The organism is Hydrogenivirga caldilitoris (assembly GCF_003664005.1).
GTDB classification, from domain to species: domain Bacteria; phylum Aquificota; class Aquificia; order Aquificales; family Aquificaceae; genus Hydrogenivirga; species Hydrogenivirga caldilitoris.
Genome location: NZ_RCCJ01000001.1, coordinates 52,151 through 273,611 on the forward strand (window position 1 = coordinate 52,151; position 221,461 = coordinate 273,611).

Annotated in this window: 242 protein-coding genes, 3 tRNA genes, 2 other RNA genes and 1 pseudogene (2 of these 248 cut by a window edge); 152 read left to right on the forward strand and 96 right to left on the reverse strand. The window is 46.7% G+C overall.

The genetic code is table 11. From position 1 onward, the window contains the following. The 21 genes from rplR to BCF55_RS00435 form a co-directional block, all read left to right on the forward strand. On the forward strand, positions 1 to 25 hold the end of the coding sequence (rplR, locus tag BCF55_RS00335) for a 50S ribosomal protein L18 (protein WP_121008673.1). Its footprint begins 347 nt before the window's first position; only the last 25 of its 372 coding nucleotides appear in the window; the start codon falls outside the window, past its left edge; the stop codon is at positions 23 to 25. A gap of 11 nt (positions 26 to 36) precedes the next feature. After that, positions 37 to 657, forward strand: a complete 621-nt coding sequence (gene rpsE / locus BCF55_RS00340) for a 30S ribosomal protein S5 (protein ID WP_121008675.1) — start codon at positions 37 to 39, stop codon at positions 655 to 657. Beyond that, positions 650 to 865, forward strand: a complete 216-nt coding sequence (rpmD, locus tag BCF55_RS00345; protein ID WP_121008677.1) for a 50S ribosomal protein L30 — start codon at positions 650 to 652, stop codon at positions 863 to 865. Before rpsE ends, rpmD begins: the two co-directional genes overlap by 8 nt. Next, positions 852 to 1,301, forward strand: a complete 450-nt coding sequence (rplO, locus tag BCF55_RS00350; protein ID WP_121008679.1) for a 50S ribosomal protein L15 — start codon at positions 852 to 854, stop codon at positions 1,299 to 1,301. Before rpmD ends, rplO begins: the two co-directional genes overlap by 14 nt. Further along, on the forward strand, positions 1,298 to 2,593 hold the full coding sequence (secY, locus tag BCF55_RS00355) for a preprotein translocase subunit SecY (protein ID WP_121008681.1): 1,296 nt from the start codon (positions 1,298 to 1,300) through the stop codon (positions 2,591 to 2,593). The genes rplO and secY overlap by 4 nt, the downstream gene beginning before the upstream one ends. A 2-nt stretch (positions 2,594 to 2,595) precedes the next feature. Further along, positions 2,596 to 3,231: an adenylate kinase gene (locus BCF55_RS00360; protein ID WP_121008683.1), complete on the forward strand. Its 636-nt coding sequence runs from the start codon at positions 2,596 to 2,598 to the stop codon at positions 3,229 to 3,231. Beyond that, positions 3,228 to 4,010, forward strand: a complete 783-nt coding sequence (map, locus tag BCF55_RS00365) for a type I methionyl aminopeptidase (protein ID WP_121008685.1) — start codon at positions 3,228 to 3,230, stop codon at positions 4,008 to 4,010. Before BCF55_RS00360 ends, map begins: the two co-directional genes overlap by 4 nt. Before the next feature lies 1 nt (position 4,011). Beyond that, the gene (gene infA / locus BCF55_RS00370; protein ID WP_121008687.1) at positions 4,012 to 4,251 is read left to right on the forward strand and encodes a translation initiation factor IF-1; all 240 of its coding nucleotides are present in this window, start codon (positions 4,012 to 4,014) and stop codon (positions 4,249 to 4,251) included. Between the two features lie 10 nt (positions 4,252 to 4,261). Next, positions 4,262 to 4,375 (forward strand): 50S ribosomal protein L36, encoded by a 114-nt coding sequence (rpmJ, locus tag BCF55_RS00375; protein ID WP_008287620.1) that lies wholly within the window; start codon positions 4,262 to 4,264, stop codon positions 4,373 to 4,375. Positions 4,376 to 4,387: 12 nt separating this feature from the next. After that, positions 4,388 to 4,762 carry a 30S ribosomal protein S13 gene (gene rpsM / locus BCF55_RS00380; protein ID WP_121008689.1) on the forward strand — a complete coding sequence of 125 codons (375 nt, stop codon included), beginning with the start codon at positions 4,388 to 4,390 and terminating at the stop codon, positions 4,760 to 4,762. Positions 4,763 to 4,773: 11 nt separating this feature from the next. Then, positions 4,774 to 5,148 (forward strand): 30S ribosomal protein S11, encoded by a 375-nt coding sequence (gene rpsK, locus BCF55_RS00385; RefSeq protein ID WP_121008691.1) that lies wholly within the window; start codon positions 4,774 to 4,776, stop codon positions 5,146 to 5,148. Beyond that, positions 5,148 to 5,783, forward strand: a complete 636-nt coding sequence (gene rpsD / locus BCF55_RS00390; RefSeq protein WP_121008693.1) for a 30S ribosomal protein S4 — start codon at positions 5,148 to 5,150, stop codon at positions 5,781 to 5,783. The genes rpsK and rpsD overlap by 1 nt, the downstream gene beginning before the upstream one ends. A 14-nt stretch (positions 5,784 to 5,797) precedes the next feature. Then, positions 5,798 to 6,748, forward strand: coding sequence for a DNA-directed RNA polymerase subunit alpha (locus tag BCF55_RS00395; RefSeq protein ID WP_121008695.1), 951 nt, complete (start codon positions 5,798 to 5,800; stop codon positions 6,746 to 6,748). 6 nt (positions 6,749 to 6,754) lie between these two features. Then, on the forward strand, positions 6,755 to 7,111 hold the full coding sequence (rplQ, locus tag BCF55_RS00400; RefSeq protein WP_121008697.1) for a 50S ribosomal protein L17: 357 nt from the start codon (positions 6,755 to 6,757) through the stop codon (positions 7,109 to 7,111). Continuing rightward, the gene (locus tag BCF55_RS00405) at positions 7,111 to 7,350 is read left to right on the forward strand and encodes a YggT family protein (protein WP_121008699.1); all 240 of its coding nucleotides are present in this window, start codon (positions 7,111 to 7,113) and stop codon (positions 7,348 to 7,350) included. Before rplQ ends, BCF55_RS00405 begins: the two co-directional genes overlap by 1 nt. Then, entirely contained in the window at positions 7,347 to 7,883 is a 537-nt protein-coding gene (locus tag BCF55_RS00410) for a 4Fe-4S dicluster domain-containing protein (RefSeq protein ID WP_121008701.1), read from the forward strand. The genes BCF55_RS00405 and BCF55_RS00410 overlap by 4 nt, the downstream gene beginning before the upstream one ends. Before the next feature lie 37 nt (positions 7,884 to 7,920). Further along, a tRNA-Ile gene (locus BCF55_RS00415) sits at positions 7,921 to 7,993 on the forward strand. Positions 7,994 to 8,024: 31 nt separating this feature from the next. After that, positions 8,025 to 8,594: a hypothetical protein gene (locus BCF55_RS00420; protein WP_147424991.1), complete on the forward strand. Its 570-nt coding sequence runs from the start codon at positions 8,025 to 8,027 to the stop codon at positions 8,592 to 8,594. 5 nt (positions 8,595 to 8,599) lie between these two features. Continuing rightward, on the forward strand, positions 8,600 to 9,307 hold the full coding sequence (locus tag BCF55_RS00425) for a zinc ribbon domain-containing protein (RefSeq protein ID WP_121008705.1): 708 nt from the start codon (positions 8,600 to 8,602) through the stop codon (positions 9,305 to 9,307). A 7-nt stretch (positions 9,308 to 9,314) separates the two neighbouring features. Beyond that, the gene (gene gyrB, locus BCF55_RS00430; protein ID WP_121008707.1) at positions 9,315 to 11,711 is read left to right on the forward strand and encodes a DNA topoisomerase (ATP-hydrolyzing) subunit B; all 2,397 of its coding nucleotides are present in this window, start codon (positions 9,315 to 9,317) and stop codon (positions 11,709 to 11,711) included. Beyond that, positions 11,704 to 12,540 (forward strand): universal stress protein, encoded by an 837-nt coding sequence (locus tag BCF55_RS00435; RefSeq protein ID WP_121008708.1) that lies wholly within the window; start codon positions 11,704 to 11,706, stop codon positions 12,538 to 12,540. The genes gyrB and BCF55_RS00435 overlap by 8 nt, the downstream gene beginning before the upstream one ends. Here the strand turns inward: BCF55_RS00435 and BCF55_RS00440 are convergent. Beyond that, positions 12,530 to 14,713 carry a penicillin-binding protein 1A gene (locus tag BCF55_RS00440; protein ID WP_121008710.1) on the reverse strand — a complete coding sequence of 728 codons (2,184 nt, stop codon included), beginning with the start codon at positions 14,711 to 14,713 and terminating at the stop codon, positions 12,530 to 12,532. The genes BCF55_RS00435 and BCF55_RS00440 overlap by 11 nt on opposite strands. A 60-nt stretch (positions 14,714 to 14,773) precedes the next feature. On the opposite strand from BCF55_RS00440, the gene BCF55_RS00445 reads away from it, so the two are divergent. From BCF55_RS00445 to BCF55_RS00485, 9 genes are read left to right on the forward strand one after another with little or no spacing between them, the layout of a single operon-like run. Next, positions 14,774 to 15,211 (forward strand): TraR/DksA family transcriptional regulator, encoded by a 438-nt coding sequence (locus tag BCF55_RS00445; protein ID WP_121008712.1) that lies wholly within the window; start codon positions 14,774 to 14,776, stop codon positions 15,209 to 15,211. Between the two features lie 39 nt (positions 15,212 to 15,250). Continuing rightward, the gene (locus BCF55_RS00450; protein WP_121008714.1) at positions 15,251 to 15,457 is read left to right on the forward strand and encodes a heavy-metal-associated domain-containing protein; all 207 of its coding nucleotides are present in this window, start codon (positions 15,251 to 15,253) and stop codon (positions 15,455 to 15,457) included. Between the two features lie 44 nt (positions 15,458 to 15,501). Continuing rightward, positions 15,502 to 16,605: a peptide chain release factor 2 gene (prfB, locus tag BCF55_RS00455; RefSeq protein WP_121008715.1), complete on the forward strand. Its 1,104-nt coding sequence runs from the start codon at positions 15,502 to 15,504 to the stop codon at positions 16,603 to 16,605. Between the two features lie 27 nt (positions 16,606 to 16,632). Beyond that, positions 16,633 to 17,661: a type I glyceraldehyde-3-phosphate dehydrogenase gene (gene gap, locus BCF55_RS00460; protein WP_121008717.1), complete on the forward strand. Its 1,029-nt coding sequence runs from the start codon at positions 16,633 to 16,635 to the stop codon at positions 17,659 to 17,661. Between the two features lie 6 nt (positions 17,662 to 17,667). Next, a complete protein-coding gene (hisS, locus tag BCF55_RS00465) occupies positions 17,668 to 18,885 on the forward strand; it encodes a histidine--tRNA ligase (RefSeq protein ID WP_121008719.1) in 1,218 nt (405 codons plus the stop codon). Positions 18,886 to 18,893: 8 nt separating this feature from the next. Then, positions 18,894 to 19,157 (forward strand): hypothetical protein, encoded by a 264-nt coding sequence (locus BCF55_RS00470; protein ID WP_121008721.1) that lies wholly within the window; start codon positions 18,894 to 18,896, stop codon positions 19,155 to 19,157. A gap of 41 nt (positions 19,158 to 19,198) precedes the next feature. Next, a complete protein-coding gene (locus tag BCF55_RS00475; protein WP_121008723.1) occupies positions 19,199 to 20,443 on the forward strand; it encodes a hypothetical protein in 1,245 nt (414 codons plus the stop codon). Positions 20,444 to 20,456: 13 nt separating this feature from the next. Then, positions 20,457 to 21,332 (forward strand): metal ABC transporter solute-binding protein, Zn/Mn family, encoded by an 876-nt coding sequence (locus BCF55_RS00480; protein WP_121008725.1) that lies wholly within the window; start codon positions 20,457 to 20,459, stop codon positions 21,330 to 21,332. Beyond that, on the forward strand, positions 21,325 to 22,071 hold the full coding sequence (locus BCF55_RS00485) for a metal ABC transporter permease (protein ID WP_121008727.1): 747 nt from the start codon (positions 21,325 to 21,327) through the stop codon (positions 22,069 to 22,071). The genes BCF55_RS00480 and BCF55_RS00485 overlap by 8 nt, the downstream gene beginning before the upstream one ends. On the opposite strand, the gene BCF55_RS00490 is transcribed toward BCF55_RS00485, so the two are convergent. Together BCF55_RS00490 and BCF55_RS00495 are read right to left on the reverse strand one after the other, a co-directional pair. After that, positions 22,068 to 22,667: a sulfurtransferase TusA family protein gene (locus tag BCF55_RS00490; protein WP_121008729.1), complete on the reverse strand. Its 600-nt coding sequence runs from the start codon at positions 22,665 to 22,667 to the stop codon at positions 22,068 to 22,070. The two genes, BCF55_RS00485 and BCF55_RS00490, sit on opposite strands and share 4 nt — an antisense overlap. Before the next feature lie 4 nt (positions 22,668 to 22,671). Next, positions 22,672 to 23,538, reverse strand: coding sequence for a hypothetical protein (locus tag BCF55_RS00495; protein ID WP_147424992.1), 867 nt, complete (start codon positions 23,536 to 23,538; stop codon positions 22,672 to 22,674). A gap of 26 nt (positions 23,539 to 23,564) precedes the next feature. Here BCF55_RS00495 and cysS point away from each other — a divergent pair, with 26 nt between their 5' ends. Continuing rightward, on the forward strand, positions 23,565 to 25,040 hold the full coding sequence (gene cysS / locus BCF55_RS00500; protein ID WP_121008733.1) for a cysteine--tRNA ligase: 1,476 nt from the start codon (positions 23,565 to 23,567) through the stop codon (positions 25,038 to 25,040). Then, positions 25,037 to 25,921, forward strand: coding sequence for a bifunctional methylenetetrahydrofolate dehydrogenase/methenyltetrahydrofolate cyclohydrolase FolD (gene folD / locus BCF55_RS00505; protein WP_121008735.1), 885 nt, complete (start codon positions 25,037 to 25,039; stop codon positions 25,919 to 25,921). The genes cysS and folD overlap by 4 nt, the downstream gene beginning before the upstream one ends. On the opposite strand, the gene BCF55_RS00510 is transcribed toward folD, so the two are convergent. The 6 genes from BCF55_RS00510 to BCF55_RS00535 are packed head-to-tail and all read right to left on the reverse strand — an operon-like array spanning position 25,894 to position 31,222. Further along, on the reverse strand, positions 25,894 to 26,919 hold the full coding sequence (locus BCF55_RS00510) for an SPOR domain-containing protein (RefSeq protein ID WP_121008737.1): 1,026 nt from the start codon (positions 26,917 to 26,919) through the stop codon (positions 25,894 to 25,896). The genes folD and BCF55_RS00510 overlap by 28 nt on opposite strands. Next, positions 26,916 to 27,578: an SPOR domain-containing protein gene (locus BCF55_RS00515; RefSeq protein WP_121008739.1), complete on the reverse strand. Its 663-nt coding sequence runs from the start codon at positions 27,576 to 27,578 to the stop codon at positions 26,916 to 26,918. Before BCF55_RS00515 ends, BCF55_RS00510 begins: the two co-directional genes overlap by 4 nt. Positions 27,579 to 27,589: 11 nt before the next feature. Continuing rightward, positions 27,590 to 29,335 (reverse strand): arginine--tRNA ligase, encoded by a 1,746-nt coding sequence (argS, locus tag BCF55_RS00520; protein ID WP_121008741.1) that lies wholly within the window; start codon positions 29,333 to 29,335, stop codon positions 27,590 to 27,592. An 18-nt stretch (positions 29,336 to 29,353) separates the two neighbouring features. Then, positions 29,354 to 29,821 carry a flagellar motor switch protein FliN gene (fliN, locus tag BCF55_RS00525; protein WP_121008743.1) on the reverse strand — a complete coding sequence of 156 codons (468 nt, stop codon included), beginning with the start codon at positions 29,819 to 29,821 and terminating at the stop codon, positions 29,354 to 29,356. A 20-nt stretch (positions 29,822 to 29,841) separates the two neighbouring features. Beyond that, positions 29,842 to 30,897 carry a flavodoxin-dependent (E)-4-hydroxy-3-methylbut-2-enyl-diphosphate synthase gene (ispG, locus tag BCF55_RS00530; protein ID WP_121008745.1) on the reverse strand — a complete coding sequence of 352 codons (1,056 nt, stop codon included), beginning with the start codon at positions 30,895 to 30,897 and terminating at the stop codon, positions 29,842 to 29,844. Positions 30,898 to 30,922: 25 nt separating this feature from the next. Continuing rightward, positions 30,923 to 31,222, reverse strand: a complete 300-nt coding sequence (locus tag BCF55_RS00535; RefSeq protein WP_121008747.1) for a GYD domain-containing protein — start codon at positions 31,220 to 31,222, stop codon at positions 30,923 to 30,925. A 95-nt stretch (positions 31,223 to 31,317) separates the two neighbouring features. Here BCF55_RS00535 and BCF55_RS00540 point away from each other — a divergent pair, with 95 nt between their 5' ends. From BCF55_RS00540 to BCF55_RS00585, 10 genes are read left to right on the forward strand one after another with little or no spacing between them, the layout of a single operon-like run. Continuing rightward, complete coding sequence (locus BCF55_RS00540) at positions 31,318 to 31,617, forward strand: hypothetical protein (RefSeq protein ID WP_121008749.1); 300 nt, start codon at positions 31,318 to 31,320, stop codon at positions 31,615 to 31,617. Further along, complete coding sequence (locus tag BCF55_RS00545) at positions 31,618 to 32,268, forward strand: response regulator transcription factor (RefSeq protein ID WP_121008751.1); 651 nt, start codon at positions 31,618 to 31,620, stop codon at positions 32,266 to 32,268. Further along, positions 32,265 to 33,449, forward strand: a complete 1,185-nt coding sequence (locus tag BCF55_RS00550; protein WP_121008753.1) for a sensor histidine kinase — start codon at positions 32,265 to 32,267, stop codon at positions 33,447 to 33,449. The genes BCF55_RS00545 and BCF55_RS00550 overlap by 4 nt, the downstream gene beginning before the upstream one ends. A 47-nt stretch (positions 33,450 to 33,496) precedes the next feature. Further along, positions 33,497 to 33,919, forward strand: coding sequence for a DUF2231 domain-containing protein (locus BCF55_RS00555; protein WP_121008755.1), 423 nt, complete (start codon positions 33,497 to 33,499; stop codon positions 33,917 to 33,919). A gap of 40 nt (positions 33,920 to 33,959) precedes the next feature. After that, on the forward strand, positions 33,960 to 34,460 hold the full coding sequence (locus tag BCF55_RS00560) for an N-acetyltransferase (RefSeq protein ID WP_121013107.1): 501 nt from the start codon (positions 33,960 to 33,962) through the stop codon (positions 34,458 to 34,460). After that, entirely contained in the window at positions 34,408 to 35,070 is a 663-nt protein-coding gene (locus BCF55_RS00565) for an ABC transporter ATP-binding protein (RefSeq protein ID WP_121008757.1), read from the forward strand. Before BCF55_RS00560 ends, BCF55_RS00565 begins: the two co-directional genes overlap by 53 nt. Beyond that, positions 35,067 to 36,026, forward strand: a complete 960-nt coding sequence (locus BCF55_RS00570; RefSeq protein WP_121008759.1) for an SAM-dependent methyltransferase — start codon at positions 35,067 to 35,069, stop codon at positions 36,024 to 36,026. The genes BCF55_RS00565 and BCF55_RS00570 overlap by 4 nt, the downstream gene beginning before the upstream one ends. Positions 36,027 to 36,050: 24 nt before the next feature. Further along, positions 36,051 to 36,566 (forward strand): glycine cleavage system protein GcvH, encoded by a 516-nt coding sequence (gene gcvH, locus BCF55_RS00575; protein WP_121008761.1) that lies wholly within the window; start codon positions 36,051 to 36,053, stop codon positions 36,564 to 36,566. Further along, positions 36,566 to 37,897, forward strand: coding sequence for an aminomethyl-transferring glycine dehydrogenase subunit GcvPA (gene gcvPA, locus BCF55_RS00580; RefSeq protein WP_121008763.1), 1,332 nt, complete (start codon positions 36,566 to 36,568; stop codon positions 37,895 to 37,897). The genes gcvH and gcvPA overlap by 1 nt, the downstream gene beginning before the upstream one ends. Beyond that, positions 37,894 to 38,769, forward strand: a complete 876-nt coding sequence (locus BCF55_RS00585; RefSeq protein ID WP_121008765.1) for a GGDEF domain-containing protein — start codon at positions 37,894 to 37,896, stop codon at positions 38,767 to 38,769. Before gcvPA ends, BCF55_RS00585 begins: the two co-directional genes overlap by 4 nt. On the opposite strand, the gene BCF55_RS00590 is transcribed toward BCF55_RS00585, so the two are convergent. Together BCF55_RS00590 and BCF55_RS00595 are read right to left on the reverse strand one after the other, a co-directional pair. Beyond that, positions 38,753 to 39,880 carry an aspartate aminotransferase family protein gene (locus BCF55_RS00590; protein ID WP_121008767.1) on the reverse strand — a complete coding sequence of 376 codons (1,128 nt, stop codon included), beginning with the start codon at positions 39,878 to 39,880 and terminating at the stop codon, positions 38,753 to 38,755. The genes BCF55_RS00585 and BCF55_RS00590 overlap by 17 nt on opposite strands. Before the next feature lie 10 nt (positions 39,881 to 39,890). Next, a complete protein-coding gene (locus BCF55_RS00595) occupies positions 39,891 to 40,637 on the reverse strand; it encodes a carbon-nitrogen hydrolase family protein (RefSeq protein ID WP_121008769.1) in 747 nt (248 codons plus the stop codon). A 39-nt stretch (positions 40,638 to 40,676) separates the two neighbouring features. Between BCF55_RS00595 and arsB the strand changes: the two genes are divergently transcribed. Then, on the forward strand, positions 40,677 to 41,996 hold the full coding sequence (gene arsB, locus BCF55_RS00600) for an arsenical efflux pump membrane protein ArsB (protein WP_121008771.1): 1,320 nt from the start codon (positions 40,677 to 40,679) through the stop codon (positions 41,994 to 41,996). Here arsB and BCF55_RS00605 read toward each other — a convergent pair. Further along, positions 41,966 to 42,754: a pirin family protein gene (locus BCF55_RS00605; RefSeq protein ID WP_211322876.1), complete on the reverse strand. Its 789-nt coding sequence runs from the start codon at positions 42,752 to 42,754 to the stop codon at positions 41,966 to 41,968. The two genes, arsB and BCF55_RS00605, sit on opposite strands and share 31 nt — an antisense overlap. Before the next feature lie 114 nt (positions 42,755 to 42,868). Here BCF55_RS00605 and BCF55_RS00610 point away from each other — a divergent pair, with 114 nt between their 5' ends. From BCF55_RS00610 to BCF55_RS00625, 4 genes are read left to right on the forward strand one after another with little or no spacing between them, the layout of a single operon-like run. Further along, positions 42,869 to 43,906, forward strand: coding sequence for a hydrogenase small subunit (locus BCF55_RS00610; protein ID WP_121008775.1), 1,038 nt, complete (start codon positions 42,869 to 42,871; stop codon positions 43,904 to 43,906). Further along, the gene (locus BCF55_RS00615; RefSeq protein ID WP_121008777.1) at positions 43,903 to 44,577 is read left to right on the forward strand and encodes a hypothetical protein; all 675 of its coding nucleotides are present in this window, start codon (positions 43,903 to 43,905) and stop codon (positions 44,575 to 44,577) included. The genes BCF55_RS00610 and BCF55_RS00615 overlap by 4 nt, the downstream gene beginning before the upstream one ends. 12 nt (positions 44,578 to 44,589) lie before the next feature. Then, positions 44,590 to 45,900 carry a (Fe-S)-binding protein gene (locus BCF55_RS00620; RefSeq protein ID WP_121008779.1) on the forward strand — a complete coding sequence of 437 codons (1,311 nt, stop codon included), beginning with the start codon at positions 44,590 to 44,592 and terminating at the stop codon, positions 45,898 to 45,900. Continuing rightward, positions 45,897 to 47,591: a nickel-dependent hydrogenase large subunit gene (locus BCF55_RS00625; protein WP_121008781.1), complete on the forward strand. Its 1,695-nt coding sequence runs from the start codon at positions 45,897 to 45,899 to the stop codon at positions 47,589 to 47,591. The genes BCF55_RS00620 and BCF55_RS00625 overlap by 4 nt, the downstream gene beginning before the upstream one ends. Here BCF55_RS00625 and BCF55_RS00630 read toward each other — a convergent pair. Next, positions 47,578 to 49,272 carry a hydrogenase maturation protein gene (locus BCF55_RS00630; protein ID WP_121008783.1) on the reverse strand — a complete coding sequence of 565 codons (1,695 nt, stop codon included), beginning with the start codon at positions 49,270 to 49,272 and terminating at the stop codon, positions 47,578 to 47,580. The two genes, BCF55_RS00625 and BCF55_RS00630, sit on opposite strands and share 14 nt — an antisense overlap. A 32-nt stretch (positions 49,273 to 49,304) precedes the next feature. Here BCF55_RS00630 and BCF55_RS00635 point away from each other — a divergent pair, with 32 nt between their 5' ends. Both BCF55_RS00635 and BCF55_RS00640 read left to right on the forward strand, forming a co-directional pair. Continuing rightward, the gene (locus BCF55_RS00635; protein ID WP_121008785.1) at positions 49,305 to 50,234 is read left to right on the forward strand and encodes an isoaspartyl peptidase/L-asparaginase family protein; all 930 of its coding nucleotides are present in this window, start codon (positions 49,305 to 49,307) and stop codon (positions 50,232 to 50,234) included. Beyond that, the gene (locus tag BCF55_RS00640; RefSeq protein ID WP_121008787.1) at positions 50,216 to 51,574 is read left to right on the forward strand and encodes an MATE family efflux transporter; all 1,359 of its coding nucleotides are present in this window, start codon (positions 50,216 to 50,218) and stop codon (positions 51,572 to 51,574) included. Before BCF55_RS00635 ends, BCF55_RS00640 begins: the two co-directional genes overlap by 19 nt. Here BCF55_RS00640 and BCF55_RS00645 read toward each other — a convergent pair. Beyond that, on the reverse strand, positions 51,534 to 53,186 hold the full coding sequence (locus BCF55_RS00645; RefSeq protein ID WP_121008789.1) for a methyl-accepting chemotaxis protein: 1,653 nt from the start codon (positions 53,184 to 53,186) through the stop codon (positions 51,534 to 51,536). The two genes, BCF55_RS00640 and BCF55_RS00645, sit on opposite strands and share 41 nt — an antisense overlap. Positions 53,187 to 53,252: 66 nt before the next feature. On the opposite strand from BCF55_RS00645, the gene BCF55_RS00650 reads away from it, so the two are divergent. The 3 genes from BCF55_RS00650 to flgL are packed head-to-tail and all read left to right on the forward strand — an operon-like array spanning position 53,253 to position 56,547. Continuing rightward, positions 53,253 to 53,507, forward strand: a complete 255-nt coding sequence (locus tag BCF55_RS00650; protein WP_121008791.1) for a hypothetical protein — start codon at positions 53,253 to 53,255, stop codon at positions 53,505 to 53,507. Next, positions 53,507 to 55,093, forward strand: a complete 1,587-nt coding sequence (flgK, locus tag BCF55_RS00655) for a flagellar hook-associated protein FlgK (RefSeq protein ID WP_121008793.1) — start codon at positions 53,507 to 53,509, stop codon at positions 55,091 to 55,093. Before BCF55_RS00650 ends, flgK begins: the two co-directional genes overlap by 1 nt. Positions 55,094 to 55,101: 8 nt before the next feature. Next, on the forward strand, positions 55,102 to 56,547 hold the full coding sequence (gene flgL / locus BCF55_RS00660; protein WP_121008795.1) for a flagellar hook-associated protein FlgL: 1,446 nt from the start codon (positions 55,102 to 55,104) through the stop codon (positions 56,545 to 56,547). A 1-nt stretch (position 56,548) separates the two neighbouring features. Here flgL and BCF55_RS00665 read toward each other — a convergent pair whose 3' ends face one another. Beyond that, entirely contained in the window at positions 56,549 to 56,890 is a 342-nt protein-coding gene (locus BCF55_RS00665) for a DUF6394 family protein (RefSeq protein ID WP_121008797.1), read from the reverse strand. After that, a complete protein-coding gene (locus tag BCF55_RS00670) occupies positions 56,887 to 58,026 on the reverse strand; it encodes a potassium channel family protein (protein WP_121008799.1) in 1,140 nt (379 codons plus the stop codon). Before BCF55_RS00670 ends, BCF55_RS00665 begins: the two co-directional genes overlap by 4 nt. 31 nt (positions 58,027 to 58,057) lie before the next feature. Here BCF55_RS00670 and BCF55_RS00675 point away from each other — a divergent pair, with 31 nt between their 5' ends. Both BCF55_RS00675 and BCF55_RS00680 read left to right on the forward strand, forming a co-directional pair. Beyond that, the gene (locus BCF55_RS00675; protein WP_121008801.1) at positions 58,058 to 58,264 is read left to right on the forward strand and encodes a hypothetical protein; all 207 of its coding nucleotides are present in this window, start codon (positions 58,058 to 58,060) and stop codon (positions 58,262 to 58,264) included. Further along, positions 58,261 to 58,482, forward strand: a complete 222-nt coding sequence (locus BCF55_RS00680; RefSeq protein WP_121008803.1) for a DUF167 domain-containing protein — start codon at positions 58,261 to 58,263, stop codon at positions 58,480 to 58,482. The genes BCF55_RS00675 and BCF55_RS00680 overlap by 4 nt, the downstream gene beginning before the upstream one ends. On the opposite strand, the gene BCF55_RS00685 is transcribed toward BCF55_RS00680, so the two are convergent. Beyond that, a complete protein-coding gene (locus BCF55_RS00685) occupies positions 58,463 to 59,563 on the reverse strand; it encodes a metallophosphoesterase (RefSeq protein ID WP_170144711.1) in 1,101 nt (366 codons plus the stop codon). The genes BCF55_RS00680 and BCF55_RS00685 overlap by 20 nt on opposite strands. Further along, the gene (ilvD, locus tag BCF55_RS00690; RefSeq protein ID WP_121008805.1) at positions 59,563 to 61,233 is read right to left on the reverse strand and encodes a dihydroxy-acid dehydratase; all 1,671 of its coding nucleotides are present in this window, start codon (positions 61,231 to 61,233) and stop codon (positions 59,563 to 59,565) included. The genes BCF55_RS00685 and ilvD overlap by 1 nt, the downstream gene beginning before the upstream one ends. Positions 61,234 to 61,293: 60 nt before the next feature. On the opposite strand from ilvD, the gene BCF55_RS00695 reads away from it, so the two are divergent. Further along, a complete protein-coding gene (locus BCF55_RS00695; RefSeq protein WP_121008807.1) occupies positions 61,294 to 62,274 on the forward strand; it encodes a GGDEF domain-containing protein in 981 nt (326 codons plus the stop codon). A gap of 4 nt (positions 62,275 to 62,278) precedes the next feature. On the opposite strand, the gene ssrA is transcribed toward BCF55_RS00695, so the two are convergent. Together ssrA and bioF are read right to left on the reverse strand one after the other, a co-directional pair. After that, positions 62,279 to 62,625: a transfer-messenger RNA gene (gene ssrA, locus BCF55_RS00700) on the reverse strand. 32 nt (positions 62,626 to 62,657) lie between these two features. After that, positions 62,658 to 63,779: an 8-amino-7-oxononanoate synthase gene (bioF, locus tag BCF55_RS00705; RefSeq protein ID WP_121008809.1), complete on the reverse strand. Its 1,122-nt coding sequence runs from the start codon at positions 63,777 to 63,779 to the stop codon at positions 62,658 to 62,660. A gap of 69 nt (positions 63,780 to 63,848) precedes the next feature. Here bioF and BCF55_RS00710 point away from each other — a divergent pair, with 69 nt between their 5' ends. Genes BCF55_RS00710 through dut form a run of 4 tightly spaced genes read left to right on the forward strand, consistent with a single transcriptional unit; the run spans position 63,849 to position 67,151 of the window. Next, entirely contained in the window at positions 63,849 to 64,055 is a 207-nt protein-coding gene (locus tag BCF55_RS00710) for a tetratricopeptide repeat protein (protein WP_245960365.1), read from the forward strand. Between the two features lie 51 nt (positions 64,056 to 64,106). Continuing rightward, positions 64,107 to 64,379 (forward strand): 30S ribosomal protein S15, encoded by a 273-nt coding sequence (gene rpsO / locus BCF55_RS00715; RefSeq protein ID WP_121008813.1) that lies wholly within the window; start codon positions 64,107 to 64,109, stop codon positions 64,377 to 64,379. 1 nt (position 64,380) lies between these two features. Further along, positions 64,381 to 66,702: a polyribonucleotide nucleotidyltransferase gene (locus BCF55_RS00720; RefSeq protein WP_121008815.1), complete on the forward strand. Its 2,322-nt coding sequence runs from the start codon at positions 64,381 to 64,383 to the stop codon at positions 66,700 to 66,702. Between the two features lie 2 nt (positions 66,703 to 66,704). After that, the gene (dut, locus tag BCF55_RS00725; RefSeq protein ID WP_170144712.1) at positions 66,705 to 67,151 is read left to right on the forward strand and encodes a dUTP diphosphatase; all 447 of its coding nucleotides are present in this window, start codon (positions 66,705 to 66,707) and stop codon (positions 67,149 to 67,151) included. 1 nt (position 67,152) lies between these two features. Here the strand turns inward: dut and BCF55_RS00730 are convergent, their stop codons facing one another. Next, complete coding sequence (locus tag BCF55_RS00730) at positions 67,153 to 67,668, reverse strand: cytochrome P460 family protein (protein ID WP_121008819.1); 516 nt, start codon at positions 67,666 to 67,668, stop codon at positions 67,153 to 67,155. A gap of 93 nt (positions 67,669 to 67,761) precedes the next feature. Here BCF55_RS00730 and BCF55_RS00735 point away from each other — a divergent pair, with 93 nt between their 5' ends. The 4 genes from BCF55_RS00735 to BCF55_RS00750 are packed head-to-tail and all read left to right on the forward strand — an operon-like array spanning position 67,762 to position 71,169. Further along, positions 67,762 to 68,439 (forward strand): response regulator transcription factor, encoded by a 678-nt coding sequence (locus BCF55_RS00735; RefSeq protein WP_121008821.1) that lies wholly within the window; start codon positions 67,762 to 67,764, stop codon positions 68,437 to 68,439. After that, positions 68,420 to 69,391 carry a sensor histidine kinase gene (locus BCF55_RS00740; protein ID WP_147424993.1) on the forward strand — a complete coding sequence of 324 codons (972 nt, stop codon included), beginning with the start codon at positions 68,420 to 68,422 and terminating at the stop codon, positions 69,389 to 69,391. The genes BCF55_RS00735 and BCF55_RS00740 overlap by 20 nt, the downstream gene beginning before the upstream one ends. A gap of 39 nt (positions 69,392 to 69,430) precedes the next feature. Then, positions 69,431 to 70,261, forward strand: coding sequence for a hypothetical protein (locus BCF55_RS00745; protein ID WP_121008824.1), 831 nt, complete (start codon positions 69,431 to 69,433; stop codon positions 70,259 to 70,261). Next, entirely contained in the window at positions 70,258 to 71,169 is a 912-nt protein-coding gene (locus tag BCF55_RS00750) for a multiheme c-type cytochrome (protein ID WP_121008826.1), read from the forward strand. The genes BCF55_RS00745 and BCF55_RS00750 overlap by 4 nt, the downstream gene beginning before the upstream one ends. Here BCF55_RS00750 and BCF55_RS00755 read toward each other — a convergent pair. Beyond that, positions 71,144 to 72,118 (reverse strand): ABC transporter permease, encoded by a 975-nt coding sequence (locus BCF55_RS00755; protein WP_121008828.1) that lies wholly within the window; start codon positions 72,116 to 72,118, stop codon positions 71,144 to 71,146. The two genes, BCF55_RS00750 and BCF55_RS00755, sit on opposite strands and share 26 nt — an antisense overlap. Further along, complete coding sequence (locus BCF55_RS00760) at positions 72,118 to 72,495, reverse strand: DUF1232 domain-containing protein (RefSeq protein ID WP_121008830.1); 378 nt, start codon at positions 72,493 to 72,495, stop codon at positions 72,118 to 72,120. The genes BCF55_RS00755 and BCF55_RS00760 overlap by 1 nt, the downstream gene beginning before the upstream one ends. A gap of 75 nt (positions 72,496 to 72,570) precedes the next feature. Between BCF55_RS00760 and BCF55_RS00765 the strand changes: the two genes are divergently transcribed. From BCF55_RS00765 to BCF55_RS00795, 7 genes are all read left to right on the forward strand, one after another. Then, on the forward strand, positions 72,571 to 73,062 hold the full coding sequence (locus BCF55_RS00765) for a hypothetical protein (RefSeq protein WP_121008832.1): 492 nt from the start codon (positions 72,571 to 72,573) through the stop codon (positions 73,060 to 73,062). 70 nt (positions 73,063 to 73,132) lie between these two features. Continuing rightward, positions 73,133 to 74,290 carry an ADP-forming succinate--CoA ligase subunit beta gene (sucC, locus tag BCF55_RS00770; RefSeq protein WP_121008834.1) on the forward strand — a complete coding sequence of 386 codons (1,158 nt, stop codon included), beginning with the start codon at positions 73,133 to 73,135 and terminating at the stop codon, positions 74,288 to 74,290. A gap of 12 nt (positions 74,291 to 74,302) precedes the next feature. Continuing rightward, a complete protein-coding gene (gene sucD / locus BCF55_RS00775; protein ID WP_121008836.1) occupies positions 74,303 to 75,220 on the forward strand; it encodes a succinate--CoA ligase subunit alpha in 918 nt (305 codons plus the stop codon). A 67-nt stretch (positions 75,221 to 75,287) separates the two neighbouring features. Then, on the forward strand, positions 75,288 to 75,518 hold the full coding sequence (locus BCF55_RS00780; protein ID WP_121008838.1) for a ferredoxin: 231 nt from the start codon (positions 75,288 to 75,290) through the stop codon (positions 75,516 to 75,518). Between the two features lies 1 nt (position 75,519). Then, positions 75,520 to 75,756: a ferredoxin gene (locus BCF55_RS00785; RefSeq protein WP_121008840.1), complete on the forward strand. Its 237-nt coding sequence runs from the start codon at positions 75,520 to 75,522 to the stop codon at positions 75,754 to 75,756. Then, positions 75,743 to 76,504, forward strand: coding sequence for an MBL fold metallo-hydrolase (locus BCF55_RS00790; RefSeq protein WP_121008842.1), 762 nt, complete (start codon positions 75,743 to 75,745; stop codon positions 76,502 to 76,504). Before BCF55_RS00785 ends, BCF55_RS00790 begins: the two co-directional genes overlap by 14 nt. Before the next feature lie 11 nt (positions 76,505 to 76,515). Beyond that, a complete protein-coding gene (locus tag BCF55_RS00795) occupies positions 76,516 to 77,694 on the forward strand; it encodes a type III PLP-dependent enzyme (protein WP_245960366.1) in 1,179 nt (392 codons plus the stop codon). Here the strand turns inward: BCF55_RS00795 and BCF55_RS00800 are convergent. After that, entirely contained in the window at positions 77,681 to 78,529 is an 849-nt protein-coding gene (locus BCF55_RS00800; protein WP_121008844.1) for a hypothetical protein, read from the reverse strand. The two genes, BCF55_RS00795 and BCF55_RS00800, sit on opposite strands and share 14 nt — an antisense overlap. A 112-nt stretch (positions 78,530 to 78,641) precedes the next feature. After that, positions 78,642 to 79,073, reverse strand: a complete 432-nt coding sequence (locus BCF55_RS00805) for a DUF3417 domain-containing protein (RefSeq protein ID WP_121008846.1) — start codon at positions 79,071 to 79,073, stop codon at positions 78,642 to 78,644. Positions 79,074 to 79,167: 94 nt separating this feature from the next. Between BCF55_RS00805 and BCF55_RS00810 the strand changes: the two genes are divergently transcribed. After that, on the forward strand, positions 79,168 to 80,226 hold the full coding sequence (locus tag BCF55_RS00810) for an Mrp/NBP35 family ATP-binding protein (protein ID WP_121008848.1): 1,059 nt from the start codon (positions 79,168 to 79,170) through the stop codon (positions 80,224 to 80,226). A gap of 12 nt (positions 80,227 to 80,238) precedes the next feature. Further along, positions 80,239 to 81,468, forward strand: coding sequence for a cysteine desulfurase family protein (locus BCF55_RS00815; protein ID WP_121008850.1), 1,230 nt, complete (start codon positions 80,239 to 80,241; stop codon positions 81,466 to 81,468). A 9-nt stretch (positions 81,469 to 81,477) separates the two neighbouring features. Here the strand turns inward: BCF55_RS00815 and folK are convergent, their stop codons facing one another. Beyond that, entirely contained in the window at positions 81,478 to 81,972 is a 495-nt protein-coding gene (folK, locus tag BCF55_RS00820) for a 2-amino-4-hydroxy-6-hydroxymethyldihydropteridine diphosphokinase (RefSeq protein WP_121008852.1), read from the reverse strand. Between the two features lie 48 nt (positions 81,973 to 82,020). Here folK and BCF55_RS00825 point away from each other — a divergent pair, with 48 nt between their 5' ends. Further along, complete coding sequence (locus tag BCF55_RS00825; protein ID WP_121008854.1) at positions 82,021 to 83,160, forward strand: NAD(P)H-dependent flavin oxidoreductase; 1,140 nt, start codon at positions 82,021 to 82,023, stop codon at positions 83,158 to 83,160. Here BCF55_RS00825 and pgeF read toward each other — a convergent pair. Genes pgeF through BCF55_RS00840 form a run of 3 tightly spaced genes read right to left on the reverse strand, consistent with a single transcriptional unit; the run spans position 83,138 to position 84,791 of the window. Continuing rightward, entirely contained in the window at positions 83,138 to 83,767 is a 630-nt protein-coding gene (gene pgeF, locus BCF55_RS00830) for a peptidoglycan editing factor PgeF (RefSeq protein ID WP_121008856.1), read from the reverse strand. The genes BCF55_RS00825 and pgeF overlap by 23 nt on opposite strands. Continuing rightward, positions 83,722 to 84,510 (reverse strand): pyrroline-5-carboxylate reductase, encoded by a 789-nt coding sequence (proC, locus tag BCF55_RS00835; protein WP_121008858.1) that lies wholly within the window; start codon positions 84,508 to 84,510, stop codon positions 83,722 to 83,724. The genes pgeF and proC overlap by 46 nt, the downstream gene beginning before the upstream one ends. Further along, entirely contained in the window at positions 84,507 to 84,791 is a 285-nt protein-coding gene (locus BCF55_RS00840) for a DUF2103 domain-containing protein (RefSeq protein ID WP_121008860.1), read from the reverse strand. Before BCF55_RS00840 ends, proC begins: the two co-directional genes overlap by 4 nt. Before the next feature lie 93 nt (positions 84,792 to 84,884). Here BCF55_RS00840 and rpsB point away from each other — a divergent pair, with 93 nt between their 5' ends. The 9 genes from rpsB to BCF55_RS00885 are packed head-to-tail and all read left to right on the forward strand — an operon-like array spanning position 84,885 to position 91,667. Then, positions 84,885 to 85,709, forward strand: coding sequence for a 30S ribosomal protein S2 (gene rpsB, locus BCF55_RS00845; RefSeq protein WP_121008863.1), 825 nt, complete (start codon positions 84,885 to 84,887; stop codon positions 85,707 to 85,709). Between the two features lie 39 nt (positions 85,710 to 85,748). Next, positions 85,749 to 86,615, forward strand: a complete 867-nt coding sequence (gene tsf / locus BCF55_RS00850) for a translation elongation factor Ts (protein WP_121008864.1) — start codon at positions 85,749 to 85,751, stop codon at positions 86,613 to 86,615. Further along, complete coding sequence (gene pyrH, locus BCF55_RS00855) at positions 86,615 to 87,337, forward strand: UMP kinase (protein ID WP_121008866.1); 723 nt, start codon at positions 86,615 to 86,617, stop codon at positions 87,335 to 87,337. Before tsf ends, pyrH begins: the two co-directional genes overlap by 1 nt. Before the next feature lie 5 nt (positions 87,338 to 87,342). After that, positions 87,343 to 87,897: a ribosome recycling factor gene (gene frr, locus BCF55_RS00860; RefSeq protein ID WP_121008868.1), complete on the forward strand. Its 555-nt coding sequence runs from the start codon at positions 87,343 to 87,345 to the stop codon at positions 87,895 to 87,897. Continuing rightward, positions 87,894 to 88,415 (forward strand): tetratricopeptide repeat protein, encoded by a 522-nt coding sequence (locus BCF55_RS00865; RefSeq protein WP_121008870.1) that lies wholly within the window; start codon positions 87,894 to 87,896, stop codon positions 88,413 to 88,415. Before frr ends, BCF55_RS00865 begins: the two co-directional genes overlap by 4 nt. 15 nt (positions 88,416 to 88,430) lie before the next feature. Then, entirely contained in the window at positions 88,431 to 89,186 is a 756-nt protein-coding gene (surE, locus tag BCF55_RS00870; protein WP_121008872.1) for a 5'/3'-nucleotidase SurE, read from the forward strand. Next, a complete protein-coding gene (locus BCF55_RS00875; RefSeq protein WP_121008874.1) occupies positions 89,176 to 90,513 on the forward strand; it encodes a UDP-N-acetylmuramoyl-tripeptide--D-alanyl-D-alanine ligase in 1,338 nt (445 codons plus the stop codon). Before surE ends, BCF55_RS00875 begins: the two co-directional genes overlap by 11 nt. After that, positions 90,503 to 91,111 carry a DUF8089 domain-containing protein gene (locus tag BCF55_RS00880; RefSeq protein ID WP_121008876.1) on the forward strand — a complete coding sequence of 203 codons (609 nt, stop codon included), beginning with the start codon at positions 90,503 to 90,505 and terminating at the stop codon, positions 91,109 to 91,111. Before BCF55_RS00875 ends, BCF55_RS00880 begins: the two co-directional genes overlap by 11 nt. Next, the gene (locus tag BCF55_RS00885; protein ID WP_121008879.1) at positions 91,071 to 91,667 is read left to right on the forward strand and encodes a diacylglycerol/polyprenol kinase family protein; all 597 of its coding nucleotides are present in this window, start codon (positions 91,071 to 91,073) and stop codon (positions 91,665 to 91,667) included. Before BCF55_RS00880 ends, BCF55_RS00885 begins: the two co-directional genes overlap by 41 nt. On the opposite strand, the gene recO is transcribed toward BCF55_RS00885, so the two are convergent. After that, positions 91,655 to 92,290, reverse strand: a complete 636-nt coding sequence (gene recO, locus BCF55_RS00890; protein WP_121008881.1) for a DNA repair protein RecO — start codon at positions 92,288 to 92,290, stop codon at positions 91,655 to 91,657. The two genes, BCF55_RS00885 and recO, sit on opposite strands and share 13 nt — an antisense overlap. A 45-nt stretch (positions 92,291 to 92,335) precedes the next feature. Between recO and panC the strand changes: the two genes are divergently transcribed. The 3 genes from panC to BCF55_RS00905 are packed head-to-tail and all read left to right on the forward strand — an operon-like array spanning position 92,336 to position 94,975. Beyond that, a complete protein-coding gene (panC, locus tag BCF55_RS00895) occupies positions 92,336 to 93,184 on the forward strand; it encodes a pantoate--beta-alanine ligase (RefSeq protein ID WP_121008883.1) in 849 nt (282 codons plus the stop codon). Beyond that, the gene (gene fmt / locus BCF55_RS00900; protein WP_170144713.1) at positions 93,184 to 94,086 is read left to right on the forward strand and encodes a methionyl-tRNA formyltransferase; all 903 of its coding nucleotides are present in this window, start codon (positions 93,184 to 93,186) and stop codon (positions 94,084 to 94,086) included. The genes panC and fmt overlap by 1 nt, the downstream gene beginning before the upstream one ends. Positions 94,087 to 94,090: 4 nt before the next feature. After that, complete coding sequence (locus BCF55_RS00905; RefSeq protein ID WP_121008887.1) at positions 94,091 to 94,975, forward strand: hypothetical protein; 885 nt, start codon at positions 94,091 to 94,093, stop codon at positions 94,973 to 94,975. Here the strand turns inward: BCF55_RS00905 and BCF55_RS00910 are convergent. Further along, entirely contained in the window at positions 94,970 to 95,821 is an 852-nt protein-coding gene (locus BCF55_RS00910) for a UbiA-like polyprenyltransferase (RefSeq protein ID WP_121008889.1), read from the reverse strand. The genes BCF55_RS00905 and BCF55_RS00910 overlap by 6 nt on opposite strands. Before the next feature lie 46 nt (positions 95,822 to 95,867). Between BCF55_RS00910 and BCF55_RS00915 the strand changes: the two genes are divergently transcribed. Next, positions 95,868 to 96,425 (forward strand): Fe-S-containing hydro-lyase, encoded by a 558-nt coding sequence (locus tag BCF55_RS00915; RefSeq protein WP_121008891.1) that lies wholly within the window; start codon positions 95,868 to 95,870, stop codon positions 96,423 to 96,425. 28 nt (positions 96,426 to 96,453) lie between these two features. Here BCF55_RS00915 and BCF55_RS00920 read toward each other — a convergent pair whose 3' ends face one another. Together BCF55_RS00920 and BCF55_RS00925 are read right to left on the reverse strand one after the other, a co-directional pair. After that, on the reverse strand, positions 96,454 to 97,647 hold the full coding sequence (locus BCF55_RS00920; protein ID WP_121008893.1) for a (Fe-S)-binding protein: 1,194 nt from the start codon (positions 97,645 to 97,647) through the stop codon (positions 96,454 to 96,456). A 57-nt stretch (positions 97,648 to 97,704) separates the two neighbouring features. Further along, entirely contained in the window at positions 97,705 to 98,637 is a 933-nt protein-coding gene (locus BCF55_RS00925) for a histone deacetylase family protein (RefSeq protein ID WP_121008895.1), read from the reverse strand. Positions 98,638 to 98,654: 17 nt separating this feature from the next. On the opposite strand from BCF55_RS00925, the gene BCF55_RS00930 reads away from it, so the two are divergent. From BCF55_RS00930 to yajC, 7 genes are read left to right on the forward strand one after another with little or no spacing between them, the layout of a single operon-like run. After that, entirely contained in the window at positions 98,655 to 99,068 is a 414-nt protein-coding gene (locus tag BCF55_RS00930; RefSeq protein ID WP_121008897.1) for a thioredoxin family protein, read from the forward strand. A 1-nt stretch (position 99,069) separates the two neighbouring features. Further along, a complete protein-coding gene (locus BCF55_RS00935; protein ID WP_121008899.1) occupies positions 99,070 to 99,588 on the forward strand; it encodes a KdsC family phosphatase in 519 nt (172 codons plus the stop codon). Continuing rightward, the gene (locus BCF55_RS00940; RefSeq protein ID WP_121008902.1) at positions 99,588 to 100,085 is read left to right on the forward strand and encodes an LptA/OstA family protein; all 498 of its coding nucleotides are present in this window, start codon (positions 99,588 to 99,590) and stop codon (positions 100,083 to 100,085) included. Before BCF55_RS00935 ends, BCF55_RS00940 begins: the two co-directional genes overlap by 1 nt. Continuing rightward, on the forward strand, positions 100,075 to 100,518 hold the full coding sequence (gene lptA / locus BCF55_RS00945) for a lipopolysaccharide transport periplasmic protein LptA (RefSeq protein WP_121008904.1): 444 nt from the start codon (positions 100,075 to 100,077) through the stop codon (positions 100,516 to 100,518). Before BCF55_RS00940 ends, lptA begins: the two co-directional genes overlap by 11 nt. Continuing rightward, entirely contained in the window at positions 100,515 to 100,799 is a 285-nt protein-coding gene (locus BCF55_RS00950) for an HU family DNA-binding protein (protein WP_121008906.1), read from the forward strand. Before lptA ends, BCF55_RS00950 begins: the two co-directional genes overlap by 4 nt. Beyond that, positions 100,796 to 101,833 (forward strand): geranylgeranyl reductase family protein, encoded by a 1,038-nt coding sequence (locus tag BCF55_RS00955; protein ID WP_121008908.1) that lies wholly within the window; start codon positions 100,796 to 100,798, stop codon positions 101,831 to 101,833. The genes BCF55_RS00950 and BCF55_RS00955 overlap by 4 nt, the downstream gene beginning before the upstream one ends. A gap of 2 nt (positions 101,834 to 101,835) precedes the next feature. Beyond that, the gene (gene yajC, locus BCF55_RS00960; RefSeq protein WP_121008910.1) at positions 101,836 to 102,174 is read left to right on the forward strand and encodes a preprotein translocase subunit YajC; all 339 of its coding nucleotides are present in this window, start codon (positions 101,836 to 101,838) and stop codon (positions 102,172 to 102,174) included. Here yajC and BCF55_RS00965 read toward each other — a convergent pair. Continuing rightward, positions 102,169 to 103,134: an ATP-dependent 6-phosphofructokinase gene (locus tag BCF55_RS00965; protein ID WP_121008912.1), complete on the reverse strand. Its 966-nt coding sequence runs from the start codon at positions 103,132 to 103,134 to the stop codon at positions 102,169 to 102,171. The two genes, yajC and BCF55_RS00965, sit on opposite strands and share 6 nt — an antisense overlap. A gap of 19 nt (positions 103,135 to 103,153) precedes the next feature. Between BCF55_RS00965 and BCF55_RS00970 the strand changes: the two genes are divergently transcribed. Next, positions 103,154 to 103,873 (forward strand): tRNA pseudouridine synthase A, encoded by a 720-nt coding sequence (locus tag BCF55_RS00970; protein ID WP_121008914.1) that lies wholly within the window; start codon positions 103,154 to 103,156, stop codon positions 103,871 to 103,873. On the opposite strand, the gene BCF55_RS09645 is transcribed toward BCF55_RS00970, so the two are convergent. Beyond that, complete coding sequence (locus BCF55_RS09645) at positions 103,870 to 104,019, reverse strand: hypothetical protein (protein ID WP_170144714.1); 150 nt, start codon at positions 104,017 to 104,019, stop codon at positions 103,870 to 103,872. The genes BCF55_RS00970 and BCF55_RS09645 overlap by 4 nt on opposite strands. Before the next feature lie 130 nt (positions 104,020 to 104,149). Here BCF55_RS09645 and leuB point away from each other — a divergent pair, with 130 nt between their 5' ends. Both leuB and BCF55_RS00980 read left to right on the forward strand, forming a co-directional pair. After that, entirely contained in the window at positions 104,150 to 105,235 is a 1,086-nt protein-coding gene (leuB, locus tag BCF55_RS00975; protein ID WP_121008916.1) for a 3-isopropylmalate dehydrogenase, read from the forward strand. Then, positions 105,232 to 106,728 carry a hypothetical protein gene (locus BCF55_RS00980; protein ID WP_121008918.1) on the forward strand — a complete coding sequence of 499 codons (1,497 nt, stop codon included), beginning with the start codon at positions 105,232 to 105,234 and terminating at the stop codon, positions 106,726 to 106,728. Before leuB ends, BCF55_RS00980 begins: the two co-directional genes overlap by 4 nt. A 5-nt stretch (positions 106,729 to 106,733) precedes the next feature. Here the strand turns inward: BCF55_RS00980 and lon are convergent, their stop codons facing one another. Next, complete coding sequence (gene lon, locus BCF55_RS00985) at positions 106,734 to 109,097, reverse strand: endopeptidase La (protein WP_121008920.1); 2,364 nt, start codon at positions 109,095 to 109,097, stop codon at positions 106,734 to 106,736. Positions 109,098 to 109,150: 53 nt separating this feature from the next. On the opposite strand from lon, the gene thiS reads away from it, so the two are divergent. The 6 genes from thiS to argB all read left to right on the forward strand — a co-directional run bounded on the left by thiS (position 109,151) and on the right by argB (position 114,472). Beyond that, complete coding sequence (gene thiS, locus BCF55_RS00990) at positions 109,151 to 109,360, forward strand: sulfur carrier protein ThiS (protein WP_121008922.1); 210 nt, start codon at positions 109,151 to 109,153, stop codon at positions 109,358 to 109,360. A 6-nt stretch (positions 109,361 to 109,366) separates the two neighbouring features. After that, on the forward strand, positions 109,367 to 110,101 hold the full coding sequence (locus BCF55_RS00995; RefSeq protein WP_121008924.1) for a sulfite exporter TauE/SafE family protein: 735 nt from the start codon (positions 109,367 to 109,369) through the stop codon (positions 110,099 to 110,101). Positions 110,102 to 110,206: 105 nt separating this feature from the next. Beyond that, entirely contained in the window at positions 110,207 to 111,010 is an 804-nt protein-coding gene (locus BCF55_RS01000; protein WP_121008926.1) for a thiazole synthase, read from the forward strand. Between the two features lie 10 nt (positions 111,011 to 111,020). Next, positions 111,021 to 112,325, forward strand: a complete 1,305-nt coding sequence (gene hemG / locus BCF55_RS01005) for a protoporphyrinogen oxidase (protein WP_121008928.1) — start codon at positions 111,021 to 111,023, stop codon at positions 112,323 to 112,325. Then, positions 112,322 to 113,311 carry a VIT1/CCC1 transporter family protein gene (locus BCF55_RS01010; protein ID WP_121008930.1) on the forward strand — a complete coding sequence of 330 codons (990 nt, stop codon included), beginning with the start codon at positions 112,322 to 112,324 and terminating at the stop codon, positions 113,309 to 113,311. The genes hemG and BCF55_RS01010 overlap by 4 nt, the downstream gene beginning before the upstream one ends. A 258-nt stretch (positions 113,312 to 113,569) precedes the next feature. Beyond that, positions 113,570 to 114,472, forward strand: coding sequence for an acetylglutamate kinase (gene argB / locus BCF55_RS01015; RefSeq protein ID WP_121008932.1), 903 nt, complete (start codon positions 113,570 to 113,572; stop codon positions 114,470 to 114,472). Here the strand turns inward: argB and BCF55_RS01020 are convergent. The 5 genes from BCF55_RS01020 to BCF55_RS01040 all read right to left on the reverse strand — a co-directional run bounded on the left by BCF55_RS01020 (position 114,457) and on the right by BCF55_RS01040 (position 117,841). Beyond that, complete coding sequence (locus BCF55_RS01020; RefSeq protein WP_170144715.1) at positions 114,457 to 115,860, reverse strand: TldD/PmbA family protein; 1,404 nt, start codon at positions 115,858 to 115,860, stop codon at positions 114,457 to 114,459. The genes argB and BCF55_RS01020 overlap by 16 nt on opposite strands. Positions 115,861 to 115,871: 11 nt before the next feature. Continuing rightward, positions 115,872 to 116,135: a DUF4911 domain-containing protein gene (locus BCF55_RS01025; RefSeq protein WP_121008934.1), complete on the reverse strand. Its 264-nt coding sequence runs from the start codon at positions 116,133 to 116,135 to the stop codon at positions 115,872 to 115,874. A 36-nt stretch (positions 116,136 to 116,171) separates the two neighbouring features. After that, complete coding sequence (dnaX, locus tag BCF55_RS01030; RefSeq protein WP_121008936.1) at positions 116,172 to 117,536, reverse strand: DNA polymerase III subunit gamma/tau; 1,365 nt, start codon at positions 117,534 to 117,536, stop codon at positions 116,172 to 116,174. Next, positions 117,535 to 117,632: signal recognition particle sRNA small type (gene ffs, locus BCF55_RS01035), an RNA gene on the reverse strand. Before ffs ends, dnaX begins: the two co-directional genes overlap by 2 nt. 8 nt (positions 117,633 to 117,640) lie before the next feature. Continuing rightward, complete coding sequence (locus BCF55_RS01040) at positions 117,641 to 117,841, reverse strand: YgaP family membrane protein (protein ID WP_245960367.1); 201 nt, start codon at positions 117,839 to 117,841, stop codon at positions 117,641 to 117,643. 119 nt (positions 117,842 to 117,960) lie between these two features. Between BCF55_RS01040 and BCF55_RS01045 the strand changes: the two genes are divergently transcribed. The 4 genes from BCF55_RS01045 to BCF55_RS01060 are packed head-to-tail and all read left to right on the forward strand — an operon-like array spanning position 117,961 to position 120,617. Next, on the forward strand, positions 117,961 to 118,467 hold the full coding sequence (locus BCF55_RS01045; RefSeq protein ID WP_121008940.1) for a YceD family protein: 507 nt from the start codon (positions 117,961 to 117,963) through the stop codon (positions 118,465 to 118,467). A 10-nt stretch (positions 118,468 to 118,477) separates the two neighbouring features. Next, a complete protein-coding gene (rpmF, locus tag BCF55_RS01050; RefSeq protein WP_121008942.1) occupies positions 118,478 to 118,669 on the forward strand; it encodes a 50S ribosomal protein L32 in 192 nt (63 codons plus the stop codon). Further along, the gene (gene plsX / locus BCF55_RS01055; protein WP_121008944.1) at positions 118,669 to 119,688 is read left to right on the forward strand and encodes a phosphate acyltransferase PlsX; all 1,020 of its coding nucleotides are present in this window, start codon (positions 118,669 to 118,671) and stop codon (positions 119,686 to 119,688) included. The genes rpmF and plsX overlap by 1 nt, the downstream gene beginning before the upstream one ends. Further along, the gene (locus BCF55_RS01060; RefSeq protein WP_121008946.1) at positions 119,688 to 120,617 is read left to right on the forward strand and encodes a beta-ketoacyl-ACP synthase III; all 930 of its coding nucleotides are present in this window, start codon (positions 119,688 to 119,690) and stop codon (positions 120,615 to 120,617) included. Before plsX ends, BCF55_RS01060 begins: the two co-directional genes overlap by 1 nt. On the opposite strand, the gene BCF55_RS01065 is transcribed toward BCF55_RS01060, so the two are convergent. Continuing rightward, positions 120,585 to 122,672, reverse strand: a complete 2,088-nt coding sequence (locus tag BCF55_RS01065) for a thioredoxin domain-containing protein (RefSeq protein ID WP_121008948.1) — start codon at positions 122,670 to 122,672, stop codon at positions 120,585 to 120,587. The genes BCF55_RS01060 and BCF55_RS01065 overlap by 33 nt on opposite strands. Before the next feature lie 218 nt (positions 122,673 to 122,890). Here BCF55_RS01065 and BCF55_RS09870 point away from each other — a divergent pair. Continuing rightward, positions 122,891 to 123,085, forward strand: a pseudogene (locus BCF55_RS09870) (methyltransferase family protein); the annotation flags it as partial. Between the two features lie 40 nt (positions 123,086 to 123,125). Here the strand turns inward: BCF55_RS09870 and BCF55_RS01075 are convergent. Beyond that, positions 123,126 to 124,265 carry a mechanosensitive ion channel family protein gene (locus BCF55_RS01075; RefSeq protein ID WP_121008952.1) on the reverse strand — a complete coding sequence of 380 codons (1,140 nt, stop codon included), beginning with the start codon at positions 124,263 to 124,265 and terminating at the stop codon, positions 123,126 to 123,128. Positions 124,266 to 124,296: 31 nt separating this feature from the next. Between BCF55_RS01075 and cutA the strand changes: the two genes are divergently transcribed. The 3 genes from cutA (at position 124,297) to BCF55_RS01090 (ending at position 127,827) form a co-directional block, all read left to right on the forward strand. Further along, positions 124,297 to 124,611, forward strand: coding sequence for a divalent-cation tolerance protein CutA (gene cutA, locus BCF55_RS01080; protein ID WP_121008954.1), 315 nt, complete (start codon positions 124,297 to 124,299; stop codon positions 124,609 to 124,611). After that, positions 124,608 to 127,535, forward strand: coding sequence for an AAA family ATPase (locus BCF55_RS01085; protein WP_121008956.1), 2,928 nt, complete (start codon positions 124,608 to 124,610; stop codon positions 127,533 to 127,535). Before cutA ends, BCF55_RS01085 begins: the two co-directional genes overlap by 4 nt. A gap of 100 nt (positions 127,536 to 127,635) precedes the next feature. Next, positions 127,636 to 127,827, forward strand: a complete 192-nt coding sequence (locus tag BCF55_RS01090) for a hypothetical protein (RefSeq protein WP_121008958.1) — start codon at positions 127,636 to 127,638, stop codon at positions 127,825 to 127,827. On the opposite strand, the gene hisC is transcribed toward BCF55_RS01090, so the two are convergent. The 5 genes from hisC to trpB are packed head-to-tail and all read right to left on the reverse strand — an operon-like array spanning position 127,828 to position 131,182. Then, positions 127,828 to 128,883, reverse strand: coding sequence for a histidinol-phosphate transaminase (hisC, locus tag BCF55_RS01095; protein WP_121008960.1), 1,056 nt, complete (start codon positions 128,881 to 128,883; stop codon positions 127,828 to 127,830). A gap of 4 nt (positions 128,884 to 128,887) precedes the next feature. Continuing rightward, a complete protein-coding gene (locus BCF55_RS01100; RefSeq protein ID WP_121008962.1) occupies positions 128,888 to 129,130 on the reverse strand; it encodes a hypothetical protein in 243 nt (80 codons plus the stop codon). Positions 129,131 to 129,176: 46 nt separating this feature from the next. Beyond that, positions 129,177 to 129,662, reverse strand: coding sequence for a hypothetical protein (locus BCF55_RS01105; protein ID WP_121008964.1), 486 nt, complete (start codon positions 129,660 to 129,662; stop codon positions 129,177 to 129,179). Beyond that, entirely contained in the window at positions 129,640 to 130,005 is a 366-nt protein-coding gene (locus BCF55_RS01110) for a toprim domain-containing protein (RefSeq protein ID WP_121008966.1), read from the reverse strand. Before BCF55_RS01110 ends, BCF55_RS01105 begins: the two co-directional genes overlap by 23 nt. Then, positions 129,995 to 131,182, reverse strand: a complete 1,188-nt coding sequence (gene trpB, locus BCF55_RS01115) for a tryptophan synthase subunit beta (RefSeq protein WP_121008968.1) — start codon at positions 131,180 to 131,182, stop codon at positions 129,995 to 129,997. The genes BCF55_RS01110 and trpB overlap by 11 nt, the downstream gene beginning before the upstream one ends. A 62-nt stretch (positions 131,183 to 131,244) precedes the next feature. On the opposite strand from trpB, the gene BCF55_RS01120 reads away from it, so the two are divergent. The 5 genes from BCF55_RS01120 to BCF55_RS01140 are packed head-to-tail and all read left to right on the forward strand — an operon-like array spanning position 131,245 to position 138,160. Continuing rightward, positions 131,245 to 134,274: an EAL domain-containing protein gene (locus tag BCF55_RS01120; protein ID WP_121008970.1), complete on the forward strand. Its 3,030-nt coding sequence runs from the start codon at positions 131,245 to 131,247 to the stop codon at positions 134,272 to 134,274. An 8-nt stretch (positions 134,275 to 134,282) separates the two neighbouring features. Continuing rightward, a complete protein-coding gene (gene leuS / locus BCF55_RS01125) occupies positions 134,283 to 136,100 on the forward strand; it encodes a leucine--tRNA ligase (RefSeq protein ID WP_121013111.1) in 1,818 nt (605 codons plus the stop codon). A gap of 1 nt (position 136,101) precedes the next feature. Further along, entirely contained in the window at positions 136,102 to 136,425 is a 324-nt protein-coding gene (locus tag BCF55_RS01130; RefSeq protein WP_121008972.1) for a hypothetical protein, read from the forward strand. After that, complete coding sequence (locus BCF55_RS01135; protein ID WP_121008974.1) at positions 136,422 to 137,690, forward strand: dihydroorotase; 1,269 nt, start codon at positions 136,422 to 136,424, stop codon at positions 137,688 to 137,690. Before BCF55_RS01130 ends, BCF55_RS01135 begins: the two co-directional genes overlap by 4 nt. Before the next feature lie 5 nt (positions 137,691 to 137,695). Then, entirely contained in the window at positions 137,696 to 138,160 is a 465-nt protein-coding gene (locus tag BCF55_RS01140; RefSeq protein ID WP_121008976.1) for a hypothetical protein, read from the forward strand. A 2-nt stretch (positions 138,161 to 138,162) separates the two neighbouring features. On the opposite strand, the gene purU is transcribed toward BCF55_RS01140, so the two are convergent. Continuing rightward, positions 138,163 to 139,014, reverse strand: a complete 852-nt coding sequence (purU, locus tag BCF55_RS01145; RefSeq protein WP_121008978.1) for a formyltetrahydrofolate deformylase — start codon at positions 139,012 to 139,014, stop codon at positions 138,163 to 138,165. Next, the gene (gene secA, locus BCF55_RS01150; RefSeq protein ID WP_121008980.1) at positions 139,014 to 141,971 is read right to left on the reverse strand and encodes a preprotein translocase subunit SecA; all 2,958 of its coding nucleotides are present in this window, start codon (positions 141,969 to 141,971) and stop codon (positions 139,014 to 139,016) included. The genes purU and secA overlap by 1 nt, the downstream gene beginning before the upstream one ends. An 85-nt stretch (positions 141,972 to 142,056) precedes the next feature. Here secA and BCF55_RS01155 point away from each other — a divergent pair, with 85 nt between their 5' ends. Both BCF55_RS01155 and BCF55_RS01160 read left to right on the forward strand, forming a co-directional pair. Further along, a complete protein-coding gene (locus tag BCF55_RS01155; RefSeq protein ID WP_147424994.1) occupies positions 142,057 to 142,854 on the forward strand; it encodes a CheR family methyltransferase in 798 nt (265 codons plus the stop codon). Beyond that, a complete protein-coding gene (locus tag BCF55_RS01160) occupies positions 142,832 to 143,866 on the forward strand; it encodes a protein-glutamate methylesterase/protein-glutamine glutaminase (RefSeq protein WP_121008983.1) in 1,035 nt (344 codons plus the stop codon). The genes BCF55_RS01155 and BCF55_RS01160 overlap by 23 nt, the downstream gene beginning before the upstream one ends. On the opposite strand, the gene BCF55_RS01165 is transcribed toward BCF55_RS01160, so the two are convergent. The 9 genes from BCF55_RS01165 to BCF55_RS01205 form a co-directional block, all read right to left on the reverse strand. Continuing rightward, complete coding sequence (locus BCF55_RS01165; RefSeq protein WP_121008985.1) at positions 143,857 to 144,270, reverse strand: CoA-binding protein; 414 nt, start codon at positions 144,268 to 144,270, stop codon at positions 143,857 to 143,859. The two genes, BCF55_RS01160 and BCF55_RS01165, sit on opposite strands and share 10 nt — an antisense overlap. Positions 144,271 to 144,292: 22 nt before the next feature. Continuing rightward, positions 144,293 to 144,368: transfer RNA gene (locus tag BCF55_RS01170), tRNA-Val, on the reverse strand. A gap of 3 nt (positions 144,369 to 144,371) precedes the next feature. After that, entirely contained in the window at positions 144,372 to 145,163 is a 792-nt protein-coding gene (trpA, locus tag BCF55_RS01175) for a tryptophan synthase subunit alpha (RefSeq protein ID WP_121008987.1), read from the reverse strand. Further along, the gene (locus BCF55_RS01180) at positions 145,151 to 145,546 is read right to left on the reverse strand and encodes an OsmC family protein (RefSeq protein ID WP_121008989.1); all 396 of its coding nucleotides are present in this window, start codon (positions 145,544 to 145,546) and stop codon (positions 145,151 to 145,153) included. Before BCF55_RS01180 ends, trpA begins: the two co-directional genes overlap by 13 nt. Before the next feature lie 95 nt (positions 145,547 to 145,641). Beyond that, positions 145,642 to 147,201 carry a porin gene (locus tag BCF55_RS01185; protein WP_121008991.1) on the reverse strand — a complete coding sequence of 520 codons (1,560 nt, stop codon included), beginning with the start codon at positions 147,199 to 147,201 and terminating at the stop codon, positions 145,642 to 145,644. Between the two features lie 21 nt (positions 147,202 to 147,222). Next, entirely contained in the window at positions 147,223 to 147,726 is a 504-nt protein-coding gene (locus BCF55_RS01190; protein ID WP_121008993.1) for a DsrE family protein, read from the reverse strand. 152 nt (positions 147,727 to 147,878) lie between these two features. Further along, positions 147,879 to 149,204, reverse strand: a complete 1,326-nt coding sequence (locus BCF55_RS01195; protein ID WP_121008995.1) for a sigma-54-dependent transcriptional regulator — start codon at positions 149,202 to 149,204, stop codon at positions 147,879 to 147,881. Continuing rightward, the gene (locus BCF55_RS01200; protein WP_121008997.1) at positions 149,185 to 151,155 is read right to left on the reverse strand and encodes a PAS domain-containing sensor histidine kinase; all 1,971 of its coding nucleotides are present in this window, start codon (positions 151,153 to 151,155) and stop codon (positions 149,185 to 149,187) included. Before BCF55_RS01200 ends, BCF55_RS01195 begins: the two co-directional genes overlap by 20 nt. After that, positions 151,152 to 152,117 carry an ABC transporter substrate binding protein gene (locus BCF55_RS01205; protein WP_121008999.1) on the reverse strand — a complete coding sequence of 322 codons (966 nt, stop codon included), beginning with the start codon at positions 152,115 to 152,117 and terminating at the stop codon, positions 151,152 to 151,154. Before BCF55_RS01205 ends, BCF55_RS01200 begins: the two co-directional genes overlap by 4 nt. Positions 152,118 to 152,188: 71 nt before the next feature. On the opposite strand from BCF55_RS01205, the gene BCF55_RS01210 reads away from it, so the two are divergent. Further along, positions 152,189 to 152,581, forward strand: coding sequence for a hypothetical protein (locus BCF55_RS01210; RefSeq protein WP_121009001.1), 393 nt, complete (start codon positions 152,189 to 152,191; stop codon positions 152,579 to 152,581). Between the two features lie 29 nt (positions 152,582 to 152,610). Here the strand turns inward: BCF55_RS01210 and BCF55_RS01215 are convergent, their stop codons facing one another. The 5 genes from BCF55_RS01215 to flgG form a co-directional block, all read right to left on the reverse strand. Then, a complete protein-coding gene (locus tag BCF55_RS01215) occupies positions 152,611 to 153,312 on the reverse strand; it encodes a cytochrome c1 (protein ID WP_121009003.1) in 702 nt (233 codons plus the stop codon). After that, positions 153,309 to 154,532: a cytochrome b gene (locus BCF55_RS01220; protein ID WP_170144717.1), complete on the reverse strand. Its 1,224-nt coding sequence runs from the start codon at positions 154,530 to 154,532 to the stop codon at positions 153,309 to 153,311. The genes BCF55_RS01215 and BCF55_RS01220 overlap by 4 nt, the downstream gene beginning before the upstream one ends. Before the next feature lie 12 nt (positions 154,533 to 154,544). Continuing rightward, positions 154,545 to 155,087: a ubiquinol-cytochrome c reductase iron-sulfur subunit gene (gene petA / locus BCF55_RS01225; protein WP_121009005.1), complete on the reverse strand. Its 543-nt coding sequence runs from the start codon at positions 155,085 to 155,087 to the stop codon at positions 154,545 to 154,547. A 106-nt stretch (positions 155,088 to 155,193) separates the two neighbouring features. Continuing rightward, positions 155,194 to 155,880 carry a flagellar basal body P-ring formation chaperone FlgA gene (gene flgA, locus BCF55_RS01230; RefSeq protein WP_121009007.1) on the reverse strand — a complete coding sequence of 229 codons (687 nt, stop codon included), beginning with the start codon at positions 155,878 to 155,880 and terminating at the stop codon, positions 155,194 to 155,196. Further along, on the reverse strand, positions 155,843 to 156,631 hold the full coding sequence (gene flgG / locus BCF55_RS01235) for a flagellar basal-body rod protein FlgG (RefSeq protein ID WP_121009009.1): 789 nt from the start codon (positions 156,629 to 156,631) through the stop codon (positions 155,843 to 155,845). The genes flgA and flgG overlap by 38 nt, the downstream gene beginning before the upstream one ends. Before the next feature lie 68 nt (positions 156,632 to 156,699). Between flgG and BCF55_RS01240 the strand changes: the two genes are divergently transcribed. Genes BCF55_RS01240 through lepB form a run of 5 tightly spaced genes read left to right on the forward strand, consistent with a single transcriptional unit; the run spans position 156,700 to position 161,079 of the window. After that, entirely contained in the window at positions 156,700 to 158,403 is a 1,704-nt protein-coding gene (locus BCF55_RS01240; protein WP_121009011.1) for an ABC transporter ATP-binding protein, read from the forward strand. 14 nt (positions 158,404 to 158,417) lie between these two features. Next, entirely contained in the window at positions 158,418 to 159,065 is a 648-nt protein-coding gene (gmk, locus tag BCF55_RS01245; RefSeq protein WP_121009013.1) for a guanylate kinase, read from the forward strand. After that, positions 159,049 to 159,255: a DNA-directed RNA polymerase subunit omega gene (gene rpoZ, locus BCF55_RS01250; RefSeq protein WP_121009015.1), complete on the forward strand. Its 207-nt coding sequence runs from the start codon at positions 159,049 to 159,051 to the stop codon at positions 159,253 to 159,255. The genes gmk and rpoZ overlap by 17 nt, the downstream gene beginning before the upstream one ends. Positions 159,256 to 159,265: 10 nt before the next feature. Next, positions 159,266 to 160,315, forward strand: a complete 1,050-nt coding sequence (gene rlmN / locus BCF55_RS01255) for a dual-specificity RNA methyltransferase RlmN (RefSeq protein WP_121009017.1) — start codon at positions 159,266 to 159,268, stop codon at positions 160,313 to 160,315. Next, entirely contained in the window at positions 160,312 to 161,079 is a 768-nt protein-coding gene (gene lepB / locus BCF55_RS01260; RefSeq protein WP_121009019.1) for a signal peptidase I, read from the forward strand. The genes rlmN and lepB overlap by 4 nt, the downstream gene beginning before the upstream one ends. Here lepB and BCF55_RS01265 read toward each other — a convergent pair. From BCF55_RS01265 to BCF55_RS01275, 3 genes are read right to left on the reverse strand one after another with little or no spacing between them, the layout of a single operon-like run. Next, positions 161,076 to 162,737, reverse strand: coding sequence for an oxygen-binding di-iron domain-containing protein (locus tag BCF55_RS01265; protein WP_121009021.1), 1,662 nt, complete (start codon positions 162,735 to 162,737; stop codon positions 161,076 to 161,078). The two genes, lepB and BCF55_RS01265, sit on opposite strands and share 4 nt — an antisense overlap. Further along, entirely contained in the window at positions 162,737 to 162,985 is a 249-nt protein-coding gene (locus tag BCF55_RS01270) for a hypothetical protein (RefSeq protein ID WP_121009023.1), read from the reverse strand. Before BCF55_RS01270 ends, BCF55_RS01265 begins: the two co-directional genes overlap by 1 nt. A 36-nt stretch (positions 162,986 to 163,021) precedes the next feature. Further along, the gene (locus BCF55_RS01275) at positions 163,022 to 163,825 is read right to left on the reverse strand and encodes a TlyA family RNA methyltransferase (protein ID WP_170144718.1); all 804 of its coding nucleotides are present in this window, start codon (positions 163,823 to 163,825) and stop codon (positions 163,022 to 163,024) included. Positions 163,826 to 163,871: 46 nt separating this feature from the next. Between BCF55_RS01275 and BCF55_RS01280 the strand changes: the two genes are divergently transcribed. Together BCF55_RS01280 and BCF55_RS01285 are read left to right on the forward strand one after the other, a co-directional pair. After that, positions 163,872 to 164,939 (forward strand): bis-aminopropyl spermidine synthase family protein, encoded by a 1,068-nt coding sequence (locus BCF55_RS01280; RefSeq protein WP_121009025.1) that lies wholly within the window; start codon positions 163,872 to 163,874, stop codon positions 164,937 to 164,939. Then, positions 164,917 to 165,447 carry a M23 family metallopeptidase gene (locus BCF55_RS01285; RefSeq protein WP_245960368.1) on the forward strand — a complete coding sequence of 177 codons (531 nt, stop codon included), beginning with the start codon at positions 164,917 to 164,919 and terminating at the stop codon, positions 165,445 to 165,447. Before BCF55_RS01280 ends, BCF55_RS01285 begins: the two co-directional genes overlap by 23 nt. Here BCF55_RS01285 and BCF55_RS01290 read toward each other — a convergent pair. From BCF55_RS01290 to atpC, 3 genes are read right to left on the reverse strand one after another with little or no spacing between them, the layout of a single operon-like run. Next, positions 165,444 to 165,992, reverse strand: coding sequence for a DUF507 family protein (locus BCF55_RS01290; protein ID WP_121009029.1), 549 nt, complete (start codon positions 165,990 to 165,992; stop codon positions 165,444 to 165,446). The genes BCF55_RS01285 and BCF55_RS01290 overlap by 4 nt on opposite strands. A gap of 18 nt (positions 165,993 to 166,010) precedes the next feature. Further along, a complete protein-coding gene (locus BCF55_RS01295; RefSeq protein WP_170144719.1) occupies positions 166,011 to 166,733 on the reverse strand; it encodes a tRNA1(Val) (adenine(37)-N6)-methyltransferase in 723 nt (240 codons plus the stop codon). Further along, on the reverse strand, positions 166,708 to 167,103 hold the full coding sequence (gene atpC, locus BCF55_RS01300) for an ATP synthase F1 subunit epsilon (protein ID WP_121009033.1): 396 nt from the start codon (positions 167,101 to 167,103) through the stop codon (positions 166,708 to 166,710). Before atpC ends, BCF55_RS01295 begins: the two co-directional genes overlap by 26 nt. A gap of 28 nt (positions 167,104 to 167,131) precedes the next feature. Between atpC and BCF55_RS01305 the strand changes: the two genes are divergently transcribed. After that, positions 167,132 to 168,865 (forward strand): ABC transporter substrate-binding protein, encoded by a 1,734-nt coding sequence (locus BCF55_RS01305; RefSeq protein WP_121009035.1) that lies wholly within the window; start codon positions 167,132 to 167,134, stop codon positions 168,863 to 168,865. On the opposite strand, the gene BCF55_RS01310 is transcribed toward BCF55_RS01305, so the two are convergent. Beyond that, a complete protein-coding gene (locus BCF55_RS01310) occupies positions 168,862 to 169,290 on the reverse strand; it encodes a hypothetical protein (RefSeq protein WP_147424995.1) in 429 nt (142 codons plus the stop codon). The genes BCF55_RS01305 and BCF55_RS01310 overlap by 4 nt on opposite strands. Further along, the gene (gene fabD / locus BCF55_RS01315) at positions 169,265 to 170,203 is read right to left on the reverse strand and encodes an ACP S-malonyltransferase (protein WP_121009039.1); all 939 of its coding nucleotides are present in this window, start codon (positions 170,201 to 170,203) and stop codon (positions 169,265 to 169,267) included. Before fabD ends, BCF55_RS01310 begins: the two co-directional genes overlap by 26 nt. A 203-nt stretch (positions 170,204 to 170,406) precedes the next feature. Between fabD and BCF55_RS01320 the strand changes: the two genes are divergently transcribed. The 5 genes from BCF55_RS01320 (at position 170,407) to infC (ending at position 175,256) form a co-directional block, all read left to right on the forward strand. Continuing rightward, entirely contained in the window at positions 170,407 to 172,386 is a 1,980-nt protein-coding gene (locus BCF55_RS01320) for an aconitate hydratase (RefSeq protein ID WP_121009041.1), read from the forward strand. A 13-nt stretch (positions 172,387 to 172,399) separates the two neighbouring features. Continuing rightward, positions 172,400 to 173,407, forward strand: a complete 1,008-nt coding sequence (gene mdh, locus BCF55_RS01325) for a malate dehydrogenase (protein ID WP_121009043.1) — start codon at positions 172,400 to 172,402, stop codon at positions 173,405 to 173,407. Continuing rightward, positions 173,385 to 174,230: a fumarate hydratase gene (locus BCF55_RS01330; protein WP_121009045.1), complete on the forward strand. Its 846-nt coding sequence runs from the start codon at positions 173,385 to 173,387 to the stop codon at positions 174,228 to 174,230. The genes mdh and BCF55_RS01330 overlap by 23 nt, the downstream gene beginning before the upstream one ends. Positions 174,231 to 174,333: 103 nt before the next feature. Beyond that, positions 174,334 to 174,732: a hypothetical protein gene (locus tag BCF55_RS01335; RefSeq protein ID WP_121009047.1), complete on the forward strand. Its 399-nt coding sequence runs from the start codon at positions 174,334 to 174,336 to the stop codon at positions 174,730 to 174,732. Next, on the forward strand, positions 174,729 to 175,256 hold the full coding sequence (gene infC, locus BCF55_RS01340) for a translation initiation factor IF-3 (protein ID WP_121009049.1): 528 nt from the start codon (positions 174,729 to 174,731) through the stop codon (positions 175,254 to 175,256). Before BCF55_RS01335 ends, infC begins: the two co-directional genes overlap by 4 nt. Here the strand turns inward: infC and BCF55_RS01345 are convergent, their stop codons facing one another. Beyond that, on the reverse strand, positions 175,257 to 175,571 hold the full coding sequence (locus BCF55_RS01345; RefSeq protein WP_121009051.1) for a GYD domain-containing protein: 315 nt from the start codon (positions 175,569 to 175,571) through the stop codon (positions 175,257 to 175,259). A 45-nt stretch (positions 175,572 to 175,616) separates the two neighbouring features. Here BCF55_RS01345 and rpmI point away from each other — a divergent pair, with 45 nt between their 5' ends. Further along, the gene (gene rpmI / locus BCF55_RS01350) at positions 175,617 to 175,817 is read left to right on the forward strand and encodes a 50S ribosomal protein L35 (RefSeq protein ID WP_121009053.1); all 201 of its coding nucleotides are present in this window, start codon (positions 175,617 to 175,619) and stop codon (positions 175,815 to 175,817) included. Here the strand turns inward: rpmI and BCF55_RS01355 are convergent. The 3 genes from BCF55_RS01355 to BCF55_RS01365 are packed head-to-tail and all read right to left on the reverse strand — an operon-like array spanning position 175,814 to position 179,781. After that, positions 175,814 to 177,796, reverse strand: a complete 1,983-nt coding sequence (locus BCF55_RS01355) for an ATP-dependent helicase (RefSeq protein WP_121009055.1) — start codon at positions 177,794 to 177,796, stop codon at positions 175,814 to 175,816. The genes rpmI and BCF55_RS01355 overlap by 4 nt on opposite strands. A 3-nt stretch (positions 177,797 to 177,799) precedes the next feature. Further along, the gene (locus BCF55_RS01360) at positions 177,800 to 178,066 is read right to left on the reverse strand and encodes a hypothetical protein (RefSeq protein WP_121009057.1); all 267 of its coding nucleotides are present in this window, start codon (positions 178,064 to 178,066) and stop codon (positions 177,800 to 177,802) included. Positions 178,067 to 178,077: 11 nt separating this feature from the next. Next, positions 178,078 to 179,781: an NAD+ synthase gene (locus BCF55_RS01365; RefSeq protein ID WP_121009059.1), complete on the reverse strand. Its 1,704-nt coding sequence runs from the start codon at positions 179,779 to 179,781 to the stop codon at positions 178,078 to 178,080. Between the two features lie 52 nt (positions 179,782 to 179,833). Here BCF55_RS01365 and BCF55_RS01370 point away from each other — a divergent pair. Both BCF55_RS01370 and hisB read left to right on the forward strand, forming a co-directional pair. Beyond that, positions 179,834 to 179,909: transfer RNA gene (locus BCF55_RS01370), tRNA-Val, on the forward strand. Positions 179,910 to 179,916: 7 nt separating this feature from the next. Continuing rightward, positions 179,917 to 180,495: an imidazoleglycerol-phosphate dehydratase HisB gene (gene hisB / locus BCF55_RS01375; RefSeq protein ID WP_121009061.1), complete on the forward strand. Its 579-nt coding sequence runs from the start codon at positions 179,917 to 179,919 to the stop codon at positions 180,493 to 180,495. Here hisB and BCF55_RS01380 read toward each other — a convergent pair. Next, the gene (locus tag BCF55_RS01380) at positions 180,475 to 181,443 is read right to left on the reverse strand and encodes an RluA family pseudouridine synthase (RefSeq protein WP_121009063.1); all 969 of its coding nucleotides are present in this window, start codon (positions 181,441 to 181,443) and stop codon (positions 180,475 to 180,477) included. The two genes, hisB and BCF55_RS01380, sit on opposite strands and share 21 nt — an antisense overlap. Further along, positions 181,418 to 181,594, reverse strand: coding sequence for a hypothetical protein (locus BCF55_RS09650; RefSeq protein WP_170144720.1), 177 nt, complete (start codon positions 181,592 to 181,594; stop codon positions 181,418 to 181,420). The genes BCF55_RS01380 and BCF55_RS09650 overlap by 26 nt, the downstream gene beginning before the upstream one ends. Positions 181,595 to 181,618: 24 nt before the next feature. On the opposite strand from BCF55_RS09650, the gene BCF55_RS01385 reads away from it, so the two are divergent. The 4 genes from BCF55_RS01385 to BCF55_RS09655 are packed head-to-tail and all read left to right on the forward strand — an operon-like array spanning position 181,619 to position 182,769. Continuing rightward, positions 181,619 to 181,924 (forward strand): DUF190 domain-containing protein, encoded by a 306-nt coding sequence (locus tag BCF55_RS01385; RefSeq protein ID WP_121009065.1) that lies wholly within the window; start codon positions 181,619 to 181,621, stop codon positions 181,922 to 181,924. Continuing rightward, entirely contained in the window at positions 181,915 to 182,289 is a 375-nt protein-coding gene (crcB, locus tag BCF55_RS01390; RefSeq protein ID WP_121009067.1) for a fluoride efflux transporter CrcB, read from the forward strand. Before BCF55_RS01385 ends, crcB begins: the two co-directional genes overlap by 10 nt. After that, positions 182,286 to 182,609, forward strand: coding sequence for a DUF190 domain-containing protein (locus tag BCF55_RS01395; RefSeq protein ID WP_121009069.1), 324 nt, complete (start codon positions 182,286 to 182,288; stop codon positions 182,607 to 182,609). The genes crcB and BCF55_RS01395 overlap by 4 nt, the downstream gene beginning before the upstream one ends. A gap of 4 nt (positions 182,610 to 182,613) precedes the next feature. Next, the gene (locus BCF55_RS09655) at positions 182,614 to 182,769 is read left to right on the forward strand and encodes a hypothetical protein (protein ID WP_170144721.1); all 156 of its coding nucleotides are present in this window, start codon (positions 182,614 to 182,616) and stop codon (positions 182,767 to 182,769) included. On the opposite strand, the gene BCF55_RS01400 is transcribed toward BCF55_RS09655, so the two are convergent. Both BCF55_RS01400 and gatA read right to left on the reverse strand, forming a co-directional pair. Further along, positions 182,766 to 183,356 (reverse strand): tRNA threonylcarbamoyladenosine biosynthesis protein TsaB, encoded by a 591-nt coding sequence (locus tag BCF55_RS01400; protein ID WP_121009071.1) that lies wholly within the window; start codon positions 183,354 to 183,356, stop codon positions 182,766 to 182,768. The genes BCF55_RS09655 and BCF55_RS01400 overlap by 4 nt on opposite strands. Further along, positions 183,353 to 184,795, reverse strand: coding sequence for an Asp-tRNA(Asn)/Glu-tRNA(Gln) amidotransferase subunit GatA (gene gatA / locus BCF55_RS01405; protein WP_121009073.1), 1,443 nt, complete (start codon positions 184,793 to 184,795; stop codon positions 183,353 to 183,355). Before gatA ends, BCF55_RS01400 begins: the two co-directional genes overlap by 4 nt. A 34-nt stretch (positions 184,796 to 184,829) precedes the next feature. Here gatA and BCF55_RS01410 point away from each other — a divergent pair, with 34 nt between their 5' ends. Both BCF55_RS01410 and glmS read left to right on the forward strand, forming a co-directional pair. Next, positions 184,830 to 185,426: a SagB/ThcOx family dehydrogenase gene (locus BCF55_RS01410; RefSeq protein WP_211322877.1), complete on the forward strand. Its 597-nt coding sequence runs from the start codon at positions 184,830 to 184,832 to the stop codon at positions 185,424 to 185,426. A gap of 4 nt (positions 185,427 to 185,430) precedes the next feature. Next, positions 185,431 to 187,209: a glutamine--fructose-6-phosphate transaminase (isomerizing) gene (gene glmS, locus BCF55_RS01415; protein WP_121009077.1), complete on the forward strand. Its 1,779-nt coding sequence runs from the start codon at positions 185,431 to 185,433 to the stop codon at positions 187,207 to 187,209. 1 nt (position 187,210) lies between these two features. Here glmS and argF read toward each other — a convergent pair whose 3' ends face one another. From argF to BCF55_RS01440, 5 genes are read right to left on the reverse strand one after another with little or no spacing between them, the layout of a single operon-like run. Then, positions 187,211 to 188,131, reverse strand: a complete 921-nt coding sequence (gene argF / locus BCF55_RS01420) for an ornithine carbamoyltransferase (protein ID WP_121009079.1) — start codon at positions 188,129 to 188,131, stop codon at positions 187,211 to 187,213. A gap of 26 nt (positions 188,132 to 188,157) precedes the next feature. Beyond that, positions 188,158 to 189,810, reverse strand: a complete 1,653-nt coding sequence (locus tag BCF55_RS01425; protein ID WP_121009081.1) for a tetratricopeptide repeat protein — start codon at positions 189,808 to 189,810, stop codon at positions 188,158 to 188,160. After that, positions 189,807 to 190,694 (reverse strand): universal stress protein, encoded by an 888-nt coding sequence (locus tag BCF55_RS01430; protein ID WP_121009083.1) that lies wholly within the window; start codon positions 190,692 to 190,694, stop codon positions 189,807 to 189,809. Before BCF55_RS01430 ends, BCF55_RS01425 begins: the two co-directional genes overlap by 4 nt. A 1-nt stretch (position 190,695) precedes the next feature. Further along, positions 190,696 to 191,481: an inositol monophosphatase family protein gene (locus BCF55_RS01435; protein ID WP_121009085.1), complete on the reverse strand. Its 786-nt coding sequence runs from the start codon at positions 191,479 to 191,481 to the stop codon at positions 190,696 to 190,698. Beyond that, positions 191,478 to 192,677, reverse strand: coding sequence for a phosphoglycerate kinase (locus tag BCF55_RS01440; protein WP_121009087.1), 1,200 nt, complete (start codon positions 192,675 to 192,677; stop codon positions 191,478 to 191,480). The genes BCF55_RS01435 and BCF55_RS01440 overlap by 4 nt, the downstream gene beginning before the upstream one ends. Positions 192,678 to 192,724: 47 nt before the next feature. On the opposite strand from BCF55_RS01440, the gene yaaA reads away from it, so the two are divergent. From yaaA to rpe, 5 genes are read left to right on the forward strand one after another with little or no spacing between them, the layout of a single operon-like run. Beyond that, positions 192,725 to 193,408 carry a peroxide stress protein YaaA gene (gene yaaA, locus BCF55_RS01445; RefSeq protein ID WP_121009089.1) on the forward strand — a complete coding sequence of 228 codons (684 nt, stop codon included), beginning with the start codon at positions 192,725 to 192,727 and terminating at the stop codon, positions 193,406 to 193,408. Next, entirely contained in the window at positions 193,405 to 194,352 is a 948-nt protein-coding gene (locus BCF55_RS01450; RefSeq protein ID WP_121009091.1) for a glycosyltransferase family 2 protein, read from the forward strand. The genes yaaA and BCF55_RS01450 overlap by 4 nt, the downstream gene beginning before the upstream one ends. Positions 194,353 to 194,361: 9 nt before the next feature. Then, complete coding sequence (locus BCF55_RS01455; protein WP_121009093.1) at positions 194,362 to 196,293, forward strand: helicase HerA domain-containing protein; 1,932 nt, start codon at positions 194,362 to 194,364, stop codon at positions 196,291 to 196,293. Between the two features lie 47 nt (positions 196,294 to 196,340). Further along, complete coding sequence (locus tag BCF55_RS01460; RefSeq protein WP_121013113.1) at positions 196,341 to 197,648, forward strand: homoserine dehydrogenase; 1,308 nt, start codon at positions 196,341 to 196,343, stop codon at positions 197,646 to 197,648. Positions 197,649 to 197,667: 19 nt separating this feature from the next. After that, positions 197,668 to 198,339, forward strand: coding sequence for a ribulose-phosphate 3-epimerase (gene rpe / locus BCF55_RS01465; protein WP_121009095.1), 672 nt, complete (start codon positions 197,668 to 197,670; stop codon positions 198,337 to 198,339). Here the strand turns inward: rpe and BCF55_RS01470 are convergent. From BCF55_RS01470 to BCF55_RS01480, 3 genes are read right to left on the reverse strand one after another with little or no spacing between them, the layout of a single operon-like run. Next, positions 198,314 to 200,311: an LPS-assembly protein LptD gene (locus BCF55_RS01470; protein WP_121009097.1), complete on the reverse strand. Its 1,998-nt coding sequence runs from the start codon at positions 200,309 to 200,311 to the stop codon at positions 198,314 to 198,316. The genes rpe and BCF55_RS01470 overlap by 26 nt on opposite strands. Further along, entirely contained in the window at positions 200,308 to 201,087 is a 780-nt protein-coding gene (locus tag BCF55_RS01475; protein WP_121009099.1) for an HAD-IIA family hydrolase, read from the reverse strand. The genes BCF55_RS01470 and BCF55_RS01475 overlap by 4 nt, the downstream gene beginning before the upstream one ends. 6 nt (positions 201,088 to 201,093) lie before the next feature. Next, positions 201,094 to 201,999 (reverse strand): AAA family ATPase, encoded by a 906-nt coding sequence (locus BCF55_RS01480; RefSeq protein ID WP_121009101.1) that lies wholly within the window; start codon positions 201,997 to 201,999, stop codon positions 201,094 to 201,096. Between the two features lie 28 nt (positions 202,000 to 202,027). Here BCF55_RS01480 and BCF55_RS01485 point away from each other — a divergent pair, with 28 nt between their 5' ends. After that, complete coding sequence (locus BCF55_RS01485; protein WP_121009103.1) at positions 202,028 to 202,900, forward strand: AEC family transporter; 873 nt, start codon at positions 202,028 to 202,030, stop codon at positions 202,898 to 202,900. On the opposite strand, the gene BCF55_RS01490 is transcribed toward BCF55_RS01485, so the two are convergent. The 3 genes from BCF55_RS01490 to BCF55_RS01500 all read right to left on the reverse strand — a co-directional run bounded on the left by BCF55_RS01490 (position 202,897) and on the right by BCF55_RS01500 (position 207,702). Then, complete coding sequence (locus BCF55_RS01490) at positions 202,897 to 204,612, reverse strand: ATP-dependent DNA ligase (RefSeq protein ID WP_274542111.1); 1,716 nt, start codon at positions 204,610 to 204,612, stop codon at positions 202,897 to 202,899. The genes BCF55_RS01485 and BCF55_RS01490 overlap by 4 nt on opposite strands. Before the next feature lie 47 nt (positions 204,613 to 204,659). Then, a complete protein-coding gene (locus BCF55_RS01495) occupies positions 204,660 to 205,712 on the reverse strand; it encodes a transglutaminase-like domain-containing protein (protein WP_121009105.1) in 1,053 nt (350 codons plus the stop codon). A gap of 97 nt (positions 205,713 to 205,809) precedes the next feature. Next, positions 205,810 to 207,702: a 2Fe-2S iron-sulfur cluster-binding protein gene (locus tag BCF55_RS01500; protein WP_121009107.1), complete on the reverse strand. Its 1,893-nt coding sequence runs from the start codon at positions 207,700 to 207,702 to the stop codon at positions 205,810 to 205,812. Between the two features lie 84 nt (positions 207,703 to 207,786). Between BCF55_RS01500 and amrB the strand changes: the two genes are divergently transcribed. Next, positions 207,787 to 208,587, forward strand: coding sequence for an AmmeMemoRadiSam system protein B (gene amrB / locus BCF55_RS01505; protein WP_121009109.1), 801 nt, complete (start codon positions 207,787 to 207,789; stop codon positions 208,585 to 208,587). 23 nt (positions 208,588 to 208,610) lie between these two features. Next, complete coding sequence (locus BCF55_RS01510) at positions 208,611 to 209,975, forward strand: YchF/TatD family DNA exonuclease (RefSeq protein WP_121013114.1); 1,365 nt, start codon at positions 208,611 to 208,613, stop codon at positions 209,973 to 209,975. On the opposite strand, the gene BCF55_RS01515 is transcribed toward BCF55_RS01510, so the two are convergent. The 4 genes from BCF55_RS01515 to BCF55_RS01530 are packed head-to-tail and all read right to left on the reverse strand — an operon-like array spanning position 209,938 to position 215,411. Continuing rightward, positions 209,938 to 211,149, reverse strand: coding sequence for an acyl-CoA dehydratase activase-related protein (locus BCF55_RS01515; RefSeq protein ID WP_121009111.1), 1,212 nt, complete (start codon positions 211,147 to 211,149; stop codon positions 209,938 to 209,940). The genes BCF55_RS01510 and BCF55_RS01515 overlap by 38 nt on opposite strands. 3 nt (positions 211,150 to 211,152) lie before the next feature. Next, positions 211,153 to 213,321 (reverse strand): BadF/BadG/BcrA/BcrD ATPase family protein, encoded by a 2,169-nt coding sequence (locus BCF55_RS01520; protein ID WP_121009113.1) that lies wholly within the window; start codon positions 213,319 to 213,321, stop codon positions 211,153 to 211,155. Positions 213,322 to 213,331: 10 nt separating this feature from the next. Continuing rightward, positions 213,332 to 214,834 carry a hypothetical protein gene (locus BCF55_RS01525; RefSeq protein WP_121009115.1) on the reverse strand — a complete coding sequence of 501 codons (1,503 nt, stop codon included), beginning with the start codon at positions 214,832 to 214,834 and terminating at the stop codon, positions 213,332 to 213,334. Beyond that, positions 214,812 to 215,411: a TetR/AcrR family transcriptional regulator gene (locus BCF55_RS01530; protein ID WP_121009117.1), complete on the reverse strand. Its 600-nt coding sequence runs from the start codon at positions 215,409 to 215,411 to the stop codon at positions 214,812 to 214,814. Before BCF55_RS01530 ends, BCF55_RS01525 begins: the two co-directional genes overlap by 23 nt. A 106-nt stretch (positions 215,412 to 215,517) precedes the next feature. Here BCF55_RS01530 and BCF55_RS01535 point away from each other — a divergent pair, with 106 nt between their 5' ends. The 3 genes from BCF55_RS01535 (at position 215,518) to BCF55_RS01545 (ending at position 219,755) form a co-directional block, all read left to right on the forward strand. Then, on the forward strand, positions 215,518 to 218,331 hold the full coding sequence (locus BCF55_RS01535; RefSeq protein WP_121009118.1) for an AAA family ATPase: 2,814 nt from the start codon (positions 215,518 to 215,520) through the stop codon (positions 218,329 to 218,331). A 104-nt stretch (positions 218,332 to 218,435) separates the two neighbouring features. Next, positions 218,436 to 219,155, forward strand: coding sequence for a 23S rRNA (guanosine(2251)-2'-O)-methyltransferase RlmB (gene rlmB, locus BCF55_RS01540; RefSeq protein ID WP_121009120.1), 720 nt, complete (start codon positions 218,436 to 218,438; stop codon positions 219,153 to 219,155). A 30-nt stretch (positions 219,156 to 219,185) separates the two neighbouring features. Next, complete coding sequence (locus tag BCF55_RS01545; protein WP_245960370.1) at positions 219,186 to 219,755, forward strand: 3'-5' exonuclease; 570 nt, start codon at positions 219,186 to 219,188, stop codon at positions 219,753 to 219,755. Here BCF55_RS01545 and BCF55_RS01550 read toward each other — a convergent pair. Further along, positions 219,752 to 220,897: a PilZ domain-containing protein gene (locus BCF55_RS01550; protein ID WP_121009124.1), complete on the reverse strand. Its 1,146-nt coding sequence runs from the start codon at positions 220,895 to 220,897 to the stop codon at positions 219,752 to 219,754. The genes BCF55_RS01545 and BCF55_RS01550 overlap by 4 nt on opposite strands. 12 nt (positions 220,898 to 220,909) lie before the next feature. Between BCF55_RS01550 and BCF55_RS01555 the strand changes: the two genes are divergently transcribed. Next, on the forward strand, positions 220,910 to 221,461 hold the 5' portion of the coding sequence (locus BCF55_RS01555) for a Dph6-related ATP pyrophosphatase (protein ID WP_170144722.1). 93 nt of this gene lie beyond the right edge of the window; the window shows 552 of its 645 coding nt (coding positions 1–552); its start codon is at positions 220,910 to 220,912; its stop codon lies beyond the right edge, outside the window.

The window sequence follows — 221,461 nt, forward strand, 5'->3', positions numbered from 1 at the left end:
TAGAGAATTAGGTCTTGACTTTTAAGGAGGATTTTCATGGGTGGTAAAGACATTGACGCTATGATTGATGAAAGAAGGAAGAGATACGGCGTTGCCGACATGATAGAGGAGCTTCAGCTGGAGGAGAGGCTCCTGTATGCCAATAGGACGGCAAGGGTTACAAAGGGTGGCAGGAGGTTTTCCTTCAGCACCTTGGTTATAGTGGGTGACAAGAGGGGCTTTGTGGGTTTTGGTCACGGTAAAGCAAAGGAGGTCCCCCTTGCTATCGCAAAGGCTATAGAGCAGGCAAAGAAGAAGATAATAAGGGTACCTATAATTGAGGGAACGGTCCCCCACGATGTGGTAGGCCACTTTGGACCCACAAAGATAATTGTCATGCCTGCAAGGAGAGGAACGGGTGTTGTTGCAGGTGGTGCTGCTAAGCCTATATTTGAGCTTGCTGGTTACACGGACGTTCTCACCAAGATAATAGGGAGTACGACCCCTGACAACGTTGTGAGGGCTGTCTTTGATGCTCTGCTTCAATTAAAGACCCCAGAACAGGTGGCTGAGGAGAGGGGCTTACCCTTGGAGGAAGTTCAGAAAAGATTCAACGTCTACACAAACCCCAAGCTCAGGGTAAAGCTCTACTATCCCTGGAGGGGCGTCCATGGCTAAGAAGAAGTCTGGTAAAAAGCTTTTAAAGGTAACCCTTGTGAGAGGTCTTGCTGGAAAACCTGAATCTCATGTTCAGGCTGTCAGAAGCCTCGGTCTTAGGAAACCCGGACAGTCCAGGCTACTTGAGGATAACCCTATGGTAAGGGGTAATATCAGAAAAGCCCATTACCTGATACAAGTGGAGGAAGCAAGCGATGAAACTGCATGAGTTACAGCCACATCCAGGAGCTACGAAGGAGAAGAAAAGGGTTGGTAGGGGTATAGCCGCTGGACAAGGCAAAACAGCAGGAAAGGGTCATAAAGGACAGAAGACCCGTTCGGGAGATAGGACTGTACCTGCCTATTTTGAGGGTGGACAGACACCACTACATCAGAGGATACCCAAGAGAGGCTTTACAAGCCCTAACAGAAAGGAGTACATACCTGTAAACGTAGGCACCCTTGAGAAGCTTTTTGAAGATGGAGCTGAAATTACACCTGAGGCTTTGTCTCAAAGGGGTATCTGCTCTAAAGGTGACCTCGTAAAGGTTCTCGGCGACGGAGAGCTCAAGAAGAAGTTCACCGTTAAAGCGCACGCCTTCTCCAAGAGTGCAAAGGAAAAGATAGAGAAGGCAGGAGGAACCTGCGAGGTAATTGGGAAGTGATAGATTACCTCAAGAATATATTCGCTTTTGAGGACCTGAGGAGAAGGTTCCTTTACACCCTCTTGATGTTTGCCATATATAGGCTGGGGAGTCATATTCCCATACCTGGCGTAGATGTTCTCGCCCTTGAGGATTTCTTTAAGTCACTCCAAGGGACTCTCTTCAGCCTATACGATATATTCTCGGGGGGAAACCTCAGCAGGATGACTGTCTTTGCCCTCGGGGTTATGCCTTACATATCTGCCTCAATAATGATGCAGCTTTTAACTGTTGCCATACCAGAACTTCAGAGGCTTGCAAAGGAGGAGGGAGATTACGGGAGATACAAGATAAACGAGTACACAAAGTATCTGACATTGTTTGTTGCCTTTATACAGTCAATAGGTGTGGCTTTCTGGCTTCAAAATCAGACCTCCCCACGAGGCTTTCCCGTTGTCCCTGATGCAGGCTTTCTCTTTATATTCGTTGCTGTTCTGACTTTGGTTGCGGGCACTATGTTCCTTGTATGGATGGGTGAGAGGATAACCGAGAAGGGAATTGGTAACGGTATGTCTCTACTTATATTTGCAGGTATCGTTGCGAGTTTCCCAAATGCGGTTATCGGTCTCATAGACAGGTTAAAAAGCGGAGACTTAACACCCTTCACCGTTGCGGGTGCCATTGTAATGGTGCTCCTCGTAATCATAGGTATAGTGTACATACAGGAGGCTGAGAGAAGGATACCCGTTCAATATCCGAGGAGGGTCGTGGGAAGGCAGGAGTACAGAGGAGGTTCAACCTATCTGCCTATAAAGATAAACCCCGCCGGGGTTATACCTATAATATTTGCCCAATCTCTATTGATAATACCTTCAAGCGTTCTTACCTTTATACAACATCCAATAGCTCAAGCCATATACGATGCCTTCAATCCCACAGCGATTTTCTATAACTTCCTCTACGTAATGCTTATAGTCTTCTTCACTTACTTCTACACCGCTGTGATGATAAACCCTGTTGAGGTAGCTGACAACCTGAGGAAGGGAGGAGCATTCGTGCCCGGAGTCAGACCGGGACTTGAAACTCAGAAGTTCCTTGAAACTGTGATAAACAGGCTTGTGTTCGTAGGTGCCCTCTTTCTATCTGTAGTTGCCATAATCCCGCTTTTCATAAGCCTTCAACTTAACGTGCCCTTTTACTTCGGCGGAACCACAGCTCTCATAGTCGTCGGAGTTGCCCTTGACACCCTGAAGCAGGTTGAAGCCAACCTGATAACCAAAAAGTATAAGGGTTACGTAAGGAAGAGGAGGTAGCCATGAATCTTGTCTTTCTGGGTCCCCCCGGTGCAGGAAAAGGAACTCAAGCAAAGAGGCTCGCCCAGGAGCTTGGACTTAAACACATATCAACGGGGGATATCCTCAGAGAAGCTGTAAAGAATGAAACCCCCTTGGGCAAGAAAGCAAAGGAGTACATGGATAGGGGGGAGCTTGTTCCTGATGAGTTGATAATAGCGTTAATAGAGGAGGTTATGCCTCCGGGAGGAGGCGTCATATTTGATGGGTTTCCGAGAACCATAGCCCAAGCCGAAGCTCTTGACAACATGCTTAAGAGAAAGGGATTGAATCTTGACAAGGTCATACTGTTTGATGTGGATGACGAAGTTGTGGTTGACAGACTCTCAGGAAGAAGGGTGTGTCCAAGCTGCGGTGCAGTGTATCACTTAAAGTTCAATCCTCCGAAAAACGATGAGGTGTGTGACAGGTGCTCGGTTAAGCTTATCCAAAGAGAAGATGACAGGGAAGAGGTTGTTAGAAACCGCCTGGAGGTTTACCGGAAGCAGACCGCACCCCTCATTGAATATTACGAGCGCAAGGGTATATTAATAAGACTGGACGCTTCCAAGGAAATTGAGGAGGTCTATCAAGAACTTAAGAAGGTGGTGGCTACATGAAAAGAGGTATAGAGCTTTACTCCGATAAGGAGATAGAAAAGATTGAAAAGGCTTGTAAGGTTGTTGCCGAGGTTCTGCATGCAGTTGCTGAGAACGTAAAGCCAGGTATAACAGCCTGGGATATAGAGATGATAGCCAGAGAAGAAGCCAAAAAGAGAGGAGCGAAGCCAGCATTTTTAAACTACAAGCCGCCCTTTAGCAATGTAAGTTATCCGGCAGCGACCTGTGTCTCCATAAACGAGGAAGTTGTACACGGTCTTCCCAAGAAGGAGAGGGTAATTGAAGAAGGTGATTTGGTAAGTGTTGATTTTGGTGCTATAATAGATGGTTACGCTGGTGATTCCGCTATTACCGTGGCTGTCGGTAACGTGGACGCCGATAAGAAGAGGCTTATGGAAGCGACAAAGCTTGCTTTGGAGAGGGCTGTGCAGAAGGCAGCTCCTGGGAATTGGCTTAGTGATATTGTTGAGGCTGTTCATTCTACCGCTGAGGAGTATGGGGTTTACCCTGTCCTCAGATACGGGGGGCACGGTATAGGTAAGAAGGTTCATGAGGAACCTTTTATACCCAACAACAGAAAAGACCTCGGCAAGAAGAATGTGAAACTGAGACGTGGAATGGTTATAGCTATAGAACCTATGTTTGCCCTTGGAACGGAGGAGACGGTCCACGATGGAGATGGATGGACGGTTAAGACCAAGGACGGAAGCCCTTCGGCTCACTTTGAGCATACCGTTGCTATAACAAAAGAAGGTCCTAAGGTTCTTACGGAGATTTGATATGGGGAAGAAAAGGAAGCAGGAGCACGAGAAGGAGAAAGGAATAGTTATGGAAGGAGAGGTTGTTGAAGCACTTCCCAACGGTATGTTTAGAGTTCAGCTAGAAAGTGGGCACGAGGTTCTTGCCCATATATCTGGGAAGATGAGGATCAACTTTATCAGAATACTTCCTGGAGATAAGGTTAGGGTAGAGCTTTCTCCCTATGACCTGACAAGGGGAAGAATCGTTTATAGACTTTGAGGAGGTTGGTATGAGAGTGAGAGCGTCTGTAAAGAAGAGATGCGCAAAGTGCAAGATAATCCGCAGGAAAGGTAAAGTTTACGTTATATGTGAAAACCCGAAACACAAACAAAAGCAAGGATGATGGAGGTTTAAAATGGCAAGGATAGCAGGTGTAGACCTACCTGACAGCAAGAGACTTGAGATAGCCCTTACTTACATCTACGGAATAGGTAAAACCAGGGTAAGGGAGATCTGCCAGTCCACTGGGATAGATTGTAGAAAGAGAGTCGGAGAGTTAACGCCCGAGGAGCTTAACGTCCTGAGGAAGTTTATTGATGAGAACTATAAAGTTGAAGGAGACCTCAGAAGAGAAGTCCAGTTGAACGTTAAGAGGCTAATGGACATGGGTTGCTATAGAGGTCAGAGACATGCAAGAGGTCTTCCTGTTAGAGGACAGCAAACCAGAACTAACGCCAAGACCAGGAAGGGTAGAAGAAGGTCTGGCGGCGGTGTAAGGAGAGGCAAGTAAGGAGGTAGCCCATGGCTAAGAAGAAACAGAAAAGAACCGTTACTAAGGGTATAGTGCATATCCACACCACTTTTAACAACACGATAATCAATGTTACAGACCCACAGGGCAACACCATAGCTTGGGAGAGTGGTGGTACGGTGGGCTTTAAAGGTACAAGGAAGAGTACTCCTTACGCAGCCCAGCTTGCAGCCCAGAAAGCTATGAGGAAGGCTGTTAACGAGTTTGGGCTTCAGGAAGCTGAAGTATGGGTTAAAGGACCCGGTGCTGGTAGGGAGTCAGCTATAAGAGCTGTTTTCGCCTCCGGTATAAAAGTTACAGCTGTAAGGGACGTTACACCTGTTCCTCACAACGGATGCAGGCCACCTTCAAGGAGGAGAGTCTGATGGGAAGGTATATAGGACCTTGGGTAAAACTTGACAGAAAGTTTGGAGTGGTGGTTTCTGGAAAGAAATCTGCCCCCAGGATACTTCAGAGGAGGAACTTTCCCCCAGGACAGCACGGAAGAATAAAGGGTAGAAGGAGAAAGCTCAGTGAGTACGGGTTACGTCTTATGGAGAAGCAGAAGCTAAAGTATCTGTATGGTGGACTGAGGGAGAAGCAGTTTAAGAGGTACTTTGACCTCGCCGCAAAATCAAAGGAGAACACGGGAGAAGTCCTTCTCCAGCTTCTTGAGAGGAGGTTGGACAACGTAGTGTACAGGCTTGGGTTTGCTACTACAAGGAGGCAGGCACGTCAGTTGGTAGCCCACGGGCATATCACGGTGAACGGCAGAAAAGTTGACATCCCCCATTACGAGGTAGAGCCCGGAGACATAATAGAGGTAAAACCCTCTTCCAGAGACATACCTTTCTTGAAAGAAAATCTTGAAAATATAGACCCCAGGAGTGTTCCTGAATGGCTTGAGCTTGATAAGGATAACTTTAGAGGGAAGGTGCTTAAGCTACCAGAGAACGTGAGCGAGTACTTGGAGACACCTATAAATGTCCAGTACATAATTGAGTTTTATTCAAGGGTATAAATGGAGGTTGTTGGATGCTGAACGAATTTGTTTTTCCCAATAAGGTTTACTGGGAGCAGAAGGAGAAGAGCAGAGGTATATTTGTGGTGGAACCTCTTGAGAGGGGTTTTGGGACGACCCTAGGGAACGCACTCAGGAGAGTTCTTCTGTCCTCCATATCAGGAACAGCCGTTACCGCTGTGAAGATATACGGTGTATATCATGAGTTCTCTTCCCTTGAGGGTGTAGCTGAAGATGTTGTTGAGATAATAGCGAATATAAAGGGTGTGAGGTTCAATCTGAAGGATTCTGATGTTGAAATCTTATACCTGAAGAAGAAAGGGGAAGGTGAGATTAAGGCTGCGGACATAACCTTACCCCCAAACGTTGAGGTGGCTAACCCCGATAAGGTTATAGCCACTATCACAAATCCAGACGTGGAATTTAACGCCGAGATAAGGATAGAGAAAGGAAAAGGCTACGTGCTTGCCGAGGAGATGGAAACCATAGGAGAGACAGGATGGATACTCCTGGACGCTGATTTTTCACCTGTTAAACTTGTAAGCTACAGGATAGAACAGACCAGGGTAGGAGAGAAAACAGATTATGAAAGGCTTACCGTTGAGGTTATCACTGACGGTACAAAATCTCCCGATGAGGTTGTGAAAGAGTCTGTTAATATACTCCAGAAGCACTTCTCTCTCCTTGAACATATATCCTACGAAGTTCCCACCCTTGAAGAACCCATACCTGTTGACGAGCTCTCGGAGAAGCTCACCCTATCTATAGAGGAGTTAGATATATCTCAGAGGGCTCTCAACTCTCTGAAGAGGATGGGTATAGCCACGATAGGTGACCTCGTCCAGATGACAGAAGAGGAGCTAAAGAGCACTAAGAATATAGGAAGGAAAGCCCTCGCTGAAATAAAAGAGGCTTTAAAACAGATAGGTTTACAGCTCGGTATAAACATTGAGAGCAAGAGGTGAGAAGAGATGAGGCACAAGGTAAAGAAGAAGAAGTTTGATAGAACCAAAGAGCAGAGAATAGCTTTATACAGAAGCCTTGCAAGGGCTCTTATCCTGGACGAGAGCATAGAAACCCCTCTTGAAAGGGCAAAGGCTGTGAGGAGCTTTGTTGAGAAGTTGGTCACCCTTGGAAAGAAAGGTGACCTCGCTTCCAGGAGGAGGGCTTTGGAACTCCTTCCAGACAGGGAAGCGGTAAAGAAGCTCTTTGAAGATATAGCGCCAAGGTTTGAAGGAAGAAACGGAGGATATACCAGGATTATCAAGTTGGCTGAAAGGAGAGTAGGAGACGGAGCTGAGCTTGCCATACTTGAATGGGTTGAGTGATGCTCTTTAAGCTCCTCCATCTGCTGATACAGCTCCTCATAATTCTTGTTTTTATACATGCTTTAGGTTCTTGGTTCCCTCAGATTAGGGAGAGCAGGTTTTATGCTCTTCTTGACAGGCTTATAGAGCCTATGCTAAGACCCATAAGACAGGTTCTCCCTTACATGGGAGGGATAGATATATCACCTATGATTCTTATATTCATACTTATAGTTATTGATAGGTTGATAGGAAGATGAAGAGACCCTTAATGCTTATAGACCTTGACAGGTGTATTGGTTGTCTATCCTGCGAGGTTGCGTGTGTCCAGGAGAAGAGCCTTGAAAAGATTGGTATAAGACCAATGAAAGTCTTTCGTATAGAAGGCTTATCCGATAAGCCCGATGGTTTCTTTCTGCCTATGAACTGCTTTCACTGCGACCCTGCCCCCTGTGTTATGGCGTGTCCAACCTCAGCGATGAGGAAGAGGGAAAAGGACGGGATAGTTTACGTGGAGGAACTGCTCTGTATAGGGTGTAAAGCCTGCATAATAGCTTGTCCTTACGGGGCTATAACCTTCAACCCTGCAACCATGAAGGTAGAGAAGTGCGACTACTGCTACAATAGGGTTGATAAGGGTCTCCTTCCTTCATGCGTTTCCAAGTGCGTTACTAACTGCCTTTACTTCGTTGAGATTGAGGATATTCCTAAGGAGAGACACAGAGTAAAACGTATAGATTCAGAACTGTACAGGGAAATCTTTGGAGTTTCCTCATACCATTCCTGTGCTTGACCCATACTATGTAAGGAACTATAATAATAGACTTGCAGGGCGCGTAGCTCAATTGGCAGAGCGGGCGGCTCATAACCGCCCGGTTGGGGGTTCGAGTCCTCCCGCGCCCATAATATGAAAGTTTTAATAGCTCTCCAGCTTATGGTCTTTGTTTTAATATCATTCTCGGAAAAGAATGGGTTAAATCCATACAGGTTTAAGCATTATGAGAGATATATGTACGACTACAAAGAAACCTTTAGGGGAGAGAAGGCTACCGGGCGTTACGAGATAGTCATAAGCATTTCGGGAGAAGAGTACGAAGTGAGTATAAGCGGTAAATACAGGGAGTGGGAAGGCGTAATATCTAACAGGTTCAAAAATGCCGAAGAACTTGCGGGCTTTGTTCTCATGAAAAGTTATTTTGACCACTACTGGCTTATACCTTTAACAAGAACTCTGTTCTCAAAAACTCTCGTCAAGGTCTTGGGTTCAAGAGAGGTTGAGCTTTCTCCAGGTGTAAAAGAAATAGACAAAGATACCTTTAGAGTTGTAAAAGAATGTAAGTTTGGCGGACTTGAAGGGGTTATGATGGAGGTTTGGCATAAAAAGGAAGTTGTGTTTAAGCTATGCCTTACACCTTATACTTCCCTTCCAACCTATGTCTATAAGAAAACCGATGAAGGCAATGTTTATGAAATTGAGCTCCTTGAGTACTCAGACTTAAAATAAAGACCATGCGGAAAGAAGATATAAAGCCGATAATAGTCCTCCAAGAGATAGACCAGGAAATATCCAGGATTAATAGAAGGCTTGGAATTCTGGCAAAAGAAAGGGAAGAGCTTGAGAGAAAGCTGGAATCCCTTGAGAAAGAACTCCAGACACTTTTGAAGGAAAAGGAAGAGTTGGAGGGAAAAGAAAGAGTTTTAAAGGAGAGGATAGAGGAGGAGGAGGAACTTCTCAACCGAGTGGAGGAGAAGATGTACATGGTTAGAAAGGACATTGAGTACAAAACCCTTTTGAAGGAGAAATCAAAACATGAGGATAACGTACTAAAACTATCCTATGAACTTGACGAAATCAGGGAAAAGATTGAAAGATTGAAAGAAGAAATAAAAGATAGAGTGCCCAAGATTGAGAAAGATATGAAAGAAACTAAAGAGGAGCTTGAAGATTTAATAGAGGAAGAAAAAATCGCAAAAAATAAACTTCAGGAGCTGCTTAAAGAGAGAAAACTGAGGGAACAAGAGGTAGATATAAGCCTTCTAAAGTTTTATGAGGAAGCAAGACAACGCTTTGGGGAAAATGTAATTGTTTCTATAGAGGGTGGAGTGTGTAGCGGATGCGGTATGAAAATACCAGATGTGCTCTTTGCAAAAATATTAAAGGAAGATTCAATAGAAAGATGTCCCAACTGTGGCAGATATATATACTACAGGTTATAATATAAATATGACAAATCCAGAAGAAATTAAGAACCATAGGGAAGTTCAGGACACCGATTACGGTGCCCAGGATATAAAAGCGGTCACAGGGCTTGAGCACGTCCGTCTTAGGCCTGCCATGTACATAGGAGACATAGGGGAGAGAGGATTACACCATCTGATATGGGAGATACTGGACAACTCCGTTGATGAGGCTATGGCAGGCTATGCGAAGAACATCTCCGTGATAATACACGATGATGGCTCTGTTACCGTTGAGGACGATGGTAGAGGTATACCTGTGGACATACACCCTGATACTGGTAGACCTGCGGTTGAGATGGTCTTTACCATGCTTGGAGCCGGAGGTAAGTTTGAGAAGAAAGCTTACGCTTACTCTGGTGGACTTCACGGTGTGGGCGCTTCGGTTGTCAACGCACTTTCTGAGTGGCTTGTTGTTGAGGTTTACAGGGATGGAAAGATATACAGACAGGAGTATAGGAGAGGAGAGCCCGTCTACGACCTGAAGGTGGTTGGAACAACCACCAAAAGGGGCACCCGTGTAACCTTTAAACCTGACCCTGATATATTTGAAACTACACGTATAAAGTACGACATCGTTGAAAAGAGGGTGAGGGAGCTTGCGTACCTAAACCCTGAAGTAAGGTTCTACTTGAAGGATGAACGGAGCGATAAAGAGGTTACCTACAAGTTTGATAGGGGTATAGAGGAACTCGTTGAATACCTTTCTCAGGCTAAAGAACCCCTGTTTAAGGACATAGTTAGGATACAAGGTGAGAGGGAAGGGGTCATAATTGACATAGCCTTCCGTTATGTAAAGGACTACAAAGAGCTCATAGACAGTTTCGTGAACAACGTTAAAACCATTGAGGGGGGCACTCACGTAACAGGTTTCAGAAGTGGACTTACCAAGGCTGTCGTTAGACTCGCTGAAGGACTTAAGCTTTCTAAAGAGCTGAAGACTATGTTTACCGGTGATGATATAAGAGAGGGGCTTGTTGCGGTTATATCCTGTAAAGTTCCGGAGCCTCAGTTTGAGGGACAGACTAAGACAAAGCTCGGCAATCAGAACGTGAAGAATATAGTGGATTCAATAGTATATGAATATCTAACCGATTACTTTGATAAGAACAAAGAAGTCCTGAAACTCATAGTTGAGAAGGCTATTGAAGCTGCCCTTGCAAGGGAAGCTGCCAAAAAGGCAAAGGAACTTGTAAGGAGGAAATCGCCCCTGGAGGAGGGAATACTTCCGGGGAAACTTGCTGATTGCTCAGAAAGAGAGCCAGATAAATGTGAGATATTCATAGTTGAGGGAGACTCTGCAGGGGGTTCGGCCAAGCAGGCAAGGGATAGAAGGTTTCAAGCGATACTTCCTTTGAGAGGAAAGATAATTAACGTTGAGAAGGCTCGTATAGATAAGGTTCTTGCCAATGAGGAGGTAAAAGCGATAGTTAGTGCCCTCGGTTGTGGTATAGGCGAGGATATAGACTTGACCAAGCTGAGATACCATAAGATAATACTCATGACCGATGCAGACATAGACGGCTCCCATATAAGAACCCTGCTGTTGACTTTCCTTTACAGGTTTATGCCGGAACTTATAGAGAAGGGGTACGTGTATATAGCACTCCCGCCGCTGTACAAGGTTAAAGTTGGCAGGAAGGAGACATACGTTAAGGACGATAAGGAGCTGGAGCGCTTCTTGCAGGAGCTGATAAGGGAGCATGCCTACATGCGAGACTCAATTGGTAGAGAATTTAAGGGGGAAGAACTCATAAAGGTTTTGAAGTCCTTTAAAGAGTATGAGGAAAGCTACAAAGCCCTCATAAAGAGCAAGGGTGAAGATGTGGTAGGCTTCTTACTAACCCACAGAATTGCTGAGGAGGATTTGAGGAGCGCCAATAGGGTTAAAGAGATAGTTCAAATTATGTCTCAGGAGCTTAATAATTACCGGATTGATACAAGGTATGATGACTTTGAAGGAGCTTACGACTTAATACTCTATGACGACAGACTTGGAACGAAGGTAATAATAGATGCCGATTTCCTATCCTCCCTGTCCTACAAACAGGTTTTGGAGGGAATTCATATCCACCTGCCTGTGATTGTCGGTTACAGTTCAAAGCACCAGAAGGTGGAAAACTTAAAGGATATATACAACACTCTAATGGAGCTGGTAAAGAGCGGTATTGAAATCCAAAGGTACAAAGGTTTAGGGGAGATGAACCCAGAGCAACTCTGGGAGACAACCATGAACCCTAAAACCCGTAGACTCGTAAGAGTCACCATTGAAGATGCGGTTGAAGCGGACAGGATATTCACAATTCTAATGGGAGAGCAGGTTGAACCGAGGAGAGAATTCATAGAAACCTATGCAAAAGAGGTGAAGAACCTAGATGTTTAAAAGGATTGTTGTCGGGGTTGATGGTTCTCCAGCGTCAATAACCGCCTCTAAATATGCCTTTAAGATGGGAAACTTCTATGATGTTCCTGTTGTGGGTATATACGTTATAGATGTCAGGCTCTTAGAGGAGAGCTTCCTCGCAGACCTTGCTGGAGTTCTGGGTTTCACTTACTATGAAGGTATCTCTGGGAAGATAAAGGATTTCCTTGAGAAACAAGGTGATACTATACTGACCGAATTCTCATCCCTTGGTAGGGAGTATGGGGCGAAGGTTTCTGTTGTCCAGACTTCTGGAGTTCCATACAGAGAGATCGCCTCTCAGGCTGACCCTGAAGACCTGATAGTACTTGGCAGGGTTGGTAGGAAACCTATAAGCGGAATACTTATAGGTTCTAACTCAGAGAAGGTTGCCCGTCATGCCAAGTGCCCTGTTTTCCTGGTGCCTGAGGAGGAGAGAGAACTCAAAAGGGCTCTTGTCGCTTACGATGGAAGTGAAAATGCGAAGCTATCTCTGCGCATCTGCCGCTCTCTTAGGAGCCTGTATAACTATGAAATAAACGTTCTGTCTGTTCAGGAAGAAGAGGAAGAGGTAAAAAGGATTGAGGAGGAGGTCAGGGAACTTCTCCCTGAAGAACATAAATTCTTCTATGTGTCCGGTTTACCGGAGGAGCGTATAGTTAGCTTTGCGAAGGACGAGGGAATAGATGTACTCTTCTTGGGAGCTTACGGCAAAGGCAGGTTTAAGGAGCTTTTTCTTGGGAGCGTAACCTCCTTTGTCATACATCATCTTGATATACCTATGTTTCTCGCGAAGGTTCCTATGGACTGATTATGTTCCTTAAGTCTGAACAGGTGAGCTTTGGTTGAGTTCCCTCTACGAAGACCATGTTTACCCCAGGGCAAGTTTCATCTGCTATAACGTAGTCCTTCGGGTTTATAGGGACAACCACAGTACCTTCGGGTAATGGAAAATCATCGTTGGGATACTTGGAAGCTGCCACTGCCATAAAGTTCTTCCATATAGGTAACGCTACCCTTGCTCCGGACATCTTCTCTCCAAGAGATACCTTTATGTCATAACCTACCCAGACGCCTGTAACTATGTAAGGAGAAAAACCTATAAACCAGGCATCCATGTATTCGTCAGTTGTTCCGGTTTTACCTGCTACCACCCTTGGTAAGTCTCTTGCAGCTCTTCCAGTCCCTTCAAGTATTACAGCCCTGAGCATGTCAACCAAAACCCTCGTTTCCTGAGGGGGTAGAACCTCTTCACATTTATGGGTATTTTCCTCAAGGACGTTTCCATTCTCATCTACAATTCTCCTTATAAAAAAGGGTTCGCACTTCTTTCCAAGATTTGCAAAGACTTGGTAAGCTGACGTCAGCTGAAGAGGCGTCACTTCAAAGGTTCCAAGGGCTAAAGAGTAGTAAGGTTTCAGGTTGGATAAGCCTACCTTGTCTCCAACACTGAGAACTATTTCAAAACCGAGCTTATCCAGAAGGTTCACTGTTGCTGTGTTTATACTTTTTGCAAGAGCCTCTCTTAGGGTAACAACTGTGTATTCACTGTCCTCATAGTTTTTGGGAGTCCATTCCTTTCCCGTTGCCGGGTCGTAAAAGGTTCTCGCTCTGGCGTCTATAGATGATATCTGAGTCTCTCCCTTGAGAAGGGCTGATAGGTATATAACTGGTTTTATGGCGGAACCCGGTTGCCTTTTCGCCTTTATAGCTCTATTGAAAGGACTGTAAGCGTAAGAATATCCACCTACTATAGCCCTTATGGCTCCCGTGTGAACGTCCATACTTATCAGGGCACCTTGAAGGTCAGGTACTACCTCCGCCTGCCAGCCCTCATCATATTTAAACAACCTTACGAGCAGGTACTCTCTCCCTTCAAGGTTTAGACCTTTTAAGCTCACCTTGAACCTGTTCTTTCCAAGTTCAACCTCGGCCGAATCGTTCTTTATATCAATTATTTTTGCCACGTAAACCTTACCGTTGACAAGGGTTTTCTTTTCAGCTTTATAAAACTCCTCCATATCCTCTTCTGTTTCCGGCATAATGGGTAACCCGTTTATATTTGCGGTGTTCTTCAAACCCTGCTTTAAAGAGCGAATGGCAAGAGCTTGTAAGTCCCTATCTATGGTTGTGTATATCTTGAGTCCACCCTGCAGGGCTATATCTCCGTATTTATCCGTAAGATACTCTTTCACCATATCAAGCACATAGTCTGAAAGCCTATATTTATCGTCTTTTCTGACAACTATGGGCTTGTTTACCGCTGTCTCGTACTCTTCCTGGGTTATATAGCCGTCCTCTAACATCCTCTTTAGAACATAGTTTCTTCTTGTCTTGGCTGTATCAGGGTTCACAAAAGGGTTGAACCTTGAGGGGGCTTTCGGGAGTCCTCCCAACAGAGCTGCCTCTTCAAGGGTGAGGTCCTTGACACTCTTACCAAAGTAAACACGTGCTGCCGCTTCAACTCCATAAGCACCGTTTCCGAGGTATATCTGGTTCAGATAAAGTTCAAGGATCTTTCGTTTATCAAAGGTTCTCTCAATCTTTATGGCTAACAAAGCTTCTTTCAATTTTCTTTTTAAAGTTCTCTCCCTCGTCAGAAATAGATTTTTTGCAAGCTGCTGGGTTATTGTGCTTCCTCCCTGAACTACCCTGCCAGCTTTTAGATTTGCTATCATGGCTCGGAACACAGCTCCGAAATCTATTCCAGAATGACTGAAGAAGTTTCTATCCTCCGCTGCTACAAATGCATATATGACCCTGTCAGGTATCTCATCAATCTTCACATAGTATCTTTTCTGGACACCTATATCTCCATAAGGTCTATCTCTGTAGTCATAAACTATGGAAGATTGGGGAGGTGTCCAGCCTTCAAGTAGTTTTACGTCAGGCAGTGTCATATATAAGCTGAACAGGAGAAGGAATAAAACTCCAAAAACGCCACCTAAAGAGATTAAGAGGTATATTAATATCTTTTTATGCATGACAAAACTTAACAGTTCACTATAATATTATACTTTCAAGCTTTAGACAAGGAGGAGGTTATGACCAAGAAACAACTTGAGGAATGCAGAAACAGGCTCTTGGAGGAAAAGGCGAAGATTTTAGAAAGGTATCTGGCGAAAGAGGAAACCCAGCAACGCCTTGAGGAGGAATCAAAGGAGCCTAGGGACTGGGAGGACATAGGACAGATGACCTATACGGAGGAGCTTCTTGATAACCTGTCCCAGATAGAGATCACTAACCTAAAGGAGATAGATTATGCCCTAAAGAAGATAGAAAGTGGCTCTTACGGCGTATGTGAGAGCTGCGGTGTTGAGATAGCCTTTGAAAGGCTTTGCGCTATACCCTGGACAAGGTACTGCGCCCAGTGTGCGGAGGAGATTGAGAGGGAGTCGGGAACCTTTATGCCCTCTTACGGTTTTGAGCCTATGCTCACAGAGGATATAGAGATAGAAAGGGAGGATATAGGGGAAGCATAACTGATTCAGTTTACCCCTTCCGGTGATAAAATAATTTTCATGAAAGAGTTGGAGCTCAAAGTTCAGGGTATGACCTGTGAACACTGTGTAAGGACCGTTCAGAGGGCTATATCTTCCCTGGAAGGTGTGTCAAAGGTTGAGGTTTTTCTGGACAGTGGAAGGGTTAACGTTTATATGGAAAAGGAAGTACCTTTGGAGGATATAAAGAAATCCATAGAAGAGTGGGGTTACAGAGTCGTGGATTGAGTCATAACACACTGAACCCACCAAGCCTAAATTAATATACGGTCATGTTAGAGTTAAAGGGAAAGATAGAAGAGCTTAAGGAAAGGTTTGAAGATGTAAGAAAGGTCATTGAGCCTGATAAGCTCAGGGATGAACTGAAAAAGATAGATGAGACTATGTCTTCTCAAGGGTTCTGGGAAGACCAGGAGAACGCCAAGAAAATCATACAGAGGAGGAAGTGGCTTGAAGAGACCATAAATTCTCTTGAAGACCTTGAAAATGCCCTTAAAGATGTTGAGGAGCTTGCCCAGAGCACACCAGAAGAGGACACTGAGACATGGGCGATGCTGGAAGAGGAGATGGAAACTCTTGAAAAAAGATTGAACGAGCTTGAGCTAAAAACCTATCTATCTGGGGATATGGACTCTAAGAACGCCTACCTTACAATACAGGCTGGAGCTGGTGGGACGGAAGCCTGCGACTGGGCTGATATGCTCTTCAGGATGTACAGGAGGTGGGCTGAAAGGAACGGATATGAGGTTGAGGTGGTGGACATAACCCCTGATGATGTAGCCGGTATAAAAAGTGTGACGATGCTTATAAAGGGACCCTACGCCTACGGTTATCTCAAGGGAGAACAGGGAGTTCACAGGCTCGTTAGGATATCCCCTTTTGACTCCAATGCGAGGAGGCATACATCCTTTGCTGCTGTATCAGTTATGCCCCAAATAGACGAAGATATAAATATTGAGATAAAGGACGAAGACTTAAAAATAGAGACTTTCAGAGCTTCAGGGGCAGGTGGACAGTACGTAAATAAAACCGACACCGCGGTGAGGATAACCCACGTGCCAACAGGGATTGTTGTCTCCTGCCAACAGGAGAGATCCCAGTTCCAGAACAGGAGGAAAGCCATTGAGCTTCTCAAGGCAAAGCTCTATCAGTTAGAGCAACAAAAGCTCCTTGAGAAGAAAAAGCAATATGAGGGAGAGAAAACCGACATAGGCTGGGGACACCAGATAAGGTCTTACGTATTTCACCCCTACAGACTGATAAAAGACCTCAGAACGGGCTATGAAACAGGGAATGTGGAAGCGGTTATGGATGGAGATATAGACCAGTTCCTGGAGAGCTTCCTCAAATGGCAAGCTGAGAATAGAACCAATTAATTCCCGTTGAATTATAATTAAATAGCTATGGCTATAAGGGTAGGTATAAACGGATTTGGGAGAATTGGAAGGAGCTTCTTCAGAGCCTGCAGAGGATACAAAGATATAGAGATAGTAGCCATAAATGACCTGACCGATAGCTCTCACCTGGCTCACCTCCTAAAATACGACTCCGTTCACGGTGTATACCCTGGAGAAGTTAGGGCGAAGGACGATACCCTTTACGTTGATGGAAAGGAGATAAGGGTCTTCGCCCAAAAAGACCCTGCTCAGATACCCTGGGGTGAGCTTGGGGTAGATGTGGTCATTGAGTCTACAGGTGTGTTCAGAGAAAGAGACAAGGCTGCCCTGCACCTGAAGGGTGGAGCCAGAAAGGTTATAATCTCGGCACCTGCCAAAAATCCTGATATAACAGTAGTTCTTGGGGTGAACGAGGAGAGTTATAACCCTTCAGAACATTCAATAATATCAAACGCCTCCTGTACGACCAACTGCCTTGCTCCGGTAGCTAAAGTCTTGAACGAGGTTTTCGGCGTTCAAAGGGGATACATGGTCACGGTTCATGCTTACACTAACGACCAGAGACTCTTAGACCTACCCCACAAGGATTTCAGAAGGGCAAGGGCTGCCGCTGTAAATATAATTCCGACCACAACCGGAGCCGCCAAGGCGATAGGAGAGGTTATACCTGAGCTGAAAGGTAAGCTGGACGGGACTGCCAGAAGGGTTCCGGTTCCCGATGGTTCTCTGATAGACTTGACCGTTGTGGTTGATAAGACCCCTTCCTCCGTTGAGGAGGTTAATGAGAGGTTTAAGGAGGCAGCCCAGAAGTATGAAACTTCCGGCAAAACCTACCTGAAAGAGATACTTCAGTATTGTGAAGACCCTATAGTGTCTTCCGATATAGTGGGAAACCCTTACTCTTCTATATTTGATGCACCTCTAAGCCAGGTTATAGACAACCTTGTTCACGTTGTCGCCTGGTATGACAATGAGTGGGGTTACTCCTGCAGGCTTAGAGACCTGGTTCTCTACCTTGGAGAGAAAGGGTTTTAGGGGTTCATGGCTGAAGAGTATAAAGCTCCCAGAGGGTTTCATGATATACTCGGTTCTGATCTTAGGAAGTTCAGAAGGATAACCTCTCTTGTTAGAACTCTGTTAAAGAGATATAACTATGAGGAGATAATAGTACCCATCGTAGAGTTTGCAAAAGTTTTTGAGAGGAGTATAGGAGAAGCTACGGACATAGTTCAAAAGGAGATGTTCGTATTCCCTGACAGGAAGGGGAGGGTTTTAGCCCTGAGACCTGAAGGGACGGCTGGGGTGGTAAGAGCTTATATAGAGAACAAGCTCTACGCTCTAAGACCCTATCACAAGTTCTTTTATGAAGGTCCCATGTTCAGATACGAAAGACCTCAGGCGGGAAGGTACAGACAGTTCCATCAAATAGGTGCTGAGGTCTTTGGTGTTGCAGAACCCCACGCCGATGCGGAGCTTTTAAAGTTGGTTCAGGATATACTTGATGGTCTTAGCATAGATGCAGTTATAGAGATAAACTCCCTCGGATGTAAGCTCTGCAGACCTACCTACAGAGAGGCTCTTACCCGGTACCTACATGACGTCTCCGGACATCTGTGCGATGTTTGTATTGACAGGAAGGACAGGAACCCCCTTAGAGTCCTAGACTGCAAGGTGGAGACCTGCAGGGAGGCTGTAAAGGAAGCTCCTAAGATGGTTGATTTCCTTTGTGAGGAATGTAGGGAACACTATACGAAACTCAAACTCTACCTTGATAAGCTCGGTGTAAAGTACAAGGAGAATTACAACCTCGTGAGGGGTCTTGATTATTACACGAGAACGGTCTTTGAAGCCGTATCGGAGAAGCTTGGGGTGGCTGTGGTGGCTGGGGGAAGGTACGACTACCTCGTAGAGGAGTTTGGAGGTCCACCAACGCCGGCACTCGGTTTTGCCGCTGGTATTGAAAGGCTTATGCTCTTGGTGGATGAACCGGAAAAGGACTACGAGCTTTACTTCGTTATTCCCTTTGGGGATGTTTACTCTTACGCTATCAATGTTGCAGACATGCTTCGGAGAAAGGGAAAGGTGGTTGAACTTTCTTACAGAGGTGGAGGACTGAAAAAACAGCTGGAGCTTGCCAATAAGATGGATGCAGACTACGCCGTCATAATTGGTGAAGATGAGATGAGGGAGGGAGTTGTCTCCATAAAGGATATGAAAACTGGAGAGCAGAAGAAGTTGAAGGTTGGAGAACTGATGTAGGTTCAGGGATGAAAGGACTTGCTGTTCTTATAGCCCTTCTTCTGAGCCTTGAGGGTTTTCTGTTCATAAAGCACGAACATAGAGATGGAAAGAAGCATCCCGAGTGTGCAATATGTATCTTTAAGAGCCAGAAACAGGTAGAAAGTAAAGTAGAGATAAAACCCAAGGGCGTGGTCCTGGGAGCTTTTTATATAGGACCACCAGAACTTTCTTCCTTATATTACAAGCAAACCTCCTCCTATACTTCAATTAGAGGACCTCCTACCCTGTGAAGTCTCTCTGCTAACTACTAAAACCCGGAGGAGGTAAGTACATGAAAAGGTTTTTCATTCTTCTCTGTCTCTTTAGCCTTTCCTTTTCTGAGGAAGGTTTAAAGGCTTATCAGGTATATCCCTTTAAGCAGACCCCTTTTATACCGAATATATCCTTCCTCTTAGACACATCCTTGGTCTTAAGGAACGAAAACAACCTGGATACCCTTGAAGTCCCCGGATTCCTACACGGACACGGTGAAGAGCATGCCCACGGAGAGTTCAATAGAGAGAAAGGCTTCAATCTCAATTATGGAGAGCTGTTCTTAAACGCTCCCGTTGACCCTTACTTTGAGCTCTACGTTACGATCCCCTTCTCCGAAGAGGGTGTTCAGCTTGAGGAGGCTTATGCAGTGACACGGGGACTGCCCCATGGTTTCCAGGTAAAAGCTGGTAAGTTCAGGAGCTCCTTCGGAAGACTCAACTCCCAGCATCCCCATCTCTGGGATTTTGCTCAGCAACCCCTCATTTACAGGGTGTTCTTCGGTGAGGGACTGGTTGAGAAGGGCGTTCAGATAAACTGGCTTGCTCCCTTGCCCCTTTACCTGCTGTTCGGTCTTGAGGTTCTGCAGGGTGAAAACGAGAGGAGCTTCGGTGTTAAAGGTTTTACCCTCAATACGAAGAGGGACGGTAGCGGGTCAGAGGTGAGGATTGGAGATGCCTTCAGACCTGGTCTTTTCGTGGGCTTTTTGAAGACCTCCTTTGACCTTGGAAGCCTCTCTTTACTAACAGGGCTTTCCTACGCTCTAGGAAATGTGAGGAGTATTGAAGAGGAAGAGGCTTTTAAGGGAAAGGTAGGAATCTATGGGGTTGACCTCACAGCAAAGTACTTCGTTGATTCATACACATACATTGCTCTTCAGAGTGAGTACATACACAGGAATACGGAGGGAACCCTTTACCGCTATGACGAATTTGGAGACCTTACAGCACTTTACGCTGAGAAGAGACAGGGAGGCTTTTACGTCCAGGCGGTGTGGCAGTTTTCAAGGAGATGGAGGGCAGGCTTTCAGTACAACCTTATAACGAGAAATGAGGTAAGGGAGGCTGACCAGAGGGAGGATTTGCCCGATAATCTACCCGCTTACTACGGCGTTCTTGAGTTTAGACCAACCGAATTTTCAAGGGTCAGGTTTCAGTTAGGTCAAAATAGGGCTCTTTACGAAGAGGGAGAGAGGAAAACGATAAATGAGCTGATTCTTCAGCTGACCTTTGCCATTGGTGCCCATGGTGCCCATCCCTTTTGAAGGAGGTTTAACCATGGAAAGGCTTATCTTCCTTTTTCTATCTTTGGTTTCCTTCTCCTTTGCCGAGCTTAGGGTGGTTGTAACCTACCCTTGGATAGGGGAGCTGGTAAGGGAGGTGGGTGCAGACAGGGTAGAGCTTTACGTTATCGCAAAAGGAACTGAAGACCCACACTTTGTGATACCAAAGCCCTCCCATATAGCTAAGTTAAGGAGTGCAGACCTTCTCGTGATTCAGGGTGCCCAGTTGGAAGCTGGTTTTCTTCCCCCATTGCTTTTGCAATCAAACAATCCGAAAATCCAGCCCGGAAGTGAGGGCTTTTTAGATCTTTCATCCTTCGTCAGGCTTATAGAAAAACCAGAGGTGATCTCCAGAGCTATGGGAGACGTTCATCCTGAGGGAAACCCCCATTATAATCTTGACCCCCATAACATGCCTGTCCTCGCGAGGGCTGTGAAAGAGAGGCTCTGCCAGCTTGATGGTGAAGGGTGCACCCTTTATGAGGGAAGGCTTAAGGATTTCCTGGGAAGATGGGAAGAAAGGCTCAAGAGCTGGGACAAGGGGTTTTCAGCTCTAAAGGGTGTAAAGGTTGTAGCCTATCATAGCCTATTCAACTATCTGCTCAAGCGTTATGGAATTGTTCTTTTAGAAACTCTGGAACCCCTGCCAGGTATACCACCTACAAGGGACCATATCCAGAGGCTTATCAACTTAAAGGGGGTAAGAAGTATCCTTTTAGGTGTTTATAACGAAGAGAGAACAGCTCGTTTTGTGGCAGGCAGAATAGGGGCAAGGGTTGTAGTCCTTCCTCACGATGTTGGCTCCATACCGGAGGTTAAGGACCTTTTCTCTCTTTATGATGAACTCCTTAGGAGGTTAAAGGGTGACTGACCTTGTTATCCAGACGATTCTTCTTTCCTTCATACTTCTTGGGATACATTCCTACTTTGGGCTTGAGATAGTCAGAAGGGGTATAGTTTTTGCCGATATAGCGGTAGCTCAGTTTTCCGCTGCCGGTTTGGCTCTGTCGCTTCTCCTTTCAGGTGAGCCTTCGTACCTCATTTCCGTTGTCTTCGCTCTCCTTGCCGGCTTTCTGGTCGCCCTGTCCAAGAGGGTAGGGGAATACTCAGAGGCTTTCATCGGTCTTCTTTACGCCTTTGGGTTTTCAGCCATTGTGCTTCTCCTTTCCCGATCTCCCCATGGCATGGAAGATTATTTGCGTCTCACGGCTTCGGACATACTCTTCGTCTCCCGGAGGGAGATAGTTGAAACCGGCATTCTGTATGCATCCCTGGGCTTTCTTCTCTACCTGAGGAGGCATATCAAAGGGGATTTTTTCAGAGAGCTGCTATTCTTTACACTCTTTGCGCTTACGGTGGCGAGCTCAGTAAAGCTTGTAGGTGTTCTCGTTGTTTTCTCCATACTTGTAGCTCCCGCCCTTGTTTCAGTTATGCTTGGTAAGGGTCTTATATTCGCTTGGGTTTACGGGGCTGCCGTGAATACGGCAGGTATCCTCTTGTCCTTCAGGCTTGACCTCCCCACAGGCTTCAGCCTCGTGTTCTTCCACGCGCTTTTAGGTGTCGCCCTGACTGTTTATGTAGCAACTTTCAGGAGGCGAAAAGGTTATTAAGGGTAAGTTCTTTCATACTCGCCGTTTTTCTTCCTGTATATAGCTTCTACCCCAAAGCCCTCTTTCCTAAGAAGCTCGTAGAGTTCTTTGGCTTTCTCCTCTCCGCTCACTGCTAAGACTACGCCGCACCTTGGGTCTATCTCGTCAGGAACCGGGATAAGCACGGAGCCGTATTTACCCTTTAAAAACTTTTCAGCCCTCGTTCCCTCAGAGATTGCAACGAAGGTTATAAAGTGGTCAGGCTTTTTAACAAAGGGATTTAACTTAAGGAGCCAGAGTCTAAGATGAAGTTTTACACCGAGCGCATGGAACCTTATCCAGTAACCAAGAGAAGGTTCTTTCCCCTCTGAGGTTTTTCTAACATAGGCTACAGTCTTGCCGTTTTCTTTTACAACTTTTATCAGTTCGTTTTTGGTTTGCTTGCTCCAATTCCATATATCTCGTTCAAACCCAGGGTCAGTAGCTATAACCTTTAAGATTTCTCCCTCTTTGAGTTTTTTCACTGTCTCCGAGGTCATAACTATGGGGACAGGACAGGATAAACCCTCAAGGTTCAACTCTCTATCGTACCTTTCCTTTTCTTTAACCGTAGCCATCCTCTTAACTAATGTTTATAGCTCTTCCAAAGGAAGAGTTATCTTCAAACCCGGCTATGTACAAGCTAACCATCCTGCCTGCTCTCTCCAGTAAGCTTACAACCGTGTCATCGTTCAACTGGAATGGGCTTTCCATTTCAAATATAACAACCGCATTTCCTTCTTCAAGCTTGACGGGAACAGATAGTAAACCCTTCTCCCTGTCCATGAGTGGGGTGTAACTTTCAACTTCCTTTTTTGGTATCAGATGTATCTGTTTTACCTTAAACTTCTCCTTAACACTCCTCAAGAAGTCTTCAACGCTCTTGCTTTTTGTTGAGTACTCTATAAGAAACTTGAGGGCTTCCAGCTCTTTCTTATCCTTTTCCCATCTGGCAAACTCTTGGAGCAGTTTCCTGTAGGAGCTGCGGAGGTTTTTTACGGAGTCGCGCTCCTTCTTTATTACGTTTAGAAAGTCAGGTATAAGGGCTGAAACCACTGAAGAAATAAGAAGTATAAGGCTTGAAAAGAGCCAAAGTGGTTCTTTGGGGAGCATGTAGGCTGTTAAGACCACACCTGAGAAGAAGAGCAGCGAAGTGGCTAAAAGACTTCTGTTAGTGTGAAGGACTATAAGGGGTAGGAGGGAATATATAGCTTTGGGCTCTCCCGTTAAAAACACCATCGGTGGGATAAAAATCACATCAACTAACTTATTAATAAACCTGGTTTTTTCGTACTTTATGTAGGAAAGTAGGCTAAAGGAGAAGTAAAGGGCGGTTAATACAACCAAAGTACTCTTTTGGGGGGTGTCCATGGATAGGGATATAAGCACAAAGTAAAGGGAGACAAGGAATCTGACCCCCAGGAAGACCTCCTTCACCATTCTTCTCATCTGCTAAATTATCATATAATAAATCCATGAGTTTGAAGATACACAATACACTCACCGGTAAGATAGAGGAACTGGTCCCCATAAATCCGCCTAAGGTTCTTATATACACCTGTGGTGTCACGGTTTACGACGATTCCCATGTTGGTCATGGAAGGAGTCTTGTGGTCTTTGACACCTTCAGGAGGTTCCTTGAACATCTGGGTTACAACGTTTACTTTGTTAGAAACTTTACAGACGTGGATGACAAAATAATAAACAGAGCCAAAGAAGAATGTACCGATTTTATGACGATAGCCAACAGATACATAGCCAGTTATTACAGAGATATGGAAGCTATAAGGGTTAAGCCCGCTGACGTTGAACCAAGGGTAACGGAGCATATGAAGGAGATAATTGAAGTTATTCAAAAGCTCATAGATAGAGGCTTCGCCTATGAATCTGGCGGTGACGTTTATTTTTCGGTCAGATCCTTTAAGAACTATGGAAAACTCTCAAAGAGGAGTCCGGAGGAGATGGAGGCGGGAGCGAGGGTGGAACCTTCCGAGAAGAAGAGAGACCCTCTGGACTTTGCCCTCTGGAAGGCTGCAAAGGCTGGAGAGCCAGCTTGGGATTCGCCCTGGGGAAAGGGTAGGCCAGGCTGGCATACAGAGTGTGTTGCAATGGTCTTTAAGCATCTGGGGGAAACCATAGATATACACGGTGGTGGATTAGACCTAGTATTCCCGCACCATGAGAACGAGATGGCTCAAGCCGAGGCAATTACAGGAAAACCCTTTGCAAGATACTGGATGCACAACGGACTCGTAACGGTAGGTGGTCAGAAGATGTCCAAGTCTCTCGGGAACTATGTCACACTACGGGAGATATACAGAAGGTATCACCCCGATATACTCAGACTGCTTGTGCTGTTTACCCACTATAGGAGCCCCCTTGACTTTTCCTGGGAGAAGATGGAAGAGACCCAGAGAGCCTATGAGAGACTGAAGGGAGCTATAGAAGACTATGAGGTACTCAGTAAACTCAATGTTGTCCCTGGTGAGGGAGGTACTCATCCCCTTTACGATAAGGTTAAAGAAGTTGAAGAAGCCTTCTTTAGCTCGTTGAGTGATGACTTTAACACCCCAGAAGCTATCTCTCACATGTTTGCCCTGGTGAATGAGCTGGGTAAAGTTAAGAACAGAGCTTACTCGGAAGGGAAAATTAGTGAAGGGGAGCTTGGCGCATACGAATACGCCTCCAAGTTTCTGCTGAACACCATGAAGAAGATATTCGGTCTCCTTGAAGACCTGTATCCAGAGTGTGAGGTTAAGAGGGTGGTTGAACGAGAGCTTGAAGCCGGTGAGGTCCTTGACCAGAAACTCGTTGAACTCCTCATAGAGGTTAGAACCCTGGCAAGACAGGAGAGGCAGTTTAAAATTGCAGACTTTGTTAGGGATAAACTCAAAGAGCTTGGAATAGAGCTTGAAGATACACCTGCCGGTACGAAGTGGAAGAGGAGATGAGTGAGCCGATCATCCTTGATGGAAAAGCTTTGTCCCAGAAGCTTAGGGAAGAGCTCAGGAAAGAGGTTGAATCCTACGTATCCGCTGGCTACAGGAAGCCTGGGTTGGCTGTTGTTCTTGTCGGCGACGACCCTGCAAGTCAGGTTTACGTTAAGAACAAAATAAACGCCTGTGAAAAGGTTGGCATAGAATCCTTCTTTTATAAACTTGATAAGAGCATCCTTACTGAAGAGCTCCTTGACGTGATAGCCGAGTTGAACTCAAGAGACGAGATTGATGGCATATTGATTCAGCTACCTTTGCCCTCTCAGATAGATCAGGGGGAGGTTATACTTGCGATACATCCTGATAAAGATGTTGATGGTTTTCATCCGGAAAACATGGGTAAACTCGTTGCCCGTATGGAGGATGGGTTTATCCCCTGTACCCCTTTGGGTATAGACCTACTCCTCAAGCATTACGATATTGAGTTAAAGGGAAAGGATGTAGTTATAGTTGGTGCAGGCTTCATAGTTGGAAGACCTTTAAGCCTGTTGATGCTCTGGAGAGATGCAACAGTCACCGTCTGTCACATACATACGCGAGACCTGAAGAAACATACTTTGGGGGCGGATATCCTGGTCTCGGCAACCGGTGTCCCTGGACTTATAAAAGAGGATATGGTCAGGGATGGAGCCATCGTTATTGACGTGGGGATATCAAAGGTTGACGGGAAGATAGTTGGAGACGTTGATTTTAATAAAGTTAAGGGAAAGGTCAGTGCAATAACTCCTGTTCCGGGCGGTGTTGGACCCATGACAGTTACGGGACTTCTTATGAACACGGTAAAGTCTTACAGGAAGAGGATAAGGACTCACTCAACTTCAACTATGAAACCGTAAATCTGGTGTTTCCTTAACCTCTCAAGCTCCTTCTGCGCAGTTTCCCTGTCAGGAAATCTCCCGTATATTACCTTATATATTCCAGAGGACTCCAATATCTCCAGCTCTTTCAGCCCTTTAGCTTTCAGCTCTTCCACCAGAGTTTCTGCCCGCTGGTGGGTGGAAAAGGCTGCTATCTGTATTCCAAACTTCCCCTCATGTTTTCTCTTTATGCGTACAAAATTCCTTCTAAGGCTCTTTCTTTGCTCCTCTACCAGAATCCTGCTCAGGAGTTCATAGGCTTGGGTTCTTTGAAGATTGCTTGCCTGTTTATCTTCTAACACAAGCTTTACAGATTCCTTAGCCTTTTCATAGTCTCCAGTCTCGTAATAGACCCTGGCCAGGTTCAGGTATATCTCTGAGGTTTTGAAATTATTTGAAATCAACGTCTTAAAGAGCCGCTCTGCCTCTTCGTATCTTTTGTCGTCAAGGTAGGCACTTCCAAGCTCAAGTTGGGCTTCAATGAATAGCGGGTTATAAGCTGTAGCCTTCTTAAGGTACTCAATATACTTCTCTCTATCCCCAGTTTCTTTATAAACCTTTGCCATGTAATAAAAAGCTATGTGCTTTTTATCAAAGGTTTCATCAGACAGGGCTTCCTGAAGAAAGTTTACCGCCCTTTGATGGTCACCCATTTTGAGGTAAAGAATTCCAAGATTCATCTTCGCTTCCGAATTGTTGGGGTTTGATTCAAGTGCCTTCTTGAAGGCTTCCTCAGCCTTGCTGTACTCTTCAACCTCCATATAGGTAATGCCTAAAGCGTTCCATATGGTTGGCTCTTGCGGGGCTAACTTTGCAGCTTTGTAAAGGCGGGCTATGGCTTCTGAGTAGTTCTTAGCGTAGTATGCTGACATGCCAAGGTCGTACAGGTATCTCCACTCTTCCTGTTTAGATTGTTCCTGCTTGGCGGAGCAGGATATGAGAAGCCCCGCCAATAGAAGGGAAAGGAGTTTCCTCATCTCTGAACAACAAAGGCATTCTTAAAGGACGTTCTCACCTTTCTAAGAGCGGATATGGGGTTTTCCGCCTTAACCCTTATCCTCACTTTGTAGAGACCATCCTCCTCTATTATGAAGGCTTCAAGCCCTTTCTCTTTCGCCAGGTTTAAGCTCTTGTCTGCGTTCTCCTTTATCTTGAAAGCTCCGATCTGGACAACATAATCTCTCAGCTGAGCGGGTGCTTTCTTCTCTTTTTCGGGTGCAGCCTTCGCTACTTTCTGTTCAACCTTTTTCTCCTCTGTTTTGGGCTGTTCTTTTACTACCTTCTTAGGCTCAGGTTTCTGTTGAGGGGGCTTTGTTTCCTCTTTGGGCTTTTGAGCTACAGCTTGAGGAGGTGGTGTTTGCGGTTGTGGTTTGGGTTGTGGAGGTTTGACCTCAGGGATAGGCTTGGCCACTTTCTCAATAGGTTTTTCAATGGGTTTCGGTTCTACAGGTTTTATAGGTTTAGATTCAGGTTTTATCTCAACAGGGGGTTTTGACCTGACAACCGGTGGGGGTGCTACCCTCTTTTCTTGGGATTCCATCCAGGTGTTCACACCAAAGTAGAAGAACACCAGCGCTACCAATATCCCCAGTAACAGGACGAGCCTGTGTTTTTGAAGACCTTTCAACTTTTCCATCTTACTCCCCCTTACATTTTTTCAGGAGCTCCAACACCTATCAATTTTAAACCAATTCTAAGGGTGCTTCTTATACCTTTTAACAGGGCTATGCGTCCGAGCATGGTTTCTCGGTCACTTCCTATTATCCTGTGGTGGTTGTAGTAATTATGAAACGTTCCTGCAAGGTCTATGAGTGCGTACGTTATAAGGTGAGGGTCTCTTTTTTGTGCTACGTCTATCAGTTCGTCCTTCATCATAAGAGCCTTCTTCATAAGTTTTATTTCGGCATCTTCCTTTAATTCTTTTACGTACTCAGATAAGTTTTCCACGTCCGGGTCTTTACCGAACCTCTCTCTGAACTCTCTGAATACACCGGAGATTCTGGCGTGAGCGTATTGAACGTAAAAAACGGGATTGTCAGAGCTCTTCTCTTTTACCCTGTCAACGTCAAAGTCCAGCGGGGTATCGCTCCTCTTGGTTAGGAAAACGAATCTCACAGCATCTGAGCCAACGTCGTTTATTAGCTCCCTCAGAGTAACAAACTCTCCAGACCTTTTTGACATCCTCACTTCTCTGCCGCTTTTGAAGAGCTTGACCATCTGTATTAGGTAAACCTCAAGCCAATCCTCTGGCACATCCAGCATCTTCAGGGAAGCCTTTACCCTCGGTATGTAACCATGATGGTCCGAACCCCATAGGTCTATAACTTTGTCAAACCCCCTCTTGAACTTTATCCAGTGATAGGCTATATCTGAAGCAAAGTAGGTGTAGGAACCGTCCGACTTCCTTAAGACCCTGTCCTTGTCGTCTCCAAACTCAGAGGTCTTCAGCCACAGAGCGCCTTCGCTCTCGTAAACGAACCCCCTCCTGGAAAGCTCTTCTATCAGTTTTTCAACGAGTCCCTCCTCGTACAGGCTTCTCTCGCTGAACCAAACGTCAAACCCAATCCCCATATCTGATAGGTCTCTCCTTATCTCGTCTATCATAGCGTCTAGACCAAATAGGGAGCAGAGTTCTACCTCAGACCCCTTTTCAGGGTTAAACCTCCTCGTATAGGAGAGCTCAAATCCATAACCGTAAGAGAGGATGCTTTCCTTTGCCTTTTCTAAGTTGCCTTCCAATATGCTGTCTCCCACCGATTCTTTGAGCAATTTCGCGAGCTCTATAACGTACTCTCCTTTGTAGCCTTCCTCTTCAAAGAGCTTTTCTATCTCCGGTCTTTCTTTCTCTTTTCCAAACAGCTGAAGATATCTAAATAGGACGGATACACCGAGCATGTATACCTGTCTTCCTGCATCATTTATGTAGTACTCACGGGTTATCTCATAACCGAAGAATTCAAATATTCTTGCGAGTGTATCTCCAACCACAGCACCTCTGCCATGCCCAAGATGAAGGGGTCCCGTAGGGTTTGCACTCACAAACTCAATCTGAACTTTGAGCCCGTTGCCTATGTTTTCCCTGTAATACTCTTCTCCTAACTCCAGCAACCTTGTGAATTCTTGTACAAGGAGTTCCTTTGAGAGTTTTATATTGACAAAACCCCTAACGGCTTCAACCTTTTCAAAGTCTGAATCCTTTGAGAGTTCCTCGGCAAGTAGGGAGGCAACCTCATTGGGGCTCCTTTTCAGCTCCCTTGATAGCAGGAACGCTACGTTCGTAGCAAGGTCTCCATGTTCTTCTTCCCTGGGCTTCTCGGTCTTAAAATCTGGAGGGTCTATAGAAAAGAGTTTCTTTACAGCAGCGAGTATCTTTTTTTCTACCCTTTCTTTCATCGGAGGTATGTATTATAACTACTTTCTAAGGCTTTCCTGCAATGTGTCTCTGAATACGCTCTTCCTTTCCTCGCTATATATCTCTGTTATCCTTACACCGAACCTTTCTCCAACAACGACGAGCTCACCTTTGGCTATGAGCTTCCCGTTCACTTTTATATCCACGGGTTCCGTAGTTTCTCTGTCCAGCTCAAGGACTGAACCGGGTCCAAGGTTTATGAGTTCTCTTATCTGAATGACCGTACTTCCAACTACCACCTCAACGTTGAGAGGTATGTCCATGAGTCTATCAAGGAGCTTTGTTATGTCCTTTTCTGTTACCTTTTTGCCGGCTTCAGGTTCAGTGTAGGCTTCTTTTTCCTCTTCTGAAGCGGGTGCCTCTTCCTTGGCTTCAGGACTTTCCTCCTGTTTTGCGAGGGCTTCCTCCCACTGTTTTGCCAGCTCTTCCTGAGAAAGCTCCTCTTCCTTCTTCTCCTCGTCTGCCATATTTAACTCCCCTTCTTAATTTAACCCAACCTCTCTATCTCACGTAGTAGTTCTTCGGCCATCTCTTCCTCGCTTACCTTCTTCACGGGTTTTCCGTTTTTAAAAAGCCACGCAAACCCCCTTCCGCATGCCAGACCTATGTCCGCTTCCCTCGCCTCACCTATGGCATTAACTACGCATCCCATTATCGCGACCTTGAGAGGTTTGTTTACCGAGCTTAGCTTCTCCTCAACTTCTTTAACAACCTTGGGCAAGTCAACCTCAATACGACCACAGGTGGGACAGGCTACTATATCTACACCCTTCTTTCTAAGCCCCAGGGACTTAAGTATCTCGTAGGCGGTTTCTACCTCAATTACCGGATCATCTGTCAGAGACACCCTAACCGTATCTCCTATCCCCATATGCAGAAGTATCCCTATACCTACCGAGGATTTTATGATGCCCTTCTTACCCATACCCGCTTCTGTTATACCTATGTGAAGGGGTACGTCCGTACGCTCAGCAAACAGCATGTTAGCCTTTACGTTTTCAAGAACGTCAGACCCTTTAATGGATACCTTGTAGTTTGTAAATCCCCATTTCTCAAACTTGTCAGACCATCTGAGGGCACTCTCCGCAAGAGCCTCAGCACACGGATAACCGTACTTTTCCAGCAAGTCCTTCTCTAGAGAGCCTGAGTTTACACCTATCCTTACGGCTATACCTTTTGTTTTAGCCTCTTCAACTATCTCCTTTACTATCCCTTCCTTGCCTATGTTACCCGGGTTTATCCGTATTCCATGCACACCCTTTTCCATAGAGAGGAAAGCGTACGAAGGTGCAAAGTGGATGTCCGCTATTATGGGAACGGGGCTGTTTTTTACTATATCCTCAAGAGCTTCAACGTCTTCCTGATGAGGAACGGCAACCCTGACTATCTCACAACCCGCATTATGAAGCCTATCTATCTGTTCAAGGGTCTTTTCAACCTCATGGGTTTTTGTGGAAGTCATAGACTGAACAACGATAGGTGCATCTCCACCTATTCTGACTCCGCCCACATTAATCTGGCGGGTTTTTCTCCTCTCAACCATAAGGGATAAGATAATACTTGGGCTCTTATTTGGAAAGCTCTTCCAGGTCCTTTATAAGCCTGTCAATCTCTATTGCGGGCATTGTAAGGGTTCTTATCGTTCCTCTTGAATTCAACTCTATTGCCATCTTGACTATGGTATCGTTATCGGGGGCTTCAAGTATGTTTACAAAGTCGTACGGACCCATAACCGCATACTGGGCAATTATCTTAACTCCGAACTTATCCATAACCTCCTTATCAACCTCTTTGATCCTTGCAGGTTTGTTCTTTAACGTCTTTGCTCCTTCGTCCGTTAGGGTTGTCAACATTACAAATGTAGCCATGACCTCCACCTCCTTTGTTTAATATTCTAACAGAAATTAATCTTCCGTTAATTTCCCGGAGCTAAATTATCACAAAACCCATAGGAGGTGCTGTTATGAAGGGACTTCTGCTTTTGGCAGGGTTGGCTCTTGTAGGCTTATCTTACGCGGATATGAGGGAGCACTACGGTAAGAGGCATGAGCATCAGCGGTGGTGTGAGCAGAACTGGGCTCAGTGTAAAGAGTTTAAGCTTCAGAAGATAACCATAAAGGAGAGATACCTTGCCGGTAAGAGGGACTGTCTGCAGAAAGCCCAGGACTACTGGTCCTATAAGGAGTGCGTTGCACCCCTCAAGGTTAAGATGAAGAGGGAGCTTTCGGAACTCCGTCGTAAAATGGGGGAGAGTGCCAAGTGAATGAGGATACTTCTTGTAGAAGATGACAGGGAGCTCGCAGGCTCCCTGAAGAGCCTCTTGGAAGAGGAAGGTTTCAGGGTGAGGCTTGCCCTTGACGGAAAGAGGGGGCTTGACCTCGCCCTCACCGAGGACATTGACCTTATACTTTTGGACTACCTTCTTCCCAGCATGAGCGGTGAAGAGTTCTTGAAGAAGCTCAGGGAGGAGGGTTCAAAGACGCCCGTTCTCGTGGTTACGGTTATGTCGGATGTGAGGGATAAGGTAAAACTTCTGTCTCTCGGAGCGGACGATTACATAACGAAGCCCTTTAACTTTCAAGAGCTCTTAGCAAGGATAAGAGCCGTCCTCAGGAGATACAGGGGTCTTGAGAGCTCTATGGTAGAGATTGAAGGGGTCGTCGTAAACCTTTCAAGCAGAGAAGTTTTCGTGGAGGGGAAGGAGGTCAAGCTGACAGCGGGGGAGTACGCCCTCCTTGAGTATCTATTTATGAACAGAGGCAGGTTTGTGAGCAGGGAGGAGCTTCTTGAAAGGGCACTCCACAGCTACGATTCCCTCGGTAATACGGTTGAGGTTCTGGTTCACAGGTTAAGAAAGAAACTGGGAAGGGACATAATAAAGAGCAGGAGAGGCTTCGGCTACAGAGTGGGATGATATCTCTTAAGAAGCGCATACTTCTGTTCCTGTCGGGGCTATCCCTTATATCGGCTTTCTTCTTCCTCGGAGTTTACCTGAGCCTTGACAGGCTCCTCTTTATCTCCATTGACAAACACCTTACGGAAGAGGCTGCGGAGTTTGACAGGTTTTACTTCGGAGGGGGGTCCGAAGACTACTTTAATCAGAAAACCTTTTGTATAAGGAACCCCGAAGGTCTTATACTTGAGTGTGGAAACCTCGGCGAGCATCTCCCCTTCCGTCCCGACGGTACAAACCGAATAGATAGTGTTGAAATAGAGGGGAAGGTGTACAGGGTTGCGACTGTAAAGAGCGATAGGGGTCTTTACATACAGTATGCCCTTGATATAAGTCAGGAGGTAAGTGCCCTTAAACTTCTCAGACTGTCCCTCGTCCTAGGCTGGTTCTCCTTTTCCCTCACCTCTCTTCTGGTCTCCTGGCTCTTTTACAGGAGTACGATAAGGTCCTTTGAAAGGGGTGTTGAGAGCGCCCTCAGGGGCGACACTTCCGGGGAAGTTTACGAAGAGATAAAGCCTCTGGCTATTAAGCTAAAGGAGAGTGTAGATCGTTACAAGGACATGCTTATGGCTCTCAGCCACTCCCTCAAGACTCCAATAGCGGACTTGCTGCTGAAGGTGGAGATACTGTCCAGAAGGAGAAGGGAACCCCTGCTTGAGGATATTAGAGAGAGACTTGAGGAACTCAGCAGGAAGATAACTACCTTTCTGAGGCTTTCAAAGGTAGAGACCTTATCTTACAGTGTCAACTTACGCAGGTGCAATCTAAAGGAGCTGCTTGACAACGTTCTACTCGCACGAAAGGACCGGAACCTGAAAGTTGAGAGCCGGGAGGTTTTTGTCAGGTGTGACCCGGACCTCCTCATGGAGGTCTTTGACATACTTGTTGACAACGCGTTGAAACACGGTCTTGAAAATAAAGAAGTTCTTGTGGTTCTCGGAGAATGCTTTTTTGTAGTTGAAAACCTATCAGAGAAACCTGTTGACCCGGAGGTGCTCAAAGAACCCCTTAAAAGAGGGGCGGGGGGTGTTGGACTTTACATAGCCAAGAGGCTGTGTGAGCTTATGGGGTTAAGTCTTTCCCTTAAGCAGAGCAGAGAGGGAGACTATTACAGGGTAAGAGCTGAGTTGCATTTCTGTTAATGGTCTGTTAAGGTAGGCACGTAAGAATATATATGAGGAGGTGAGGAATGGAACTTATAAAGATTCATCCGCCTGCGGTTCACTTCGCCATAGTCCTGCCTGTTGCCCTTCTTATCCTTGACCTATACTACAGGTTCTCCGGAAAGAAACCCGATAAACTCCATCTTATATTTACACTGCTTGCGAGCCTCTCCGTCGTAGTGGGAGCCGTGAGCGGGGTTTTAGCCCACGAGCCTATAGAGGAGAAGCTTGAAACGATAGAAGTCTTTGAAACCCACGAGGTACTCGGTATCTTCCTGGCTCTTTACTTTGTTTCCCTGACGGGACTTCGCCTGTTCCTCCACAGAATTCCGCCGGTGGTGTTCACCCTCCTGACCCTGCTGGGGGTTTTAATGCTGTTTTTACAGGGAAACCTGGGCGGTTCAATAGTTTACGACCATATGATAGTTCCCTGGCTGAGGTCTCATTAGCCTCTTGCTAAGACTCTGGAAAGCCCTATATTTAACCGCCATGGTCAGGAAGGCGAGACTCTCGGACGCACAGGCTATACATTCTCTGGTGAACGAATATGCTTTACAAGGTGTCCTCCTTCCTAGGAGTTTGAGCTCCATATACGAGCACATAAGAGACTTCTGGGTTTATGAGGAGGGTGGAGAAGTTCTTGGATGCTGTGCTCTCCAGATAGTCTGGGCAGACCTCGCTGAGATAAGGAGCTTCGCTGTCAGAAAAGACAGAAAAGGTTTAGGGATAGGGAAGGCTCTGATATCCTCCTGCATAGAGGAAGCTAAAAGCTTAGGTATAAAAAAGGTTTTCTCTCTGACTTACGCTAAAGATTACTTTGAAAGGTTCGGTTTCAGGGTTGTTGATAAGAGCACGCTCCCCCATAAGGTGTGGGGTGATTGTATCAACTGTGTTAAGTTCCCGAACTGCGATGAGATAGCTGTTATACTTGAATTAGATGGAAACGCCGCTGGTGTCCTTGAAGGGAGTTTACAAATCCATAGATGGTGAGGAGATCCTCAAAGATATATCCCTTGACGTATTTAAAGGCGAGTTCTTGAGTGTTATGGGAGCATCCGGTTCTGGGAAGAGCTCCCTTCTGTACATACTGGGTCTTATAGACAAACCTACAAAGGGAGAGGTTATGTTTGAAGGTAAAAGGATAGATTTCTCCGACGATAAAAAGCTCTCCGCCTTAAGAAACAGGAAGCTCGGCTTTGTGTTCCAGTTTCACTACCTTCTTCCCGAGTTTACCGCTCTTGAGAACATAATGGTTCCCATGCTGAAAGCAGGTGTAGGGAAGAGTGAAGCCAAGGAGAGGGCTTACAGACTTCTTGAAGTGGTGGGACTTTCTGGAAAGGAGGAAAGAAAGCCCTACCAGCTCTCAGGCGGAGAACAGCAGAGGGTCGCCATAGGTAGAGCCCTCGCTAACGAGCCTACCCTCATACTTGCCGACGAGCCAACGGGAAACCTTGACTCTAAAAATACCGAGGCGGTTATGGACATATTCCTTGAACTCAACAGAGACGGGAAGACCATAGTTATGGTTACCCATGAGGAGTACCTTGCAAAGAGGGCTCAGAGAGGACTTATCATGAAGGATGGAAGTATAGTGGTATGAGGAGCTTTAGAGATTTTATGGAAGAAAAGGTAAGGGAGTATTACAGCTCGCCCAGGGAGAAGTTTTCCTCCTTCGGTGACTTCTTTACAGCTCCAGAACTTGACAGAGCCTTTGGAGAGGCGATAGCAGACTTCCTCTATTACAGGCTAAAGGATTTTGATACTCCTGTTATCCTTGAGCTTGGTGCTGGGCGTGGCTTGATGGCAAGGGATATCCTTAACTACTACAGAGAAAAGGATGCTGAGCTCTTTAGCCAGATTACATACCTGATATACGAACTAAGCCCTTATTTAAGAGAGAAGCAGAGGCTTCTTCTGTCAGAATTTAAGAACGTAGGCTGGGTTGAAGAGTTCCCGGAGATGGAGGGTGTTATCCTATCCAACGAATTTTTTGATACTCTTCCGGTGCACGTGGTTAAGGAGGACAAGGAGCTTTACTTGAGTGAAGGGGGAGAAGAGGTGTGGCTTAGTCTTGACGATGAGAGGGTAAGGGGCTTTATAAGGAAGATGGGTTATGAAGGTCTCAAGCAAAGGGTTGAAGTTTGCCTGGACTGTATAGAAATCCTCAGGAGGATAGCCCACTCTCTGGTGCGGGGTTATCATCTCGTCATAGATTATGGCTATACCTCTGAAGAGCTCTCTAAGTTTCCAGAGGGAACCGTTGTCGGTTATAAAAAACACAGACTCAGGGACGATATATACGCACAGGACATGGATATAAGTGCACAGGTAAACTTTTCCGCGTTGATGGAGTATGGTAAGGACTTTGGACTTAAAACGGTACTTTACGATACCCAAAGAAACTTCCTTGCAAGCATACCCCATTTCCTGACTCAGCTTGAGACACTCAGTTACGAGGAGAGCCCGGAATCTATTGAGAGGCTATCAAGACTCAAGACAATGCTCATAAGTATGGGCGACAGGTTTAAAGTTCTATTTCAAAGCAAAGGGCTGTAAAATAAGTACTTTGGAGGAGAAGAGATGGAAGACATAGTGGTAGGTGGTTACCTTGTTAAAGGGGACAGGTACTACACGAAGGACCATGAGTGGGCGTTGATAAAAAATGGAAAAGCCCAGATAGGTATTACCGACTATGCCCAGAAGATGTTGGGTGACATAGTTTACGTTGACCTGCCTGAGAGGGAACAGGAGGTTGATGCGGGTGAGACTGTAGCCAACATAGAATCTGTGAAGAACGTTGCACCCGTTTACAGCCCGGTAACAGGAAGTGTAATAGAGGTGAACGAGGACCTGGCTGATGAGCCGACCCTTATAAACGAAGACCCTTACGATGCCGGCTGGATAGCTGTACTTGAGATGAAAGACCCTACAGAAGTGGAAGACCTGATGCCTGCTGAAGATTACGCTGAGCTCCTCAGAGAGATAATAAAGGAGGAGCAGGGTGAAGAGGCTACCGAGGAGATACCTGTTGAGGGTCTTGAAGAATCCCTTGAGAGCCTTCCTGAAGAGGAACTTGGATATGAAGAGGAAAGATAATGTACATACCCCATTCGGATAAGGAAACCAAGGAGATACTGAGCCAACTTGGTCTGGGGAGTCTTGAAGAGCTATTCTCGCACATAGACCCGCTTCTCCTTAACCCACCCTGTAACCTCCCTGAGCCCAGGTCCGAGGAAGACCTGAGAGATTTTTTTCTGGAGCTGGGTGAAAGGAATAGGCTGCCTGTCTACTTTGCAGGAGCTGGCAGTTATGACAGGATAGTTCCCTCTGCTTTAAAGCATCTTATCCAGAGGGGTGAGTTTCTTACAGCCTACACGCCTTATCAAGCTGAAGCTTCTCAGGGAACCCTTCAAGCGATATTTGAGTATCAAACCGTTATAGCTGAACTTACGGGTATGGATGTAGCCAACGCTTCTATGTATGATGGTGCTTCGGCTTTAGCCGAGGCTGTTCTTATGGCAAGGGCTGTAAAGGGTAGGGGGAGCAGGATTGTTCTCTCTTCAGCCGTAAATCCTATGTACAGAAAAGTCGTGAAGACCTATCTCCAGGGCTACGAAGATGAGATACTTGAGGTAGGTTTCACCGATGAGGGTACGACTGACCTGAATGCTCTGGAAGACGCTTTGAGGGACGGTTCGGCTCACGCCGTTGCTATCCAGTATCCCAACTTCTTCGGCTTTATAGAACCCTTAGAAGACATAGGCAATCTCGTCAAAGGATACGATGTGCCCTTCATAGTTATTGCAGACCCGGTAGCCCTTTCAATCCTTCGTCCTCCGGGGGACTTTGGTGCAGATATAGTTGTAGGTGAAGGACAGCAGCTTGGGATTCCAATGAACTTTGGGGGACCCTACGTAGGTTTCTTTGCAACCAAGGAAGCTTACATCAGGAAGATGCCTGGACGCCTCGTAGGTCTCGCTGAGGATACGGAGGGCAGAAGAGCCTTCACCCTTGTTCTCCAAACCCGCGAGCAACATATAAGGAGAGAAAGGGCAACCTCAAACATCTGCACGAACCAGAATCTTATGGCTTTAGCCAATCTCATGTACGCTGCCCTCCTTGGTAGGGAAGGACTTAAAGAGGTGGCGCTCCAGAGCCTGTCAAAAGCCTTTTATCTTAAGGGTAAACTCTTAGACCTTGGCTTTGAGGAGGTTTTTAAGGGAAAACACCTGTGGGAGTTTCCCTTAAGGGTTGGGAATGCGGATAGACTTTGGAGAGAGCTTCTCAATAAAGGGTATATGTTTGGAGTTCCAGTTTACACCTTTTATCCTAACATTAAAGATGTGCTCCTCATAGCTGTGACCGAAAAGAGAAAGCGTGAGGAGATAGATGGGCTTTGTGAAGCCCTGAGAGGGCTTATCCAGTGAACGGCTTACCTCTTGTTAAGGACCTCATGGTGAGGAATCCGATAGTTTGCCACCCGGAGACTAGCGTGAGGGACGCTGTTTCTCTTATGGAAAATCATGATGTTGGGAGCGTGATAGTTGTTGATAAGTACACAAGGAGACCTGTGAATATTATCACCCACCGAGATGTGATATCCGCCGTTTACCACGGAAAGTTTGATGCTACAGTAGGGGAGCTTATAGAGCTGCTTGAAAAGAAAGAGCTTTACACCATAGGGGAGGAGGCGACGGTAATAGAGGCTATGAGGATGTTTGAAGAGTACAGGATAAAACATCTGCCGGTAGTGGATAATGAGGGTTTTCTCGTTGGTATAATAACGGGGAGTGATATCCTTAAAGGGCTCCCGAGGTTTGCTTTCATAGACCCCTTAACAGGCCTTGAGAATAGAAGGTTCTTAGATTATCTGGATTCAAAACTATCAAGGCAGCAGGTAAAGGATATCTACGTTATGGTTATAGATGTAGACAATTTTAAGGAGATTAATGATAGGTTCGGTCATCTTTTTGGGGACAGGGTATTAAGGGAAATAGCCCAGGTCATAGCTAGCTCGGTGAGAACAAACGATAACCTCATAAGATACGGTGGGGAGGAGTTCCTAGCTGTTTTGTACAGAGTTGGGGAAGAAGGCGCCTTAGCCATAGCTGAGAGGATAAGAAGGAACGTTGAGAACCTGAAGATTGAAGGGCACCCGGAGATTAAACTCACTGTGAGTGTGGGTGTGGCTCCCTATAAAGTTTCTCTGACTGACACAATAGAACGTGCCGACAGGGCTATGTATTCGGCGAAGAGGAAAGGAAAGAACAGGGTTGAGCTTTTCAAAGAACCTCTCTGAGCGATGTTATAGCCTCGTCCACATGCTCCTTCTCAAGTATGAGTGGAGGCAGTAACCTTATAACGCTCCCCGCCGTGCAGTTTATGACAAGCCCTCTCTCCAGAGCCTTCATGACTACCTCTCTGCAGTCCTTCCCGTAATCTATCCCGAGTATGAGACCCTTTCCCTTCACCTTTCCGACTCCGAGCCCTTCTAACCTCTTCCTCAAGTACTCTCCCACCTCTCTGGCATGGGGCAGGAGCTTTTTTACCTCCTCAACAACCACACTCGCAGCCCTGCACGCCAAGGCGTTACCTCCGAAGGTGGAGCCATGGGACCCCGGAGTGAAGGCTCCTGCCACCTCTTCCCTTGCAATGAGAGCCCCTACGGGAACTCCACCGCCGAGACCCTTCGCCAGAGTTATCACGTCCGGTTCTATCCCATAGAGCTGGTATCCGTAGAACTCCCCAGTCCTTCCTATACCCGTCTGAACCTCGTCAACTACAAGGAGAATCCCCTCCTCCCTGCAGAGCTTCTGAAGTTCTTTGAGAAACTCAGGTTCACACTCGTTCACACCGCCCTCTCCCTGAATCACCTCAAGCATGACCGCCGCCGTATCCTTTCTTAGGAGTTTTTTAACCGAGTCTATGTCGTTGAGCTCAGCGTAATCAAAACCCTCAAGTACAGGCTCAAAACCTTTATGGAACTTCTCCTGTGCCGTTGCAGAGAGGCTCCCGTAGGTTCTCCCGTGAAAGCCGTTCCTGAAGGTTATTATCCTGTACCTCTCTTCTCCTTTGTCTCTGAAGAACTTCCTCACGAGCTTTATGGCAGCCTCGTTAGCCTCCGTCCCCGAGTTGCAGAAGAATACTCTGGCATCTGTCCAGAACTCCTTGACGAGTTTTTCGGCAAGCTCCTCCTGCCATGGATTTTCAAAGAGGTTGGAGACGTGGATAAGCTCCTTAGCCTGAGAGCATATCGCTTCGGTCAATTTGGGATGGGAATGTCCGAGGGAACAGACCGCTATACCGGCAACGAGGTCTAAGTATCTCTTGCCCTTGTCATCGTACAGGTAGACTCCCTCTCCCCTGACGAACCTGACGGGTAACCTTGAGTAGTTCTGTATGAGATACATCGGGAAAATTTTACTCCATGCTTACCGGCAGGACCTCCCTTACCCTGTGAACCTCCGCGAGGTCCGCTTCTACCCTGAGCAGCACGTCACCCTTCTCTGAATAGACGAGCACCTCACCCCAAGGGGAGTATATACCGCTCTGTCCTGCGTACCTGGTTCCCGCATGCTCTCCCCATGTGTCGGAGACAACCACGTAGCTCTGAAGTTCTACAGCCCTCGCCTGAGAGAGAATCCTTAAGTGCTCTCTCCTCGCATACCCCCACTGGGCAGGGACCAGAAGTATTTCAACACCCTTCTTTCTCAGTTCCAGAACCATATCGGTAAACCTGAGCTCAAAGCATATGAGTATCCCTATCCTTCCCGCTCTGGTTTCAAAAACGGGGTTTTCTTCTCCGGGTATGAAGTATCTGTGCTCATCAAATATAGGGAAGAGCTTCATTTTACTCCTCTTCCCTATAACCTTACCGCCGTCTATCAGAAAGGCTGTGTTCCTTATTCCTTCCCCGGTTCTTTCCGGAAGGGTTCCGCACAGCATAAAACCCTTTTCCTCCGAAAGTCTCTGGAGCAACTTAAGAACTTCAGGAGTCATGGAGGCAAAATCCTCAAGCCTTTCGTAATCAAAACCACAGAAGAACATCTCCGGAAGTAGGAGGAGGGTGTTCTCCGGAAGATTTTCTGCGTAGGATATGACCCTCTGAAGGTTCTTCTCCGGGTCTGGTGTGAGGGACAGCTGAAGTGTTGCTAAGTTCAGGAGCATACCTTAATTCTAAGCTAAAATATATCTAAACAACAGAACATGGAAGGATTCTTATCCCTTCTGGTTTTTACCCTCACCCTGTTCCTCGTTATAGTCCGTCCCTTCGGTCTCGGTATAGGGTGGTCCGCATGGCTCGGCGCTATCCTGTGCCTCCTCCTCGGTCTTATATCCGTCGGGGACGTGCTTTATATAGCGGGTATAGTCTGGGATGCCACGCTTGCCTTCGTTCTCCTTATATTCATATCCATAATCCTTGATAAGGCGGGGTTCTTTGAGTGGTTTGCCCTCAAGGCTATAGGGTTGTCCGGAGGTAACGGACTCCTCCTCTTCCTGTACCTGATGCTTCTGGGAGCCTTCATCTCCGCCCTGTTTGCCAACGACGGCGCTGCCCTCATGCTCACACCGATAATCTACTCAAAGGTACGCTACCTGAACCTCCCCGACAGATACATCCTCCCCTACATAATGGGGGCGGGTTTTATATCGGATACCGCAAGCCTCCCGCTGGTTATCTCAAACCTGACCAACATAATAACCGCCCAGTTCTTCGGCATAGACTTCTGGGAGTATGCAGCCCTCATGCTTATCCCGAACGTTGTGTCCGTTCTCCTGAGCCTTTCTGTCCTCTTCCTCTTCTACAGAAGAGACCTTATAAAGAGGTACGAACCGGATATCCTTAAGGACAAACCTTCCCATCTCGCCATAAGAGACCCCATAGTTTTTAAGGTGGGCTGGTTAACCATAATTGTGTTAGCTCTTATCTTTCTCTTCCTTGAACTTCTTGAGATTAAGCTTCCCGTCTCCGTTGTCTTAGGCTTCGCTTCTCTGCTCTTAGCTCTCTCAACGCTGCCTTTAAGGGTTGTAAACCTGAGGGAGGTATTCCTGTTTACCCCGTGGAAGATAGTCTTCTTCTCCGTGGGTATGTATGCTGTGGTTTACAGCTTTAAGAAGGTGGGCTTCACGGAGGAGCTAAGCGCTTTAATCAGGAGCCTATCTCATATGGGAGAGCTTCAGGCTATACTCGGAACGGGTGTGCTCTCAGCCTTCCTCTCGGCGGTGATGAACAACCTGCCTACGGTGATGACCATGAACATAGCTGTAAAGGATGCCGGTCTTTCGGAGGAGCTAACGAAATTTCTTGCGCTCGCTAACCTCGTAGGGACGAATATAGGACCCAAGCTCACACCTATAGGCTCCCTTGCAACCCTTCTCTGGCTTCACGTTCTTGAGTACAAGGGGATAAAGATAGGCTGGGGATACTACATGAAGGTAGGCTTTGCCCTTACGCTGCCGGTCCTCCTCGGTGTTCTCGTGAGCCTGTGGCTCGTTTACCTACTGCTGAACAGTCCCTCCCTGTAATCCCTTATCGCCTCTTCTATCTCCTCTGGTGTGTTCATCACAAAAGGTCCGTATCTGGCTATGGGTTCTCCCAGAGGTTTGGCACTTCCAAGTAAGAAGACCGATTTTTCCAGAGCTATTACCTCAACACCTCCCTTGAAGACGGCTACGCTCTCCGGTTTAACTTCCGTTCCCTTCAGGTAAAGCCTCCCCTCCGAAAGGGCTATGAAGGTGTTGTTCTCAGGGGGGAGTTCTATCGCGTACTCTTTCCCTTCCTCCAGCTCAACGTGGAGGTAGGTAAGGGGATAAAAACCCCTCTCCCTGTAAGGCTCTCCAACGAGGTCAAGAACCCTGATGCCTTCAGCTCTGACAATCTCTCTCGCTCTGAAGTTAAAGTAAAAGGGTTCGGAGAGCTTCTTCTCTTTTGGGTTGTTAAGCCAGAGCTGGAATCCCCACAGGAGACCCTCCTTCATAAGGGGCATCTCCGAGTGTATAACTCCCCTGCCTGCGTTCATCCACTGGAGCCACCCGTCCTCAAGGACACCCTCAGCTCCCGTGCTGTCTCTGTGTTTGAACCTTCCCCTTATCATGTAGGTGAGCGTCTGGAAGCCCCTGTGGGGGTGTTCCGGAAATCCCGCGGTGTAATCCTCAGGGTCGGAGCTCTTGAACTCGTCAAGAAGGAGGAAGGGATCCAGCTCCCTCAGATAGCTTGTTCCTATGTATCTCCTGAGTTTAACCCCCGCACCGTCGGTTACCTTTATCGCTGGATAAATTCGCACAGTGGTATTAATTTAAGTCCAAGGGAGGCAAGGGGTGAAGCATAAGAAAATAAGGATATTTGAAAACTTGAATATTATGACAAAAGTCATATATTTGATAGTAGGAGGAGTTGAATGAATACTCTTTCAGAAATCTTTAGAAAGAGAGGGTACTCCCGGAGGGATTTCTTAAAGTTCGCAAGCCTCACCACGGCTCTGCTTGGACTTCCTCCCTCCATGTTTCCCGAGATAGTCCACGCCCTTGAGACAAAGCCCAAGCCCGTGGTTATATGGCTTGAGTTTCAGGACTGCGCCGGTTGTTCCGAATCCTTCATCCGCTCTACCACCATAATGCCTACTGAAGTTCTCCTTGACTTCATATCCCTTGAGTATCACGAAACGCTCATGGCTCCCGCGGGCGAGTATGCGGAGGAGTCCAAGAAGGAGGCTATGGAGAGGTATAAGGGGAAATACATCCTCGTAGTTGAGGGCTCAGTCACACCCAACGGGGTTTACTGCACCGTTGGAGGGAAGTCCAACTACGAGCTTCTCAAGGAGGCTGCCGAGAACACCGCTGCCGTTGTATCTGTCGGTAGCTGTGCAAGCTGGGGAGGTATCCCAAAGGCGGAGCCGAACCCCACGGGTGCCGTCCCGGTCTACGAAGCTCTCAAGGGAAAACAGGTGGTCAACATTCCCGGTTGTCCTCCCATAGGGGACGTTATGGTGGCAACGATAGTGCACTTCTTAGCTCTCGGGAAGCTCCCTCCCTTAGACAACCTCGGAAGACCTAAGACCTTCTACGGTCAGACCATACATGACAGATGCTACAGGAGAGCCTTCTACAACGCCGGGAAGTTTGCAGAGAGCTTTGACGACGAGAAGGCGAGGAATGGATACTGCCTCTACAAAGTCGGCTGTAAGGGACCCATAACGAGGAATGCCTGTCCGACTATAAGGTGGAACGGAGGTCTCAGCTTCCCCATTCAGTCGGGACATCCCTGTTTCGGTTGCTCCGAGCCGGACTTCTGGGACAGGGGCTTCATATACAGACCCCTCTCCGTTGTTGAGACGGGCTTCGGAGTTGAGAAGATAGCCGCAGGTGTGGCAGTCGGAGCCGCCGCCGGAGCCGGGATAGCCTGGATAAACAAGAAGCTGAGAGGTGGGAAGAAATGATAGACGTTGAATTCTACGACTTCGTCAGGGGACCGCTTTTGGAGTTTGCCCTCTACTTCTTCTTTGCTGGGATAGCTTACCGCTTCCTTAGAGTTCTTCTCCTTGGACTCCCCAAGGACTACGCAAAGCCGAAGGGAAATCCTCTCGCAAAGGCTATTGAAAAGATTGCTCTAAAACCTACACAGGGCTGGAGGTTCTTCATGGAAGTCTTCGCCCACAGGGGGATTCAGTACATAGGAGGCTTTCTTTTCCACGTCGGTTTTTTAGGTTTGACCTTCTTCGTTCCCCAGCACGCCTTCCTGTGGAAGGAGATAATAGGCTTTGAGCCTCCCTACATGCCCCAGCTCGTCGCCGACATACTCGCCTACTCCGCACTCTTCTCTCTCTTCGCCCTTACCGTCCACAGGGTATTCAACCCCGTTCTAAAGCTCCTAACGGGAAAGGACGAATACTTTGCCAACATCCTAATAGGCATAGTCATCTTCACAGGTCTCTTCGCCACCCGGTGGTCGGGAGGAGGACTTTACGTCTGGATGCTGAACCTTCACATGCTCTCGGCGGTTATCCTGATAATCTACATACCCTTCAGCAGACTATCCCACTTCGTTTACTACTTCCTATCGGTCTTCTTCTACGGCTGGAACGTTGGAAAGAGGGGGGTTAGTTTTTAAGGAGGTGTTTAAATGACGCTTCGCGTGGAACATAAAGAGCAGATAGGAGAGAGGGAGATAGAGACCTTCTACGAGGTCTGCAAGGGTGCTATCAATGCGGAGGTAGCCTCCTACCTTGAAGCCTGCGTGAGGTGCGGTCTTTGTGCGGAGGCGTGCCTCTTCTACATGGGGGAGAACATCTCCGGGAAGATAGACCCGACCCTCACCCCAGCCTACAAGGCTGACCTTCTTAGGGAGATATACAAGGAGAACTACACCATACTCGGAAGAATCAAGAAAGCTCTCGGTCTCGGAGTGAGGATAACACCCGAGGAGCTGAAAGACCAGGTCAGGCTCGCCTTCTACACCTGCACGATGTGTGACAGGTGCACCAAGGTCTGCCCCATGGGGATAGACACTCCGAGGCTTGTGGCGATAGTCAGGAGCGCCCTTACCGCTGCCGGTCTAACTCCTGAAGACTTGGCTGAAGCTACCAACACTGCCATAGAGAAGGGAAGCCCCCTCGGGGTTGATGTCCCTACCTTCCTCAGCAGGATAGATTTTATATCCGACGAGTGGGAGGTTGAGATTCCCGTTGACCAGAAGGCGGACTACCTCTACATACCCTCCTCCATAGAGCTGATGAAGTATCCCTCATCCGTCGCTTCAACCGCTAAGGTCCTGAACCACCTTGGTGTCAGCTGGACCGTTTCCACCAAAGCCCACGAAGCCACCAACTTCGGACTCTTTACCCAGAGCAAGGAGGTAACGAGGGAACTTCTCAGGAGGATTCTGGAGGGAGCTAAGGAGCTGGGCATAAAGACCATAATCGCCCCCGAGTGCGGACACGCCTACCAGTCCATGAGGTTTGTGGCTCCCAACGTCTTCCCGAAAGAGTGGAACTTTGAAGTTCTGAACGTCGTTGAGTTCTTGGACAGAATGGTTAAGGAAGGAAAGCTAAAGCTCAGTAAGAAGGTCATTGACCAGATAACCCTCCACGACTCCTGTCAGATAGGAAGAAGGGGAGGAGTTCTTAGGGAGCCGAGGAACATACTCAGGCTGATAGCTCAGGAGTTCAAGGACTCTGTTGAGTTTCCTGAGAAGAACATCTGCTGCGGAGGCGGTGGGGGTGTTGTGGTTGAGCACGAGGCGGACTACCACAGGCAGAAGGCTTTCCTCGCCAAGGCAGAGCTCTTTGACAAGGTGGGGGTAAAGAACGTTGCCTGCTACTGCGCCAACTGTATGCTCGCCCTGAACAAAAGCTCTCAGGAGCTGAACAGGGATTACAGGTTTCTGAGCCTCGTTGACCTCGTAGCTGAGGCGTTAGAGGAGGAAGAGGAATGAAGAGAGTTGTCGTTGACCCCGTAACGAGGATTGAGGGACATCTGAGGATAGAGGCTGAGGTCAAAGACGGAGTGATTCAGAAGGCTTACAGCTCAGGAACTATGGTCAGGGGGATAGAGATAATCCTGAGGGGCAGAGACCCCAGGGAAGCTTGGGCTTTCGCGCAGAGAATATGCGGTGTCTGCACAACAGTTCACGCCTTCGCCTCCATAAGGGCTGTTGAGGACGCCCTTGATATAGAAGTTCCAGAGAACGCCTCCCTCATAAGGAAGCTGATGATAGGGACCCTCTTCGTTCACGACCACGTTGTCCACTTCTACCATCTCCACGCCTTGGACTGGGTGAACCCTGTGCTGGCTCTCAAGGCAGACCCTGAAAAGACCTCCGAGCTTGCGAGGAAATATTCGGACTACGAGAAGTCCACCCCCGGATACTTCAGGGACGTCCAGAAGAAGGTCTTAGAGCAGGTGGAGAGGAAGCAGCTCGGGATATTCAGTAAAGGTTACTGGAACCATCCAGAGTACAAGCTTCCTCCTGAGCTGAACCTCATGCTCCTCGCCCACTACCTTGACGCCCTCAACTGGCAGACGAGGGTAATTCAGGTTCACACCATTTTTGGAGGCAAGAACCCCCACCCCAACTTCGCCGTGGGAGGTATGCCCTCCCCCATAAACCCTGCAAGCGATACGGCTATAAACATGGACAGACTTGGTAGGGTAAGGACACTCATAGAGGAGATGAACCACTTTGTGGAGAAAGTCTATCTACCCGACCTGATAGCCCTCGGGCAGTTCTACAGGGACTGGTTCTTCAAGGGTGAAGGTCTCGGAAACTTCCTCGTTTTGGGAGAGCCTGAGAGAGACTCCCACAGGAAAGGTAAGTGGTTCATACCGCCGACATTTATAAAGGGCAGGAACCTTAAAGAGGTTGAGGATGTTGACTATCAAGAGGTGAAGGAGTATGTAACCCACAGCTGGTATAGATACTCCGTTGGAGACGACAAGCCCCTGCACCCCTTTGAAGGGGAGACGGAGCTCAATTACACAGGACCCCAGCCTCCCTATGAGTATTTGAACGTTGATGAGAAATACTCATGGCTGAAGGCTCCGAGGTATAAGGACCTTCCCGCAGAGGTGGGACCCCTTGCGAGGGTTCTTACGATGTATGCGAGAGACCTCCACGGTGTTAGAGATGAGGTAAACGCTGTGCTAAAAGGTCTTGACCTGCCCCAGAAAGCTCTCTTCTCAACTCTTGGGAGGACATTGGCGAGGGGTATAGAAACCAAGGTCTACGCGAACGCCATGAGAGGCTGGTTTGGAAAGCTCCTGGAGAATGTGAAGAACGGAAATTACGACGTTTTCAACGGTGAGAAGTGGGAACCTTCCACGTGGAAGAAAGATACTAAGGGGTTCGGACTCATGGAGGCTCCGAGGGGTTCCCTATCCCACTGGGTTCATATCAAAGATGGAAAGATAACCAACTATCAGGCTGTGGTGCCCACCACCTGGAACGCCTCTCCGAGGGACGCTAAGGGTCAGCCCTCTGCCTACGAAGCATCCCTCGTAGGACATAAACTTCACAACCCCAAAGAACCTTTGGAGATTTTAAGAACGATTCACTCCTTTGACCCCTGTCTCGCCTGTGCCGTCCATCTCTACGGGGAGGAGGAGCTGGAAATCAGGGTGGTGTGAAGCCAAGCCTCCTGTGAATGGCGAGGTAGGGTGGTGTTCTGAAGTGGGGTAGCCTGTAAACGAAGTAGTAACGGGCTATGTGGTAGCTCGTATCAAATCCGTAGAAGTTCAGCTTCATCCTCTCAAGCTCTTCTTCCCTGCACCTCTTTATAAGCTCTTCCCACTCAGGACTCGTCCTCTCCTTTACCTTTTCCCTTATGAAACTATCAAACTCAGGTGAGTCTACAAACTCCTCAACCCTTCTCTTCAGCTCTCTCCTGAACTCCGAAGGAGTCCTCCCGAAGACCTTATCTATCAGACCCATCTCCTGAGCCTGCTCGGAGCTTACGGGCATCCTCCTCTCCATGACCTCCCTTCCCTTCTCCCAGCCTACCCTCTTGGGCAGTGTATAGGTCCAGAACTCTGAGCCGTAGAGGTTCCCGATGTTCTTGTAGTGGGGGTTGAGAACTACCCCTTTCCTTGCGAAGACGAGGTCGCATGTTAGGGCTAAGAAGACACCTCCGGCTCCTGCGTTCCCCTGCATACCTGCAACGGTGAGCCTATCAGGAGTTTTGAGTATCTCCTCGCACAGGTCGTCCATGGCGTTTATGTTCCTCCAGGACTCGTCGGGCGGACTCTCGGCGTTCTCTATGGTGTTCAGGTTCATACCGTTGGAGAAGAAGTCCTCCTGACCGAGAAGGACTATAGCCTTGACGGGTCTTCTCTTCGCATACCTCACGACGTCTCTGAGTTTCTCGCACTGCTCGGTAGACATAGCCCCGTTGTAAAAGTTGAAGTATATGTATGCGATGTCCTTCTCTTCCTCGTAGAGGATTTCCCTGTATGTTCTAACCTCAACCTTCTCCCAGGGCTTTATGGGAACTTCCGGGACTCTTTCGGCTATCCCAGGGAAAACCCTCAGAACCGGCAGTTTTATGGAGTTCTTTCCCCTTCTCCTCACGTGGGTTATCCACACCGCTCCGTCAGTCGTTCCGATGCATACAGCCTCGTCCCTGTGAGCTATGACCTCACCCGGTCTTCCCCTAAGCTCCTCCTCCGGGAAGGCGTTGTAAAGTAAGACTTCTTCACCGAATACCTTTTCGTCTAAGACTCCCGGCTGGCTGTCTGAAGCGTAAACCTTTCTGAGGACATCCTCCGTCGTGTCCCTCTCCCAGTCTATCCTCCTTACACTCTGCTCCATCTTGGGGTTCCACTTGCCTTCCCTCTGGGGCTCTGGCTTGAAGCCTCCCCTCTCAAACTTATCTATAGCCTCCAAAACGCACTCAACGGCAGATTCCGTTACCTCGTTCCTGTAGAGGCTTGACTTCCTCGCAAACCTCATGGGGAACTCCCTCCAAGCCCAGACATCCCCCGCATCGTACTCCTCGGTAGCCTCAATCAGGGTAACTCCCCACCTCCTTTCGTTCTTAAGAATTGCCCAGTCAAGGGCTGAGGGACCCCTGTCTCCGGGAGGACCGGGGTGAATTACCAAAGTTTTATATTTACTCCACACCTCGGCAGGTATCTTCCTCCTCAGGAAAGGGGCTATTATGAGGTCTGGTCTGTAAAGCTCTGCAGCCTCTATCATTAGCTCAGGATGGACGTCCAGCTCAACGGAAACCTCATGCCCCCTCTCGGTCAGCTCACAGTAGAGCCTCTGGGAAAGGGAGTTGAAGCGGTAGCAGTAGAAAAGTACCCTCATGGTGAATACCTGTTCATTATTATAATAGCTCCATGAAGGCTATTGTCATCCACGGCGGTGCGGGGAGGTGGGAGGATAAGGACCTTAAAGAAGCCCTTGAGGTTATGGAGGAATCCCTTAAAAGAGGAATGGAAGTCCTGAAGGGAGGAAGGAGTTCTCTGGACGCTGTTGAGACAGCGATAAAGGTTATGGAGGACAGTCCATTATTCAACGCCGGGCTCGGTAGTGCCCTTACCTTGGATGGAAAGATTGAGATGGACGCCTGTGTGGTCGTGGATGAGCCGAGGACGATAGGGGCGGTTATAGGTGTTGACGGTGTTAAGAACCCTATATCCCTTGCAAGGCTCATAGCCGAGAGGACGGACCACTGCATAATGCACGGGGAGGGCGCAAAGAGACTTGCCGAAGTTTTCGGCTTAGAGTTCTCTTTCCTTATTACCGAAAGGGCGAAGGAGAGACTTGAGAAGATAAAGAGAAAGCTCCTTGAAGGGGAGCTTGAAGAAAAAGAGTTCTTTAGAAGGACAGCTGAACTGATGAGAAGGTACCCGGAGCTCTTTACGGGGACTGTCGGGGCTGTAGCTACCGACGGTAAAAGTGTCTGTGCCGGGACGTCCACAGGAGGTTCTCACATAAAGCTCTACGGAAGGGTTGGGGACACACCCATACCCGGAGCCGGAACGTGGGCTGAAAGGGGTGTGGGGGCTTCGGCAACGGGGATAGGGGAGGGAATAATAAAGGTTCTGCTTACCAAAACCCTTGTGGATTACGTTCTCAGAGATGGTGTTTCTATAAACGAAGCCTGTAAATTAGCCGTTCAGAGGACCGAGTATCCAGCGGGAGCTATAGCTCTGGACATAAGAGGAGTTCATGGCTGTTATCACAACACGGATAAAATGCCTTACGGCTACGCCAACGAAAGGGGTGAGTTTATACTAAGATACTCATGCAAAGAGTCCTCATAAACCCCGAAGCTCCCAAGTCGGAGAACGCAAAGAAGATAATTAAGTTAGCCTTCCCAATAATCGTCGTGAACCTCCTCTACACGGTAGAGAGCATGTTCTCCTTAGTCCTCGTCTCGGGTATATCTGCCTCGGCGGTGGCTGCCGTAGGCTTCAGCCTATCACTCCTGTGGTTCATCTACTCTCTGATGGCTCTCTCCTACACCGGAACGAGCGTCCTTGTGGCTCAAAAGGTGGGTGCTGGTGAAGACCCCTCTCCCGTCCTCTCTTCGGGACTGCTCATCTCCTTCCTGATAGCCCTTCCTTTAACCTTTTTCGGTAAGGACCTTGTCCTTTACCTTATGTCCCTTCTCGGGGCTTCCGACAGGGTGGTGTCCCTCTCCTCCGAATATCTGACACCCATCTTCTGGTTCATAACAGTGGGTTTCATGACCAACACCTTCTACGGAGCCTTCAACGGGGCAGGGGATACGAGAACACCCATGAAGGTGGCGGTGCTGATGAACGTAGTGAATATATCCACCGCCTATTGCCTTATATACGGAAAGTTTGGACTCCCGAAGCTCGGTGTCCAGGGTGCGGGATGGGGAATAGTCTTCTCGGAGCTCTTAGCCTTCCTGATATACCTCTACCTCACAAGGGTTCTGAAGAAACCTTTTCCTCTCCTTTTCAGCGTGGACAAAGAAACCCTTCTTAAGATGGTGAGGATAGGCACCCCGACAGCTGTTGAAAGAGCGGTTACGAGCCTCTCCTTTAATGTCTTCGTTGGTTTCATCGCCCATTTTGGAGACAAGGTTTTAGCAGCTCACCAGGTAGGTCTCAGGATTGAAGGTATATCCTTCATGGTAGGCTTTGGCTTTATGGTAGCGAGTACCGTTATAGCTGGGCAGAACTACGGAGCTAAGAACTTACCTGGTCTTATTTACGGTGTCAGATTTACAGCCAATTTAACGGCTGCACTGATGGGAATTCTTGGTCTAGTGCTTATACTCTTTCCCAAATACCTCTCCCTTCCCTTCAGCAGAGACCCTGAGGTTATAAGATGGGCTGTTTACTACCTGATAATAGTCGGTATATCTCAGGTCCCTATGGCTTATGCCGTGATATTCTCAGGAGCTTTAAAGGGGATGGGAAGAACCACTATACCCATGGTGGTAAACATAGCCTCCTTCTGGCTCTTCAGGATAATACCCTCCTACTTGTTCTTGAAGTTTATCCACTCCCCCCTCGTTCCCTGGACCTTCATGACCGTTGAGATGTTCCTGAGGGCTCTCCTCTTCTACTTGGCTTTTAAAAGGGAGCTCAGACGTCAAAGCCCTTCATTTTCTCCTCAACCTGATTAGACACCTTACCTATCTTCCTTATCTCACCAACAATTTCCTTCACGCTGGCGGTATTCTTCTCAGATACGTTTGTAATCTCGGTCATGTTGTCCCTTATTATGTCTATGGCTCTGCTCTGTTCCTCCATCGCTGTGGCTATAGTATCTATTATGTTGGCTATCTCCTTGGTAACCTCTTCAATCTTCTTATAACTCTCAACGACATCCTCTGAGGCTGTCCTACCCTCTTCCACGGTGTTCATAGCCTTCTCAACGAGAGCTGCTATATCCTTTGCAGCGTTTCCTGATATCTCTGCCAGCCTTCTTACCTCATCGGCAACCACCGCAAAGCCTCTTCCCATTTCCCCTGCTCTCGCCGCTTCTATCGCTGCGTTCAGGGCTAAGAGGTTCGTCTGCTCCGCTATGTTTATTATCGTCTCCGTTATGGAACTTATCTCCTGACTTACCTTTACAATGTTCCCTATAGCAGAGTGCATCACATCCACCTTATCTTTTCCAGTCTTTATGCTCTCCTCCATATCCGTGGATATATTTCTTGCCCTTAAAGTCTCTTCTGATATTTGTCTCAGCGCTTCTGAGGTTTCATCAACGGAGGTCATTATGCTCGCTATACTGCTGTTGAGGTTGTCGTTCTCCCTCTCTATTCTGTCAGCGTTCTTTTCCAGGACCTTTATACTACCCGCTATTGTTTCAAGACCGCTTTTGGCTTCCCTGAGAGCGTTCTGTAGGTCGGATAGGGAGCTGTTTATATAACCTTTTAACTCCTCAATGTCACCTTTGTACTCACCCTGTACTCTCACCTTCAGGTTTCCTTTTGAGACCTTCATCATCACGTCTCTTATTGACACTATTGCACTCCCTATGTCCCTCACCATCTGCTCTAAAGAGCTTACAAGTCTGTCCAGTTCGTTCTTAAACTTGCTGAACTGCACGTTTTTAAACTGCATCTGCTTTGCAAGCTCTTCAACGGTTGAGGACAGGGTGTTTATGTAACCTATTATTCCCTTTGATACGAGCAGAAGGACAGCAGATACTATTAGTACGGAAGGTATGGTGATACCTATAACCAGAACGCTGGCAAGGAATACACTTCTTTCAAGCTCCTTCTGCTCAGCACTTATATGCTTTAGCCTTAGCTTTATGAGGGTGTCAAGGGTATCTATCGTATCCTTAAAGCCCTTCTTTTCCGCTTCAATCAAAGCGGTCTTTGCCTCGTCGTAAGCTTCCAACTCCAGAAGTTGTATGACGTTCTCAAGGTCCCCTTGATAGGTAAAGAAGGCGAGGTTCCTTGTCAGTTCCGCCTCTTCTTTGCTGAGCTCCTTCTCCCTTTTCTTCAGGATTGCAAGCTTTTCCAGATAACTCTTCACATTTTCCTTTATGTTTTTCCTCGCCTCCTGATCCTGGGGGTTGAATATAAGGTTCCTTATCGCTATGGCTGCGAACAGCATGTTTAGCTTCATATCCTTGTATATGTCAAGCTCTTCAACTGAGCTCTGCACATCCCTGATGGACTTTACAACCCTTTGCTCTGTAACGTACAGGACTGCAGCTACAGCTACTCCAACCACCACAAGGAGAGCATTTACCGTCAGCAGCTTACCCTTTATGGTCATATCCTAACCTCCTTACCTCAAAAATAATCGGAAGTAAACGATGGATATTTTATAGGAGGTTCAGACTTGGAAGGGATTGAAGAAAAGCTCAGCCGTATAAAGGAGAGGCTGCTTGACCCTTTCAACGTGGAGAACCTTGAAAAGGACTTTGAAGAGCTCCTTGGTCTCATGAAGAAGGCAGCGCCAGAAGAACTGGAAAAGGCGAGAGGGGAGTTTGAGGAAGTCAAGAAACTCCTCTCCAGGAATCTGTCCATAATATCAGGGAGTTTGAAACCTATCCTTGAGAGGGGACAGGGTGGACTCTTCTCACGGAGGGTGTGATGTTTGGAGCTTCCTTCGGTATAATCTCCCAGGCTCTTGAGATATACAGAAAATCCCTTGATATACATAACAGGAACGTTATTAACGCCAACAACCCGGACTATGTTCAGGAAGACCCTGTTGTGGAGAGCTTTGCCCCTGTAGGCATAAACTTTCAGGACGTGAGGAGGGACCAGAACATATACTACGTTAACCTCAGAAATGCGAAACTGTCCCTTGTTAGATACCTTGAGGAGAGGAGCGGGGTTCTTGAAAACGTTGAAGGTATATTTCAGGAGCTTTTTGAGGGGACAGGGATAAGCGACTACACAAACAGATTTTACAGTGCCTACCTTGACCTTATGAAAGACCCTACCAACGAGGGGGCAAAGAACGAACTTTACAATGCGGCAAAGAGCCTATCAGACTTTTTAAGGGATAAATCAAGGGATATAGACGCTCTAAGCAACAGCATAGACTACAGCCTCAGGGACGTGGTCTCCAAAATAAACGAGCTGAACAGGAAACTCTTCAATATAAACAAAGAGATAACGGTAATGTATGCCCAGAACTATGCCAGGGGCAAGGACTATAAGAACCTGTTGGATACTAGGGATAAATACCTCAGGGAGCTCTCTGAACTCATAAACATAAACGTTCAGCAGGATGAGCTCGGAAGGGTGAAGGTAACTACCTCCAAGGGGTTTGCCCTCGTTGATTTTCAGGATAATTACTGGCAGTTAGAGTTCACGGGAGGAAGACTTTACTGGAAGTCTAAGGACGGAAACGATGTGGATATAACGGACGTTCTGGAATCAGGAAAGGTTAAAGCCCTCCTTGACGCAAAGGCAGACCTGGGAAGATTCAAGAGTGAGTTGGATAGTATAGCTGCCCAGCTGATATCCGAGGTGAAACTACCCAGAGAGAACAGCGGGACTTGGTACCTCCTGACAAACTTAAGTGACCCAACCCAGCCTCTTTCTACTTACGGTCTTGACGGAGACCTACAGTTCTATGATGCCTCTACAGACCCACCTACACTCCTTGCAACTATAAGTAATTACGGAACTTTGTCCTTGAACGACCTGGCAAATGCTATAAATGCCAATGCAACCCTGACATCAGCGGGCTTCTCTGCAACTGTAGTAACTAACCCAGACGGGACCTACACTCTAAGGATAGACAACGCGGGTTCAAATTATTCTGTTGTGGATACAGGAAACAATATATATGAAAGTTCTCCCGTGTTTACCGGAACCGATTCCTCCGACATAGCTCCTGTAAGCACCCTGCGCTCAGATATTGACGATATAGACTTCTCCCTTACAGACACCTTCAGCGATTATGCAAACACGTGGTGGGATAATTCAAAAAGGAGGGTCAGTGATTTCATCAGTGATATATCCACAACCCAGGCTGACCTTAAGGACAAGCTCAGGATAGAATCCGCTCTGCTGGAATCCCTTGACAGGAAGTTGAAAGAAATGCAGGGAGTTTCAATTGATAGGGAGTTCATGGAGATAATGAAGGTTCAGAGGACTTACGAGGCTGTTGCGAAGATAGTTACCACTATAGACGAGCTCCTTCAGACAACTTTGAACATGTGAGGTGAGATATGAAAGTACCTGACAGCTTGCTGTATACGATTTTTCAACAGCAGGACGAAAAATTAAGGGAGAGCATAGCCAGAAAGACGATGGAGATATCTACCGGTAAGAGGGTTCATAACCTTTCCGATGACCCGGTTGCAACCTTTAACATACTGAGCCTCAGGAAAGATATCTCCCAGCTCTCCCAGTTCTCTAAGAACAGACTCTTTTCTGACGTTAACCTCTCTTACATTGACTTTACCCTTAACAAGGTTTCAGACAAGATAAAAGCTCTCTATACTAAGGCTGTTCAGGCAAAGAATGAGCTCCATACTAAGGACGCCCTTATCGCCATGAGTGCAGAGTTTGATGAAGCCCTTGGTTTCCTCCTTGACAGGGCTAATGAAAAGGTTGGAGAGAACTATATATTTTCAGGTTCTGCTCTCACAACAAGACCCTTTTCTGCAAATTTCACATATCAAGGTTCCCAGGAACCCTTTAACGTTCAAATAGACGAGAGCAATTTTACCGAAGTCTTCTCCCCCGGTAGCAGGGTATTCTCTACAAACGTGTATCAGCTTGACGCCTTCTTTACAACTCCCACGACCCCCTTTGGTGTATCGGGAACCCTAAACGTGAACTACAACAGCACTACCGTTAGCCTTGATTACGGGAGAGGAGTGTGGTACCTTGCCGGGAAGGTATCAGACCCGAATGAGCCTCTCACTAACTATGGTTTTGATGGAGACCTGATACTCTATGATAGCGGTATGAACGAGCTTGCTCGTATATCCAACTATGGGCAGTATTCTCTAAACGACCTTATAACCCAGATAAACACAAGCTTTGGTAGTGAGAATATCAGTGCGTCTCTGGTTACCAACCCGGACGGAACTTATACGCTCCGTATCGCTGACGGAGATTCACCTGCGGATAATTTCATAGCCGACACTTCCGGCAACGTTCTTGAGAGTAACAACCTGGAGAATTTTGTAAGCATATTCAACGGTATATCTCCGGGAGATGTGAATGCCTTTGTTCACCAGGCTCCCTCTGGTATGTACACCCTTAGGCTTGCCCCTGAAGATGTATCAACTACACTGAACCTGAGCTTCACGGGTTCCGGCTTGGGAAGTTTCTTCGCACCCAATATTTTCCAGCTGATAAACGAAGTAAAGGAGAAGCTTGCCAACGGGTTGAACCCGGACGACTCAGACCTTATGGCTGTTCAGCGGTCTTACGATAAGGTTGTCTCTGAGAGGAGCAGGTTCGGGAGTATACTTTCCCAGGTTAAAGACCAACAACCCGTTCAGGAGAACAGGATGGATGTCCTCAAAAAGCAGAAATCTGATAACGAGGAGGTTGAGCTTTCTGAAAGCATAATGGAGTACACCCGTTACAGAACAGCTTACGAAGCCCTCATGAGGATAGTTGCCGATACCAAGGATATGACCATACTCAGGTATATCTGACCTATTCTTCCTCTGTAAAAGCTCCGAGAACCGTCTCTATTATTGAGATTATCACCGATATTACGTTGGCAGCCAGCGCACCCTGGACGAGACCGATAGCTTCAACCTGGTCTCCGAGGAAGAACATAAAAAGAGCTGGAATCAGGTGAAGGTCTGCTACCAGGCTTGAAGCGAGCATCTCCGTGGATAAGACTCTGCCCTCACCTATCTTGAGTATTGTGGCGGCTAAATTGGCAGCTACCGTTATTACAAGCTCGTAAGGATTCGGGCTAACTATAAAGCTTATGTTGGTTGTCAGAGCCATAAGTATGAAGAAGTCTGTGATTATCTTCTTGTACCTCATCTCTCTCCCTCCAGGACTCTGTAAGCTTCCTCAAGCAGTATCTTCTGAGCTTTCTTAAGGTTCTTCGGTTGTCCAAAGATTATCAAGGTGTCTCCTTCCTCAACCACGGTTTCCCCTGTTACGGTAACGTCCAGGTATCCGTTGGATTTCCTTATCGCTATTACGGTAACCTTGAGAGCCCTCCTGAGGTCTATCTCCTTTAACCTCTTCCCGATAAGGGGGGAGCCGGGTTCAACTTTAAGCTCAAGGATATCTATGTCCGTCTCCTCTCCGAAGGCTATCCTGTCAAAGAGGTCTGATATAAAGGCTGAGCCTGTATGGAATATGTAAGAGGCGAGTCGGGTAGCGAGGAGCTTGTTGGGTATCAGTGCTCTGTTTGCTCCAAGCTCTTCAAGCTTTTTGGCTGCACCGTCTGTAGGGGCGAAAGAGTATATGTAAAAGTCCGACTTGGAAGGTCTTATAAGTCTGGCGGTCACTATAACCGCTATGTTATGGGCGTCATCTCCGAGGTTAACTATCATACCCTTGGCTTTCTTTATCCCCGCGGATTGGAGCACAGACTTCTTGTGAGGTTCTTCTATGATGAAGTACTTTATGTTATGTTCCTGAAGGTATTTGAGAGCGGACTCGTTGCTTTCAATAACTACAAACTCAATCTTCCTCTTTTTTAGAAACTGGGCTAACCAGGCTGAAGTCTTATCGTATCCGCATATTATGTAATGACCCTCAAGCTCTTCAATTTCCCTAAGCATCTTTATTACCCTGTAGAGCTTAATTATATCTTCCTTAAAGAACACCCTTACTATCACTGTTACCGAGCTTGTAAATACCCCTATACCCATGAGAGCTAAGAAGGAGGTGAACACTCTACCGTAAGGGGTATCACTCCCAGGTGCTATCTCTCCAAAGCCTATGGTGCCAATAGTTATTATGGTCATATAAAAAGAGTTTATGAAGTCACCTCCCGAGAGGACCATGTAGCCGAGGGTTCCTACTGTAAGGGTTGTATGAAGCATAAGTAGGGGTACTCGGAACTCCTTCAAAACCTCTATGAGCTTTCTTTGATAAAGCTCTATAAGCTTGGGTTCTTCCTTTCTTAACCTGATTCTCTTTCTTCTCCTTTTTACGCTTGCCATACTCTATAGGGATTATAATAGTTCCTGCACTATGAAGATAAATGCCATAGTCATTGATATTGAGGGAACCACATCCGAGATAACGGAAAAGCTCAATGAGGTTATTGATGCCGTGTATGAAGAGGGAGGAGAAGTGTTAGACGTTAAGGTAACCCATGCGAGAGAACATGGGATTGACGGCTTTATCGTTGTATATACGATAATTTACAGAAGTGAAAGGGAAATCCCTGAAGAGTGATAATAACGGTTAAGGTAAAACCTGGAGCCAGAAGGGAAGAGGTAAAGGAAATATCCAGAGACTATCTTGAGGTGCGTGTGAACGCTCCACCTGAGAAAGGAAAGGCGAACGAGCGGGTTTTAGAGCTTATAGCCAGGCACTATGGGGTGCGAAAGAGCTCTGTGAGGATACTAAAGGGAGAAAGGGCAAGGGAGAAACTCATTGAGATAGACCTCTGAGGGTGACAATAACTACGTCTGGAGGCGAAAGGAGCCGCATTGGAGGTCCCCCCGTGCCCACACCTTTACTTACGACTATAAACTTACCCGGTGCGAGTTCCTTTATACCCCTGTCTGTCTCATAGATAAGTCTCAGAACGGTATAACCTACAAAGAATAGAACCCCTCCGTGGGTGTGTCCTGCAATAACAAGGTCAAGGTGGGGAATAGCCTCCCTTTTAACCTCTGGTCTGTGTTTTAAGAGTATTGTGTATCTTGAGGTGTCCGCACCTTTAAGGACTTCAACCTCATCTGTGAAAACCCTGTACCCCAACTTTTCTCCATCCGGGTCATCAACTCCAGCTAAATTCAAAAGCCCTTTGACCTCAATAATTTCCCCTCGGAGGACTTTGAACCCAGCTCTCTCAAGGAAACTTAAGGATTGCTCAAGTCCTGCGTAGTATTCGTGATTTCCTACAACGGCGAACTTACCGAGAGGAGGGTTTATGCTGGAAAGCATCTCTGCGAGCTCTTCAGAGTCTCTCATGTTCCCGTCCACCGTGTCCCCGGTTGCGACGAGTATATCGGGTCTCTCCCTCTCGTAAACCTTCCTAACCATTTCTATCTTGTCCTCCCTCATAACGGGTCCAAGATGAAGATCGGATGCGTTCATGATTTTTATCTCCACCCCTTTCGGTAGCTTTGGAGTTTCTATCACGTACCTCTCCACCTGGAGGAAGTAGGTTTCTGCATGACTGTAGGCGCTTACAAGCAAGGTCAGGAAGAGGGTTAGAAAAAAGGCTTCCCTAGGACCTGGTGAGTGGAACTTCCTGTAGAGGTCTATAAGGATACCTATAAGAAAGAAGTAGATGATGAAGCCCATCCAGAATAGACTGAAGAAGGCAAGCGGTCTTGATAGCTCGGTTTCTCCGTTCCTATCAAGGAATCTCCATATAGCAGGAGACAGGGTTGTCAGTGCAAACAGGGTAAGGACGAAGAGCCTCTGCACCCTCACTGGTTCAAAAGCTTGACAGAGTTTCCTGTAGGCATAGTAATGGACAAGGGAATAAATAATAAAGAATACGGGTATAAACAGACGCATCAGGCTTGGAGGATAGCTCCTTTAGAAGCGTTGGTAACGAGTTTTGCGTACCTCCTCAGCCAAGAGCTGGGAATCTCCTTCTGTTTAGGTTTAAAGTTCTCAAGCCTCTTCTTTAGTTCCTCTTCGGATATGAGGAGCTCAAGCCTTCTATTGGGAATATCTAAGAGTATCTCGTCACCATCCTGGACTATACCTATGGGTCCCCCTTCGGCTGCTTCTGGGGAAACGTGTCCTATGCAAGCTCCCCTCGTTCCTCCGGAGAACCTCCCGTCCGTTATAAGAGCCACCTTGTCGCCGAGACCCATACCCACTATCGCCGAGGTGGGTGATAGCATCTCCCTCATGCCGGGTCCGCCTTTGGGTCCCTCGTACCTTATAACCACAACGTGTCCGGGCTTCACCTTCCCTCCCAATATTCCTTCTATAGCCTCCTCTTCCGAGTCAAAGCATATAGCTTTTCCTTTGAACCTCAGCATGCTCTCCACAACCCCTGCCGTCTTCACCACCGAGCCTTCGGGAGCGAGGTTGCCGAAGAGTATGGCTATACCTCCGTCCTCGGAGTACGGGTTGTCTATGGGTCTTACCACCTCTCCGTCCGCGTCCTTTGCCTCCTCTGCTATCTCCCTCAAGGTCTTTCCGCTCACCGTGAGCCTGTCAAGGTGCAGGAGTCCTTCCCTCTTGGAGAGTTCCCTTATTATGGTCGGTATTCCGCCAACCCTGTCTAAGTCCTCAATGTGATAATGGGAGGCGGGAGCTATCTTACATACAGTTGGAGTTCTCTTGGATATCTCGTTTATCTTGGCAAGGTCGTACTCTATCCCCGCTTCCCTCGCTATGGCAAGAAGGTGAAGTATGGTGTTGGAAGAGCCACCCATCGCGATATCAACGGTAAAGGCATCGTCTATAGCCTCCTCGGTGAGTATATCCCTCGCCTTTATGTCTTTCTCCAAGAGTTCCATTATCTTCCTCGCAGCTTCCCTCGCGAGGAGTTCCCTTCTGGGGTCTATCGCCAGTATGGTTCCATTTCCCGGCAGGGCTAAGCCTAAGACCTCCGTTAAACAGTTCATGGAGTTCGCCGTGAACATCCCCGCACAGCTCCCGCAGGTGGGACAGGCGTTCTGCTCTATAACCTTAAGTTCCTTTTCGGTTATCTGACCGCTCTTGAGCTGCCCTATCCCCTCAAAAACCGAGATAAGGTCTATCTTCTTACCCTCATGCTCTCCGGCTAACATAGGTCCCCCACTTATGAAGATGGTAGGAACGTTCACCCTCATGGCTCCCATAAGCATTCCTGGGACTATCTTGTCGCAGTTGGGTATGCATATAAGAGCATCCAGCTGGTGGGCGTTTACCACCGTCTCTATGGAGTCGGCTATCAGCTCACGGGAAGGGAGGGAGTAGTGCATCCCGTAGTGTCCCATGGCTATGCCGTCGTCCACCCCTATCACGTTGAACTCTATGGGGACACCTCCAGCTTTCCTTACCTCCTCCTTTATGGGTTCTACGAACTCCCTCAGATGGACATGCCCTGGGATTATGTCTATGTAAGAGTTTGCTATACCTATTAGAGGTTTGTCAAAGTCCTCCTCCGAGAGACCGCAGGCTCTCAGAAGCGCCCTGTGGGGTGCTCTCTCTGTTCCCTTCTTTATAACATCGCTCCTGTATCCCATATCTTACCTCCGAGTTTTAAATATATAAAATTAAAGGGTAAAGGGTGCGGAGGAAACTTTATGTTACCAGACATACTTCTCAGACATAGGGAGAGGTTTGTATACATATACACAATAACGGGGGTAGTTGCACTTATCCTTTTCGGAGTTCTTCCCCATACCTTTGCAGGTCATACCGCCTACGCTCTCTTTGAAGGTACTGTCGCCCTTCTCCTCGCTCTGAACGTTGTAGCCTACAGGTGGCACAGGAACTACCTGATTCTTTCCAACTTCGCCCACTTTCTCATAATGCTGACCTTTGTTTTCCTGATAGTTACAGGAGGTTATAGGGGAACGGGTATATACTGGTGTTACGCCTATCCGCTCTTATCCTTCTTCCTTACCTCCAAGAGGGAAATCATTTTCTGGAATGTTGCCTTTTTGCTTTCCTGCCTGGGTTTGTACCTGCTCAAACCCGATATGTTCTACTATGACTTTATCACCCTCAGACAGGCTTTAGGTGCTTACGTTGCGGTCTTTATATTAGCTTTCGCTTACAATACCGTTATCTCTGACCTAATCGGTGTTCTGAGTGAGAGAGCTTCTGTGGACGCTCTCACAGGACTTTACAGCAGATACTTCTTTCTGGAGAGTTTATCAAAGGCTATATCCCAGCTGGAGAGAGGAAAGGATGTTAGGCATACCATTGTGTACCTTGACCTTGACAATTTTAAGAGGGTAAACGACACCCACGGACACCATGTTGGAGATGAGGTTCTAAGACACATAGCCGACCTGCTAAGGAACTACTTCAGGAGGGCAGATATAGTGGCACGCTTTGGAGGGGATGAGTTCATGATATTAGCCCACAACGGGGCAAGGGAGGGTATAGAAGAGAGGTTGAAGGCTTTGAGAAAGGAAATAGAGAACAGGTTCAAAGATTACGGACTATCCCTGAGCTACGGGATAGTCCAGATACCCGAAGACGGAACAGATGCAGACCGGCTCATAAGGGAAGCGGATAAACGTATGTATGAGATGAAGGTAAAGAACAAGCGTTAGTTTTTGGTGGAGGCGGCGGGAATCGAACCCGCGTCCGAGGACGATGACCCGGTCCGGGGCTCTACAGGCTTAGCCCGTGTTTGGTTCTGCCCTCAGGTTGCCCACGGGCAGGCTTCCCGAGGGGAGCACGGGTACTTTCTCGGAAGCTCCTCACCGTGCATTGGAGCTTCCCAGCCTCTGTTCTCTGACGCCTTCAGGTCAGCCAGAGGCGAACCTCCCTGAGGCGCGCTGCCTTTTTAATTAGGCAGCGAGAGCGACTTCAGCTTCGGGAAGTGTTGTGAATGGCTGTTAAGGTTGCCAACCTGCCTGCTCCCCGGGGACCATCAGACCCCGTCGAAACCTGTCGCCCCCTTAGCTGAGCCAATATTTCAATTTAAACTTTTTTAATAGCAGGTCAAGGACTTAAGAGTGTTCACAAGCTCTGCTATGTCTTCTTCCTTGTATCTAAGGCTTACCGTTAGCCTCAGCCTTGCTTTACCCTTTGGAACTGTAGGATACCTTATCGCCTGTAAAAATATCCCCCTCTTTCTCAACTCTGAAGACATCTCCAGGGCTTTCGCCTCGCTCCCAACTATTATAGGGATTATGGGCGTGTTATGGAATTTAACCTCAACGGGAAGCTCCTTAAGCCTATCGTAGATACCTTTGGAAAGTATCCTCAAGTTTGAAACGATTTCTGGGTTCTTCTCAATCAGTTCAACGCTCTTTATCGCTCCTGCGCATAGAGAAGGTGGCAACGATGTGGTAAATATGAGACTCCTCGCTCTATTCAGGATAAGCTCTATGAGAGCCTTACTACCACATACGAAAGCCCCGTAACTTCCTAAAGCCTTTGATAGTGTTCCCATAACAACTACGTTCTCTCTCCACTCAAGTCCAAACTCCTTTAAACTTCCCCTTCCATCTCCTATAGTCCCTGTGGCGTGAGCATCGTCTATGTATAGCATGCAGTCGTACCTGTAAGAGAGTTCATACAGGGTTTTCAGATCTGCTACGTCCCCGTCCATGCTGAATACGCTGTCCGTGACTATGAGAGCTTTTCTGTACCTTTTCCTTTCTGCTTTTAGTATCTCCCCTAGGTGTTCATAATCCCTGTGTCTGAAGATTCTCTTCTCAGCCTTGGAGAACCTGCACCCGTCTATGAGTGATGCATGGTTTAACTCATCACTCAGTATTAAGTCCCCCTCCTCTGCCAGAACCGGTATAGTTCCAACGTTTGCGAGATATCCAGAGCCGAAGAGTACACAGGCAGGAGTTCCTTTGAACCTTGCCAGTTTGTCCTCTAAGGTCTTATGGTATGTGGTATATCCCGATACAAGCTGTGAAGCACCAGAGCCAAGCCCGTACTCTTTTAAAGCTTTTTCAGAAGCTCTTATCACCTCTGGGTGATCCCTAAGAGCAAGGTAATCGTTTGAGCAAAAATCTTTTAACCCCTCTCTTAGAACCCTTTCCCTGTAAAGGCTTCTTTCCCTTATCTTCTCCAACTCAAATTTTACCCACTCCATCACAACCTGAATTTAGGGATAAATTATTAAACTATGCTCGGAAAGAACTATAGGGGTGTTTTTAGTAAAATGGGTGAAGGATTGCTGGAGAGGTACATAGAAGACTTGAAAAAGGAGCTTGAATCAAAGCCTGAAGACCCTGAACTGCTCTTTAAGTTAGGTGTAGCCTACGTTAGAATTGGAAAAACCGACAGTGCAAGAGAGGTTTACAAGAAGCTGAAGGGTATAGACAAGAGTAAGGCTAAGGAACTCCTTGACACGATCTACGAAGTATGAAATTGATGCTATAATAAAAAATTGCACATTTTGATAAAGGAGGTCTGCATAATGCCCCTTTCCAAGGAGAAGAAGCAGGAGCTGATAAAGGGATATCAGAGGCATGAAGGAGACACAGGTTCTCCCGAGGTTCAGATAGCTATACTTACCGAGAGGATAAACAAGTTAACCGAGCATATGAAGAAACATAAGAAGGACGTTCACTCAAGGAGAGGACTTATAGCGATGGTTAATAAGAGAAGGAAGCTCCTTGAGTATCTTAGGGATACAGATTACCAGAGATACCTTGATATATCCAAGAAACTTGGACTTCAGGTAAAGTGAGATGGAGGAATCAGCGAGAGTAGGGAACAGTAAAGAGCCGATAGTAATAGAAGTAGGCAAGTATGCAAAGCAGGCAGATGGAGCGGTAGTAGTAAAGCAAGGCGGAACGGCAGTACTTGTTACTGCCGTCATGGCCGACGAGCCGAATAAAGACATAGATTTTACCCCTTTGACGGTTGATTACAGGGAGAGACCTTCCGCTTACGGAAAGATACCCGGAGGATTCGTCAAAAGGGAAGGCAAGCCCAGCGATAGAGAGATACTCGCTTCCAGAGTTATAGACAGACCTCTCAGACCTCTCTTTCCCGAGGGTTTTTTCCATGATGTGGTTGTTACAGCTCTCACTCTTTCGGCGGATGACAACTATGACCCCGATGTACTTGCTATAACAGGTGCTTCGGCTGCCCTTCATATATCCAGGATACCCTTTGAGGGACCTATAGCAGGTGTTAGGGTTTGCAGGGTCAACGGAGAGTTTATAGCTAACCCCACCTATGAGGAGAGGAAGGAAGCAGACTTGGAGATAGTTATGGCTGGTACTAAAGATGCCATAGTCATGGTTGAAGGGGGAGCAAAGGAGGTCCCTGAGGAAATCGTAACGGAGGCTTTATTCTTTGGACACCAGGCGATACAGGAATCTTTAGAGGCTCAAGAGAGGCTCCGTAGTGCGGTAGGTGTTCCAAAGGTTGGGTTTGAAGGGGTGAAACTTGATGAGTCCCTCTTGAAGTTTCTTGAGGTAGAGTGTTCCGAGAGGATAATCTCAGCCTTTGGTATACAGGACAAGAGTGAGAGAAACAAGACCCTCGCAGGCATACTTCAGGAGTTTATAGATAGGCACGAGATCCCTGAGGAACTTCACTTCAATGTGAAATACTTCTTCAAGAAGCTTGAAAGTAAGCTCATGAGGGAGAAGATCCTAAGGGAGGGTGTAAGGATAGATGGAAGGGGTCCAAAGGAGATAAGACCTATAACCATAGAAATTCACCCCTTTGATAGACCTCACGGCTGTGCGGTTTTCACAAGGGGACAAACCCAAGCCTACGTTACAGTTACCCTGGGTGCTCCCGATGAGGCTCAACTTATTGAAACCATAGCTGAAGGCGGTGTTTTTAAAAGGTTCATGCTGCACTATAACTTTCCTCCCTTTTCAAGCGGTGAAGCTCGCTCGTGGGGTCCTCCCAGACGGAGAGAGATAGGGCACGGAGCTCTCGCTGAGAGGGCTCTTGAACCCGTGATTCCGGAGGAGGAGCAGTTCCCTTACATAATCAGGGTAGTCTCGGACATACTTGAGTCAAACGGTTCAACTTCCATGGCAACGGTCTGCGGAGGTTCACTCGCTCTGTTTGATGCGGGTGTCCCGGTCAAGGGTGGCAAGCATGTCTCCGGTATAGCCATGGGTCTAATAAAGGAGGGAGACAGTTACGTGATACTCTCCGATATACTTGGCGATGAGGACCACCTCGGGGATATGGACTTCAAAGTCGCCGGAACTAAGGACGGGGTTACGTCAATTCAAATGGATATAAAGATAAAAGGTATAACTAAGGAGATAATGACCGAAGCCCTCCAACAGGCTAAGGAGGGAAGGTTATACATCCTTGAGAAGATGTACGAGGCGATACCCGAACCCAGAAAAGAGCTATCTCCTTACGCTCCCAGAATAGTCATACACAAGGTTCCCGAGGAGAAGGTTGCCCTTGTCATAGGACCCGGAGGTTCAAACGTTAAGAAGATATACGAAGAAACTGAAGTAAAGATATGGGTTGGAGATGAGGGGAAAGTATACCTGACAGGATTTTCCGATGAGGCTATCCAGAAAGCGATAAGTATGATAGACAGCCTCGTTAAGGACCTTGAGGTTGGCAAGGTATACGAGGGTAAAGTGACCAGGGTGGAGCCTTACGGCGTTTTTATTGAGGTTCTACCTGGAAAAGTCGGGCTACTCCACGTATCCAAGATGGCGCAGCCGGTGAAACACGCTGGGGATAAATACAGCGTTGGTGATGTCGTTAAGATTAAGGTCCTTGAGATAGACGAAATGGGAAGACCGAAGTTCACTACGATTGGACTTGACGGTGAGAGTGCACCTCCCGTTGAAGAGATTGAGGTTGGCAAGGTGTACGAGGGTAAAGTGACCAGGGTGGAGCCTTACGGCGTTTTTATTGAGGTGCTACCTGGAAAGGTCGGACTACTCCACGTGGACAATATGAAGGAGAGGGTGAGGGATGCCAGGGAACTCTTCGCAGTTGGTCAGAGAGTTAAGGTGAAGGTTTTTGAGCTTGACGAAAGAGGAAGACCCAAGCTAACCGATAAGATAGACTGAAAATGGTAAGGATAAAGGTAAAAAGACTTCCCCATGCCGAAGGTATAGAGCTTCCCTCTTACGCTACCCAGCACTCTGCCGGGCTTGACCTTAGGGCTGCCCTTGAAGAGCCGGTGACCCTGAAACCTATGGAAAGGGCTCTTATACCCACGGGGTTCATCTTTGAGATTCCTGAGGGTTATGAGGGGCAGGTCAGACCGAGGAGTGGGCTAGCAGTGAAAAAGGGAATAACGGTTTTAAACTCACCAGGGACTATAGATTCGGACTACAGAGGGGAGGTTAAGGTGATACTGATAAATTTAGGTCAGGAGGATGTTGTTATAGGAAGGGGAGAAAGGATAGCTCAGCTTGTTATAGCCCCCGTAAGCAGGGTGGAGCTTGTGGAGGTGGAAGAATTGAGCGCCACCGCGAGGGGAGACGGTGGCTTCGGCAGTACGGGGGTTGAGTGATCTACTTTCTGTTTACGTAATCTGTAAAGACAAAGTCCTTCTTTTCTACGAGCTTGTGGCAGGTGAAGCACTGCACGTAATCCTCGGCACTCTTTCCGAAAACCTTATACTTTCCATCTTTGGCATCATAAACGAATCTTGCAAAACCCCACCCACCGGAATCCTTGAACCTCTTTGAATCCTTTATCATGTACTCAACCCTCTGTATCACGTCAGGCTCAAGGGAAGCTTCAAAGGCTGGATTCTTCTTGAGGCTGTATCCTATCTTCACCAAGATGGCTCCTTCCGGAAACTCCTTACCGTTGAGAGGTACACCGCTCCTGTAAGCTTTCACTGCCACATCGTTCCCGATTATGTACCTGAGCTCGTTTTTATCAGTTCTGAAGTGGGTAGCCACAACATGCCAGTTTTCGTAACCCTTTATAAGACCAAATTTAAGTCCGGTAGGGGCTTCTAAATCCCAGTCATTTGCGAAAGCAGCAGCCCCTATGCTGATGGTTACCATAAGCTTTCTCATAGAGCAACCTCCCTTTTGAATTTGTGAAGAATCTACAACTGAAATTTGAACTTTTCTTGAACTTTCTTTGAAAAGAACTCAAAATTTCTTCTGATGAGAGGGAAGATATTGTTAGTGGAGGATGACCCACTTATAGCGGATATGTTGAAGAGATACCTTGAAAGAGAGGGTTTCACGGTCTTCTGGGATTCTGATGGGATGGAAGCGTTAAAGAGCTTTGAACTTTTGAAACCAGACCTGGTAATACTTGACCTCATGCTCCCCGATATGGACGGCTTTGAACTCTGCAAGAGTTTTTCCCAGACGGAAGCCATGGTACTCATCCTGACCGCGAAAGATACAGACGAGGATAAGATAGTGGGACTTGAGCTTGGTGCTGACGACTACGTAACAAAACCTTTCAACATGAGGGAGTTGATAGCCCGTGTAAAAGCACTGCTCAGAAGGAGGGGGAAAGCTCTCTCTTCCGGGGATAGGTTATCTGTGGGAGGCTTTGAAGTTCGTCCTGAGGAGATGAGGATACTTTTTAGGGGCAAACTTATTGAGCTTACCCCGAAGGAGTTCCTTATCCTGAAAAGACTCATTTCAAAAAGAGGAAAGGTCATTTCCAGAAGGGAGATAATGTCCGAGATATACGATGAGGAAGTTCCCGATTATGAAAGGATAGTTGATACCTACATATACAGGATAAGAACAAAGCTTATGGAGATAGACCGTCAGGCTGCGGAAAGGATTAAAACTGTTAGGGGGTTTGGCTATAAGTTTGAGTAAGCTCTCCTTCTTCACGGTTCTGTTCTCTCTCCTTTTCTTAACGTACTTGGTTGTAGCTGGATTGATCGCCTTCTTTACTGTCAAGATAGTAGGCATACCTATCGGGAAGAAGATGTTCACCAAGATAGTCCTCTCAATACTTGCCTTTATTCCGCTGTACATTCTCATAGCTTACCTACTATCAAAATTTGTAAGTAGAGACCTCTTAAAGCTTGAGGAAGGGGTCAGAAAACTCCCCTTCAGTGGGGAGATACCAAGGAGCTGGATAAAGGAAATAGACAGGTTAGGGGAGGTCATAAGCACCCAATCGGAGAGGATAGCCGGAATGATAGAGGCACAGAGGTTTATGTTATACCGCATAACCCATGACCTGAAGACGCCCCTTACCAACCTGAGGAATGTGCTTCTCGCCCTGAAGGAGGGAGTCATAAAGCCCGAGGAAGAGAGCTTCTATATTGAAAAGCTCCTTAAAGAGACCTACAAGATGGAATCGCTCCTTGATGAAGCTCTCTCCAGTATAAAGAAGGTAAGCAAGAATACAGAAAAGAGGGAAGTTAACCTGTGCACTTTCCTTGAGGAGTTTGGCTCACTTTGGAAGCCGCGGTTAAGTAAGCATGGGATTAAGTTTCTTGTCAGCTGCCCTTCAGATAAGGGTATAAAGGCATCCCCTGCAGACCTTGAGGAGATATTTAATAACCTTATAGATAACATTCTCAAGCACACGGATTCAAAGCTTATTGAGATAAAGGTGCAGGAGGATAAGGGCTGGATTGAGATTGCGGTTCGGGATGAGGGGAAGGGGCTTAACCCGGCAGTTCTGAGAGAGGCTTACAGAAAGGGCAGCCTGGGTCTTTACATAGTAAAGGAGCTAACATGGCGAAACTCTGGTGAGTTCAAGGTCAGGTCTTCGGAAGGTGGGACTGAGGTTGTTCTGCGTTTCCCTATGGCTTAAATTTTATGTAGCCTTTAAAAGTTTACGGGAGGGTAAGATATGAAACTCAAGAGACTTTTCTTGGTGTGCCTTATATCCGGAGGAGTAGCCCTTTCCGCGGATAAGATAACTCTAAAGAAACCACCTGCATCTTTGCAAAAGTATTACCCACCGACCTCAAAGAAGTTTGAGTTCCTCTCCAACATGCACTCAATGAGTATGGCTTTTGCCGGTGTAAGGTTGAACGTTAACGAGGGTAATTGGGATAAAGCGAAGGATTGGGCTGTGAAGTTGAAAGATACTTATCTGAATACCTCAAAGATGGTACCTGAGTGGAAGGAGTACTTCAAGCCCGAACTTGCAGATGCCCTTGTGAAGGCTGTGGAGTCTAAAAACGTTGATAAGTTTATAGAAGCTTCAAGGAACTTTGGACAGACTTGTGCAAAATGCCACAGGGACAACGAGATAGCGGTCAAGCTTGTGTACCACTTTCCTAGCTTTGACACTGTGAAGATAGAGGACCCCGTAGAATTCATGGAACTTGAAACCCACAAGTATATGGAAAAGCTTGCCAACTCTATGAAGGCTTTAAAGGTTTACCTTATGCAGGGAGATACTGATAAGGCAAGAGAGGCAGGAAGCAACTTTGTTGAAAGGGCGCGTCAGCTCAGGAGCATGTGCTCCAAATGCCATACTAACAAGCTCTCCGAGGAGGTGATGCTCGGCAAGGAGTATGAGGGTGCCCTTTCCAGGCTTGAGAACCTCCTGTCCTCGGAAAAGACTAACAGTGAAGAAGTGTTTAAAGCTCTGGGACCCATAGGAGCTACCTGTACGAAGTGTCATAACGTTCACCTGATACCTGCCCTTGTGCAGGAGGCTTTTGAAAAGTGATACCCCTCTTGCTCCTCAGCCTGATACTGCTTGGGTGTGAAAGGCTGGAGACCGTGTTCGTTGAGGAGGACCTCCTTGAGAGACCCCAGGCTAAGAGATGTTCTGACTGCCACGTTCAGATATATAAGGAATGGAAGAACAGCAGGCATTTCCATGCTTGGACGAGCGAGCCCTTTAGGGTAGACTCGGAGAATTATACGAAGACCAAATGCCTATCCTGTCACGCACCCCATCAGGTTGACCCCGACAGGAAACCTACCTTGAGAGCAGAGTTTAAAGAGGACGGTGTGAGTTGCGTAGCATGTCACTTTAAAGAGGAGACAAGAGCCATGCACGGACCCCTCAAGGTGTGGTCTCCCCCTCACCCCTCCAAACAGGATATGAACTATACCAAATCTAACTTCTGTGCCGGTTGCCATCAGGAAACCTATAAAGAGTGGAAACTGACAGGGACAAGTAAGAGCTGCCAGAGCTGTCATATGCCCTCCCTTGGTAAAAGGGACCTTATACAGAAGTTCCCCTTTGACCTCTTTCATCTCGCAAAGCCAAGAACTTCCCATGAGTTTCCTTCCTTGAAGGCTAAGTCTGATGATATAAGGGTTCAGTTAGAGGGTAACGAGCTGGTGCTTACAAATACCGGTGTCCCCCACAATCTTCCCACAGCTGACCAGGGGGACTCAAGGCTATATCTGATAGCAAAGGTTGTGTACAGAGACGGTAAGGAAAGAACTGTCAGGAAGCTCCTGTCAGCTCAATCAAAGACAGCCCTGAGATATGAGGTTCCTTATGTACTTAACCTTCCAAAGGGGGACGTCCAGAAGGTTGAATTGAAAATCCTCAGAAAACTCGCTTGGTCAAAGGATAGAGAAACTTTGCTTGAGCTTACTTTGCAAACTCCCTCTCCCTGACCCTTGGGTCTATCCATGCGAGCATCAGGTCTGCGAAGAGGTTGCCTACTATAAGCATAATCGTCCCTATATAGAGACCGCCCATAACCAGGAAGAGGTCTTGGGATAAAACCGCATCCAGCATAAGCATGCCCATACCGGGCCAGCCTGTTATTATCTCAATAAGGGCAGCTCCTGATATAAGGCTTGCTACCTCGTAGCCCAGTAATGTAGTAAATGGGTTCATAGCGTTCTTGAAGACGTGTTTCACAACGGTAGCTCTTGAGGCTCCCTTGGCTTTAAGCATTGTTATGAAGGGGCTCTTTAAAACTTCTATAACGGAGCTCCTTACAAGTCTTGTCAAACCCGCCAAGGAAACGAGGGCAAGGGTCATAGCTGGTATGAATAGGTGATGCAGGATATCAAGCACCTTTCCCATTAAGGACAACTCCTCAAAGTTGGGGCTTTGCACCCCACCTATGGGAAACCAGCCAGTCCTACTCGCTACCAGAAGAAAAAGGAAAGCCAAGAAGAAGCTTGGCACGGACATGAAGGAGTATGCGTAAGCTTGGATTAATTTGTCCAATTTTGTACCCTCTTTAAAGGCTGCAAGCATACCCAAGGGTATCGCTAACGTCCAGGACAGTAATGCGGAGCTAACAGAGAGCAACAGAGTGTTAGGTATCCTCTCTGCTATAAGCTGGGTCACAGGAGCGTGATACTGAAAAGAGTAACCCAAGTCAAAGAGGAGTGCAGACTTTAGCCATTTTATGTACTGAATCAGGGCAGGCTGGTCAAGCCCATAAATTTTCTTGAGCCTTTCTATAGTCTCCGGCGAAATCTGTGGGTTGAGTTTGAGCTGGTCTAAGAAGTCTCCCGGAGCGAGCTTTATTATCAGAAAGGATATGAAAGTTACGCCCAGTATGGTAGGTATGGCTTGAAGTATACGTAAAAGAATAAACTTAAACATCAGAAATAGTTTGCTATGAAATACTTTGTTTCTTCAAAGTATCTCTCTATCTCCTTTCTGTGCTTTTCCTTTATGTATCTTATTAGCCTGTAGTCATCCCAGTAGCCTACCATCGGTATCCAGTCGGGAATCCCATCCCTGTTGTCAATGAAATACCAAAGAGCCGCTATAAAGTCCTCCTTTGCCTCCCTTTTTAGTTTGAACTCTGGGTCTGTTAGAATCCTGAAAATAAGCTTCACATCAAGTATCAGGTTCCTTAGGTATTCCATCGTTGGCGGTACCTTCTCCAGCTTCTTCTTAAACTCCTCTTTCAATCTATCTAAGTTATTGATATTTTCGTAAGTTTTATACTTCAAGAGCTTTTCCTCAAAACTCATGGCAGTATTATATCATGTCCCCTTTTACAATAAACGCTTATAATTAAAGTGAGAGAAGAAAAGGAGGGTCTTGAAATGAGAAAAGCTTATATCTTTATGGTATTCCTGGGGATGTTGTTTCTTCTTCTGGGTGTAAAGGAAACAAGAGCTGCAGAAGATGGTGGTGTTGTGGTACCCACCCCTCTTACAAAAAACCTCGGTGATTACTATGTGAGTATAGGTGTGTTTTCCATAGCTCAGCTGGAGAAGAACTTTCCAAGAGCTTACAACCTTCTCGTCAAACATCATGGGAAACCTACACCTAATCAGACCCACCATCTCGCCGTTAGTCTCTGGAAAGAAGAGAATGGGAAGATAACCTACCTGTCAAATTATGAGGTTGAAGCTGAGGTACGTTCTCCTATCTTCAGAGCAACAAGGGAAAAGCTCTCCAAGTACCCACACCAGTATGGAGACAACTACGGTGGCTGGTTTGATATGTCTGACAAAGGTCTGTACCACATAGCTATCATAATCCACGAGAATGGGAAGACAAGGAAGGTTACCTTTGATTATCTGATGCAGTGAGACCTCAGGAAGACCCCGTTTTCCTGTAAAATTTTAATGTTCAAACGTCGTTTTATTCGGAGGTAGTCTTATGAAACTACATGAACACCAGGCAAAGGAGATTTTCTCCCGATACGGTTTGCCGGTCCCGGAAGGGAAGGTAGCCTTTACACTGAAAGAGGCAAAACAGGTAGCTGAGGAACTTGGAGCTTTTCCCCTTGTGGTAAAAGCTCAGGTTCACTGTGGTGGTAGAGGAAAAGCCGGTGGCGTAAAGATAGTCAAGACCATTGATGAACTCCAGCAGGCTGTTGAAGGTATGCTTGGAAAGGTTCTGAAGACCTTTCAGTGTCCTGACGGAAAGCCTGTAAACAGGGTATGGATAGAGAAAGCTACTGCGATAGATAAGGAGTACTATCTCTCCATAACCCTTGACAGGGCGCGTTCTAAACCTGTAGTTATGGCTTCAGCCGCCGGTGGTATGGAGATAGAGGAGATAGCAAAGGAGCATCCGGAGGCGATACTGATAGAGGAGGTTGACCCTGAGCTTGGACTTATGCCCTATCAAGCTCGTAAACTTGCCTTTAAACTTGGACTTCCGGTCAAAGATTTCTCCAATGTGCTGCTCACCCTCTACAAGATATACATAGAGCTTGATGCTTCCCTTGTGGAGATAAACCCCCTGGTTATTGATAAGGATGGGAAGCTTATAGCCCTTGATGCTAAGCTGGAGATAGACGAAAACGCCCTCTTCAGACATAAAGACATAGAGGAGATGGAGGACGAGACTCAGATATCTCCCCTTGAGGTGGAAGCCCATAAGTACGGACTTAATTACATAAAACTCTCTGGGAGCATAGGCTGTATGGTTAACGGTGCAGGACTTGCGATGGCGACGATGGACATAATAAAGCTTGCCGGAGGTGAACCTGCCAACTTCCTTGATGTAGGTGGTGGTGCAAACGTTGAGCAGATAGCCAACGCCTTCAGGATACTTATGGCTGATGAGGATGTAAAGGCAGTGTTCGTCAACATATTCGGGGGAATTCTTAGATGTGACAGGCTCGCCCAGGGTCTCGTTGAGGCTGGAAAGCTCGTTGAGCTTAACGTCCCCATAGTGGTAAGGATGGAGGGAACCAACGTGGAAGAGGGCAAGAGAATACTCGCCGAGTCAGGTATGAATTTCATAAATGCCAAGGATATGTGGGATGGAGCCAGGAAGGCAGTTGAGCTGGCTCAAAAAGCAAGCTGAGGAGGTCTGAATATGGCGATACTTGTGAACAAGGACACCAAGGTTGTAGTTCAAGGGATAACTGGAAAGGAAGGCTCTTTTCATGCCACCCAGTGTAAAGCCTACGGAACGCAGGTTGTTGCAGGTGTAACCCCCGGAAAGGCAGGACAGGAAGTTGAAGGCATACCCGTGTTCAACACGGTTGAGGACGCTGTTAAGGAGACTGGAGCAAACTGCTCCCTTATATTTGTGCCAGCACCCTTTGCAGCTGATGCGATAGTGGAAGCTCTTGATAGCGGTATAGAGCTTGTTGTGTGTATAACAGAAGGGGTCCCCGTAAGGGATATGATGCATGTAAAGGACTACATGAAGAAAGCTTACCCAAACGCCAAGCTTATAGGTCCTAACTGTCCAGGTTTAATCACGCCTGGAGAGGCTAAGGTGGGTATAATGCCAGGACACATATTCAAGAGGGGGAGGATAGGAATAGTTTCCAGGAGCGGAACCCTTACCTATGAAGCAGCTTACCAGCTTACGAGACTGGGATTGGGACAGACTACGGCGGTTGGTATAGGAGGAGACCCAGTTCATGGGTTGTCTCATAAAGATGTAGTCAAGCTCTTTAATGAGGACCCTGAGACAGAAGCCATACTTATGATAGGTGAGATAGGGGGAACATCAGAGGAAGAGGCGGCCGAATTTATAGAGGCAAACGTGGACAAGCCAGTATTTGCCTACATAGCAGGTATAACCGCACCCCCAGGAAAAAGAATGGGACATGCCGGTGCGATAATAATGGGTGGAAAGGGAACTGCAAGGGCAAAGATGGAAGCTCTTGAGAAGGCTGGGGCATACGTTATAGACAACCCTGCAAAGATAGGAGAGACTGTAGCAAGGATACTCGGAGTCCTTGAGGTTGCGGAAGAGGAGAAAACGTGCGATACTGATTAAGATTATCTTGATATACTGATTTTCTTTTATATTTTTATATTTCCAAGAAAACTGAGGAGGTACGCAGATGGGACTCAAGGTTAGAGTTGACCAGGATACCTGTACGGCGTGTGAGCTCTGCTACGACAGGATACCAGAGGTCTTTAAGGATATAGGAGATGGCATAGCGGATGTGGTTAAGGTTGATATAGATGATGGAGACGAAAGGTGGATGAACGTTCCCGGGGATTTGGCGGACGATGTCCAGGAGGTCGCTGACGAGTGTCCGAGTGGCTCCATAATAGTTGAGGAGGCTTGATATGGCTAATAAGAAGGTTCGCATAGATTACGACACCTGTACGGCGTGTGAGCTCTGCTATGACAGGATACCAGAGGTCTTCAAGGATAGAGGAGATGGCATAGCGGACGTGGTAAAGTACGATATAGAGGAGAGTGAAGAGGAAAGGTGGATGTACGTTCCCGAAGACCTTGAAGGGGAAGTGGAAGAAGTTGCGGACGAGTGTCCGAGTGGCTCCATAATAGTTGAAGACGTCTAAAATTATCTTCCTGGGAACCGCTGGAGGAAGGGTAACAACCTTCCGTTTGGTCAGAAGGTCTGGCGGTTTCCTTATAGACTTTTCTGGCACAAAAGTTCATGTTGATCCTGGACCTGGAGCTTTTGTTTACCTTAAGGAGCATGGTATAGATTACCGCGATATAGACCTGATAGTTTTATCCCATATACACCTGGATCACACGGCTGACGTGAATACCCTCCTGGAAGCCTGTACAGATGGGGGGAAGCATAGGAACGTTGCCCTCTTCGCTCCCAAGTCTGCTGTTGAGGGGAAAGATAGGGTAGTTCTTCCTTACCTCCTTAAGAGGGTGACCAAACTGGCTTTCATAAAGGAGGGGGTTGAACTAACCTACAGGGATGTAACACTCAGAGCTGTCATGAGGCACTCCCATCACGGTGTGGAAACTTATGGACTGTCTTTTAATGGAGATAAGGTGGTTTACCTATCCTGTGCTAAGTACACCGAGGATATGCTTGAAGTCTATCCAAGAAAACCCAAGGTGTTCATAATCAACACGACCTTTTACAGGAAGAGAGGAGACATTGAGCACCTTTCTGTGGAAGAGGTGAAAGATTTGATATCTGTGTGTGAGGCTGAAACAACTATCCTTACCCACTTCAGCATGGAGATGCATGAGAGGGGACCTGACATAGTGGCTCAGGAATTATCCCAAGAGCTCGGTCTCAGGGTGGTGGCTGCTCAAGACGGAATGGTAATACCCTTCTGAAGGTATAAAATATGCCTATGAAAGAGATATCTATCAATGTTGGTGAGATACAGTTCGGTTATGCAAAACGTTACTTTGAGGAGTTTATAGATGCCAGACCTAAGTTTTATGAACTTATAGACAAGGTTCAAACACCAACACTTCTCATAGACCTTGATGGGGTTAAGGCAAAGTATATCCAAGCGAGGTACCATATGCCTGATGTCAATATATTCTATGCGGTAAAGGCTAACGACCATATAGATATCCTCCGAGCTCTCTCTGACTTGGGTGCGGGTTTTGAGGTGGCGTCCTCTGAGGAACTCCAAAAGGTCATGTCTCTGAATGTCCGGCCAGAGAAGGTTATATCAAGCAACCCCGTCAAACCTCTGGATTTTATAGATTACGCTTATAGCGTTGGTGTAAAAAGGTTCGCCGTTGACAGCTTTTCAGAGGTGGATAAGATAGCGAGGGTAGCCCCCCGTGCCAGGGTCTATGTAAGGATAACTGTTCCCAACGAGGGAAGCGAGTGGCCTCTGTCTAAGAAGTTCGGTGTGGATGTGGATACAGCCCTTGACATCCTGGAGTATGCAAAGGACAGGGGACTCATACCCATAGGCTTGACCTTTCATGTGGGTTCTCAGTGTAACAACCTCAGGAACTGGTTTATAGCCATAAAGCGCTCTGCCCAACTCTGGGAGAATGCTAAGAGGAAGGGTATAAAGCTGCTTGTCCTCAATATGGGTGGTGGAATACCTGTCAGGTATATGCAGGAGTCACTTAGGATAGAGGATGTAGCCTATTATGTAAAAGGACTTTTGAGAAAGTACTTTCCTACGCCACCCTACGAGCTTCAGATGGAGCCGGGAAGAGGTATAGTGGGGGATCAGGGGCTAATGGTCGTGAGCGTACTTGGTAAGGCGAAGAGAGATGATGAGAATTGGCTTTACATAGACACGGGGGTGTTCAACGGACTTGCAGAAGCCTTAGGGGGGATAAGATACCCTACTTACCTGAAGAAGGAGGGAGAACTCAAAGAATGGGTTATCGGTGGTGTTTCCTGTGACAGCATGGACGTTATCGCGAAGAACGTATTCCTGCCGGAACCCGAAGTTGGAGACCGTCTCTTTCTTTTATCCACAGGGGCATACACTACCGTTTACGGTGCGAACTTTAACGGGTTTCCCCCTCCAAGGGTTATATGTCTATAATCCTGAAGTCTATTTTTTCATCCTCGTTCAGTTTGAGTTCTATCACCTTTGATATGAGGCGAAGGACTTCTCCCGAATCCTCTCTTAAGAACACATCAAAGCTCCTCTTGAAGGCTTCTACACTTGAAGCTGTTGTACTGAGGACTGTTAGTACCGGTATATCAAATAGCTTTTTAACAGACCTGAGGGCATCCTTTATGGTTATGTCGCTTATGTAAATTATTTCCGGGTGCATAAAGAGGGCTTCCTCTATTCCTTCATCAAAGCTGTCCACGTCAACACCCACTTCCCTTTGGATTACTATTGAATTGCTGTGCTTAATGAGGTAGGTTATGGGTCTCTCAAGCACATATATCAGTCCTGATTCCCTTGCACAGAGCTCCTTCAGGAGTGCGTAGGAGAACAGGTTATGAACCACAAAGGACTTTCCTATTATGGCAAGTATCCCGTTGTAGTTGTAAAGGGTTGAGAACAACTCTTCAAGCTTTTCGTGAGATGGAATTATATCTCTTAGGTCGGGTATATCGTAGGGCACTTTTACTATACTTACCACGTAGCTCCCTCTCTGGGTTAGATACGTGACCCTAATCCTCCCCACATCCGGCATGCCGAAGGAGAAGAACCCTTCCTTGCCCAGAGGTCCGAGTGAGGTGGGAGTATGGGACCTCAAAGATACCAAGGTATCCCTTATGTCATCAGGTGAAAGTATGACGTCTATTATCTTTTCAACCCCCCTTTCCCTCCTTTCAACGGGAGAAGCCTTCGGTGCCAGTATAACTTCCGTAAATTCCCTCCTCTCCGAAAGATAGTTAAGTATCTCAGGTGCTATGTTCATATTTAATGTCTATTTTAATATGTACAGGGAGGTGAGAGATGATAAAGAAAACCATGAAAGGTAAAAGGTGCTACGTAACCTTTGAGCTTGAGCGAGAAGGAGTAAGGAAAGCTTACCTGGTGGGAGATTGGAACAACTGGAAGCCGGAGCCTATGAGGTTCAAGGCAAGGTCAGAACTCTCCTTCAGAATGTCCCCTGCGAGAAATCCGAGTCCCCCGGCGTATATAAGGAGTGTGTGATGTAGTCCGTACTCTGGTGAGAGAAAGATTATGGGCTTTTCAAACCGTTTTGATAGTTCGGAGCATCTCTTCATGTAAAACTTGAAGTAAGAGTAAACGTAGTTGTAGTGTTTTAAAAAGTCTTCGCTCTTTAATCTTTCACCAAGCAGATTTGTCCTTTGCAATAACTCTATAGGGTTCTGATTTGTATCCTTCCATAAGATAGGGTCAATACTCCTAAAAAGTTCTCTAGCCGGTGGGTTCCATGTCCACCAGAGGTTGTAAGCGAGTTCCCACAAACCTTTCTTTACTTCTTCCGGGTTCATACACTCACCATTTTAATACCGATGATAGCAGTCATACTAAAGAGTTTAATTTACTATATCCTTTACATAAAGGCGAATAAAAGGAGGAAGACATATGGCGGTTAAGGACATAATGGACGCACTTCGTGGAGAAACCTTAGAAGATATCGGTCTGAAAGAGAACCTGGCACAGCTGGTGAAAGATATAAAGCTAATAGGCAGCGAGCTGGATGTCCTCCTGTACACACCTAAGAAAGGTCTTGAAGATATACTTAGGGCTAAGGTTCAGAATGCCCTGTCTGATGTGCCTGATGTGAAGAAGGTAAACGTTAAGTTCACAGAAACACCTCCCCAGCAGGCTCAGCAGGGTGCTCAGATACCCACCGGGCAACCGGCCTTTACAAAGAGAAAGGTTCCCGGTGTCAAGCATCTTATAGCTGTGGGTAGTGGTAAGGGTGGTGTCGGTAAATCAACTGTTGCCGCCAACTTAGCTCTTGCCCTAGCTAAACTCGGCTATAGAGTGGGGCTGTTGGACGCAGACATATACGGACCAAGCGTTCCAACTCTTTTAGGTTTGAAAGGTACAAGAGCTACTGTAAATGAAAGGAACAGGATAGTTCCTGCGGAAAAATTCGGGATAAAGGTACTCTCCATAGGTTTCATGCTCCCTTCAGAGGACACACCTGTTATATGGAGAGGACCTATGCTTATGAAGGCGCTGACCCAGTTCCTCTTTGATGTTGACTGGGGAGAGCTTGATTACCTTATCCTTGACCTTCCGCCCGGCACTGGGGACGTTCAGCTTACCCTTGCCCAGAACGTAGACATATCAGGTGCAGTTGTCGTTACCACACCCCAGGACGTAGCCCTCGCGGATGTGAAGAAAGCCACATCCATGTTTAAGGAGGTTCAGATTCCTGTCCTAGGTGTTATAGAGAACATGGCTTACTTTATCTGCCCCAGTGACAGTCAGAAGTACTACATATTCGGTAAGGGCAAAACCGCAGAGTTCGCTTCCGCTTACGGGCTTAAAATACTTGGCTCTATCCCCATAGACCCGGAGGTTTCGGAGCGCTCTGATAAAGGTGAGCCGATAGTCGTGGAAAACCCTGAGTCTGAAGTGGCTAAGGCTTTTTATGGTATAGCAAGGATAGTAACCCAAGAATTAAGTTAAGGAGGTAGGAGTATGTTTGTAAAGAAAGCAGGGCAAAGAGTCGTTTATTTAGACCATATCGCTACCACGCCTGTTGCTGAGGAAGTGCTGCAGGCTATGCTCCCTTACTTCAGGGAGAAGTTTGGAAATCCAACTTCCCTTCACAGCTTTGGTCAGGAGGCAAAGAAGGCTATAAACGAAGCCAGAGAGAAGATAGCAACCCTTATAAACGCCAACACCCCGGAAGAGATAGTCTTTACCTCAGGAGGTATAGAGGCGAACAACCTCGCTATAAAGGGTATAGCGAGCGCTTACAAGAAGCGCGGTAATCACATAGTTACCACAGAGATAGAGCATCATTCAATTCTTCATCCCTGTAAGAGCCTTGAGAGGGAAGGCTGGGAAGTGACCTACCTTAAACCGGACAGGTACGGTCTTCTGCATCCAGACCAGGTAAGAGAAGCTGTTAGGGAAGACACGGTTCTTGTCTCTATAGGACACTCCAACAGGGAGATAGGTACCATTCAGAACATAAAGGAGCTCGTTCAGGCTGCCAAGGAGAAAAATCCAAAGGTTATCTTCCATACGGATGCTGCCCCAACCCTTGGACACTACCCCGTTGACCTGAAAGATTGGGGCGTAGACGCAGCCTCCTTCACAGCTCACCTCATGTACGGACCGAAGGGTGTGGGTGCATTGTGGACGAGGAAGGGTGTTAAGGTAAGACCCCTTCTGGAGGGTGGCACTCAGGAAAGAGGTGTAAGGGCTGGAACTGAGAATGTCCCTGGTATAGTTGGTTTTGGTGCCGCAGCAGAGCTTACCATGAAAGAGCTTGAAGACAGGATGACCAGGCTTGCCAATTACAGGGATAGGTTTAGAAAGGCTATTGAAGAGAAGCTGGAGTACATTGAGTTCACTGGACATCCGACCCAGAGGCTTCCCCATCACATATCCCTTATAGTTCATTTCGTGGAAGGAGAGGCTATGCTTCTCAGGTGTGATCTCATGGGTATAGAGACCGCTTCAGGTTCAGCCTGTGTCTCTTTAGCTCTCAAGCAGTCCCATGTTCTCTTCGCTATAGGGGTCCCCAAGGAGGTTTCTAACGGCTCAGTTGTCTTCAGTTTCGGAAGGGAAAACACGGAAGAGGATGTGGAATACGCCTCTGAGGAATTTCCAAAGATAGTCAATTGGCTCAGGAGTCTCTCACCCTTCAATCCGGAAAACTGGGAGAAGTATGTGAAATCTAAGGAAGGAGCCCATTAAGAGTACTCCTTAAACCCTTATGCAGCAGAAGGGTTTAAGCCTGTTTTCTATTTTTGGCAGGGAGTCTTTATAGGCTTTGCCGCTCTTTGGGTTTATTAAATTTGTGTCCAGCTCAAGGAGAGGTATAAGCACGAAATCCCTGTATTCAATAAGGGGGTGAGGAAGTTTTAGCTCCTCGCTTTCATAAACCAGGTTGTCCTGCAGGAGTATGTCTATGTCTATCTCCCTTGGACCCCAACGGGTACGTTCAATCCTGCCGAGTTTTTTCTCTATACTCTTTACCTCAGCCAAAAGTTTTTTAGGCGGTAGCGGGCTTTTTAGCTCAACCACACAGTTCAGGAAAGGTGGTTGGTCTTCAACTCCCCAGGGTTCACTCTCGTACACCGTAGATACTTTAATCAGCTTTCCGAGCCTGGAGAGCTCTTCAAGGGCAGAAAGTATGTTTTTTACTCTGTCTCCTACGTTTGAGCCCAGACCTAAGAAGACCCTTTCCCTTGACTTCATTACCCAGAAGTCTAAAATTAATACAACTCAAAGTCAAAGGAGTCAGATATGAATTTACCAAAGTTAAAGATAAGACACATAGAGACGGATATACCTATAATCCAGGGAGGAATGGGAGTTGGCATATCCTGGGAGAACCTCGCCGGCTCGGTTGCGGCCTGTGGTGCTATAGGGGTCGTTTCTGCGGTGGGTACAGGTTACAGGCATCCGGACCTTGTCAAGAGGGATAAGTATGGAAGACCCATCGGCACCGTAAACGCCCACAGTGCAGAAGCTCTAAAGAGAATAATACAGGATGCCAAGGAGATCGCAGGGGGAAAAGGTGCAATAGGAGTTAATATACTCTCCGCCATTACAGACTATGGTCGTGTTGCGAGAGATGCGGCTGAAGCAGGAGCTGACCTTATAATCTCAGGTGCGGGTTTACCCCTTTCCCTGCCTCAGTATGTTGAAGGTTACGATGTTGCCCTCGTTCCCATAGTTTCATCAGCCCGTGCTCTTAACCTTATATGTAAGACCTGGAAAAGGAGATACGATAGACTACCTGACGCTGTTGTCCTTGAAGGACCCAAATCTGGAGGCCACCAAGGCTTCAAGTACGAGGATTGCTTCAAACCGGAGTATCAGCTTGAGAACCTGCTCCCCAGCGTCCTTGAGGAGGCAAAGAGGTGGGGAGATATACCCGTGATAGTCGCAGGCGGTGTCTGGAGCTATAAGGATATAGTCTGGTACATTGAGCGTGGAGCCGCTGGTGTTCAGATGGCTACTCGTTTTGTGGCTACCCACGAATGCGATGCACCCTTGATTTACAAGGAGGTTGTCCTTAATTCCGAAGAAGAGGATATAGTTCTCCTCAAATCTCCAGTTGGCTATCCACTCAGGGTTATAAAGACACCTTTTATAGAGAGACTCCTCGCTGGTGTAAACGGTTGGAACGGATGTGTTTCAAATTGTGTTACCCCCTGCAACAGGGGAGAGGAAGCAAAGAAGGTGGGTTTCTGTATAGCCGATAGGCTTGGTGCTGCATGGCTGGGGAATTACGAGGAAGGTATATTCATAATAGGGGCGAACGGACATCTCCTGAAGAAGCAGGGAATAATCTCCGTAAAGGAGCTCCTTGACATACTTACAGGTAAGAAGCCTGACCCTACCCTTGAAGAAGACCCTATAGTATTAACACAGAAGTGAGCAACCTCTCTTTGGTTTTATCCCTCCTGTAAGAGGGTAGCTCTTCGGAACATACGGTGCACTTTTCAATCAGACCAAAGTTTTTAACCCCCAGATTTTTGAGCTCCTCAATTACAGCTTTTTGCATATCCATGAAGAGTCTGCCCTCTCTTACTGTGAGGAGGTTCGGAAACAAGTTTTTAAACTCTTCACCTACTTCGTAACAGCAGGACTTGGCTGCTGGACCTATGAAAGCAAAGAGCTTTTCTGTGTTCTCGTATAGATTGAGCCTTTTAAGCACATGTTCTATTATTCCAGATGCTAAACCCCTCCACCCTATATGTGCTATTCCCACCCAATCTTCACCTACAAGTACGAGAGGCACGCAATCTGCGGTTCTGACACCTACCTCAACCCCTCTCAAATTTGTCACAACGGCATCGCCTATAATGGGTGGGTAGGGAAAGCTCGTTAAGGTGATCACCCTGTTGGTATGTTTCTGAATGGGTAGATAAAGCTTAGGGTGCTCCTCCCATTGGGTTTTTACCTCAATGAGTTTTCCCTTTACCTTTGAGCTGTATCTCAACCCTTGAGCTTCCTTGCTTTCTCTGTAGTTTTCTCTACGCATCTCATCACCGTTCCCTTAAAACCTTTTCTCTCTAAGTATGCAAGACCTTCTATGGTGGTACCTCCAGGCGAAGATACCCTTACGCTCCACTCGTTTGGATTTCCTCCCATCACCCTTATGAGCTCTGCGCTTCCCGTTATGGTATCAAGAACTATACTCAGGGCTTCCTCATAGCTGAACCCTTCTCTCACACCGGCTAGAGCCAGAGCATCTATAAAAGAGAATACAAAGGCTGGAGAACTTCCGGCGAGTGCCGTAAAGCTATCAAAGAGGCTTTCAGAAAGCTGATAAATGCTACCGCAGGTTGAAAATACCCTCACAAGGTTCTCAACCTCTTCCTCTAAGAGGTTACCGTTGTGGGTAAAAGCTATAGTTCCCCTTCTGACAAGCACGTTTATATTGGGCATCAATCTCACGAGTTTCGCCTTCTTCCCGAGGATGTCTTCGTAAAAACTCAACTCAAGACCGGCAGCTACACTAACGACGATCTTATCTTTTAGCTCACTCTTTATCTCCTGAAGAACACCCTTCACGTCCTTGGGTTTTACCGCTATAAGGAGTATCTCGCTGTTCTTCGCTAGGAAGTACAGGTTTTGAGCGGTTGCAAAGCCGTCCTCCACGGCCTCTTTACTTTTCACTTCATTTACTTCATATATAAGTATATTTTCCCGACCAACCGAGCTGGACAACCCGAGGGCGAAAGCCCTCCCCATGTTCCCGTACCCGACTATGCCGACCTTCATCCAAACCTCTCCTTGAAGAGTTTTTCAAAACCCTTATAATCGTTACAAACCACAAACACCTCCTGTACGGAGGTTCCATTTTTGTACAGAAGCTTATAGCCACTGACAGTTTTGTACTTCAAGAATATGCCCTTTGAACCCCTTCCTCTATTCTGCCTCTTTATCCTACCCGGTATTATGCTATCCACAACATCCCATCTCTGGAGTTCTCCCAGTACGTTTTCCAGCCCTTCAAGTAAATGGTGCTCAACCTTTAGCTTTCCACTCCTGTGCTTTCCCATGATATAATAGGATAGCTTACAACGCACCTTTCCCGCTTGGGTTGCCCTTATGGGTTCTTCGGGAAAGGGAGGCGAAACCCAAGGAGGTGTAATATGGCAGTCATTTCCATGAAGGAGCTTTTAGAGGCTGGAGTTCATTTTGGGCACTCCAAATCCCGCTGGAATCCAAAGATGGCGCCTTATCTTTACGGTGCCAAGAATGGCATTCACATAGTTGACCTGAACAGGACTCTCGTTCTTCTTGAAGAGGCTTACAACTTTGTCTCCGATAGCGTTGCCCAGGGGGCAGAGGTTATATTCGTCGGAACAAAGAGACAGGCAAAGGAGATAATCAAGGAAGAAGCTGAGAGGTGTGGAGCTTACTATGTGAATGAGAGGTGGGTAGGCGGTCTGCTAACCAACTTTCAGACTGTTAGGAGAAGCATACAGAAGCTAAACAAGCTGGAGAGGATGGAGGCGGAAGGTATATTTGAAGTCCTACCCAAGGCTGAGGTAAGAAGGTTAAGGAGGCAGATGGAGAGACTCAGGAAGCTTTACGGCGGTATAAGGGAGATGACAAAACTTCCGGACCTGATGTGGGTTGTGGATACGGTCAGAGAGTCAATAGCCGTTCAGGAGGCGAGGAAGCTCGGAATACCTGTTGTTGCTATAGCAGACTCCAACTGTGATCCGGACGTCATAGACTACATAATCCCTGGAAACGACGATGCTATAAAGTCAATAAAACTCCTGACTTCAAAGATAGCAGACGCTGTGATTGAAGGCAGAACAAGGAAGGAGAGTGCTGAAGAAGCTCTTCCGAAAAGGGAGAGAAAGGTTGTTACCGTTGAGGAGCATGAAAAGGAACTCTTTGAAAAGGCGATGGCTATGTCCGAGAAGTACGAAGACATAGACAAGGACATAGTTGACTACGAGTGATGTTTGAGTTTTTCGTAAGGAATATCTGGAGGTTTTAGGATGGCAGTAAGTATGAATGATGTTAAGAAGCTCAGAGAGATGACAGGTGCCGGTATGCTTGACTGTAAGAAAGCCCTTGAGGAGGCTCAGGGAGACATTGAAAAGGCAAAGGAGATACTGAGGGTAAAGGGTTTAGCGAAAGCCGAGAAGAAGGCTTCAAGAGAGACAAAGGAAGGGCTCATAGTGGTAAAGGTCACTGAGGATAGGAAGAAGGGGGCGATGATAGAGCTCAACTGTGAAACGGACTTCGTGGCTAGGAATGAAGAGTTCCAAGCTCTGGCAGAAGCTATATTGGAACACGTCCTTACCGTGGATGAAAATGCCGATAAACAAGGTGATGGTTCAGAGATACTCGCTCAGAAGTTTTTTAAGGATGAAAGCAAGACGATTGAAGAGCTTATAAAGGAAGCCATTGCCAAGATAGGTGAGAACATCAGACTTTCAAGGTACTGCAGGTATGATACCCAGGATTATCTCCACTCCTACGTTCACGGAGGAGGCAGGATAGGAGTTCTTCTTGACTTTAAAGCTCCTGAAGTAAATGAGCAGGTTCTGAGGCTGGTTCAGGATATAGCTATGCAGATAGCAGCCATGAGACCGGAATTCGTAAGTATAGACACTATACCTGCCGAAGCGCTTGAAAGGGAAAAGAGGATACTCATGGAGCAAGCTAGACAGGAAGGAAAACCCGAAAACATACTGGAGAAGATAGTCCAGGGAAAGCTCAAGAAGTTTTATCAGGAAAAGGTACTCCTTGAGCAGGCTTTTATCAAGGACGACAAGAAAACGGTAGGACAGGTCATAAGAGAATCAGGTCTCGGTGTTGATATAAAGAGGTTCTGCAGGTTTGAACTCGGTGGACTCTGATGGAGGAGAAGCCAAGGTACAGGAGGATACTCCTAAAGCTTTCTGGGGAGGCTTTCGCAGGGGAGCAGGGCTACGGCATAGACCCTAACTTTTTAGAGTATATATCCCATGAGGTAAAGAACGTTCACGAGCTTGGGGTTGAAGTTGCGATAGTGATCGGTGGAGGTAACATATTCAGAGGATTCCAGGGTAAGGGGATAGGTATAGACAGAGCCACAGCGGATTATATGGGGATGCTGGCAACGGTTATCAACGCCCTTGCCCTTCAGTCCGCCCTTGAGAGGCACGTTAACATCCCAACAAGGGTACTATCAGCCATAGAAATGCGTCAGGTTTCTGAGCCTTACATAAGGAGGAGGGCTGTAAGACACCTTGAAAAGGGAAGGGTGGTCATATTTGCGGGTGGAACCGGAAACCCTTTTTTCTCAACGGATACTGCTGCAGCCCTCAGGGCTGCCGAGATTGATGCGGAGGTTCTTCTGAAAGCAACCAAAGTGGGCGGTATATACGATAAGGACCCAGAAAAGTTCCCCGACGCTATGTTTATAAGAGAAATAACCTATCTGGAGGTTATAAACAGGGGAATAAGAGTAATGGACCATACGGCACTCACCATGTGTAGAGAGAACGATATCCCTATAATAGTTTTTAATATCAGAGAGAAGGGAAATCTCAGAGCTGTGGTGCTTGGAGAGGAAATAGGTTCTGTTGTAAGGGGGTAGGCGTTATGATACAGGAGATAGAAGGCATACTCAAAGAGACCGAGAAGGACATGAAAAAGAGTGTTGAGCACTTCAGGGGAGAGGTTGCAGGTATAAGGACCGGGAGAGCTTCAACAGCCCTTGTTGAAGAGTTGAAGGTTGATTATTACGGTTCTAAGGTACCCCTTAAACAGCTTGGTACTATATCCATACCTGAGCACAACCAGATACTTATCCAGGTGTGGGATGCTAACGCCATACCGTCCGTAGAAAAGGCTATAAGGGAGGAGCTGAATCTGAACCCCAACACCCAGGGTAACACGATAAGGATAAACCTCCCTCCCCTGACTGAGGAGAGAAGGAAAGAGCTTGCAAAGATGCTCCATAAGCTTGCAGAAGAGGCAAGGGTTGCGGTAAGAAACATAAGGAGAGACGCCAAGGAGCTTATAGAGGAGCTTGAAGGTATATCTGAAGACGACAAAAAGAGAGCCCTTGAAAGGCTTCAAAAATTAACGGACTTCCACATAGAGGAGATTAACCGAATCCTTGAGGCAAAAGAAAAGGAGATAATGACGGTATGATTCTTAACCGCGACCTCCTTATAGGGATACTCTTGGCGTTGCTGGTAGCGGGTGCAGTAGGGGGATTTAATTACTGGAAGAAGTATGAGGAGAAGAGGTTAGACAGGTTAGCCGAAATGGTTTATCTTTACGAGAAGGGGGAGCTAAAGAGGGAAGAGGTTGAACAGAAGGTAAAGGGTACACCCTATTATCCTTACTTCCTTGCAATTACTTCCGGTGAAACCTCTCAGATGTTAGATAGCGTTGAGGACCCGGATGTGAAAAAACTCTTTATAGAGAAGGCATCTTTTCTGCTCTACTCCAAAAAGAAGTACGAGGAAGCCCTAGGAAAACTGTCTCATATAGGGAAAGAGGACTTCAATTACCCATCGGCGACGCTCCTGAGAGCCTTTATATATGAGGCGAAGGGGGATAAGGAAGGGGCACTCAAACTTTATAAAGAGCTGATAAAGGATTATCCTGATACCTACTTTGCCCGTATATCCCGTGCTCAACTCTACAGTCTTGAGGGTAACTGATTTTAAAATACTCCTATGCCTTTAATTCTTATAACTAACGATGATGGGTATTTTTCAGAGGGAATAAGAGCTTTGAGAGATACCCTTAAGCCTCTGGGCAGGGTGGTTGTCGTTGCACCTGACAGAAACTTGAGCGGGGTTGGGCACTCTCTGACCTTTACTATGCCTTTAAGGCTCAGGAAAGTGGAGGAAGACTTTTATGCCGTTATAGGAGGTACACCTGCGGACTGCATACACCTTGGTTACCATGTGATACTTGAGGGTGAAAAACCAGACTTGGTGTGTGCCGGTATAAACGAAGGTCCGAACCTCGGTGAGGATATAACCTATTCTGGCACTGTGTCGGGTGCCATGGAAGGCAGGATATTAGGTATACCCTCTATAGCCTTTTCCGCCTTTGGCAGAGAGGAGATTATGTTCTCTGAAATTGCCAAGTCCTGCAGGAAGGTCGTAGAAAGGGTTCTTGATGTTGGCATACCTGAGGATACATATCTGAATGTAAACGTTCCAAACCTAAGTTGCGATGAGGTCAGGGGTATAAAGCTGACCAGACAGGGTAAGAGGGACTATAAGGAAAAGGTCTTCAGATACAGAGCTCCTTATGGAGAAACTCTTTACTGGATAGCCGCGGAAGAGTTTGGCTGGTGTCCCGATGAGGGGACGGACTACTGGGCGGTTTTGAACGGTTACATATCGGTTACGCCTCTACAACTTGATCTTACCAACTATGGAGCCATGAAAGAGATTAAATTCATAGAGGATGAGGGCTGAAGAACTTGCAAAAGTCTTAAAGGGAGAGCTCAGGGGCGACCCTAACCGTACGGTTAGAGGCTTCTCTATAGATAGCAGACAGGTTAATCCTGGGGATGCCTTTTTTGCTCTTAGGGGGGAAAACAACGATGGACACCACTTCGTTGAAGATGCTATCAGAAGGGGTGCGGTGGGCTCAATCGTTGAAAAAGATTTAAGGGTGGGACCGGGATTCTCCATTAGGGTTGATTCAACAGCTGATGCCCTGAGAAGGCTTGCCCTCTACAAGAGAGCCCTTTACAAGGGCGAGGTCATAGGGGTTGCCGGTTCTGTCGGTAAAACCACTACAAAGGAGCTTATATATCACCTTCTGTCCCACGTCGCACCCGCTTACAGAAGCAAAGGCAACCTGAACTCCCAGCTTGGTCTTCCTCTCGTTCTCTCCAATATGCCACTTGAAGCCAGATTTTCGGTGCTTGAGCTTGGAGCAAGTGCCGTGGGAGATGTGAGGAGGCTTGTGGAGATAGCACAACCACGCATCAGGGTTATAACGGCTTTAGGGGAGGAGCATCTTGAAAGTTTTGGCACAATCCTTGACGTTATCAGAGGTAACGGTGAGATATTCATGAACTTTTCCGAAGAGAGTCGCGCGGTTATTCCCCATTATGCGCTGAAGTATTACCCCCTCCCAAAGGACAAGGTTATAACCTTTGGTACTGGAGGAGACGTAAACTCTGAAGGAATCCATTTGAGTCTTAAGGGCACCGAGTTTAAGTGTATGGGTGTTGTCTTTACAATACCCGTTCTTAGCTCCGGTGTGGTTGATAACGCTCTTGCCAGCTTCGGTGTCCTTTTAGCGTTAGGCTACGACCCACGTGACTTCAAGGAAGCCCTGCAAACCTTTAGGGCACCGTCAGGCAGGATGAACTTACTTGACTATGAAAGGTTTATTGTGATTGATGATACCTACAATGCCAATCCACCTTCTGTGAGGAACGCTCTGATTACTCTGGCTTCTCTAAGAACCAAATCAAAGAAGGTGGTTGTTCTTGGAGACATGCTTGAACTTGGTAAGGAAAGCAAAAAACTTCACGCTGAAGTTGGTAAACTTGTGGTGGAGCTGGGTATTGATTTAGCCCTATTTTATGGAAATAACATGGAGGAAGCTTACCGAGAATGTATAAAACACGGCGGAAACGCTCTATTTTTTGGTAAAAAGGAGGATATAATGGACGAAGTATTGAAATACATGAAGGATAAAAATATAATTCTCGTGAAAGGTTCACGAGGGATGAAGATGGAGGATATCGTAGAAAAGATGGGGGAGCTGGCGAGATATGAGTATTGAAAAAGCTGTAGAGATTTTTATCTTTGAAGATTCTTTCTTCTTCACCACCAAGGTAAGCTTGAAGAGGGTTGAAGGGGACAGGCTTGTCTTGAGCACAACTGACCTCCTGAAGAAGTTCGCTGTCCTTGGGAAGAAGGCACATCTCAAGTACTCTACCTTTGCCTTACCTGTGAAGATCGTTGGCAAGAGTGATACGGAGCTTATAGTTACTATTCCTTCTCTGAATCCTGAGAAACCCGTTGGTGATAGGAGAAGCGCCAGGGTGCCTCCATCTCACGTCCATCCGGTCAAGCTTTTTATATCCGTAGACGGAGAAGAGAAAGAGTACGAGGTTGACGATATATCGGAGGGAGGCTTTTCGGTTGTCGTGAGTGACCCTTATGAGGTGGATAAGTTCCTAAACAAGGATGTTAAGGTTCATATAGATTTTCCTGTTGAGGTTGAAGAGGTTAAAGGAAGTGCGAGACTGGTTAACGTTTTGGAGACAGAGGACGGCAAGATAAAGCTCGGTTTTGAGCTATTCATAGACGACGCAGATATGGTTAAGGTAAGGTTTTATGTTTACTCAAGAATCAGAGAGATACTCAGACAGAGATGAGCTTTCCCTGGAGATAAAGAGGCAGGTTTTTCACCTTTTCCTTATCCTCCTGTGGTGTGTGCCCATAAACCACTTCCCATACCAATTAACCCTGTTGATATTTTCTACTGTGATAGCTGTAAATCTTCTTGTCGTTTACAGGTATGAGCCTTTAATCGGTCTATTTCATAGATTTATCGTTGAACTTGAGAGGGAAAAGAACCTATCCCGTCCAGGCATACAGGCTTTGTATGCAAACCTCGGCATTTTTCTGTCTTACATTCTTTTCGGGAAGCTTTCCCTTCTTGGTGTTGTAATTTTGGCTGTTGGGGACAGTTTTTCTACCCTTATTGGCAAGGTTTTCGGTAGGCATGAGCTCTTCTTTAACCCTGAAAAGACTTGGGAGGGGACTCTATCCTTCTTCCTGTCCGTTTATATAGTCCTCCTGCTGTGGGTAGGTTTTGAGAAAGCTCTGTTACTCTCGTGTATAGCTTCAATTGTTGAGGCAATGAGGCTAAAGGTTGATGATAACTTCCTTGTGCCTGTTATTGTAACCTCTCTCGCCTACCTGATGTGATGCTCAATGAACAGATCCAACAGGGTCTCTAAATCCTGGAGCGCGCCCGCTCCTATCTTTATCCTTTGGGGTTTTTCTGCCCTATACACCTTCTTAATTAAGTTAAGGGATTCAGCGGACACCTCAACATCACCCTTGTCCGAAGTGGACCCATCTGAGAGTTTTAACATCCTCCTGTGTTTTTCCTCTTCAAGGAACTTGGGCTTCAAGCCTGATAGCTCTAAGTAGTCTAATCTGAACTTTATCCTCAGCGTATTTTGTGTACTTTTGCTCAGCATATAACTGATAAACAGATTGAAAAGCTTTTCGTCATAGTATTTCACAAACTTCAGGATGAATCCTGATATCCACGAAAACCACAGGAACCTTTCAAAGTCCCTGCAGAGGTAGGAGAGGAACTTTACGTCACCGATATCGTTAGGTATCGCAATGCCGCCCCTTTGAGAGAGGTCAACCTCCAGAAGATTGAAGGGTTCAAACAGTCCAAAAAACCTGTGGTTGTTTAGGAACCCGTCCCTGACGAGGAGGTCAATTACCCCCCCTTTTCCGTAAACCTTTGCCAGCAAATCCTGGTCTCCAGCTCGTATTCTCTTTAGAACCAAGACCTTGGTTTTTAAACCCATCAATCCTTTATAATACTTTTCTCTCGCAATCAAGGAGGTGCTTACGTGCCACTTCTTTTCAAAAAGGTAAAGGAACTGAGGAATCACCTTCAAACCTTGAAGTGTGAGAAGAGCATAAATATCGGCTTTGTGCCTACAATGGGATACCTACATGAAGGCCACAAGGCTCTTATGAAGAGGTCAAAGCTTCAGAACGATGTTACCGTTGTTAGCGTGTACGTCAACCCAACCCAGTTCGGACCCGATGAGGACTATGAAAGGTATCCCAGAAATCTTGACCATGACATGTCTGTGTGTGATGAGATGGGTGTTGATATAGTTTTTGCCCCCAGCGATGAAGAGATGTATCCTGCTGGGTCAAAGACCGAGGTATACGTGCGGGATATGAGTGAGATACTTGAAGGGAAGTTTAGACCGGGGCATTTTAAGGGTGTGGCTACCGTGGTGGTAAAGCTTCTAAATGCAGTCCAACCCCACAGGGTCTACTTCGGCGAAAAGGACTACCAGCAGCTCAAGGTCATACAGAGACTGGTTAGAGACCTGCTGATACCGGTTGAGATAGTCCCGGTAGAAACTGTGAGGGAACCTGATGGGCTGGCTTACAGCTCAAGGAACGTTTATCTGAACCCGGAGGAGCGGGAGTCTGCCCTCTCTATATACAGAGCCTTCATCTTAGCTCAGGAGCTTATAAATCAGGGAGAGAGAAATGCCCAAGCTTTAAAAGAAGAGATCAGGAAGTTCATTCTATCTCACCCCCATGTAAAGAAGATAGACTACGTTGAGATTACAGACCCGGATTTAAACCCTAAGGATATTGTGGAAAGCGGAGACAGAATATTAGTTGCCCTTTGGGTTGGTAACACAAGGCTGATAGATAACTGGAAGGTTGAATGATGAGAGTTCTCTTCATGGGAACCCCTCAATTTGCGGTTCCCAGTCTTGAGCTTATCCACAAGAACTTTAACGTTGTTGGGGTTGTTACCCAGCCGGACAAACCCGCCGGAAGGGGGAAAAGGTTAACCCCACCCCCGGTTAAGGAGCTTGCTTACAGACTGAACCTTAACGTTTATCAACCTGAGAAAGCAGGTGAGCTCTTTGATATACTCAAGGGGCTTGAACTGGACTGTATAGTTGTGGTTGCCTACGGTAAGATCCTTCCTAAGAGCATACTTGACCTGCCTCCGTACGGGGTTATAAATCTTCATGCTTCCTTATTGCCCAGGTACAGAGGTGCCGCTCCTATACAGCGAGCCCTCATGGCAGGGGAGAAAGTTACGGGAAACACGGTTATGCTTGTAAACGAAAGGATGGATGCCGGGGATATACTTTCTCAGGAAGAGGTAATTATAGGAGAGGAGGATAACTTCTATACACTCTCAGAGAGGTTGTCCAGACAGGGGGCAGATCTCTTAGTTCGGACTCTCAATCTCTGGTTCAGGGGGAGTTTAAAACCTGTCCCTCAGAAGGAAGAAGAGGCAACCTACGCACCTCCCGTTCAGAGGGAGGAGTATAAACTCTGCTGGAAGGCTGAGGCTGAGAGTGTTAGAGATAGGGTAAGGGGCTTGTACCCTAACGTTTACACCTATTTCAGAGGGGAAAGGCTCAAGCTCCTCAAAGTCAGTGTGGTTGAAGGTCATGGTGAGCCAGGGGAGATAATAGACGATGGAGACTTCATTGTTGCCTGCGGTTACGGAGCAGTTCAGATTCTGGAGCTTATCTCCCCAAAAGGTAAAAGAATGAAGGGTGAGGACTTTATGCGAGGTTACTCTCCCAGAAAGGGTGAGCTGTTAAAATAAAGCCATGGATGACAGACTGGAGCGAGTTGTACTTCTTATAGAGCATTACCTGGAACAGATCTTCGGCTCTATCAGGGTGTATAGGGAGGACAGGGAGTTTTTGATACCCTGGGGTTCAACGGTTATAAATGCTGAAGTTCTTTTAGAGGGTGAGGAGACCATAGTACACATATATTCTCCGGTAGCCCTAAGAGTAAAACCTGACAAAGACCTGATGAAATTTCTCCTTATGGAAAATGGTTCTCTGAACATGTGCTCCTTTTCTATAGAGCTGGAAAAGGGATTTGTGGACATAATTCTGGGAGTGCGATTGAAGTTTGACTTCCTTAACAAGGACCTCCTTGCCTACCTGACTATAAGCGTGGGAAACCTGGCAAACGAGTACTGTAAGGAGATAATAGCTGTGTTTGGAGGTATATCCTTCAAGGAATATGTTGAGAGAGAAAAGCTTGAAAAGAAACCTTTCGGAGAGGAAAAGGTATTACATGACATATTTGAAATGAACGGACTCAAGCTTAGCCTTGAACTCTTCAGGGGACCGGAAGAGGATACTTATATAATTGTTGGGAGGATACTGGATACGGGTCAGGTTTTCCTGAGGGCTGAGAGGAAGAGGGATATACAGGAGGTCTTTGAATTCCTTGAAAAACTTAAGGGCTACCTGTTGAAGAAGGATATAACCTCCCTTAAAAAGAGTTTAAGGCATTATGAGGTTGAAGAGCATTACCTTTACAGTATACTTGCAGGAAAAGAGAAGGACAGAATTAAAAGGTTAAAGGAGATAGAGAAGGAGATACAGTTGCTGACAGGCATGCTAATGAAGGGGGAGATATCCCAAGAGGAGTACAGAAAGCGTATCTCAGATATAGAGCGTAGAATGGGTCTATGAAATGTAGTCAAGAAGTACAACTATAAAAAAAACCACGCTTACGTATCCGTTTACGGTGAAAAAAGCCTTGTTGACCTTTGATAGGTCGTTGGGTTTTATCAGAGAATGCTCGTATAAGAGGAAGCCAGCCAGAAGCAAAAGCCCACCCATGTATATTACGCCGAGCCTGTTATCATAGAAACCGAGCGATAGAAGGGATAGAAAGGTAATAAGGTGAAAGGTCCTTGCGAGCTTGAGGGCACCTTCTATACCAAACCGAACAGGAACAGATTTGAGACCATGCTCTTTGTCAAATTCATAGTCCTGCAGAGAGTAGAGTATATCAAATCCAGAAACCCAGAAAGCCATCGCTACACCCAGGATAAAAGCCTTGATAGATACTGATGCGTTGAGAGCAACGTCCACGGCGACAGGTATGAGGAAGTAAACTAAACCAAGTACCAAATGGGGGAAGTAGGTAAACCTCTTGGAGTAAGGGTAAAGCCAGAGAAGGAAAATCACCACTGGAGACAGCAGGAAGGCTAAGAAGTTTATAAAGACCGTACTGAGAACAAACACTCCTGCTGAAAAAGCTATGAGTCCTTTCACCTCTCCCCTTGATAAAACTCCAGATACGAGAGGCCAGCTCTGAGAGCGCGGGTTAAGGCGGTCGTAAGGTTCATCTACAAGTCTGTTGAAGGCCATGCCTAAAGTTCTGGCGCTTATTAGGGCTACCAGTATCCAGAAGAGTTTTCCCATAGTAGGAGCCTCTTTTGCAAGTAACAGGACGCTAGCAAGAGCGAAAGGTAAAGCGAACACGGTATGTTCAAATTTGACGAGTTCTGCATAGTGTTTAAGCTTTTCCATAGGACAAGGTATATTTTATCAACATAGCTCCTGTTATACTATTTGCATGGAGAAGAGGATTAAAACACCCCTTACTGACGATGTTATAGAACAGCTCAGGGTGGGAGATAAGGTTCTCATTACCGGCTACATATATACCGCAAGAGATGCAGCCCATAAGAGGATGGTTGAGGCTATAGAGAGGGGAGAAAAGCCACCCATAGACCTGAATGGTCAGGTTATCTATTACGTTGGACCTACACCCCCAAAACCGGGACAGGTTATAGGTTCGGCAGGTCCAACCACAGCTATAAGGATGGACAGGTACGTTGAACCCCTTCTCAAGCTTGGACTTAAAGGAATGATAGGAAAAGGCTACCGTTCTCCTCAGGTTAAGGAGCTACTCAAAAAGTACAAGGCTGTCTATTTTGCCGCTGTGGGGGGTGTTGCTACGCTCCTCCAGAAACACATAAAATCCTCTGAGCTGATAGCCTATGAGGACTTAGGTACGGAAGCTATAAGGAGATTGTACGTTGAAGACTTTCCGGTGATAGTTGCCAACGATATATATGGTGGAGACCTCTTTGAAGAGGGAAGGAAGAAGTACGCAAAGATAGAGCTTTGATGCTTTGTATATCGCCAAAGAATTGGAGTTAGTCTATCCTTTCCACAAGGTAATCAGCGAGATGCTTTATCTCCTGCCTGTTACCAAACTTCCTAACTCCATCCCTGAGTTGTAAAACACATCCTGGACAGGTTGTAAGCACGTAGTCCGCTTCAGTTGACTTGAAGTCTTCCATCTTCTCTCTTTGTACCTTCTCAGAAAGTTTAGGGTTCTTTATACTCCATAGACCGGCGAAACCACAACAGGACTGGGCTTTTTCAGCCTTCACCACCTCTGCGCCTTCAACCCTTTCCATTACTCCATAGAAAACCTGCGGATCTACCTTCATAGCTGTGTAAGAGTGGCAGGGAACATGGAAGGTAAGTTTCTCATTCGCTGTCTTGAACCTTTGGTTTTCACCCTCTTTAAATAGTAGCTCCGCAAAATCATAAACCTTCCAGTCCTTCCCGTAATCCTCTATAAGTGCTCCTCCGCAGGTAGGGCACGCAACCACTATGGCGTCAAAATCATACTTCTCCATCTCTCTCAGGTTATGCTCCTTTAACCTCTCAAAGGCTGAGGTGTTTCCGTGGTAAAGGTGGGGTGCACCACAGCACTTTATATCCTCCGGAACAACAACGGTGTAGCCCAGTCTGTTCATCAACTTTATAACGCTCTCTCCAGTTTTTCCATAAAAGACGTCTATCATGCAGCCGGTGAAGAAGAGAAGCCTTCCCTTTTCTTCTTGAGCTTTGAACGTCTTCCCCCTTATACCGAAAGGCTTACCGTAAGGTTTTGGCATAAACTTAACAGCACCTGTTGGTAGGGGGGTTTTTATCTCAGAGGGTAGGAAGGAGCTCAGTTTTCCTGCCGCTTTTATTACTTTTCTGCCCAAGTCCGATTGCATGAACTCAAGGCTCTTCAACCCTGCTTTAGATATTATGTCCCTGCCAAGCTCTTTTTCCTGAAGCTCTTTAGCCTGGACGAGTATCTCCTTATACTGGACATCGTTGGGACACACCCACTCACACCTTCTGCACATTGCACACTCATTCCATTGCTTGGCGATCTCCTCATTCAGAGGGACTTCTCCCTTAGCAACCATCTCCGCTAAAGCAAGCCTCCCTCTTGCGTAACTTCCTTCTTCACCATAGTAGGAAGGACACACTGACTTACACAGACCACATTTTACGCACTTTAAAACCAGGTCCTCCGGTATGATAAGCTTACGTTCCGTCTTCATAGGGCTAATAATCTAAGCATATGTAAACTTTTGTAGGTGATTAAGTTCACAATAACACTAAGCTGAAAGCATCTCCTCTATAGTAGCCACAACGCTTTCTCCCAGCGCCTTTAGGTTGTAACCTCCCTCAAGGGCAAACAGCGTGGGGGCTTTCAGTTCCTTTGCTGTCTTCAGTATGTTTCTAACTATGCTCCTAATACCTTTTGTGGAGACGTTCAAATAGGTCAACGGGTCGTCTGAGTGTAGGTCGTAGCCTGCAGAAACTAAGATGAAATCGGGAGAGAATTCTCCCATTACCTTGGGAAGAAGGTTTGAATAAACGGGCTCATAGTCAGAATCCCCAGCCCCTGCCGGCATGGGAACGTTCAAAGTGTAGCCTTCTCCTTTACCTGCACCCTTCTCCTTTGGGCTTCCTGTTCCGGGATAGAAGGGATACTCGTGGGTTGAGAAGTAAAAAACTGTATCATCCTCGTAAAAACTCCTCTGGGTTCCATTCCCGTGGTGGGCGTCAAAGTCAATTATAAAAACCTTTCCGACCTTTTTAATCTTTCTCAAATAGTGAGCTCCAATTGCTATGTTGTTAAAGATACAAAAACCCATCGCCTTCGCATACTCAGCGTGGTGGCCAGGTGGTCTTACAGCACAGAACACTGTTTCCACGTCCCCCTTAAGTATCCTGTCTATCCCCTCAAGGACCCCTCCAACGGCTGTCAGGGAAACATCGTAACTTTCCTCAATGGCGTAGGTGTCAGGGTCTAAAAAACCCCCACCGGATTTGCAAAAATCATGAATTTCTTGGATGTAATTGGGGTCGTGGTTCAGTGCCACCTCCTCCACCGTAGCTCTTCTGGGTTTTATATCAATTACCTCTTTCAAGAGTTGGACCTTCTCAAGGTGATTCATTATAGATATCAGCCTTTCCTTTCTTTCCGGGTGGTCAGGGTAGTCGTGGTTCAGGTAAATATCGTCATATACAAAACCCGTCTTCATAGGCTATATTTTAGTCTATGAAAGCTTTAAGCGTAGCACTCCTGTTTTTGTTGGTGGGTTTCCTCTGGGCGTCCCGCTGGTATCCGGACTTTAGAGAGGGTGTAAGCGTGGCAAAGGAGGAAGGGAAACTTGTTCTCGTTTATTTTTATGAGAACGGGTGCAGTTACTGCAAGTATATGGAGGAGGTTGTATTTATTGACCCAAAGGTAAGCTCTTTGATGGACAGGGCTTTTGTGGTTGTTCCTATAAATGTAGAGGATATACCTAGCTATCTTGATAGACGTTTCAGAGTTATAGGCACCCCAACCTTCTTCATATACGACCCTTATAAGGACGAGATAGTAATGCAGGTACTTGGACTTCAAGAGACAGAACAATTCCTTGGACTTCTTGACCGTGCCTGCACAAAGTTTGGCTCAAAGAGGTGTTGATTTGAGTCTTAGGCAGAAGGTTAGAAAGCTCAAGCTCTTACTCATGGATGTAGACGGGGTTCTAACTGATGGAAGGCTCTTCTACACCGAGGGGGGAGAGAGGATAAAAGTTTTTAACGTTCACGACGGGCTCGGGATAAAACTTCTCCAAAGAGCGGGGATAATGACAGGTGTTATATCCGGAAGGGAGTCAGAAGCTCTAAGGAACAGGCTATCAGAGCTTGGTATAGAGGAAGTCTTTATGGGAAGGACTGAAAAGGACAGGGTTCTAAACTACATAATGGAAAAACACGGACTCTCCACCGAAGAGGTAGGCTTCGTGGGTGATGACCTTGTAGACATACCTGTTATGAGAAGGGTGGTGTTTCCTGTGGCAGTTAAGAACGCTCCCCCTGTGGTTAAGGAAAACGCTGTTTACGTGACAAATGCAGAGGGCGGCAAGGGAGCTGTGAGAGAGGTATGTGACCTGATACTCAAGCTCACTGGTAAGGATAGGGCACTTATGAAAAAATATACCTGATGAAGTTCTTGCTTCTCCACGGTCTTTTTCTTGTATTTTCTTTTGGAGCCGTAGCTTACGTTTCCTTTCTTGAAGGTACTTCTAAAGTACAAACTCAAGAGAAGAGCCTTGCCCGTGATGTAAGCATAAGGGTCTTCGGAGAAGACGGTGAAGAGTGGAGGGTACAGGGTAGAGAGCTTGTTTCCTTTGGTCCTGAGCTATCCCTTTTAGACGTGCTCCTTAAATCCAAAGGCGGATATGAGGTGAAAGCAAACACGATAACCTTTCAGAGGGATAAGAATCTTGGGGTTTTGAAGGGTAACGTTGAGATAAGAGGAGAAGCCCTTTTCGTGAAAACGGAGAACGCTATTATAGATTTCAGTAAGAACCTACTCTATGGTGAGGGGGAGGTTCTTGTATGGAAAGAAAGCAACTTTATAGAAGGCAAAGGGTTTAAGGCTTATCTCAAGCCCTTGAAGGTTATAATAAGCGATGTGAGGACGAAGCATGAGATTTAACCTATTCTGCCTCCTCCTTCTTCTTATCTCTTTTCTTACCGTTTGGGCGCAACCCATAACCGGTGAGGCTAAGAATCTGGAATTCAAAAAGGACAGCATAGTATACAGGGGCAATGTGAAACTCACGAGAGGGGAGTCCGTGTTGCGGGCTGATGAAGTTGTTATATTTCTGGACGAGAAGGGAAAACCGGTAAAGATAACAGCTACCGGCAACGTAAGGTATTACGAACCTAAAAGGAGAGCCTTCTCTGAGTATGCAGAGTACGACCTGCGTAGCGATGTGATAATTCTGAGAGGTAAGGCAAGGGTTGAGGAAGATAAAAACATACTTGAGGCGGATGAGATAGTATATGATAGGAAAAAGGAAACCCTTCAGGCGAAAGGGGATAATAGCAGAGTAAGGACCATATACATTGAGGAGGAAAAGAAATGAAAAAATCAGACATAACCAGGGAGATAGCTGCAAAAAGGGGTATGTCTCAGAGGAAGGCACGTCTCATAGTGGATCAGGTGTTTCAGGTTATGGCTGAGGCTCTTGTTCGTGGTGAGAAGGTGGAGATAAGGGGGCTCGGTACCTTTAAGATAAAGAAGAAACCTTCCAGGTTCGTAAAGGACCCCAGAACTGGGGTTGAGATATTTGTTAAGGAGAAGTTTGTTCCTACCTTTAAGATGGGCAAACTCATCAAGAACCACCTAAATTCTGAAGATAAATGAGGTATGACGTCCTTGTAGTCGGTTGTGGACCGGGAGGAGCAACTGCCGCTTACACCCTTTCCCGTGAGGGTGCAAAGGTTTTAATTGTTGATATAAAGAGAGCTCCAGGTGTTCCAGTCCAATGTGCAGAGTTCGTACCGATTCAGCTCAGGCACAGGTTCCCTGAATTTTTCCCAGATGAAGTTGTCTCTCAGGCTGTTAAAGATATGGTTCACTTTACCCCATGGGGGGAACTGGTAAGGATGGGCTCGGAGGGATACGTCCTTTACAGGGACAGGTTTGACAGAAACATAGTGGAGCTTGCCTTGCAACATGGAGCTGAGCTCAGGCTAAGAACACAGTTCCTGGGTTTTGAAGATGGAAATGTTTGGCTTGAGCATATAGATGGTAGGGAAAGATACTCAGTTAAGGCTGACATAATTATAGGTGCCGATGGACCTCATTCAAAGACAGCTAAGTTGACTGGGGAACATACGCGCATGTTCCTGACCACAGCCCAGTTTACTCTTCCTTTGAAGCATAAGCTTCACGACCTGCTTATATACTTTCGCGAATACATACCCGGTGGTTACGGCTGGGTTTTTCCAAAAGGAGAACTGGCAAATGTCGGAGTGGGGATTGACCCAGATTATCCGATAAATGTGATGGAGAGTTTGAAGAGGTTTGTTGACGAACTGCTTTCGGAAGGTCTTGTAGAATATAGGATTCTGGGAAGGACGGGAGGCTGGATACCGGCTGAAGGAGTGAAAAAACCCATACGTGGTAAGGTTTTGTTGGTCGGAGACGCAGGTGGTTTCTGTCATCCAATCACTGGAGGGGGAATAGCCAACGCAGTTTACACTGGAGCTATGGCTGGAGAGGCAGTGCTTGAGGGAAGTATAGAGGACTATGAAGAGGAGGCTCTTGAAGTTTTTGGAAGTTCCCTTAATAGGGCAGCAGGAAAAAGGATAAAATATATGAAGTCCTGGGATAATCTCAGGTTTATAATCCCAAAGACATGGATAGCTTTTGAGGAGTATTGGAAGGAGGATTAGGAATGATAGACATAGCCTTTGCCCAGGGACAGGGACAGCCAAACCCAACCGGAGCCATACTCTTTCAGGTTCTTTTTCTCGTGGGGATATTCGCCATCTTTTACTTCCTTATAATAAGACCCCAGAAGAAGGAAAGAGAAAGGCACAGAAAATTTATAGAGAGCCTTAAGAAGGGGGATAAGGTTGTAACCTCAGCAGGTATATGGGGAACGGTAGCTGAGATAGGAGATAGAACGGTCACCCTGAAAGTAGACGCGAACACAAAGCTAACCTTTTCTAAGGAGGCTGTTATAGGCTACCAACCTGAGTACGAGAAGAAAAAGGAGGAGAAGGAATCATAAGTTCAACCTTCTGCTGAGCCTCAGGGCTTCCCAGTCTATTTCCTTGGGTTCGCCAGCCCTCTGGAAGTCCTCTATGTAGAACTTTCCCCTTTTGTAAGCTACAAAACCTTTTCTTTCCCCGGAAAGAAGTGCCTCAACGGCTACCTCTCCAAACTTCATGCCCATTATCCTGTCGGTGTGGGTAGGGCTTCCTCCTCTCTGTAAATGTCCGAGAACGGTGGCTCTTATTTCCCCATACCTGTTACCCACACTCTCAAATAAGAACTGTTTAAGCTCCTCCGCCTTTCCGTATCCCTCCGCCATCACTATTATGAAGTGGAGCTTGCCCATTTCCTTTGCCTTGATGATCTCTTCGGGAATTCTCTCCTTCGGAAATTTTTCTTCTGGAACTAGTATCAGCTCAGCACCTGTAGCCAGCCCAGCTTCAACCGCTATGAATCCCCTGTTTCTCCCCATCACTTCAACAACAAATATCCTTTCGTGGGAGCTTGCTGTATCCCTTATCTTGTCTATAGCATCAACGGCGTTCCTTAACGCTGTATCGTAGCCTATGCAGTACTCGGTACAACCTATGTCGTTGTCTATAGTGCAGGGTACACCTATAACAGGCAGTCCGCTCTCTTCAGCTATAATCTGCGCTCCTTTGAAAGTCCCCTCTCCTCCCAGGACTATCATGGCTTCTATCCCTGCTCGTTCTATATTCCTGTAAGCCGTCTCCCTGAATTCCAGGCTCTTGAACCTCTCTTCTCTACTGCTAAGAATAATAGTCCCACCCCTGTCAAGTATGCCTCCAACGTCCCTGCTGCTGAGATTCATAAAGTCACCCGCGATGAGTCCCCTGAATCCTCTTCTTATTCCTACAACTTCATGACCCAGGGAGCTTGCACTCCTGACCACAGACCTTATAACAGGGTTCATTCCAGGGGCGTCCCCGCCAGAGCAAAGTATACCGATTCTCATTATCTTAGAATTTTAAACCATGCCCAATTATATGCTCAGGCTTGCCTTTGTCGGAACGAATTACTCAGGTTGGCAGATACAGCCTTATGTCCCTACCGTCCAGGGGGTTTTGAAGGATAGCATAGAACGTATCATAAGGGAAGAGGTCAAACTTGTGGGGTGTTGCAGAACAGATGCCGGTGTTCACGCAGAGGACTATGTGGCAAACTTCAGGAGCAGTAAGGGAGTTGAATGTTTAAATGTACTTAGAGGTTTGAACTCTTTACTTCCCAAGGATATAGGTGTGTATGAGGTGAAGATCGTACCCGATGAGTTCAACGCAAGGTATTCGGTAAAGAGGAAGGTATACCTTTACAGAGTCTGGAATTCGGAGGTTAGAAATCCTTTCCTTTACCCTTTCTCCTGGCAGATACCCCGCAGACTTGATATTGACGCTCTTTATGAGGGTGTGCGGCTGATATCAGGACTGAAAGATTTCTCTGGATTTGCAAAGCTTGAAGGGGAAAAGAACACCCTTATACACCTTACCTCCGAGGTTGAGGTGAGAGGGGACCTTATACAGATCAGGTTCACCGCAAGCCACTTCTTACGCTATATGGTAAGGAGGCTCGTAGGTGCTCTGGTAAGGAGAGCGGAAGGGAAGCTCAGCAGTGGAGACCTAAAAAACTTTTTAGAGGGAAAGCATTGCCCTTATACCGCTCCTGCAAAGGGTCTTACCCTTGAGAGGGTGTATCTCTAATCCCTTTTTACCTCAGCTGGCTCCTTTTCCTCAACTTCCTTCTCTTCAAAGTCAGAGGGCTTTATGTCCTTAAGCTCCTCCTTTATTCTCTTACGCTCCTTGATTATAGCTTTGAGTTGTTCGTACTCCTCCATTGAGAAACACATATCACTCACCTCCTGCTTATTAAGTTCTTTCCTCTCTCAGGATTTCAAGGGCATTCCAATTATGGAACTTTTGCATTAAAGGCATTAAATTTAAAGCTTAAGCTTGCCGTATCCCGTATAATACTCTTTCATGCAGAGCTTCAGAATAGCAGTCCTCAAGGGAGATGGTATTGGACCTGAGATAGTTGATGCAACCCTAAGGGTGCTTGGCAAGGTTGAGGAGCTGTTCAACGTTAAGTTTGAATATAAAGAGGGGCTCATAGGTGGCATAGCCATTGATGAAACAGGAACACCGCTTCCAGACGAAACCCTGGAGCTGTGCAGGGACTCTGATGCAGTTCTCCTTGGTGCGGTTGGAGGACCAAAGTGGGACAACCTTCCCACTGACAAGAGACCTGAGAGAGGACTATTGAAGATAAGAAAGGAGCTTGACCTTTACGCTAACCTCAGACCTGCAAAGGTATGGGAGCCATTGATAGATGCTTCACCCCTAAAGCCGGAGGTGGTGAGAGGAACGGATATGCTCGTGGTAAGGGAACTTACCGGGGACGTTTACTACGGTGAACCGAGAGGAATATTTGAGGAAGGTGGGAAGAGAGTTGGTGTAAATACGATGAGGTATACAGAGGATGAGATAAGAAGGGTTGTAATAAAATCCTTTGAAATAGCGAGGAAGAGAAGGAAAAAGCTTACGAGTGTTGATAAGTCTAACGTCCTTGAGGTAAGTGGTCTTTGGAAGCAAGTGGTTGAAGAGGTTTCAAAGGATTATCCTGACGTTGAACTTGAACACCTGTATGTTGATAACTGTGCAATGCAGCTGGTAAGGAGACCAAGCTCTTTTGATGTAATTGTCACAGGGAATATCTTTGGGGACATTCTTTCTGATGAGGCTGGTGTTGTAGTGGGAAGTCTTGGGATGTTACCCTCTGCCAGTGTGGGGGATAAACACGCCCTCTATGAGCCTGTTCACGGCTCCGCTCCTGACATAGCTGGAAAGGGAGTAGCCAACCCGATAGCCACGATCCTCTCTGCCGCTATGATGCTCAAGTATTCCTTCGGAATGGATAAAGCTTCGGATTTGGTTGAGAAAGCGGTGGAGGAGACCCTTAATCAGGGTTACAGAACACCGGATATATACTCTCAGGGATACAATAGGGTAGGAACCCAGGAGATAACGGATAAAATAATTGAGAACATGGAGAGATATAAGACATGAAAAAGCTACTGTTTTTCGCACTTATCCTGGTCTCCCTAACTGTCTCAAAAGAGCTGGATGCTATAAAGGATTTCTTCAATAGGAAGGGATACGTGGTTGAAAAGCTTGGGAATAAAGTTATCCTTGACCTTGGAAAAGGTAAAGTTAATGTTGGTGAGGTCTTCACTGTCTTAAAAGAGGGAAGGGAGCTCGTACACCCCGTTACCGGAGAGGTTTTGGGAAAGGTAGAGGAAGAGGTGGGTAAGGTTAAGGTCAGTAGGGTAGAGGAGAAGTTCTCTGAGGCTGATATTCTGGAAGACAAAGGGATTGAAAAGGGTGACCCTGTGAAGCTCTATTATCAGAGCATATGCTACTTGGGGAGTGAAGAAGGCTTCTTTAAGGTGAGTTCTCTGGTTGGGAACCTCCAGAAGGGTGAAGCCTGCGATTACCTTGTAAGGGAGTTTGAGGAGGGCTACGGTATTGAGTATAAGGGCTTAGCTGTGGACTTTTACGAGAAGCCCAAGCCTAAAGTTATAGTTCAGCAAACCGAGAGAGTTCCAGAGGAGTTTAAGCTGCAGGCAAAGTTTTTGATAGCTTTACCGAGCCTTCCCCTCTCAGCGGATGCTTGCAGTTTCTTCGGAAGAGATTACGCTGCAGTTCTATTTGAGAACAGGTTGGTTATATATGAGCTCCTTGAAAAGGAGTTTGCCGAATACGCAAGTATGAACCTGCCCTCCGGTTATCCTGTATCCCTCCAGTGTATACCTACTTCCGAAGGGGATGACCTGATAGTCGTAAATCAGGTTGTCGGTTCCTCTGTTAACTCTTTCCTAGTGAGGATGGTAGGCGGAAGTCCTGTGATAGTTGCCAGGGACATACCTTTCTTCGTTTCGGTGCTTGACAAGGAGAGACCTAAGGATACCCTTGTAGGTCAAAAGTTTGATGGAAGAAATTTCTGGGGGGAGGTAAAAAGGCTTGAGATTTCAGGAAACGAGCTGATAGAGAAGGAAGCGTTCAAGGTTCCCTCTGGCTTCAGAATAGATTCTGCGGTTATGCTGGGTGACCTTCTTGTTTTCACCGATAGAGATGGGTACCTTAGGGTTTACAAAGGCGATGAACTCTTGCTCTCTGAGGAAAACTTCTCCGGCTCTTACACCGTTGCAAGTATGCCGGACGTTTACCAAGGGGAGAACAAGTACACCTTCAATACAAGGCACTTCATAACAGAGATAGCGGGAAAGAGGTACGTGGGAGTGGTTAAAAACGTGAGAAGCCCAATATACAAGTTCCTTGATGTAACCAAGTTTACCGAAGGGGAGCTTTTCCTTGTTCTTATTGATAAACGGGGTATAGCTAAGTTAAAACAGGTAACTGGGAAGAAGTTTGAGGAGGCTATTCAATCCGTTTTCAGGGCAAAAGGAGGAAGAACCTTCGTTATCACGGGCAGGACAGGAACCCTACCCGTCCAGAACAGGGGAGACGTATTTGAGATTGAGATAGAGAGTCTCCAATAAAGAACTCAAGAGCTGGAAACCTTACTTTCCACTAGGGCAAGCTTAAAGACTTCGTCCAGATGATTCACGAAGTGGAGCTCCATCTTCTCTCTCACGTATTCAGGGAGGTCTTCAATGACCTCATCCCTGTTTTTCTCAGGCAGTATAACTTCGTATATGCCAGCCCTCTTTGCAGCGAGTATCTTCTCCTTCAACCCGCCAACCGGCAGTACCCTTCCCCTCAAAGTAATCTCACCGGTCATGGCTATATCCATCCTCACTGGGGTGTTGGTAATGAGAGATATGAGTGCGGTTGCTATAGCGACCCCTGCGGAAGGTCCGTCCTTTGGAACAGCTCCTTCTGGGACGTGTATATGAATGTCTATGTTGGGGAATATGTCCGGGTCTATCCCGTAAGCCTCCGCGTTTGATTTTATATAAGATAGAGCCGCTTGAGCTGATTCCTTCATTATATCTCCAAGGGAGCCTGTCAGTAGTAGTCCTCCCTTACCCTTCATCTTGGTGGCTTCTATATACATAATCTCACCGCCGACCTCCGTCCATGCTAAACCGGTTGCTATACCCACAAGAGGCTCTCTCTCCCTTTCTGGCTTATACCTCGGAACACCGAGGAGTTTCCTTATGTCCTCCTTGGTAATCCTGAAGGGTCCAGACTCCCCTTTCAGTTTCTTAACGGCGATCTTTCTAAGTACGGAGGAAATCTGTCTCTGGAGGTTTCTTACACCAGCCTCACGGGTGTATCCCCTTATAATCTCAAGTATAGCCTCATCCTCAAAGTTTACCTCGCCCTCCTTTATGCCGTGCAAGGGTATAAGCTTTGGAAGAAGGTGTTTTTGAGCTATGAAGAGCTTTTCCTCTTCAGAGTACCCTGAGAGTTGTAGGAGCTCCATCCTGTCCAGCAGCGGTGTAGGAATTGTGTCCATCCTGTTTCCGGTGCATATGAATATCACTTCCGAAAGGTCAAAGGGAAGTCCTATATAAAGGTCGGTGAAGTTTTTGTTCTGTTCTGGGTCAAGAACCTCAAGGAGTGCCGCCGCAGGGTCTCCTTGGAAGGAGATGGCGAGCTTGTCTATTTCGTCAAGCATTATCAGGGGATTCTTCGTACCTGCTTGCTTTATAGCCTGGATTATTCTGCCCGGCATAGCACCCACGTAAGTTCTTCTGTGTCCCCTTATCTCAGCCTCATCCCTTATACCACCCAAGGCTATTCTCACGAACTTCCTGCCCAGAGCCTCCGCTATAGACCTTCCCAGGGAAGTTTTCCCAACTCCAGGAGGACCCACAAAGGCGAGTATCTGAGCGGAGGATTCCCCTCCTTCCGTCAGCTTCCTAACTGCAAGGTACTCTATTATTCTGTCCTTCACCTTTTCCAAGTTGTAATGGTCTCTATCAAGGATTTCCCTCGCTCTCTCAAGGTCGTAATTGTCTTCGGTCCTCTTGTTCCAAGGGAGCTCTATAACCCAATCAAGCCATGTTCTTATCACTCCCGCCTCTGCTGAGTCTGGGTGAAGCCGTTCAAGTCTCTTTATCTGCTTTTCAACCTCTTTCTTTATGGACTCCTCAAGCTGAAGCTCCCCAAGTTTTTTCCTGTATTCCTCTATCTCTGCTCTTCTCTCATCAGCCTCTCCAAGCTCTTCCTGTATAGCCCTTAACTGCTGTCTTAAGAAATACTCCCTCTGCTCCTTTTCTATCTGTTCCCTCGCCTGGGTGCTGATCTGCTGTTTTACCTCTAAGAGTCCAACCTCGTTGAGCAAGAATTGATGCACCTTCCTGAGTCTTTCTCTGGGGTCAAGGGTTTCAAGCACCTCCTGTGCTTCCCTTGATTTCATTTCAAGGATTGAAGCCATGAGGTCTGCAAGTCTGCCAGGTTCTTCAATTTCCCTTATTATCATTACCACGTCGGGGATCACCTGCTTTCCAAGGGATATCGCCTTGTCCAGGAGCTCTTTCACGGACTTCATCAAGGCTTTGTCTTCTATGGTTAGGTCCTTCTCTTCTATCTCCCTTTCCTCAACGGGTTCCACGAGGGCTACGTAGTGGTCATCTCTTAATTCAAGGCTTTTTAATATTCCCCTTTTTATCCCCTGAACCAGGACCTTTATCCTGTTCTCTTCAATTGGGACTACTCTTATTATGTGAGCTATCACGCCAACCTTGTGTATGTCCTCCTCTTTAGGTTCATCTATCTCTTTTTCCTTCTGTAAAGTGAGGAATATAAGTCTGTCTCTCTTGGAAGCTTCCTCTATAGCTTTTATGGAGAAGTTTCTGCCCACAAAGAGGGGAAGTACCATAGTTGGAAATATGACTATATCCCTCAAAGGCATTAAGGGATACTCCCTTGGTGTTTCTGGCACTTCGGGAACTTGCATTATATCGGGCGTCACTGGTATCCTCCTTTGGTTTAAGTATATTATATTTTCCTATGCCAAGGATCACCGTCAACGGCGAAGAGAAAGAAATAGAAAGGGAGCTAACGGTTATGGAACTCCTTCAGCTCATGGATGTAAAGTTTCGTGAAATCGGTCTTGCGGTGGCTATAAACGATGAGGTTGTCCCTAAGTCAGAGTACAGAAGCAGGAGGGTTAAGGAGGGAGACAGAATAGAAATAGTTCAGTTGGTCGGCGGAGGCTGATATTCTTTGGAAGATAGCCTGCTTATACTCCTGGCGTCTTTTCTAGCTGGGAGTATCAACGCTGTGGCTGGCGGTGGGACGCTTATAACCTTTCCTACTCTTGTGTTCTTGGGTTTTGACCCTGTATCCTCCAACATGACGAATACGGTAGCCCTCTGGGCTGGCTCTCTGACCGGGGCATACGGATTCAGACATAGGTTGAGGGAGCTCGGCAGTCTGGTCCTGCCTTTTTTCGTAGTTTCTACATTGGGAGCTATAGTTGGTGCTGTTTTACTCATAAAAACACCTTCAGAGACCTTTAAGGAGCTTGTTCCCTTTCTTATACTTTTTGCAGTTCTTTTGTTGTATCTCAATGAGTTTACAGGTAAAACCTTCAAAGGTATCGCTGTCTCATCAAGGTTTGCCCTCTTTCTTCAGTTCATCACCGGTATATACGGAAGTTACTTTGGTGCTGGCATAGGCATAATGATGCTTGCAAGTCTTGCCCTATCTGGGATTAACCATATACATACTGCCAACGCTCTGAAAAATCTTTTGGGGTTTAACATAAACCTCATAGGTTCTCTGTTTTTCGCCTTCAGCGGTAAAGTTGTTTGGTCTATCGTCCCAGTTATGGTGTTGGGTTTCGGTCTTGGAGGTTACTTTGGGGCGTACATTTCCCAGAGGGTGAAAGCTTCTCTGGTAAGAGCCTTTATCCTGCTGTGGGGTTTATCGGTGGGCTTGTTCCTGTTGTTGCGTTAAAATTCTTTAAAATGGGGTTCAGAGTAAGACCACTGGTGATAGCTACCTTTGACCTCGCAAGGTATGAGCCTAAATTAAATCTCTCAATAATCCGGAGGTGAAAAGATGACTGATTACGAAAGGCTTTTGCAGGACGACCATTTTGAAATAGCAGGAAGACGTTTTAAATCAAGGCTTATAATTGGGTCCGGTAAGTTCAAGAGTTTCCAGCAAAACAGGGAAGTCCTTGAAGCTTCGGGAGCAGAGATAATAACGGTCGCCGTCAGGAGGGTAAATATAACAGACCCAACAAAGGAGAACCTCCTTGATTACATAGACCCGAAGAAGTATCTGATACTGCCCAATACGGCAGGATGTTACACGGCTGAAGAGGCTATAAAGACAGCGATGTTAGCGAGGGAGGCTACGGGGATAAACTGGATAAAGCTGGAAGTCATCGGGGACCAGAAGACGTTGCTCCCGGATATGGAACAGACCTATGAAGCAGCGAAGGTGCTTGTTAAGGAAGGTTTCGTTGTCCTCCCTTACATCTTTGATGACCCTGTTTTTGCAAAGAAGTTTGAGGACGTAGGGTGTGCTGCTGTTATGCCCCTTGCAGCTCCGATAGGTTCAGGGCTTGGTCTTCAAAACCCTTACAATATAATGTTCATAAAGGAAGCTGTTTCCGTACCGGTTATAGTTGATGCTGGTATAGGCAGCGCCGCCGATATTCCACCTGTGATGGAGCTTGGGGTTGACGGGATACTAACCAACACCGCTCTCGCGGAAGCAAAGGACCCCATAAAGATGGCCGTGGCTATGAAGTACGCTACCATAGCCGGAAGGTTATCTTACCTTGCTGGGAGAATGCCCAAGAGGACTTACGCTGTTCCTTCTTCACCTACTAAAGGAGTTCCCTTCAAAGGGTAAAGAGGCTTCCATGAGAGACATTGTCATAATCGGTTCGGGTATATCTGGTCTTTCAACTGCCTTCAGACTGAGAAAGCTCGGTTACGATGTGGTTGTTTATGAAAAGGACGAGGACATTGGTGGTAACATAAAGACTGCCACCCAGGAAGGCTACACCTTTGAGCTTGGACCTCAGACTGTCCTCGCCGACGAAGAGGTGATGGCTTTCTTCAAAGAAGCCGGTTTGGAGCCTCTGGTTGCCTCCCCCTCTTCCAAAAACAGGTATATATACAAGGGAGGTAAACTTGTACCCCTCCCTATGAGTCCCCTGTTATTCCTCTTTTCTCCTCTCCTATCCCTGACCGCAAAACTGAGAGTTTTAAAGGAACCCTGGGCTTCTGGACCCGTTAAGAACGAAGAAAGTATCGCTGACTTCGTGCGCAGAAGGTTGGGTCAGGAATTTCTTGATTACATAGTTGCCCCTTTTGTATCTGGAGTTTACGCAGGAGACCCTGAAAGGCTATCCGTAAAGTACGCCACAAGGAGGGTTTACGCCCTTGAGCAGGAGTTTGGCTCCCTGATTAGAGGTGCTCTGAAGAAAAAGGCTCTGGGTCCTAAAGGTGTGCTCGTATCCTTTGAAGGTGGACTTTACACCTTAATAAGAGAGCTGGCTAGAGGTGTTGAGGTAAAGAGGGAGAATGTGGTTTTGAAAATCAGGAAGAAGGAGGACCGGTTTATCCTTGATACGAGAGAGGGAAAGGTGGAAACCAAAGCCCTTGTGGTTTCATCACCTGCCTATACAGCTTCTTATCTCCTGAAAGACCTTTCTTGGAGTGCCTCTCTGGAATTTGACAGGATAGATTACGTACCGGTGGTAGTTGTTAACGTGGGAGTGAAATCTGGCAACGTGCCGGAAGGATTCGGAGTGTTGATACCGAGAAGGGAGGGGAAGAGAATCTTAGGAGCTGTTTTCTCTTCAAAACTGTTTCCAGGAAGGGCTCCGGCTGGAAAAGACCTTTTGACGGTTTACTTGGGAGGGGCAACCGATAGGGAGATAATTGAACTCTCTAATGAGGCTATAACCGAAATTGTGCAGAAGGAGCTCAGAGAGGTGTTAGGTATAAACTCCATAGACTTTATCCATGTTAGGAAGTGGAAGAGAGCCATACCCCAATATACACTCGGTTATGGTAAGTACCTGAACCTTGCGAAGGAAATGGAAGAGATACACAGAGGCTTGTTTCTAACAGGTAATTATCTCAGCGGTGTATCTGTATCGGATTGCATAAGGTTTTCTGAGGTCACAGCTAAAAAGGTGAGCGAATTCCTACAATGAGAAAGCTCACTGAACTTGCCAAGGAGTTTTACTTAAACGAGCTTAACGATTACAGGCTCTATACTGAACTGTCCAGGAGAATAGAAGATGACCAACTTAGAACCTCCCTTGAACGCATAGCCAATATGGAGAAAGGGCATGCCCGTTTCTGGAAAGAGTTTTTAAAGGTAAGGGGAGAGGACCCCCCCTCTGAAAGGCGGGTACTCTTTCAGAGCCTTGTACTGTTCCTAGGCAGATTTGTGAATCCTCTCCTGCTGGTTTCTCTGCTTGAGCTGGGAGAAACTACCGCTTACACCCAGTATTACACCTTCCTGAAAGAAAAAGGTGGAGAGCTATCCAGTGAAGAGGTGGAGAGATTAAAGGGCATAATACTTGACGAGCTCTCCCACGAAAGTATATTCCGGGAAAAACTTGTAGAGCTTGGCTTATCAAGTGTAAGGGACATGGTTCTTGGAATGAACGATGGACTCGTGGAACTTCTTGGTGTGGTGGCAGGGCTATCTGCAGTTTACAGGCACGAGCCCACCGTGGTTGGTGCAAGTGCTGTTGTAGTAGGAGTTGCAGGGGCTCTATCCATGGGTATAGGAGCTTTTATATCTGTCCGTTCCCAGAGACAGGTAAACGAAGCGCTAAGGGAAAGGGAGATGATTGTGTCGGAGGTTTCCGGTAAAAGCTTATCCCAACAGACTGTAAATGATGAAAATGAACTCAAGTCTGCTCTGTTCACGGGAATCTCTTATATGTTGGGGGTAGTGTTCCCCGTGAGCCCTTACTTCTTCATGGGGGATTCTATAAAGGCTCTTGCCCTCGCTCTACTTCTGGCACTTATCATACTATCTGTGGTTGCTTCCTTTATAGCTGTGGTCTCCGGGATTTCCCTAAAGAGAAAAATACTTGAAATGGTTCTGTCAGCGGGTTTTGCTGCTGGGGCAAGCTTCACCATAGGCAGCCTTGTTAAGATGCTGTTTAACTTAGAAGTTCCATAGAAAAAGGAGAGGAGGCACGGCAGAACCTCCCCTCATAAATGGGCTGTACCCTCTTATAAATAATTTCCCTCTCCCGGAGCCACTGTGTTATAAAGAATTCTTAACCCCTAAAAATCTTTAAAAATTTTCCTATATTCTTAATCCGTTATACCCTTTAAGTCACAACGACTCTTATTGGAAGAGGCTATTTTAGGGAGTAAAGTTAAAAGTTATTTATGGACACGAAAAGGGCATTAATGTGCCTTACAATTTTTCTATATGGAAAAGTTAATAGAAAAGGCAAAAATACTTCAGGAAGCTCTCCCTTATATAAGGGAGTTTCACTCAAAGGTTTTTGTTGTGAAGTACGGCGGCTCTGCAATGATCCGGGAGGACCTCAGGGAATCCTTTGCAAAGGATGTTGTCCTGTTGAAGTATGTGGGTATAAACGTGGTCATAGTCCATGGGGGGGGACCCCAGATAAGCGTAACCCTTGAGAGGCTTGGAATAAAACCGAAATTTATCGGTGGTATGAGACAGACTGATGAGGAGACGATGCATGTTGTTGAGATGGTTCTCTCTGGAGACATCAATAAGGACATAGTTGCCTTAATAAACAGGCACAGTGGAAAGAGAATATACGCTGTTGGTTTATCGGGAAGGGACGGCAGACTCCTCAAGGCGATAAAGTTGAATAAAGAGGTGTATTTCAAGGAGCTCGGGCTTCCGGTTCCGGAGGAAGACATAGGTTTCGTAGGTGAAGTAGTGGAGGTAAACGGTGAACTGATAAACTCTCTAATAGAGAAGAATTTCATACCTGTGATCGCTCCCGTTGGTGTAGGGGATGAGGGAGAAGCTTATAACATAAATGCTGACGTTGCAGCTTCAGAGATAGCAAGACAGCTCAGAGCTGAGAAGCTTATCTTTCTCACCGATACGGAAGGTGTTAAGGACGAAAAAGGGGAGTTGATATCCTCCTTGACAAAGGACAAAGCTCAAGAGCTTATAGAAAGGGGTGTTATAAGAGAAGGCATGATACCAAAGGTTAAGTCCGCCCTACGTGCTATGGAGGCTGGAGTAAATAAGGTTCACATAATAGACGGAAGAGTACAGCATTCAATACTTCTTGAGGTTTTCACCGAGAAGGGTATAGGAACAGAGATAGTTCACTCACAAACCTGACAACCCCCAAGAGTTAGCTTCCTTATCCTGACGGTTGGCTGGGCATCTGTAACCGGTACGCCTTGTCCATCTTTTCCGCATGTACCTATCGCCCATCCCAGGTCTCTTCCCACAGCATCTATATCCTGGAGGGCTTTCGGTCCGTTACCTATAAGGGTTGCACCCCTTATCGGGTAGGTTATCTCACCGTTCTCTATCATGTAACCTTCCATTACCTCAAAGACAAAATCTCCGGTGACGGTGTTTACCTCTCCGCCGCCCATCTTTACAACGTAAACCCCTTTCTTTGTGTCCCTTACTATATCCTCAGGGTCATCCTTCCCTTTGTCTATATATGTGTTTGTCATTCTGACTATGGGGATGTGAGCGTAGCTCTGTCTTCTTCCGTTCCCCGTTGACTCCCTACCCTCCTTCATAGCCCTGAGCCTGTCGTACATGTAGCCGACCAGATAACCTTCCTTTATGAGAACCTTTCTCTGAGCTGGGACCCCCTCATCATCTACAGTAAAAGAGCCGTTATGATTGGGCAGGGTGGCATCGTCTATGACTGTTACCAATTCACTTGCGACCTTCTCACCCAGCTTACCGGCGTAGACGGATAAACCCTTTTGTACCAGATCAGCTTCAAGCCCATGCCCAACAGCCTCGTGTATCATAGTACCCCCAGCTTGGGAGGATAGAACCACAGTAAACTGTCCTGCGGGTGCGGGTTTTGCAGTTAACATGAGGAGTGCTCTTTCTGCAGCCCTTGATGCTACAGCTTCTGGAGGAGTTTCCTCAAATATCTCAAAACCCTTTCTTCCTCCGAGGGACTCGTAACCTCTCTGAAGCACCTCCCCATCGCTTGCCACAACCTCTACGAAGAAAACAACCCTCTTCTGGACATCTTCGGTGGTTTCACCTAAGGAGTTAACTATCAGAACTTCCCTGGTTTTATCCATGAGAACGGACAAAACCTGTTTTATCCTGTCGCCGTAACTTCTTGCTTTCTCCTCAGCGCGTCTGAGTATATCGGCTCTGAAGTTTATGTCCTCAGAGTCAGGGTCTATTATCACAGGAGTCCAACCTTCCAGATACCTGAGCCCAACAGCTACAGGTCCGTATCCTTCACCCCGTGCAAGGGTTTTAGCTAATTCAAGTAGGTTTTCGTAGGTTGGTTCTGTAGTGTATCCGTAAAAGGTTCTTCCATTCTTTATGAGTCTTATTCCCACACCCTCATCATACCCGTGGGACACCCTTCCCAGTTTCCTATCCTCAAGTTCAAGACGGGTAGTCCTTGATTTCTCGTAAAATATCTCTCCGTATTCTCCTCCTTGAGAAAGGAGGTTTGAGAGTATGAAGCCCGCTTTATCTTTGATAAGTTCTTTTACCTCTTCCATCTTGACCATATCTGTCCTCCTTAAAAATCAAGTTCATCAAAATTTGCTTCTCCAATAACTTCAAGCCCTCTTATATGCCTCTTGAAGCCTTCTACGATGTCCTTTAACTCCTCAAATCTGTCCGGAGAAGCTATTATATCCACTATACCCTCTCCCTTCTTGCGTGTTCTTGTCAGGGCAACTCTGTCAAGCCCGTCCACAAGGGAGTTCAGGAAACCTACCTCATTTATGGGAACTCTGACGGTCAGTATGCGTGCTTTAACTTCCTTTTTCCTTCCGCTCATACTTCACAACCTTAGCGTTGAATAGCTCCATGACTTTCAGAACAGACTCGTCGTATTCCTTGTCTCCTCTTTTTTTTTCAGTATATCAAACTCAATCTCAGGGACGTTCTTCCTGAGGTTGTCAAATTCTGTCCTGAAGGCTTTGTAAGTTTCCTCATCAATCTGGAAAACCTCTTTACCGTTAATCCGAGACCTCTTGGAACCCTTCAAGGCTTTAAAAGCAACAGGGGAAAGGAGCTTTCTGATCCTATCTTCAAGGCTTTCCTCTTTTGGCTCTGGGGACTGTTCAGGCACAACCCTACCTGTGGACAATGCCTCCGATATAGGAACTATATCCTTTATGAGAGAGCTCTTTATCACTGCAAGTTCATAAGCTTTTATTGCAGGTCTGCTCCTTGCCTCAAACTTTCCCCTATTTACTATGTTTTCAAGGTATAGGAGACTCTCAAGGGGGAATTCCTTGAACTCTTCATAGCTTTCAGGGTTTTCCACCAGACCTGAGGGGTCTTCAAGGCTTTTGATTAGCAGGGCTTTTCTAATTTCTTCCTCAAGGTTGTCCCAGAACTTGGAGAGGTTGTACCCTCTTGTGTAAAGTTCGTTCAACTCTCTTATCGCCTGCTGAACTTCTGAATTTAGTAAAAGCTTCATAAAGCTCTTGACCTTGTCGCCGCTCAGAATACCTAGGAAATCTTCAATGACCTCCTGGGTTACGTTGCCTTCCCCGAAAACACTCGCCTGGTCAAGCAAAGATGCAGCATCTCTCATACAACCCTCAGAGGCTTGGGCTATTGACCTGAGAGCCTCCTCCGTATATTTCAGGTTCTCCTGCTCACATATATTCTTCAAGTACTCAACCACTTTTTCTTCACTTACCCTCCCGAAGATTATCCTCTGGCATCGGGAAAGTATCGTCGGTATTATCTTCTCATACTCGGTCGTACAGAGGATAAAGACAGTCCTCGGAGGTGGTTCTTCCAAAGTCTTCAGGAGTGCATTAAAGGCTTCTTTTGTAAGCATATGAGCTTCATCAATTATGTAAACCTTGAACTTCCCCTTTATGGGTGTGTAGGATACAGCCTCCCTTATCGCTCTTATGTCATCTATACCTCGGTTAGAGGCAGCGTCCATCTCTATCAGGTCTGGAAAGTTACCCCTGTCTATTTCAATACAGTTTTCACAGGTGCCACAGGGTTCTCCATCCTGAGGATTGATACAGTTGAGAGATTTTGCCAGTATCCTTGCTATTGTGGTCTTACCCACCCCCCTTGGACCGGCAAACAGATATGCGTGAGATATCCTTTTGCTCCTGACCGCATTCTTCAGGACTTTTACCGGAACTTCCTGACCTATTACCTCTCTAAAAAACTTTGGTCTGTATTTCCTAGCAAAGGGAACGTACATAGCAATATTTTACCCCGCACCCGGGACGGCAGGCTTACCCTTGCTCCCTTTCGGGCCTGGGGGAGTTCACCCTGTCCCGTTGCGGGGCTGTTTATAAATATAGGTCAGCAGGGACATTCTTTCACGCCGAACTTCCTGTAAAGGGAAACTACTGGGCACCAGTTAGTAAAGGCTGACTGTATCTGGTTTAGAGCCATAAACAGGACAAAAACCTTCCAGAAAAGATTAACGTTACTGCCTGCAAGTCCGAAGAAAAAGACAATCAAAAGCATAACCCCTGAGGTGAGTCTAAGCATCCTGTCCATACTCATCTCTTTACCTCCTGTTTAATATTATTAGAATATTCTAATATTCTTATCAATCTTTGCAAGCTCTCCCTATGGGGCTATATTAAATAGGAATCCGGTACCTAAGGAAGTGAGCCATGATTACTCTTGACTTAAAGGAAATCTTTGAGAGATATGAGGTTTTTGAAGGTAGTTATTTAATAACCCCAGAGTCTCTATCTTTGCCGGCTGACGTGGGGGAGATAAGATCACCTCTCAGGGTATCTGTAAGGATTGAGAGGGATAAGAAAGGATACAACGTTGAGCTTAATATAGTGGGTGGTGTTGAACTTGAATGTAGTAGATGCTTGGCTCTCTTTGAGAAAGACCTTTCTCAAACAACTACAAAGCATATAGAAGCCTATCCTAAGGAAGAGCATCTCTCCCTCTTACCTGAAGACCTTGACGTTTCCTTTATGGAAGAGCCTGACATAATAGTGCTTGAGGACTTGGTAAGAGAGGAAATTCTCTTAAATATACCTATGAAGCCCCTGTGCAGACCCGACTGTCCTGGAGTTCACCACCCTACGGTTATATTTGAGGATGAGAAGACGACCCATAAAGACCCCAGATTTGCTATACTAAAAAACCTGCTTACCGAATAGGAGGTTCACTATGGCTGTCCCAAAGGCGAAAACGTCAAAGTGGAGAAGGAACCAGAGAAGGGCTCAAAACTTCTTTAACAAGTTTAGAAGGAGTATACCTTCCCTGAGTGAGTGCCCTAACTGTGGCGAGAAGATACTTCCCCACAGGGTGTGTCCATACTGCGGACACTACAAAGGCAGGGAAGTTATCAGCGTTGACTGATGGAACACTACAGTTTTGCCCTTGACTGTAACGGAGGAGACTACGCTCCCTTAGAGATAGTCAGGGGTGGAATACTGGCTTCTAAAGAGTTCGGGTACAAGCTTTTCCTGGTCGGTGATGGGAAAAAGATAGAAGCTATTCTGAGAAAGTCCGGTGAGCTTGGTAACCCGCTCCTTGAAGTTGTTGATGCTCCCGAGAACGTCGGTTTTCAAGAGTCCCCATCAAGTGTTTTAAAAAAGAAAAATTCCTCCCTGTACGTCGGTGCTAAGCTGGTCAGGGAAGGCAAAGCCCAGGGACTTATATCCGCCGGAAATACGGGAGCTGTCCTTGCGGTGGGCAAATTTATAGTGGGAGCTGAGGAGGAGGTAGAGAGACCGGCTATAGCTGTAGCCTTACCAAACCCCAAGGGAAAAACCGTTCTTATAGATGTTGGTGCAAACGTTGATTCTAAACCAAGACATTTGGTCCAGTTTGCCGTCATAGGACACACCTATGCCCAGGAGATACTGGGTATAAAAAACCCCCGTGTTGGATTGTTGAGTATAGGTGAGGAAGAAGGAAAGGGGAACGAACTTGTAAAGGAGACCTACCCCCTTCTTAAACAGACAGGGTTGAACTTCCTTGGAAACGCAGAAGGGAGGGACATATACGCTGGTACTTTTGACGTCATAGTGTGCGATGGTTTCGTTGGAAATATAATTCTAAAAGCCAGTGAGAGCTTGGGATTAGCCGTGGTCCAGATGATAAAAGAGGAGATAAAGAAAAGCCTACTGGCTAAGTTTGGAGCCTTCTTGCTCCTTCCTGCTTTGAACAGTTTCAGGAAGAAGGCTGATTTTACCGAGTACGGTGGCATACCTCTCCTTGGTGCTAAGAAACCGGTGATAATCACCCACGGAAAGGCGAATGCTAAGGCTATTAAGAATGCGATAAAGGTTGCGGGTGAGTTCCTATCCCACGACTTTAATGTTAAGCTTGTTGAAAACATAAGGGAACTTATTCCTGAAGAAGTGAGGGTCTGATGGGAACGAAGATAGTCGGTACAGGGATATCTCTTCCAGAGAACGTACTTACGAACTTTGACTTGGAGAAGCTCGTAGATACGTCTGATGAGTGGATAACTACCAGGACGGGTATAAAGGAGCGCAGGATCGCAAAGGAGGAAAGCGTCGTTGAAATGGCAAAGGAAGCCTCCTTGCAGGCTCTTAAGAGGGCGAACCTACAACCAGAGGATATAGATGTGGTTGTGGTTGCCACGTTGACTCCAGAAAAGAAATTCCCTTCAACGGGCTGTTTGCTACAGGCTGAACTGGGCATAACCTCCGGCTACGCCTTTGACTTATCTGCAGCCTGCAGCGGCTTTTTGTACTCTCTTGAGGTTGCTGATGGGTTGCTTAAATCTGGTAAAGCTCGTAGGGTTCTCGTTGTGGGGGTTGAGAAACTGTCTGAGATAGTGGACTGGACAGATAGGAGTACCTGCGTTCTCTTTGGGGACGGAGCAGGAGCGGTAATCCTTGAAAACTCTGATGACGGAAGTGAACTGTTGGCTTCCAAGATGTACTCGGAAGGGAACTTATGGGACATACTTTACGCAGATAAGTGCGGCTATATAAAGATGAAGGGAAGGGAGCTCTTCAAGGTGGCGGTTAGAAACATGGAAGAGGCGTGCAGAGAGGTCTTAGAAACCTCTGGAGTTCCCCCCGAAGATATATCCCTGATAATTCCTCACCAGGCTAACGTCAGGATAATAAACGCTCTTGCAGAGAAGCTCGGGATACCCATGGAAAGGGTTTATATAAACATAGACAGGTACGGCAACACCTCAGCAGCCTCCATACCCATAGCTCTACATGAAGCAATTGAGGAAGGAAGGCTTAAAAGGGGAGACCTCGTCCTGATGACAGCTATGGGAGGCGGCTTAACCTGGGGTGCCGCTCTCCTGAGGTATTAACTTCCCCCTGACCTCATTTATATCCGTCGTTGGAGCTTCGCACTGGAAGTTTCTACACAGGTAGTAGGTCGTCTTTCCTTCTATTTCTTTCAGGGACCTTAAAAACTCACTTATTCTTTCAAGGCTCTCGTCTTTTATACCAAAGATGCCCTCGGGAAGGAATTCCCTCTCAAGTTCAAGGAGGTTAAACTTGGCTTCATCTCCAACACCGATCAATTCAAAGCTACCGTTCACAAGGATATCCGCGGCGAGCAGTGAGAAGGTGTGTGCTCCAGGGAAGGAAGATATAACCTGTGAAAAAGCCCTCAAGGTTTGCTCCCCTTTCTTCTCATACTCCTGAATTCCGAGCAATCTTCCGAGCCTGACCAGGTTATAGGCAAGAACTGAGTTTCCAGAAGGTGTAGCCCCGTCGTATATTTCCTTCTTCCTCACAAGGACTTTCTCTCCAAAGTCAGGTGTCTGAAAGAAGCCGAGGTTTTCCTCATCCCAGAAGTGTTTAAGGACAAACTCTGAGAGTTCTATGGCTTTCTCAAGATACTTACTTATAAAGCTCGCCTCGTAAAGCTCAATCAAACCCCATATCATGTAGGCATAGTCCTCCAAGAAGGCGTCTATACCAGCTTCACCGTCCTTGAATCTGTGCAGGAGTTTACCCTCTTCGGAAAGCATTCTCTCAAGGATGAAATCTGCAGCCCTCTGGGCGGTATCAATCAAATCCTTTCTTCCCAAAGCTATCCCAGCCTTGGAGAAGGCTGCTACGGCAAGCCCGTTCCAGTCTGTGAGAATCTTTTCATCTCTTAGGGGTCTGACTCTCTCCTCTCTCCTTTTAAAAAGCTTGTTCCTTATCTCCTCCAGCTTCTGCTTCAGCACGTCCTCTTCGTACCCAAGTTCATTGGCGTATTCTGCAAGCTCCTTTTTCATATGGAGGATGTTTTTACCTACCTTCTTCCTGGTCGCTTCCTCCAGGAAGTTACCTTCCTCTTCTACTCCGAAGACCTTCTTCACCAAGTCCAGTTCCTCTTCAGTCAGGACCTCTCTGAGCTCGGAAACCTTCCAGGTGTAAAACTTGCCCTCTTCACCCTCGCTGTCCGCATCCTCCGCTGAGTAGAAAACTCCTTCGGGGGACAGCATATCTCTACGTAGGTATTCGGCTATCTCCTCAACAACCTGGGCGAAGAACTCATCTTTTGTAGCCTGATAAGCTTCCGAGTATGTAAACATTAAAAGGGCGTTATCGTAGAGCATCTTTTCAAAGTGAGGGAGTAACCATTCCTTGTCGGTTGAGTACCTGTGAAAGCCGAAACCAACGTGGTCCCATATACCTCCAAGCCTCATCCTCTTCAAGGTATGCTTAACCATAGATAGAGCCCTATCGTTACCAGTCCTCCTGTAGTATCTGAGCAGAAAGATTAGGTTGTGGGGTATCGGAAACTTAGGAGCACTCCCAAACCCCCCGTAGGTTTCATCATAGGTGTGATAGAGCTCGGAGAACCCCTTGTGGAGCACGGATTCGTCAAGCCTATCGCCTATGTAACTTCCCTCTTCACTGCTGGATAAGGCTTCAACCACCTGATTGGCAGCAGTCAGAACCTTTTGCCTGTCCGCTTTCCAGAGCTCGGCTATCTTGAGGAGGATGTCCTTTAAACCCGGCCTTCCGTATATACTTTCCTTTGGGAAGTATGTTCCGGCAAAGAAGGGTTTCTTATCGGGAGTCATTATTACGGTTAAGGGCCACCCTCCTGAACCCGTCATCATGTGGCAAACGCTCATATAAACGCCGTCTATGTCGGGTCTCTCTTCCCTGTCCACTTTTATAGGGACATAGTTTTCATTAAGAATGCTTGCCACTTCTTCATCTTCAAAGCTTTCCCTCTCCATTACGTGGCACCAGTGGCAGGTTGAGTATCCTATGGATAAAAAGATGGGCTTATCTTCACGTTGTGCCTTCTCAAAGGCTTCTTCACCCCAGGGATACCAATCCACGGGGTTGTAGGCGTGCTGTTGTAGATATGGGCTTTTTTCCTTGATTAACCTGTTAGGCTTTCTCTTTTCCATTTAGAAGAATTTGGTGCGCTCTTATCCTGGCGTGATGAGTTTTATCAGGGTTTAATTATTGGGTGGGCTCCCTTATACTTTCTTTGGTTCATAGCCTTCTTTGGTCTCTGCTTTTCCTGGTTCTTATCCCATTTACTCTAATTAAGCCCAGCCTCTCTGAAAGGGTACTCTGTATCCTCACTGGTATCCTTCTCATATTCCTGGGTCTTATCCTTTTCCTGCTTTCTGTATGGGAGCTATCCAGGGCTGGAGGGACAACAACCGTTCTCAAAAGAGCGAAAAGGCTTGTTAAGGGAGGAGTTTACAGCTGCAGTAGGAACCCTATTTACGTTGCTGTAATTCTTATCTCCTTGGGAGAGTCCCTTACCTTTTGCTCTTCAGCTTTCTTGGGATACACCTTTCTTCTTACACTTGGGTTGCATCTCTGGGTTATCCTGTTTGAGGAACCTATGCTCAGGAGGATTTACGGCGACGAGTTTGAGGATTATTCAAAGGAAGTACCTCGCTGGGTAGCTTTTCCAGATATAGTGACCTGCTTGGGAAGGCGAAGGAGGAACCGTTCCTCTCAACTATCTCCATTATCTTGAGGTTTATATCTTCCACTATCTTGAGGTACTCGGCGTAGTCGGCTGTGTCGGTATAGTATTGTAAAAGTATGTTCAGAGAGCTGTCACCGAAAACCTCAAAATGGACGTAGAAGTTTTCCTCCTTAGATACCCTGGGATGGTTGGCTAACATATCCCTTATGTCCCTGAGTATATTTTCCATCTGCTCCCTGGTGGTGGAGTAAACCAGACCTATGTAAGTTCTCACCCTTCTTTTGTCCCTTCTTGACCAGTTGTCTATATTCTGGTTCACTACCTCCTTATTGGGGATAGATACGAGGGTTTTGTCAAAGGTTCTTATCTTGGTTGACCTAAGTCCTATCTCTTCTACCGTTCCCTGAACACCGGCTATCTGACCGGACTCTCCGCTCAGTATGGGTTTATCAAGGAGTATGACAAAGCCGCTTATTATATTTTCCAGTGTATCCTTTGCTGCCAGGGACACTGCCAAGCCTAGGAGACCGACCGAAGCTAAAAGGGCGCTTACGTTTATGCCCCACTCCTGAAGTATGGCAACACCTATAACGAGGATGATAAAAGCTTTTGTAAGCTTTACCAGGAAACCTCCTATCTCTCTGGAAAGTTCCCTTCCGAATCTCTGGGCAAACTCATAAAACTTGTCTTCAAAGGCTGTTACGAGGTTAAAGGACATCCACCCTAAGGTGAAGACTGCCAACGTTTTTATGACCTTTAGCGTTATTTTGCTCTCTATACCGATTATGGCAAGGGACAACCCAATACCTGCGATAACCACCAGGAAACTTATAGGTCTTGTCCAGGCTCTCAGTATTATGTCATCTATCTCCGTAGGGGTCCTCCTCACAAGCTTTCTCAGGGAAGTTATCGCCACAAGGGTGAAGAGTTTTCTGAAAAAGAAGAACAGGAATAGTACAAGCAGGGCGAGTATAAATCTGTAAAGGGGTGTTCCGAGTATAACGAAGTTCAGGTATTCCTGAAGATTTCTGACTGTTTCCACAAGACTTTCCATTACAACCTGAGATTATATAATATCAAGAGTGATGGAAGGATACCTGGTGGTTCTGATAACTACACCCACGGAAAAGGGAGAGGAGCTGGCAAACTTCATCGTTCAAAACAAGCTCGGAGCCTGCGTTAACGTAATCCCTGAAGTAAAGTCTACATACTGGTGGAAAGGGAACATAGAGAGGGATAGGGAGTCACTTCTGGTTGTGAAAACGAGTTCAAGGAAGTTCAACGAGCTGGTGGATAGGGTGAAGGAAGCCCATCCCTATACCGTTCCTGAGATAGTAGCTCTGCCTATATTTGCGGGAAATCCTGACTATCTGAACTGGATTGGGGAAAGCCTTGAATGAGACCCCTTAAACTTGAGCTTGAAGGTTTCACGGTTTATAAAAAGTCTCAGGTAATTGACTTTGAAAAATTAAACTTCTTCATAATCCAGGGCAAAACGGGTGCGGGTAAGACCAGCATAGTTGACGCTATAACTTTCGCCCTTTACGGGAAGGTTCCAAGGTACGGGAAGTCTCGTTCTGCAACCACTATGGTCATGTCCAAAGGAAGCAAGAAGTTAAAGGTCTCCCTTGAGTTCTCTGTGGGGGGAAAACGCTACAGAATAGAGCGCTTTTACAGGGAGAAGCCTAAGGAAGACGTGGTTCGTGTTGAGGAGGAGGGGCGCCGCCTTGACCTGAAGAAGACAGATATAGAAGGCTGGGTTGAGAAGGTTACAGGACTTGATTACAACACCTTTACAAAGGTGATTCTCCTTCCACAGGGAGAGTTTGATAAATTCCTTAAGCCTTCTTCTCCAAAGGAAAGGAGAGACATACTTATAGGACTCCTGAACCTTGAGGTTTTTGATAGGGTTAGGGAGCTTGCCGCAGAGACCTACCGCTCTCTGGAGGGACAGCTCAATGCTATAAAGGCTGAGCTTGAGAGTTTGAGTGAGCTTACCGAATCGGACATTGAAGAGCTTGAGCGCAGGAGACAAAAGCTGGAGAGGGAGGTTGAGGGTTTGAGGAGTGTCCTCTCCGAGCTGGAGGAACGCCTTAGACGTGCAAGGGAACGGGAAGAAACCGAGATAGAGCTCGTTAGGGCAAAGGAGAACCTTGAGGGGCTCCTGTCTAAAAGTCAAGAGTTTGAAACGTTGAAAAGGAGGGTGGAACTGGCGAGGAGGCTCCTTCCCTATCTTCCCTACATAGAAGGGCTTGAAAGGATAGCTAAAGAGCTTAGGGACTTGAGACTGGAAAGGGAGAAGGTTTTAAAAAAGAAGATAGAGGTTGAAGAGGAGCTTAAAAACGTAAAGCTTGAAAGGGAAGAAGTTGAAAGAGAGTATTCTAAGCTACCCAAACTTAGGGAGGAACTCCATCTACTGGTTAGTGAGAGGGAGAGGCTCTCCCTTGCAAAGGAGGAACTTTCTTCCATTGAGCAGAACCTCAAGGCTGTGGAAGAAAAGGAAAAGGTTTTAAGACAGAAGGAGGAGGTTCTCAAAGACAGGGAGGAGAAGCTCCAGGTTGGCGAAGAGTACATCAGGAGAACAGAGGAGGAGATTAACTCCCTTGGGTACGATGAAGAGGAGTATGAAAGGCTCTTAAAGGAGGTTGAAAAAAAACAGACTCTCCTGGAGCAGCAGAGGAGGCTTGAGGAGATAGAAAGGGAACTTAAGGAGCTTGAGAGTTTACGGGATGTAAAGGTAAGGGAGCTTAAGAGCCTCAGAGAAAGTCTTGAGGAAGCGGAGAGAGAGCTACAGGAGAGTAGCATAAAGGTCTATGTTCAGCATATAAGGGCTCATTTGAAGGAGGGAGATCAGTGTCCTGTATGTGGCGGGGAGTTTAAGGGAACACCGGAAGGACAGGAGAGTGCGGATACCGAAGGTCTGAGGTTAAAGGTTAAGGAATTGCAAAACAGGCTTCTTTCCGAAGAGAAGGAGCTCTCATCTCTGGAAGCTAAGGTAGAGTCCCTGACTAAGGAGAGGGAGAGCCTTTCTTCAAAACTAAGAGGTTGGGAGAACATACTGAAGATAGACATAGAAAGCAGGCTGAAGACCTTAGAGGAAAAGAAGAAAAAGAAGAAAGAGCTTGAGGAGAAACTCAAGAAGTTTACTGAGAGATATAATCAACGCTTAAGGGAGAGGGAAGAAGCCCTGAGGGAAGTTGAACGTCTGAAGAGCGAGCTGTCCTCTTTGAAAAGCTCCATTGACGAGAAGAGAAAGAGGCTGAGTGGACTTCTCAAGGGGGAAACCACCCCTGAGGCTGTGGATGAAAGACTTTCAGAGTTAGCGTTTAAGGAGAAAGATATAAAGAGTAAGATTGAAGAGGTTGAAAGGAAGAGAGAAGAGATAGGTAAGTACATAGAAGAGCTTAACAAGAGTTTGATATTCCTTGATACAAAGCTCAGTGAGATAGAAAGCTCCATAGAGGGTAAGGAGAAGGAAAAGAAGGAGAACAGTAGAAAGCTGGCACCTCTCTTTGAGGAGCTGGGAGACCTTGATAAGGTAAAGGAACTCTCTATGACACAGGAAGAACTTTCTGCCCTTGAGAGGGAACTTGAGACTTACAACAGGGAGGTAGCGGGGCTTGAGGATAGGATAAAGGAGCTTGAGAGGAAGCTTTCCCAGATTCAAGAGACTGAAAAACCTGAAAACATAGAGATGCTACTTGCCAGTAAGAGGGAGGAGCTTGAACAGCTCTTGAAGACGGTAGGAGAACTTAAGATAACAGCCCAGCAAAAAAGGGAGTTGTTGGAGAAGAAAGAGAGTCTTGGAAAGAGAGCCTCTGAGATAGAGCGAGAGATTCTCATATACTCCCAGATAAGTGAAGACCTTAAGAGTAATAAACTTCAGGACTTTGCTGCAAGCCTTATGCTTAATAGGATAGTGGAAAGGGCAAGTGAATACCTCTACAACTTCACAAACACTTATGAGTTTGGACTTGATGACAAGGGGGAGCTGGTTGTCATAGACAGGGCTCAAGGTACAGAGAGGGACGTCAAAAGCCTTAGCGGAGGGGAAACCTTTCTGGCGAGTCTGTCCCTTGCGCTGGGTGTAAGCGACATCCTATCTGCGGACGCCCATTTGGAGAGTCTTTTTATAGATGAAGGTTTCGGCTCCCTTGATGAGGAGACCAGAGAAAGGGTCAGTGACATACTTGAGGTTATAAAACAGAGGATAAACAGGATGGTTGGGATTATATCTCATATTCCTGACCTGGCGGAGCGGTTCCACCAGAGGGTTGTTGTAAAGAAGCATGGGGACTTTTCAACGGTGGAAGTTTTCTATTAAATTTTCCAAATAATGTTTTAAAAAAATTCAAACAACATTTCAACGTGACAAAATAAGTTATTGATATATCTTTAAAAATAGAACACAGGAGGTGAAATCAATGGACAGGAAAAGGAGTGTATTTAAAGCTGCCGAGTATGTCAAAATACTGAAGAAGTTCCAGCCCTCCTGTTGGGAAGAGGCTGATTACGCTCAGGAGTGTATACCTTCAAACTTTAAGAACCTTAACGGTACCAGCGGTCGTAGGGAGGATTACTACGTAGATTTCTCGGATATAGTTGCGGTAAGGTAATCAGTTCAGAGAGACGAGTACCTTTTCCAGAGCTTCCAGGAAGATATCGTTCTCTTCGGGCTTACCTATGCTCACCCTAAGGCATCTATCAAGGCCCGGAAGATAGGACATGTCCCTTATGAGTACATCCCTTTCAACGAGACCCTTGTGAACAGCTTTTGCGTTGAAGGGTGTTCTGAAGAGAATGAAGTTGGCTCTGCTGGGAAATACCTCAACCCCTTTAATCCCCTTTAACTCTTTTAATACTCTCTCACGCTCGCTTGTTACCTTTTTAACGCTCTCTTCTATGAAATCTCTACCACTGCTCAAGACAACCTTAGCTATTATCTGAGATGGAGACGTTACGTTGAAAGGCAGTCTTAACTTATTTAACTCCGACACTACAGATTCTTTTCCAATGAGAATACCAACCCTCAGACCTGCAAGCCCTATCTTTGATAGGGTCCTTAGAACAACCGTATCCTCTCTCTTAAGAGCCTCATCCTTAAAACTCTCCCCCGAATAGCTGTAGTAGGCTTCATCAACAACTGTGAAGACACCTTCTTCTCTTATCCTGTGTATCTTCTCCTTGGAGAAGAGGTTTCCTGTTGGGTTGTTTGGGTAAGAGTAGTAGGCAAGAACCACGCTTTTGTTAGCTATCAGCTCAAGGCTCTTCTCAAGGTTTATGTCAAAGTTTTCATCAAGCTGGACGCATACCTTGGGTCTTCCCAGCATGTCCGCTGAGATTTCGTACATGGGAAAGGTAGGAACGGGTACGTATACCCCCTGGCTAAAATCTCCGACAGCTATTGAGAGGTAGTATATGAGCTCGTCCGAGCCGTTCCCCAGGAGGATATTTTCGGAAGAGACACCAAAGAAGTCTCCTATAACTTCCCTGAGCTCCTCCGAATTGGGGTCAGGATACCTGTTCAGTTGAGTTTCCTTTAACTCATTTAGTATAAGAGTTTTTAAGTCTTCTGGCAGGTCATAGGGTAACTCGTTGGAGGATAGCCTTATCCTTGCCTTTGTGGTTTCGGTCTTGTACGCCTTTAAACTGTTAAGTCTTCTGGATAGCATTAAGTCAGGGCTTAGCTCCTGTGCCTTCCTCTTCTTTCTCTTCCTCTTCCGCTTTCTTCAGATACAGTTCAAGCTCTGCCACCGTTGATTCCTGAAGTTTGTCTTCCAGTATGCCCTTAATTAACCTGTTTAGCTTTTTATCGTCTCCCATAGCGATACCACTCAGGACAAGATAAAGCCTTTTTGGTAGTGAGAGAGATACTTTTTTATACCTTGGTCCGCCTCTTCTTTTACCTTTTCTAGCCATAATACCACCTCCTTCTGTTTCCCTTGTTAATTATTTTAGCGCTTTTTTATATGTTTTCAAACTTTATATTGAACTCAATTGCGTGATTTATTAATTCGCAGTAAACCTTAAAGGGAGTAAGTATGACTTCAAGCTTCTTGTTGGGTTCAATAAGGCAACAGGCACCGTTTAACAGCTCCTTAAGGAGCCGAAGCTTTGTATTCAGGGTGTTTATTAGTTCAAGGCGTTCCATTTCCCGTTCAACCTCATCGGGTATGCCGGACAGAAAGGTTATGTCAAAGTTAAAGACCTCATACTCGTCGTATATAGAATCAAGAGCCTCTTCAAGTCTCAAGAGAAACTCCTCTTCAACCTTTAATAGGAACTCACTCAGGAGCTTTTGCTCTCTCTTGTCAAGTAGAGCTTCCCCGAGTATCTTTGTTTCCTCAATGTCCGCCTTTAGCTCGGACTTTATACCTGTAAGCAAGTCTATGTTGAACCTCAGAATGCGGTCATAGACCAGAACCTTCTCAAGTATCTTTATCTTTTCCATCTCTTACCTCAACAATCTCCTCAATATGAATTATACCCGCTCCTCTCAGATACTCTCTGAAGTCTTCAATTACAAGGAAGCCTTGAGAACTCAGTAACTCCTTCACCTTACTGTTTATCCTTTCACCGTGGGGGTCAAGGTCGTACAGGAGGATAACCCCTTCTGCTATGGGTTCTAATAGGTCGGGTAGGTCTGCGAACCTCTTTCCAGAAAGGGTAAGGACGTTTCTTATCCCGTACCTGCGTAGGGCTTTGAGGTCGTTCTTTCCCTCAACGAGGACAGGGTATCTTTGAGACAGCTCTCTCAGTTTCTTTATCCAGTCTCCGAAGCTCTCAAAGTCCATGCCTTATATGCTTCATAACGTGCCACATGTCCTTATCTCCCCTGCCAGAGAGGTTCACGACCACAATTTTTCCTCTCCCAAGCTCTCTCGCCACGTCAACCGCTCTTATGACGGCGTGGGCTGACTCAAGGGCTGGTATTATGCCCTCAGTCTTGGAGAGCAATTTGAAACCCTCAAGGGCTTCCTCATCGGTAGCACAAACGTATTCCCCCCTTCCGGAGTCTTTCAGCCATGCGTGTTCTGGTCCAACACCGGGGTAGTCAAGTCCCGCCGATATGGAGTGGGTAGGGAGTATCTGCCCTTCCTCGTCTTGGAGAAAGTAGCTCTTCATGCCGTGAAGGACACCCAGATGTCCTCCGGTCAATGAAGCGGCGTGCTTACCGGTTTCTATACCGTAGCCAGCAGCTTCAACGCCTATAAGCCTTACGTCCCTGTCGCCTATGAAGGGGTAGAAGATGCCCATCGCGTTTGATCCACCTCCAACGCAGGCGATAACAGCGTCCGGGAGTCTGCCCTCCCTCTCAAGGATTTGCTCCCTCGTTTCGTTTCCTATAACGCTCTGAAAGTCCCTGACTATCATAGGAAAGGGGTGAGGTCCGACCACAGAGCCTATTACGTAATGGGTGGTCCTGACGTTGGTAACCCAATCTCTGAGAGCTTCGTTTATAGCGTCTTTCAGCGTTCTACTTCCGCTCTTTACTATCCTCACTTCGGCGCCGAGGAGTTCCATTCTGAAAACGTTAAGCTCCTGTCTCTCTGCGTCCTCTTCCCCCATATAAACCACGCATTCAATACCTAACAAAGCACAGGCTGTTGCGGTTGCAACTCCGTGCTGTCCGGCTCCCGTTTCCGCTATGACCCTTCTCTTTCCCATCCTTTTGGTGAGGAGAACCTGTCCCAGCGTGTTGTTTATCTTGTGAGCTCCCGTGTGGAGTAAATCTTCCCTTTTGAGGTAGATCTTCGCACCACCCACGTACTCGGTGAGGTTTTTAGCGTAATAAAGAGGTGTGGGTCTGCCCGCATACTCCTTAAGAAGTTCTTCCAGCTCCTTTCTGAAACCTTTATCCTCCTTCAGCCTGTTGTAGGCTTCTTCAAGTTCTTCAAGGGCGTACATCAACGTCTCTGGGACGAACTTCCCGCCAAAGTCCGCAAAGTACCCTCTTTCGTCAGGTAGCATAGCCTTAATTATAGGGTGTAAATATTCTGGCTTGTAAGGTAAATTAATGAAGAGGGTGAGCCGTGATAAAGGGTAAGAGCCTTTTCTTAGAGATAATAAACGACATAATCTACATGGTAAGAATTGAAGGCTCCCAGGACCCTGCGACTGCGAAGGTTGAGTATATAAACAGCAGGGTAAAGGAATTGACGGGCTATGAGCCTAAAGACTTCATCTCAGACCCCTCCCTCTGGGTGAACTTGGTCCATCCGGAAGACGTTGACAGCGTCCTGAGGGTGACCTTGAAGCTGTTGAAGGAGAAGGAGCCTCAGGTAAGGGAGTACAGGGTAAGAACGAGAAAAGGGAACTACATATGGGTTGAAGACAGGATCATACCAATCCTTGAAAAGAGAAAACTCGTGGGATTTGTGGGTGTGGCAAGGGACATAACGAGGAGAAAGACACTTGAAGAGCTTACCCTTTTAGCTCTTGAGCTTGACCTCAGAGAGCTATTCAACAGGGCTGTTTCTTTAGTCAGGGAGGCTTTCAATGCGGACCTCGTTGTTATATATGAGGTTCCTGAAGGTGAAAGGGAAGGAGTCCTCAGGGCTGGCATAGGTGTAGAGAGAAAACTCATAGACAGGTACAGGCTACCCCTGCAGGAGGGAACGGAGTTTTACTATACCTACACATCCCAAAAGCCTGTGGTTGTGAAAGACGTTGATAAGGAGAAGAGGTTCAAGTTTACGCCTGACACATACCTCCTCGGGCTAAAGAGCGGACTTTGTATACCTATAAGGGAAGAGGAACCTTACGGAACTCTCTGTGTTTACTTCAGGGAAGCCAGAGACTTCACGAAGGAAGAGCTTGACTTTGTGAACTCTATCTCCAACATCCTTGGGCTCGCTACGAAGAGGCACAGGTATAAGAATAGGCTTGAGGACTCTGAGAGGAAGCTCCAGAAAGCCAACAGACTCTACAAGACCCTCTCGGTGATAAGCGAGGTTATACTGAAGGAGAGGGAGCTTAAAGCCCTGTTCTTACAGGTCTGTATAGCCTGCACCACTTTCGGAGGGTTCAAGGCTGCCTGGGCGGGACTCTTCAGGAACTCCCATTTTGAGGTGTTCTCCTCCTGCGGTGACACGGGTGATTTCTTCAGGGAGGTTGAAGCCCCGCTCCTTGAAAGGATAGAAGAGGGGGTTGGACCCTGCGGGAAGGCTTTCCTTACGGGTGATATAGTTGTGAACAACGATACGAAGACTTCTGTAAAGGAAAGGGAGCTCAGGGAGAGTATGCTGAAAAGGGGCTTCCTCTCCTCCGCTTCCGTGCCCTTGAGGAGGAACGGGAAAGTGATAGGCCTCCTCGTCCTTTACGCGGGAGAAAAGGACTTCTTTGATGAGGAGACGGTGAGACTCGTCAGGGAGATAGGTGAAGCCCTCTCCTTTTCCATCGTCTTCATAGAGAAGGAGAAGGAGCTGAACACCCTCTCTCTGGCTATTGAGCAGACCTCAGACTGGGTTCTCATAACTGACAAGGAGGGAGTTATCCAGTACGTTAACAGGGCGGTCACCGACATAACCGGCTACAGCCAAGAGGAGCTCCTTGGACAGACGCCTAGGATATTCAAGTCGGGAAAGCATACCAGGAGTTTCTATAAGAAACTCTGGGAAAAGCTCCTCTCAGGGGAGAGATTCAGCAGTGTTTTCATAAACAGGGATAAGAGGGGTAAGGTTTTTTACCTTGACCAGACCATAACCCCGATAAAGGACAGTTCGGGCGAGGTGGTGGGTTTTGTCTCAACCGGAAAGGACATAACCCACGAGAGGGAACTCCAGGACAGGCTGAACTACATAGCATACTATGACCCCGTAACGGAGCTCCCCAACAGGGTGAACTTCATAGAGAGGCTAAAGTTCGCCCTATCAAGGCTCAAACTTACGGGAAGAAGTCTTGCGGTTCTTTTCATAGACGTTGACAGGTTCAAGTATGTGAACGACACCTACGGCTATCTGGTCGGTGACGGCGTGCTTAAGGAGATAGCGAGGAGGATGAGAAGCTCGCTCAGGGAGGGTGACACCGTTGCAAGGCTGGGTAGCGACGAGTTCGGTGTTATCCTAACGGACCTCGCCCGAAAGGAGGATATACCACGGGTTATGGAGAAACTCTTCTCCGCCATGGAGGAACCTATCGTGGTTGACGGTAAAGAGGTTATAGTTACGCTCAGCGTTGGTATCTCTATCTTCCCTGACGATGGTAGCGATGCCGAAGACCTCGTTAAAAAGGCTGAGATGGCTTTGGCGCACGCCAAGGAAGACATTAGAAACAGTTACCAGTTCTTTAAGGAGGATATGAACGTTCACATAACCGAGTTTGTCCTCCTTGAAAGACACCTCTTCAGAGCCCTTGATAGGGGTGAGTTCGTTATCCACTACCAGCCTTACTACGACCTGAAGGGCATGATACCTTCTGGTGTTGAAGCCCTGCTCAGGTGGAACAGCGAGGATATAGGTTTCGTATTTCCCTCAAGGTTCATACCAGTCCTTGAAAGCACGGGGCTTATAGTTAAGGTTGGAGAATGGCTCCTCGGAGAGGTTTGTGAAACCATAAAGAGGATAGAAAAGCCCGTCTCTGTGAACATATCGCCGGTTCAGTTCAAGGATAAGACCTTTCCAAAGAGGGTGGAGCAGGTCCTTGAAAGGCACGGCGTAGATGGTAGTTTCCTGACCCTTGAGATAACCGAGAGCACGTTAATGGAGGATGTGGAATTTGCTCAAAGGAGCCTGAAGAGGTTGAAGAGTCTGGGTGTAAAGGTTGCAATTGATGACTTTGGAACTGGTTACTCCTCCCTTGCATACCTTAAATTCCTGCCGGTTGACTTCCTCAAGATAGACGTCTCCTTTGTGAGGGAGATAGATACCGACCCGGACGACAGAGCCATAGTGAACGCTATAATCCAGCTCGCCAAGAACCTCGGTCTGAGAACCATTGCGGAGGGTATAGAGAGTGAAGAACACCTCCAGATTCTAAAGGAGCTTGGGTGTGATTTCGGACAGGGGTATTTCTTGGGAAAACCTATGCCAGAGGGGGAGGTTATGAGGGTGCTTGGGCTATAATAATGTCTATGCACTCCTACAATCCCAGGGATATAGAGGAAAAGTGGCAGAGAATCTGGGAAGATAGGGGTGTATTTAAGGCTGAGGAGTTCAGGGGAAACAAGTTTTACGTCCTTGAGATGTTCCCTTACCCATCGGGTAGAATTCATATGGGACACGTCAGGAACTATACCATAGGGGATGCGATAGCTCGTTTCCTCAGAATGAAAGGTTACAACGTTCTCCACCCTATGGGCTGGGATGCCTTCGGTCTTCCTGCCGAGAACGCCGCCATAAAGCACGGCATACATCCTGCCAAGTGGACCTATGAAAACATCTCCTACATGAAGAAGCAACTCAGACTACTTGGGTTCTCTTACGACTGGGATAGAGAGGTTGCAACCTGCGATCCCGAGTATTACCGATGGAACCAGTGGATATTCCTTAAGATGTACGAGAGAGGAATAGCTTACAGAAAGACCGCTGTGGTTAACTGGTGTCCCCACGATGAAACGGTCCTCGCCAACGAGCAGGTTATAGAAGGGAAGTGCTGGAGGTGTGGAACTCCCATAGTGCAGAAGGAGATACCTTCCTGGTTTTTAAAAATAACAGCCTACGCGGAGCGCCTCCTTGAAGACCTGAGCAGGCTTGAAGGGAAGTGGCCTGAGAGGGTATTGGCTCAGCAGAGAAACTGGATAGGAAGGTCTGAGGGTGCCCTCCTTAAGTTCTTTGTGGAGGAAACACCCATTGAGGTATTTACCACGAGACCAGATACGGTCTTTGGAGCGACCTTTATGGTTCTTGCTCCCGAACACCCGCTTACCCTTGAGCTTGCAAAGAGAGGTGGTAGACTTGAAGAGGCGGAGGAGTTTGTCAGAAGAGTGAAATCCCAATCAACCCGTGACAGGACAACCAGTCCTGATAAGGAGGGTGTCTTTTTGGGAGTTTACGCCAAGAACCCGGCTAACGGAAGAGACGTGCCCGTGTGGACTGCCAACTACGTTCTCTATGAGTACGGGACTGGAGCTATAATGGCTGTTCCAGCCCATGACCAGAGGGACTGGGAGTTTGCAACCAAATACGGGATAGAGATAACGCCTGTTATACTTCCCCAGGAGGGTGAATGGGATTTCGGGAAGGGAGCCTATGAAGGTAGGGGAAGGCTTGTTAACTCCGGAGAATTCACCGGTATGGACTCTGAAGAGGCGAAGGCTAAGATAACCCTCTGGTTGAAGGAAAAGGGGCTTGGCGAACCGAAGGTAACATACAGACTCAGGGACTGGAATATATCCCGTCAAAGATACTGGGGTACACCTATACCTATAGTTTACTGTGAAGCGTGTGGCATGGTTCCAGTTCCTGAGGACAAGCTCCCCGTTGAATTGCCCTTAGATGTTAAGTTCACAGGAAGGGGTAATCCGCTTCAGAGTTCTGAGGGATTTGTAAATACAGAATGCCCGAAGTGCGGAGGACCGGCGAAGAGAGAGACAGACACTATGGACACCTTCTTTGACTCTTCCTGGTATTTTCTGAGATACTGTGACCCCAATAATGAAGAGGCTCCTTTTGAAAGGGATAAGGCGGACTACTGGATGCCTGTTGATACCTATATAGGTGGTATTGAACATGCGGTCCTTCACCTCCTCTATTCAAGGTTCTTCCAGAAGTTCCTTAAAGACATAGGACTCGTGAGAGATGATGAACCCTTTGAGAGGCTCATAACTCAGGGTATGGTTCTCAAGAAGTGGGTGAGTATAGGCAGCCTACTTGAATACCTTGGTTTAGATGCAGAGAGCTCTGTGGAGGAACTTAAGATTAAACTTCAAGAACTTGCGGAGGTGAGCTGACATGATGAGCAAAGAGTTTGAAATGGGCATAGGGCTTTTAAACAGGTTCAAAGAAACCCTTGTAGCTATAAGCAATGCAAACACACCCGAGGAGGCGAAACCTCTTATTGAGCAGATAAAACATCCTATCTTCGGAGCTATGGCGCAGATTAAGGCTGGGCAGGGACCTCTTAGGGAAGAGATACTCGCTCCTATGGCTGTTGTAGTTTCCCAGTTCAGAGAGCTCACAGACTTGAACGCTCTGAAGAAAGCGATTCCAGAGGTGCTGAACCTCGTTCAGCAGGCAGAGAAGCTTGCTCAGGAAGGTGCAGAGCAGAAGGGATGATAAAACATCTGATAAAGGGGGGTATGGTTATTGACCCCTCCCAGGAGCTCCTTGGTATATACGATATACTCATTGAGGGAGAGCGTATAAAGAGGATAGATGAAGAGATCTTTGAGCCTGAAGCTGAAATCATAGATGCAAAAGGACTCATCGTTGCACCGGGCTTCGTTGACCTTCACGTTCACTTCAGAGACCCAGGACAAACCTACAAGGAGGACATCCTTTCTGGCAGTAAAGCTGCGGTTGCCGGCGGTTACACGACCGTGGTCTGTATGCCCAATACCGAGCCCCCCATAGATTCCCCTGAAGTGGTTGAGTACGTTAAGGCTAAGTCCAAATGCTGGGGTATATGCAACGTTCTGCCTGCGGGGACCGTGACCAGGGGAAGGAAGGGGAAAGAGCTTTCAGACCTGTGGGCTCTTAAGGAGGCAGGGTGTGTAGCTTTCACCGACGATGGGGCACCTGTAATTGACTCCTCCCTGATGAAGAAAGCCCTTGAACTCTCAGCCCAGCTTAAGGCTCCGGTAATGAACCACTGTGAGGACGACAGGGTTGCCATGGGAGCTATAAACGAGGGTGAGGTATCCGCACTCCTCGGACTCTCCTCAAGACCACCGGAAGCTGAAGACATGCTCAACGCAAGGGACTGCGTGCTTTCCTACTATACAGGTGGGCATGTTCATATACAGCACCTCACAACAGCCCTTGGTGTGGACATAATCAGGTACTTCAAGGGTAAGGGAGCCAGAGTAACCTGTGAGGTGAACCCTTACCACCTCCTTTTCACCGAAGAGGAGCTCCTCAGGAGCGGAGCAAATGCGAAGGTTAACCCACCACTGAGGAAGAAGGAGGATGTTGAAGCTCTGAGAGAGGCGCTTTCCGACGGTACTATAGACTGTGTAGCTACCGACCATGCACCCCACGCAGTGTTTGAAAAGGGCAGAGTGGACACAGCCATGCCGGGTATCATAGGGCTTCAGACGGCTTTACCTGTAATGCTTGAACTGGTGGCTAAGGAGTATCTGTCTCTCATAAAACTTGTAGAGTTGATGTCAACGAATCCGGCAAAGATAATAGGCATAGAGGCGGGGACTCTTGCAGAGGGAGCCCCGGCTGATATAGTTATATTTGACCTTAAAAAGGAGTGGATTTTGGATGATGAGACCAACTTCTCCAAGAGTAGAAACACACCCCTTTGGGGTAAAACCCTGACAGGAAAGGTGATTTACACCATAAAGGGCGGAAAGGTTGTGTATAAAGATTAATAGTCATGGGAATATTCAAGGAAGACATAATAAACTTTGGTAACCTTATAAATACAGAGGTTGAGGTAAAACTTACCCCCGAAGATTTCAGAAGAGTTTACCCTGACCTTGAGTTCCTGTTTTCCGACAGGTTGATGAGGATAAGAGGTAAGAAGAAGAGCCTTCTCTTTAAGAAGAGCTTTGAGTTCAGGGGCGGTCAGGATGAACAGAGGGTTTACAACGTACGAAAGTACGAGACAGAAGATATGGGTATATATCTGAAGGTTATGTCAAAGGACGGTCTCGGAGAGCTCACGAAGAGGGAGGGTATGGAGCTTGACGGAGACTACCTGAAGGTGAGCGTTTTTGAGGTTCTAAAGAGAACAAAGGTCTATAAAGACGTACCTGACGCCTTCAGAGGCAGGCTCGTGGCAACAAGGTACAAGGTAAGAGATGGGTACCTGTCCCTGTATATAACCGTAACCAAGTGAGCTTAGTCAAAGACCACGGTTCTATTATCGTAAACGAGAACCTTTCTCTCCAAGTGCCACTTCACAGCTCTTGCCAGAACGAGCCTCTCTATGTCCTTTCCTTTTCTTATGAAGTCTTCCAGGGAATCTCTGTGGCTGACCCGTATTATGTCCTGCTCTATTATGGGTCCCTCATCAAGCACCTCTGTGACGTAGTGGCTTGTGGCTCCTATTATCTTTACGCCTCTTTCATAGGCTCTGTGATAGGGCTTTGCCCCTGGAAAAGCTGGAAGGAAGGAGTGATGTATGTTTATTATTCTGTTCCTGAACCTGTCAACGAAATCCTTAGAAAGTATCTGCATGTATCTTGCGAGGATAATGAGGTCTATCCCGTGAGTCTCAAGGAGCTTTAACTCTTTGGCTTCGGCTTCCCCCTTGTTCTCCCTGTTTTTTGGTATGTGGTAATAGGGCACGCCGAAAAAGTCGGCGAGGGGTTTCATATCCTCATGGTTGCTTATAACCAGCTTTACCTCTCCGTTGAGCTCCCCGCTGTGGAACCTCTGCATCAGGTCATAAAAGCAGTGCTCCTGCTTAGAAACGAATATTGCCACCTTCTGAAGCTCGCTGCTGAAGTGGAGTGAGTAGTCCATAAAAAAGCGTTCTGCTATCGGCTTAAAGGAATTTTCTATCTCTTCTTTTGGAACTCTGAAGTCTGCTATGTCCCACTCAACCCTTGCGAAGAATACCCCCTTATGGGTGTCAATGTGCTGGTCAAAGTGGAGTATGTTGCCCTCGTTGTTGGCTATGAAACCCGCTATTTCCTTTACTATACCCTTCCTGTCTGGGCAGGATATTAAAAGTATGGCGCTCTCCATCACTCCTGGTTCTTCTCAAGCCTCTTAGCCTTTAACTTCTGTTTCCTTAACCTTTCACTTTTTAATCTCTCTTTTAGGGTTTTTGGTCTTGGACCTTTCTTACCTCCGTCCTCAGCCCCGGCGTAAACAGCCTGGTTCAGTAGTTCCTCTCTCTTCCTTTCCTCCAGAGCCCTCTCCTCCTCAATCTCTTCCTGAGACCTAAGCTGAACCTGGAGGAGGGTTGAGACGGTGTGCTTCTTTATGTTGTGAAGCAACTCTTCAAAAAGCTCAAAGGCTTCTCTCTTGTACTCTATTAGGGGGTCTCTGGCTGCGTAACCTCTCAGGTATATGCCTTCCCTGAGCCTATCAAGGACATGGAGGTGTTCCCTCCACAAAGTATCAACTATGTTGAGTAGTATTATCCTCTCAAGCTCCCGCATAGCTTCGGGGCTACCTATTTCCTTTTCTTTCTCTTCGTAAAGCTCCTTCACGGCTCCAAAGAGTGCGTTTATAAGCTCCTCTTTGTCTCTAACCTCAGGTATGTCTATATCCCTACCTGTCCATTCCTTGAGAAAGTCTTTAAGAGGCTCAAGCTCCCACAGCTCCGGGTCTTCCTCGGGCAGCAGCCTGTTTACCTCACTCTCAAGGACATCCCTTATGAACTCGTATATCTCCTCCTTCAGGTTCTCTCCTTCAAGGATGTCCCGTCTCAGGGAGTAGATAACCTCCCTCTGGGTGTTCATAACGTTGTCATATTCAAAAAGCCTCTTCCTTATCTGGAAGTTCTGGGCTTCAACCCGTTTCTGGGCATTCTGGATAGCCTTTGTAACCATTCTGCTCTCTATGGGTTCCCCTTCGGGTATCTTTAGCATGTCCATGAGTTTTCCTACCCTTTCACCTCCAAAGAGTCTGAGGAGGTCATCTTCAAGGGAAAGAACGAACCTTGACTCGCCCGGGTCTCCCTGCCTGCCGGAGCGACCTCTGAGCTGGTTATCTATCCTCCTTGACTCATGCCTCTCCGTTCCTATAACCAGAAGCCCTCCCAACTGTCTAACTTTTTCCTTTTCGGCTTCAGTAACCCTGTAAGCTTCCTCAAAGGCTCTCTTCCATTCCTCTTCGCTTGCCTCTTCCGGGTTCTTGCCCCAGGAGTTAAGGAGCTCCTTTGCCATGTATTCGGGGTTACCGCCCAGGAGTATGTCGGTTCCTCTTCCAGCCATGTTTGTTGCTATAGTAACCGCCCCAACCCTTCCAGCTTGAGCTATTATCTGAGCCTCCTGCTCGTGATGTTTGGCGTTAAGCACGTTATGGGGTATGCCCCTCTTGAGTATCTCCTGTACCTTTTTATCAACCTCCTCATCACTCAACCCGTATTTCTCTTTCAACTTTCTTATCCTTTCCTTTACCTCCTCCTTCTCAAGGAGCTTCTTTATGAGCTTTTTGTCCTTAAGGAGGGCTGATAGGTGTTCGTTGTCCTCTATAGACACTGTTCCAACAAGGACCGGTCTTCCGAATATGTGGTTTATGAGTATCTCCTCAACGACCTTCGCCCACTTTTCCCTCTTAGTTTTATAAACCAGGTCTGGCAGGTCTCTTCTTATCATAGGTCTGTGGGTAGGTATCACAACGACGTCAAGCCCATATATCTCTCTAAACTCCAGGGCTTCCGTTTCAGCCGTCCCTGTCATTCCCGCGAGCTTTCTGTAAAGCTTAAAGTAATTCTGAAAGGTTATTGAGGCTAAGGTCTGGTTTTCCTCCTTTACCTTCACACCTTCCTTAACCTCTATCGCCTGATGAAGCCCATCAGACCACCTCCTGCCCGGTAAAACCCTTCCCGTGAACTCGTCAACTATCAGAACCTCACCGTCCCTGACGATGTAATGAACATCCCTCTTAAAGAGATGGTGCGCCCTGACAGACTGAACTATAGCGTGAAGCAGGTCTATGTGCTTTAAGTCGTAAAGGTTGTCTATCCTGAGAAGCTTTTCAATTCTGTCTATACCTTCCTCCGTAAAGGTTACGTTCCTGTTCTTCTCGTCCACTTTAAAGTCTCTATCTTTTTCCAGCTTTCTCACAACGGCGTCCGCTACCTTGTAAACCTCTATATCCACCTGAGCGGGTCCCGATATTATGAGGGGCGTTCTTGCCTCGTCTATGAGTATGGAGTCAACCTCGTCAACTATCGCGTAGTTATGCCCTTTGACCTGGACTATATCCTCTTTGGAGAAAGCCATGTTGTCCCTCAGATAATCAAAACCAAACTCGTTGTTGGTTCCGTAGGTTATGTTGGCACCGTATGCTTCCCTTCTCGGAACCTCCCTGAGAACTGTGAAAAAAGCCTTTTTGGCGTCAATGTTTATTTTGTCGGAGGGGACAGTCTCTTCATAGTACCCCTTTGGCCAGACTCTGAGGTCCTTATCTATCGCTTCTTTAAAGGCTTTCTCATCAGCCCATTCAACCCTGTAGGATAGTCCATCGGAGTTTATGACCCCAACCTCAAGACCCAGAAATTTGTATATGGCACCCATCCACTGGGCATCCCTTCTTGCAAGATAATCGTTCACGGTGACGACATGAACCCCCTCATCAGTCATTCCGTTAACTGCGGCGGATAAGGTTGCCACAAGGGTCTTACCCTCACCAGTCTTCATCTCCGCTATCTTCCCCTGATGAAGGACTAAACCCCCTATAAGCTGAACGTCAAAGTGTCTTAAACCGAGGGTTCTTTTACCAGCCTCCCTTACCAGAGCGAAGGCTTCCACGACTTCATCGGTTATCCTTCCTTTGATTATCTGTTCCTTTAGCTCTTCGTTCAGTCTTATAGTGTTATAAAGCTCCTGCGCCTTTTTTATAAGCTCTGAGTTTGAAAGCTCATCAAGCTCCTTTTCAAGCTCGTTGACCCTTTTTACGAAAGGCTTTAGTCTTTTAATCTCCCTTTCGTTCTTTGTTCCGAGTATTCTTTTGACAATCCATCCAAGCATTTTGAACTCCTAAGTTTCTTAATTTAATTAGTTTAAAATAAAACCGCAAGGAAACACCGTGAAGGAAGAGGAAAGGCAGAGGTTAGTGGAACTTCTGAGAAAAGCTATATACGAGCTTACCGGAAATTACTACCCGGATGAGCGCATAAGGATACTTGAGTATAAGCTTGAAAGACTCCTAAAGCGTGTGCATATGAACAGTACTGCACCCGAGAACGTGATTTCCTCCTTTATGAGGACTCCTGAAAATAGAAAACTCCTGATAGACCTTATGACCGTTCCCGAAACAAGGTTCTTCAGGGAGAGAGAGCAGCTTGAGGTCCTGTTTGATGTCCTTTTGAAGGATAAGAGACAGCTTGAAGTTGCAAGTGTTGGTTGTTCTACCGGGCAGGAGCCTTACTCTATAGCCATGTTGATGGCAAAGAGGGGTATCAACGGCAGGGTTCTGGGGCTGGACATAAACGAAGAGGTTTTGAGGAAAGCCCGTTCCGGTGTTTATAACCTGTCCCAGTTAAAGGATATACCTGAGGAGTACCGGGGCTTTGTGGAGGTGAAGGGAGAATTCTTTGAAATCAATCCAGATATAAAAAGGAGGGTTGAGTTTAGGTACGTTAACCTCATAGAGTCTGAGACCTTTGAACCGCTTAAGTGTAGGTGTGATGTGGTGCTTTGCAGGAACGTACTCATATACTTCTCTGGTGACTCAAAAAGAAAGGCACTCCTTAATTTGAAGGATATGCTGAGGAAAGGTGGTATCCTTGTCCTTTCATCAACGGAGATACTGGGTAAGGAGTACCATGACCTCTTTAAAACCGTGAAGGCTGAAAGGTTCTTTTTCTATAAGAAAAGGGAGGCTGAGGATGATAAGAGTCCTTGTGGTTGACGACTCTCCTTTCATAAGGCTCGCCTTAAAGAAGCTCTTGAGCTCTGAGAGGGACATTGAGATTGTAGGGGAAGCTTCAAACGGTAAGGAGGCTGTCCGTCTCGTCCAGGAGCTGAAACCTGACGTGGTCACCCTTGATGTGAATATGCCTGTGATGGACGGACTTACGGCTCTCGTTGAGATAAGAAAGGTATGTCCCGCCTGCAGAGTTCTGATGGTGAGTTCTCTTACCCAGGAGGGAGCCAGAGAGACCCTACAGGCTCTCAACAGTGGAGCGTTGGACTTCATAACAAAGCCCAATGACTACCAGGAACTCTTCAATTTCAGGGAAGAGATAATCGCAAAGATAAGGGCTGCTTACGAGGCAAAGGTTGAAACTATTTCGGGTACAGAAACGGGTTTGCCTGAGGGAACTGCAGAGGGCAGGTTCAAGATACCCCCTGTAGTGGCTTTAGGTATATCTACAGGAGGACCCCAGACCCTCAACGTTGTTCTGCCAAAACTACCGGAGGACTTCCCCTCACCTATACTCATAGCTATTCACATGCCGGATACCTTTACCGCGACCTTCGCAAGACACCTTGACTCCATGTGTAGACTTCCTGTGAAGGAAGCTGAGGAAGGGGAGGTGATAAGAGGGGGACACGTTTACGTCTCAAGGGGAAGGATTCACATGACTCTCAGCGGAACTCCGGAGAGAGCTTTTGTGCGATATGTTAAAGATGACTCTTATATCTACAAGCCCTCTGCGGACCTACTTCTTTCTTCAGCGGCTAAAGTTTACAGGGAAAACACCATCGGGGTGGTTATGACGGGAATGGGTAACGACGGCTCAAAGGGTATAGTTGAGGTAAAGAGAGCGGGGGGTGTGACCGTAGCTGAGGACCCGAAGACCGCCATACTCTGGGCTATGCCTGAAAGTGCTATAAAAACAGGGTGTGTGGATTACGTAGTTCCAAAGGAGAGACTTCCAGAGTTGCTTCTTAAACTCACGTCACAGGTTCATAGGTAACCGGCTTCCACACCTATGCAGGCGTTATAAACGAACCTGACCTTATCCCTGTACTTCTCTATTACCTCGTAGTTCTCCGCTCCCGGCTGAAGCCATACCACTTTAGCTCCAAGCTCTATAGCTTCCTGGACTATGGGTTCAACGTGGACAGGGTTTCTGTATACGTTCACAATATCAATGGGCTCTGGGACCTCTTTGAGGGATGACAGCACCTTTATACCCAGTATCTCCTCACCGGCGTACTTGGGGTTTATCAGATATACCTTGTGTTTTCCCTTCTTTACCACCTTTTCGGTGGTGTAGTAGGAGGGTCTCTCGGGGTTTGAGGATATGCCTATAACCGCAACGACCTTTGCATTCTTCAGAGCCTCGTAGGCGTCATCCCTGTGCTGAACTTCAGCCATCTCCTTTCCTCCATCTGATTTATGGTGGGCGGTGGCGGACTTGAACCGCCGACCTCCATCGTGTGAGGATGGCGCTCTCCCAACTGAGCTAACCGCCCTGACTATTTAATTATAGTCCCTTCCTTTAGCTCTTTGACCTTGGTGGCGAGTTCTTCAAATCTTCCTTCAGCGGAGAGCTTCACAAGGAGGCTCCCTACCACAACACCGTCAGCGAAATCCGATATCTTCCTTGCATGCTCACCCTTTGAAACGCCGAAACCGACCACAACAGGTTTGTTACATACTCCTCTGTACAGTTTCAGGTTCTCCCTCAGCTCTTCAAAGGGGAGGTCCGCCCTTGCTCCCGTTGTTCCCGTTATGGATACGTAGTAAACCATATCGTCTGAGCTTTCACATACGAGCTTTAAACGCTTTTCTGTACTTGTAGGTGATGCCAGAAAGACAAGAGAAAGACCGTAACCTTGCATCACTCTTTTCAGTTCCTTACTCTCTTCCGGTGGTAAGTCCGGGACTATAAAGCCGTCTATGCCGTTCTCTTGAGAGAGGCTGCAGAACTTTTCATGACCCATCCTGAATATGGGGTTGTAGTAAGTCATGAGAAGGATGGGTACGCTCGGATACCTTTCCTTTATAAACCTTGCGGTTTCAAAAACCTGTTTAGACCTTATACCGTTTTTAAGAGCTACCTCGTGGGCAAGCTGTATAGTTGGACCGTCCGCTACAGGGTCTGAAAAGGGGAAACCGAGCTCAAGGATATCTGCGCCACTTTTCAGTACGGTTTCTATGGCTTTTTGGGAGGTCTCGTAGTCCGGGTAACCAACCATCAGGTACGTGATAAGTGCCTTTTCATTCCTGCCTCTGAGCTCTTCAAACTTTTCCTTCAGTCCTGACATACCTCGTATTCCACCTCAATCTCTACAGAGTTTCTCAGCATCGCAAACACACTGCAGTACTTCTCAACAGAAAGTTTTACAGCCTGCTGAACCGCCTTTGGTTCAACCTCGCCCTTTACCTTGTACTTAACCACTATCCTCTCATAGACCCTCGGATGTTTCTCTCTCCTGTATCCCTTTACCTCTATCTCTATGTCCTCAACAGGTTGTCTTTTCTTCTTTAGGATAGTATAAACGTCAACGCCACCGCACCCGGCAAGGGATGCAAGAAGCAGTTCCATAGGCTTGAGTCCTTTTTCACCCACATTAGCGTTGCCGGAAGGCATAATGGCTGTATAGGTTCCTTCACCGGAAAGTTTGAGGATAACTTCCTTCTCCTCCATGAGTCAGACAATTATAAGGTAAAAAAAGAAAAAAGAGGAAGGGGGCGGTCCAGAGGGGCTGGACACTTAGCTACCCACTAACAGCCATACAGGGCTTAAAATACGAACCTGAACTGAAGGGTTATGGCATCGTTGTCTATCTCGTTCCTCTGCTCATCGTACTTCTGGTACTCAAGGGTCCAACCGAGGAGCTTAGCCCTGTCATACCAGTAGTTGATACCGACAGAGGTGACCTTTATCTTTCCGAGGGTGGCATTATCCTTTCCTTGGTTGCTCGGTCCTATAAAGTTTGCAGCATCTCCATATGCTACCCCTGAAGAGTCTTCCTTAATGTCCGGATCCCAGATGTAGTAGCTAACGTAAGGCTCCCAGAGGTGGACGCTTCCGGGGTTTAAAACCCATGCAGCCTTGGCTATATACCACTTGTTCTTGAAGTCTTCGCTTGTATTTGTGTTGCTCAGCCAAACACCCTTGAACTGGTGTTGTCCAATCTCACCTATGAGCGTCAGGGGTCCGTAGTGTATGGCTAAGTCTGCTCCGTACATCTGCATGTCAACGGGATGGTTTCTCACGTTGGCGTTGGCAACAGGGTTCGGGAGAATCATATAAGGCACTCTAACTTGCACGGAACCAGCACCAGGCAGTGGATTTCCATTTCCCCGGAGACCAGGTGCCGGTCCCTGAGTATCAGATATAAGCTCCTGATCTATGTCGTTCTGCATAGCAAAGGAAAGACCCAACGTCACACCCTTTCTCTTACCAAGATAGGTGTCTCTATAAAGCCAGTTGTAGCCTTTAGGTTTACCTTCGGGCTTTCCAAACATTAAAGTTGTTCTGAATGTATATAGAAATGAATCTTTTGAGTTACTTCTAAGTTGGGAAAGGCAAGCTGCGTCACAGTTTACATTTATTCCCGGCGGATAGGTATCTGTTGTATCTAATCCCCTCACCGTCTCATCCCACGGCTGCTCTATTCCCTTGAAGCCGTCAAATATACCTACAAAGCCGTCCCAGGTTATCTGTCTGAAGCCTTCACCTTTTGTGCCTTTCCTCACGTGAAGGAAGCCACCGTAAGCCCTTCCCGTTACGTTCGCCACCGTTAGATGTGTCCACCTGAGCGTAGCGAAGGTTCTGTCAGACTCAAGGTTGTCAAACCCTGTCCTTCCGTACTGTTCCCTTCCGAGGGGAACTCTGGGGAATCCGAGGTGGGCGTCTATTATCCAGTCCTTGGTATCAACCATTCCGTTTATGGCAAAGATGAGGTCAAGTTCGTGTAAGGCGAAGTTTCGTCCTCCGAGGAGTCCACCCTGCCTCAGGTATCCGGTAGGCTGTCCTCCGAAGGGTGCTATGTAAGCGTCCCTTCCCGTGTTGTTCAACCTCATGACGAAGTTGAACTTAAACCACTTGTTGTAACTTCCCCCCATCCTGAACCTTATCCTTCTGAAGGAGGTGTCAAAGTTGTTTTCTGGCGCCTCTATAAAGTTCGGTCTGTTCTCATCGCTTATCTTCTGATACCTGAACCACGTCTGTATAAGGAAGTTGATGTCAAGAAACTGGTCCTCCGAAGGACTTAGAACCCTTATCGCATGGGAAGGCTCAGGTGTAAAGAGAGCTGCCGCTCCCAAAACTGCTCCAGCTAAGGCTAACTTCTTCATCTTGTCCCCTCCTTTAATGGATTACTGAACCTTTATATAGGCGTAGCCTATGGTCTGCAGGTGGGCAACCGTCCCAACACCTGACGGAACTATCTTTGCAAAGTCGTAGAGCTTATCTGCGAGTTTAGCCCTCTTCACAGTAATTCCGCAGACGTAGAACTCAACCCCATACTGGAGAAGTTCTTCCATCTTCGTTTTAAGAGCCTTCTGATCTATAGGCTCTTTTTCCCACTTCGTTCCCCTGAGTTCCTTGAGAAGGAACTTGGCTCCGGCTCCGTGGGATACGACCACTATCTTGACCTTGAAGGGGTCAAAGTCGTAAACGGATAGATGGTTGGTGATGTTTCTGAGCATCGTCTTGAACCTCTTCTCCTGAGGGAAGTCCGCGTGGTAGATGACGTTTACCTTCGCCTCCTTTTTGAGGTCATCAAAGCTCAGCCTCACATTTGCCGCTGAGGCAACGGTGTTTACGAGCGGAACGGACATAGCTGCCGCTCCAAGTTTAAAAAAGTTCCTCCTGTCCATAGCTCACACCTCCTTACGTTTTTCCGTTTTTTATATGCAAAAGCCATGCCAAAAACTTAAAGTCGCTGGAATTCAAGCTTTTTGTGAACTTCCGCGTAAAGGGCGAGTTATTAATGTGTATGCCAGAATGGCAAAGGTTTGTCAGATTGACATCAATCTATGCCGTAAGCTTCCAGCTTTCTGTAGAAGGTTCTCAATGGTATTCCGAGTATCTCGGAAGCCTTCTTCTTGTTAAAGTTAACTTGGTTTAAAACCTCAAGGATGTATTCCCTCTCCAACTCCCTTATGGGTTTAAAACCTTTCTTTTCCTCGTTGTGGGTGAACAGACAGGCTATGTCTTCGTAGTCTATTTCCGTAGACTCTGCAAAGAGAACAGCCCTTTCTATGATGTTCTTCAATTCCCTCACGTTGCCGTACCAGGGGTAAGAAAGCAGAGAGCTCTCTGCCTTCTCTGTGAAACCCTTTATCCTTTTGGAATACTTCCTGTTAAAGGTATCCAGAAAGTGGTAAGCCAGAGGAAGTATATCTTCCCTCCTTTCTCTGAGTGGCGGTATGTTTATTTCAACCACGTTCAGCCTGTAGTAGAGGTCTTCTCTGAAGTCTCCCCTTTTTACTGACTCTTTCAGGTCTCTGTTAGTAGCCGTTATTATCCTGACGTCGCTCTCAATCTCTCTCCTGCCACCTATCCTATAAAACTTCTTAGTTTCCAGGGCTCTTAAAAGCTTAGCCTGTATAGGGACCTCCAGCTCTCCTATCTCATCAAGGAATAAGGTACTACCGTCTGCCAGTTCAAAGAAGCCTTCCTTACCCTTTTCTGCTCCAGTAAAGGCACCCCTCTCATAGCCGAAGAGCTCAGCTTCTATAAGCTCCTTGGGGATTGAAGCTATATTTAAAACCACCATAGGCTTTTCTGCTCTGTCACTGCTCCTGTGTATCAAGTTTGCAATCACCTCTTTACCTACACCGCTTTCGCCGGTTATAAGCACCGGACAGTCTGAACAGGCTATCTTCTCAACCTTATCTAACACTTCTTTCATAGCTTTGCTTTCAAAAACAAACTCTGAATAATCAACGGACAGGCTCTTCTCCTTTTTATAAAGGAGGTTCTCCCTCCTGAGCCCTCTTGATTCAAGGGCTTTTCTCACGGTTATCTCAAGCTCTTTGAGGGAGCAGGGTTTTGTGAGAAAATCGTAAGCCCCCGCCTTTATGGCATCAACAGCCGCTTTTATAGTCCCGTGCCCGGTTAGGATTATAACCTCTGTCAAGGGTGTGTTCTCCTTTATCCATTCAAGAAGGTCCATACCGTTCCCATCAGGCAGAAGCAGATCCAGGAGCACTACGGAGAAGTCTTTTTCTTCAAGGGTTTCGTAAGCATCTTCCAGTGTACCCACACCCTCCACACTGTAACCAACCTCTGAGAGGTGTTCTTTCAAGAGCTCTCTGAGTTCCCTCTCATCTTCAACTATTAGGAGTCTCATTCTTTACCTCCGATACGTGTATCTCTACCACCGTTCCTTTATCAGGCTTATTCCGTATCTTAACATCACCACCCAGGTTTCGTATCAGCCTGCGGGCAAGAGAAAGCCCAAGTCCAGTCCCATAAGGCTTGGTGGTGTAGAAGGGTTTGAAAATCTTGTCCATGTCCTTTATGCCCGGTCCCTCGTCTTCTATCCTCCAGAAGATACTCCCGTTGTTTTTAAAGAGCTTTATACTTACCTTACCTTCCTTCGGCGAGGCATCTATGGCGTTGTCAATTACGTTTATCAGAACCTGCTCTATCTGCCAGGGAAAGGAAAAGAGTCTCTCCCCGTTCAGAGAGTTCTCAAACTCTATCTTCACCCATTTCCTTTTAGCTTTCGGAGACAACATTTTTATAGCCTCTATCGTGACCTCCTCTGGCTTTATGTACTCTGGTTTTCCCTCAAAGGGCTTTCCTATCTCCAGAAGTTTCCTTACGGTTTCTGCACACTTTTGAGCCTGTTTGAATATCACCTCAGCCTTCCTCTTTGCCTCTTCATCTTGGGAGTTCAAGCATATACTTTCCGCGTAACCCATTATTGAAGCTAAAGGGTTGTTTACTTGATGGGCTATTGAGCAGGCTATTTCGCCAGCGAGGGAGAGCTTTGCCGTCTGCTCAAGAAGGACTTTGAGCTCCTTCTCATGGGATATGTCCCTGAGTCTCCAGAGTATGTAAAAGTTTTCTTCAATCTTGAGTATCTCCTGACGAAGTTGACACAAAACCTGTTCTTTAAGGTTTACCCTCTTTTCTGGGAAGAATAACCTTGTAAAGGGTAACTCCTCCCCAATAAGGTCCTTCATGTGTTTTCCTAATAGCTCTTCCTTACTGATATGGAAGTTCTCCAGAACCGTTCTGTTAACATCTATGATTCGCCTGTAGGAGTTGAACACCATAACGCCATCAAGAGTATTGTCAAAGAGAGAAAGATAAAGCCTTCTCTCCTCCTGTAGTTTCTTTATAAGATTTTCAAAAGCTTGAGATAGCTCTCCAACTTCGTCCCCTGCTTCAATCGGAACCCTTATGTTCCTTTCCTCCCAGGTTATGACGTAATTCTTAAGGTTTTCCAGAGGTTTAAATATCCTAAGGAAAACAAATATGGCAAAGGTGCCCACGCTGAGCATAAAAACCGAACCAGCTATGAGAGCCTTTTCCTGGAAGTTATACAGAGGTTTTAACACTGCCTTCACAGGCTCTTCAATGAATACAACCCACTTACCGTCATCGCTTTTGGCATGGGCTCCAACCACCTCTGTTCCTGTTACACTGGAAAGGTAAACTCCTTGTCTTAGGGGTATCTTTCTCCTTTCAGAAAACCTCATGTCGCTGAAAGCGAGTATGTTGCCTTCCGAATCTGTCAGGAAGATATCAACGCTGGGTGAGGGTTTTGCGGATATAACCGACTGCCAGAATAGGGAGAGGTCAAGGGAGAAGAGGAAGAACCCTCTGAGGACACCATTTTCAACCTCCGGAACCACAAACCTTAAGAAAGGTTCCTTGTATTGGGTGTAAAGTATGCCCAGAACCCTTTTTGAGCTGTCTATGTTCATAAATTTTTCAAATTTGGGTTCGGAGCTTTCCCTGCTTACAGCACTCATTAGGATACCTTCCGGGGTGTAGAAGGCTCCTTCAAACACACCTTTGACCTGTCCCGTTATCCTCCAGATCGTTTCCTCCTCTGAAAACCCGAAGTTTCTGTAAAGGTAAACCGCAGAATCAGTCTCAGACATGACCCTCTCAAGGAAGAGCTCCACACGGCTTACAACGGAGGAGGCGTAAATACTGTGGAGCCTAAACCTGTCCTCCAATATATTCTTCCGCATCGCTGAGTTGTGGTAAAAGTAAAGAGCTATGGGGATGAGGGTAAGCACCACCAGGAGGAAGAGAACCCTCGCTTTGAGGGAGAACTTCATTTCATAACCTCATCTACGTAAGAAAGAAACTCCTTGTTGTACCCTACGCCGAGCTCAGCGAGTGCTTTCTCGTTCACAGCGAGTCGTGGGTAGTAAGCTCTCTCAAAGGGGACATGCTCAACGGGGACTCCGTTGAGTATCTTATAGGCTATATGAGCAGCCTGGAATCCTTGCTCATAGCCTGTCGTCCCGTAAGCAACGTGACACCCTCTCTTTACCATACCAGGGGAAGGGCAAAACACAGGCACCTGATAGAAGTTTGCATAGTGAAGTATGTACGTTGTAAGGAAATTCTCCGTATAGAAGCAGGGAGTTATTATTATGGCATCGTAACCGTCTTCTCTCATATTACTTATTACGTATTCCAGCTCCTTTACATCCCTCACACTGAGAGGGACAACCTTTACACCGAACTTCTTACCTGCTCTTATCGTTATCCTGGTTGCGTTCTTTGAAGCCTCAAACTGAGGGTTGCAGAAGACTAACACCTTCTTTATCTGGGGAAACATCCTTGAAAAGAGTTCAACCCTCTTTTCCATAAGCTCAGCGTTCAAGTTATCAACACCGGTTATGTTCTCAGAGGGTCTGGACAGACTGTTTGTGAGCCCCCACTGAAGGATACTTGTCCCACCGAGAATTATCACCGGGGTCTTCAATTTCCCACTCGCCGTCTTGACCATGTAAGCTTCAAGGCTTCCCCCCGCTATTATCAAGTCGTACTCATTCTCTTTAAAGACAAGCTCTTGAGCAAGCTCCCTTATCTTACCAAGAGTATTATCCCCTTCGTAATAGGTGTACTTAACCTTTTCTACACCTAAATTTTTAAGACCATCCTGAAATCCCTTTACCTTAGCCTTCCTTCCTTCCCCCGATATGAAGACAGCTATCCTGTACTCCTTTTCCTTTGTACTTTCACAGGAGATAAGCCCAAAGAGCACTAACAGCAGTATAAAAAGCCTCATCTTAATGAAGATATGCCTCCACTACCCTATGAAAATAAATTACACTAATCCCGATGATAAGGATTCTTTTTATGCTCGCACTTCCTCTTTTGTTGGTCTCTTGCGATAGTAAGCCCTCCGTGAAAAGCATAGAAAAGGAGCTGGAAGGGAAGTACCGGTTTTTTGGAGACGTGGAGGATGTACGAATCTTGAGCATGGTGAAGGTTAAAGAGGACACCTACTTTGTTCAGGTTACCTACGGTATAAAGTTTAAAAGGAGCATAGGAGAACTTGAGAAGGATATAAGCGAAAAACTTAAGGATGCAAACCTTTACAAAAGCCTGAGCCTTTTTGTAAACATAGTGGCGCTGAACGAGTTAGTAAACAGGTGTGGAAGAATTTACATAGAAAAGGGAAGAACCTGTTACCTCACAGATAGCTTCCGGCTTGTGAGGATAAAAGGTAGCTGGGTTATTCAAAGATAAAGAACCGCCCCGGAGGGCGGTATTTCCAGTTAATGGCTCATATGGCTTACAATCCTCTTTCTGTATATCCACAGGAGTGCACCCATAGCCAGGAAGTAAGCTATGGTCACAACACCCATAAGGGCTCTCTTAGCCTTCTCCCCGGGAGAGGGGTCATTCACAGACCTCAGATAGGCAACTATCTTTGCAACTTTCTCAGGAGCTTCCTTGTCATACTCTGGGAAGAAGAGCTTTGGCATTGATGTTCCTGGGAGAACCTTCTGAGGGTCCATTATGAAGTTATATAGGTAACCTGCTCCCCTTGAGAGGTATATGGTTGAAAGGTCCGGAGGTATCTTACCGAAGGAAGCCTTTAACCCCTCAAGGTCTGTTATAGCCACTGCTTCATACACATCCCTTGGGACGAAATACCCTTTGACCTCAAGCTTCCCGTCCTTCTCCACTAATATGGGTTTTCCCTGTGTCTTCTCTATTTGAGCCCATTCAGGCTTTGCCGCAACGGACATCAAGTATAAACCGTCGTACCTCAAAGAGTGGCAGCTTGTACAGTTCTGCTTAAAGAGCTCCCTACCCTCAACGGCAGCCTTGGGGTCTCCTATTATCTTCCCAGCCTCATGGGGAAGCTCGTACTCCTCATGGGGTGCGAAGGGGTTGTGTATCCATATCACAAAGAAGAAAACTGCAGTTATACCTGCGAAAAAGACTGTTTTTACCAATCCCCAGGTGCTCATGACCTACCTCCTCTCGCTTTGTACCATCCCCACTCAAGGAAGGATATAACCGGTAGGGACAGGAAGAAAAGAAACACCAGCGCTGTGAATAGCATACCGAGCTGAGCGTTCGTAGGTGTGGGTGCCATCGTTCCCAGAACGGTCAGAACCATTGAAGAGAACAGGAAGACCAGGAACATTATGAAGAATAAAGGTCTCCTTCTGGCGCTTTTTATAGGAGAGAAGTCAAGGAACGGGAGCAGAAGGAGAAGCAGAAGTATTAGATTGAAAGCTATAAAGCCCCAGAACTTACTCGGTATAGACCTGAACACCTCGTAGAAACCAAGGAGGTACCACTCTGGAGCTATGTGGGGAGGGGTTTTAAGGGGGTCAGCTGGTTCAAAGTTATCCGCTGGTAAGAAGTGATGCATATAGAAGAATACGAAGAAGAAGAAAAGTGCGAGATACCACATGGTGTAAGCACCCTCTTTGAGGGTCATGTAAGGATGGAAAGGCACGACCTTTTCAGGTTCAGCCTTCTTGTCTATCTCATAACCTTCAGGGTTTGAGATACCGGCAGCCCTTACCAGGAACAGGTGTATACCCACGAGAGCTAGGAGTATCAATGGCAAGAGGAGAACGTGAAGACCAAAGAATCTACCGAGAGCGAGGTCTTCCAGTTTGTATCCTCCCTTCATCCATAGGGATATGGTCTCACCTATGGCTGAGAATATACCCTTCAGGAAAGGAGCATCGGCAAGTGAGGCGGGTATCTCCGTTGTAACCACCGTTCCCCAGTAGGAGAGCTGTCCCCAGGGTAGAAGATATCCGGTCAGAGCTGTTATGAGGAGAACAAAGTATATAACCCACCCTATTATCCAGACCAGTTCCCTTGGCTTCTTGTATGCGTTGTAATAGATTCCAGTAAACATGTGCAGGTAAACTATCGCAAGAAAGAAGTTTGCTCCCGCTGCGTGTATATGCCTGAAGAGCCATCCGAAGGAGACTTCCTTCATTATGGTGTAGTTCGCACTATCAAAGGCGTGAGCTATTATGGGCTTGTAGTACATTATCAGGATTATCCCTGAGATTATCTGTATAGCAAAGGTTGTAAGGGCGAGAACGCCGAAGACGTAGGGGAATGTGAGGTTCTTGGGAACTTTGTACTCAACCATCTGCTCCCTGTAAAGGTCTCTTACATGCGCCCTCTCGTCTATCCAGTCCACTATACGCCTTATCATCTCCAAACCTCCTTATACAAGCTGTTCTACAAATCCGGGCTCACCCACTATCAGCTTATCTCCTTCTCTCTTCTGAGGAGGAACAAAGAGGGGTCTGGGCGGTGGTCCACCTATGTTATCTCCCCAAGGTGTGTAAAGACCTCCGTGGCAGGGACAGTGGAGATAGGGGGCTTTCACGTCTTCGCTACCCTCAGGCTTCCAGAGGGGAATGCAACCCAGGTGCGTACACACACCCACAAGGGCAAAAGCCTCCTGTCCCTTGAGGAGTTCATAATTCAGCTTTCCGGCGCTGTTAACGGAGTCCTTTTTAACGTTGTACTTATCCTCCTGAAGGTCTTTTGGCAATCTGAGAACAAAGAGAGGCTTGCCCTTCCAAGAGGTAACCCTCATTCCAAGCTCAGGTATCTTCGTAATGTCAATTTCAGCCTTAGCCTCTGTGGTTGAGGCTGCGCTTGGAGCGAGAGTCTTAACTATGGGATAGAGCACCCCTACAGCACCTACAACACCCAATCCGCCGATGGCTACGTTGATGAAGTCTCTCCTTGAAGCTTCCATCCTATTACCTCCTGACCCCGATATTTTATCACCACTCATATGTTATCTATCATATAAAAATTTTCTAATATTCTTATGAGTGTCTCTTATAATGCTGTTTTATAGCCTATTCAAGAAGGACTCCCTCTTCGGAGATAACCCTTCCTCTGAGTATCTTACCTGTGTTTAAAGACCTGACTCTTATAGTGTCTCCGTAAAAACCCGTATCAAGGGCTTTTCCCCTGAAGCTTATCTCAAGGTTCCCGCTTCTGTATATAAGGCTTACCTCCTGACCCCTTCTTATCAGAGGTTCTTTCTTTAGTAAGCTTTTCTTAACTTGCCCTCCTTTCTTTATCTTCTTTAGTGTTACGTAGTTTATCAACTCTTCAGGAGAGGATACATCCTGTCTTGGGCATCTCTGGAGGAACCTCTCTTCATAGGCAACCTGCCAAGGATAAACCCTCTCCCCCCTGTCTATATCCTCTTGAGCCACAAGCAGGGTACACTTCCATTCAAGTTCAAGGGTTGCCGTTATCCTCCTGAACCCACCTTTAGTTTTCAGGTAAAGGTGGAAGCTACCTCTGTGTTCACCCTCCCTTACCTTAAGGGACTTCCTTTCAATACTTGTGTATTCAATAGGTTTTCCAATGAAGACCTGTATGCTCTTGACCCTTACCTTACCGGCAAAGCTTTTGAGCAGTTCTTCTTGCGCCAGAGCCTTAACTCTTTTATCGTCAATAACTTCACCAAAGGTTAAGGAAACTACCAGAAATATACTAACGGCGTAGGTTAGCTGCCTGAGATAGCATTTCATCAGCTGCAGTTATCCCTTTAGTGTTAAATTCATAGGCTCTCTGAGCTATTATCAAGTTTACCATCTCTTCAACTATGTTCACGTTTGACGATTCAAGGTAGCCTTGTAGAAGAGTGCCAAGCCCTTGGTTTCCTGGATTGTCTATTAAAGGTTCTCCGGAGGCGTCAGTCTGAATATATAGGTTGTTTCCTATCCTCCTGAGACCGGCAGGGTTTATGAACTTTGCAAGCTCAATCCTGCCTACCTCTTCAACGGCTGTTGCCCCCTGCCTCAGAACACTGACGGTACCGTCGGCGGCTATACCTATACTCAGGGCGTCGGAAGGTATGCTTATCTCAGGGTCTAAGGGGTATCCATCGCTGTTTACTATCCTGCCATCTCTGTCTAGTCTGAACTGACCGTTTCTTGTGTAGGCGATAGTCCCATCAGGGAGGACAACCTTGAAAAAACCATCCCCTTGAATGGCAAGGTCAAGGGTGTTTCCCGTCTGGTTTATGTTGCCCTGGGTGAATATACCGTAAGTATCTGCCACGTAAGTTCCGAGACCTATCTGGAACCCTGAAGGAGACCTTGTAGTGGGTGATGTGGGTGCTCCGGGTTCCCTTACCGTTTGGTATATGAGGTCCTGGAATGTAGGTCTCATCTTTTTGAAGCCCACGGTGTTTACGTTCGCCATATTATGGGATATAACGTCCAGGTTTGTTTGTTGTGCTGTCATACCTGACGCAGAAGTCCAGAGCGCTCTGAACATTGAACCACCTCCTCGTTCTTCTTTAAGGTTTTATCGGCACCGGTTGCCAATTCTTTATAATTTCTTGAATGGAAAATCTTTTTTGGCTTTTAAGAAAGGCAAGACCCTACCTGCCACTACTCTTCTTGTCTATCCTTGGTTCCCTACTTCAATCCGGGGGTGCTACCGCCATAACCTTTCTGGTTAAGGGCATAATTGACAACGTCTTTATACTCAAGGAGCGAGAGGAACTCCTCAAGACCACAGCTCTCCTGATTACATCGGCTCTCGTGATGCAGTTAGGATTTTTTATGTCTAAGTATCTGGTAAGCCTTGCTTCTGAAAGAACTTTAAGAGACATAAGAGCGGACATATTTGGAAAGCTTCTTCGTGTCCCCTTTAACTTCTTCGTGAAGAGCAAGAGCGGAGACATAATAAGCAGAATAGTTAGCGATGTTGACAAGGTCAGGCAGATACTCGTAGACCAAATACCCACTCTGCTTAGAGAACCTTTCGTGGGGTTAGCTCTTTTGGGCGTTCTAATTTACAGAGACCTATTGCTTACGACCGTTCTCATCGTTGTGTTACCCATGATGAGCTTTACAGTGAAGTTCTTCGGTGGTAAGAAGGGTAAGCATCTAAGCAGAACTCAGGAGGGTACGGCGGAGCTTACTCAAACCTTGTCCCAGACTCTTCAGGGAATAGAGAACGTGAAGGTGTTCTCGGCGGAGAGCAAGCTTTTTGAGACCTTTAAAAGATTCAATGAAAAGATATACAGGTCTTCTGTGAAGGCAGAGTTTTACATAACAGGGAACACAGTGATAAACTACGTTTCAGGTTACCTTGTAGTGGCGGGTGTCCTGTTCTACGGGGGTTATCGTATACTCCACGGGGACATAACTCCGGGGGACTTCATATCTTACCTGACAGCCCTTTTCATGGTTCAGCCACCTATCCTCAACACCCAGAAAGCCCTTATGAATTTAAGAGGAACCCTTCCGGTTGTTAAGAGGCTCATAGACCTTTTAAATACGGAAGAAGAAAGGTCGGGAAGGGTGGAGTTTGAAGGGCTAAAGGAAAGTGTGGAGTTCGTAAATGCAAGTGTAGTGGTAGATGGCAGGCACATACTCAAGGATATTAAGCTCACTCTAAGGAAGGGTGACAGGGTCGGTATAGTGGGACATACTGGTTCTGGGAAAAGCACCCTTGTAAAGATTATCCCAAGGCTCGTTGATTACATCGGAAGCGTCAAAATAGATGGTGTTGAACTCTATGAGTTTGAGCTCAGTTCACTTAGGAGCCGTATAGGAATGGCGACGCAGGAAACCTTCCTGTTGAATGCCACAGTTAGGGAAAATATGCTCATAGCCAAACCCGACGCCACGGATACGGAAATATGGCAAGCTCTGAAGTTAGCTTTGTGCGATTTCGTAGAGGACATGGATAGAGGGCTGGATAGCATGGTTGGTGAGAGAGGCTACTCACTCTCCGGTGGTGAGAGACAAAGGCTTTCTTTAGCCAGGCTCTTCTTAAAGAATCCTGACATAGTTATCCTTGACGAGGCAACCTCTGCACTTGATATGAGCACGGAAAAGCGGCTGCTCAAAAACCTCTTTGAGTTCTTTGAGGGGAAAACTATGCTTATAGTTGCCCACAGGCTATCCAACGTTATGGAGTGTAACAGGATAGTTGTGGTCAGGGAGGGGACTATAGTTGAAGAAGGAAACTTTTACACCCTCATGGAACGCCGTGGAGAGTTCTACAGAATTTTTAAGGAGGGTAAGGTGGTATAATCCTTTACTGTAAGATGGCTAAGCTCTTTATCCTCTCTGCACCTTCTGGAACAGGTAAGAGCACCATAGCGGAAAAGCTCCTTCAGCAGATTGAGGGGATGAAAAAGGTTGTAACCGCCACCACCAGAGAGCCCAGACCTGGTGAGAGACACGGAATTGATTATATATTCATGAGTAAACAGGAGTTTGAAGAAGGCATACGTAAAGGACTTTTCCTTGAGTATGCGAACGTTTATGGAAATTACTACGGGACTCCCAAAGACCAGATAGAGAGAAATATGAGGGAAGGTTACGATTCCTTGTTGGTTATAGACGTTCAGGGCGCCTTTAAGGTCAAGAGCATTAATCCTGAGGCTATTAGCGTGTTTGTGTTACCCCCTTCTCTGGAAGAGTTAAGAAGGAGAATAATAGGGAGAGGTTTCAAGGATAGTAACGTTCAGGAGAGGTTGTCCACTGCTAAGGGTGAGATCCCTTGTGCTAGGAACTTTGACTATATTATAATTAACGACTTCATAAACAAAGCCGTGGAGCAGGTGAAAAGTATCATCGTTGCCTCAAGGTGTGAAAGGGATAGTGTGCTAAGTAATCTCAGGAACTTGCTCCATAACGAGGAGCTTATAGAGCTTATAGAAGGAGGTGATTGTTATGTCAAGGAGACCTGATATAGAAGGGGCTCTTAAGAAGGTTAGCTCAAGGTACGAGCTTGTTCATGCGGCTGTAAAGAGAACCCTTCAGCTCCTTCAAGAGGGAGACGATTTCTTCATAAGGGGAGAAAGGGAACTTATAAAGAAAACCTTTCAGTCTATTGAGGACATAGCAAAGGGAAAGGCAAAAATAGTCAGGAGAGATTAACTTTAAGCTTATGAAGTTTATCACTGGCTACACTCTTGAAGAGCTAAAGCGAGAACTTAGCCTTCTTGGTCTTGAGGATTTCAGAGCCAAACAGGTTCTAAAGTGGCTTTACAAAAAGTTCGTGACCGACTTCTCCCAGATGACCGACCTCTCAAAGGAACACAGACTCCTCTTGGGTGAGCACTATGAATTCCATCCCCTTGAAAGGTTAGAGAAGGTTGAAGCTCCGGATGCCATCAAGTATCTATTTAAAACCCGTGATGGACATGTTATTGAAACTGTACTTATAAAGGAGAGAGATCACCTTACCCTCTGTGTTTCTTCGCAAATCGGTTGTGCCGTTGGTTGTACTTTTTGTGCAACGGCCGTTGACGGTCTGCTCAGGAACTTGAGCACAGCTGAGATAATAGACCAGTTTATCCTGGTACAGCAGGACACAAAGGAGAGGATAAGGAATGTGGTCTTTATGGGGATGGGAGAACCTCTGGCTAACTATGAGAACGTCAGGAGGGCCACCCAGATAATGGTTTCACCCTGGGGACTTGACTTGTCAAAGAGAAGGGTAACCATATCCACAAGCGGGCTTATCGCTCCTTTGAGAAGGATGTCCGAAGACCCCCTTATGAGGGAGCTCAACCTTGCGGTTTCAATAAACTCACCTTTCCAGCAGGCGAGAGAAAGTATAATGCCCCTTACTAAGACCAACACCCTTTCAGACCTTATGGAGCTACTTAAGAGGTATCCTCTGCCCGTATATAGGAGGATAACTTTAGAGTATGTCCTTATAGAAGGCATCAACGATTCGGAGAGGGAGGCGGCGGAGCTTGTAAAGCTTATAGGGAAACATAAGAAGAGGTTTAAAGTAAACCTCATTCCCTTTAACCCAGACCCTAACCTGCCCTACAGGAGACCTGCACTCAACAGGGTGTTGAACTTTCAGAGAATCCTGTGGGAGAACGGAGTATCTACCTTTGTCAGGTTCAGCAAAGGTGCTGACGTCTTCGGAGCGTGTGGTCAGCTCAGGGCAAAGAGGGAATGTGTTAATATATCATCTTCATGAAAAACGCACCCAAGTGGTTGGTTGAGTTTGCGGTCATAATTGGGGTGGTTTTGTTGATAAGAGCCACCTTGCTCCAAGCTTTCAATATACCCTCAGCTTCTATGCAGCCTACCCTACTCATAGGGGACTTTATCCTGGTTAACAAACTCGTTTACAGACTCTCAGAGCCCAGAAGGGGGGATATAGTTGTCTTCAAATACCCCAACAATCCTAGCCTTGATTACATAAAGAGAGTGATAGCAGGTCCGGGGGATGTGGTTGAATTTGAGGAGTTTTACGACAGTAAGGCGGAGGTCAAGGTTTACAGGGTTAAGGTCAACGGGGAGGAGTACGAGTTACAGTACAAAACTTTGAGGAACTTTGATGGGCGTTTTTACTACGAATTTGATGAAAAGGTTCCTTTAGGGGGTAAGTTTATCTCTCACAGGGTATGGTACTCCGCATATCCTACAAAGGTTGCTGGTCTGGTATCTTACAACGGTGAGGACTGCCTTCAACAAAAATACAACCTCTGTGTCAAGTTCAGGGTTCCGGAGGGACACTACTTTGTTATGGGGGACAACAGGGATAACAGTGAAGATAGCAGGTTCTGGGGCTTTGTCCCCCGTGAGAATATAGTAGGAAAGGCTTTTGTTATTTACTTTTCCGGAGAGGTTCCACCCCTTACCCCTGAGGACGTTACCTTTTACACAGGTTTCAGGCAACTATTCCTTGCTATCTTACACCCTCGCCCAAGCCGTATAGGAAATTACTTCATATATTAGAAAGGATTTATAAACACTTCGTTCTTGTCCAGTTTAGATAAGACCCCTACCACGGTTGATGGTCTTATCCCTGGTACCAGCATAATAGCGTTTAAGAGTAACTCCAATGTAAAGGGAGGCTCAATGTATATGTCGGTTACCACACCGGCTTCAACGGTTGCAAACCTCCCCAGCTCTTCAAGGAACTTGTTCGTAACGCTCTTTTCTTCGCTTTCAAGGACGAAGGACACAACCTCGTTCAGTATATCTAATGCTTTGTCCCTGCTGGTAATTGGGCTAAAATCTATCCCGGTTCTTATCCCGGTGAGCCTCTCTTTGACCTCTTCAAAGTTTTCATAGTACAAACCGTACCTTGGCAAGACCTTATTCACTTTCAGACCGTTAAACCTGGCTATGAGAGAACTTAAAACCGCCCCTGAGGGCATAAAGACTCTGTGATAAAGTCTTACATCTTCAGGCTTATCCTTTGACTGCTCATTGAAAAAGGAGCTGAACAATTCCGGTGTAAACAGGTATCCCGTGTCTTCTTCATAGAGACAGAAACCACCCACAGAGGGTGAGAAGCTGACAGGTACGAACCTGAGACGATGCCCTGTAGCTATTGTAACCGTGTAGGAGGGAAAGTCTCCGAATGTCCTTATCCTTCCCGATTTGGAGCCACACTCCGAGAGCTCTCTCTTCACAAAGTAGTCCGTTATAAATCTTATGTTGAACTTCTGCTCGGAAAGGGTAAAGCTGTTGTATATACTTGAGAGGTCCCCCGTAAGAAGGATAACCGCATCAAGCTCTTCCAGGTTGAAGAGTGTATCCTCTACCAGATTCCTAACCCCGCTCCACTCATCAAGGGAACCTATGTTGATCAAGAAGGCTGCTCTTCTTTCTTTCCCCTCATAAACTCTTAGGTAAACATTTTTCAACAGGACAGGAACTGTAGAAAACTTAGAGACCCTGTACAGTCCTTTATCTATCTCTTCAACGGGACTGATCTCCTTTAGTATTCTTTCCCCTGCCGTGACAACCGCCTGAACGGGCTTTGCTCTCTCAAGCAGGGTTTTTACAAAGTCGTGGGTGCTTCCAAACTTCTGCTCAAGCTTTATTCTGTCAAAATCCTTTACCCTTACCTTAACTTCTTCACTGCTCAGTATAGTTCTCAACTCCTCAACGGTACAGTCCATTCCCAGAACCTTACCGTTCTCAACTGCTATCACGCAGAGATTGGTGTTGGCTACCTCAACGAGCTTGCTCTCCTTGTCGTTGGCAAGTTTGACGAGTGTATTCATGAGCCCGAGCTGCTGAGCATCTTCTACCGCCTTGAACCTGTAAAGGTAGTTCAACTTATTGAGAAGTTCTAATGGGTTAAAAGGTTTCTTTATGTAGTTCAGTTCTGAAAACCCGACGTTTCTAAACTTCAGCTCCTCTTCGTCCCTGTCAAGGAGAAAAAAAGCTAAGGGTATCTTCTCTTCCTTCCACGAAGAAAGCCAAGCCTTCACATCGGTGTGGTTTACCAGAACTATGTCAATATCCGTTGAGTTAACCAGGTCTTTGAACATGTTGTCGTTGGTAGCTATGAGCAGCTTGTGTCCTGTGACGTTGAATATGTCCCCCAGAAGGGGGAAGACCTCCCTGTCCCTGTCCAAAAGCAAAGCCTTTATTGCCATCACTCAATCTCCTTTTTCTTAGCAGCTGTTTCCAAAAGTTTTATATGTTCCCTCAAAATGTTAATAGACTGGACAACCATAAAGAAAGAGTGCTCTACGTTTAGCAGGGCACCCTGGAAAGCGAGGTCACTCTCCCTGAGCCTAAGCTCCCTGAACTGCCTGAAGAAAGAATCTATCTCGGTTCCACACTCAAGCAGTTTAGGTATGAACTCTCTGTATAACCTCAGAGCCTCCTCTCTTGTATCCATTTCCGAACTCTCCCTTCCCTTCAAAATAGTATAATCTCAAGCTTTGTTGATTGACACACCGAAAGACTCATCAAGAGCATCCTCTATAGCTTTTTCAATGTCAGTTAAAGCCTCAGCGTATGAAGCGAACATGAAGAACTCCTCATTTCCCTTTGTTCCCAGGGGGAAGGACTTTATCACTCCGTGGATGTTAAGACCAAGCTCTGTAAGTAAGTTCGCGACCTTCAAAATGGCTTCCTTTTTGTCTTCCCTGTTTTTAACTATCCCCTTCTTTACCTTCTTTGGGCACAGCTCAAACTGAGGTTTGACAAGGCATATGAGCGTCCCTTCCTCTTTCATAAACTTGACTACAGCCGGTAGTATCTTTGTGAGCGATATGAAGGATACATCTGCCGTCAGGATGTCAACCTTTTCCGGTACGTGCTCCTCTGTGAGTGACCTGGCGTCTGTCCTTTCATAAAGGATAACCCGCGGGTCTTTCCTGAGTTTTATATCCATCTGACCTCTGCCAACGTCCACAGCGTATACACGGATGGCACCATGTTGAAGGAGACAGTCTGTGAACCCACCCGTTGAGGAGCCTACATCCAGAGCCACTTTACCTGAAGGGTCTATCCTGAACCTTCTTAGGGCTCCTTCCAGCTTTTCACCACCACGGGACACGTACCTTGGAAGTGCAAGGACTTCAATTTTTGCATCTTCTGTTACCCTGTGTCCGGGTTTGTCAACCCTGTGCCCGTTGACCAGTACTTGCCCAGCCATTATTATCGCCTGGGCTTTCTCCCGGGAATCAACCAACCCTTTTTCTAAAATAAGTTTGTCAAGCCTGACCATATACATTTATAATATTAAGCCTGCTTTTCCAAAATTCCCCGGAGGTGATAGATTGGACATACTTTCATATGTTGCGCAGGAAGTTCAGAAGGAAACTGGTGTAAGGCTCCATAAGAGGAACGTAGAGAGGGTTATAGCCGCCGCTCTCGTAACGAGAGACTTCTGGAAGCTTGTTGACCTGTCAGACCTTCCTGTGCCAGCAGCCTCGGGCATAGTCAAGAAGCTGGTTTCAGAGGGGATACTGTTCATAAACGAGAAGGAGGACATACTCCTCACCCAAAAGGGGTATGACATAGTTGCCGAGCTTGGGATTGAACCCTTTGTAGATTATACCTGTCAAGCCTGTGAAGGCAGAGGCTACCCCTTCTATGCTGACAAGGAGCTCTATCGTACTTTCGTTGAGCTTACAAAGGACAGACCCAAAGCTATAAGAGACTACGACCAGGGGTCTGTAACTCCAGAGACTACTGTATCAAGGGTTCTCTTCATAGATTCTCGTGGGGACCTCAGGGGTAAGGACATCATAGTTATGGGTGCGGAGGATGACCTTACGGGTCTTGCTATCGCCCTTACGAGGAAGGCTCACAGAGTTCTGATTATAGATATAGACAAAAGACTGATAGACTTTGACAACAGAATATTTAAAGAGCTGGGGATAGATAACGCTGAGGCGAAGGTTTGGGACCTGAGGAATCCCTTGGGAGAGGATATGTTGGGTCAGTTTAACGTCTTTGTAACTGACCCTCCGGAGACCTTTGCTGCCTTCAAGGCTTTCATAGGTAGAGGAATAGCCACCCTTAAAGAGGAAGGCTGTGCAGGTTACTTCGGACTCACCCTCAGGGATTCTTCCCTTTTTAGGTGGAGAGAGTTTCAAGAGACCCTTGTTGGAGAGTACGGGGTTGTGATAACGGATATTGTTCAGGACTTCAACCACTATATGAACTGGGATTATCATTCTGAAACCAAAGCTGCCGAACTTGCTCCCGTTAGGAGAGACCCTACAGACATATGGTACAGGTCTTCCTGGTACAGGGTTGAAACTCTTCCCGGCTTCAAGAGGTGGAACGAGCCAATATCGGACGATGTTTTCTATCTTGATGAGGAAGGTTCTACTACTTAGCCTCCTTTTTGCTGTAAGCGGCAGCTTTTCTAAGAGGAGTGAGATGCCAATACTGCCGCCCGAACCGTTCTCTGAAGAAGTCCCCAAGGACCTTCGGGAGCTTGTATATATAAAAACGGTTGAAGAGTCCAAACCGGATATATGGCCTGTCGTAGGTATAGTAACCTCTGACTACGGATGGCGGAAAAGGGGAAGAGCGAAAGAATTTCACTCTGGTGTTGACATAGGAGCTTCCTACGGTAGTAAAGTTGTTGCTACAGCCTCTGGTTACGTTCTCTTCTCTGGCTGGGTCAGGGGGTACGGAAAAACGGTTGTTATATACCATGGCTACGGATACGTTACCCTTTACGCCCACATGTCCTCTGTTGTTGTTGAAAGGGGAGAGAACGTTTCAAAGAACAGGGTGATCGGCTACGTTGGTTCTTCGGGTAGAACTACCGGACCACACCTTCACTATGAGGTCATAAAGTACGGAATAAGGCAGAATCCGATCACTTATCTTCCTTAAGCCAAGCCCCTTTGCTTGAGCTCGTCCTCGTATATCCTTTTGTACAGGATATTCCACTCTGGAGTACCTTCCAGTATGTTCCTTGAGTACTCTCTTATCTTCGCTCTGACCGCCCTCTCTATCTCCTCCTCTTCCTTAATGGCGTCTTTGAGCACTTCTGATACCTTTTTCCTTATTACGGGAGGGTCTTCATATATTTCTACGGTATCGTCTGCCATTATCAGGTCCCTTATCATGTTTGCAATCTGGTTCATCCTCTCCCTTCTGTTTACGTTTATCTTCATCTCCTCGGCGAGTTTTGCCTTTACCGCTTTGAAAGCTGTCCTGTAGTCTAAGTCTGTTTCTTCAAGGAGGTTCATCTTTTCCTTCAGTATCTCCTTTGTCTTTTCATCCAGGAGCCTGTCCTCCTCTTCGGCTTTCTTAAATATAGCTATTATCTTCCTCTTAAAAAGCTCGGGGTCTTCTGGCTCTATTATCTTCTCCTTAGTCAACTCATCAACTATCCTATCAGCTATCCTCTCTACAAGCCTCTCGGGGAGTTTCATTCGGTTTATTATAGCATATCAAAGATAGCCTTCTAAAAGGCTTTCAACCTCTTGAGTGTAGCCGCCTTCCTTACTGTTTATGAGCACTGGCTTCTCTATCTTCAACGGTCCTGACACGTTCCTTATTGAGGTAACGGCACATAGCTTCCCCCCCTTCTCTACTGTAGGGTATATAACGCTCATGAACCTTGGAGGTAGGTTGAACTCCCTCATGTATGTAAAGCTCTCATACAGCCTGAAGGAGGGTATCAGTATATTCAGATATCCTCCGTCTCGTAAAAGGTATGAGGAAGCCTTCACAAAGTCTCTAAGGGTTGTATCTGTTTCAAAGTGAACACCCTTATCCTCAATCCCATACTCTTTGGGGTAGAAGGGAGGGTTTGTTATAACGCAGCTAAATTCCCCTCTCCTAAACAGCTCCCGTATCTCTCTTATGTCTCCCTTTACAGGTGTTATGAGCTCTTCAAGGGCGTTCAGCTCCACGTTTTTTTTAAGCAGTTCCAGGAACTCTTCGTTCCTCTCAATAGCCCAAACCTTGCACCCAAACTTCTTTGCCACAGCTATGGATAAAAAGCCAAACCCCGCACCCAAATCCGCTACCATTGAATTTCTCTTTATACCCTTCAGAAGGGATAGAAATAATACCAGGTCAACCGATAGCTTATGTTTTTCTGGCTGGATTAACCTCAGCTTACCCTTAAAGAAGGAAAACTCTCTACCTGAGTCTTTCAACCACTTCAACTAAAGCCTGAGCCTTCTCTTTAACACGCTCCCACTCTTTTATCTCCTCAAGGGTCTGGGCAGTCGCGAGCTTCCTCATTGCCTCCTCAAATTCTTTCTTTGCCTTTCCTACGTCTATCTCCCCGACCTCGTAAGCCTCTTCAGCCAGGATGAGAACCTTCTCAGGTGTAACATCAACTACACCGTAGGTAACTGCCATCCCCTTCTTTTCATCTCCATCAAAGTAAACCAGACCTGGCTTCAGGAGGGTCATAAGGTACATGTGATTCTGTAGGACTCCTATCTCACCCTCCACGGTAGGTATGTTTACGGAGTTAACCTCTCTTGAGAAGGAAAGACCCTGTGGTGTAACTATCTCAACCCTTATCATGGTTGTAAAAGTATATCATAAATAGAGCATGAGACCTGTCCTGTTAGCGTTTCTGGTGGCATTTTTAGCCTTTTTTCCCTTCCATAGGTCTAAATCACCTGAGGGGGGCAGCTTACCTCTCATTAAGGTTGACCCGATGAATTTCTCCCCAAAACCAGGTAAAGAGGGAGGCACTCTATACTTCATCCTTAATGGAGATCCAAAAACCCTCAATCCAGCTTTAGCTCAGGAAACCACTTCAACGGCTGTTATAGGAGACCTGTTTACAGGTTTAACAAAACTGGACCTCAAAACCATGGAGGTTAAGCCTGATCTTGCACAGAGCTGGGAAGTGTCAGAAAAGGGGAGGGTTTGGACCTTTCACCTCAGGAGAAATATTAGGTGGAGCGATGGAGAACCCTTCACCGCCGAGGACGTGGTCTTCACCTTTAATAAAGTCTACTACAACGATTCTATACCATCCTCCACGAGGGACATACTGACAGTGAAGGGGAAGAAGATAAAGGTTGAAAAAGTTGACCCTTACACGGTCAGGTTTACCCTACCGGAACCCTTTGCCCCCTTTCTAAATGCCCTCAGTGCCGCCATACTACCAAAACACAAGCTTGAAAGGTACGTTGATGCGGGAACTTTCAACACAGCCTGGAATGTAAATACAGACCCCAGAGAGATAGTTGGTACAGGACCCTGGGTTATAAAGGAGTATGTAAAAGGGCAGAGAGTGGTATATGAGAGGAACCCTTACTACTATGAGAGGGATGAGCGAGGAAAAAGGCTACCTTACATGGAGAGGAAGGTCGGTGTGATAGTGAGTGACCCGGATACGGCTTTACTGAAATTTTCCAACCAGGAGGTAGACTATATAGGTCTCAGAACTCAAGACATCCAGCATATAGCCAAGATGAAGCGTGAAGATATAAAGGTATATGACCTTGGCTCAACCCCATCAACAACCTTCATGGTTTTTAACCAGAACCCCAAGGCTAAAATCCCTAAGTACAAGCTGAAGTGGTTTCAGAACAGGCTATTCAGAGTTGCTATATCCCACGCGATTGATAGGGAAGGGATATGTTACCTGGTATATAACGGGCTTGCAAAACCCCTTTACACGCCCATAACTGAGGCAAACAGACCCTACTATACAGAGGATTACTACCCTAAGTTTGAGTATGACCTTCGGAAGGCAAGGCAGATTCTTGAGAGTATCGGTTTCAGGGATAGGAACGGAGACGGCATACTTGAAGACCCTGAAGGTCACGAGCTTAAGTTCACCCTTATAACTAACGCTGGTAATAAGGAGAGGGAAACCATAGGGAACATAATTAAAGAGGACTTAAAGAAGATAGGCATAGAGGTTCACTTCCAGCCGATAGACTTTAACTCCCTTGTGGCAAGGCTGACATCACCTCCCTACGAGTGGGAAGCTGTGATAATAGGACTGACAGGGTCTTTAGACCCCCATTTTGGCAGGAACGTCTGGCACTCCTCTGGAACCCTTCATATGTGGTATCCCCGGCAGGAGAAACCCACCACTGACTGGGAAGCCGAGGTAGATAGGCTTATAGACTTAGGTGCAGTGGAGCTAAATTTTGAAAGGAGGGTTGAAATATACAGGGAAGCTTACAGGCTAATAACGGAACAGCAACCAATGATATTCATAGCCACACCTAAAAGTTTACTGGCAGTTTATGATAAGTTTGAGAACCTGTTCCCTACAGTCTGGGGCTGGTACGAGGAAGTCAGGCTCTTTATAAGGGATTAAGCTGTTTTTTTAACACTCTTTCTGTACTTCTCTATCTCATGGAAGAACCTATTTACGGCTTTGATTATGAGTCTCCTGGCTTCAGCTCTGCTCTTTATCCCGTAGTCTTCCATAAAGGTTCTCACGTCTCCTTCAAAATACCTACCTGCGATGATCTCCTTGAGGGGGCTCTCCAATTTCTCAATTATGTTTTCAATGTCCACTGAGTATATAACTATGCCTTCAAAGTATGCGTTTCTGGAGAGCTTGTCTTCCCGACGGGGCTTAACAAAAATCTTTGCCTTTGGCTTCCTTGCTCCGTTCTTACAATCTTCAAACCTGTCAAGTATGTCTCCTATAACCCAAACCTTATAATGGTAAGGACCTATAGCCCCCATTACGACCTCCCAAGTTTTTAACTTATAGGGCAGACTTGACCTTTTCAAGGTCTTCCACCTTCTCTATGTTGAAAACCCTCACCTCGGGGACCGTTTGTTGTATGAGTTTAGACAGAACGTTCTTAGGACCAACCTCTACAAAGGTGTCAACTCCCTGTTCAACCATATATTCAATGCTCTGATACCATCTCACGGGGGAGAATATCTGTCTGTAGAGGTTTTCCCTCACTTCGTGAGCCATCTTGTGGTCCCTGGCTGTATAGTTCTGAACAACGGGTATATCTACATTCTTTATAGGCGTCTGGGCAAGCTTCAGACGGAAGGCGTCTGCTGCCCCCTTCATGAGAGAGCAGTGGGAAGGGACAGAAACTTTAAGAGGTATAACCTTCGCACCTCTTTGCTTTGCAAGCTCACTTGCCCTTTCAACCGCCTGTTTCTCCCCTGATATAACAGTTTGTTGTGGGGAATTGTAGTTAGCCGGTTCAACTATCCCAAACTCCCTTGCCTCCTCGCATACCTTTTCCACCTCTTCCGGAGGTATCTTCAACACAGCAGCCATTGCACCCTTACCTTCTGGGACTGCCTCTTGCATATACTTACCTCTCAGATAAGTGAGCCTGACAGCCTCAAACAGCTCAATTCCTCCAGCTACTAACAGGGCTGTGTATTCTCCAAGGGAATGCCCGGCTAAATAATCCGGCTTGGGAAGCCCGCTCTCTTCCATAACCCTGTATATGGCGTAGGATGCAACCAAAATACCTGGCTGGGTATAGATAGTTCTATTGAGCTTCTCTTCGGGACCCTTTAAGACAACATCTACCAGGTCTGGCAGGGACATCCTCAGGGAGTGTTCCGCCTCATGGAACACGTCTGCAGCCTGATGGAATTCCCTGTAAAAGTCGTAAGCCATTCCCACATACTGAGAACCCTGACCTGGAAACACGTAGGCTATCTTCCCCATGAAGGATTATTCTATTGAAAAGAAGGCGTTTGTGTGGGGTAAATTTACCGCACGTGAGATTCAATATTACAGAACGCTTCCAGCTTAGTGTATATTCTCCAGCTTTGGCACTAAAGGACCTTTATAAGCTTTGCCTTTCTTGACAAAAGGCTTAAAATAGGTTAATCCTTCTAAAACGTTGTTTTAAGACCAGGAGGTAGGAAATGGCTAAAGGTACAGTGGCGTGGAAGATAATTAAGGAACACCTTGTAAGCGGGAAGATGGAGCCCGGAGAGGAGATAGCTATAAAGATAGACCAGACTTTAACTCAGGATGCTACAGGGACAATGGCCTATCTTGAGCTTGAAGCCATGGGTGTTCCCAGGGTAAGGACGGAGCTTTCCGTAAGTTACATAGACCACAATATGCTTCAGACGGACTTTAGAAACCCCGATGACCATAAGTACCTTATGTCCGTTGCCAAAAGGTTTGGCATATGGCTCTCCAAACCTGGTAATGGGATATGCCACCAGGTTCACGTTGAGAGGTTTGCAAAACCCGGTAAAACCCTTCTGGGTTCAGACTCTCACACACCTACGAGTGGTGGGGTTGGAATGCTTGCCATAGGTGCTGGTGGGCTTGACGTGGCTGCGGCCATGGCCGGAGAACCTTTCTACTTGAAGATGCCAAAGATAGTTGGTGTGAAGCTAACCGGTAAGATGCCAGACTGGGTAACTGCAAAGGACATAATTCTGGAACTTTTGAGACGCCTTACCGTCAAAGGGGGCTTGGGAAAGATTTTTGAATACTTCGGAGAGGGGGTAAAGGAGCTTTCAGTCCCGGAAAGGTCAACCATAACAAACATGGGAGCGGAGCTTGGAGCTACAACCTCTATATTTCCTTCAGATGAGGTAACCAGAGCTTACCTTAAAGCCCAGGGAAGAGACAAAGACTGGATTGAGCTTTTGCCAGACCCGGGTGCCGAATACGATGAAGTTATAGAGATAAACCTATCTGAGCTTGAACCTCTTATAGCCCAACCCCATTCTCCCGACAACGTAGTCCCAGTTCGGGAGATAGAGGGAATAAAAGTTGACCAGGTTGTTATCGGTTCCTGTACAAACTCTTCTTTTGTGGACCTCACGAGGAGTGCAAAACTCCTTGAAGGGAGGAAGGTTCACCCTGACGTAGTTTTTGCAGTTGCTCCTGGTTCCAAACAGGCTCTTGAACTGATAACAGAAAACGGTGGGCTGCTGAGCTTTCTTAAGGCGGGAGCCAGAATTCTGGAGAGTGCCTGCGGACCATGCATAGGAATGGGGTACGCTCCTCCAAGCGGCGGTGTTTCTGTAAGGAGCTTTAACAGGAACTTTGAAGGGAGGTCTGGAACTCCGGATGCAAAGGTTTACCTTGCCTCACCTGAAACATGTGTCGCCTGTGCCATAGCAGGAGAGATAATAGACCCTAGAAGGCTTGCTAAGGAAACTGGGGCAAAGTGGATAAGGGTTGAGATGCCCGACAGATTCCCCTATGGAGATGAAGCCTTCATTGAGCCGCTTTCTCCTGAAGAGGCTGAAAAGGTTGAGATATACAGGGGACCTAATATAAAGCCCTTGCCTCCCTTTGATGAGCTACCGGATAGGTTGGAAGGGGAGGTAACTCTGATAGTGGGAGACAACATAACCACAGACCACATAATGCCGGCAGGAGCAAAGATACTTCCCCTCAGGTCAAACATCTACGCTATCTCTGAGTATGTTTATCACTACGTTGACCAGGAGTTTGTCCCGAGGATTAAGGCTGTAAAGGAGAAAGGCAAAGCCGGAGTAATAATTGGGGGAGAGAACTACGGACAAGGTTCCTCCAGGGAACATGCTGCCCTTGCTCCAAGGTTTTTAGGGGTTAGGGCTGTAATAGCAAAGTCCTTTGCCAGGATACATCACGCCAACCTGGTAAACTTTGGTATCGTTCCTCTGGAATTTACAGATAAGTCCGACTACGACAAATTCTCCCTGGGGGACGAGATAGAGATCCCTGAACTCACTAAGAGACTGAGAGAAGGTAAAGAAGTACTGGTTGTAAACAAGACCACGGGGGATGAAATTGTATGTAGATACAACCTTACGCCCTATCAAGTTGAGGTACTCCTGGGAGGAGGAAGGCTCAACTACATAAAGAGGAAACAGTCCCAGGAGGTTGCACGATAAGGAGGTGGTCGATATGGCTATGAGAAAGGTTGTTTCCATAGTAGGGGCTGGAAACGTTGGTGAGCATGTGGCCAGCCTTATAGCCACGAAAGGATTTGCTGACATACGGCTGTTTGACATTCCCAGGAAAGACGGAGATAAGGTTTTTGAACCTGTTAAGGGTAAAGCTTTGGACATGAAACAAATGGTAGCCGCAATGGATGTGGATACGAAGATAGACGGTTTTACGGTAACCCCTGAGGGAGAGGGTTATGAACCCATGGTTGATAGCGATATTGTTGTCATCACAGCGGGTTTTCCACGCAGACCGGGTATGTCAAGAGAAGACCTGCTTGAGGCAAATATCAGGATACTATCAACCATAATTGCAAGGGTTCGTCAGTACGCTCCTAACTCCATACTTATAATCGTTACAAACCCTGTTGATATAATGACCTATGCAGCTTTCAAGTTGAGCGGCTTTCCTGCGAGCAGGGTTATAGGGATGGCAGGAGTCCTTGACTCTGCAAGGTTTAAAACTTTTATAGCTGAGGAGCTTAGAGTTTCTCCTAAGGATATTCACGCTTACGTGATAGGTGGACATGGTGATGAGATGGTTCCCTTGATTTCAATATCAAACGTTGGAGGTATACCTTTAAAGGACCTTATCCCTAAGGACAAATTGAGCGAGCTTATTGAGAGAACGAGATTCGGTGGAGGTGAAATAGTAAACTTAATGGGGACATCTGCCTACTATGCTCCTGCGGCTGCTGTGGTTGACATGGTTGAAGCTCTCGTAACCAACAGCAGAAGGATACTCCCCTGCTCCGTTTACCTTGACGGAGAGGCTGGGGAGTATTACGGTGTGAAGGGTTTCTGCGTTGGAGTTCCTGTCAAGTTGGGGGCAAACGGGGTTGAAGAGATAATAAAAGTACCTATGCTTGAAGAGGAGAGACAGATGTGGAACAGGTCTGTGGAGTCAGTTAAGAGGAGTATTGAAATAGCGGAGGTGATGCTCGGTGAGAAGAGTACAAGCAAGTGAGATAACTCAGGTAGTTAAGGAGCTTACAATAAAGGCGAACTATGAGATACCACCGGAGACAGTAGCCCTTTTTAAAGAAGCGGCTCAGAGAGAAGAATCTCCGGTGGGGAGAGAGGTTCTTCAGCAGATACTTCTGAATGTGGAAATAGCCCAGAAGGAGCAAATGCCTTACTGTCAAGATACTGGGGTTACCGTAGTTTTCATTGAAATGGGTCAGGAGGTAATTATAGAAGGTGGTTCTCTCGTTGATGCTGTGAATGAAGGTGTTAGACAGGCAACAAATGAAGGTTTTCTGAGGGCTTCCATGGTATGGGACCCCCTATTTGAAAGGAAGAACACGGGAGATAATACACCGGCTGTAATTCATACGGAGATTGTGCCGGGTGACAGGGTTAAGATAACGGTAGCTCCCAAAGGTGCCGGTTCTGAAAACACCTCAAGACTTGCCATGTTAAAACCTGCAGACGGCTGGGAGGGAGCAAAGAGGTTCATCTTAGAGACGGTTAAGAATGCTGGACCAAACGCGTGTCCACCCCTCACGGTCGGCGTTGGTATAGGTGGTAACTTTGAGTTGTGTGCCTACCTTGCTAAGAAGGCACTTCTGAGACCCCACGGTGAAAGACACTCAGACCCTCTTATAGCTAAGGTTGAAGAGGAGCTTATAGAGGACATAAACAAGCTGGGGTTGGGTCCAATGGGGTTTGGTGGAACGGTTACCGCTGTAGATGTTAAGGTTGAGATGTATCCCTGCCATATAGCCTCCCTACCGGTAGCCGTTAATATACAGTGTCACGCATCAAGACATGCGGAGAGAATAATTTGAAGTACATACTCATACTTGCTATAGTAGGCTTGATAACAGTTCTGTTCCTTTCGGGCTTTGCTTTCAGGGTTGTTAGAAGTGAACTTTCCAGGAAAAGGAAAGAATGGGGTTTGTAGCTCTCTCCCTTTATGCGGGTGCTCTCTTCCTTCTTGTGACCGTTGTGGCACCTGTCTTGCTCAGAACTGAGAAGAATAAAGATGTGGCGGGTAGTTTTTACGGACAAATTCTGTGGCGCTTTTACAGGATTGCTTTTTTACTGCTGTTGGTGTATCTTATTCTGGGCAATAAATGGCTGGGAATAATACTGATAGCAGGCTTATCTCTGAACGTAGTTGTTTCTATGTGGCTTAGGAATTATAAGAGAGCATTGGGCAATATTGAAGGGTACGACTTTAATTCACCTCAGAGAGTGACCTTCAGAAGGGTCTCATACCTTTCTACCTTTCTCCTGCTTATTAATCTGCTCATTTCAACGATAATACTTTTCAAGGAGGCTGTATGAGTAAAGTTGAGGAATATCGTATTAACAGACAGATAAGGGCGAAAGAGGTCAGACTTATAGACGAGACAGGAAAGCAGGTTGGCATAGTGCCTGTTGATGAAGCCCTGAAGCTTGCAGAGGAAAAAGGGTTAGACCTTGTTGAGATAGCCCCTCAGGCTAAACCTCCCGTCTGCAAGATAATGGACTACGGAAAGTTCAGGTACGAACTCAAAAAGAAGGAGAGAGAAGCCAGAAAGAAGCAAAGGGAGCATCAGGTTGAGGTGAAGGACATAAGGATGAAGGTTATGATAGACGAGCACGACCTCAAGGTGAAACTCAAGTATATGAGGGAGTTCTTAGAGGACGGGGATAAGGTCAGGGTGAGGATAAGGTTCAGGGGTAGGGAGAACATACACCCGGAGCTTGGAGATAAACTCTTCAACAGGATAGTTGAGGAACTTCAGGATGTCGGTGAGGTAGAGGTAAAACCAAAGAAGGAAGGACCTTTTCTGGTATTCACACTGGCTCCGAAGAGAAAGAAGTGATCAGCTACCAGGGACACCCTTTATCGTTCCGATTATCTCTTTAAAGTCCTTCCACTGGATTGCAGGCCACGTTTCCGTCGTTGCGTGTCCAAAAGACCTCACGATCATAGCTACTTTTGCCGCCTCTTCATCGCTCTCCGCTTCAAACACGTCAAGATAATCGTAGGGTCCGAAAACAACCAGATTCATAACCCACCTAACACTGGGGCAATTTTCTTCAATCAGCTTTTCAGCTTCCTGCTCTATCTGCTTTAGCCTCTCAAGGTTTTTTACCGCATAGGGTGAGATTTTTGTGAGCATGACATACAACGGCATCTCTCCCACCTCCTTCTGTTATAATATAGCGCTCGGAGGTTCATAATGGCAAAGGTGAAGATGAAAAGCAACAGGTCAGCAAAGAAGAGGTTCAAGGTTACTGCGAAAGGTAAGATAAAGAGGTGGAAAAGCGGAGGCTCCCACTACAACACTAAGAAGGAGCCCAAGAGAAAGAGGAGATTAAGAAAGGCAACCTATGTAAAGGAAAATATGATTGAGCATGTAAGGGCACTCCTAAGGGTTTAATCCAGAGCCTCTAAGAAGGAGGTGTGTATCGTCTTTATCTTTCCCTTGAAGTCCACCTGAGCCCTTTCACCTTCAATCCCTATAACTTTCCCTACTCCGAAGACCTTATGGTTAACCAGAGTACCAACTCTAACGCTCTCGTTGGGTTTGAGCTCAACCCTGTAAGAGACTAAAGGCTTTTTCCTTTTAAAGTGTTCAAGGTTCAGCAGAGCCTTAGGTACATCAGATAGGAAACGGCTGGGTTTCCTCCCCTTAGACTTTGTGTAGGACAGGTAAAGTTTCTCTTTTGCTCTGGTTACGGCAACATAAAATAGTCTCCTCTCTTCCTCAAGCTCAGAGCTATCTTCAAAGGCTGACCTGTGGGGTAATATCTCCTCCTCAAGACGTGGTAAGAAGACTGCACCGAATTCCAGCCCCTTCGCTGCGTGTATGGTCATAAGGTTGACTGCGTTCTGCCTGCTTTCCTCCGAAGATATCAGGAAAGCTTCGCTCAGGAAGTCTTCAAGAGAGCTCCCCTCCTCAAACTTCTCTGTGGCTGTTTTGATAAGTTCAAGGACGTTTTCTGTCCTCTCTTGCAGGTCTCCCTTGTGCCTTTTCAGGACGTTCTCAAGAAAGGGGGTTTCTTCAAGAAGTCTCTTGAGGATGTTTGGGTAATTTTCCTTTTCAGCCTCAAGCTCTCTGAGGAAAGAGGTAAATTCCCTTAGCTTTGATGCCTTTGATGGTGAAACCCTCTCGCTGAGGACCTCAAGGGATTCTATCCAGCTGCCCTTGAAAAGCTCCTTAGCCCTCTCTATAGTCTTGTCCCCGAAGCCTTCAAGGAGGTAAGCAACTACCCGTCTGAAAGCGGGTTCGTCAGCAGGATTTTCTAAGAACCTCAGAACGTAAAGTAGATTTTTGACTTCTGGTCTTTCGTAAAATCTGAGAGCTCCTACAACCCTGTAGGGTATACCGACTTTAAAGAAGGTGCTTTCAAATACATCTGTTACGTAGGAAACTCTCAATAGCACGGCTATATCAGCAGGCTGATAGATTTTCAGAAGCTCCTTTATCTCTCTGGCTACCCAGAGTGCCTCCTCCTGCTCGTTATCAAATCTCTTGACCACAGGTTTTTCGCCCATATCGTGAACGGGACTTAGGGTCGGTATGAGCTCTTTCCAGAGGGCGTTGCTCTTTTTGAGTATCGCGTTGGCAACGGAGAGTATGTATCCTTTGGAGCGGTAGTTGGTTTCAAGCTTTATCACATCCGGGTTAAACTCATCCATGAAGCGTATTATGTTGTCAGGTCGTGCGAACCGCCACTCGTATATACACTGGTTTGGGTCCCCAACAACGCATATATCTTTCCCTGCTATCAGCTTTAGAATTTCATACTGAACCGTGTTGGTATCCTGGTATTCGTCTACGAGTATGAATCTAAATGAATTCCTCAAATTTTCCCTGAAGTGGTCATTCTCTTTCAGGAGGTTGTAAAGCTCGTACATCAGGTCTCCAAAATCAAAGAGCCCGTTCTTCCTTAGCTCTTGTTGGTATAGACCAAAGAGCTCTCTCAACTCCTCAGACTTTATGTCACCGAGGTCTTCCTTTACTCTTGATATCGCTCTCCTGACCTTATCGTAGTCTTCTTGGTTTATGCCAAACTCTTTTAAAAGCTCTTTTAGTATAGACTTTGTGTCTGACTCGTCCGCTACGTTAAACTCATATCCGGCTTTTCCCTTCAAAAGCCTGTAAGCTACCGAATGGAAGGTGCCTACCCAGGGTAGTTCTCTACCCGTGACTTTGTACACCCTATCTCCTATCTCCTTTGCCGCTTTGTTTGTGAAGGTTATGCAGAGAACGCTCTCTTCAGGTAAGCCGAGCTTTTCCAGGAGGAACTCTACTTTGTGGGCTAGGGTTTTGGTTTTTCCAGAGCCAGCTCCCGCGACTACGAGTAAGGGTTTTCCGTGGTGACGAACTACCTTTTCCTGTTGAGGGTTCAGCATGACCTACTGTTCTTCGTCAACGCTTATTATATTTACGGAAACCCTATCTCCGTATTCTTCTTTTAACCCCTCTTCAATACTTAGCTCTTCCCTTATCATGTCTTCCAGGGTCTCATACTCTTTAAAGAGCTCAACCTCTATCTGGTAAACCTCTTCCTGAAAGTCTGCGCTCACGTAAACCTCCCTTAGAGGTAGCTTCATCTCAGAACAGAGAGAAAGAACCTTCTCCTTTAGCTCTCCTATATCAACCTCTCCAAAGTTTGAGCCCATCACTTACCTCCTCACCTTCTGTACTTATTTACGATAGGCATCCTCCAGTCCTTACCAAAGGCTCTTGGCGTAATCTTTATGCCTATAGGTGCCTGTTTTCTCTTATACTCAGCCTTCCTGACCATATTGACAACTTTGTAAACAGTTTCCTCCTCAATTCCTGCCCTAACTATATCTGCCGGGGACATATTCTCTTCAATATAAAGCTTTAGCACCCTGTCAAGAAGTTCATAGGGAGGAAGTGTATCTTGGTCTGTTTGCCCTGGTCTGAGTTCTGCCGAGGGGGGCTTCACAAACACCCTCTCCGGTATAACCGGTGTCAAGGAGTTCCTGTAACGTGCAAGCTTATAAATTGTAGTTTTATAAACATCCTTTAAAGGTGCAAACCCGCCCGCCATGTCTCCGTATATAGTTGTGTACCCTGTAGCCGATTCGCTTTTGTTGGAGGTGGAGAGAACCAGGTACCCCCACTTGTTGGATACGTAAAAGAGTATGTTTGCCCTTATCCTCGCCTGAATGTTCTCGTCTGCAGTGTCAAACTCAAGCTCTCCAAAAACTGGAACCAGCTCGTCGTAGTAGGAGGTGTACACCCCATCTATGGGTACGGTATGGAATTCTATCCCAAGGTTGTCTGCCAGAGTCTTGGCATCCTCAAAGCTCTCCTGAGAGGAGAACCTTGAAGGCATAAACACACCCATAACATTTCCAGCTCCAAGGGCATCTGTGGCTATGCAAGCTACAAGTGAGGAGTCCATACCTCCAGAAAGACCCAATACAGCCTTAGAGAAACCGGTCTTTATTACGTAATCATGAGTTCCGAGTACGAGCGCCTTGTATATCTCCTCCTCCTCGGTCGGGTTTTCCTCAATTCTCGGTTCAATATAAGGTCTTCCGGTTAGCTCAACCTCGGCTCTGACTGGAAAAGGTTCTATCTCTTTGCTCGCAGTTCTCCACCTTAGGTCAAGAAGCCTCCTCCTCCTAACCTTCTCAACATCAATTGAAAGGGTTAATAGGTCTTCTTCAAAAGCCTTTGCCCTCCCAATAACCTTCCCCAGCGGGTCAATAACCATGCTCCTACCGTCAAACACAAGCTCATCGTGTCCACCTACAAGGTTAGCGTATACGACGAAGCATATGTTGTCCTCCGCCCTCGCTTTTACGAAGCTTTCCCTGAAAGTGTACTTGCCTATGTGATAAGGGGAGGCGTTTATATTTATCACAACTTCCGCACCAGAAAGGACTGTTAGCCTCTCAATGTGGTCAGGATACCATATATCTTCACATATAGAAAAACCAACCTTGTATCCGTTCACCTTTATAAGAAGAGGCTCTTCACCTTCCCTGAAGTACCTAACCTCATCAAAAACGCTGTAATTTGGAAGTCTCCCTTTATGATATATACCTAATACCTCGCCCCTGTATATAACGTACAGGCTGTTGTAGAGCTCACCTTCGTAGTGGGGAGTTCCGACCACTATCACCGTATCAAGCTGTTTGGTTTTTTTGGCTAAGCTCTGGACAGCTTCCATACACTCCCTTACGAAGTCCAGCCTCAAAAAGAGGTCTTCCGGAGTGTATCCGCTCACCGCCAGTTCAGGGAATACAACGATGTGGGATCTCTTGGCGCAGTTCTTAACCGCCTTTTCTATCTTTCTTACGTTCCCTTCTATATCCCCTACAGTGGGGTTTATCTGGGCTATGCTGATGTTCAGCATGGATTTAGTATAGCTTGACTCTCGTACGGAATTAGAAGATAATTTCTAATTAAGGCGCGTAGCTCAGCCGGGAGAGCGCTGGCCCGACACGCCAGAGGTCAGGGGTTCAAGTCCCCTCGCGCCTACCATTGAAAAATGAGAGAAGCGGAGATAAAAAGGGAAACGAAAGAAACAAGGATAAAGCTCTACGTTAATCTTGATGGAACAGGTATTTACGAGGTTAAAACGCCGGTGGGTTTTTTAACCCATATGCTTGAAAGCTTCGCAAAGCACGGAAGGTTTGATCTCAGGGTTGAGGCAGAAGGAGACGTTGACGTTTCTTATCACCATACGGTTGAAGACTGCGGGATAGTCCTAGGTCAAGCTTTTGATAAAGCCCTCGGGGATAAGAAGGGGATAAGAAGGTTCGGGGACTCTATCGTGCCTATGGATGAGGCGCTTCTTCTGTCTGCAATAGACTTCTCCGGCAGGGGTCTATTCTTTTATGAAGATTTAGGTCTGAGAGGAAAGATAACAGACTTTGACTTTGAACTCATATGGGAGTTTTTTAAGGGTTTTGCCCTGGAGAGCAGGTCAACTCTCCATATGAGGGTTATAGATGGAAAGATCTTACATCACATAGCGGAGGCGGCTTTCAAGTCTTTTGCCCTTACCCTTAAAGAGGCGGTTTCTGTTGTGGGGGGAGACGTGCCTTCAACTAAGGGAACGCTCTAATTCCCTGGCTCTCTCTAAAACACTTTTGAAAGGTTCAGGGTCCTCTATCTCAAACTCCATCCATTCTTCCCTTGTGGGGTGATAAAATCCGAGTTTGTAGGCAACTAACATGTTGCACTCACCCAGTAATTTGATTATCTCCTCTGGAACCGAGCTTCTCTTAAAGCCGTAAGTGGTATCGCCAAGTATAGGGTAACCAAGGGAGGATAAATGAACCCTTATCTGATGGGTTCTGCCTGTGTATATCTTAACCTTTAGAAGGGTAAGGTCAAGCTTTTTAAACCTCTCCAGAACCCAGAACTCACTTTTTGCGGGTCTTGAGGCTGGCGAAAAGGTTGAAAACTTCTTTCTATGGATAGGGTGCCTCCCTACTGGGAGCTCTACGACCATATGCTCCTGTTCTACCAAGCCCTTTACCATTGCTCTGTAGAGCTTTTCCGTTTTTCTCTGGGCAAACTGACGGGATAACTTCCTGTGAGACATGTCGTTCTTCGCGACCACCATAAGACCGGAAGTTTCTTTGTCAAGCCTGTGGACGATACCGGGTCTTTCTGTACCTCCTATGGAGGAGAGGTCTTTGATGTGATATAGGAGGGCGTTTACCAGCGTTCCACTCGTGTAACCCGGAGAGGGGTGAACCACGAGACCACAGGGTTTAACTATAACAGCTATATCGCTGTCCTCGTACAAAATCTCAATGGGTATATTCTGAGGTTTTACTTCAATAGGTTCTGGTTCCGGAAGCAGTAACTGAACAACGTCACCTTCCTTAATCTTGTAGGAAGGTTTTCTCTCCTTACCTCCAACAAGAACGAAGCCCTCTTCTATGAGTTTCTTCAAGTAACTTCTGGAGAGTTCCGGGTAAACCCTGGAAAGAAAAAGGTCCAGGCGTTCTCCGGCTTGCTGGGGTGATACTTCAAATTCAAGAACCTCTGCTGTCTTTTTCATTCAACTTTATTTCTATCTTTATCTCCTTTGGTTCTTCTTCAAGATTGAGGCTTCTTATAAAACCGACAACTGTACCCTTTAAGGCTCTCATTGGAAAGTCTTTCAGTCTTACCTTTTTACCGTTCACTTCAAGAACTATGTCTTCCACCATAGGGAAATTTTAAAATAAAAATCCATGGCTGTTCTCGTCAGGATATTCCTCAAGGAAGGAGAGGAGTTCGGAGATAAACCCGTTTACCGTGAGGTGGTTGAACAGCTCAGAAGGAAAGGTTTGGGAGGAGCTACCGTCCTAAAGGCGATCCTCGGTTACGGAACAACAGGAGAATTTCATTATGAGGGTATAGAGGCAATGTCCTATGACCTTCCCGTAGTGATTGAATTTGTTGAGCAAGAGGATAAAGCTCTGAAAGTTATGGAGGACCTGAAACACCTGCTCAGGGGAAAGCTGATAAGTATGGAAGAGGTTAAAGTGTGGGAATAATAATATCTGTGGCTCTTGGAGGAGCTATAGGCTCCGTGCTCAGGTTTATACTCTCAAAGTTGATACAGGATAGGACAGGTATTGACTTCCCGCTCGGAACTCTGCTCGTGAACCTCCTTGGGGCTTTTCTCATAGGTTTCGCCTTCGCTTACTTTGTTGAAAGGATGAGCCTCTCCCCTGAGGTGAGAGCCCTTTTCATAACCGGCTTTCTGGGGGGCTTTACTACCTTTTCCACCTTCTCTTATGAAAGCTACAACCTCCTGATGGATGGTGAGCTGGTTAAGTTTATCTTGTACACCTTGGGGACAAATGGAGTAGGCTTGTTTATGACTCTGTTGGGTTACAACATAGGGAGGATGTTGTGAAGTGTGAGACTGCCGTACTTGTCAGGATATTCATAGGAGAGAACGATAGATACGAGGGCAAGCCGCTTTACAAGTACATGACCGAACTTTGTAGGGAGAGGGGAGTTGCGGGGGTAACCGTGTTCAGGGGAATTCTCGGTTATGGAAAATCCTCTGTAGTTCATGAACAGAGACTCCTCAAGCTTTCCTCAGACCTTCCCATAGTGATTGAAGTTATTGACTGTGAGGAGAAGATAAACGAGGTACTTCCTGAACTTTCTAAACTGGTTGACAGTGGTCTCATAACTCTGGAGAGGGTAAAGGTCATAAGGTACAATTGAAATAATGGACGGGGATGCTTTCCTCTTTATGATGCTATCTTGGGGACTTATACTGGGTTTGAATATCTATTGCTTTACCCTACTCTTAACAAAGGGAGAGCCACCTTCGGGTGAAGCCCGCCCAACCGTTGAACCTGGTGAAGAGGAAGAGATAACTTAAACTGGCGGTTTCAAATAGACCGGTTCTATACTGAACACATCATCACCCTCCGGTTTTTCCCTAAGGTGCTCATGGGCATATATGCCTCCATAGGCGGAGAAGGGGAAGAATGGGTGATAGAACTGGTTCTCCCCTATCTTCTCTTCAGAGAATATACTCAGGGATACCCCTGTACCTTTGAGTTTCTCCCCCCTATGCAGCCTTACTTCGGAGACAGCCTTTCCGTCAAATACCCTGTAAAAGATGTTAGTGCTGACCTTCAGATAAGGAATTTTCGGTGTGGGTACAGGAGTAAACCTACCAATTAAATGCAGGTTCTCGTAAGCAACGATTGGTTTCTTGAGAACGTAAGCTAAAGTTTTCATAAAGGTTACACCTATCCTGAGAGAGGTGAGGTATCCTACACCTACTGAAACCGCGAAGGCATCAAACTCCTCTGGCTTTACGCACTGTCCCTCTAACGCCTTAGGTAGGTTCTGCAGCGTTTTCCTTTCAGAGTCAAGGTAATATATAAACTTTACTTTTCCGTTCTCTATAACAGAGAAGTTAAAGAAGGAGAAGGAGGTATCCAGGGATAGGATTCTCATAGCTGTGGAAATTTCTCGTAGTGTTTAAAGACCTGTTCCCAGGTGTAAGAGATTCTCAGAAGGGTTGTCTCATCCCAGGGTTTTCCTATCAGTTGTCCGCCCACCGGCAGGTTGTCTACCCAGCCTATGGGTATTGAAATTCCCGGCAATCCTGCGAGGTTTACAGGGACTGTCAGAACATCGGAGAGGTACATCTCTATAGGATTATCAAGCCTCTCTCCCAGTTTAAAGGGTAGAGAGGGGGTGGTCGGGCTCGCTATAAGGTCAACCCTCTCAAAGGCTCTTATGAAGTCTTCGTATATCAACCTTCTCACTTTTTGAGCTTTCAGATAGTAGGCGTCGTAGTATCCGGCGGAAAGGGCAAAGGTTCCCAGCATTATCCTTCTCTTCACTTCAGCTCCAAACCCTTCATCCCTTGTCTTTGAATACATGTCAAGTAAGTCTTGATACTCATTCGCCCTGTATCCGTACCTAACCCCATCGTACCTGGCTAAGTTTGAGGAGGCTTCTGATGGAGCTATTATGTAGTAGGCAGGTATAGCATACTTAACGTGGGGCAATGAAACTTCTTCAACTGAACAACCAAGACCTTCAAGCTCTTTTATGAAACTGTCAAAGCGCTCCTTTACCTCTGGCTGAACATTGAACTCAAAGAATTCTTTTGGGAGACCTATCTTCAGCCCCTTTATGTCCTTTTTTAACTCTTCAAGGAAGTTCGGGACAGGAACCTTTGCGGAGGTTGAATCTTTCTCATCATATCCGCTTATAACTTCAAGTAAAAGGGCGACATCCTCTGTTCTGCGAGCAAACACCCCGATCTGGTCTAAGGAAGAGGCAAAAGCAACAAGCCCGTATCTTGAAACCCTTCCGTAGGTCGGTTTGATACCTATCACGCCGCAGAAGCTCGCAGGTTGCCTTATTGAGCCCCCCGTATCCGAGCCCAGTGATAGGGGTGAGGAGCCTACCGCAACACTCGCTGCAGAACCTCCTGATGAACCTCCGGGCACCCTATCCGTATCCCATGGATTTCTGGTCGGGAAGAAAGCAGAATGCTCGGTAGAGGAACCCATTGCGAACTCATCCATATTTGTCTTGCCTATGAATAGGGCTCCTTCCCTTCTGAGCCTTTCCACAACGGTTGCGTCATAGGGAGAAACAAAGTTTTCCAGTATCTTTGAAGCGCAGGTGGTTCTTCCACCCTTTATAACTATGTTGTCCTTTATAGCTATAGGAAGTCCGAAGAGCTTACCTTCTGGCTTCTTTCCATCAATTTCCTTTGCCCTTTCAAGGGCTTCCTCGTAGGTAGGTGTTATGAAAGCTTTGACCTTATCTTCTGTCTCTTCAAACCTTTTGAAGAAAGATTCAACCACTTCGGAGGGTTTGATCTCTCCCTTTGCTATGAGCTCCAAGAGCTCCTTCGCGCCTTTTTGAAAAATCATGGTAAATATTTTATCCCAGTTGTATCTTTTAATTATGGGGCTTAAACTCCCACAACCTTCCTACAGGGGAAGACTGACCCTTGAAGAGGCGTTGCTGAGAAGAAGGTCTGTAAGGGAATACCTCCCAGAACCTCTGTCCCTTGAAGAGGTTTCTCAGCTTCTCTGGGCGGCGCAGGGGGTAACAGACCCTTACGGTTTTAGAACGGCACCGTCCGCTGGGGCTCTCTACCCTCTGGAGGTTTACATACACGCTACTTACATTGACGGTCTTGAAACAGGCATATACAGGTACGATCCTCATAGACATTATCTGATAGATGTAAAGATGGGGAATTACGTTCGCGATATATACACAGCCTCTCTTTCCCAGGCTCAGGTTTTGAACGCACCTCTCCTTATGATGTTCTTCGCCATATTTGGGAGGACCACGGCTAAGTACGGTAAGAGAGGGATAAGGTACGTGTTTAATGAGGTTGGTCATGCGGGACAGAACGTTTATCTTCAGGCCACTTCCCTCGGGCTTGGGACTGTGGTAATAGGAGCTTTTTACGATGAGGAGCTTAAAAGCATAGTTGGCACAAGGAGAGACGAGGAGCCTCTATACATAATGCCAGTCGGGAGGGTAGAATAGAAACATGTGCGGGATTATAGGTTACACAGGTAAGGAAGCGGCTCTCCCACTTATACTTGGCGGACTTGAAAGGCTTGAGTACAGAGGGTACGATTCCGCCGGTATAGCTCTGATAGAAGATGGGAAACTCATAGTTGAGAAGAGGGTCGGAAAGATAAGGGAGCTGGTAAAAAACCTCTGGGGTAAACCTTACAGGGGTAAGACTGGAATAGGACACACAAGATGGGCAACCCATGGAGAGCCTTCTCAGGAGAATGCCCATCCCCACACCGACTCAAAAAATGAGTTTGCCGTTGTTCATAACGGTATAGTTGAAAACTACCTTGAATTGAAGAGAGAACTGGAAAGCGAGGGAGTTACGTTCCGCTCCGGAACAGATACAGAGGTTATAGCTCACCTGATAGCAAGAGCCTATAAGGGAGACCTGCTGGAGGCTGTCCTTGATATCGTAGGAAGGCTCAAAGGTGCTTTCGCCTTTGCTGTGATAACAGTGCATGAACCGATGAGGGTTGTGGGGGTTAAGCAGGGAAGCCCCCTCGTTGTTGGTATAGGTGAAGGGGAAAACTTCCTCGCCTCTGATATACCGGCGATACTACCCTACACAAGGAGTATAATCACATTGAACGACGGGGAGATAGCCGATATAACCCCGGAAGGGGTCAACATATACGACTTTAACGGAAACCCCGTAACAAAGGAGATAGTGATAGTCCCCTGGGACATAATATCGGCAGAAAAGTCGGGATTCAAGCACTTCATGTTAAAGGAGATTTATGAACAGCCTAAGGCTGTGGGAGACACCATAAGGGGTCTTATGTCTTCAGGTGAAGAGCCACCATTTTCCCTGAAAAGCTTCAGGCGCATTCTGATTATAGCCTGTGGCACCTCCTACCATGCCGGTCTTGTGGGAAAATTCTGGATAGAGAAGCTTGCTGGTGTACCTACCGAAGTGGTCTATGCCTCGGAGTTCAGATACGGGGATTTCCCGGTCGGTGAAGAAGACCTCATAATAGGCGTATCCCAGTCCGGTGAGACCATAGATACCAAATTCGCTGTAAACTTTGCCAGGGAAAGAGGCGCCAGAACTTTATCAATAGTGAACGTTGTGGGGAGTTCAATAGACAGGGAGTCTGACTATACACTGCACACCCATGCCGGTCCTGAGATAGGGGTGGCTGCAACGAAAACCTTTACAGCTCAGCTTGCAGCCCTTTACTTCCTTGCTTCAACAGAGCATCCAGACAGATACAAACTCCTGGAGGAACTCTTTAAGGTTCCTGCGAGGATAGAGAGAACCCTTGAGAAGTCTGAAGCTATTGAGAAACTCGCCGACAGGTACATGAATAGGAGGGATTTCCTTTACCTCGGTAGATACCTGAGCTACCCTATAGCCCTTGAGGGAGCCCTCAAGTTAAAGGAGATATCCTACATACATGCGGAAGGTTACCCTGCAGGGGAGATGAAGCACGGACCCATAGCTCTGATAGATGAGAAGATGCCTGTTGTGGTTTTGGCACCTCAGGATAGGGTTTACGATAAAACCCTTGCAAACATTGAAGAGGTCAAGACCAGAAAGGGTAAGGTGATAGGTGTTGGTTTTGAAGGGGACGATAAACTTGAGAAGCTCTGTAATGAATTTATAGGTGTACCACCCATTGAGGAGGACTTTACCCCGTTCCTCACCGTAGTTCCGCTGCAACTACTTGCCTACCATATAGCAAGTAAGCTTGGGCTTGACGTGGACCAGCCCAGAAACCTTGCGAAGACCGTTACGGTTGAGTAAATCACGATTTTTCAAAGAGGAATTCAAGGAGAACCTTTTGGGTGTGGAGTCTGTTCTCCGCTTGATTGAATATGAAGTCGGCGTGCTTTTCAAAAACCTCTTCGGTGATCTCCTCACCCTTTTTGGCAGGTAGACAGTGCATAACAAGGACTTCCGGCTTTGCATGGGAAAGGAGCTCTTCGTTTACCTGGTAAGGTTTAAGGGTGTTCAGCTTCTCTTCGTCGCGGCTGTCTCCCATACTGAACCACACGTCCGTATAAACAACATCCGCATCTCTCACAGCTTCAAGAGGGTTTACAGTAAGGTACACGTTTCCCCCGGTGAAGTTGGACAGGTCAAGACCCGCCTGCAGGTAATAGCTGTCAGGTCCGTAACCCTCCGGTGTAGCTACAAAGAGATTCAGACCGAAGAGTCCTGCAGCCACAAGCCACGTGTTGCATACGTTGTTTCCGTCCCCAACGTAGGCTATCTTTATGTCCTTTACACCATCTCCAAACCTCTCGTAAAGGGTGAAGACGTCGCTCAAGAGCTGACACGGATGGGATTTATCGGTGAGGGCGTTTATCACTGGAACTTTTGACCACTTGGCGAACTCCTCAAGCCAGGTGTGAGAGTTATTCCTTATCACCACACCGTCTACGTATCTTGATAAGGTTCTGGCTGTATCCTTTACATCCTCGCCCCTGGAGAGCTGCAAATGTCCTTCCTGGAGGAAGAGAGGCCTGCCGCCCATAAGGTTTATAGCCACCTCAAAGGAAACTCGTGTCCTCGTGGAAGGTTTTGTGAAAAGAAGGGCTATGTTCCTCCCTGATAGAACGTTGTTTAGCTCTTCGTCACCCTGTTTTACACTTTTCACCCTTTTTACTATGTACCATGCCTCTTCCGGGTCTAGGTTCCAGAGGTCTATAAAGTCTCTCTTCATAGGACTATTATAACTGGAGAAAACACCTAAAAGCTCACGCCGAGCTTTTTAAGCTTCTCAATTAGTCTTTCCCTCTGTCCCTTCTCGCCCTCTTTGCCCGCTTCAAGGAGCTTGAGAGCTGACTTGTAGTATTCCAAAGCGGGTTCCCTGTAACCCATTTTCAATAAAACGTCGCCTACGTGTTCGTTCACAACAGGGTCATCGTACGCCTTACTCAGGGCATCAAGGAGGTACTGAATAGCCTTCTCATAGTCCCCTTTCAGGTAGTAAACCCAACCCATACTGTCTATGTAAGCTGGGTTCTCAGGCTCTGCCTTAAGAGCCCTTTCTATCAGTGCCTGTGCCTCCTCTATCCTGGTAGTCCCGTACCAGAGCAGCAGAGAGTACCCCAGGTGGTTGTAAAGGTCTGGGTCCTCAGGGTTGAGCTCTATCGCCTTTCTGAGGTTATCTTCAGCTTCTATGATTTTTCCCAGGTAGTCCATGGCTATCGCCTTTAAGAAGTAAGCTCTGTATTCCTTTGGTAAGATGGCTATCGCCTGGTCAAGGACCTTTACGGCTTCTTCATACTCCTTCTTTTCCATATACAGGTTTGCTTTAAGCATCAAAAGCTTTACATTTGCCGGGTTTTGCTTTAAACCTTCCTCTATAAGTTTCTCAGCCTCTCTATATCTCTTTAGGTTTAGGTAAACGTTCGCAAGCCTCTCAATTATCCTCTGGTTGTTGGGAACAAGTTTGTAAAGTTTTTCATATACATCAACAGCCTTCTCTGCTTCTCCCGTAAGCTCCATAGACAGGGCGTAAGAGTAAGCCACATTGAGGTCTTCTGGATGATGACTATACAACTCGGAGAGTATCTTCTTTGCCCTCTCAAATTCACCCGACTGAAGGAGCGTGATCGCGAGCTGGTGTTTGTACTGATAGTTCGTAGGGTCTATCTCGCTGAGCTTTTCATACAGTTCCTTCGCTTCCTGAAATCTTCCGGTTGCCATGTATAGCTGAGCTAACTTTTCCAGAGCCGAGCGGTTATCGGGGTCTTCCTTGAGTATGCTTTTGTACAACTTCTCAGCCTCGCTGAACTTTTCGCTCTGCTCATATATCTTTCCAAGTGTCACAAAGGCAGCTTCAAAGGTCTTTTTTATGTCCAAGGCTTTCTGAAAGTACTCCACGGCTGTATCAACCTTTCCTTCGCTCAGGTAAAGCTGTCCAAGGAGGTAATAGGGGAAGGGGTTATCCGGGTTCAGCTCTGCGAATCTGTGGAGTACCTCCTTTGCCTCTTTCATCTTCTTTGCCTTTATGTACTCGTCTGCAAGGAATATTAGGATCTCCCTGTTGTCAGGGAACTTCTTGCGGGCTTTCTCAAGTATTTCAAGAGCTTTAACTTTCTCCCCCTGGAGCTTGTATATACTGTACAGGGCTATGTAGGGTTCCACGTTGTTGGGATAGCGTTTCTTATATTCCTTCGCCAGCTCCAGAGCTTTATCCGTGTTCTTTAGAGACATCTCCAGCCTTATGGTGTCCATATAAAGGGATGGGGTTGGTTTCTCCTCAACAGCCTGAAGGCAGAACAGCTCGGCTTCCTTCGGTTTGTCCGAGAGATACCTGCACATGACGTAGTCGTAATAGTAATTGGCGTAAGAAAAAGTTGTGATAACACCTAAGGTTAAAATTATCTTCTTCATTCTCTACCTTCCTTGTAGATTAGTATAGGTATATCAACCTTCTTAAAGACCTCAGTTGAGGTGCTACCAAGGAGTATCCTCTTCAGTCCGGAAAGCCCCCTACTCCCCATTACAAGCAGCTCTATATCACTATCCTCCTTTATGTGTTCAACTATCGCCTGTGCCGGGTCTTTCTCGCTCAGGAAACTGGCTGATACGTCAAAACCTTCCAGAGAGAACCTTTCCTTGAGCTTGTCAAGGTACTTTTTCTTTTCTTCTCTGTACCTGTCGTACAGAGCTTCTCCAATCTTTTCAACAATCGGGAGCTCTATGGGTTCTTCAATGTGAAGAATTTCAACCCTTACCTTGAAAGGTTTTAAGAACTTAAGGGCAAACTCAACCGTTTTCTCTGCGGTTTTTGAAAAATCGTAAGCTATTAGAACCTTCTTGCCGAAGGTTGGTTCGGACCCCTTTATAACAAGGACAGGTTTTACCGAGTGTTTCACAACCTTCTCTGCAGTTGAACCTATAAGTATCTTCTCAACCAGCCCCTTTTTATGACTTCCTATAATTACTAGGTCTGGGTTCTCCCTTTCCTCGGCTTCCAATATTAGGTCTCTGGGATCGCCCACTTCAACCAAGGTCTTAGATGGAACGGGTTTTAAAAATTCGGTCAGACCTCTGAGCTTCTCCTCTGCTTCCCTCCTCTTCTTCTCCTCTATCTCCTGTAGCACCTTTATATCTATGACGTCAACTGTTAAACTCTCCGGATAGGGTATGTATATAGCTGGAGATACAGCATGAAATAGCACAACCTCCCCTTTGTGAGCCTGGGCTATGTTCTTGACAACCCTGAGCACAACGTTGGTTATGTCTGAAAAGTCAACCGGTACAAGAATCTTCAAGCTAAGCCTCCTTGATGTGTTTACTCACAATCCCCTCAAGAAAATTCTGTATCTTCCCGTTTGAAGCGATTATGTCTCTCTTTAACCCCTTTTCCAACATCTTGTAATTACCCCCGGCTTCTTTTAGTATAACAATTCCTGCGGTTATGTCCCATGGGTGGAGCTCAAACTCAATGAGTCCTTCAAATATACCTTCCGCAACAAAGCAGAGGTCAACGGCGGCTGCGCCAGGTCTTCTCATGGCAGCAACCTTGTCAAAAACCTCTTTAAATATGAGCCAGTAAGTATCAAGTTCTCTCTTTGCACGGGAGGGAAAACCGTAGGCAACCACGGAGAACTTAACGTCGGAGGTGTTGCTCACCCTTATAGTCTTTCCGTCTTTAAAGGCTCCCATATCTTTGCCAGCCCAATACATTGAGTTAAAGGCTGGTAGGTAAACAGCCCCGGCTATGGGTTCTTTCCTGTAGGTCAGCCCTACGGAAACACCAAATATGGGAAAACCAGCTATATAGTTTTTGGTTCCGTCAAGGGGGTCTATATACCACACAAACTCTCCCTCTTCATCACCGCCCTCTTCCTCACCAACTATTCTGTGTTCCGTGAATCTCCTTGAAAGGTAATCCCTTATCCTCTCCTCCGATGTTTTGTCCACGTAGCTGACGAAGTCCTTTTCAGCTTTTTCCTCAATGCTTTCATTCTTTACCTTCCTGAAGTTTTCCTTCAGGACTATCCCACCAATTAAAGCTGCTTCTTTTGCAGCTTGAACAAATACCTCTATCTCCTTCATGCTTGTAACTCTTTGTCGTCAAGAACTTCCAGACAGGGTAAGGGCTTGCCCTCCAATAACTCCAAGAATGCACCTCCACCTGTGGAGACAAAGTCTATGGCGCTGTAAACACCCGCTTTGTGAATCGCATGGTCCGTATCACCTCCACCCGCTATTGTGAGGGCGGAGGATTGGGCTATGAGTTTTGCAGTTCCAAAGGTTCCATTCTTGAACCTGTCCAGTTCAAACACACCCATTGGACCGTTCCACACTATGGTCTGGGCATCTGCGATAATCTCAGACAGAAGCTCAAGAGATACATGCCCTATGTCAAGCCCCATCCATCCATCCGGTATCTCCTGCCAGGGGACTACCCTTGTAGGGGTGTTATCAGAAACCTCCTGACCTATGAGAAAGTCAACGGGGAGGTAAAGCTTTACACCAAGTTTCTTTGCCTCTTCAAGAATGTCTAAAGCCGTAGGTATGAGCTCCTCTTCAACAAGCGAGTTACCAACGCTGTACCCCATAGCCTTTATGAAGGTAAAAGCCATAGCTCCGCCGATGAAGAGCTTATCTACCCTATTTAAAAGGTTCTTTATTATCCCAAGCTTTGTTGAGACCTTAGCTCCCCCCAAGACTGCGACAACCGGCCTTTGTGGGTTTATCATCGCCTTTTCAAAGTAATTTATTTCCTTCTCAAGGAGGAATCCCATTACAGCAGGCTTTAGAAATTTGGGAACGAGATAAACAGAGGCATGTTTCCTGTGACAGGTTCCAAAGGCATCGCTCACATAAACTTCTCCAAGGCTTGCCAGCTCTTTTGCAAAATTCTCATCGCCCTTGGTCTCACCCTCATGGAATCTGAGGTTCTCCAATAAAAGCACTTCCCCCTCGGAGAGGGTTTCAACCATTCCCTTTACCTCTTCACCCACACAGTCAGGAGCTATGCGGACTTCCTTTTCCAGAAAGCGAGAGAGCCTTTTGGCAACCGGGGCAAGGGAAAAACGGGGGTCTCTTCCCTTTGGCCTGTCCAGATGGGACATCAGTATTATCTTTGCCCTTGCGTCCATCAGATACTCAATCGTTGGTAAGCAAGCCCTTATACGGGTATCGTCCACTATGTTCCCTTGCTCATCAATTGGTACGTTAAAGTCAACCCTTACGAGAACTCTCTTACCGCGGACATCAATGTCCCTTAGACTCTTCTTTTTGTGCATGGAAAGATTCTACCATAAGGATATAAGCTTACCCTTATAATACTTATATGGCTTTTTACCTACTACCCTGGAGCAGAGAGAAGTCCAGAATGGACCTTATGAAAAGAAACCTCTTTGAGGTCTGGAAGGATAAAGAGCTCAATAGGTTCCCGGAGCTGAACCCTCTCAGAGAGGCTCTCATAAGGAGCTTCGGTGTTGAGACTTCACCCCTTGCGCCCGCTTACAGAAGGTACAAGAATAAATTCTGGGAAGAGTTGAGTTTCTGGGCTCTTCCTTTAAGGGTTCAGGAAGATATAAAGGAAAAGGGGCTTGTATTTTCTCCGCTGTTCGGAGTTATCGGTGCTGGGGACCCGATACCCCTTTATGAGCTTAGCTGGAAGGATACCTATGAAGGCAAGGAGCTGAAAGACTTTTGGAGGGAACACCTTTCCCAGCTCCTTGGCAAACTTTTTGAAGGGGAGACGGTTTACGATTTCACCTCAACGGAGGAGAGGGGAGTGGTTAGTTTTCCAGAAGGTACGCGCAGGGTATTGTTTGAGTATTACAGAGGAGACAAACGTGTTATAAACACCTTGCCTCACAGAGCCTATACCCTTAGGTATATCGTGGAAAAAGACGTTACCCTTGAGACCCTTCACAAGATAAACTTTTTAGACTATAAAGTTAAGGACGTCAGGGAAGAGGAAAGTTGTATGAAGGTTATCCTTCAGAGCGAGGGGAAATATATATGATCTCTGTAGTTATACCGACTTACAACGAAGAAGAGAACGTGCCTGTTCTTTACGAGAAGCTAAAAGGGGTTTTAGACTCCCTGAATGAAGAGTATGAGATTATATTCGTTGACGACGGTAGCTACGATAGAACACCTGAGATATTGAAAGAGTTGGCTGATAAGGATAAAAGGGTTAAGGTTATCCGTTTCAGGAGAAATTATGGACAGACGGCGGCTATGTACGCCGGATTTGAGTACGCAAAGGGGGACGTCATTATAACTATGGACGCGGACCTCCAGAATGACCCTGAAGACATACCAAAACTTCTGGAAAAGCTTCAGGAAGGCTATGATATAGTAAGCGGTTGGAGGAAAGACAGAAAAGACCCCTTTCTTTCAAGAAAACTCCCTTCCAGGATAGCTAACTGGATAATTTCCAGAGTAACAGGTGTTGAGCTTCACGATTACGGATGTACTCTGAAAGCCTATAGGGCTGATATCGCTAAGAGGTTCAGACTCTATGGGGATATGCACAGGTTTTTACCGGCTCTCGCCAATAGGTTCGGTGCGAGAGTTACTGAAATCCCAGTAAAGCACCACCCAAGACTTTACGGAAAGTCAAAGTACGGCATAGGTAGGACCGTAAGGGTTATCCTTGACATATTCCTGGTTAAGTTCCTGAACGAGTACATAACGAAGCCTCTCTATGTATTTGGGGGTTTTGGTTTCTTGCTTCTCTGTGTTGGAGTGGTCATAGAGCTTTATCTTACCTTTGTTAAGCTCTTTACCGGTGAAGATATAGGCGGTAGACCCCTTCTTATACTCGGTGTTCTACTTATACTTGCAGGCATACAGCTCCTGTCCACGGGTATAATAGCTGAGTTGATAATAAGGACTTACTATGAATCAAGAGGCGAGAAGCCTTACGTTATTGACGAGAAGATAAATTTGGAAGAGCATTAAACTTAAATTATGAATGTCCTCAGGGGAGAGGAGATACTTGATAAACTGAGGGAGCTTTTCTCAAAGGCGGACAAGAGTGTAAAGGTATGCTCCGCTTGGATAAAGGGCGAAGTATTCAGGGAGCTACTTTCCCAGCTTAAGGAGGGTATCAAAGTTGAGGTGATAGTGAGGGCTTCCTCCTATGAGGACTTAAAGATAACCGATGCTCAAGTGTTTAAAGCAGTTAGAGAGATAGGAGGGAAGGTATATCTGAATCCTAAGCTACATGCCAAATTCGTTGTTGTGGACGGTAAGGAAGCGGTGCTTGGCTCTGCGAACGTTACCCATTCTGGACTCTCACCGGAAGGGAACATAGAAGCTGCCGTTTATATAAGTGAGATCAAAAAGGTAAAAGAGCTTGAAGAAAACTTTGAGGAGATAAAGCTCCAGTCTTACGACCCTTCTAAGGTGCTTGCCTTCGTTTTGAGCCTTGAGACAGCTCGCGAAGGATTGGTCTTGCTCACTAGAGAGATACAGGAACAAACTTACGTGAAGATACCTACTGAGAAGGGGAATTTCTTCCTTGCGAGGATTTTTGATATACGCTCTCTAAACCTGTCTCTTCCAGGACTTGATGGCGACAGCTTCCTTAAGGAGAGCGGATTTATAAGGGAGGTTTTCGGAGAGAGGGAACTTGACTGGAAGGTCGCCTCCTTGTTCGCTAAGTCCCAAGAAGGTGTGGAGGTGCAGGTTGCCAAGTTTGAGGTTCTTGGTGAGTACGAGAGGGAAAGGAACCTATTCAAGACACCTATAAAACCCGTGAGAGCCGGTTCTCCAGTTGAGAAACTTGAAGTAGAAGAGGAATCCCTACGGGCAATTCTTTTGAAGAATCATTCGGGCTACGATATGAGGTTTCCCACCTATCTTGGTAGGCTTCAGGGCACGGAGGTAAAGGCTTTCTTGGATATGGATAAGGTTATATCTATGCATATGGCTGTCATAGGGACTACAGGTTCAGGCAAGACAACCTTTGTTAAGAAGGTCTTGAAGAACTTCCAACAACCGGTAAGGGTTTACCTCTTTGATATGTACGGTGAGTATTATGAGGAGTTAAAAGAACTTGGAAGTGTAAGGAACGTTCAGTTGCCCAACGTTCTGATCCCGGCAGATGGAGATGACCTTAAAAGGATGCTTAAGGAGAGTGGATTATCCCTTTCGGAGCGCTCAAGCGATGAGAAGGAGCTGATGTCCTTCCTCAGGAAGCATGTCAAATCCGAGCTTGACAGGAGCGACCTGAGAGAGAAAAGCCTTGAAACCCTTATTAAGGAGGCAGCCCTACATCTTAAGGACAGGTTTTTAAGAGACTCCCTTTTGGACATTCTGGATTCCTGGAAGAGAACTTACGGCGAGGAGTCGGTAAAGCTTCAGCCTAAGGTGCTCAAAAGCCTGAGCGAATCCTTGAAAGCCCCCGAGAGGATAGTTATATACAACTACAGGGACGTTGATATAACCGAGACAAGGATAAACGTAGCCGGGTTGATAATGAGGGAGATTCTTAAGGAAGCTAAAACCGCTCCCTCAGACAGGCTTATCGTCCTGGAGGAAGCTCACAACTTCGCACCGGAGAGGGGGACTGCGGAAGTTCAGGCAGGAAGAGAGAACTTAGCGTATTTGAGTGCCCGCAGGATAGCTATGGAGGGTCGCAAGCTGAGGCTTGGTCTGGTAGCGATAACCCAAAGGCCGGCTAACATAAGCAAGTTCATACTTTCCCAGCTGAACACCCAGGTAATATTCAAACTCATAACAAAAAATGACCTTGAGGCAGTTGCCCCCTTCTTTGAGAGCTCCAAAGATGACGTGTTTAACCTGCTTCCGTTTTTAAAGCCCGGAACAGCTTATATAAGCGGACTTGCCGTACCTTTTAGCTTCCTCTTCCAGATGGAGGAGATTCCTTACTGGTGATACACTCGGTCGGCGAGGATTTAACAAAAGGGTTATCATATAAAGCCGTGAAGGTTAGTGTCGGTATAGTCGGTTGCGGTGTGGTCGGGACTGGAACCGTAAAACTTCTCCTGACTAACAGGGAAATCCTCAGGAAGAAAACAGGTATAGATTTCCAGCTTACGAAAGTGGCAGACCTTAACTGGGAAAGGAAGAGAGAGTTTGAAGTTCCAGAGGAGCTGAGAACGACCGATTATAGGGAGGTCATTGAATCCTGCGATATAGTCGTTGAACTTGTTGGAGGAAAAGAGTTTGCCAAGAAATTGATGCTTGAAGCCCTTGAAAGTGGCAGACATGTTGTAACAGCCAATAAACACCTCCTTGCCTTGGACGGAGAGGAAATTTTCCTAAAGGCTCAGGAGAAAGGGCTCAGGGTTGGTTTTGAAGCCTCCGTGGGAGGAGGTATACCTGTTATAAAGGCTCTCAGGGAAGGTCTTGTGGGGAACAGGATAGAGACTATATACGGGATTCTAAACGGGACAACCAACTATATACTTACCAGGATGTTTGAAGAGAACCTTGACTTTGAAAGTGCCCTTAGAGAGGCTTCAGAGAAGGGCTACGCCGAGGCTGACCCCTCGCTGGATATAGACGGATGGGATGCAGCCCATAAGATAAACATACTTGCTTCCCTCGCCTTCGGTAGGTACTTTCCCTTTGAAGAGGTACACGTTGAGGGTATCCGCAACATACAGAAACTGGATGTTGAGCTTGGTAAGGAGCTTGGGTATACCCTGAAACTCCTTGCTATAGCCAAAAGGTTTGATGGGGAAGCTGAGGTAAGGGTACACCCAACCTTTATACACTCAGAGGAGGCTCTTGCAAAGGTCTCAGGCGTTTATAACGCTGTGATGATAGAGGGAGATTTCGTCGGAAAGACGATGTTCTATGGACAGGGAGCAGGTTCTTTGCCTACAGCCTCAGCTGTTGTCTCAGATATAGTGGATGCAGGTATAGCTATAGTATCTGGTAATGGAGGGGAGGTAACGCCTGTTGACTGGGAAAGTGAGCCTGTTAAGGTGAGGAGAAACTTCTTCAGCAGGTATTATCTGAGGTTTGATGTCCCAGATAAGCCTGGCGTTCTCGCTGCTATCTCAAGGGTCCTTGCAGACTTCAACATAAGTATAGCGGCTGTTCTTCAAAAAGAGATGGTTTGCCAGCTGGCAGGAAAAAGAGGAGAGCCGGTCGTCCCCCTTGTCATACTCACCCACAAAGCCTACGAGCAGGACGTTCAGAGTGCTCTCAAGGAGATAAGAGAGCTTCCCGTAGTTGTTGGTGAACCCGTTCTTATAAGGGTGGAAGAAGAGGCAGAGTGAAATAAAATTGTTATCTGTTATGGTAAAACTTCTTGCACCTTCAATACTCGCCGGAGACTGGTGGAACATAGGAGAGCAGATAGAAGCCTGCATAAGGGGAGGAGCAGATCTGATCCACTTTGACGTTATGGACGGGCACTTCGTTCCCAACATAACGGTGGGTCCAGAGATACTTTCCCACATAAGAAAGAGGGTAAGCCTCCCGATAGATGCCCACCTCATGATAGAAAACCCAGACAGGTACATACCAGAATTTGTAAAGGCTGGGGCTGATTGGGTAAGCGTTCACATAGAGAACGTCCCCCACATACATAGAACCCTCTCCTTTATAAGAGAGCTGGGGGCTAAGGCAGGGGTGGTGATAAATCCCGGAACATCCCTTTCAGCTATTGAGGAAGCCCTTCACTACGCTGACTACGTACTCCTGATGTCTGTGAACCCCGGCTTCAGCGGTCAGAGATTTATAGAGCGTTCCTTGGAAAGGCTTGTACTTCTTAGGGATATGAGAGATAGACTTAACTCCGATTGTCTTATAGAGATAGATGGGGGAATAAAGGAAGAAAACATAGCAAGCGTTGTAAGAGCTGGAGCTGACGTTGTGGTTGTGGGTTCCGGCATATTCGCTTCGGAAGACCCGGAAGGTCAAACAAGGAAATTAAAGGAGCTTATCTTCTCCGCAACGGCAGTTTGATGTCCTTCATGTTGAATAGGGTAAACACCAGGAACACCTCCCGTAAGTATCCTTTTTCACTTCCAAAGAAGCTCCTCCTGTAGTCGGCTTTCAACACCCAGCATGCCCCCTTTAATCCCAGGTACAGATTTCTGAACAGCTCCTGCTTAGTTATGTTGTCTTTCGTTATTGAGCCGCCGAATATAAATCTCCCTAAGTTCACTTCACCTTTCAGGGTGTATTGGTCTGTGAGTTTCTCCGCTTTGCTATCCTGGGACATAACGTAGCTTGCACTTAGGCTTGTGTTTAAAACCTTGATGCTGGCAGAACTCACGCTGCTCGCAAAGATGCCGAGGTTTGCATCATAGGTTGTGTCTTCGGATAGAGTTAACCAGGTAGTGGGGTAAAGGGAGAGTATCAATCTGAAGGGTAGCAGGCTCTTTTCCACAAGCTTGCTGTCGGTTGGGAATCTGTAAGACCTCAGGAAGTTGTACCCGCCCTCCAGGAAAAGGCTTGAAAGAGTTCTACCCCCGTAACTCAGGCTTGAGCTATATCTGAGCTTGAGGTTGTTCTCTTTGGTAACCTGGTCAAAACCGTCAAGCTGGGGGTTATTGAAGTTCTCTGGAGAAAGGGAGTAAACAAACTCAATGCTATTGGAGAGGGACATATCCTTCCAGGAAAAGCTTTTGAAAAAGGGTAACCTGTTTTCAAACTGAAAGGAGCTTACTCTCTCGTCAGAGAACTCGTTGCTTCCTTCGGTGAAGTAAAAATTATTAACGAATTTAACACTCATATAGTTATTTAGATTGAAGAGTTTTACAGGAAGCTCCGCTTGAGGGATGAATATCAGCCTTTTCGTTCTGAGCCCTTCCTCTCTGTGAAAATTTGTGAAGGTACTGGTTAAGCTCAAGAACACGGGACCGAACTGTTTTGGTCTTGAGTAAAAACCGAACTCAGGCAAAAGGTTTAAGGTTGCCCTGTTGTCATCTGAGGTCAGATCATAGTAGTTTCTAAGGTTGAATGAGAGGAGATAGTCTTTTTCAAGCCTGCTGTAGGTTATGTAGGAGAGTGTGTACGGCAAGGTTCTGCTCTCATGAGCGAAGTAAACGTCCTCAAAGAAGTAAGGGTCTGAGGGTATATCAAGTCCAAACTTCCACCCTCTGAACCCAGTATCAAACTCAAGCCTGAACCTGTTTTCCCTGAAGGTTTTAAGGTTCCTGCCCTCCCACCATTCAGCGGGAGGTGCCGGTTCTTTGTAATAAGAAAGCCTGAAGTACAGCCTGTCCTTAACGGTGAAAGCCTGTCTGTACTCAAGGGATAAGCCTTTTGCCTGTTTGTCCCTGTAGTCTAAAGTCAAAGTTGCGTCCTTGTCTTCAGATATAGCCCAGTAAAAGGGCTGGATGTATACGAAGTTATTGTATGTATTACTGCCCAGCATAGGAGGTAAAAGACCGGACCTTCTCTCCCCCACGGGGAAAACGATCACAGGACTGTAGAGAATTGGTAAATTGAAGAACTTGAGGGAGTTGCTGAAGGAGAAGACATAGCTGTTAGTGACCTTTGCCTTCCAGAAGCAAACCTTCAGCTCCTTTTCATCAGGTGGACAGGTTGTCACCTCACCTTCATGGATCTCGTACATGTCCTCGGATATCTTGTCTACCCTCTTTGCATTAAAGTAGAACTTGTTAAATTTCCCCTCCGCATCCAGGAAATATCCCACCTCCTTTTCAAGGTCTATGTAGGCTTCTTTTCCGAGGACTTCAAGGGTTCCGTCTTTTCTCCTTATGTGGACATTGCCGTAAGCATAAACCTCCTTGCTCTTCGGGTTGTACTTTACTCTTTCAGCCTTTATCGTGTATTCCCTGTACTCGGCTTCAACGCTACCTTCCGCTATCAGGTTTCCCTCTGTATCGGTGAAGAGTTTCTCGGATAAAATCTCAACGCCCAGAGATACAGAAACAAGCGTTAGCAGAAGAGCCAGCCATTTAATCACTCAAATATTTTATTCTCAAGCTCTCGGAGACTGTGGAATATGTAGTCTGGTTTAAAGTTTGCCCTCTCCAGCTCCTCTTCTTTATATTTTCCTGTTGTCATAAAGACAGTTTTTATACCGAGTTCTTTCGCCCCAATAAGGTCTGTGTATATATCGTCACTTACAAGGTATACCTCTTCCCTGGGGAGTCCTTTTAGAGCAAGCTCTATAAAATCTCTGGAAGGCTTGCCCAGATTTGGAAGCTCCTCCTTGTACTGGGTTGCGTAGGCGAGCATCTGTGCCACAGAGCCCGCTCCAGGGAAGTACAGCCCGTCCGAATCTTTCACTATCCGTGACAGATTCACGGGTATTATCTTTGCCTTCTTCAGGAACACCGCTGATGTGGCAATCTTTAACTTCAAGAAATCTATCTCCTTATCCTGCCCAACGACTACAGCATCAACCTCGTAGCTCTCTCTCACGTTGAATCCTTCATCCTTTAAAAAGCTTGCCAGCAGGCGAGTTCCTATAACGAATACCGAACTTATGCCTTTACTCCTAAGATACTCTGGCAATATTCCTACAGGGGAAACAAAATCTTCAAGGTTTAGAGGGAGACCCTTAACTCTCAGTTTGTGGACTATAAGATTCGGGGAACGGGTAGAGTTGTTGGATACTACTCTAAATGGAATTCCTTTATTTTTGAGATTTCTTATGAACTCTGGAGCATACTCAAAGGGGTTAAATTCTTTGTCCCTGGTGAGAACTCCATCCATGTCTATGAGAAGCGTAATCATGATTAACTACCTCGGAACTTCTATCCTCTGAAGTATACTTTTTATGGCTTCCTCCTTGTCTACCCCTTCTCTTACGATTATCCTGTGGGAGAGAACCGGAACTGCCATTTCAAGGACATCCTCTGGAACCACAAAATCCCTTTCTTTGGAGTATGCCAGAGCACGGGCGCACTGGACCAGGTGTATTGCTCCCCGCGTGGATATGCCGAGAATTATGTTCGGATCTGAGCGGGTTTGAGAGACCAAGTCAACGACCATTTCTGCTATCTCCGAGGATACATAAACCTTTTTAACCTCTTGTGTAGCATTCAGAATCTCCTGAGCGTTGGCTACCTCCCTTATTAGATTCACCCTTTCAAGGGGGTTTGTACCCATTACTATCTCTTTCTCAGTTTCACGGTCTGGATAGCCCAGAGAGAGCTTAACCATAAACCTGTCCATTTGGGATTCAGGCAGTGGGTAAGTACCGTAGTGCTCCAATGGGTTTTGGGTAGCTATCACGAAGAAGGGTTCAGGTAAAGGATAGGTTTTACCGTCAACAGTAACCTGCCTCTCAGCCATAGCCTCAAGCAGAGCGCTCTGGGTTTTAGGTGTAGCTCTGTTTATTTCATCAGCGAGGACTATGTTGTTAAATATCGGACCGGGTTTGAATACGAACTCCCTTTTAGACTGGTCAAAAACCGAGCTCCCGGTTATATCCGAGGGCAGGAGGTCACTTGTGAATTGAATTCTGGAAAAGGATAAGCTCATGGACCTTGATAGGGCAAGAGCAAGGGTGGTTTTTCCAACACCAGGTATGTCTTCAATCAGTAGATGTCCTCCGGCAAGGAGACAGACAACAGCTCTCCTTATCTCCTCTTCCTTCCCCCTTACTACCTTCGCTATCTCCTCAACCACAGCGTTTATATTCATTTCAAGTTAATGATATACTAAAAAGTTCATGTACGAAAGGGTCCTTTTCGTAGCCCTGATATTTCTGATCGCCTATGTCCTTAAGTTATCAAAGGTTTTCAAAGAGGAAGACTCAAAACCTTTTATAAATTACGTGATTTACTTTTCGCTCCCTTCCCTTGTCCTTTCAAAGATAAGGGATATTGAATTTACGGGGGAGGTATTGGGCGTTGTAGTTTACGCCTGGCTCATTATAGTAGCTTCCGTGGTTCTATCCTTCCTGGTGGGGAAGTTCCTCCGCATGGAGGAGAAAACCTTAAAGACTTTCGTTCTGGTTTCCTCCTTCGGGAATACAGCCTTTTTAGGCTATCCCTTTGCCTTTGCCCTTTTTGGAGACGAGGGTTTGAGGTTTGCAGTTCTCTACGACCAGCTTGGTTCTTTCCTTTTGGTGGTTTCACTTGGCTTCTTGGTTGCAACCGGAAAGTTTTCCTTTAAAGAGGTTTTACTCTTCCCACCTTTTTTAGCCCTTTTTATTGCCTTACTGACGAGAGGTTTTGAATTGCCACCTGCCTTTAATCTTTTCCTTGAGGTTTCGGGTAAATCTTTAATTCCGGTCGTTTTATTTGCCATAGGCTTGAGGTTTTCTCCCTCACACCTCTTTGATTCTCTCAGGTATGCAACCCTATCTATACTTGTGAAGATGGTTGTGGTCCCTTTAGTAGTGTTAGCTCTATTTAAGACCCTCGGGCTTACAGCCTTGAGTCACAGGGTTGTATTACTTGAGAGTGCTATGCCCCCTATGGTAATGGCAGGTGTACTTGCCATAAAGTACGGGCTTAACGAGAAGCTTGCTGTGTCGGTGATATCCCTTGGAATACTGCTGAGTTTCATAACGGTCCCTTTCCTCATTAGCTTCCTTTAACCAGCCTTGTATTGCTTTTGTTGTAGATACATCTCTATTATCTCCTGTTCGGTCGTGGCGTCCTCAGGTCTCTTATCAAACCTGTACTTTCCTGTAAACCTTGGAAACCTGAGTCCGAGTCCCCTGCTGGGCTTGACCTTATCCCACGCGCAGGTGTGAACAGGGCTCAGTGTAAGCTCTGCACCTGTTATCTCAAGAACTAAAAAGGGTTCAAACCACATGTCTGCCGAGAGTATGGAGTTTACCCTTGGGTGTCTGTGCTCTATCCCGTGCTCCTTCAAAATCCCGTCAAGCTTTTTAAAATCGTCTTCCGTAAAGCCTGTCCCAACTTTACAGACAGTTTTAAACTGGTCTGTCTCAGAATCGTAACAAGCCATCAGCAGGGAGCCGAAGTATCCTGCCCTCTGCCCTTTGCCATAAAAAGCTCCGACCACAACAAGGTCCAGAGTGTCAGCGAGATGAGATTTGTAGTCCCTTTTGTACTTTATCCAAAGGAAGCCCCTTTTGCCTGCTTCATATATAGACTCCTTTGCCAGAGACTTACAGACTATACCTTCACATCCCTCCTCTATAGCCTCGTGGAAGAAAGACTCCAGTTCCTCAACGCTGCTTACAACCTTTCTGGTTGCAAGGTTAACTCTATCTGTTGTTTTTACAACCTTCTCTAAAGTTTTTCTCCGTTCTGGGTAGGGTTTAGTAGTCAGGTCTTCTCCGTCAAGATAGAGGATATCAAAGAGAAACCCAGCAACAGGATATTTAAGTATATGAAAACGGCTGACGTACTTTACTCTCCTGTTCATAAGAACCTGAAAAGGTTGTATTTGCCCACTTGAAGGTTCTATAACGACACATTCAAGCTCAACTATAAAGTCGTAGGGTATAGCTCCTTTCAGGAACTCTATAAGGTCTGGAAACTGGTGGGTTATGTTCTCAAGCCTCCTTGAATACAGCCAGAACTGGTCTCCTTTCCTGTGAGCCTGTATCCTCTCTCCATCGTACTTATATTCGGCTCCGCATCTCCCTCCAAGCTTCTTCAGTATCAGAGAGGGGACAGACATCCTTTCGGCGAGCATAGGTCTAACGGGTCTACCTACCTCAATCTTTATAGTTTTTACCCCTTCAAGCCCTTTTTCTACAAGAATCCTCGCTACATACCCAAGGTCTGAAGTAAGGTTGTAAGCCCTCTCTATATGAACCCTGTTTTCCTGATTCCCTGTAAAGGCAACCGCCAGGGCATCCATTATAGTGTTGTCACCTATTCCGAGTCTCAGTCTCTCAATCACCGTTCTGAGGAGATACTTAACCTCTATGGGTGAGGCTTTTGATAGTAGTTCTTTAAACAACTCTACTTTCTTCTTCAAAGCTCCATAGCCTGAAGTTTTTGCTATCTCACTGAGAGTTCTGTAGACCTCTTCAACACTGAGCTTATCCTTTGGTTTAAAACCTTTCTCTTCGTAAAGGGCTTTTCCCGCATCTCCAAGGTCTCCAAGCTCAATGGTTTTCTCCTCGGTGGTGTGTTCGTCTATTCCTAATACCTCTGCAAGGGCTCTCATTGCCAACTTCTCACCAAAGTTGTAATCAAGCCCTGTGTACTCAGGAGCAATCCGTCCAACTGAGAGGTAAACAACCTTGTCTATAAGCTCAGGCGGAGTTTTCTTGAAGAGTTCCACAAGAGATTCCGTCATTTGAACCCTGCTTGTAGTCTCCTCAATTTAGGCGTAGAAATTTGCGAGCTCTGAATACTTCATCTGGATAAAGTTTACACCCTTGTAATGCTGTATGAGAAATCTTGAGGCTCTAAGTAGTTAAGGACGTATCCGTTGACCTCCGCATAGGGGTATCCGAAGAAGGGGAGTGGTTTCATTAGCTCCTGTTGGGGTTCAAGGTTTCCGTCCCTCAACCAGTTAAAGGCTACCCAGTGAGGGTCCCAGTTTCCGAAGAGGTATCTTTTGGCAAACTCAAGCCTTTTGCTTCCCTCCTTTAACTTCTCCCCAAGCCTCATCTTTGTTACATCGGCAGGGTCAACGGGAATCCACTCGCCTGCCCAGAATTCAGCTCTGCAGTGCTGAGCCTTCGTAAGGTCCTTTGAACCCCTCTTTATGGACAGGCTTTCAGATACGTAAGCGGGTTCAACCCTTAAACCGAATACCTCCCTTGCGGGTATGCCTACAGACCTACACAGAGCCACAAATATGGAGCTCTGGTCTGCACATTTACCGCCTATCCTTCCTTCTCTTTCATAGACCTCAATGAGCTCGTTTACGTTTCCTGGTCCGCAACCCTTCACTTTTGGGTCTCTGTACGTGTTTTCCACAACCCATTCATATATGGCGTAAGCCCTCTCAAGGGTGCTCCTTTTGTCCGCAGTTATCCTCTCGGCGAGCTCCTTTACCTTTCCTGTGGTAGGAAGGTGAGGGGTAGCCTTTAGATAGGGCTCAAGAGCCTTTGGAGGTTGAAAGTTTCCATCTATCAGACTTACGCGACGGGTTCTATACTCCACCGAAAAGGTAGCCTTCATAGACTTCTCCCCTTCAAGCTTCCCAAATTCCGCATAGAGTATGGGAGTTCCGTACTCCTTTTCTCTTATGACCTCGGCTCTCTCAAAGTTACCACCCAGGCTGAGTCCCTTAAGTTGTTGATATTCAGTGTTTACAGGTACTGGAATCCAGAGTCTTGCCTTTCCCCTTTCCTTTATCCTTACACTGCAGGTAAAGGTAACCTCCTTCCCTGAAGCTTGCATGCCTATGGTTACCTTTGGAAAAGCCACAGCAAGAAGACTGCCGAGTACAAAACTCCTCCTTGAAAGCTTCATGCCCTCTACCTCCCGGTGTTTTTAGAACAATATAAGTCCTAGGAGGATATATGTATTTCTATTTTTTCTAAAAAAGGAGCTTCCCTCTTATGACTTTCTAAATCCTGTACTCGCTTACCTCCCTGTTCTTCTCATAGAGCTTTGTCAGGTTCTCACTCCTCTTGGTTATCCAGCTGTTCCTGTATAGGTGTATCTCCGGCTTCAGAGGCGGGACACCCCCTCCTCTGAGGACCCTTATCTCCCCTTCTTTGCCTGCAAAACTCTCCTCAAGATACTTCCAGAAGACTATATCATCAAAAGCCCATGGGAGAAATCTCTTCCCCTTTACCTCTCCAAACAGGGTTGTGTAAGTACCCTCTGTCTCTCCGATAAGAGCCATGGGTATCTTGACGGTAGCTCTCACTGAGAGACCATAGTCATAAGGAGAAGCCACTATAAGGTGTTCAAGCCTTTCTGCAAGTTGCTCTATGGTTTCTGGCTCGTAATACTCTGTTATATCCTCTCCGAAGACCACAAGGCTGTTTATCTCCCCCTTAAGAGCCTTCTGGACAACCTCATCTATATCTGAGTAAAGTTCCTTAACCCTTTCGTAAAGCCCGTAAACGTTTCCATCCTTCGGAAGAAGGAGTATCTTATGCCCCTTATCCTTAAGGGCTTTCAACCTTTCCCCCAATTCCTTAGCCTCTTCACCTCTGAAGGAAGCTGCGTTCACTACCACGACACCGCTTCCCTCTAATCTTTCTATATCTTCAAGGTTTATATCCTCAGGCTCAAACTTCTCATCTCTTACCCCCTTTCCTACCCTGTAAACCTTACCTTTTGTATAGTAGGAAAGTACTGTTGCGGTTGAGGTTATGTCATCTCCCACAAATACGTAAAAGTCTGCCTCTTTTATCTCATCTATTGTTGGGGGTCTATAATCTCCCAGAGCCTCAGCGAGCTTGAAGAAGTCTGTCGTCTGGGGCGCGGTTATGTAACTGCTGGTTGCTTTTGCTATGCTGACGACGCTGTCTATGATCTCGTTGGGTACGTATCCGGATAAGACAAAGGCGGTTTCCCTCTCGTGGACTCCGAGGATTGAATTTAGTAGGTTTACAAGGTTTCCAACGCTCTCTTCTCTTCCGTGGGCGTAGGGCTTTAAAAGCCTGTCAACGTTTAGTGCATCGTATCCGAAGAAAGCCTTCGCACAGATGTTGAGCTCCTCCGTGGGCTTGGTTCTGTAGACTTTCCTCTTTGACCTCCAGTCTCCCACACCGAACTCAAGCTGAATCTCACAACCTACAGGACAGAGGTTACATCTGGTTGTTTCCCTCTGAAGAAGCCAGCTCCTTGACCAGAACTTAAAGGGTTTAGATATGATGGCTCCAACGGGGCAGACGTGAACGCATATCCCGCACATCTCGCAGGTGGAGGTATCCATGGGTCTGACCGTTGGAACTATATTGGAGTCAAAACCCCTGTTCTCCACATAAAGGGCATGAGCACCTACAACCTCATCGCATGCTCTCGTGCATCTGTAACATACCACGCACCTGTTAGAGTAGTATTCAAGAAAATCGCTCTCCCAGTCATACTCCTCTCTCTCTTTTTCCAATGCCGATATGGGAACGACCTGCCTCTGGGGTCCGTATATTGCCCCGAAGTTCTGGAGGTCACATTCTCCAGCCTTGTCACATATAGGGCAGTCAAGGGGGTGCCTTGTCATAAGAGCCTGAAGGAGATACTTCTGGTTCTCTCTCACCTGTTCGCTCGTGTGGTGGGTTCTTATCACCATCCCTTCCTGGACGGGTGTGTTGCAGGATATGACAAGTCTGTTTATGTTCTCCCAGTAAACAACACACATCCTGCAGGCACCGGCTATGGACAGCTTTGGGTGATAGCAGAAGTAAGGTATGTCTATTCCGTTTTCCAGGGCAGCCTGAAGGACCGTCTTTCCCTTCTCAACCTCATACTCTTTGTCGTCTATGACTATCTTCACTTTTTCAGCCATAACCTTCCTCCGTGCAAATATGATACTTAAAAATTTCCTTCATGTAGTTACAACCTTGATGGTAAAGGTCATATATTTAAAAGCATGAAGAGGAAACCTGCTGTAGCTGGAGCGTTCTATCCTGCTGATGTCGGGAAGTTAAACAAGCTTACAGATTTACTGTGTGGGGAGGAAGTCCAACAGAAGATGAAAGCAAAGGCTGTTCTTGTTCCCCACGCCGGATTAATATACTCAGGTAAAACCGCCTGTGAGGTTTACAAGAGGGTGTCCATACCTGAGAGGGTCATCCTTTTGGGTCCAAATCACACAGGATACGGGACTGATATATCAGTATATCCTGGAGAAGCTTGGGAGACACCTTACGGAGACGTGCCGATAGACGAGAAGCTGAGGGAACAGCTCCTTCAGTATCCGAGGGCACAGCCTGACGAGAGTGCCCACCTGTATGAGCATTCTTTGGAGGTTCAACTACCCTTCCTGTTCAGATACGCGGAGCGTCCTTTCAGAATACTTCCGATAGTTTTAGGATTTCTGGACTACGACACCGCCAGGGACTTCGGCAGATTTCTGGGGAGTCTTCTTCAGGGTATGGATGCCCTGATAGTTATAAGCTCCGACATGTCCCACTACATACCTGCGGAAGAGGCGAGAAGGAAGGACGAGATACTTATATCAGCTATGGAGAGGCTTCAAACGGACGAGCTTTACCTGAAGAGGGTTCAATACAACATAACTATGTGCGGTTTCATACCTGCCGTTGTGGGCATTGAGGCAGCCAAGGTCTTAGGAGCGAGGCAGGGAGTTCTCATAGACTACACCAACTCCGGAGAGGTAACGGGAGATTATGAAAGGGTGGTTGCCTACGCAGGTATGGTGTTTGTTTGAAAAATTCATATATTATTCTCTCCATGATAGACACCCACTGCCACTTAGACCTCTTGAAGAAGGAGGACTTTGAGGAGACCGTTAAGGACGAAAGCCTTGAGTATCTGCTCACCGTGGGCTACGACAGGAAGACGATAAGGAACGCCCTCAAGCTCGCTCAGGAGTATGAACACGTTTACTGCGCCATAGGCTTCCATCCCCACGAAGCAGACAAAGTAACCGACGAGGATATAGAGTGGCTAAGGGAACTCGCCAAAAGCAACCCCAAGGTGAAAGCCCTCGGAGAGATGGGACTTGACTTTTACAAGAACCACTCCGACAGGAAGAAACAGGAGGAGGTCTTCAGAAAGCAGCTCGCCCTCGCAAGGGAACTGGGGCTTCCCGTGGTTATCCACATGAGGGACGCCGAGGAAGAGACCATAAGGATACTTAAGGAGGAGAGAGCCTACGAGGTCGGGGGAATAATGCACTGCTACACGGGAAGCTACGAGACTATGAAGAAGGCTGTGGATTTAGGCTTTTACATATCCTACTCGGGAATTCTAACCTACAAGAACGCCGAAGGCGTCCGTGAAGTGGCTAAGAAAACTCCTACCTCAAGGATACTTTTAGAGACCGATGCACCATTCTTGGCTCCCCAGCCCGTTAGAGGTAAACCCAACAAGCCCCCCTACATATGGCACACCGCCAAGGTCCTCGCCGAACTTCTACCCAACACCTCCTTAGAGGACGTGGACAGGATGACCTCAGAAAACGCCAAGCTCATCCTGAACATCGGAAACAACGGGAGGAGAGAGACGATAACCTACGTTATAAACGGAAAGCTCTACATAAACCTCACCAACAAGTGCAACCTCCACTGCGTCTTCTGCCAGAGGGAGAGGGAGAGGAACTTCATGGTGAAGGGATACTGGGTCTGGACGAGTAGGGACCCTTCTGTGGAAGAGGTGATAAAGGAACTCGGAGACCCCACCCACTACGAGGAGGTGGTCTTCTGCGGATACGGGGAGCCTACGCTCAGGTTCTCTGCCCTGAAGGAGATAGCTAAATACGTAAAGTCTAAAGGCGGAAAGGTCAGGGTAGACACCAACGGGCTGATGTTCACCTTCATACCCAAGGGGAAGCTAAAAGAACTCAAGGGTCTCGTGGACGTCTGGTCCGTATCCCTCAACGCTCCCGATAAGGAAACCTACGAAGAGGTTTGCAAACCCGCCCAGCCCGATGCCTTTGAAAAAGTTTTAGAGTTCATAAAGGAGGCTCTGAAGGAGGGTTTTGAGGTAGTCGTCTCCGCCGTAGATTACCCCGGAGTGGATATGGAAAGGACCAAAAAACTCGTGGAGGAGTTGGGGGCTAAGTGGAAGTGGAGGCATTACGAGGTGGTGGGATAACTCCAAACCCCTCCGGTACCTTCCTCTCCTCAAGCCTCTTCAACTTCCTCTCAATGATATGCGGTGAATACTTTTTAACGTAGTAGTCTATCGTTTCAACCCTTATCCTTATGCTCCCCGAAGGTCTTGTCTCGTCAAGGTCTCCGAACTTAAAGTATAGTGTCCCTGAATATTCCACTATCTTCTGAACCGGAGTGTAAGTGGGCTGGTCCATTCCGCACTCATAGCTGGAAAGCCTCACTACCGCAGTTATCCAAGGGAACCTCGCAGCAAACTTTGCGCCCCAGATTATCTCGTTGGTGTTGGAGCTGTAAGATGAGGTCCAAACGTCCGATATGTCAAAGGGACTCTTTATGATACCCGCCTCTATTTCCGCTCCGAAGAGCCAGTCCATCAGGTCTTTATCGGTTGGAAGATATTGACCCCAAACGACCGGATATCCGAGGCTCTGGAACTCCACATCTATCTCGTGTCCTATGCCTGGGTCCATGTGGTAAGGTCTTGCGAGTATGAGTATGCAGGGGTGGTTGTTCTGGGCACACCACTCTAAAATCTCTCTCGTTTTCTTTCTCATCTCTGAATCAAATCTCTTTAGCTCTTCAAGACCCTTCTTAACAGCCCTCTCAACTTCCTCATAGCTGACGTCCAAAGCATCCTTCAAGGACTCATATAGCTGCTTGGGGAGGAGGTGAGGTTCTGCAAAGCTGACGAAGGGATTCACAAACTTAACCCCGTGCTTTTCAAACTCGTTACACTCCTTTAAAAAACCAGCCTTTATGTTTTCAACGCTCATAGGAACCCTGGTACAGGAAAGGGTATCCACGACGTGACCTCTGAGGAAGGAGGGCAGCGAATAAACCATTGGGGCGAGTATTATATCCAGTTTCTTTGTAGTCAGAAGCTCACCTATGTGCCCTGCAAGAACCTTCACAGGATAGCAGGAGTCCATACCTATCCTGCCCTTCCCGTACTCCCTGAACTGCTCCTCCGAGGTATCGGAGCTAAAGACTATGTTCTTTGCGGGAATACCTAAAGCTTTCAAGAAACCTATCCAGAAGCGGTGGGTTGACCAGACGTTAAGGAACTTCGGTATTCCCACCCTTATATGACTTCTATCTTTTTTTAACTCACCGCCTTCGGCGGTCCTTCTCTTAAAAAGGCTAATAAAAGGCATGTCTTATACCTCCACCCTCGTGTTGAAGGCTTCCTTATGAACGAACTGGGCTACGTTGGGGAATCTCCTCCTCACCTCTTCCATCTCCTCTTTTATAGCTTTCAGCTCGTTCTTGTCCTCAACAAGTCCCTTGGGGCAGGAATTGTTCACGATTATCCTCACCCAGCCCTCTGGAAGGGGAACCTTGGACCAGGGTCTCCCCTTTCCTCCGGGTAGCTTCACGTCTATGAAGGTCCTCCTGCACTCTATCGGACACCACCTGCAGACCGTATCCTCGGAGGTGGTGCTCTTATACTCCAGAGTCTCTATAGTCTCAAACCCTCTGAACCTCGTCCTTCCTGTCTTCTCCCAGTTTTCAAGGGCTATAAGAGCCGCACCTATCGCTCCCGCCTCACCCGAATAGGGATGGACTACCACCTCGGCGTCGGGAATCTTTGACTTCAGGAAGTCCACCTGAGCCTTTACCACCGCAAGGTTCCTGTGGGTTCCTCCCTGAAGGATAAACTTCCTCCCTATCTCCTTGAAGTTGGTTATGTTTCCGGCGTAAATCCAGACGTTCTGGGGCAGAACCCAGCACAGAGCCGCGAGAATCTCGTCGGCGTTCCATCCCTTCCTCTGCTGGTTCACTATATCGCTCTGGAGGAAAACTCCGCAACCCATGGTGAGCGTTGGCATGGCACGGGCTGAGAAGGCGCGCTCGGCTATCTCCTCAAGGGGTATTCCGAACCTCTCCGCTACACCCTGAAGGAAGGCACCGTTCCCCGAACTGCACTGGGAGTTAAGCCTAAAGTCCACGACCGCCCCGTTCCTGAGGATTATTATCTTTACATCCACTCCTCCCACGTCACATATGCAGTCCGCATCGGGGAAGAAGTGAAGTCCTGCGGCGGCGTGGGCGACGGTCTCCACTATCGGAGCGTCCGCACCTATTATGTCTTTGAGAAGGTCCTTACCGTATCCCGTTATCCCGACTCCCAAAACCTTCGCGTCCCCTATCCTCTCCTTTATCTCCCTGAAGAGGAACTTGGCGTCCTCTATGGGGTTACCCTTACTGAGGGTATAGACCGAGAAGAGAACCTCTTTATTTTTAGACAGACAGACCGCTTTCGCGGTGGTAGAACCAAAGTCGCAACCTATGACGACCTCTTCAATCTTACCTGTGTAAGGCTTTCTGTTCCTGTAGGCAAAAACCTGCGGCTCGTAAACCCTCCTGAACTCCTCAAGCTCCTCTTTCGTCTTCCAGAGTCCCTTCCTGCCCTCCTTCTCCTTCTGCTGGTGCTGTCCCTCCTCAACCCACCACCTTAGTCTATCCATTCCTTTATAGACTCCGTTTTCTTCGGGTTCACTCTGAGCGGTGAAAGCACATCCGAGGGCGGCGTAGTAGAGGGCGTTCTCGGGAACGATTATTAATTCTTGAGGTTCCTTCCCCTCCGGAAGGGGGACGTTCCTCTCCTCCCAGAGCCTCGTGAGGTGATGCCTCCACGCCTCCTGAAGACCCTTAAAGAAGAGGTTAGGTCCTCCTAAGAGTAGGACGTAGGGTCTGGGGGTGTTTCCCTTCGTGAGTATGGCAAGGTTCTGATATACGACCGCTTCAAATAGGCTCGCTATTATCTCCTCAACGGGGACACCCGCCTTAACGAGGGTGTTCACGTCCGCCTCGGCGAATATGCCGCACTTGGAGCTAACCTTGTGGAGCTGGTAGCCGAGATAACCCATCTGGGAAAGTTTCTCGGGAGGAATCCCCAACTTCCTCGCCGACTTCTCTATGAAGGCTCCCGTTCCTCCTGCGCAGGCGCTCTGCATGAAGACCTGTCTCGTTTTCCTGTCCCCCTCTCCGTGGAAGAATATGGTCTTCATATCCTCCCCGCCTATCTCCGAGACGAACCTCACTTCAGGGTGGAGCTTCTCAACGGCGGTAGCGACCGCCACCACCTCCTGAACGAAGCGGGCACCTAGCATCTCCCCTATGATCCCCGCTCCAGAGCCCGTTATGTAGACCCTGTCCCTTCCCGGAGTGAATCCGTGTTCCTTCTCTAACCTCTCTAAAAACTCAAGAACCTTCTCCGCCTGCTTCGTGTTATGCCTCTCGTAATTCTTATCTACTATCCTCCCTTCCTCATCTATGAGAACGTATTTACAGGTAGTTGAGCCAACGTCCAGTCCTAAAATCATCTTACCCCTCCTAAACCCTCCCCATCAGCTTTGCCACGTGCATAACGTAGTTGGCGGATGTCCCCGCATAGCCGTAGTGGGGAACTTTGTAGGTAGCCTTCCTCAGCTCAGGTCTCTCATCCTCGTAGTTCCTTATATCTTCTACACTCAACCCGGTTCTCTCCAAAGCCTCTTCAAATTCCCTCTGTGCGCGCTTCTTAGCTTCGGTGAGTATCATCTGGCATCTTGAGAGGGCGTGAACTTCAGCATCTCCCTTTATTTCAATGGGAGCGTAGAGAAGGTCCGGATACTTACCCAAGACTGCCTGCATGGCACCTATAGACATGGTGTTGGGCATGCACCCGTAGGGAGATAGCTCGCATATCATGTGGGCGTGTTTATTTAGATGGGCATACAGGGCTTTACCTATAAGCATGTACCCTTCACCACCCGCGAGAAAATGATGGAAGTAAGGTTTTGCTAAGCTTCTTAACTCTTCCTGAGGTGGAAGGGTGTTTGGTATGTTGTTCAGGGCTTTCCTCAGCCTGTTATAGGTGAAGTGGTACAGGTTGAGAAGAAGTTTTATAACAGCCTTCTTGAGCCAGAACTTTTCAACAAACTCCCTGCTTTCCTCCATTTTCCATAGGCTAAGGTATATGAGGTAATCCATCCACACCGCTATCGGAGGAGGTATCACCTCAGCACCTTCCTGCTCAAGCCATCTCTTTATGTTGTAGTTCCCGTCTCCCTCGTGAGTTTGGAGCCAGAACTCTCCTGTTATCTTAACCCTCGGTTTTACCCTAAGCCTATCAACCTCTACTTTGTCCCAGAGCTCCCTGACCTCCTTAAGGACCTTCACGAAGTAAGGTGTGGTAACGTGCCACAGGAGTGAGCCCCACTTCTTACCCCGCGAGGGTCTATTCTTTAGCCTATCGTAAATCAATTCTATGCTCTCTTTAAGAACCTTATCGGTTTCGCCAGGGATAACCTCGTAGGGACGTATCGCGTACTCCATATCTGTCATCAGGTCTCCGAGAAACATTGAGTAGACAAGACCAAAAGTAAGGGGCATGGTTATCTCCAGTCCACCTTCGTTCTGCTCCATCTGAAGCAGATCCAGCAGAAACATGCGGAAGTCTTTAAAATCCAGGTTCTCAAGCACCCTTTCGTAGGATTCGTGATACTGACCGAATCTGCAGGGTCCACAGGCGCCTATGGTTACGAATACGTAGCCCTCTTTTACACCTTCCCTACCCTCTCTTTCACTCTTCTCTTTAAGGAATCTTGCCAGATTTCCGGCTGTAAAGGTTGTTGGACAACAAGCCCCTGTATCTATCAGCTCTTTTCCTATATCAAGGTCAGCCCTCTTTATTTCAGGAAGCGGTTCTGCTTTGTATCCTGCATTTTCAAGGGCGCCCTGTATAAGCCTCTCATGCTTCCAGGTAAGTCCCCCGTAAACTATCTTTACTTTGCCCCTCTCTTCCCCCTTGAGGGGTCTGGGTCTGTATGCTCTATACTGCTGAATTACCTCCATGGCTCTCACCTCCCACTGGTTTCCAAACTCCCTTCATTCCCAGCTCAATTATCTCCTTTGCTACCCTGTACGTATCAGGGTTTTCCTCATCTAACAGACTGGATATTACCTCCTTCAAAGCTCCAAGTATGCCTCTTGCGATCAGATGTGTATCGCACTCCCTTATCAACCCCATCTCTATGCCGAGCCACAATGAGTTTTCTATGAGGCGCGTAACCTCCTCAAAGAAGTCGTTTATCACCCTGAAGAGATCAGGGTCGCTGTTTCTCTGCAGTACTATCCTTGCCAGCTCCCTCTCTTCAAGGGCAAACTCTATAACCCTTTCCACGTTTTCAATTACCTGCTCAACGGGGTCGTGGAAGGGGTCTATCACCCTTATCCTTTCCTTTAGCTCCTCCACCACTTCCTTGAGAAGCTCTTTGAAAATGTCTTCCTTACTCCTGAAGTAGAGGTAGAAGGTTCCCCTTGCAACACCTGCCTCATCTATTATGTGAGCTATCTGGGCATTATGATACCCCTTCCTTGAAAAGACCTTCTTTGCAGCCTCTATAAGCCTCCCTCTTGTGTGAACTGACATGTCAGTCTAATTTGAGATTATATACAGGATTTCACGGGTTTTATGATTTAGCTCAACCTGTGTCTAAAACATAGTTATAAAAGCATCTTTTGTTTACCATATTTTCATGAAGTTCTTTGAGAAGCTCGTCGGCAAGAGAGAGGAGAAGGTAAACTTCAAGGAAACCTATGAGTTTGGGGACCTTAAACTTTACCTTACGGAAAGCCTTGAGAGAGACCCAGATGCAAAGATAGAGGAGTATTGGATTGAGGCGATAGACTCCAGCGATGATGGGTATTGGACCTTAGTTGGGAGGAGGTATGGTGTTTTCCAGCTCTACGACTGGAGAGGAAAGCTCCACAGACTTCCCGCAAGACCCCCTTCCCAGTCCGTAACGGACATAGTGTTCAGTGGGAAGTACCTCGGTATAGTCGCCTCTCCATACCTTGCTATCTATTATCTCAACCAGCCAAAAGACCCTTCCTCCTGGAAGACCGTTAGGATATCTCAGGAAGGGTTAAGACCCACGGGTGGACTTGATATAAGGAACGGGACTTTGGCTTTTGGTGTGGTTGGGGAGAAGGTTTACACAATAGACCTTTCTGGAGACCTGTCTCAGGAAACCGTTGATTTTAAAAGCACATTTATATACAGAGATGCCGAAATAGGAGACCTGAAGGTCATAAAGATTCTGCCCAGTGCAAAGCTTGTCTTAGGAGGTACCCAGGGTACAGCCATATACAGCATAGGTGGAAACCTGCTCAAGAGGTTGGATTACGCCCCCTCAAGAGCGCTTGTAAACGTTGAGGATAAGCTGTACATTGCCGATAACTCCCAGAAAAAGATATTCATATACGACCCGAATCTTGACAACCTTGAAGCTGAAATACCCTTAGAACACCAAGTTTCTACAATGGATATTTCTCCCGATGGCAGGTATCTATTCTCAGCAGACCTGGAGGAGAACAGACTTGGTATTTACGACCTGTCATCAGGGGAGTTCCTTGACTTTATAGAAGGTTTCGGTTACAGCGTAGTGAAGGTTTCACCTGATGGTAGCCTGTACACGTCCAGATATGAAGATGCGGAAGATAAGAGACTGTACTACCTGGAGAAGTTTGAGACCAACCTCATAGACTTCATATATACGGAAGACAGACAGAGGCAGATAATCAAGAATGCGGAGAAACTGTACAAAGAACTTTTAAAGAAGATAAAGACTGTAGGTGAAGAATCAGAGCTTGCGAATATAAAGGAATTTATTGAGTTAGACCGTATAGACATACCCATAAAGAGGGTGAGGGAGCTTATAAACGATGCAAGAGATAAGCTGGTTAATAGGTCTTACGAGATTTTTGTAGAGAAGATAGAGAACAAGCTCAAGAATAACGATATAACCGGGGAAGACTACAAGGAGATAGAGAGCAGGATAGAGAAAGCTGAAGAGGATTGGAAGGAAAGGCTTGAGGAATTAAGGGAGAGGGTGAGAGAGCATTTCCAGAGAGAGCTTGAAAATTACTTTGATAAAGTGAGAAGGGCAATAGCAGGGACAAATACAACGGACATAAGGGAGCTTGAAGCTCTCCCTGAAGTTAAGGACACCCGTGCCTTTATCTCCAGGCTCCCCCGTGAGTTTTATAACCCAGCTTTGGAAAAACTCGTGAGGATACTTCAAGAAAAGCTAGTTGAGGACAGGCTTAAAACCTTTTCAATAGAGCTGCTGAAGGAGGAGGTCAGGTTCGGTAGGGAAACCTTCCCAAGATTTAGGGGACGGCCTGTAAGACTTAAGTGGAGGATAAAGGTAGAGGATAAACTTCTTCAGGAGGGGAAGGTATTTGGAAAACTTGTATTTGAAAGGGAAGATGGTATCTTGGCAGAACCCAAGAGGTACAACAATGTCCTTGCCCAGGAGGAGTTAAAGCATTTCCCCTCGTGGGTAAACAGATATCTTAGACACCTGAATGGACTCTGCTCCATAGAAAAACCCAGGGTTCCCGAATTTGTCTCTTACGAGGAGACCCCCTGGTTTGTCCAGAACCTTGAGAGGTTCACGTCCCTTGTGAAGGAACAACTTGATTTTAATGAAGGCATACTCATACTTGAGGGCGATGCCGGCGTTGGTAAGAACTTCCTGGTTGAGGTCTTTTCCGCCCTCACTAACAGACCTCTCTTCATTGTTCCCTGCAACTCCAAAATGGAGAAAGAGGACATAACCTTTGTCTACGAGTTTGACCCCAAGAGGGGAACGAAGAGGGTTTACTCTGACCTGGTAAAAGCTTTACAGACCCCAGGAGCTGTCATATACCTTGACGAGATTAACACCCTTCCTCCATCTCTCGTAAAGATATTCAACCCCCTCTTTGACTACAGAAGATACCTTGTCCTATCTTATGGGGAGGTCATAAAGGCGAGACCAGATGTGATCCTTATCGGTGGAATGAACCCCCAGAACTATTTGGGTGTATCGGAGCTACCTCAGGATATAAAGACGAGGGCTGACGTTATGTACGTTGATTATCCACCCTTCCAGGATGAGAGGGGTTTTTACTATCCTGATGAGGCTATGATTCTGAAGGACTACCTGAAACATGTAGCGTCTTTGAACAAGGAAGAGTTCACCTATCTATGGTATTTGGTGGTAAACGACGTAAAAACTACAAAGGGTGAAGAGCTGAGAACTCCAGAGCGGGAGCGTGAGATAAATCTCCTCTTTGAGCTTCTCAAAATAGCCAACGAGATAAGGAAAGCCTACAGAGCTTATCAGACCCAACAATCTGAGGAACCGGTGGAGTTTGTGTTTTCTATAAGGGATACCATAAGGTGTGCCAGAAGACTGGAGAAGTTTTCAGATGCAAAGACTACAGTTATAGAGACTATAATACCCAAGATAAGCTCCCCCCTTGAGAAGGAGATAGTTAAGAGCATAATTGAGAGGGTGTAGTTAGAGTAACTTACCCTGTTTCTTCCCTGTTATAAAGTAGGAGCATAAACCTCTATAGCTCTCAGGAGGGTTTCGTTCATGTGGTTGTATTATATATCTAAAGCATGTCCGAGTTTGTAATCTGGGGAAGAAACCCGATAATAGAAGCCCTCCGGGCTGGGAGGGAAGTTGAGAAGATATACGTTGCCCACGACTCCCATCCGCCAAGGGAACTTATGAAGCTTGCTAAGGAAAGGGGAATAAAGCTCCAGAAGGTTTCACGCCAGAAGGTTGAGGAGCTTGCCGGGACAAAGAAAACCCAGGGTGTTATCGCCCTTCTTAGCCCTGTATCCTACGTGAACCCTCGGGAGTTGTTTTCTGAAACCTTTAAAAGAAGTTCCTTCTTCGTGGTTATAGACCACATAACGGACCCTCAAAACGTAGGAAACCTGTTAAGGACCTGTGAGGTTCTTGGCGGAGTTGGTGCTCTCCTATCAAAGGAAAAAACCACACCTGTAAATCAGACCGTAATAAAAGCTTCCTCGGGAGCCGTCTTTCACCTTAAACTCTCAAAGGTTTCAAGCTTGCATAGGGCTTTGAGGGAATTCAAAGATATGGGCGGCTGGGTTTTCTCCATAGAAAAGGGGGGCAAAGATATAAGGGACCTCCAGATAGTTCTCCCCTGCGCACTCGTTTTAGGCTCAGAAGACAAAGGGGTTTCAAAAAGCGTTCTTGATATCTCAGACGAGGTACTCACCATACCTATGAGGGGCAGGACGACCTCTCTGAACGTGGGAGCGGCAGGGGCTATAGCGATGTGGGAGGCTGTCAGGAGGGTGATTTAAGACTATCATATACCTATGAGGGAACACCTTTTGGACAGTACCTTTGTTGTTATAGACCTTGAAACCACAGGGTTTGATGTTAAACACGCCGAGGTTATAGATATAGGTGCTGTCAGGGTGGAAGGGGGAATTATAACGGATACCTTCTCAAGCCTGATAGACCCAGGATTCTTCATACCTGAAAGGATAAAGGAGCTTACCGGTATAACAAACGCGATGGTTGTTGGAAGTCCAAAGATGAGAGACGTACTTCCAGAATTTATGGAATTTGTTGGTGACGGCATTGTAGTTGGGCACCATGTTACTCAAGACATAAAATTCATAGACAAGTACACCCGCCTTTACATGAAGGAGAGGTTCAAAAGACCTTATATATGCACCCTTGAGTTATCAAGGAAACTCCTTACCTCACTACCAAAGCATTCTCTGAAGGACGTTGCAGACTACTTTGGTATTGACTACTCCCGCCTACACAGGGCTCTGGACGACGCTGTAATTACCGCTCACGTGTTTATGGAGCTTTTAAATCTCCTCTGGAGCAATTACGGAATAGGAGATTACTTCTCCATAAAGAAGTTGGCAAAGACAGGCAGGTTTTAAGATAGGTATTCTTTAACGTACTCGTTTATATCTCTGACTATCTCCTTCTGCCTGCAGGTTATGTAAACCGAGAGTTTCGTTTCCTCCTGAGGGGTGGTATTTAAACGGAAAACCACAGAGCTACCCTTTGGAGGGGTTCTTATAGCCCTCACTATTCCTTCTGTGTTCACCTCCATATACTGCTTGTTCCTGCAGTCTTCAAGTTTAAAGCTCAGTTTCAGAGCCTCGCCCTCTTCAAAGGGGAGTTCCCTCTTGGGAATGAACACATTTACGTGGTCTATGGATATATCAAGTATGTACCCGAGAAGGTCAATACCTTTTTCGCTGTTTATTGATACTTCAACTATATCCTTAGGTTTCACCCTTACAGAGCTTCTCTTTTCCTCTTTGCCCTCGGCTCTCTTGAATCTCCACAACTTTACCCTTTTACTCTCAGGTTCTATAACCTTTACCTCACCGTATATACCTTCTCCGAACTCCGGGTGTTTTAATAGGGTGAATCTATCTATAGCTATAACACCGAGTTGTGTCAGTCCAACTTCCAATAGGACTCCATCCTCTTTAACATCCATTATGGGAACAAAACTTCTTATATGAAGCCCCTTATATATGTTGAAAAGCTCAACACTCTCACCTTTCTTCTTAAGGTCTTTGAATTTCTCAAGTAGTTTCTTGTTCTCTTCACCCTCAGGTTCTACGTTGCTGAAATCAACAGCCTTTTCCCTGTGAGATATAAGACTCCTTACCAGAGAGCTTATATCCTCATAGTCCTCTATTATCTTCTTGGAGCAGCCTTCCAGGACCTCATCTATCCTTGCCACGATGCCTCTAACGGCATCTAAAGAGCTTTCTTTGTGGAAACACTGGATTGAAAAATCCCCTACCAGCAGCAGGAACGCTTTCGTGGAAATGAACTTCAGGTCAACGCCCCTTGCTTTCATCTTCTCTATAAACTCCACACAGCTGGAGAGGTCCATGTCCTTAGAGAAAAATGTTTGGTGGTACAGGTTTACAAAGAAGCTTTTTAGCTCCTCCTGCGGAACATCCACCTTCAGGGCTGAGCAAACCTTTAGGGCTGTGAAGACAAACTTCTTCTCGTAATTCCTCAGATAGGCTTCCCAACGGGAGATAAAATCTTCCATACTTTTAATATCGTGGCGAGCGGTTTATCTTTCATCCTTTGGAGTGGAGGTAAAGACAGTTACCTCTCCTATAGGAAGGCTATCTCAAGAGGGTTGGTGGTAAAGTACGCCCTTTCCTATGTTGAAGAAAGAAGTAGACGTTTGATAGGCTGTTATCTGCGAGAATCCGTAATAAGAGAGCAGGTAAAGAGGCTTGGGCTGGAATTCATACCAGTCTATGGAAGTAAGAGGAAAGGGGACTTCGGCAAGAAGCTCCTTGAAATCCTCAGCAGGATAAGCCCTGTTAGCGGGGTCTTTGGAGATATATACCAGTTGGAGCACAGGATGTTTATTGAAAGAATCTGCTCGGAGCTAGGTATAAGGGCTGTTTTTCCCTTGTGGTACATGGATGAGGAACTGCTTCTAAGGGAGGTTCTGGAACTCTCAAAGCCTTTTGTAGTGTGCAGAAGGGTCAGGAAACTACCCACAAAGTTTCTCGGTGTGTACCTTGGAGCTGAACTCCTGGAGTTCCTCCATTCAAGAGGCTACTCAAAGAGCGGGGAAAATGGAGAGTATCAGACCTTT

Coding starts and splice junctions, on each gene's coding strand:
- BCF55_RS01515 (WP_121009111.1), bottom strand. CDS start 211,149: ATGCCTTTTATTAGCCTTTTTAAGAGAAGGACCGCCGAAGGCGGTGAG.
- BCF55_RS00795 (WP_245960366.1), top strand. CDS start 76,516: ATGCCTATGAAAGAGATATCTATCAATGTTGGTGAGATACAGTTCGGT.
- cutA (WP_121008954.1), top strand. CDS start 124,297: ATGGAAGGATACCTGGTGGTTCTGATAACTACACCCACGGAAAAGGGA.
- BCF55_RS00915 (WP_121008891.1), top strand. CDS start 95,868: ATGGAGAAGAGGATTAAAACACCCCTTACTGACGATGTTATAGAACAG.
- BCF55_RS00920 (WP_121008893.1), bottom strand. CDS start 97,647: ATGAAGACGGAACGTAAGCTTATCATACCGGAGGACCTGGTTTTAAAG.
- BCF55_RS01305 (WP_121009035.1), top strand. CDS start 167,132: ATGAGACCTGTCCTGTTAGCGTTTCTGGTGGCATTTTTAGCCTTTTTT.
- gyrB (WP_121008707.1), top strand. CDS start 9,315: ATGACAAATCCAGAAGAAATTAAGAACCATAGGGAAGTTCAGGACACC.
- BCF55_RS01550 (WP_121009124.1), bottom strand. CDS start 220,897: ATGGAAGATTTTATCTCCCGTTGGGAAGCCTATCTGAGGAATTACGAG.
- BCF55_RS01320 (WP_121009041.1), top strand. CDS start 170,407: ATGGCTAAAGGTACAGTGGCGTGGAAGATAATTAAGGAACACCTTGTA.
- BCF55_RS00745 (WP_121008824.1), top strand. CDS start 69,431: ATGAAACTCAAGAGACTTTTCTTGGTGTGCCTTATATCCGGAGGAGTA.
- BCF55_RS01480 (WP_121009101.1), bottom strand. CDS start 201,999: ATGAATATAAACGCTGTGGTTGAGGAGATAGCGAAGGTAGTAAGGGGG.
- proC (WP_121008858.1), bottom strand. CDS start 84,510: ATGAAGGTCGGCATAGTCGGGTACGGGAACATGGGGAGGGCTTTCGCC.
- BCF55_RS00905 (WP_121008887.1), top strand. CDS start 94,091: ATGGATGACAGACTGGAGCGAGTTGTACTTCTTATAGAGCATTACCTG.
- hisC (WP_121008960.1), bottom strand. CDS start 128,883: ATGCTATCCAGAAGACTTAACAGTTTAAAGGCGTACAAGACCGAAACC.
- BCF55_RS00800 (WP_121008844.1), bottom strand. CDS start 78,529: ATGAACATAGCACCTGAGATACTTAACTATCTTTCGGAGAGGAGGGAA.
- BCF55_RS01385 (WP_121009065.1), top strand. CDS start 181,619: ATGGCTGTTCTCGTCAGGATATTCCTCAAGGAAGGAGAGGAGTTCGGA.
- bioF (WP_121008809.1), bottom strand. CDS start 63,779: ATGGAGTGGGTAAAATTTGAGTTGGAGAAGATAAGGGAAAGAAGCCTT.
- BCF55_RS01435 (WP_121009085.1), bottom strand. CDS start 191,481: ATGAAGGAGATAGAGGTATTTGTTCAAGCTGCAAAAGAAGCAGCTTTA.
- lptA (WP_121008904.1), top strand. CDS start 100,075: ATGAGATTTAACCTATTCTGCCTCCTCCTTCTTCTTATCTCTTTTCTT.
- BCF55_RS00865 (WP_121008870.1), top strand. CDS start 87,894: ATGATTCTTAACCGCGACCTCCTTATAGGGATACTCTTGGCGTTGCTG.
- rpsO (WP_121008813.1), top strand. CDS start 64,107: ATGCCCCTTTCCAAGGAGAAGAAGCAGGAGCTGATAAAGGGATATCAG.
- BCF55_RS00420 (WP_147424991.1), top strand. CDS start 8,025: ATGGTCTTTGTTTTAATATCATTCTCGGAAAAGAATGGGTTAAATCCA.
- BCF55_RS01410 (WP_211322877.1), top strand. CDS start 184,830: ATGGGGCTTAAACTCCCACAACCTTCCTACAGGGGAAGACTGACCCTT.
- BCF55_RS00930 (WP_121008897.1), top strand. CDS start 98,655: ATGAAAGCTTTAAGCGTAGCACTCCTGTTTTTGTTGGTGGGTTTCCTC.
- BCF55_RS00560 (WP_121013107.1), top strand. CDS start 33,960: ATGGTCAGGAAGGCGAGACTCTCGGACGCACAGGCTATACATTCTCTG.
- rplQ (WP_121008697.1), top strand. CDS start 6,755: ATGAGGCACAAGGTAAAGAAGAAGAAGTTTGATAGAACCAAAGAGCAG.
- BCF55_RS00625 (WP_121008781.1), top strand. CDS start 45,897: ATGAAGAGAGTTGTCGTTGACCCCGTAACGAGGATTGAGGGACATCTG.
- BCF55_RS01475 (WP_121009099.1), bottom strand. CDS start 201,087: ATGATTACGCTTCTCATAGACATGGATGGAGTTCTCACCAGGGACAAA.
- fabD (WP_121009039.1), bottom strand. CDS start 170,203: ATGGGGAAGATAGCCTACGTGTTTCCAGGTCAGGGTTCTCAGTATGTG.
- BCF55_RS00675 (WP_121008801.1), top strand. CDS start 58,058: ATGAAGATAAATGCCATAGTCATTGATATTGAGGGAACCACATCCGAG.
- BCF55_RS01270 (WP_121009023.1), bottom strand. CDS start 162,985: ATGGATACAAGAGAGGAGGCTCTGAGGTTATACAGAGAGTTCATACCT.
- rpe (WP_121009095.1), top strand. CDS start 197,668: ATGGTAAAACTTCTTGCACCTTCAATACTCGCCGGAGACTGGTGGAAC.
- BCF55_RS00395 (WP_121008695.1), top strand. CDS start 5,798: ATGCTGAACGAATTTGTTTTTCCCAATAAGGTTTACTGGGAGCAGAAG.
- ilvD (WP_121008805.1), bottom strand. CDS start 61,233: ATGGGATACAGGAGCGATGTTATAAAGAAGGGAACAGAGAGAGCACCC.
- rpmD (WP_121008677.1), top strand. CDS start 650: ATGGCTAAGAAGAAGTCTGGTAAAAAGCTTTTAAAGGTAACCCTTGTG.
- prfB (WP_121008715.1), top strand. CDS start 15,502: ATGTTAGAGTTAAAGGGAAAGATAGAAGAGCTTAAGGAAAGGTTTGAA.
- lon (WP_121008920.1), bottom strand. CDS start 109,097: ATGCAAGTTCCCGAAGTGCCAGAAACACCAAGGGAGTATCCCTTAATG.
- BCF55_RS01185 (WP_121008991.1), bottom strand. CDS start 147,201: ATGAAGAAGTTAGCCTTAGCTGGAGCAGTTTTGGGAGCGGCAGCTCTC.
- BCF55_RS01455 (WP_121009093.1), top strand. CDS start 194,362: ATGAATGTCCTCAGGGGAGAGGAGATACTTGATAAACTGAGGGAGCTT.
- BCF55_RS00535 (WP_121008747.1), bottom strand. CDS start 31,222: ATGGCTACATTTGTAATGTTGACAACCCTAACGGACGAAGGAGCAAAG.
- BCF55_RS00615 (WP_121008777.1), top strand. CDS start 43,903: ATGATAGACGTTGAATTCTACGACTTCGTCAGGGGACCGCTTTTGGAG.
- BCF55_RS01025 (WP_121008934.1), bottom strand. CDS start 116,135: ATGAGCGGAAGGAAAAAGGAAGTTAAAGCACGCATACTGACCGTCAGA.
- BCF55_RS01110 (WP_121008966.1), bottom strand. CDS start 130,005: ATGGACTTTGAGAGCTTCGGAGACTGGATAAAGAAACTGAGAGAGCTG.
- BCF55_RS01345 (WP_121009051.1), bottom strand. CDS start 175,571: ATGCCGTTGTATGTCATGCTCACAAAAATCTCACCCTATGCGGTAAAA.
- BCF55_RS00410 (WP_121008701.1), top strand. CDS start 7,347: ATGAAGAGACCCTTAATGCTTATAGACCTTGACAGGTGTATTGGTTGT.
- BCF55_RS01510 (WP_121013114.1), top strand. CDS start 208,611: ATGATAGACACCCACTGCCACTTAGACCTCTTGAAGAAGGAGGACTTT.
- BCF55_RS00510 (WP_121008737.1), bottom strand. CDS start 26,919: ATGAGGAAACTCCTTTCCCTTCTATTGGCGGGGCTTCTCATATCCTGC.
- BCF55_RS00445 (WP_121008712.1), top strand. CDS start 14,774: ATGACCAAGAAACAACTTGAGGAATGCAGAAACAGGCTCTTGGAGGAA.
- BCF55_RS00635 (WP_121008785.1), top strand. CDS start 49,305: ATGAAGGCTATTGTCATCCACGGCGGTGCGGGGAGGTGGGAGGATAAG.
- BCF55_RS00925 (WP_121008895.1), bottom strand. CDS start 98,637: ATGAAGACGGGTTTTGTATATGACGATATTTACCTGAACCACGACTAC.
- BCF55_RS00425 (WP_121008705.1), top strand. CDS start 8,600: ATGCGGAAAGAAGATATAAAGCCGATAATAGTCCTCCAAGAGATAGAC.
- BCF55_RS01180 (WP_121008989.1), bottom strand. CDS start 145,546: ATGGAGGAGAAGGAAGTTATCCTCAAACTTTCCGGTGAAGGAACCTAT.
- recO (WP_121008881.1), bottom strand. CDS start 92,290: ATGGGTTTAAAAACCAAGGTCTTGGTTCTAAAGAGAATACGAGCTGGA.
- BCF55_RS01045 (WP_121008940.1), top strand. CDS start 117,961: ATGATTACTCTTGACTTAAAGGAAATCTTTGAGAGATATGAGGTTTTT.
- rpsM (WP_121008689.1), top strand. CDS start 4,388: ATGGCAAGGATAGCAGGTGTAGACCTACCTGACAGCAAGAGACTTGAG.
- BCF55_RS00980 (WP_121008918.1), top strand. CDS start 105,232: ATGAAAAAGCTACTGTTTTTCGCACTTATCCTGGTCTCCCTAACTGTC.
- frr (WP_121008868.1), top strand. CDS start 87,343: ATGATACAGGAGATAGAAGGCATACTCAAAGAGACCGAGAAGGACATG.
- petA (WP_121009005.1), bottom strand. CDS start 155,087: ATGGAAGCTTCAAGGAGAGACTTCATCAACGTAGCCATCGGCGGATTG.
- fliN (WP_121008743.1), bottom strand. CDS start 29,821: ATGGCAGACGAGGAGAAGAAGGAAGAGGAGCTTTCTCAGGAAGAGCTG.
- BCF55_RS00695 (WP_121008807.1), top strand. CDS start 61,294: ATGTTACCAGACATACTTCTCAGACATAGGGAGAGGTTTGTATACATA.
- hemG (WP_121008928.1), top strand. CDS start 111,021: ATGAGAGACATTGTCATAATCGGTTCGGGTATATCTGGTCTTTCAACT.
- BCF55_RS00885 (WP_121008879.1), top strand. CDS start 91,071: ATGTTTACTCAAGAATCAGAGAGATACTCAGACAGAGATGAGCTTTCC.
- thiS (WP_121008922.1), top strand. CDS start 109,151: ATGCCAAGGATCACCGTCAACGGCGAAGAGAAAGAAATAGAAAGGGAG.
- BCF55_RS01140 (WP_121008976.1), top strand. CDS start 137,696: ATGGGAATATTCAAGGAAGACATAATAAACTTTGGTAACCTTATAAAT.
- BCF55_RS00595 (WP_121008769.1), bottom strand. CDS start 40,637: ATGCTCCTGAACTTAGCAACACTTCAGCTGTCCCTCACACCAGACCCG.
- sucD (WP_121008836.1), top strand. CDS start 74,303: ATGGCGATACTTGTGAACAAGGACACCAAGGTTGTAGTTCAAGGGATA.
- BCF55_RS09650 (WP_170144720.1), bottom strand. CDS start 181,594: ATGGTGGAAGACATAGTTCTTGAAGTGAACGGTAAAAAGGTAAGACTG.
- BCF55_RS00955 (WP_121008908.1), top strand. CDS start 100,796: ATGAGGTATGACGTCCTTGTAGTCGGTTGTGGACCGGGAGGAGCAACT.
- atpC (WP_121009033.1), bottom strand. CDS start 167,103: ATGATAAGGGTTGAGATAGTTACACCACAGGGTCTTTCCTTCTCAAGA.
- flgL (WP_121008795.1), top strand. CDS start 55,102: ATGAAAGTACCTGACAGCTTGCTGTATACGATTTTTCAACAGCAGGAC.
- BCF55_RS01075 (WP_121008952.1), bottom strand. CDS start 124,265: ATGGAAAGTCTTGTGGAAACAGTCAGAAATCTTCAGGAATACCTGAAC.
- BCF55_RS00555 (WP_121008755.1), top strand. CDS start 33,497: ATGGAACTTATAAAGATTCATCCGCCTGCGGTTCACTTCGCCATAGTC.
- rplO (WP_121008679.1), top strand. CDS start 852: ATGAAACTGCATGAGTTACAGCCACATCCAGGAGCTACGAAGGAGAAG.
- BCF55_RS01335 (WP_121009047.1), top strand. CDS start 174,334: ATGGGGTTTGTAGCTCTCTCCCTTTATGCGGGTGCTCTCTTCCTTCTT.
- BCF55_RS00805 (WP_121008846.1), bottom strand. CDS start 79,073: ATGAACCCGGAAGAAGTAAAGAAAGGTTTGTGGGAACTCGCTTACAAC.
- rpsD (WP_121008693.1), top strand. CDS start 5,148: ATGGGAAGGTATATAGGACCTTGGGTAAAACTTGACAGAAAGTTTGGA.
- BCF55_RS00780 (WP_121008838.1), top strand. CDS start 75,288: ATGGGACTCAAGGTTAGAGTTGACCAGGATACCTGTACGGCGTGTGAG.
- BCF55_RS00940 (WP_121008902.1), top strand. CDS start 99,588: ATGAAGTTCTTGCTTCTCCACGGTCTTTTTCTTGTATTTTCTTTTGGA.
- BCF55_RS09645 (WP_170144714.1), bottom strand. CDS start 104,019: ATGTGTTTCTCAATGGAGGAGTACGAACAACTCAAAGCTATAATCAAG.
- BCF55_RS01485 (WP_121009103.1), top strand. CDS start 202,028: ATGTACGAAAGGGTCCTTTTCGTAGCCCTGATATTTCTGATCGCCTAT.
- rpsK (WP_121008691.1), top strand. CDS start 4,774: ATGGCTAAGAAGAAACAGAAAAGAACCGTTACTAAGGGTATAGTGCAT.
- mdh (WP_121009043.1), top strand. CDS start 172,400: ATGGCTATGAGAAAGGTTGTTTCCATAGTAGGGGCTGGAAACGTTGGT.
- arsB (WP_121008771.1), top strand. CDS start 40,677: ATGGAAGGATTCTTATCCCTTCTGGTTTTTACCCTCACCCTGTTCCTC.
- BCF55_RS01065 (WP_121008948.1), bottom strand. CDS start 122,672: ATGGAAAAGAGAAAGCCTAACAGGTTAATCAAGGAAAAAAGCCCATAT.
- BCF55_RS00435 (WP_121008708.1), top strand. CDS start 11,704: ATGTTTAAAAGGATTGTTGTCGGGGTTGATGGTTCTCCAGCGTCAATA.
- gcvPA (WP_121008763.1), top strand. CDS start 36,566: ATGTACATACCCCATTCGGATAAGGAAACCAAGGAGATACTGAGCCAA.
- tsf (WP_121008864.1), top strand. CDS start 85,749: ATGGCAGTAAGTATGAATGATGTTAAGAAGCTCAGAGAGATGACAGGT.
- rpoZ (WP_121009015.1), top strand. CDS start 159,049: ATGTCAAGGAGACCTGATATAGAAGGGGCTCTTAAGAAGGTTAGCTCA.
- map (WP_121008685.1), top strand. CDS start 3,228: ATGAAAAGAGGTATAGAGCTTTACTCCGATAAGGAGATAGAAAAGATT.
- rpmJ (WP_008287620.1), top strand. CDS start 4,262: ATGAGAGTGAGAGCGTCTGTAAAGAAGAGATGCGCAAAGTGCAAGATA.
- folK (WP_121008852.1), bottom strand. CDS start 81,972: ATGAAGTCAAGGGAAAGGGTCTTCTTAGGTCTGGGCTCAAACGTAGGA.
- BCF55_RS00515 (WP_121008739.1), bottom strand. CDS start 27,578: ATGGAAAAGTTGAAAGGTCTTCAAAAACACAGGCTCGTCCTGTTACTG.
- yajC (WP_121008910.1), top strand. CDS start 101,836: ATGATAGACATAGCCTTTGCCCAGGGACAGGGACAGCCAAACCCAACC.
- leuS (WP_121013111.1), top strand. CDS start 134,283: ATGCACTCCTACAATCCCAGGGATATAGAGGAAAAGTGGCAGAGAATC.
- sucC (WP_121008834.1), top strand. CDS start 73,133: ATGAAACTACATGAACACCAGGCAAAGGAGATTTTCTCCCGATACGGT.
- BCF55_RS00880 (WP_121008876.1), top strand. CDS start 90,503: ATGAGTATTGAAAAAGCTGTAGAGATTTTTATCTTTGAAGATTCTTTC.
- BCF55_RS00735 (WP_121008821.1), top strand. CDS start 67,762: ATGAGAGGGAAGATATTGTTAGTGGAGGATGACCCACTTATAGCGGAT.
- argF (WP_121009079.1), bottom strand. CDS start 188,131: ATGAAGAGAGACTTTATAGACCTCTGGAACCTAGACCCGGAAGAGGCA.
- BCF55_RS00815 (WP_121008850.1), top strand. CDS start 80,239: ATGTTTGTAAAGAAAGCAGGGCAAAGAGTCGTTTATTTAGACCATATC.
- gmk (WP_121009013.1), top strand. CDS start 158,418: ATGGCTAAGCTCTTTATCCTCTCTGCACCTTCTGGAACAGGTAAGAGC.
- BCF55_RS01525 (WP_121009115.1), bottom strand. CDS start 214,834: ATGGAGGTAATTCAGCAGTATAGAGCATACAGACCCAGACCCCTCAAG.
- purU (WP_121008978.1), bottom strand. CDS start 139,014: ATGGAGAGCGCCATACTTTTAATATCCTGCCCAGACAGGAAGGGTATA.
- BCF55_RS00450 (WP_121008714.1), top strand. CDS start 15,251: ATGAAAGAGTTGGAGCTCAAAGTTCAGGGTATGACCTGTGAACACTGT.
- BCF55_RS01205 (WP_121008999.1), bottom strand. CDS start 152,117: ATGAGGCTTTTTATACTGCTGTTAGTGCTCTTTGGGCTTATCTCCTGT.
- lepB (WP_121009019.1), top strand. CDS start 160,312: ATGAAAAACGCACCCAAGTGGTTGGTTGAGTTTGCGGTCATAATTGGG.
- fmt (WP_170144713.1), top strand. CDS start 93,184: ATGAGAGTTCTCTTCATGGGAACCCCTCAATTTGCGGTTCCCAGTCTT.
- rpsE (WP_121008675.1), top strand. CDS start 37: ATGGGTGGTAAAGACATTGACGCTATGATTGATGAAAGAAGGAAGAGA.
- flgA (WP_121009007.1), bottom strand. CDS start 155,880: ATGAAATGCTATCTCAGGCAGCTAACCTACGCCGTTAGTATATTTCTG.
- hisB (WP_121009061.1), top strand. CDS start 179,917: ATGAGAGAAGCGGAGATAAAAAGGGAAACGAAAGAAACAAGGATAAAG.
- BCF55_RS01535 (WP_121009118.1), top strand. CDS start 215,518: ATGAAGTTCTTTGAGAAGCTCGTCGGCAAGAGAGAGGAGAAGGTAAAC.
- BCF55_RS00405 (WP_121008699.1), top strand. CDS start 7,111: ATGCTCTTTAAGCTCCTCCATCTGCTGATACAGCTCCTCATAATTCTT.
- flgG (WP_121009009.1), bottom strand. CDS start 156,631: ATGTTCAGAGCGCTCTGGACTTCTGCGTCAGGTATGACAGCACAACAA.
- BCF55_RS01400 (WP_121009071.1), bottom strand. CDS start 183,356: ATGAGAATCCTATCCCTGGATACCTCCTTCTCCTTCTTTAACTTCTCT.
- BCF55_RS00620 (WP_121008779.1), top strand. CDS start 44,590: ATGACGCTTCGCGTGGAACATAAAGAGCAGATAGGAGAGAGGGAGATA.
- BCF55_RS00480 (WP_121008725.1), top strand. CDS start 20,457: ATGGAAAGGCTTATCTTCCTTTTTCTATCTTTGGTTTCCTTCTCCTTT.
- gatA (WP_121009073.1), bottom strand. CDS start 184,795: ATGATTTTTCAAAAAGGCGCGAAGGAGCTCTTGGAGCTCATAGCAAAG.
- pgeF (WP_121008856.1), bottom strand. CDS start 83,767: ATGCGTAGAGAAAACTACAGAGAAAGCAAGGAAGCTCAAGGGTTGAGA.
- BCF55_RS00565 (WP_121008757.1), top strand. CDS start 34,408: ATGGAAACGCCGCTGGTGTCCTTGAAGGGAGTTTACAAATCCATAGAT.
- infA (WP_121008687.1), top strand. CDS start 4,012: ATGGGGAAGAAAAGGAAGCAGGAGCACGAGAAGGAGAAAGGAATAGTT.
- BCF55_RS00610 (WP_121008775.1), top strand. CDS start 42,869: ATGAATACTCTTTCAGAAATCTTTAGAAAGAGAGGGTACTCCCGGAGG.
- BCF55_RS00640 (WP_121008787.1), top strand. CDS start 50,216: ATGCAAAGAGTCCTCATAAACCCCGAAGCTCCCAAGTCGGAGAACGCA.
- BCF55_RS01355 (WP_121009055.1), bottom strand. CDS start 177,796: ATGCTGAACCCTCAACAGGAAAAGGTAGTTCGTCACCACGGAAAACCC.
- BCF55_RS00760 (WP_121008830.1), bottom strand. CDS start 72,495: ATGAGTTTTGAGGAAAAGCTCTTGAAGTATAAAACTTACGAAAATATC.
- BCF55_RS01195 (WP_121008995.1), bottom strand. CDS start 149,204: ATGAGACTCCTAATAGTTGAAGATGAGAGGGAACTCAGAGAGCTCTTG.
- BCF55_RS00570 (WP_121008759.1), top strand. CDS start 35,067: ATGAGGAGCTTTAGAGATTTTATGGAAGAAAAGGTAAGGGAGTATTAC.
- BCF55_RS00875 (WP_121008874.1), top strand. CDS start 89,176: ATGAGGGCTGAAGAACTTGCAAAAGTCTTAAAGGGAGAGCTCAGGGGC.
- BCF55_RS01130 (WP_121008972.1), top strand. CDS start 136,102: ATGATGAGCAAAGAGTTTGAAATGGGCATAGGGCTTTTAAACAGGTTC.
- dut (WP_170144712.1), top strand. CDS start 66,705: ATGGTAAGGATAAAGGTAAAAAGACTTCCCCATGCCGAAGGTATAGAG.
- BCF55_RS00470 (WP_121008721.1), top strand. CDS start 18,894: ATGAAAGGACTTGCTGTTCTTATAGCCCTTCTTCTGAGCCTTGAGGGT.
- BCF55_RS01085 (WP_121008956.1), top strand. CDS start 124,608: ATGAGACCCCTTAAACTTGAGCTTGAAGGTTTCACGGTTTATAAAAAG.
- BCF55_RS01010 (WP_121008930.1), top strand. CDS start 112,322: ATGAGAAAGCTCACTGAACTTGCCAAGGAGTTTTACTTAAACGAGCTT.
- BCF55_RS00810 (WP_121008848.1), top strand. CDS start 79,168: ATGGCGGTTAAGGACATAATGGACGCACTTCGTGGAGAAACCTTAGAA.
- BCF55_RS09655 (WP_170144721.1), top strand. CDS start 182,614: ATGGACGGGGATGCTTTCCTCTTTATGATGCTATCTTGGGGACTTATA.
- rlmN (WP_121009017.1), top strand. CDS start 159,266: ATGAAGTTTATCACTGGCTACACTCTTGAAGAGCTAAAGCGAGAACTT.
- BCF55_RS01275 (WP_170144718.1), bottom strand. CDS start 163,825: ATGTATATGGTCAGGCTTGACAAACTTATTTTAGAAAAAGGGTTGGTT.
- BCF55_RS01530 (WP_121009117.1), bottom strand. CDS start 215,411: ATGTCAGTTCACACAAGAGGGAGGCTTATAGAGGCTGCAAAGAAGGTC.
- flgK (WP_121008793.1), top strand. CDS start 53,507: ATGTTTGGAGCTTCCTTCGGTATAATCTCCCAGGCTCTTGAGATATAC.
- BCF55_RS01200 (WP_121008997.1), bottom strand. CDS start 151,155: ATGAAGTTCTCCCTCAAAGCGAGGGTTCTCTTCCTCCTGGTGGTGCTT.
- BCF55_RS00840 (WP_121008860.1), bottom strand. CDS start 84,791: ATGGGAAAGCACAGGAGTGGAAAGCTAAAGGTTGAGCACCATTTACTT.
- BCF55_RS01285 (WP_245960368.1), top strand. CDS start 164,917: ATGAGGAAGGTTCTACTACTTAGCCTCCTTTTTGCTGTAAGCGGCAGC.
- BCF55_RS00730 (WP_121008819.1), bottom strand. CDS start 67,668: ATGAGAAAGCTTATGGTAACCATCAGCATAGGGGCTGCTGCTTTCGCA.
- plsX (WP_121008944.1), top strand. CDS start 118,669: ATGGAACACTACAGTTTTGCCCTTGACTGTAACGGAGGAGACTACGCT.
- trpA (WP_121008987.1), bottom strand. CDS start 145,163: ATGTCAGGACTGAAGGAAAAGTTTGAAGAGCTCAGAGGCAGGAATGAA.
- BCF55_RS00755 (WP_121008828.1), bottom strand. CDS start 72,118: ATGTTTAAGTTTATTCTTTTACGTATACTTCAAGCCATACCTACCATA.
- pyrH (WP_121008866.1), top strand. CDS start 86,615: ATGGAGGAGAAGCCAAGGTACAGGAGGATACTCCTAAAGCTTTCTGGG.
- BCF55_RS00630 (WP_121008783.1), bottom strand. CDS start 49,272: ATGAGGGTACTTTTCTACTGCTACCGCTTCAACTCCCTTTCCCAGAGG.
- BCF55_RS00475 (WP_121008723.1), top strand. CDS start 19,199: ATGAAAAGGTTTTTCATTCTTCTCTGTCTCTTTAGCCTTTCCTTTTCT.
- BCF55_RS00970 (WP_121008914.1), top strand. CDS start 103,154: ATGCCCAATTATATGCTCAGGCTTGCCTTTGTCGGAACGAATTACTCA.
- BCF55_RS01360 (WP_121009057.1), bottom strand. CDS start 178,066: ATGGGCTCAAACTTTGGAGAGGTTGATATAGGAGAGCTAAAGGAGAAG.
- argS (WP_121008741.1), bottom strand. CDS start 29,335: ATGAAAGAAAGGGTAGAAAAAAAGATACTCGCTGCTGTAAAGAAACTC.
- BCF55_RS00710 (WP_245960365.1), top strand. CDS start 63,849: ATGGGTGAAGGATTGCTGGAGAGGTACATAGAAGACTTGAAAAAGGAG.
- gcvH (WP_121008761.1), top strand. CDS start 36,051: ATGGAAGACATAGTGGTAGGTGGTTACCTTGTTAAAGGGGACAGGTAC.
- rlmB (WP_121009120.1), top strand. CDS start 218,436: ATGTCCGAGTTTGTAATCTGGGGAAGAAACCCGATAATAGAAGCCCTC.
- yaaA (WP_121009089.1), top strand. CDS start 192,725: ATGGCTTTTTACCTACTACCCTGGAGCAGAGAGAAGTCCAGAATGGAC.
- BCF55_RS01440 (WP_121009087.1), bottom strand. CDS start 192,677: ATGCACAAAAAGAAGAGTCTAAGGGACATTGATGTCCGCGGTAAGAGA.
- BCF55_RS00540 (WP_121008749.1), top strand. CDS start 31,318: ATGAAGGGACTTCTGCTTTTGGCAGGGTTGGCTCTTGTAGGCTTATCT.
- trpB (WP_121008968.1), bottom strand. CDS start 131,182: ATGCTACCTGACGAAAGAGGGTACTTTGCGGACTTTGGCGGGAAGTTC.
- BCF55_RS01135 (WP_121008974.1), top strand. CDS start 136,422: ATGATAAAACATCTGATAAAGGGGGGTATGGTTATTGACCCCTCCCAG.
- BCF55_RS00550 (WP_121008753.1), top strand. CDS start 32,265: ATGATATCTCTTAAGAAGCGCATACTTCTGTTCCTGTCGGGGCTATCC.
- BCF55_RS01290 (WP_121009029.1), bottom strand. CDS start 165,992: ATGAAACTCCCCGAGAGGCTTGTAGAGAGGATAGCTGATAGGATAGTT.
- BCF55_RS00545 (WP_121008751.1), top strand. CDS start 31,618: ATGAGGATACTTCTTGTAGAAGATGACAGGGAGCTCGCAGGCTCCCTG.
- infC (WP_121009049.1), top strand. CDS start 174,729: ATGAGTAAAGTTGAGGAATATCGTATTAACAGACAGATAAGGGCGAAA.
- leuB (WP_121008916.1), top strand. CDS start 104,150: ATGCAGAGCTTCAGAATAGCAGTCCTCAAGGGAGATGGTATTGGACCT.
- secA (WP_121008980.1), bottom strand. CDS start 141,971: ATGCTTGGATGGATTGTCAAAAGAATACTCGGAACAAAGAACGAAAGG.
- amrB (WP_121009109.1), top strand. CDS start 207,787: ATGAAGAGGAAACCTGCTGTAGCTGGAGCGTTCTATCCTGCTGATGTC.
- BCF55_RS00825 (WP_121008854.1), top strand. CDS start 82,021: ATGAATTTACCAAAGTTAAAGATAAGACACATAGAGACGGATATACCT.
- BCF55_RS01240 (WP_121009011.1), top strand. CDS start 156,700: ATGGAAAATCTTTTTTGGCTTTTAAGAAAGGCAAGACCCTACCTGCCA.
- glmS (WP_121009077.1), top strand. CDS start 185,431: ATGTGCGGGATTATAGGTTACACAGGTAAGGAAGCGGCTCTCCCACTT.
- BCF55_RS01105 (WP_121008964.1), bottom strand. CDS start 129,662: ATGGAAAAGATAAAGATACTTGAGAAGGTTCTGGTCTATGACCGCATT.
- BCF55_RS00360 (WP_121008683.1), top strand. CDS start 2,596: ATGAATCTTGTCTTTCTGGGTCCCCCCGGTGCAGGAAAAGGAACTCAA.
- BCF55_RS01165 (WP_121008985.1), bottom strand. CDS start 144,270: ATGGCTGAAGTTCAGCACAGGGATGACGCCTACGAGGCTCTGAAGAAT.
- BCF55_RS00645 (WP_121008789.1), bottom strand. CDS start 53,186: ATGACCATAAAGGGTAAGCTGCTGACGGTAAATGCTCTCCTTGTGGTG.
- BCF55_RS01040 (WP_245960367.1), bottom strand. CDS start 117,841: ATGGACAGGATGCTTAGACTCACCTCAGGGGTTATGCTTTTGATTGTC.
- cysS (WP_121008733.1), top strand. CDS start 23,565: ATGAGTTTGAAGATACACAATACACTCACCGGTAAGATAGAGGAACTG.
- BCF55_RS01020 (WP_170144715.1), bottom strand. CDS start 115,860: ATGGTCAAGATGGAAGAGGTAAAAGAACTTATCAAAGATAAAGCGGGC.
- BCF55_RS00685 (WP_170144711.1), bottom strand. CDS start 59,563: ATGCGTCTGTTTATACCCGTATTCTTTATTATTTATTCCCTTGTCCAT.
- BCF55_RS00765 (WP_121008832.1), top strand. CDS start 72,571: ATGAGAAAAGCTTATATCTTTATGGTATTCCTGGGGATGTTGTTTCTT.
- BCF55_RS01000 (WP_121008926.1), top strand. CDS start 110,207: ATGACTGATTACGAAAGGCTTTTGCAGGACGACCATTTTGAAATAGCA.
- BCF55_RS01160 (WP_121008983.1), top strand. CDS start 142,832: ATGATAAGAGTCCTTGTGGTTGACGACTCTCCTTTCATAAGGCTCGCC.
- BCF55_RS00590 (WP_121008767.1), bottom strand. CDS start 39,880: ATGTATCTCATACAGAACTACTCAAGGTTACCCGTCAGGTTCGTCAGG.
- BCF55_RS00910 (WP_121008889.1), bottom strand. CDS start 95,821: ATGGAAAAGCTTAAACACTATGCAGAACTCGTCAAATTTGAACATACC.
- BCF55_RS01520 (WP_121009113.1), bottom strand. CDS start 213,321: ATGATTTTAGGACTGGACGTTGGCTCAACTACCTGTAAATACGTTCTC.
- surE (WP_121008872.1), top strand. CDS start 88,431: ATGCCTTTAATTCTTATAACTAACGATGATGGGTATTTTTCAGAGGGA.
- BCF55_RS01365 (WP_121009059.1), bottom strand. CDS start 179,781: ATGCTGAACATCAGCATAGCCCAGATAAACCCCACTGTAGGGGATATA.
- BCF55_RS00495 (WP_147424992.1), bottom strand. CDS start 23,538: ATGAGAAGAATGGTGAAGGAGGTCTTCCTGGGGGTCAGATTCCTTGTC.
- BCF55_RS00950 (WP_121008906.1), top strand. CDS start 100,515: ATGAAAAAATCAGACATAACCAGGGAGATAGCTGCAAAAAGGGGTATG.
- BCF55_RS01215 (WP_121009003.1), bottom strand. CDS start 153,312: ATGAGCACCTGGGGATTGGTAAAAACAGTCTTTTTCGCAGGTATAACT.
- gap (WP_121008717.1), top strand. CDS start 16,633: ATGGCTATAAGGGTAGGTATAAACGGATTTGGGAGAATTGGAAGGAGC.
- BCF55_RS00440 (WP_121008710.1), bottom strand. CDS start 14,713: ATGCATAAAAAGATATTAATATACCTCTTAATCTCTTTAGGTGGCGTT.
- BCF55_RS00785 (WP_121008840.1), top strand. CDS start 75,520: ATGGCTAATAAGAAGGTTCGCATAGATTACGACACCTGTACGGCGTGT.
- BCF55_RS00720 (WP_121008815.1), top strand. CDS start 64,381: ATGGAGGAATCAGCGAGAGTAGGGAACAGTAAAGAGCCGATAGTAATA.
- folD (WP_121008735.1), top strand. CDS start 25,037: ATGAGTGAGCCGATCATCCTTGATGGAAAAGCTTTGTCCCAGAAGCTT.
- ispG (WP_121008745.1), bottom strand. CDS start 30,897: ATGGTTGAGAGGAGAAAAACCCGCCAGATTAATGTGGGCGGAGTCAGA.
- BCF55_RS01500 (WP_121009107.1), bottom strand. CDS start 207,702: ATGGCTGAAAAAGTGAAGATAGTCATAGACGACAAAGAGTATGAGGTT.
- argB (WP_121008932.1), top strand. CDS start 113,570: ATGGAAAAGTTAATAGAAAAGGCAAAAATACTTCAGGAAGCTCTCCCT.
- BCF55_RS01090 (WP_121008958.1), top strand. CDS start 127,636: ATGGACAGGAAAAGGAGTGTATTTAAAGCTGCCGAGTATGTCAAAATA.
- BCF55_RS01495 (WP_121009105.1), bottom strand. CDS start 205,712: ATGAAGCTTTCAAGGAGGAGTTTTGTACTCGGCAGTCTTCTTGCTGTG.
- BCF55_RS01190 (WP_121008993.1), bottom strand. CDS start 147,726: ATGGACAGGAGGAACTTTTTTAAACTTGGAGCGGCAGCTATGTCCGTT.
- rpsB (WP_121008863.1), top strand. CDS start 84,885: ATGGCAGTCATTTCCATGAAGGAGCTTTTAGAGGCTGGAGTTCATTTT.
- rpmI (WP_121009053.1), top strand. CDS start 175,617: ATGGCAAAGGTGAAGATGAAAAGCAACAGGTCAGCAAAGAAGAGGTTC.
- BCF55_RS00490 (WP_121008729.1), bottom strand. CDS start 22,667: ATGGCTACGGTTAAAGAAAAGGAAAGGTACGATAGAGAGTTGAACCTT.
- BCF55_RS01450 (WP_121009091.1), top strand. CDS start 193,405: ATGATCTCTGTAGTTATACCGACTTACAACGAAGAAGAGAACGTGCCT.
- BCF55_RS01060 (WP_121008946.1), top strand. CDS start 119,688: ATGGGAACGAAGATAGTCGGTACAGGGATATCTCTTCCAGAGAACGTA.
- BCF55_RS01220 (WP_170144717.1), bottom strand. CDS start 154,532: ATGATAAGGCGTATAGTGGACTGGATAGACGAGAGGGCGCATGTAAGA.
- BCF55_RS01210 (WP_121009001.1), top strand. CDS start 152,189: ATGCTCGCACTTCCTCTTTTGTTGGTCTCTTGCGATAGTAAGCCCTCC.
- BCF55_RS01265 (WP_121009021.1), bottom strand. CDS start 162,737: ATGGCAATAAAGGCTTTGCTTTTGGACAGGGACAGGGAGGTCTTCCCC.
- BCF55_RS00670 (WP_121008799.1), bottom strand. CDS start 58,026: ATGGCAAGCGTAAAAAGGAGAAGAAAGAGAATCAGGTTAAGAAAGGAA.
- BCF55_RS01425 (WP_121009081.1), bottom strand. CDS start 189,810: ATGAAGAAGATAATTTTAACCTTAGGTGTTATCACAACTTTTTCTTAC.
- hisS (WP_121008719.1), top strand. CDS start 17,668: ATGGCTGAAGAGTATAAAGCTCCCAGAGGGTTTCATGATATACTCGGT.
- BCF55_RS00965 (WP_121008912.1), bottom strand. CDS start 103,134: ATGAGAATCGGTATACTTTGCTCTGGCGGGGACGCCCCTGGAATGAAC.
- dnaX (WP_121008936.1), bottom strand. CDS start 117,536: ATGTACGTTCCCTTTGCTAGGAAATACAGACCAAAGTTTTTTAGAGAG.
- BCF55_RS01380 (WP_121009063.1), bottom strand. CDS start 181,443: ATGAAAAAGACAGCAGAGGTTCTTGAATTTGAAGTATCACCCCAGCAA.
- BCF55_RS01100 (WP_121008962.1), bottom strand. CDS start 129,130: ATGGCTAGAAAAGGTAAAAGAAGAGGCGGACCAAGGTATAAAAAAGTA.
- BCF55_RS00665 (WP_121008797.1), bottom strand. CDS start 56,890: ATGAGGTACAAGAAGATAATCACAGACTTCTTCATACTTATGGCTCTG.
- rpmF (WP_121008942.1), top strand. CDS start 118,478: ATGGCTGTCCCAAAGGCGAAAACGTCAAAGTGGAGAAGGAACCAGAGA.